The sequence below is a fragment of the Vibrio cionasavignyae genome, assembly GCF_050337155.1.
In the GTDB taxonomy this organism is placed as follows: domain Bacteria; phylum Pseudomonadota; class Gammaproteobacteria; order Enterobacterales; family Vibrionaceae; genus Vibrio; species Vibrio nomapromontoriensis.
In genome coordinates, this window is the sequence record NZ_JAKJSR010000010.1 from 115,344 (window position 1) to 346,029 (window position 230,686).

Genomic DNA, 230,686 nt, shown 5'->3' on the forward strand with positions numbered 1-230,686 from the left:
GTAATGGTCGGTGACACGTCGGATTATGGTGACTTATTACAACTGAAACTCAACAACATCGAGCTTCCAGAACACCCAGACACCCTAATTCTTCCTGCTCACGCGGGTGCAGAAAAACCATCATTAGGCGCAGATTCACTGCCTGAAACAGCGGTTATTTGTTCTTGTTTCGACGTAACAAAAGGCAAAATAGCTCAAGCTGTTGCTGATGGTCACCACACCATTGGTGATATCAAAGCAGTCACGGGTGCAGGTACTGGTTGTGGCGGTTGTATTCCACTTGTGACTTCAGTACTCAATGCTGAGTTAGCCAAATCAGGTATTGAAGTTAAAAATGACGTTTGTGAGCACTTTGCTTACTCTCGCCAAGAACTGTTCCACCTGATTCGTATTGAAGAAATCAAAACGTTCGAAGAGCTGCTAGAAAAGCACGGCAAAGGCTACGGCTGTGAAGTATGTAAGCCACTAGCGGGTTCTATTCTAGCGTCTTGCTGGGGCGAGCATATTCTCAAGCCTGAGCTGGTTAAGCTTCATGACACTAACGATAACTTCCTCGGCAACATCCAAAAAGACGGAACCTACTCAGTCATTCCTCGTATGGCTGGCGGCGAAGTCACACCACAGGCCCTTAAGGTACTGGCGGAAGTAGCGGCTGAATACAACCTATATACCAAAGTGACAGGTGCACAGCGTATTGGCCTATTTGGCGCGCAAAAAGATGATCTTCCAACCATTTGGAAAAAATTAATTGCTGCGGGTTACGAAACAGGACAAGCGTACGCAAAAGCACTGCGTATGGCGAAAACTTGCGTTGGTTCAACATGGTGTCGTTATGGTGTGCAGGACTCTGTCGGTCTTGGCTCTCGTATCGAGAATCGCTACAAAGGCATTCGTACTCCTCATAAGATGAAGTTTGGTGTCTCTGGCTGTACTCGTGAGTGTGCGGAAGCGCAAGGTAAAGATTTAGGTATCATCGCAACTGATGCAGGTTGGAACATGTACGTGTGTGGTAATGGCGGTATGAAACCTCGTCATGCCGACCTACTAGCTTCTGACTTAGACGAAGCAACATTGATCCAATACATCGACCGTTTCATGATGTTTTACATTCGTACCGCTGCGCCATTACAACGTACTTCTGTATGGATGGACAACATGGAAGGTGGTGTTGATTATCTTCGCGAAGTGATTGTAGACAACAAGCTTGGCATTAATGAGCAGCTTGAAGCAGACGTCGCGAAGCTTATCGGTAACTTCAGTTGTGAATGGACAAATGCGGTTGAAGACGAATCTCAACATAAACGTTTTGCTCACTTCATTAACAGTGATTTACGTGATGACAATGTTGTTTTCGTACAAGAGCGTGAACAACACCGTCCAGCCACTTACACAGAGAAGCACCCTGATGCTAAGGGCGACATCCTACACGTAGAGCTGGAGAAATAATCATGGCATTTCAAAAAGTATGCGATATCCAAGACATCATTCCTGGAACTGGCGTTTGTGCATTGATTGATGGACAACAAGTAGCAATCTTCCGTCCAAGAAATAACGAAGAAGTCTTTGCTATTAGTAACATGGACCCATTTGCTCGCTCAAACGTGCTCTCTCGTGGTTTGACTTGTGAACACCAAGGGGAACTTTGGGTAGCAAGCCCGCTAAAGAAGCAACGCTTTAATCTAAGCACAGGTCTATGTCTGGAAGACGAACGTTTTAGCGTAAAAGCGTACAAGACACGAGTGACGAAAGGCAAAGTAGAAATCTCAGCCTAATTTCAAAGATTAAATAGCCTATAGGGGTTGTCCGTTCTAGCAACTAAGAACACGTTTCAGCCCCTATCACTATTCAATCTTAACTTTTAACTTAAACTTTTATAGGGACAATTTTATGTCTGATGATTTTAAACCTGCACAGTTCGTGCAAACCATGATCAACGTTGGCGAAGCAAAAACAAACACCAGCACTCGTGATCTACTCATCCGTAGTACGATGGCCGGTATCATTCTCTCTCTTGCCGTCGTGGTCGCAATCACCACGATCGTTCAAACAGGCATGGGCGTTGTTGGCGCACTCGTCTTCCCAGTGGGCTTTGTTATCTTAAGTGTAATGGGCTACGACCTTGTAACAGGTGTGTTTGGTCTAGCGCCACTAGCTAAATTTGCTAATCGCCCAGGTATTACTTGGAATCGTATTTTCCGTTGCTGGGGCATTGTTGGCTTAGGTAACCTAATCGGTTCTTTGATCGTCGCTTACCTTGTTGCTGTATCGCTGACAGGCAACTTCTCTCTTGAACTTAACGCAGTAGCAAAAAAATTCATCGCTGTTTCTACGGCTCGCAGCTTAGGTTTTGAAAACATGGGTATGGACGGCTGGATTACCTGTTTTGTACGTGGCATCTTTTGTAACCTTATGGTTTGCCTAGGCGTAATCGGTAACATGACGGCACGCTCTGTATCAGGACGCGTAGCAATGATGTGGTTCCCTATCTTCATCTTCTTCGCATTAGTGTTTGAGCACACGGTTGTTAACATGTTCCTATTCCCACTGGGTATGATTTTAGGTGCTGACTTTGGTATTGCAACGTGGCTAAATTTCAACTTAATCCCAACTATTTTAGGTAACATCGTTGGTGGTTTAGTGATGACGTGTATTCCTCTATACTTAACGCACGCTAAAACAGCACCAGCAATCAATGCAGAGACAGAGACTGCTGTTAATGCTGAACCTGCACTAAGCACTAAGTAGCTGACACTGTAATAATTAACATAATAAGTGCAGTCCCACGCAAGCGTGAGATTGCACTTAACTTGATTTGGCGATAAAAAGTAGCGACTCTATTCAGTCTTTTGAGTGTTACTCTTTATAATCAAATTTGACGGATAGGTATTATATGACCACCACTCCTAACCCAATAACGCGCGGCTTTGTTTCATTGGTTGGTGCAGGCCCCGGCGACCCTGACTTATTAACCGTAAAAGGCTATCGTGTCATTCAAGCCGCAGATGTTGTGGTTTACGATAGGCTTGTTTCAACCGAAATACTTGCCCTAGCAAAACCTAATGCTGAACTTATCTATGTGGGGAAAAAACTCGATTTTCACTGTGTTCCTCAAGAACAAATTAATCAAATTTTAGTTGATAATGCCTTAGCAGGGAAAAAAGTCGTCAGGCTTAAAGGTGGGGATTCGTTTATCTTTGGCCGCGGTGGTGAAGAACTGGAAACGTTGGCAGAAAATGACGTTAACTTTGAAGTGGTACCGGGCATTACTGCGGCTGCAGGCGCCACCGCTTACGCAGGTATTCCTCTCACCCACCGAGATCATGCACAAAGTGTACAATTTATTACTGGTCATGTACAAAAAGACGGGCGTGAGATTGAATGGAGTGCGTTAGCTCAATCGAACAACACGTTAGTCTTCTATATGGGCTTAAAGCAAAGTGGTCATATTACCAAACAGCTTATCTCTCACGGTTTAGAAGCTAATACGCCTTGCGCCATTATTGAAAATGGAACACGCAGGGAGCAGCGCGTATTTCAAGGTGAACTCCACACCTTGCCACAAATGGCGAGCGAAGCGCAAAGCCCTGCCCTTATCGTCGTTGGTGGCGTGACGCAATTGCACAATAAATTAAAATGGTTTGAGTAAGCTCATATATCACTGTAGTACCCTCCCCTTCTAATAATAAAACCAGCATTCATCGCTGGTTTTATTATTAATGGAGATTATGGTGCAGGGTTGGACACATCCCCCTCAGGCTCTTCCACCGGAATATACACATCTGAGCGTCGATTTTGAGATCGCCCATCTTTGGATTTATTGGATGCTATTGGCTCTGACTCACCAAAAGACTTCAATGTCGTATTTTGTTTCTCAATACCATACGCATAGAGTTCGTCTGCGGTACTCTGAGCACGATTGAGACCTAAGGCTTGATTGTAAGACTCACTACCGACCCAGTCTGTGTGCCCTTCAACTGTCACCTGAAAGTTATTGTCAGCAAGTTGTCGTGCAACACCTGACAACACATCTTTAGCTAGCGGTGTAAGATGATATTTATCAAATGCAAAATGTACCCGTGCGACCAAGTACCCTTTATCCGTCGCCTCACCAAACGAAGCAATGCCGAGATTTGAGATGTAAGTAAGGCAGTCACTTGGATCAGTCAATAAGGATGAGCGTTTTAGTAACAACATTTTTAGTTCATCGTCATTACTTGTCTCAGTCACCTGTATATAACCTTGCCGATGAGAGCCAACCCCCGTTATCTCTCCGATTGTGATCTTGTGGGAATATTCATAGTGCTTAGTTCCACAATATTCATTAATGAAAGTACTGGGGTCCTCTGCTAAGGCAAAAGAAGACACGAATACGCTGGTTGCAATCAATGCATTTAGTTTTGACATTCCTAATCACCCATACAGTCTCGTTACACCTGTACCACGAGATCCTTTTTTAATTAACTCTTCCAATACTTCGATAAAATCATCGGTATCAGTCACATCAATGATGTCTTCATCAACATCGATCACGCAGTCTTGAAAACCACTTTGTTCCGATGCCTGAAAATCAATACCAATAACCGCGATGTACAAACCCGGTATCTCTTCTCGTGCCTTATCACACATCCCTTCTGTCACTAGAGCACTCAATATCCCATTATTGGGGCTTTCCACACCATCACTTAAAACAATCACCATTTTGATTTTTTCGTCATAAGTGGCAAGCTCATCTTCGTCTGTCGTGTCAGGCTTACCAGCAGCAAGATGCTGAAATCCTCTTAACATTCCTTGGAATGCGGCTGTACTACCACTAGCAAACATATCGTCAATTTGGTCGATGTTATCCCTATCGCTCGTCAAAGCGATACTAAAAAACTGGCCAACACTCGAACTCCCATAACCACGATAAAGTTCATTATCCGTGACTCGATATTTAGTTTTTAAATCAGGAAAAGTACTCTCAAACATCTCACTAACGGTAAGTGAAAAGTTCACGTAATCATAAACATCTGCATGATATGAACGATTATCATCGTCCTCATCGATATCAAAGATACTCACCAATCGTTGCGCTTGCTTTCTCTCACCTGACTTCTGATTTGGACACTCACTCTGATCTTCTGAACAATCATAAACTTCCTCTGAACTGTATTTTCTCCATTTATTCCAGTTCACCTGTTCATAGCTTCGTTCAGAATCAGACGTGTCAACATCATCTCTATATCGTAGCTGGCTAACTGCAAATTCAGTGCCTGAATCATTCGTCTCACGCGTCCGAATATTAAAAGGTACAACTGCAATACGATTATCTAACTTACTGGATAGCCCACTTTGGTCGTCATCACTGCATGCATCTTCACCCGTTACAGGATCCGAGGTTATATCAGAACAAAGCAACTTATCTGCTATCGCCTTCACTGCCACTTTTAAGTCAGTAATTTTACAGTTTGAGCTGGTACAAGATGAACTGCTTCCCCACTGCCAACCCATTGAGCCAGAAAAGTCAGAAACAAAAACAATGTCGATATTTTTATCACCCAAAATGATTGGGTATTTTTTTGCAACACCAATACCGTTTAAATCTTCAGTTGTATCAAAGGAAGGAATAAGATCGCTTGAAAACCATGAATTGTGAGTCGTCGTCGCATTGACTGAATATTGTATGTATTCATCTTGTGTATCTGTTTGTGGCTGATGAACCCACTCTACGGCGACATTAGAAACTTGAATATTACGTACGTAGTCATGAATATAGGCACCTGAGATCCTCTGTTCATCAGCAGCATACGTATCACGCTTATCTTCAATCGTTTCAGCTATTGAAGCCGCTTTTGCGGCGTCTCTTAATCGGTTAGTTTCCTGAATGTAGCGCGTCCCTTCTACTGCCCAGAACGTCACTCCCAGAACAGGTACCAATGTAAAAGCCATCCAAACAGCGGCGATTCCCCGCTGCGCCTTCATCTTATTTCGTGTTAACGCATTTCGGTACTTCATATTACCTCCCCGCCACTACTGAACTAGATGTGATCGTGAAAGTAGGTGTTCCAGAGTTTCCCCAAAAATTTGCAAACCAAGAATCCGCTTGGTCACACAACGTCACTTGATACAACGAATAAATCGTACCTTCTTCTACAGGAGCCAATGCACCTTTTTCAGATATATCGGTAGCTTGACAACCTAATGCCTCATACGGTGCACTTGTATAGACGTCAACGCTCGTTTTATTGTGAAGGGCTTCTATCTTAATCGCCAAATCTGATTCTTCTTTTCCGAGCATTCTATACGCCAACGCCTGCATATCATCTCGGTCAGAATCATTTAATGTCGCGACTCCTCCATAAAACCTTGTTCGTTCTTTCAAAATATTAACTAACGCAAAGCTCACACGATCAAGTTGAGAACGAACCAATAATTTATGACTGATGTCAGTCATAAAAAGGTAAATTCCGAGAAACACGATCAAAACCATGGTCAGCTCAATGGCAAATGCGCCCTTCTGACTTCGTTTACTGTTATTCATTCTTCCCACCCCTCATGCTCAAGGTTTAACACGGTGGTTCTTGAAATAGTCTGTGGTCCGTTACCAAAAATGTTAATAATAGGCGTGTACTCATATGACAACGTCAGTTCAGCTAAGGTATATGCTCCGGTAAACCCTTCATCATCTTCTGATAGCCCAGTATTATTCACAAAGTCGCTGTAAGAATTGAAGTATTTACCTGTTAATGTAAAATTTTCATGCGGAGCCATAAAATTCCATAAATGGCCGTCTCCAGTCACCAAGTCATCAATACGAGTTTTGTAGTTATCATGAGTGCTACTACCCGCATAAAACTGGGTATTTCGCACGGTTTCTCGTAATGCATAATCGACAAGATTGTTCACATAAATGTGGTAACTCGACTCGAATATCATCAACGTCGTAAGAATCAACACCATAGCACCGATTGCAAACTCGACTGTTGTTACCCCTTTCTGACGCTTTTTTTGAGCACACATAACAACTAACCATCAAATTCATAGAGTTGTCTTGAAATTAACGACACTTGCGATTCGGTATAGTCACCATCCAAGAGTTCTCTTGCTTGTCCAAATTGACCAAGTTTGAAAAAAGCTATCGCTAAATTCGCCTTGACCACCTCATTATTTGGATTCTCCTTGAAAACAGGGGCTAACAACTCCGTCACTTGCACATAGTTTCCTTGTGCAAGAAAAATTACTGCCAAATTGTTCTTCACTGTGACATCGTTATGTCCTTTTAATCTCGCCTGATTAAATTCCTTTTTTGCTAATTCAAAGTTGTCCAACTTACTGTATGAAATTCCCGATAGAACATGAATTTCACTGGTTTTATTTCCTAAACTGGTTGAGTGTATATAGCGCTCAATCGCCAATTCACTTTCGCCTTTCTTGTCATGAATTTGCCCTCTTAACTGATGCAACTGCCAATTATTCACGCCTTGCTCTAAAAGGTGATCAGCATAAAATCTTGCAGACTCTACATCACCTTTACCGAAATAGACTTCTGCTAACTCTTGTGTCACTTTGAGGTCATCTGGGTTATTCTGAAGGTGCGTTTTATAATGCTGAATAAGTCCTTCATGATTATCTACTCTTTGCATACTCGCCACCAACTCTTGCTCAGTCGGTGCGGTGCTAGTGGCGCAACCAGATAACCACATCGTTGCAATAAGCATCAAAATCCATTTAACATTCATGTTCACTGTCCTACATTAAAATCGACCTGCATCACACCAGGCGCTAGAATTAAAATGACAATCGGAAACATAATTAACAAAATAAGCGGGACACTCATTTTGGCCGCTAGTTTCCCTACTTTTTCCTCGATATTTAGTAATTGTATCCGTCTCATATCTTCTGCTAGATCACTTAGGATATTAGCCACAGACGTTCCATAGTGAAGGTTTTGAACAATCGTAAGTACAAAGCTCTGAACCTCTGGAGCAGGAAGTCGAATGTTTAAGTCATGAAGCGCTTTCTCTATTCCGTGTATTTTGCTGGCATCAGACGTTTTTTTAATTTGATAACTTAAATGTTTATCAAACGCCGATAGTTCCTTATGTAAATAACTAAACGACGCTTCAATTGTCATACCAGTCTGCACACAAACGGACATCATATCGAGCAAATATGGTAAACTCCGAGATATTTTTTTTACCATATAACGCTTCCGAGCTTCTAATAAAAAGTCAGGTACAATAATAATCATAACGATAGAAACCATCAGAGCCGCAAGCTTATTGACAACCGTCATTTCAAGAAAAAATATTGCAACACTCACTACGACAGCGACCACTATTTTCGATGGTAAATAATATTTGGCGAGGCTTTTGTTGTAATAACCAGCATCGAGTAGTTTCTGCTCCAAATCTTTTCTTTGCTCTTTAGCAAAACCAATGATAATTCGATTGGATTTAACCGGTACTAATGGTTGGTTTTTCATCATTAGCCCAGACAGTCTCTTCTGACGAGTGTGCGTACGAAAAACTTCAGAAAATAAAAATACTACTGCAACGAAAATTATGAACACACTTATTAACATCATCATAATTTCACCGCCTTAACCAGTAACCAAACGATGAATAGTCCGAGCAACTCACTCCCTACTACGTAATACAAGATATATACACCTTTTGAGTCGTAGAGGATAAATTCAATATTGGCAGGGTTAACTTGGTATAAAATGAAAGCAAAAATTAACGGGATAGCTGCGACAACTTTTGCAGATATTCTCGCCTCTGACGTCATTGCCATTTTTTTACTTTCCATCGTTCTTGCGTCGACTAGCACTCGGATTAAACGAGCTAGAACACCTCTAAGCTGCCCTCCTCGACTAATATTTGCCCTTAAAGTCACCGTAAAAAAGATAAACTCAGGATATGGAAAGCGTTTACTGGCTCTTAACAATACTTTTTCGGGTGACTCACCTAGCTTCAAGCGGTCCCCCATATTTTTAAACTCTCTTCCTACCTCATTATCTAAATTCTGTCCAACAAAGCTAATCGCTTGCATCAAACTTTCCCCTGCTGAGACCGCACTCATCAGGATATTAAGGGCATCCGGAAAGGTTTGCTGAAACTGCTTTCGACGACGCCCAAGTAACCATTGATAACCAATGAACGTGAGAGCCAACATAACTAGGATTGACACCACTAGTGCATTATTTTTCAAAAACTGAAAGCCTATGTACCACGCAACAAAAGCACTAGCAGCGAGGTAAAGCATCACAAATAGATTCGCTTTTGGTCCTAGCGATTGTGCCGAAAAACGGTAAGATTCTCGTGCACGTTTCAACCCCTTTTTGGGAACCAACGAACCGACATTAATCGCAGAAGCTGACTCTTCACCTATTTCACCTTCAGGGAAATAATCTGCAATATGATGCTTCTTCCCAGTAATAAGCAAGATAGCAACAACACCAAATAGGAAAAGCGACAGCCAAATCATCATAATTTTGCTCCTTGGAACGAGCTCATTAACTCTTCATACAAGCCATAAAATTGTGCTTTTTTAACCAATTCAGAACGCTGCATAATACCTTCGGTGACATACTTTCCTTTTACTGCTTCACCGTAGCCCGACTCTTGGTACTCAAATCGATAAAGCTCCTCCATCACAACACTTTCGCCTTCTAACCCAACGATTTCAGAAATACTGGTAATCTTCCGAGTACCGTCTCTTAAACGGCTTATTTGAATAATGATCTGAACAGCGCTGACTATCGAACGACGAATAGCGTCAAGAGGTTGATTCAAATTAGCCATCATGATCATTGACTCTACACGACTTATCGCATCTCTCGGAGAGTTGGCATGCAATGTTGACATCGAGCCATCATGACCTGTATTCATTGCTTGCAGCATTTCGAATGCTTCGGGACCACGACACTCCCCTAGGATAATTCGGTCAGGTCTCATCCTAAGTGCATTAATGACTAAGTCCCTTTGTGTGATGACACCGGTATGTTCAATGCTTGCCGCTCTGGTTTCTAACCGCACCAGGTTTGGTTGCTGTAAACGCAGCTCTGCCGCATCCTCAATGGTGACGATCCGTTCATCTTCAGTGATATATTGAGAAAGTGCATTTAACAGTGTTGTCTTACCCGAGCCTGTGCCTCCTGAAATGAGTACATTCATTCGACAACGTGAAGCTATAGACAAGACTCGCGCCATATCCAATGTCATAGAACCAAAATCTACGAGATCTTCTACGCCGATATGTTGTTCACGAAACTTACGAATTGAAATGGAAGTTCCATCGAGTGCGATAGGAGGAATGACAATATTAACCCGGCTGCCATCTTCTAAACGGGCATCAACCGTAGGAGAAAGCTCATCAACGCGTCGCCCAACTCGAGCAGCAATCTGTTTTGCTATTGCTAAAACTTGTTCTTCACCAACAAATGAAATGTCAGAACGATGGATTTTGCCATCCCGCTCATAAAAAATATCAGAAGGACCATTAATCATAATGTCGGTAATCGTTTGGTCTTCTACCAGTGGTTGAATTGGTCCTAAACCAAACAATTCATCCATCATACTTTTTACTAAACCACTTTTCATCATAGCGGTTATTGGTCTTTCAAAACTATTGGCTAATACGTCCACCGCACTTCGGATTTGATTTTCGATTTCCCGCTCAGATAACGTTTGAATTGCTTCAGGGTCAAGCGCCTCAAATATCTGAGAGCGAAAGGCTACATAAATTTCTTTATTTGAAATCATAATATGCCCAACCTATGTAGTAGACCTTTTTTACTAACAGGCTGACCATTAACAAGACGCACCAATTGCTCAATTGAGTGATTGATATGCTTATCATGCTTATATGCTCTTTTCCCGTCTACATGGAGGTGAGGTAAGTTTTTGCAATAATCAAAATCTAAATCTACGCTCGAACCGAGATACTTCTCCAATTCATTTCGCTCAATTACAAAGCTCTTATCGGGTCTATGATGGTTCACAGCAATGATAATTCGCGTACGCTTTCGCGTCGCGTCACGGATCGAGTCAAGATTAGATATTAGTGATTTCGCTTTCCTTACCGCAGCGACCGAAGGTTCGATAACAAGGGTAACCACATCGTAATTTTCAATAAGTAACTTGCAATCAACCTGAAAGTCGACACTTCCTGAAAAGTCTTCCACGATAAAGTTGGTATTCCGAGTTAACAAATCACATAACGCTTGGTTGTAGTTAAGTAGGTCGGCTTGAGACGCCTCACCTTGAAGAGATAATAGGCGTAGATCCCTCGCTACTGGATGCAGATAGTTCATAGCACCATCAAGATCTAACTCGTGCATAGGCACTGAAAATTCATCTAATGTTCTGGGTACATGATCGGTAAGGCCAAGCAATACGTCGATATTACTGTCATTGTATTGATGGTCGACTAAAATCGTATCTACACCGCTGCCCGCCATTTTTGCACTTAATTCTGCTGCAATGAAAGACGTACCAATCCCCCCTTTACTACCCACTACAGCGACCCTCTTCGCCCGTCGCTCTTTACTCACACCTGAATAGGATTTGAGGTCGTTGTGAACATGCATAACAAATTCAGCAAATTCATACTTATTAATTGGCCAAAAAACATAGTAAAAACCCATTTCTTTGAGTGACCGCAATGTCGAAATAGCATCTTCCTGGCCAATAATCACCACCCCTTTATGGGTAGGCAACGTTGCAGCAATCGCTTTTGCATCCTCAATAACGCTCGCCGATTCGTTAAGCTCAACAATAATCAGGTTGCTATCTTGCTTGGCATAAAACTGGCTATCGACTTTATGTGCATCAACGCTATTGGGAACATCCCATCCCTCAAATTCAAATAACTCCTCAACTAAAGCTCGACATTCATCGGTCTGAAAAACTAACGCACATCCTGCAGGCCCTGACGTGCTTGATGCGCTTTTCTTCGGTGCTTCTGTTTCAGGAAGCCTTTTTTTAATATCAAACATTAGATTCCCTCCACCAAACGCTCTTTATGAGCAACTTGCTGTACTCGAGCTGCCTCAGAAAAACAATTTCGACTCACGTCGTCTGATTCAATTTTTGAAGGTTGGCATGGCTTCATTATTAAGGTATGGAAAATAATCGTAACCTTGACGTCACTGCTTAAGCCGGTGTTACGCTTAGTCGTAAAAACTTCCGCACGATAGGGCAATAACTTCTTATCTTTTAGCGATGCCTCAAGCATCGATTTTGCGCGAGCGTCTTTATACTCAATGGTATAAGAGGCTCCTGAATCAATGTCATCAACTGACTCAAAAATTTGCGACAACTTTTCTAGGGCTTGAGGCTGAGTTTTAGCGGAAAATTCGTAAACATGCTGTTCCGGATAAACCAACAGTTCAGCACCCTTACCGTTGTAATATCGTTCACTACAACCGGAGAGGAAAAATATTATGAGCATTCCTTGCCATAGTTTCATTGGATGAACCCTCCTTTTGACAACAATTCAATAGTTGGACTATCTCCGCTATTTGTTTCTTCTGGCTCAGAGATGTTTAACCACCTGCGCAATGTATTGGTTTTGCTGATATACGGTAATTGGATGTCTTTTTTCTTCATCGGCTTAACCAGATTCACCGTCGCGACGATTAGTAGCTCTGTTCGTCTTCTATCCGTCGACGATTTTCGAAAAGCGGCGCCGAGAACCGGAATGTCGCCAATAATTGGGGTTTTTTGAATCTCCTCAAAATCGGTACTGCTCATCAATCCACCTAGGACAAAACTATCCCCATCTCCAAGTTCAATGGTGGTCATTGCTCGGCGAGTCGCAAGTTGCGGAACTTCAATTCCGGCAGCCCGGATGTATCGTTCTACCTCACTCACCTCAGGGAAAAGCTGCATTCTTATCTTTTCTTCAGATAAAACTTTCGCGGTCAAATCAAGTTTGATACCAAACTCTTTAAACGTGATATTGACATTATTATTTGTTGACACGACAACCGGAATTTCACCACCAACTAGAAAACTTGCAGATTCACCCGAAATCACCGTCAAATTGGGTTCAGCCAATACTTGGGCGATATTTTCATTACCGAGTGCTGTGATGAGTGTTGTAAGATCCGCAGCTTGAAATTGCTGGAATAGAAATTGACCGACATTTGCCCCGAGCGATGACCAATCAACCCCAACCGTTTCAGCAAACCGTTCTGTCACTTGTGCGACAGATATCTTCACGTTAACCTGCTGCACGGTCGCTACTTCTAGCTGTTCAAGGATGCCGTCCCACGTCATATTTCTTGCAAAGATCATGCTTTCAGGCTCTTCTAGGTCAACATTGTCAGTTCGAAACTCTAGCTTTTGAGTCTCATCCCATCTTTCGGTTTTTTCTCGACCGAGTAACGTTGCCACCATTCTGTAGATGTCATCTCTTTGTTGTTCTGAGTGAACAATGCCGCTTACCGCAACTTGGTTTCCGACAGATTCAATTTTTATATCAACTTCAGAAAAGTGCAGCTTGATCTGGCGACGAACTTGACTTAAATCTATGTCGGCAATAATTCTGTCCGACATAAGTAGTTTTTCAGATTCGCCGTACACCATTAAGCGAGCTTGACCTACCGCTTTTGCGAAAACGACAATCGTAGTTTCGTTAATAACGTTATAATCGACTACCTCTGGGTCACTGATAAACACTTTAGTTATACGGTCATCTAATTGAATATGTTTAGCATCATTGACCGTAATATATTGTTGACCGGCATAAGCACTAACTGCACAGGCAAATAATAATATTGCGGTGAGTGTGCGTATCCAATGCACTTGATAATTGTCATCCATTACAATTCACCCTCACGTCCGTTCTTATTTTTTGAACCACGCATTTCTTCTATACCAATGTAATTGCTCATTACATTCCGTACATCGGCGTACACCGGTTCTTCATATTCTCGACTTCGATACACTTCAAGGTGCATCGTTCGTTGAGCAAGTGCTAGCCTTGCAACTTCTGTGGGAGGGATTTCGATAATAATAGTAGTAAAGCCATCATCACTTTTTGCCGCTACTGGTTTCAACTTGGACTCTTCGTCTTCCCCACCCATATTGAGCACTTTAATATTTTGTAAAAATAATGTTGCTGTTACCCCTTTGAATCGTATCGGTTTTTCTACCGCTCCAGATAAATTAGAGCTCGGGGAACTGACGGTAAGAATATCGATACGCTCACCAGGTCGTATAAAGTCACTGATTAGATTTTTATTACTAACAACGAGTGGATAAAGAGTCATGCCTTCAGAGACAAGTAAATCGATATAACCGGGATCATTTTCCCGCGTAATATATTCAGGAAGAACTAAGGAACCTTGCAAAATGTTTCGATTAAATAGCGTTGAAGGACTAAAATCCAGCTCTACATCTGAGCGTAACCCCTCATCTAATGCCACTGTCAGGGGCATTTGTTCACGCTTCAATGCGTCCGTCGTAATAACCTCTCCACGGTCAATGTTCTGGTTTGCGCGCCATACCGTTATGTATTCGACAGAATCTTCTTCGAGCCGTGGCGATTCCTCTTTAACAACAATAGGCGCACCTTTATTGCTGTTTAACACGCTCTCATAGATTCCATAGCCACCAACTAATATAGCTATGAGAGCTACGAACATAATTATTCGAGATCTCATACTCTCACCTATCAAATATATAATTTATATATTGTGCTAAAGAAGCCAAGACTTATCGCGATACCATAAGGTAATCCAGCTTCTCCACCTTCTGGAACAAATCTAAGTACGCGGTATTTAACTAGGTATAATATCGATAACATCCCACCGACAATCGCCACATTAAATATTGCATCACCAAGATAGTGAATAGGAATGGCTATAGAAAACGCCAACATAAGTTTAACGTCACCGCCACCAAGAATATTAAGCCCAAATGCAGTGAGGACAATAACACTCACAATACAAAGGCTTAAGAAATGCATGGTTAGTTCCTGCTTTGTCTCCAACAACAATAAGATGGAACACATAAAAATAATAACGCCAAATATATTACTAATTTTTCGCAACGCTACATCACTTGCGCAAACTAAAGCACTAGTAATGAGCATCACGAATATTAGCATGAATTCAATAGATTCAAATTTGGCTAACAAAATAGCTATCTTTCTAAGAAGACGCTGTAGAAATGTTAGTTGCGACGGTCCCAAAAGCAGTTTCTAGGTTTGCGACAAATCCGCCATCTGCCGTTAACACCGCAGCTAATAACACGGCCATCGCTACTGCAATTAAGCCATACTCAATGGCCGTTACACCGCGTTCATCTGCTTTAAGCCCATTAAGAAAGTTAGTCGCTTTTACATAAAGTTCAGTCATCATGGTAATATTCCTTCTATCAACTGTTTGCACTTAGCATTGATAACTGTAGGTGTCAGATCACTGTCTCAAAAGTGGACAGTATCGATCTTTCCGATAGGCATGATTAAAAGTTCAGTATTACACTTAAACCTAAAGACCTAGAAAAAAATAGAAACACTTATTTTTTAAATAGTTACTGAATAAAACTAATTTTTCTTTGCGCATTAACGGTTAAAAACGCCTTAAAATTATGTGACCAGCATCACACTTTTATAAATGTACCCGTCACTCTCCACTGTGAATGTTACGCTTCTAGTATGTTTGATTTATAAGACAGGCGTTGAAGTTATGAAGTTGCCATTTGACAATCTAGTTTCATTTCACGCCGTTGTTAGCTTTGGATCATTTAGTAATGGCGCAAGAAAGCTCGGAAAGTCGCAATCAACCATCTCTGGTGCAATTAAAAATTTAGAAAATGAGCTGGACTACCCTTTGATTGATCGGAGCAAGAACACGCTAACTCTTACGGATAAAGGGCAAAAAATTTATCACTTATCAGCACCTATCATTTCTAAATACTTTGAATTGGTGGATATTGCAGAATCGCTTCATAACAGTGATACAAAGAAAATCCGCATTGGCATTGACCCACTTGTATTCAATGATGAAGTAAAGCAAGTACTTATTGAGTTTTCTGAGACGTTCCCTGGGACCGAACTCACTGTTTTCACTAAGCCAAGTCATATACTGGGTCAATATGTACACAACCACAAAGTCGATATTGCTATCGGTAACCCCTATCATAAAACAGAGCTGTCTTTTAATATTGATGAACTCTTTATGGTGAACTGCAGTTGGGTCATTCATCAAGATGTTTCGACGGAATCGGATCTAACTTCAATGCGACTATTATTAATTGATGGCTGCGAAGATTTTGTCGACCTCTCTAGCATTTCTCGGCATAACATTTGGATTCTTGATGATACAACAACGATTCTCGATCTTTGCTTGGCGAAAAAAGGAATCGCATTCTTGCCCCACCACCTTATTAAAAACCATGAACGACGCTCCGAACTGATCACATTTTCAGACGACATGAATTTGTTTGGTAAGCAAATATATACTTCACTATTTTGGCCATTACATTCAGACTTTACTAAACAACACCAGTGGATTCATAACAAATTAAGAAAAGGGCGATAGTTCCATAACCATCATGAAAAAGAGCGGATTGGTTTCATAACCCACTCGGCATGTACAGCTCATCATTTTCAAAAATAAGACCATGAACATCTGCTACAACAACTATCATTACTATTAGTTGTCACGAGTAGGAAAATAGGGAATGGTCAAGTTAACCACTCTTCACAAATCAACTTCCCCAGAAAAATATTTGCTTATAGTCTTCATTGGCTTTAGCGGGTTTTGTTTAGCTGATGACGTTAGTAAGTCGCTTTCAAGTAAGACACTCCCAGGCATACACACCAACGTTACCAAGCACCTTGCACTAAAACCACAGACTGATTCCATGAGCAGCAAGCATCATCGAATATATAAAGGAAGTGGTATTGAGCAGTTACGAGGTGGTTCTTCATTACTCCCAAAAACTGGAGGGACAACCAAATCGACACTCCCACACTCAAAAGTTAACGCCTATTTGCCAATTATTCACAGCGCATCAAAGTCCTGGGGAATTGATGCCAGTCTCATACTCGCCGTTATCCATGTTGAGAGTTATTTTGATCCAAAAGCTAAGTCTGATGCGCCCGCATTTGGTTTAATGCAAATAATGAAATCAGGTGCGGTTGCAGAGATATCTGAACGCTATTTCGCTAACGCCACTTTTACTACAGAACAGCTTTATATGCCTAGTGTTAATATTAACATAGGAACTGCATATTTAAGTGTCCTCCAGCAGGTTTACCTAAATGACATTCACTCCTCTCGTTCAAAGGAATGGCTGGCAATAGCAGCGTATAATTGCGGGCCCTCGAATTTGCTGAAGTACTTTAAACGCACGAACTCCGTAGAAAAATTCTCTCATACTGTGAATAAAATGAGTGAAGAAGCACTCTTTGACTATTTAACCACTGAGTTTCCAATTAGCGAAACAAGAGGTTACGTAAAAAAGGTAATTAACCACAAAAGCACGTATCGCCACATCCATCAATTTAATTAAGCGGACTCTTAGCCAGGTAACTAGCTAACAAAATTCATTTCTTTAAGTACAGATGGTAGACTGACTTATCAACTGCAATACTTTCAACTTTCTTATACTGATTGATAGCGTCAACAAACTCAGGGTAATCTAAGAGTACGTTGAGTAGCTGTGTTTCTCCATAGCGCCTCACCGTTTTCTCTCGTAGCTGTACGACTAGAACACGAGGCTGATTTAAGTTAATGTCGTCCGTAATCGTCTGTTGTACAAACCGAATCGTTTCGCGATGCTGACTATTTTGTGGCTCCGTTATTGCTATAGGCAACAACCAAAAATTAGGCTGCCTTGCGAGCCAAGAAAGTCCTGAATGTACTGGGATTGTGTGATGAGGGAGCATATTAGTTGAAGCAAGGAAAATTATATTGTCTCCTCGTTCTGTATATTTATCTACTTTTTTAGACAAATTCAGTACATCGGGATCCACAAACATTTTATCCGACAAGTTTTGCTCTTTAGCTGTAAATTGATGCCAAGCAATAGCATAATCCACTTGATAACTTCTTTTCATATCCTCATGTTTAAATATAAAAATAGGACAAAAAGACAGCAGCAATAACACCAAACTCCTAATTGAAAAGTCATCGACAACATCCTTAAATATGATAATTACTGCCATATAAGCCAGAGTAAATGAAAATACAAAAGCCGGTATTAGATGGTAGCCAAATGCTGTCCTCCCTATAATAAATGCGCCTAATGATGCTATAAAGAATAGAAACACAACAAATACCAACTGGCTATAGCGTGGCCTTTTCTTCAAAAGGTAGTAAGGTATCAACATAACTAAGAAAACAACTGATGCGGTCATTAACACATCAATAAAATCTGGGAAGTACCCCCCATAATACGTTCTAGCCAGCGGGACGATAAAGTCGAAATATTCTGGCTGAAATACAACCACAGCAAGTAAGTAGCAAGCACCGAAGAAGCCTATCGTTATTATCTCTCTCCACCTATAAAATAATGCGTGATTCTTCATCATATAAGCCTCAGCCAATATCAAAACAAGCAAGTATTGAGGTTTAAGGCATATGGATATTGCAAGCATTAAAAGTGAAATCACACTTAACACTCTATACTTACCGGTATAGGAAGAACGAAGAATTTCTGTTAAATAAACAACCAACCCTGCGGCAATAAGGTGCTCACGTTGACCAAAACTTATTTGCAATATTGAAAACAATCCAAAAGATAGTGACAGAGTAAACAATACTTTCCTATTTCTGTTTAAGTAGGATAGATTCAACCACGAAAGATATAATGCGCCTAGTAAATATAAAACGACCCCTAGTCTAAGTGATGATATATCACCGAGAATACCCATATAAAATGGCACAAGGAAAACTTTGTAAATATAGATAATTAGTGGTGGGTTAACTTCGTAATACTCATTGTAAAAATGGCTCAACCCAGTATTTTTTGCCATTGTTAACAAAAAGGAAACATCGCCATTGAGTGGCATCAGTGCTTGCACCATTAATGTGTCAACGGCTAATATGGCGACGGCGAGTAGTAGTAACATCCCTTTTACTTTCTCTGACATTGGCACTTCTCCAATTGTGCAAGGCTATCTCATTACATTAAGCAATAGCAGCATCTGCCCAAAATTCAACGAAAGTAAATTACGCAGTAAGCCATGTCTTCAAAACGCTACATTTCCGATAGTTCTCTACCCTATTCGCATTAACCTTGCTACTGAACAACCAGCTATAAAAAAAGCCAATGGTTACAAACCATTGGCCTAAAAATCTGAGTTTATTCTTGGAAATTAATTACTTAATATTCAAGAACGCTGCGCCACGAACACCACCAGAATCACCGTGTTTCGCTTTGACAATTTTCGGGCATTTCGCTACCGACATCAGATGCTTAGGAATACGCTTAGGCATCTCTTCGTAAATGAGATCGTAGTTTGACAATCCACCACCCAACGTTACTACGTGCGGATCGTTACCGGTGAAGATATTCGCCAAACAAATCGCCAGTAATTCCATAAACATGTCAACAAACTCTGTTGCAGTGGTATCACCCGCCTCACGTGCTTTAATGATATCAATCGCTTTCTTCTGCTCACCATAATAATGGGCGTATAGAAGCTCAAAACCACGACCAGATAAATAGTTATCTAAACAGCCTTTGTTTCCACAACCACATTCCAATAAAGGGGCGTTTTCACCAAGATGGAACCACGCATCAATAGGAAGACGCATGTGGCCAAGCTCACCGGCAACGTTATTACGGCCAGAAAACACTTTACCTTTGTAGATAAGTCCGCCGCCGAAACCCGTCCCCAAGATGAGTCCCATGACAGATGGTGAATCTTTTAATTCGTCATCCCACGCTTCTGATAATGCAAAGCAGTTCGCGTCATTTTCAAGCTTCACTTCTCTTCCGATCAGAGCTTCAAGATCACGTCGAAGTGGCTGCCCTTTCGCACAGGCAATATTCACCGTTAATACCGTTTCGTCGTCTGCATCTTCCATCCCAGGCAGACCAAGCCCGACTTTACCTTCAACACCAAACTCGCTGTCGTATTTCGCGACCAGCCCTGCAAGCGTATCAAGTAAAACTTGGTAATTGTCACTTGGTGTTGGGACACGTTCAGTTGCCACTCGTTCTAGGTTTTCGTTGAATGCACCAAACTCAATTTTTGTGCCACCGACATCAAAGCCGTAATACATACAAAACTCTCCTTGCTAACCCAAAATTCGGGTGAAAAATAAATATCTTCGGGCATTATCCATATCCCTACCCCCTCAAACCGTGACTCAGCGCTAAGTTATCTTCTTGTCTAACCTAGTTGCTCAACAAGTCAGCACAATCTCCAGGACTTTAGAGGGATGTCTCGTTTCCGATCATGGCAATATACTTATGCAGATCTGGTCTGGTGTGATCGATTGAATAACGGGTCTTGCTCATCATGTAGCTTTCTCTAAACGCCGCAAACCAATGGTCAAGGACCTGAGATGCCTTTGCTTCACCAAACTGTTCAAAGACCAAACTCGCCACTTCTGCCGTTGCTAAGTGCTCCTCAATACTTGATTTTCTCATTACGTAGTTCGATATTGCTTCAGGCTTAATTGAGCACACTGGAAACTCATCTAGATAAGGCGATTTTCGAAAAATACGGCGGGCTTCGCGCCAGCTGCCATCTAAGAAGATAAACAATGGTTTTTTAGCTGTATCGATTGCTCCATGCTTTTTCTCAAGCGTCAGCAAGCGCGACTTGTCATCAACGTAATCTTCGGGAAACACGACAATTGGTTGATATCTTTCATCGCTAAGCAATGCAAGTAAGCGGGAGTCGGGTTCTGTACGACTCCAAGCATAGGCATACCCTTCTTTTACTGTATCTAGAATTAGACGCCCGGTATTACTGGGTTTTAATATCTCCGCGTCAGAGACTAGCAGTAACACTGCAATGTTGGACTCAACATCTGGTTGGTATTGGCAAATACAATACTGCTGCGCAATTTGACACTGAGGACAACGTTTAACCTTCGCGCCGCGCGCATTAAACGGTTTGGTGGCAATAGCCAATCGATCATTATAAAGACGGTGGAAAGCGTGAAATCTCATTTTCATGGTAATCTTAGGGCAGATGCCGGAATTCTAACCCTGCTTATCCCATTTAGACAAAGGAAACCGTAAATTGATGGAAAATAGCGACGCGATCCGTCTACTCATTTTTATCACAGTGCTTGTTGCTTGTGCGGTTTGGGAATACCAATCACCAAGAAAAGACCGGACTCGAACCCGTCAACTTCGTTGGACCAATAACCTTGGCTTGGTTGGGTTCAATTCTATTCTGTTAGCGGCGATCATGCCCTTACTAGCCATCGACGCGGCTTATCTGGCTCAGCAAAACAACATCGGTTTATTCAACCAATTTGACGCCATCAGCCATTCTGAACTTGCCCAGTGGGTGCTTATCCCACTCTGTGTCGTGCTGCTCGATGGTGCAATCTATTTCCAGCATCTCATTTTTCACCGTGTGCCTATTTTATGGCGCTTACATCGTATGCATCACTCGGATCGTGATATTGACGTCACGACTGGCGCTCGATTTCATCCCATCGAAATTATATTGTCGATGATCATCAAAATCGCACTGATCCTGTTACTGGGTGTCCCTCCACTCGCCGTGTTGCTGTTTGAAATCATTCTCAATGCCAGCGCAATGTTTAATCACAGTAATGGCTTTCTGCCGTTATCCGTTGACCGAACCCTTCGTAAGTGGATAGTGACGCCCGATTTTCACCGTGTACACCACTCGGTTATCGCCAAGGAAACGCATTCCAACTTTGGTTTCTTCCTGTCTATTTGGGATCAGCTTTTTGGTACCTATCGAGCGCAGCCCGAAAAAGGCCATCAAGATATCATCATCGGGATTCCGCAATTTTCCGACCCAAAGGAACAAAGGCTAGACAAGATGCTCACCCAGCCTTTTAGAGAGTCCGACTCGTAGAAACCTTGGCTGATAAATACTCTGTCTTTATCACTTAATGCGTATTCTGAGCCAGTTGGTATTTATGTAGCATCGCCTGCTGATGCCCAGCAATATCGGCGACTTGCTCTGCACTCTCAACCATCGACTCTAACTGCAAGTTAGCGTTTTCAGCTTGCGCACTCACGTGAGTAATAGAGCGCCCTACTTCCGCCGTGGCCCGCTCTTGCTCTTCTGTGGCAACAGAGACTTGTTCAACACGTTGGCGGATCTGAGCAATGGCATTTTCAATGTCCTCAAACGAGGTTTTAACACGCTCACTTGATACCAGCGCCTGATTCATTTCATCACGCGACTCAATGACCGACTGGCGCGATTCTTGGGCGGCTTCTTTCAGCTCTGTCATCATTTTCCGGATGTTTGTCGTTTGGCTGGATGTATCACTGGCTAGCTTTCTCACTTCATCCGCCACAACCGCAAATCCACGCCCCATATCCCCAGCGCGCGCCGCTTCAATCGCCGCGTTTAACGCCAATAAATTCGTGTTATCTGCAATGCCACTAATAAGATCAACCATTTCTTGAATTTGCTTCACTTTTGTATCGAGCTCATCCATTGACTCTGCATTACTGGTTAACGTGGTTTCCAATGAGTGTAAACGCTCTCGATTTGATTCCACGGCCTCCAGCCCCAACGTTGCAAAGCTCTCGGCCTGCTGCGAGTCGCTTAACGAAGCATTGGTAACAGAAGAAATTTCATTGATTGACGCTTCTAGTTGCGTCACGGTTGTCACCATGCCATCTAACGATGTGTTTTGCTCACGCATACTATTGCGCGTTTCTTCTGCCGCACCATGACTAATTTCTGCAGTTTGATACAAGGTTTCACAATTTCTTGTCACCATTTCAATCGAATCGTGAGTTGACCCTGTGACGTTATTGAGTTTGAGCGCAATATTTTGAATCTCGCTCGGCCCCGTCAGTGATACCGTGTTGGTAAGATCATGCTCAGTCAATAACTTCAGCTGATTGGCAATGTTTTTAAGAGAACGGTTAACCCAACGACGCAGCATGAAAAAGATCAAAACAATGACAACAATCAAAATAGCGGTGGCGACAAAAAGGCTATAGATGTTAAATAGGATCGTACTGCTCACCACCGCTTTACTGGCATCAATCAGTGATGATGCGGTATTGGATACTTCCGACAACAGTTGAGTGGTTTCATTTGCCAGGACGGTCGCTCGTGATAGCTGTGTTTGCTGCTGCTCCACCAGCTCGAGTCGGGCTAAAATCTGGCGTAAGACACCATCGGACTGAAACCCCTCTTGAACCATGCCAAACGGCGCAGTCAAACTGGCAAATTCATTTACTTCTGGGTGCCACTGGGCAAAATCGTCAAAGGCTAAATCAATACCTGCAATACGGTTTCGCATTTCACGGTATTGCTTCTTTGCTTCGGAGAGCCTGTCTTGCATCATAAGGACTAAGAACGTACTTTCCATCGAACTTGCACTGGCAATAAAACGACTCGCGGCATCTGCAGCGGCTGGATTATCGTCAGATAAAATGAGACTAATACGGTTCATTTCAGGTCCGATGGAACTCAGACCATAGCGAAAACCTCCTACCTCTTGGTCGATCTGCGCTTTCATTGCGACGATACGAGCCTGCAATTCAAGTATTGACTGCGTCAGTGACTGAAGCTCAACAATCTTGCTACTCAGTAATTCCTGTTGCTCAATTGTCACCGCTTGGTTGTATAGGTCGGCGATTTCAAACAGCTGTTCAGACTTGATTGTGCTCGCATCAACAAGTTCCGTAATACGATCTTGTATTGCAGCCAGCTCCTCACCCGAACTAGTTTGTGTCCCGTAACTGAGTAACTTAACTTGCTCCAACACATCTTGTGTTAAGCCTGCGTTGTTCATTGCTAACGGTAACGCGCGGTTGGAAAGTGAGTCAAATTGGCGGTTAACCTGGGTAAGGCCATTCGCACTCAACCAACTTAGTCCGACAAAGAGCATTACTATAAGAAAGAATATAATGCTGAGTGAGCGAATCAGTGAGGTAGAACCTTTCCTTGCTGTCGAGGATGTCATGCTAAGTCCGTTACATTAGGTCACACAACGAGTGTCTTTTCATCTTGGATGAACATTAGACAACTAGTTGAATTAGTATAGAATTACTAGGAATAGTAGTTATTCTCAATGACAGATTTATTACACTTTTATTGAATGAAGATGACACATGAAGATTCATAAGTTATTGATAGTTTTCAGTATGGTGGCCGCTTTGTCAGCGTGTTCGTCTTCACCTGACCGTGCCGCTCATACTCAGCAACCCTACAACACAGCGGAAAACGCCCCATTTTTAAACGAATATAAAAAATGGCAGGGTGTCCCTTATCGACTTGGCGGCACGAATTTCAGCGGTGTGGACTGCTCTGCTTTTGTGCAAGCGGTTTATAACGACGCCTATTCAGTAAAACTACCAAGAACCACCGCTCAACAAGTTAACATCGGCAATAAAGTGAATTATAACAATGCACAAAGCGGCGATTTGGTTTTCTTCAAGACGGGTTATAAAACAAGGCATGTAGGCATTTATTTAGGTGGGAATACATTCATGCACGCATCCACGTCTAAAGGGGTGATTTTATCTCGTTTAGACAACCCCTACTGGGCGGCTAAATTCTGGCATTTCCGTTCCGTCAATTAACGATTCAGCTCAGTGTCTTGGTGCAAAATCAGTGTCTTGGTACAAAAAAAAGAGGCTAAGCGCCTCTTTTTTATATTCTTAAATCGGGATAAACCTACGTTTATCGCTAATCGTATTTTGCGACTGCGGTATCAAATAGGTTTTTAACTAATGCGATATACTCTTCAAGAAATGAGACTTGCTCATTGGTCGCGTTTCTATTCCAAACACCAGCCAACACCTCTTCAAGATCTTGAATCACCAAATCAACTTCTTTCAGTAACTTAAAGCGCACACTTGAGTGAAGTTCTGGATTTTGTTCAAACAAAACCATGATATTCGACGCCACCATGTCAGTCGCGACATCTTCAATGGTTTCTGCTCCTGTGTCCCCCATCTTCGAGGTAAACACATCCAAATTCATGGCTAAATGTTCTATCAATGCTTGATAGCCGTCAGTATTTACCACCACGACTGCTCTCCTAGCAACGGTAAAAATATAAGGTAAACATACCAAAGATAATTAACGTATGTAAGCTTTTGATTTAGAAAACCTACGCTATATTTCCGAGGTATGCTTCACTTCACATCTATCATTTCTATACGTTGTATCGCCTTAATCAATAGCAAACGGTGTTTTTTATTAACCAGTAGACACTTTTATCATTAAAATCATAAAGTTAAAGAAAAACCTCACATAAAATCATAGTATACGCCCAGCTATGCATAATACGCATTTAAATGAATAAAAAACCGCCAGTTTATAAATAGGTATCACTATGAAAACATCGTTACAACTCGCTTCGATTCTCTCTATGATTGGGTTATCGGCAACATGTGGAGCAGAAGACTTTTCTCACCACGTAGGTGTTCGTGCTGGACTCTGGAATCAAGAGCTTTCTGCGCTAGGAAATAAATCAGATGGGCAAGATGTTGCGTGGGGCTTTGAATACGTTGCATTAAAAACGATTAACGATTCTGGAAGTGTCAAACTTGGTCTCCACACTACCGCAGATATTTCTAGCGTCTCTCACGCCGGGGGAACCGCTGACAACCGAATCTTTACCATTGCTCCCGAGGTGGCACTAAACCTCATGAACAATTTTGATGCTTATGCCAAAGCGGGGCTAGGTTTTTGGAACACAAAATACAAAGTAGATGGGCTATCTGATACAGACAGCGGCAATGATTTTATCTACGGCATAGGCCTGAGATATGCGTTAAAGACTGGCGCCTATTCAAGTATTGAATACACCCACTTCAAAACAGATAGCTTGGGTCTCACACAAGACAATAATCAAGTTCTGCTTTCTCTAGGCTATCGATTTTAATCCTGTGCTTCTTCAATCGCTAACGTTCTCGCTGGCGATTGAAGTCTACTTCGTCCTACTACCTATCTGCTACCATCTAACAAATCCCTTCGCCTAAACGATACAAATCGCCCTTCTAATTAAACAACTCAATCACCAATTTATTATCTTTAACCACTAAATTTGGTTCGGCGGATTTGAGTAATGCCTCTTGGACTTTTGAATTATCCAGTTTATAGACAGGATACTCCGATAACGCGTAGCCAATCATAGACACGGCAGGTTTAATCAACGCTTTGATTTCAGGCGTCAGTCTTTGCTTACCCTCCTCAAACTGTTCCAAGCGCAGTGATTTTAAGAAAATTTCACCACTCTCCGCTTGATAATCAGGAATCGCACTGAATTCAAGGGCTAGATCTAACCCTATCTTTTCTGCATTGAGCATTTGAACTTCAGCAGTGGTATTAGCAAACACAGAGACTCGTTCAGCATCAGTTCGACCAATCTTAACCTCTAAATCGTCAACGGAAACCTGAGCATACATGACGTTCTCTATTCCTATCGACTGATTGAAATTGACGTTGTCGTGCAAATAGTCCGTCATGTCTTGCTCTGTAATACTGTAACTTGTACAACCTGAAAGTATTAATGCTGCACACATCAGCATTCGCCTTGCCGCTGTATATTTAACCATGTCTATTACCTTTACTACTGTTCTCCTGTATTACTGTACTCTATCCTATGCCCAGCCGCTTCTTTTAAAGTAATACGCTTGCAATGATTGTGTTAGCGTTCCAGAACTTACATAAAAAAACAGCGGATATTGTCCGCTGTTTTTTATCACCGTTTTACCTGTGTTCTCAACAGGAGAGGCCCACTACTTCATTGTTGAATAAAAAGCCGATATGTTTTCCATGTCGACATCATTTAATGCGGCCACCATGGCGTTCATCGTAGGATCTTTGCGGCTTCCGTCTTTAAACGCTTTCATTTGTTTCACTAAATACGCCTGTTTCTGCCCTGCGAGATTTGGGTATAAATCCGTTGGGGAAATACCGTTTACACCATGACAAGCGATACAGGTAGACGCTTTTGCTTTACCAGCTGATGCATCAGCTGCAATTGCGGAACTAGAAGCCATGAGCCCTAGTACTGTGGTCGCGATAACCAAGGTAATACCTTGTCTCATCGTTTGCTCCTTACAGTTAATAGTGATGGTTGCACAAAAATAAAAACGCACCGAGAGCCCTACACCCTCGATGCGCCCTCATTTAAACGATATTCCTTGGTGCAAAAGAGAAAGCGCGGAATTCATTTTTATACTTCGATTCACCTAATTTTTTAATATTGGCAACCCCCATTTTAAAGTTGTAATTACCACTAATTTGGTCGACAACTCTTGTTGTTAGGGAGTTAGATGGCTGCCTCATATCAATCATGTTGGCATATAGCGCGCCCTTCTTCACCGCAGGTGTCACTATCGCCACTGCCGTTACCGCGGCTTTATCTAATTTAATGTGACCATTTTTCAGCAACGAACTGAACTGAAAGTCATCACTATGAACCCCCAAAATCGTGTCTTTAAAATTAGCTACGCGATCGGAATACATCATCACTTGGTCACCAGACTCAATACCCCGTTTTTTCGCATCATCAGGGTGGATCTCCACCCAATTCTCCGGCCACCGTTGAATCACGTACGCTCTACGCTCTACGTCATCAAAACCCGACTGCCAAATCTCGTTGATGCGCCCATTCGAGAACCAAAGTTCGTCATCTTTCGGCTGTAACCACTCATAGAAGTCACTAAATAGACCCCAAGGGTGTTTTTGTATATTGACCTTACCAGTTTGGCTATTAAATGCCGTGAGTTGCTTCTTGAGTACGTTTGCCCCTTGAGGGCCATCTGTTAGTCCTTTTTCTGCCAATTCTTCCATCGACATTTCGGTGTCATGCAGACGTTTCGTCCCCACCAGTTGCTTGGTGTCATAGTTATAGAACACGGGGCCTTGAATCCCTTCTGTTCCATACTCCCGCAGTTTTTCATGCAGTGTTTTACCTTCCTCATGCGCGGCTACTTTGATCATATGAAAATCTTTGCGACTTCCTCGGCTAAAGCGTGATGCTTCCTCTGCAACATCATTTGACTCATTCCAATCAAAGCCGTCGTACCCCATACGAGTTGCCAGTTGCGAAACAATCCACCAATCAGGTTGTGCTTGTCCCGGTGCATCGGCAAATTTTTGGTACAAACGTAACCGGCGCTCTCCATTGGCGCGCATAAAGTCTACCTCGCCCCATGTCGCGGCAGGGAAAACAATATCGGCAAATTTGGCGCCAATCGGGTCTCGAAGGTAGATGTCTTGGTTTATCACTACCATGCCGCCAGAGTCCGCTCGTTTTTTCAATGTGTCGATAATCTCTTGCTTATCATAGCTATACACTTGATGCGGATTGGCAGTCACCAGTTCCCAAAATTTCTTTTGAAGCCCTTGGCTACCACACATAGCTTGGATCCAAGTTGTGCCTATCACATGGGCAAATCGAGTATGTCCAGAATACAAATAACGGTCGGTATCAATCGAGCGGCGACGACGTCCAGGCACCTTCTCTGGTGATTTGTTACGAGGTAACTTACCTCCTGATTGTCCACCGCGCTGATGCCCTCCGAAGCGACCCACTACTCGCCCTTCACGACCTCCGGCACCAACCACCGTCGCCAGCGTTGAAATGGCATTGGTATTACCGGTATTGTTTGACCAATAAAATCCTTTCTCAATACCTATAGAGGTTTTAGGGCGAACGCCATCAATCGGTTTGGCCAACATTTCAGCCGCTTGATAAATCTTCTTAACATCAACACCTGCCATCCCAGCCGCATATTCAGGATCAAACTCTTTCTGCTCTAGGTTCCATTTCTTATAGCCTTCAAATCCATCCGTTTGAAATTTGCCCCAAGTGGTTCGCCACTGCCAAGGCGTGTTACGTGTCCCCTGCCCAAAACCTGAGCTACTTTCCCATTTATTGTTCACCCAGTTTTGAATCCACTCGCTGTCCTCCCAACCATTTTCAAGGATCACACGAAGAATCGCGCCAATAACAAGGTTGTCGGAGCCAGGGTTCAAATCAATGTGCAGCCCCCCTTGCTTCTTAAGCCAAGCAATGCCCGCGGTTTCACGGGGGTTTAGCATGACCGTTTTCATGCCACGTTGTACTGCAGGCATGATAAATTGCGTGAAGATGATCGTTTTCGTTTCGTAGGGATCTGTGCCGCAAATCATTAACGTGTCAGCGGCTCCCCAATCATCATAGCTCGGCCCAAAATTATCAAAGCCGGCATCACGAAAGCCCGGCGTGGAGGTGACATCTGATGGGGTATCATGGAATGAGAAGTTAGCGGTATTGACATGACGAAGCGCGTATTTAGTAATAGCGTAGGTATTTTCTATATATTGATAAGAATACGTTTTTACCCCATACGCATTAGTACCATGGGTATCAATGACATGACGCCCAACTTCGGCGGCAATATCAAGCGCAAACTCCCACGGCACTGGCTGCAAACTCCCACCAATTCGCACTAAAGGCTGCGTTAAGCGGTCGCGTGTACCTGTCGCAGGGTTATACAGCTTTTGCGCCAACAAACCGCCACGCATTGACGAGTCACCCGTTTTGTTAACCGCTTTGGTGTCTTTGTCTGGAACAATCACAATATTGTGTGGTTTACCATTATGCATGACAACATTATGTTGAGCTGGTGCAACCCACGCCTGTAAGGGTGCACTTGGAAAGTTAACTCCGAACGCATTTTCATCGGCTTTCAATCCACCATTTTGCTGTTCGAGTGGCCAGCGATATACCTTATAGCCGCAAGCCACAATGCAATAGTCGCACGCTGTTGTGATCACCTCTGCATTCGTTGGTGGAAGCGGCGCGTGATCCTCAGGAATATAAAAGTTAGTGGTCATTGCTAGGCCTCCTGCATCGCAATAATGTTGTCAGTTCGACCAAATAGTAGCCCCATAATACCTACGGCAAATATCTCATCACCTTCCAGCTCTAGTAGTACCTGAGGTAAGCTTTCATACGCCTGACCCGAAACGATAATACCGTGACGGCGCATATCAAAAGTCGATAAATGGAACGGGCATTGCCCCAACACACGGTGCTCACCCACAACCTTATATTGTCCGTTCAGCGGGCCTCCTTGGTGGGTACACATAAGTGAAAAACCGACGACATCTTGTTTAGGTCCTAATCCGCCACCCGCTGGCACACCCATTTTCACCAACAACCCTTGTGAGTTTGGCCCGTCATCTGGGTAGTTAAAGTACAACGGTTCATTGGTCTTAAGTTCGCTAAGCTTACCAAGCAACTTTCTTGGATAACCTACGACGCGAGCTTGAGTACTTTGCGCTTGTGCGGTACCTGGAAACAATGTCAACGGCATGACTGCTGCGGTACCTGCTGTCGCACCGCTGTACATCAAAAAGTTACGGCGTGACATCATGCATTTACCGTGTGCCTCTGCGCTCTCTTTTTTGCTCAATTTGTCTGCATTAACACTCATTTTTTCACCTCCGCCAGCTCTTCTTCGCTGAATAGACGTTGGTATTCAGGCAACGTTGGGTAATCCATGGTAATTTTCTCTCCCGAGAAGGCCTGTAAAAACGCCAGCAAATCTTGTTTTTCTTGAGTCGATAGTCCTAAAGGTTGAATAAGGGAACTCTTTGTCTCTGGGAAATCCGTTGTTCTACCATCGTTTGCTATGCCACCGCGGTCATAAAAATCAATCACATCGGCTAACGTTGCGATTGTTCCGTTATGCATATATGGCGCGGTATATAACGTATAGCGAAGGCTTGGTGTTCGGAATTTTCCTTTCATCTCCTTACGCTTGCCACGGAAATAAACGCCGGGATCGGCCTTGGTTGAACGATACATTTTCTCGTTCGAGCCCTTAGCGTACAGTTCATAGCGGAAGGTGATCTGCGCCATTGGGTCATTTTCCCAACGCAGATTTGTCGGTACCCCAACGTTGTAATATTTCTGATCCGATGCCAATGCACTATTGTGACAGGCGATGCATTTCGCTTTGCCTTCAAACAAAGACTTACCTGACAGTTGTTGCTTAGAAAGTGCCGATTGATCACCTAATAAATACTGATCAAGTGGCGTATCTTTTTGTACTAAAGTGCGTTCAAATGCGGCAATCGCTTTCCATGCATTGCTAACTTTTGGATAGTTATCGCCAAAAATGGCATTGAATTGTTCAACGTATTCTGGAACCAGAGCTAACCGCGCTTCCATAATGTCGTCTTCACCATTACCGGCTACCCCTCCTTTCGCAGCGCTTTTAGCTTGGCCTTCTAATGATTTAGATGATCCCGCCCAAAACAGTTTTTGGTAATACGCTGAGTTAATGATGGTTTGACTATTACGCCAGTGAACGGTGCCGGGATAGCCTAGAGACAGATCCGCAGGGAAGTCCCAACCCAGAGCAGGATTGTGACAAGCTGAGCAAGGTGTCGAGGTATCCCCTCCAAGCCGCCCATCAAAAAATAGTTGTTTACCCAGTGCGACTTTTTCTGCTGTTGTTGGGTTATCTGCGGGGGTCGGCACTTCTCCTAGTGGCGCTAATGATCGGTACGATTTACCGTCAAGCTCTACTGCAGGTAGCACGGCCGCGATTTCGTCAGCATTTAATTTCGTGCTTTTTTCTTCCTGTTTTGCACATGCAGGCAGTGCCGTGAGCGCCATTAGCATTGCTGTCATTGCAGACAAGCTGATAGGATTCATTTTCATCTCGTCCTCCTTAATTTTTGGCATTGCGCCAATCAGAAATTAACTCATAGTTAAAATCTGGCTGAGCCCAAACATGTTGTTCTGAAGTTAAAGGCTCACCCGATAACGACTCTAAAAATGCGACTAATGCCTTTTGCTCTTTCCACGTCAGGTTCAATGGCTTAATTCGGGGATCTTTATTGCTGTCTTCACCTCCACCGTGGTTATAAAACGCAACAACGTCGACCAATGTTTCAAGCATGCCATTGTGCATATAGGGAGCGGTGTATTTCAGCTCACGCAGAGTCGGCGTGATGAATTTCCCCATGTCGGTTCCATCGGCCTTGTGAGTTTGCACATGTGCCCCAACATCGCGTTTTAAGTTCATGTAATTTTCGTTACCCATAAACATGTTGAACGCGATAAACGTTTGATGACGCATAGGGTCACGAAAAATATCAAAGTTTTCCGGCACTCCTGTGTTGTATGGGTTTTGATCGGTAAACAACGGTCCGTTGTGACATGATGAACAGCCAGCTTTACCTTTAAATAGTGCAAAGCCTTCCTCCGCTTCTGGAGAGAGCTCGTTGTTGTCAAACGCATTAGGGGTAGAGGTCAAGGTTTTTAGGTACTCAGGAATTGCTTTACGAACGCTGCCGTTTGAAGGTTCTCCGTATCCAGCCTCTTTAAACATCTTGACGTAGGTCGGATCTTGTTTGATTCGCTCTTGCATCAAACGCATATCCATATTCATTAGCCAATCTTCGGTGATGTTTTCGCGAGTGACATCATTTAGGTTGGTGCCGATGCGTCCGTCGTGAAACCAAACCTTTTTATGAGTGGTATTGATCAATGTGGGGACATTTCTAAAACCTTTACTGCCCGTATACGCAGGCCCCAAAGCCTCTGGAAATGAGTAACCATTATCTGGTTGATGACACGACGCGCACGATAGCGCCGTATTACCCGACAAACGAGTATCAAAAAACAGGCGTTTTCCCAATTCTGCTTTAGCTGCGTCTATTTTTATTGTGGGCAACGGACCAAATGGTTCAGCTTCCGTTTGAGACCACGCCGAAAAAGAGACGCTGACTGTAGCAGCAAGGATCAGCAATTTTTTCATTATTATGCTCCTTAGCTTCCAAGCTATCGTTGCAAAGGCTTTTCAAAGCGTTATACAACATTTATTTATTTCGCCTCCCTAGCTAGAGCATAAATTGGACCAACTTTCTCATTTGCAATTATATTTTTAAAAACAACAAGTTAGCCCATTAGTGATCTTGATCTCATTGGTAAAAATTGAACGTTTTGTTGAATTTATCATTACGGCATCTGAACGAATCGTTTAATTACTCAATAGCACTGAGTCAAAAGATTGATGTTCATAGCCTAACCCATTGATTATTGAATATTTATCTAATCATTCATCGTCGGCACGAAACCTGCTTATCTACTATCACTACGATCGCGGCTAACTTTAGAATAGGGATGCACTGATGCAAGATGTTGAGCACATTAAAACGGATGAAATACCTGCCGAGTCTACAGCGTTACAGCAGTCTCAAGCAGTATTGATAGAGTTACTGACAACGGGTGATGATGCCCAGAAGTGTTACAGCGCCCGAGCAGTAGCGCAGGGAAAGGTCGCTGCGGCGGAGTCAATACTCAATCAATGCTTATACGCAAACGATCCAGATGTCGTGATAGATTGCGTCTCTGCGCTGTCGGCGATGAAACTGGGCGATGTCACGTCACTAATAGATATTGCCATGCACCACCCCGATGGAGACGCTCGGCTCGCTAGCCTAGATGCGCTTGCCCCTCATTCAACCGACACTAGGGTAAAACAACTCTTAGAAGATATGGCGCTAGGTCGACAGCACAACGATCAATGGGGCCTAGCCAGTGACTGGGACGATTGGTGGGATATTCAAATAAAGGCCGTTTCCATTTTGGTCGAACAGACCCATGAAAACAGTCTGCCATTGCTGCAACAATTACTACAACAATTGCTTCAACAAGATCCAGAGCCGGAATTAGAGGCACTAATCTACAACGGTATTGCGAGGCTTAACCCCGAGTGGATCATCGACCAACTCCCCCATGCTGCACTAATGCAAAAGCGCAAATTGGTGAAGTCTTTAAGCCATAGCAATAGCCAAATCGCTAAAGCGCATTTGTATAAACATTTACGTGATGACGATGCCATCATTCGTAAAAATGCCATCAACGCGCTTGCAGAAAAACAAGCAAATGAATACTTCTGGGACATCGTAAAATGTTTAAAGGACGAGTCATCACTTGTTCAGCAACAAGCAATCGTAGCACTAAAAACCTTCCATGAACTTGAACAGCTCGATCGCTCTCGATTGGTGGGCTATCTCAAAGACGCGCCTGCCAATGCTTACTCCCAATTACTGGCACTATGCGTATCGCAACCACTCACAATAGCCGATCTTGATACTCTCATTATTACCGCGCGCCACGCCAACGCCGAAGCGTTGGTCGCATTGTTATCTCATTGGAATAATTTGAATTTCAACTCATCCCAACAGCAGCAACTTCTTGATCTTCTTATCCTCCGAATTGAAGAGCGTACTACCGCAGTCCATACCCAAATCCAACTCATTCGCCAGCTCACATTATTTGCCGGCCATGAACATCTCTCACTGCCTTTACTTGAAAAATTCATCAGCAAAGAAAATGAAAAACTAGCAACGCCTTACTATGATAGCAGTGTCCGACAGGCGAGCTTTGATACTCTGAGTCATTCCACTCACCCAAATAGTGAACACCTAATCAAAACCATACTGTTTGGTACTCAGGCTTACCCCGACGCCATCGAGATCAACGAAATCACGGAAACTGAGCCGGGTTTGGTCACGCTTCTTGAGCAACATGAGCAAAAGCTCAGCCAACCTATGGTCAATACGAACTCTCCCACTTCCACGCTAGGAATGATCCAACAAGCCAATGTTGAGTCAACATTAGTCACCCCAGCGCAACAAAATGACGACCAACAAAAAAACATTATTGACATGGTTGAAGGCATGGACGACACATTCGAGCAATACGCCGACATCGTTAAAGCCAATTTTGATAGTGCCGACCAGCTAGAACTTAACCGAAAAAAAATCGCTCGCTTACCCAAACTAGCGAACCGAATATTATTACTAAAGGCTCTGGGGCAGTCTTCTCACCCTATGGCGGCGCAGTGGTTAATTGATTCCATCCTCGGTTCAGAAAGTCACGAAATGCGAGAGATTTTTTACTCACTCACTCGCCTTAAAAAGCTCTACCCTAAAGAAAAGCAAATAGATAATGGTATTGGTGCGGCAGGAAATGCGCTTTATCACGGTGACGCCCTCCTTAAGCAAGCCGCCGCTCATTTCTTATCTACAATGCCAACGAGTCACGCTCTACCAATGCTGCTTATTGGCTTAAACGACGACAACGAGCACGTCCGACTCACCTGTTTGACCTCTCTAGAGCCACATCTCGCAAAAATAAAACAGGTTCAGCGTAGTGACGTAGAGACTGCCATTAATAATGCGTTATCTGACTCATCCGGAGGGGTACGAAAGCAAGCGTTAAAACTTAGCTTCATGGTGCTAAAACCCGAGCTCGCCAACAAAGAACTCTTATCGCCATTGCTAGAGCTCGCGTTGAATGATGAGGAATGTCATAGCATTGCCAATCTGGAATTTAAACGATTTAGAGACGATATAATGGCGCTGATTAATGCTCAATTGATGCAGCTGACCCATCATCGACAACCTAATGCGATTAAGCTTTTAGGAGAGTTAATGGGGTAATTTTCCCAAGCAATATATAGAGTATTACACTCGCGCTTTTAAGCAACACGGATAGCAAACGTAACATTAGCAACACCAAATACTGTAATACCGTGTTATCTAAAAGGCAGAGCAAACAGCGAAAATTCGAGAGTCGCCACAGATGCGCCTCTCGTTTTTTATTACCATTCTCCATTCAAACACTATCTGGTTTCTTAATGAATAATGAGCTTGCTTCACCCACAAAGCGCATGTTTTTGTCTGAATGGTTACTTTGGGCGATTCCTGCCTATATTGCGCTGAGTGTGTTGATGAGTTTTCATTATCTAATGAGTATCGAAAACGACAAACAATACGCACTGCACAATGAACGAGTCATCGTTAACCTTATTGAAGAAGTATTGGGGGAAACGCTTGTAAGAATGACAGCTGATGCTAAAAACCTCTCCTACATCACCAGTGAACTCATTGCCAATCAAGTAAATCCGAAAAAAGCGTTAGCGCAGTTTTATCGTCAATCCAGCGCCAACAACCCTAACTACGACCAAATCCGTTATATCGACAACTTAGGGCATGAGCAACTGAGAATAAACAATTATGATGGCCACATTAGTATCGTGCCCCAAGCAAAGTTGCAAAATAAGGCACACCGTTACTACTGGCAGTTCTCTAACAATTTACAACCAGAACAAGTCTTTATCTCGCCGATGGATCTCAATATCGAGGGAGGAGAAATTCAAAAACCAATAAAACCAACCATCCGTGTTGGTACACCCGTTTTTAGCAAAGATGGCCGACGACTTGGCGTCATTATTTTAAACTACAAAGGACGCCAGCTAATCAATAAACTATTTACTGTCGCGCCCAGTTTCACCAACCATGTCTACCTCTATAACCCACAAGGTGCAGCAGTTATCCACCCAATCGACAAGGGAAAAGCGGACTTTGTTGTTAACTCAAACCGCGATATAAGTCATGAAGTGCTCTCTCAACTGCAACAACAAAAAGAGGGACAAACCTTATTTGAAAACAACTACTACACGTTCAGTCAAATTAGTGCACCAAACAATGGTGATTGGACCATCATTTCTGTTTTCCCCGTCGACCGATTCAACCTCTCGCGCGCTGCCTTTAGCAATCAGTACACCATCGTTTACTTTATTGCTTTCCTAATTGCGACCATCGCTAGTACCGTTTTTTGTCGCTATCGAGTGCAAGGCCGCTATTTACGACAACAGCAAGCCTACGAGCAACAGTTCCGTCATACATTGGAAAATATCCAACTCGCGGCGGTCACTATCAACCCACAAGGCAACATCACTTTTTGTAATGACTTTTTTTTAAGCATGGTTGGTTACCAAAAACAAGATGTTGTGGGCTTTAACTGGGTAGAACGTTTTATTCCGGTAGAACTTCAAGCACAAGCTCAAGAAGCATTGGAAGAAGCCATTCGCCAGCAAACCCACCAGCCTCATAGTGAAAGCGTGGTTCTCAGCCATTGCGGCGAAATTCATTTGGTGTCTTGGACCTCTACGTTTACTAAATCACATGACAGCGCCGTCAGCCTAACTCTTATTGGGGAAGATGTGACGGAACAAAAGATGGCACAAGATCAACTTCAGCAGCTTAGCCATGCCGTTGAAAGCAGTCAAAACTCAGTGATGATAACCGACCTCGACAATAAGATTATTTATGTTAACCCCGTCTTTTGTGAATTGTCTGGTTATTCACGCGACGAAGTCATGGGTCTAAGCCCTAAAATTTTGCAATCTGGAGAAACCCCAACTTCCGAGTATCAGTCAATCAAACACACCCTTCGAGCGGGAAAAGAGTGGCGTGGAGAATTTCACAATAAAAAGAAAAATGGTGAGCTATATTGGGAACGAGCCCGCATTTCCCCCGTCAAAAATATTGAGGGGCGTCCCCTTTATTATGTTGCAGTAAAGCAAGATATTAGCGAAGAAAAGCGTCTAGAAAAAGAAGTGACACGTCAAACGAGAGATCGTATTCAACATGAAAAGCTCGCCGCGGTCGGTAAAGTCGTCAATATGATTGCTCATGATTTACGTAATCCCTTAAGTTCGATAAAAATGGTATTGCAAATCCATGCTCGTAACGAGAAAAACGAGATGTTCGACATATCCCTCGAACAAGTGCGCTTTATGGAAGCTATTTTGGAGGAGCTACTCGCCTATTCAAAACCGGATCAATTCAAACCAGAGTGGATCGATATAAATAAGCTGCTAGAAACCATCCTAGCAAGCCAACAAAAGCTGGCAATGCAGTCCAACGTCGAATTACTGATCGCCTTTCAACCGCACCTACCCACCATCTATGCTGATCCCATCAAGCTGAGACAAGCCATTCAAAATATCTTACTGAACGCGATGCAGGCATCGCAATCGACCATAGATATAAAACCAACAGTGAAACTCAGTACCAACATCATGATCACAGATTCGGGCACTCAACTTCTCATCGATATCGAAAATAACGGACAATCCATTGATCCATGTTTAACTGAAAAAGTGTTTGAGCCATTTTTTACCACCAAAGCGAAAGGTACAGGGCTCGGACTTGCGATTGTCAAACGCATTATCGACTCACATCAGGGGCAAATAACCCTGTCACCAATATCACCCATGGGTACACAAACTCGGATCCGCATACCAACAGCGCCGCAGGCCGTCACCCCAGTAAAGGAAGCCGTCAATGGGTAAACTATTAATTGTTGATGATGATTCAGGGATAAGTCGTACTCTGCAACTGCATTATCAAACCCAATCACACACCGTCGAAGTGGCAGATTGTGTCGACAGTGGTGTTGCCATCGCCCAATCCCTGCAACCCAATGTCATCATTCTTGATATTCGTATGGAAGGAAAATCCGGAATCGAGGGCTTACCTGAATTTAAAGCCGTTTGTCCTAGCGCACGGGTGATTATGATCACCGCATTTCATGACATGGACAGTACCATACAAGCCATGCAACAAGGGGCCGACGAGTACATTCACAAACCTATCGATATCGATGAGCTCGACCAAGCGGTTAACACCGCCATTAGCTACCATGCATCCAACTACCAAGAAGCAGTCGCGATTCCTGATACGTTTGGCCACTCGATGGTTGGCTCTTCCCACGCAATGAAAGAGATCTATAAGACCATCGGTAAAGTGGCACTTACCAACGCCTCAATTATGATCACGGGAGAATCAGGGACCGGTAAAGAAATGGTCGCGCGAGCCATTCATAACGCAGGTCGACCGGAAGGCTCCCCCTTCGTGGCACTCAATTGCGCCGCACTGGTCGAGAATTTACTAGAGTCTGAGATGTTCGGTCACAAAAAAGGCGCCTTTACTGGCGCAGTTTCCGACCAACCCGGCAAGTTTGAGCTTGCCAGTAAAGGAACGCTCTTTCTTGACGAAATTGGTGAGCTATCACTACAGATACAAGCCAAACTACTTCGCGTATTGCAAGAAAAAGAGTTCACTCCCATCGGGTCAAAACAAACAATAAAAAGCAGCGCGCGAATTATTTCTGCCACTAACCTTAATTTTGAGCAGGCGATCAAAGATAAAGCATTTCGTGAAGACCTTTTCTATCGCTTGCAGGTGGTGTGCATTCACATCCCTCCATTAAGGGAGCGACCCGAAGATCTCGAAGAATTGATCCCGGCGCTGCTCGCTCGCAGCAATAAAGAACTTGGTACTAAAGTCGCAAAGGTAGCGATCGACGCAATGACACTATTATGCCAGTACCAATGGCCGGGCAATGTTCGAGAGCTTGAAAACACCCTCACCAAAGCGGTTGCCCTTTGCCCCGGTGACATTCTTACTGTCGACCTCTTTGATGACTTAAAACCAAGCCGATCATCCGTTGCAGGGGTCATCCAACAACCTCAAGCGACAAGTTTAGAAGAGATGGAATACCAGCACGTTCAACATATTCTAAAAAGTGTATCTGGGCACAAAGGAAAAGCCTGTGAATTACTAAAGATCAGTCGACCTAGACTGCAAAGGATTCTAGAAAAGAGCCCTAATGCTCTATCTTGAGTAATCGCCCTTCCACAGATAAAGGAACGATCATTCATTCCTGTAGATGGCCTCAAGATGCAAGGTTCCGAGCATCTCGAGGCGAGTTGACTACAAACCCTTCTGTGACTTACCTCTCATGTCTGTTATTTGTTGAATAAGTCTGTATAATCCGCCGCGTAACAATCTGTACTTTCAATTCTGTCGATTAGCGCTGTTATTTACGCCAATCGTCATTCTCATACCTAGGAATACTTCTTTGATATCTACCGCTAACATCACCATGCAATTCGGCGCTGAGCCGTTATTTGAAAACATTTCAGCTAAGTTCGGTAACGGTAACCGTTACGGCTTGATCGGTGCCAATGGATGTGGCAAATCGACATTTATGAAGATTCTTAGCGGCGCGCTGACTCCAAGTTCTGGCAACGTATCCATTACTCCAGGGTTAAAGCTGGGTGTTTTAAGCCAAGACCAATTTGCGTTTGAACAATACAACGTGATTGATGTCGTGATTATGGGTGACCGCAAACTATGGGAAATCAAGCAAGAACGTGACCGTATTTACTCATTGCCAGAAATGAGTGAAGAGGACGGCATGAAAGTGGCCGAACTCGAAAGTGAGTTCGCTGAAATGGATGGCTACACCGCAGAAAGCCGAGCGGGAGATATTTTGATCCAAGCCGGTATCGAAGAAGAATTTCATTTCGGTCTGATGCAGCAAGTTGCACCGGGCTGGAAGTTACGTGTCCTCCTTGCCCAAGCGCTATTCGCTAACCCAGATATCCTGTTGCTCGACGAACCGACCAACAACTTGGACATTCACACCATCAACTGGCTGGCGGAAGAGCTTAATCAACGTAAGTGTACGATGATCATCATTTCGCACGATCGTCACTTTCTCAACTCAGTTTGTACTCATATGGCTGACATTGATTACGGTGAGCTTCGCATCTACCCAGGTAACTACGAATACTTCCTTGAAGCATCAGGGCTCATTCGTGATCAACTACTGGCAAGCAACGCAAAAAAAGCAGCAGAAATTAGCGAACTACAAGATTTCGTCAACCGATTTGGTGCCAATGCTTCCAAGGCAAAACAAGCCAGTTCTCGCGCTAAAAAAATGGATAAAATCAAGCTTGATGAAGTAAAGTCAACAAGCCGTATTAGCCCGTCGATTGATTTTGGTGAAGGTAAAAAACTTCATCGCCAAGCACTAGAGTTGCAAGATCTTGGACATGGCTTTGACGGAGAGGTGCTATTTGAAAAAGGCAACTTACTCTTAGAAGCTGGCACTCGTTTAGCCGTTATTGGCGAAAATGGTGTGGGTAAAACCACACTGTTACGTTGCCTTGTAAACGAACTAGAACAAAACCATGGTGTAGTAAAGTGGTCTGAGAACGCATCAATTGGCTATTGCCCACAAGACAGCACAGCCGATTTCGACAATGACTTGAGCATTTTCGACTGGATCTCTCAATGGCGCACCGTTAAACACGATGACTTAATGGTCCGTGGCATTTTAGGTCGTTTATTGTTTACTGCAGATGATGCTAATAAAAAGGCTAAGAACTGTTCAGGTGGTGAAAAGAACCGCCTATTGTTTGGTAAGCTAATGATGCAAGACATCAACGTATTAGTCATGGATGAGCCGACCAACCACATGGATATGGAAGCCATTGAAGCATTAAACAATGCCCTGAAGAAATACGAAGGTACATTGATTTTTGTCAGTCATGACCGTGAGTTTGTCTCTTCTCTTGCGACATCAATCATCGATGTTAAAGACAAGCAATTAGTACAGTTCCAAGGCACCTACAACGAGTACCTTGCACACCAAAAGAAGATGCTCGCTATTAGTTAATACTTAAGTAACTAAGTACACGCGCACTCGAAAGAATAAAGGAGCAATGACACGATGTGTCTTTGCTCCTTGTTGTATTTAGAGGTAACCGCCACCTGTTACATCATTAACGCAAACTAAGAGATAGCCGTAATTTCGACTCATCACGCCCTTTCAACCCGCTATCACCTTGTTCCTCTCTCAGTAATCAAATAAAACTCGCATGTTTTAATCACCAAAACCGCTCAATTTCCAAGCTGTGCCGATTATCACTGTATACCTCGCGAGGTTGTTCTAGAATACTAATAGTATTGATTAATGGGAGTAGCGTATGTGGCAAGCGATTTCAGACCAACTATCAGACACGCTGATGTTCAAATTCAACATAAGAGAACGTGTAAAAATGGATGGTGGCGACATCAATCAATGCTACATGATCAGCGATGGTGAACAGCGCTACTTTATTAAAACTAATCACAAAGACTTTCTGCCTAAGTTTGAAATAGAAGCAGAAAACCTCCACGCACTGCGTGAAACCAATACGGTCCAGCTGCCAGAGGTCGTGCTCATTGGCAAAACAAAGGAGTGTGCGTTTTTGGTCCTCAACTACATTCCGGTTAAACCCTTGGATGTCGCGGAGAGCAGCCATCGCTTCGGTGTGCAACTGGCAAAGCTACACAAATGGGGTGAACAAGCCGAGTTCGGTTTTGATCAAGATAATTACCTAGGTGAAACCTTGCAGCCAAACCAGTGGCATAAAAAATGGTCGCGCTTCTTCTCCGAACAACGCATCGGATGGCAACTACAATTGCTAAAAGAGAAGCAAATTACCTTTACCCCAATCAGTGAGTTTGTAGATTTAGTTAATGACCAACTCTCGGGGCACAACCCAAAACCATCGCTATTACATGGTGATTTATGGAATGGCAACGTCGCGAATTCCGCATTTGGTCCGCTTTGCTATGATCCCGCAAGCTACTGGGGGGACAGAGAGTGTGATTTAGCAATGACTGAGCTATTTGGTGGATTTCGTCCAGAGTTTTACCAAGGCTATGAAAGCATCCTCGCTATTGAACCGATGTACGAATACCGAAAACACATTTATAACCTTTACCATGTGCTCAATCACTGCAATTTGTTTGGAGGACAGCACTTAGACGAAGCGGAAAGACTTATTTCAGCCATCCAGTCTTCGTAGTTTTTCCTACCACTATAGCCTACGTCTAAATCGTTATACGTAGGCTATAGTCGAATCGATATCGACCCAGCTCAAAGTGAAACAACGAAACGGGTAATGACTTGTTGAGCGCCTAACCAATAACTAATGTCAGCGCTATAAAGAACATAAGCGTACCAACTAGCCCTTCCAGAACTTTCCAAGACATTGGCTTACTAAAGAGTGGTATCAGCAAGCGAGCTCCGTAGCCTAGTGAAAAAAAGAATACAAATGATGCCGAAACCGCTCCAATGCCAAACGACCACTGCTGCGGTGCGTATTGGGTTGATATTGAGCCGAGCAGTACCACGGTGTCCAAATAGACATGTGGATTTAGCCAAGTTAACGCCAAACAAATCCCTATCGTTTTCAATAACGAGCCTTTAGACTCTCCTTCGGGATCAAGTTTATGCTGAACGGTAAACGCAGAGCGAAAACTCTGAAAGCTATAAACAAACAAAAATAGAGCACCGGCGTACCGAGCGATAACCTCCACCGATGGGTACGCTTGAATAAGCACACCAAAACCGCCTACCCCGGCAGAAATTAGCAAAGCGTCCGATACCGCGCACACCAAGCATACGAAAAAGACATGATGCTTCTTAAGCCCTTGCTTTAAAACAAAGGCATTTTGTGCACCAATGGCAAGAATTAGCGAAATACTTAACGAAAAGCCAGTGACAAATACATCAAGATTGATAGGGAGCATTTTAATCCTTTAAACACGTTTATCCGCATTGCTTAACGAAGAAACTTCGCATCACAAGGAATCCTCGAAGAACGGCATAACGCTGTCGTCGTAAGTAGCAATTAAGCGTCGTTTTCATGACGCGTAGAAACAACCAGATCATCGTCAACAAACATAATCGAAAACACAATAGGTCGACAACAGACATAGCAATCTTCAATATACTGCTGCTCTCCGTTTGAGCAATCAATGGAGGTTTCAAATTGCTCACCGCAGTAAGGGCACTCTACATAACGAAATCGAATAGCATCCATATCCTTTCACCCTATTTAACTTATTGTGTCGCGATCTGTGATCAATAAACCTTCTATAGCTGTTTCGTCATAAAAACACTGTTGGGATCAAGCGTATAATCTGCAAAGGGTGGACACTCTACAAAGCCGAAGCCTTGATATAACGTTCGTGCTGGATGAAAAAATGCTTCCGTTCCTGTTTCGAGACTGAGTCGATTAAGACCTTCTTGCTTAGCTGCTTGACATAAATGAACAACGAGTTGCTTCGCGATACCTTTGCCCCGTGCGGAAGTCGCAGTACGCATTGACTTAATTTCACCATGCTTCCCATCTAACACTTTAAGAGCTACACAGCCAGCAAGCTCACCATCAATCCAAGCGGACCAAAAGGTAATATCTGGGTTTTGTAATCCGGTTAAATCCAATGCATGAACGCTATCCGCTGGAGAAGTGGCGTACATGTCATCAAGATGCTCTTGTAATAGACCTTGAATTTCAGGCCCTTGTAAATCGTCCTTAATTATTTCCACGTGTATATCCTTATACGTTGAATTACCTCAATTAATGTTGCAGCGATGATATCACTACTACGTATGTCACCAAAACTCTAATATTTTTTCAAGCTACCCCCCTCGATCTTCGTTTTATCACACAACAGAGTGACATCTTACTACTCAACAAATATTGACATAGCGGACTACGACATGAGTGACGCCGATGCAATCAGTTCACCATAATATGCACTAGGGTTATATCTGAAATCCGTTGGTATCATTTGTAGTTATTTCATTTAAATTGCTAGCCTATCCATACCAAAGCGCAAGGATGTGACTCAAAACTCATAATATTAACTTAAGGCAACGACTATGAAGAAATTAACCATTATTGCATTCACTCTTGGACTTACCTCCGGATCCGTATTCGCAAATGATACCTCTGGTTGGCGGTTAGGTGGCGGTATTGGCGAGTTCACTTCAAGTATGTCGCTCGATAATAGCGACGAGCTACTTAAAGATAGTGACGCAAAGACCTCATATGTGTTAGAAGCTGGCTACGAATTTAACGACATCATTGGCTTAAAATTGGCGCTACAGTCAGGTGAATGGCACAACAATGTCGCGCAAAAAAACGGGGAATACACGGGTAAAAATATACAAGAATTTAAAACGCTTATGATTACTACCGATGTCGGCTATACCTTTGAACTTGGCAACTTTGATATCAAGCCATATGGTGAGCTAGGAGGATTTGCCACCAATGGTTCTTCAAACTTAGAGCGCCACTATCCAGACCGTACGGAAACGAGAAACGGTATCTATCAAGGACATGGGATAGTATATGGTTTAGGTACCCGTATCACGTACAACAATAATTTTTATACAGACCTCAATGTGTTGAAAACGAGTTCTTCTATGGCACGTGAATACGGCGAGTGGGATCAGGGTATCGAAGAGCCAGTACAGGCGCGTATGACCATCGGCTGGAAATTTTAAGAGTAATCTCACTTCAACTGTACAGCAGTGATTCAAAATAAGGCAAAGCCAACGCTAAGCCTTATTTTGATAGCATGATGACGAGACTGTTGTATATCACCTCTTAATCTGACACTCGGCCTCTGAGCGCCTTAGTATTTCCTTTACGTTTCTTCGCATCCATTCTACGCGTTTGTGAGTTTCGAGTAGGTCTTGTTGCCCTTCTCGCTTTTTGGACGACTGCGGCAGACACGATAAGCTGTTTAAGACGCTCTAAAGCATCTTCCCTATTCTGCTCTTGAGTTCGATAAGCTTGCGCCTTAATGATAACAACGCCTTCTTTCGTGATTCTCGTGTCAGATAGCGCTAACAGCCTTTCCTTATAAAAATCAGGCAGCGTTGAACGTTTAATATCAAAGCGTAGGTGTATCGCTGAGCTCGTCTTATTTACTTTCTGTCCACCGGCCCCCATAGATCTTATTGCCGTAAGCTCTATTTCCCACTCAGCTAATTCAACGCTATTAGAAATTTTCAGCATAGTGCCGCTCTAGTCTGTAAAAATATTGACATGTGAACCTTCTAACCACCACGTTATTTCCCGCACAGGAGTTTGCATAAACATTTGTAAGCATGGTCGGCGTTCTAGACGCTCGCTTAGCTAAACGTAGACACATAGAGTGCTTCAACTTTGTCGCGAGCCCACTGGGTCTTTCTTAGAAACTTAAGTGAAGACTTAATCGACGGGTCATTGCTAAAGCAATTCACATTGATGTGGTAATACAGTTCGTCCCAACCGTAATGCTCAACCAAACGAGTAAGGATTTTTTCTAGTGTAAGGCCATGCAATGGGTTGTTTTGTTGGTGGCTCATAAACAAGCGTCCTGATTATATTTTATGGAGAAAAGCGTTGGTCGAAGTTGGAGGTTACGATAACGGTTAAAAAGCAATCTAACCTACTATTTAATAGCCACGAACTGGCAAAAACGCTTGTGATGGCACAAGCTTATTATGAATTGGGGATAGGATCAAAGCGAATGATGTATGTTGGCATTCCAAGCGATAGAATTCTACTGCCGAGCCCGCAAGTAAAGCTGCAAAGCATAGGAAGTAGGCTCACTCAAACAGAATGAAATGCCTTTGAAGATATGAACAAGAATAATGACATTCTATCGACAATCATCGCTACAAAGCATAATCACACGCAGCAGTAGCGAATGAGTAAACAACGGGAGCGATAGTGCCCATATTCGCTCCCGAAAATACTAAGCAAAAAAAGAAACATAAAAGGTAAAATTGCCAAATATTTTTTTGATTTAGTCTTATTCGCTATTTTCTAACCCAATGCAAAGCAAATCAGCAGCTAGCGCACCAGTACTCACCGTTATTCCCGCCACCAATAATACTGCCACATACTTACTCGCCAAAATACATAAGCCCAAGGTATTAATAATTTTTTCCATATCGTTTCTCCTTCGAAACAGGGTGTTGTTTTAATTACATAAATCAATAAACACACCCATTTTAGAGCAACGGATATATGCAGTTTGCGAGCCCCCACAATGTATCGCACTAGGATATTATAATTCTTATGTAAAAAACGAAAATTGCACAAATTTACAACTGGTAACAAAACATCTTATAAACCAGCCAAGGGGCGATAAAAAAGCATGACCCGAGAACCGAGGCATGCTTTGTGTTCGAGTTACCTAAAAACGCCATTTATGCCGTTACTTTGTCAGCGACGTTTCGTTAGGCTTCTTTCTTATCAATCATGTGTAAATGAACGTCTTGCTGCGGGAATGGGATAGAGATACCTTCTCTATCAAAGCGTAGTTTCACTTCTTTCGTAACATCCCAATATACATCCCAATAGTCGTCCGTCTTCACCCAAGGTCGAACAATAAAGTCAACTGAAGAGGTATTGAGCGTGTGCACTTTGATCATAGCCTCTGGGGTACTAAGCACTGAAGGATGAGTAGTAACGATGTCCGTCAGTACCGCTTCCGCTTTTAACAAATCATCGCTATAGCCAATCCCGAATATCATATCAACACGACGAATCCGCTCATGGGTCACATTTTTAATCACATCACCCCAAATCTTGCCATTCGGTACGATAATAATTTGATTATCAAAGGTACGAATAGTGGTATTAACTAAGCTCATGTGACTGACCTTACCATCTACGCCACCAGCAAAAACAAAGTCCCCAACGTCAAACGGGCGATAAATAAGTAACATCATCCCAGCAGCAAAGTTGGAAAGTGTATCTTGTAATGCAAAACCAATGATGACACCTGCGATACCAAAACCTGTCAACACAGGGGCTAGATTAAGGCCAATCTGCGACAAACCGACCATAATACCGATAATCCAAACGATATTACCAGACATAGAAACAAAGAAGTTTTGCATCAGATGAGAAAGCTTAAAATTCTTCGTTACTACTGCCTTACTCACCACCTTACGAACAAGCTTGACGATCATGCGTGTTGCCATCAATATCAAGATAAAGATGAATACTTGGAACAGCTGCTGAGGGGCATTCTCTGCTAACCAAGTTAACCCCGCACTCCACCACTCATTTGCCAATGAGAGCAGGACTTTTACATTTAAGATATCTTGGGTGATGCTACCAGTGACTTGGAATATTTGACGCTTATATTCCGAGGTTTCCAAATCCATTTCATCACCCAGCACAATCAACTTCTGCAGACTATCGGTTTCAATCGATAACCTTTGCGTAGTGATTAACTGTGTCATCTGGAGTGCTGCTTTTTCTGATTCTGGTGCAGCTGCTATTTGAGTCGCGACTGTTTTCACTTGTTGATCAAAATATTCAATTGACGCAGAAACTAACCTCATCCGTTTGGTGATAAACAACGATAGTTCTTGTTCTAATTCAGAATTGGGTTCACCGAGTTTTTGTAACCAGGTCAAGTTCTGCCAACTACTCTCATAGGAAGAGTCTAAATATTCTAATAACTCGCGGTACGTATTGAGGATAGACAGTTTTTGCTCATCTTTTGCTGCATTAAACTTCTCTGTGATCTTTTTGATTTTTTCCTCAAGATACGTTTTTGCCCCATCCGTATACTCTTGCTGCAACGCGACTTGCGCACTTAAAATCGGCTTTGGTAATGCATCATTATCAATACCTGTGGCGATAATATCCCTTAGTTCATTGTTTTTATTAAACAACCTAAATTGGATCGCATCTTTTTGATCCCCTGTAGAGAGCTTTAACGACTCTGCGAGCTCTTGAATCTCTCGATTAACACGATCAAAGTCCCGCTGTTCTTTGGTTAGCGGTACAGGTTCATTTTCTGCTTGCGCGTGGGCATATGATAAGAAAACACCGTTTAATCCAATGATGAATAACAATAAGACTGATTGAAACTTTACCAACCGTGACACCTTCATTCCCGACTCCTTGATGGGCTTCACTCCCCTCGGCATGTGCCGAGGTATTCGCTATCTATTCATGCCGTTGTCATAAAACTAGATAGCTATATCAATAATAGATTAGTTTTATTCGAGGATAACCCCAATGACGAAAAGATTACTCGCCAAACTCGCCTCCTTCGTCAAAAATCATTTAGGGATATGTATTTTTATGCCCTTTATTCGAATTAGTTGCCTTTTATTTGAACTATGCTTAGCGATGATAACTTCAATTGACAGCGCTTTTATTAAAGTAAGGAGCGAGATATGGGCATCATTTCATGGATTATTTTAGGTCTAATTGCCGGAGCACTCGCAAAATGGTTAATGCCGGGCAACGATGGCGGGGGTTGGTTAGCCACGATGGGACTAGGTATTGCTGGTGCATTTGTCGGCGGATTTATTGGTGGATTGCTCGGTTTTGGCGGTGCTAATGGTATTAATATCGGCAGTATTATTACCGCTACCCTCGGTGCTTTCATCCTTCTTTTCGTCTACAACCGTTTTATTAAAAACTAACTTGAAGATTAAGCCTAGACAATAAGCTATGAGGGCGTTTCAGTTACTGAACTCGCCCCTCCCTTTCTCGCTTGGTATTGAATTAGAATTGACACGGCAATGTCGTAAACGTTAGTCCTACATAGCACTGACTGACGCTAGATATTCAGGTTCGCCGAGGCATTGAAGGAATACATTTTGATTTCTTTACGATCTTCCCACCCTAACGAACGATAAAACTGCTGTGCGTTTTCGTTTTCAGTGGTAACAAAAAGATGCGTTTTATTAATACCAATCAATCCTAAAGCTTGGGTCGCTTTTTCAATTAGGCCTCGGCCAATTCGTTTACCACGATGCTTATCCGCTACCGCAAGATGTTGAATATAACCTCGACGCCCATCCGTCCCTACTAACACGGCACCTACAATATGACCTGAAACCATGGCGACATAGCTCAAGTTTGGGTTCTGATCTAAGTATTCGGTAATACTTTCTCGGCTATCAGCCTCACGCAATTGCATGTTTTCCGTATCATTCCACAGCCCAATGACCGAATCATAATCGGTTGATTGCATTTCTCTATAGGTCACACTCACTGAGTAACTCCTTTTAACTCAATAACCTCAACGCGATACCAGGGTACCCTTTTGATATACAAATAATAATTTAGAAAGATAGCAACGTCACCGCTGCCTCATGGCGACAAACATCTAGAGAGCATAAATCATGTCATCATGCCATTGACCATCAATCATGTAGGCATCAGGTACTCGCTTTACCAAAGTAAAACCACACTTACTCAGCACCCGTTCAGACTGGGTATTTCCATATGTCACCGTCGCCTCAAAAGCGATATCCGGAAGGTGAAATTGCGCCCAGTTTAACAGCGCTTGTAATGATTCTGTCGCAAAGCCAAAGCCATGACATTCAGGTGTCAGTAAATAACCGACCTCAGCCTTATTGCCATCAATAATAAAGCCGGTAATGCCAACCTTCTTGCCTGTTTCTTTTTCAACAATCGTTAAACATAACCAATGAGATGCGGAAACATGCCAAGGGGGTAAGCGCTGTATAAACTTCTGATGAATTTCCGCATCTGTTGGTACATCAAAACATAAGTGAGTCACCCGATTATCACTGTGAAGCGCTTTAAAAAAACTCTCATCACTAGCGTTGATTTGACGCATACAAAGGCGACTACTTTCAATATTTATTTTCATGATGGTTGCTTCAGAATGCTAGCCTAATGATGATTATCTCATCGAAAAGGACGTTATACGCCGACGGGATAGACTTTCTCGAACGTTTCCAAAACAAGATCATCGTCAGTAGTAAAAGTTAAACCTAACTGCGAAGCATAGCTCTGGAAGAAGTTGATATGGGACGTACGCCAAGATGGATAACTGCGATCGCCCTCACCCTCCATAAAAGCGAATTCAGGCGTCACGCTATCAAACGCGCAAATCGCCACACTGGTCACTTTAACAATACACACCGGCTCTTGAGCCCAGTTAAGCACTATAGATAATCGCCCGATCTCTGGAAGTGGCTCATCATCAACCACATACCCAGCTTTAAGACTACAGGTTGCGGTTTTTATGCCTTCATCAATTAGTCGCGCGCATTCATTTGCGTTGTATTCGTCGGCGCAGAAATGCTCTGCGACAACCGCAGGAACCGCCGCTCGCTCAGCTTGAGAGAGTGTGGATAAGTATTCTTCCAAAAATTCACTTTGCTTGGGTGTCATAATCCTTTACTCAAAATAAACATCCTTTACATCGATATTACAATGAGTTGCGCTAAGCTGACTAGAAGAAATTTGTCATTTACGTCTAAACTACACCGAGCCTCCATCATGGCTATTGTGATCGCCTTTAGACCGTGAGACTCGATAAAACATCAGCACCGCAAGTATCAAAGCAATAATAATCGGTACTCCCCACAACAACGCATTTTGTTTGGTCAGTGACGGCTGATAAAGGACGTGCTGCCCATACCGAGCAACCATATAATCCTTCACTTCTTGCTCTGTTTTCCCTTGCTTTATTAGCTCAAACACTCTTAGTCTAATATCTTTCGCTACAGGCGAATTTGATTCAATCAAGTTCTGGTTTTGACACATAGGACAACGCAATGTTTTTGCTAATGCTATTGCGTCCTTTTGTTGTTTAATCGAGTCAAATTCGAATAACTCCACCGATTGCGAATTGGCTGATGCCGGTGAGATGCTAAAACAAAACGTCGCTAACAGTAATACTGCACAAGCAGACACCCAAAAGCCTGCCCCATTTATCGCGTAAACCTGACTACTTCGCACCTTACCCTCCAGTTATTATTGAGCGATTGTTTTACATGATGCTCGGACATTATCCTTCCCTCGTTGACTAACTAACACGCCAGCAACACCCATAACCATAAGCAGCGCACCCAACCAAAGCCAACGGATAAATGCCTTAAATTGAATCCGCACCGCGTAATGTCTGCTATCAATTTTTTCGCCTAGAGAGATGTAAATATCGCCGTCCCAAAATGCAGTCATAGATGGCTCAGTCATATTCATAACACGTATCGGGTAATGGCGTTTTTCCGGATGAGCCAACCACACTTTTTCTAAATCACTTTCCTTATCATGTAACGGGCGTATTTCAATCACTGCTCGCTCAGCACTGAAAGAAGGAGCAATATAGAGATGTGTATCAACATAATGAAGTTGATAGTCACCGAACTCAACTTGGCTACCAGGACCTAGCTTTCGCGTTATTTCATACGAGTATTCACTGTTCATAGCAGCGCCAAACGCAACAATTGCCAGTCCAATGTGAGCCACTGATACGTACACCATTCGTTTAATGTGAGAACTGGCTCGGCTGCGGTAAAGTGCGATCCCATGAGTCGCAATAACCCAAAGCGATCCCCATGTGGCGAAAAGTGCCCACATTGACCATTCAGCACCGACAGATTTGTTATGATAGACGTAGTAGCTAACGATACCACCAGCAAGCCCCAAGGTCATGACAGCTAACCCTACAAGTGTTGGACGCAGGCGATAAGGCGCCGCCGAATCCCACTTTAGCAACGCAGAAAAGCCAACAACAAACAACGCAATAATGGCTAATGGCGCAATGAGAAGATTGAAATAGGGTGCACCAACCGAGATGTTCCCTAGCCCTACTAGCTCATATACCATTGGGTAGAAAGTGCCAAATACGACAATAGTCGTGGCTAAGGTAAATAGATTCGCACACGCCAGAAGTAAAAAGTTTTTGTTTAAGACGCCTCGTAACGTTCGTGATTGAATCGAATCAATACGCTTAATCAGTATCAAAAACGATAATATAAAAACCAACGACAGTATCCCCAATAAGGTAAAACCCTTACTAGGGTCAACCGCAAAGGCATGAACAGAGGTAAGCACACCAGAGCGGACAATAAACGTACCCAAGATGCTCAAACAAAACGTCACAAAGGCCAGTGAATAGCTCCAAATGAGAAGCTGGCTCTTCATTCGAGACGCCAGTAAGGTATGCATCAACGCCGTCGCGGTTAGCCAAGGCAGTAAGGAGGCATTCTCAACAGGATCCCAAAACCACCATCCTCCCCAACCCAATTCGTAGTACGCCCACCAAGAGCCCACTGCAATGCCCAACGATAGAAAAACCCACGCATTAAGCGTGTACGTTTTCGCATCATTTAGCCATGTTGACCCAGTTTCATTTTCCAACAGCGCCCCTACGGCGAGTGCAAGCACAGAGGCGAAGCCAACATAGCCGATATATAACAAAGGCGGGTGGATGATTAAGCCAATGTCTTGCAGCATTGGGTTCAAATCACGACCTTGCGTCAATAAGATCGGATTTAGTTCAAATGGATTGGAAGCTAAAAGGGTAAACCATGCAAAAATGGCGATAAAGGAAAGCATGATCCATATGGCATGAAATCGATGCCCTCTCTCCGACGAGTGTGCTTTCGACAAACACACACACCATAGTGACAGTGTCACCACCCAAAATAGCATTGAACCCTGATGCCCACCCCATGTTGCTGCTATTTTAAACGGTAGTGGCAGTTGGCTGTTCGAGTTCTGTGAGACATAACTTAACGCAAAATCATCAATGGCAAATCCGTATGCCAGTATCACCATCGACAATAGTGAGAAAAACAAGGCAAGAAAGCTGCTTAAGCGAACGACTCGCACCAGATCCGCCATCAAGTTTGATCGAGATTCTCTACCTGTGCAGATGAGTCCGCACGCCGCTCCTAAGGTACTGACTATAGCGGTACAAATCAGTGCGAGTAATCCAATATGACCAATCATAAAACCTCAATCAAATAACAACAGTGAAAGCCCATACATTTTAAAACACACCAATTTGAAACCATATGTTCTAAAAAATATCTGCTTGAAAAAAAGATGCCGTCATTCCGAAAAGAACGACGACATTCATTAGCTAGCGTACACAAACAGAGTTAAACAACCGTCATTTGTCCTGCGTACAATACAAATGTCCTTAACATCAATACACCTAGCAGGCTAAGTGATGTCACAACCAAAATAAATCCATGATTATGTTTAACGTTATCAGAGCTAAAGAAGTTCATTGCCAGTGGCAACAACATCCCTAGACCTATCACCCCATACCAGAACCAGTTCGACCAAAAGCCACCGCCGATAGCATTCCAAGCCGCTGCTTCGTTTTGACCACCACTAAAGATAAGGCCAGTAAAGAAAGTCACGATCACAAACAATTCAAACAATACAACCGGACGCTCAAAACTATGTACCCACTTCACACTCGGGCTGTGTGCATCTTCTTTAAACACTAAGATACCAAACAACAAACTCGCGGCGGCGCCAGAGGACAAACTAGAAAATAAGAAAAGAATCGGTAGAACGGGATTATTTAACATTGGGTAAGTCTTCAATGCAGACAATAAGAAGCCCGTATAAGCGGCGAGAACGATCGCCAACACACCCAAAAATATCTCAATTCCATTTTCGACTTTTTCTAATTTGATCAGGATAGTTTCAACAAAATCAAACTTCCCTCCTAAAAAGTCCATAATCGGCTTGCGGAAAATAAGTCCAATCCACACGAACAAGACGGCCATATAAACTTGGAACAAAATCACGCCCATCGACATTACTGAAGTTGGGTTGAAGTAAATCATGATCTTCCAAAACTCTAACGGCTTCGTTAGGTGGAATACCAAAATCAATAGCCCGACGATAATGCCAAATGGCGCTAGCCATGCCATAGCTTTCAATATGCCATTATCAGCTGGATTACCTTCGATCACGTTGCGCTTCAAATACAGGGCAATCATAACTGCACCCGCCGACATACCTGCCAAAAACAGATAAATAGCAATGATCCAATCCCATACTAAAGAGTCAAAATGAAATGCAGTTTCCCAAATACTCATGCTACACCTCCCCCTTATGGAACGGTACTTTATAAAGCTTAGGCTTAGTCCCTAAATGCGCTTTATCTCGATAGACCGCGTTAACCGTAATTGCCTTGCTGATATTGCTCTGTGGATCGTTGAGATCACCAAATATCAACGCTTTTGTCGGACAACTCTCAACGCAAGCTGGTAGTTTGCCTGCGGCTAGGTTGGTATCGCGACAGAAGTTACATTTATCTGCAGAGTGGTCTTCTGGGTTAAAGAAGCGAACTTGATAAGGGCAAGCTGCAAGACAATATCCGCATCCCACACACTTTTCTTTATGGACATCAACAATGCCGGTTTCTTCATCTTTATATGCAGCGCCCGTTGGACACACATAAACACAAGGTGGATTTTCGCAATGCTGACAAGAAGTTCGGGTAAAACGGTATTCAACATCTGGGTACTCACCCATCGGCTCTGAGCGATTAATCTCCAATCGGGAAACACCCTCAGGCACGTTATTCACTTCACGACAGGCTTCGGTACACGCAGTACAACCAATACAGGCATTTTCATCATGTAACATGCCATAGCGTTTGGTTGTTTCCGCGCTGTCCGCTGAAGCATTCGAATTCGTGCTGGTAAGCACCGATGTTGTTGCAACACCCGTCGTAAAAATAACCGCACCAGATCCAGCTAAAAAATTTCGTCTAGAACAACTCATATCATTTGCCCTCCTCTTCACGCAGTTCGTTGAAGTCTTTATGGCAATCGACACACATTTTAATCTTCGCTTTATGGTCGAAAGATAAAACTTTGGCTTTTTCAGCATGAACGGAATGGCAGTTGCTGCAAGTTAAGTTTTTAGCATGAACGTCATGCGTCCAACTGTCTTCACTTAAATATTTAGGTTGGTGGCAATCCGTACAGAGCTGGTTCGCTTTAAGTATCGCTTCAGGTGAAAGCCATACTTTATCTGTGCCGGGCTGCGATTGAGCGTCGTGATACTGAATCACTGTAGAAGCGCCATCACGGTGATCAGGTCCAATATCACTGTGGCATTGAGTACAGTTCACCTCCTTTCCAATGATAGAGATTGCGTCCTCTCCATGGGATCCAGCCAGTGTCTGCTTTGAGTCTTTGTGACATTGAATACATTTGTAATCTTTGTCGCGAATCAACTCCACCTTATACCGTTCTTCTGCTGCCCCTTTAGTTGGGAGCGCGGCGTCATCGGCAAAGGCATTGAGTGAAAAACCATAAATAGAAAATGCTAGAAGGGCCTGAAGCATTATCGTTATGGTCAATTTAACATTGCCCATCGTATCCTTTCCTTAAACCTTCTCTACCAGATAGCTACTGGGAGTTCGGTCGATAATTAATACTTTTCCCCAAGTAAACATGAGAAAATGCAATCAATTCTTATTTAGGATGAGCCACAACGCTTCACAGTAAAATCATATTCCTCACTGTTACTTTTACCTACTTCTTTAGGGCTATTTAGTGAGCAAAGTCACCATAATTTATGTGTGTAATTTTACATAACCCAATGTTTTATAATGATAATTAATATCAACTTGCTCGCAAGATCTACCCCTTTAGGGTTAGTTCTTGCGAGGTATGACCAAGATCACTGTCATAAATTGATCTAAAACAGGAAATAGGACGACATGTAATAATTTATGTCAATTTGTGGCGTATTATTACTATGTCCTGTGGTTAATCTTTAAATCAATCATTTACCATAAGTGACATCTCCAATTCTTATTACGGAAAAGCCCCACAACGCATTTCAAAAATTAGAATACGGAGATTACACTGTGAAAAAGCATTGGATTATTAGTTCCGTTGCATCGCTGGCAATACTAGCTGCTGCTAGTGCACCGGCTTTTGCAACAACAGAAGATGGGTTGGCAGATCCTAGAAACCAAGCCTATGAAGAAAAGCACCCAGATCAATATAAGACCTGGAAACAAACCAGCGAAAGTGAACAAATAGAAGACGCACTTAAAGAAGATCCCAATATGGTGATTCTATGGGCTGGTTATGGCTTTGCCAAAGACTATAACAAAGCACGCGGTCACTTCTTTGCCTTAGACGACGTGAGACAAACACTACGTACTGGTGGGCCAACTGATCCTAAATCGGGTCCCATGCCTATGGCATGTTGGAGCTGTAAAAGCCCAGACGTCGCTCGTGTGATTGAAGAGCGAGGTGAAGACGGCTACTTCGAAGGTAAGTGGGCGCGTTTAGGCTCTGAAATCTCCAATCCTATTGGCTGTGCTGACTGTCATGATACTCGCAGCGAAAAATTCCAAAATGGCGAACCTGAACTGGCCCTTACTCGCCCATATGTTGAGCGAGCTTTCGAAGCAATTGGTAAGAAATTTGACGAGCAATCTCGCTTAGATAAGCAGGCTTCTGTCTGCGCACAATGTCATGTTGAATACTATTTCACCGGTCCTAATAAGACGGTTAAGTTCCCATGGGATCGCGGTACTCAAGTTGGTGAAATGGAAGAGTACTATGATGGTATTGAGTTCAAAGACTGGCAACATGCCGTGTCTAAAGCGCCAATGCTAAAAGCTCAGCACCCGGGCTACGAAACATGGCGTGAAGGTATACACGGTAAAAATGGCGTCGTGTGTGTTGATTGCCATATGCCGAAAGTAACGAAAGAAGACGGCACCGTTTATACCGATCATAAAGTGGGCAACCCGTTTGATCGCTTTGAAGACACATGTGCAAACTGTCATACACAGTCTAAAGATCAACTACAAGGCATTGTTTCTTCACGTAAAGCTCAAGTACTAAACATGAAGCTTACCGCTGAAAAACAAATTGTTGCAGCTCACTTTGAAGCAGGTGCAGCATGGGATGCTGGCGCAACAGAAGCAGAAATGAAGCCAATCCTTATGGATATTCGTCATGCACAATGGCGCTGGGATTATGCTATTGCTTCACACGGTGTACACATGCACGCACCAGAAGTTGCACTAGAAGTTCTGGGGACATCGGTAGACAAAGCAGCCGATGCCAGAACGAAGCTTATTCGTTTGCTCGCGAAGAAAGGCATTACCGAACCAGTAGAAATCCCAGAAATTTCAACCAAAGAAAAGGCGCAAGCCGCTCTGGGTATGGATATGGATAAGATGAATGCTGAAAAGCAACACTTCCTAGACACGGTTGTACCGCAGTGGGAAGCGGAGCAAAAAGAAAGAGAATCGAAATATTAGACAAAACGTGGTCAAGCCATTGGCGACTCGTGTCTGCAATCTATAGACAGTGATGTGACCTATTCGATTTTTTGCCAAAGCCCTAACCAAAAGTTAGGGCTTTTTTTTCACATCTAATATAACCTTTTATTAATAGCGCCTTAACTTATAAACGCTATATTTAAGTTGACGCTAGCATTCACCTCACAGGGTACCATTACTCAATAGGGTCATTATGAAACTACGCCTACTCACAGCTTTATTCCTTCTCAGCGCCCCCGCTTTAGCGGGTGATTATAACAGTGTCACCGTTGGTACCACGAGTGAAGGTGGATTTGGTGTCGGCCTCTATCACGATAGAAACCTCAGCTTTGGCTTCTATTCAAATCTATCCGGTGGTACGGGACCCAACAACGATGATTTTGCGTTGAATATTGGCGTAGTGAAATCGCTAAGTGATAACATTGCAGGTTATGTTGGGGCTGGCGTGGCCAATCTCAGCGTCGAAAAAGTCAACGACCTTCCGTTTAAAGAATACGAATCAGATTTGCGTTTTAACGGCAATATTGGCTTACTATTCAAGACAGGGGTTACTGGGTTCACCGCTGATGTAGGCTACAACACAGGTTTGGAATCAGCATTTTTTGGCGTCGGTTACACGTATTAGTCTAGATACATGTATGCCTTGATTATCAGATTAGCGATAGCAATCGGATAAAAATAAGCGGACTACCAATAATTTTCACTCGCAAATTGACCTGGTTTGCGGCGTAAATGTTTTGATAAGCCTAATTCCACAAGTGTTGCACTGGTATCTCTAACCATTTGTGGGTTACCACATAAATACACAAAACTTCTTAAGGGGTCCAAATTTATCCCTACCTTATTTTGAATGTCGTGACTTTGTAATAGTGCTGGAATTCGACCTCGTAAGCTTGGCTCATGGTCTTGCCTTGAAACAATCGACAAGTAATTAAATGTGCTACCCAGTCGTTCGCGTAGTGCTGACGTAATCTCAGGATAAACCAATTCATTCGCCGTGCGCACCGCATGCACTAATGTCACTGACTCGAATCGCGTCGCGATCGAATCATCTTCTAAAATTGATAAAAATGGCCCTACCGCCGTACCTGTTGCGAGCATCCATAACTCACGTGCATCTTTTGGTATTTCGTCTAATGTCATAAAACCGGATGCTTGCTTACCAACAAAGAGTGTATCTCCAACATTTAACGCCTGTAACCTTGGTGATAGTTGCCCTAAATCATCGGCTACGATAAGAAATTCTAAATGTTGGTGTCCATAAGCATGTGACGGGTGGTTGACCATTGAATAGGCACGTCTTAGCCAGTTCCCCTGTTCGTCCAGCAACGCCAATTTAGTAAATTGACCCGCTTCATAAGGCAAAATGGCAGCCGATACCTCTAAACTAAACAGGTTTTCCGCCCATTGTTTTTTTGCTAGTACCCGCCCTTCGATTAGACCATTTGGTATACCTTGCATTCGTTACCCCCCAACCAAAATCGACCGTTATGTCTCATAGCTTAGGTCGTTATTCTCAAATACTTAAACTACAATTTGAAAATAAATGAGTAATTAATACAAATCGTTGAAAGATATTTCTCTTCTCGCGGTCTATATATAGTACGTGTTATCGAAGGAACAGTGACTAGACTTATGAAACCCTGTTTTCCATCTCTTCCTCAGTCGGCTCAGAGCCACAGTCCAGTAAAAAACTGGCTGGTTCTGTATCGCCAGCAGCCTATCGACTTCACAACAGAGCAACAGATCGCCCTTGCTCGTCTGTTACCTTTGCTGATATGCGGTGAGCAGTCCTCTCAGTGGGTATTTCATAACGAAGTTCAACGACAACGCGACAATAATCCTCTACAACAAGCGGTTGCGGATTTTGAATCTATCGTTGCTGATGAGCAGTATCATGAAAAAGCACTAGAGCTGGTACGTCTAACGCTACCAGAGCCTGCTGATATCACCCAAATTAAACGTCGCAGCCAACGTTTTTTCGCCGCACTGGGGTTAAGACAGAGCTTTGATATTCACTTTGCGCAAATTGCTTGCTTGGACGCGCTTGTTTGTCGACTCATGCTAGCGATTGAAAAAGGCAGCCTAAATAGCGGCCATCCGTTTGTTTTACTGTGTCGAGCAATTAAGCAAGACGAAGCAAAGCACGTTACTTTATCTAAACGCCATGCCCTTGCGTTAGGCTTTGAGCACTCTCAATGGCCATCACTTAAAAGCAGTATTGCTGAACGTTTATACCATCTCCTTGCGAGCGAACGCACCGCCTTCGAAACAATAGGCGTTGAACTGGATACTATTTTTGATTCAAAGGAAGGCAATCAATGAGCACTGTTTTTTTACCCGGCCAAGTTAAGCTACTCGCGGCGAGCAATGCCTTTCCTGACCAACACCTCAACAATGAGCAGTTGATTACCGCGCTAGAGAAACTATCCGGAAGACGCTATGCCAAAATTGCCGCACGCATAGCCCCTTTTCTCGGTATTCAGCAGCGCCACTTTAGCCGAAGTATTCATCACCTAGTTAGCCAACCAACGCCCTCAAATTCAGATCTAGTGGTCGAAGTCATGCAGCGATTGATGATTCAATCACAAGTGTCTCTGAGTGATATTGACTACCTGATCGGTCATACCACCACGCCAGATACCCAACTCCCTCCAAGCATTGCATGGGTCACGGAAAAGCTAAAATTTCACGGTCCATTTATGGAATTACGACAAGCGTGTACGGGTTTTGCTAGCGCATTACAAATAGCAATTCCTCGTATCGCTCTGTTAGGTAAACCTATCGCAGTCATTGGTAGCGAAACCGGCTCGGTCTACTTTGATTTTAACGAGTCATTTTTAGACCAATCTCAGTTAGTCAATTATATGCAAATGGGGGATGGCGCAGGCGGGGTCATCCTTGGGCCTGACGATGGTTCGCAGCGCGGCATCATTAGCGAGTGCTTCATGGGACAAATTGGCACCAACATGGCGCCGGGACTTTCTTTAGATGGCGGCTCTTTATCCGTACACACCCAAAAAACGATCGCCCGCTTTCACCATAATGCAACCAATGTTAGGCAAAGTGGCGAAGCGTTGTTTAACGCTAGCATACAAGCCTTGGCTCAACGTGGGCATAACGTTCAAGACTTTGATTATATCATTCCGCACCAAGCCAGTGGTCACATTGATAGTCAACTTAGCGAAGCTCTGGGAATTGACTGCTGTAAAGTCATTAATGATGCGAAGAATTGGGGAAACCTCGGTTCTGCAGCAATTTGGGCAAGCTTTGGCAAACTGGTGAACAGCGGCATGCTACAACCGGGAAACAAAGTGGTTATTTTAGGTGCAGAAGCCACCAAGTATATGTATGGTGGATTCATTTACCGCCATTAATCCCCAGCTGTACTTCATCGTATACAATAGGCTACACAACTCTCTCCATTGAAACCTTGACTCATCGCGCCCAAATAGAATAGCATTCTGTAAAAACAAAGGGGGGGGATGTATGAGTAATAAAAGTATTTGTGCTGGGTGTAATAACCCATCCAGTTTTACTAGAGTTCGTCGGACTAGGATTGAAAAATTATTTAAAGCGTCCAAACAAAAATGGTGCTGTACTCATTGTAAAAAAACCACTTTTTTTACCTTAAAAGAACTCATCGACGCCAACTGACCACCTACAGTGTCAACAATTTTTGGTCGGTAATTTTAAAGCATACTTTTCGCTTGATTAATTTTTTCGATGAGAGCAGCTCGCTGAATGCCCGGTCGGTTGGAATCTAATATTTTCGTCCACTGTACAATTGCGTCGGCATAGCGCGAGTTCAAAAAATGATCCGAGGCAATCAATAATAACGCTGTATCGTTTAGTTCATCCATTTGCAATGCTTTATCTAAAAAACTCAACACATCTGGCGTCATAGTTTGCGATTCAGAATAGTATTTTGCCGTAGCAATTGCAGCGTATTGTCCAGCGTAAGGATTCTGCGACAGCCGTATGGAGTAATCAAAACAGGTAATGGCGGCATCAAACTCATTAGTTTGCATGTACATTTGCCCCAAAGTGAACCAATCTTTACTATTATTGGGGTTTTGCTTTAACGCTTGTTGCAACTCAAGCATCATGGTTTCACCATTTTTAAACACTGCTGGCTCCTCGAGTGGCGGTATATCTGACTTAAGCTGACTCCAAACCAATAGAGAAAGACCACATACCAGCGCTGACAGCGTGGTCGAAACGCCTAATATTCGCCAACGACCACTAGATAATTCAGGTTCTCGTTTCACCAATCCGACATAACAAACTAACACGATCATCAAGAAACAAAAGGCAACAAATAGTGCGAACGACATACTTCAAATACTACAGAACAATACTAGATAGTCACGAGTATACCTCGCCACACTATAATTACTGTGATACTCGGTCGAGATTCGTCGCCTCCCTAATAAAAGTAACAGCATCGAGTAAATGCTAAAACCACCAGCTAAAAAGCTAAAACAAACGACGCTTAAGCCCCGCCCTTTCCAGAACTCGAGTCGAGATCTCCTCAACAGACAATGAAGAGGTATTAATATAAGGGATCGCTTCGCGACGAAATAGCGCCTCTACACTTGCCAGTTCCTGTAAACACTGCTCGGTACTGGCGTAATCACTACCAGCTAAACGATTCTCTCTTATTTCAGTAAGCCTCTCTGGGTCAATGGTTAAACCAAACAATTTGTGGCGATGGATTTCAAATGCAGGTAGTAAGCGTAAACGCTTGATGTCATCATCAATAAAGGGATAGTTGACCACCCTCAAACCAAACTGCATCGCCATATACAGACTGGTTGGTGTTTTACCACTTCTAGATACTCCCAATAGAATAATGTCTGCTTGTTCAATATTCTTAAGAGACACCCCGTCATCATGCGCTAAGGTATATTCAATAGCGGCAATCCGATCAAAGTACTTATCCGAGTCTTTCGCCACACTATGTGAACGTTGTAATTGAGGTTTAGGCTCCATGTTTAAATCGCCTTTTACCTGAGCCACAACGCTTTCCAGGACATCATAACAATGTGCGCAAGACGCCATTAATTTAGTTCGTATATGTGGCACGACAATCGAGAAGAACACTAAGGGTTTAACACCATTACGTTCATAAGATTGATTAATTTCCCTAATGAGTTCATCTACCTTATGCTCACTTTCTACAAATGGAAACGTCTTTTCTCTGGCGGTAACCGAGAATTGCCCCAAAACCACATGCCCCAATGTTTCACAAGTAATCGCTGTTCCGTCAGAAACGTAGAATACGTCACGACTTTGACCTAAATTTTTCATTTTATAGTTAAGTTTTCAGATTATTTTAAGTAGGATGCGTTACATAATATCGATAACAAACCCTAGCATTCAAGAACGTTCCCCCACAGTTTTGAAAAATAAAGTTATCTATTTTTCGACTGAATACGTAAACGATTGCTTATTACCCTACGCTGCAATGTTTCTGGAGATAGACATGCAAAATAATACCCTCTGGTTCGATGGACTTTCCATGGAAGATGTCGACAAAGTCGGCGGCAAAAACGCGTCATTAGGCGAAATGGTTTCTAACCTTTCTAATGCTGGCGTTTCTGTCCCAAATGGCTTTGCCACAACATCTCACGCGTTTAATCAATTCCTTGACTTTGAAGGCCTTGATGAGCGTATCCATGGGCTGTTAGATGAACTAGACGTTGATGACGTCGACGCACTGCGAAAGACAGGCGCAATGATTCGTCAATGGGTACTCGATGCCCCCTTCCCTGCGGACCTAGAACAAGACATTCGTTCTAACTACCGTGAATTAATTAATGACAATCCAGCACTTTCTGTCGCGGTGCGCTCTTCTGCTACAGCGGAAGACCTACCTGACGCCTCATTTGCCGGACAACAAGAAACATTTTTGAATGTGCATGGTATTGATGCCGTGCTCGAAGCGACGAAACACGTCTATGCCTCGCTCTTTAATGATCGAGCTATCTCCTATCGTGTTCACCAAGGCTTTGACCATCGTGGCATCTCGCTATCGGCAGGTATTCAACGTATGGTTCGTTCAGACCAAGCGTCATCAGGTGTGATGTTTACGCTTGATACCGAATCTGGTTTTGACCAAGTCGTGTTTATCACCTCCGCTTGGGGCCTAGGTGAAATGGTTGTCCAAGGTGCGGTGAATCCCGACGAATTTTATGTCCACAAGCCGTTACTAGAAGCCGGTCAGGCACCGATCGTTAAAAAGACGTTTGGCTCTAAACTGATCAAAATGATTTACTCCACAAATCAAGAAATTGGCAAACAAGTCGATATCGTTGATACCACGGAGCAAGAGCAAAACCAATTCTCCCTGACGGATGATGAGATCAAAGAGCTAGCGAAACAAGCGATGATCATTGAAAAGCACTATCAGCGTCCAATGGACATTGAGTGGGCAAAAGATGGCATCGACGGTAAACTCTATATCGTGCAAGCTCGACCAGAAACCGTTTGTTCTCAAAACGAAACTAATGTTATCGAGCGTTTCCAGCTCAATAGCAAAGCCGATGTCTTGGTTGAAGGCCGTTCAATCGGTCAACGTATTGGTAGCGGACCTGTGCGCTTAGTGGACTCACTTGATCAAATGTCGCTAGTACAAGAAGGTGACGTACTCGTAACCGACATGACAGACCCAGATTGGGAGCCTGTTATGAAAAAAGCGTCTGCCATTGTGACCAACCGAGGCGGTCGTACTTGTCATGCAGCAATCATTGCTCGTGAACTTGGCATTCCTGCGATTGTAGGGTGTGGCAACGCAACGACATCCTTATCGGATGGTGCAACGGTTACAGTATCTTGCTCAGAAGGTGAAACCGGCTACGTTTATGAAGGCGAACTTGATTTTGAAGTCCGTCGTTCAGCGGTCGATGAATTGCCAATGCTACCGACAAAAGTCATGATGAACGTCGGTAACCCAGACCGAGCATTCGACTTCGCGCAATTGCCAAATGAAGGCGTAGGACTTGCTCGACTTGAATTTATCATCAATAAGATGATTGGCATTCACCCGAAAGCTCTACTTAACTTTGACGCTCAAGACGATGAACTTAAAGCCGAAATCACACAGCGTATTCGTGGTTATCAGGACCCAATCGACTTTTACGTGAGTAAACTGACCGAAGGTATCGCCACCATTGCTGCAGCATTCTGGCCGAAACGTGTCATCGTTCGTATGTCTGATTTTAAATCTAATGAGTACAGCAACCTCGTAGGTGGCCGTGATTTCGAACCACATGAAGAGAACCCAATGCTGGGCTTCCGTGGTGCATCTCGTTATATCTCTCCGGTTTTCGAGGACTGTTTTGAGCTTGAAACTCAAGCAATCAAACGTGTTCGCAACGAAATGGGGCTTAAAAACGTTGAAATCATGATTCCTTTTGTCCGCACACCAAGTGAAGCAGCATCGGTTATTGACCTACTTGCTAAATTTGATCTCCGCCGTGGAGAAGAAGGACTAAAAGTCATTATGATGTGTGAATTGCCATCAAATGCCGTGCTTGCTGATGAGTTTTTGAAGTATTTCGATGGGTTTTCCATCGGCTCAAATGATATGACACAGCTAACGTTAGGACTAGACCGTGATTCCGGTGACGTCGCTCATCTGTTTGATGAACGCAACCCTGCGGTTAAGGCTATGCTGAAAATGTCAATTGATGCTGCCACAAAAGCAGGCAAATACGTCGGAATTTGTGGTCAAGGACCATCGGATCATGACGACCTTGCGGAATGGTTAATGCAACAAGGTATCAGCTCAGTTTCATTGAATCCGGATACGGTTATCGACACTTGGTTAAAGCTCGGCAAGGTCGCCGGCCATCAGTAACTACGAGTCATTACTCTATTCGTAAGCAAGTGATATAGAGCAACTCAAATCTGTTAAGGCGTTAGCAACTCGCTAACGCCTTTTTCTTATCTAGATTCTGACCAAACCGCAAACTCGTTGCCACTTGGTTCTATAAAGTGAAATCGGCATCCACCCGGAAACTCAAAAATCTCACGTATAATACGCCCCTTGGATAGCACCACTTTGTCATAAGTTTGTTCAATATTATTACTGTAAAATACTAATAAGGCGCCCCCCTGCGCTGAAACCGAACTCAAATCGGCCTGATAAAAGCCACCGTTCATACCTTGTCCTGAAAACGCACAATACTCGTCGCCATAGTCTTGAAATTCCCATCCAAATACCGCATTGAAAAAGGATTTAGTTGCCGTCAAGTCCCGTGCGGCAAACTCAACGTAGTCTAATTTCTCATGCATACTCATGTTCACTCTCTTAGCTGGGCAACCTTTACTCATGCACTCGATGAGCGGGTAACAATTTAAGAAGGGTAAAGTATAGGTTCTTGACCAATAATTAACCGCTACTCACATCACTATTCCGGTAGCCTGATCCTGTGGTAACGAGCAAAGCGTGGAATACCGTTTACCGTCCACCCATTGTGCTTAAACGTTATCATATCGCCAAGTTTTGGTGGATTACTGCGTTCTACATCGGTAAACCCCGACCCAATATAAAATCGAGCACCATCATTGAGCTCCACCAAAATCGCGCCCATTTTCCCCTCATATTTCCCCTTACCGGGCTTGTAACCAACGACAATCGCTTCCGCATCTTGCACATTTTTCACTTTAACTAGTGAAGCATTACGTCCTGGGTGATACAACTCACCTTTTTGTTTTAACATTAATCCTTCGCTCCCCGCACTGGTCAGCGATTCTAAGTAATGTTGTAGATCTTTATGAGTGTCAAATGACATCTGTTCAACACATCGAAGGTGGGTCCCTGAGAGACCTTCACAAAACGAATTAAGGAATTGATAGCGTTGTTCAAACTTCCCCATATGGCCTGGAGCATCAAACAACATATAGTGAATATCTAACCACTGTTCGTTGTTAGGAACCGTATCTAAGACCGTCTGTTGCACCTTGGAAAACTGACCTCTACCGGCCCATAATTCCCCTTCAACCGATATATCAGGCAATTCACTAGTAAACCAGTCTGGCGCATTAAGTACCCGTCCAGAACGCGTCACTAGTTTGCTCCCAGTCCAAATAGCACGGACACCATCCAGCTTTTCGCTGACATAATAGGAAGAGATATCTAATTCTTGGTGATAATTGATGGCATTAACCACGGCAGGTTTCGCTTCAACGAACTGCACCGGCTCAGTAAAAGCGACAGAGGAACAAACAAGTAATGCAAGTGTGGTTAACGGAAATAGCGGGGACTTTGGCAAAAGAAGACATCCTATGACGATAGACTGTTTTCTCAATTTAGAGGTAATACTGACGACTATCAGCCTACTCGACTAACAATTACGACTCATAGTGAATGATTTTTTGAACGGAAAGTTATCAATTACACAATTCTTAGGCAGGGTTCAAACTCAACAAACGTAAAATACCCTCACTAATTTCACAATAGCAAACATTAGTGAGGGAGGCATACGAGTAAAATGAGGTTATTGGATACCGAGCTCTTGTTTCAACGTAGCGATATGGTTGAGATCCATATTGTGTACTTTGAGCATCTGATCGATTTGACTTAACCTAGATGTCACACGGTCATGGCGATCACAAGAATCAGATTTAGCGTCCCATGATGTGCCGGCTAAAAACAGATCACAGTCTTTTTTCAACGACTTACTCTCAGGAACAAGTTTCGCTTTCTCTTGCTCAAGCTTCGCTACTTCTGTTTTTAACTCACTTTCACGTTTGAACAACTCTTGAGATTGTTCAAACATCGAGCTTTGAATGTCGGTCTTACGGACTAATTGACTGTTCTTTTCTTCTTGTGTGACGATAGCCTTTTTCTGATTAACTATCTTGCCTTTAAGACTGGCATTCGCCTTTTCCAACTGGGCGACCTTTTCATTCAGCTTATCTAGCTCCTCTTGATGCTCGGCAACTTTAAGTTCAACAGCTTGGCGTAGCCTAAGTTGAGCATCGGAGTCCGCTTGAGCCAATTGCTCGGTAAGCTCTGAGTCCTGTTTTTGAGTGACTTTCAGTGTACTTTGGTACTGAGTATCTAACTCTTTGTAACGCTGTTGCCAATCATTTTGAGTAATCGTCGCACCAATCAACCCACCAGCAGCAAGACCTAAAGCGGCGGCGATGCCGATGTACAAGCGAGCACGCTTGTCCTTTTGTTCAATTACAACAACATCTTCATTGTGTTGTTCTTGATCTTCCGTTTTGTTTTCCACACAAACCTCTTATGGCGCTTGTACACTCAACTGGGCAAATATTTAGTCGTCGAGATGATAAGTTCTCGAGATAGTAACTTAACGAATTAATTCGGTAACCACTAATGTTGCGACGTAAATAGCAAAACCTGACAACAGGGTGATGACCACACCTTGCTGAACCTTTTCATTCGTTCGGTAACGAAAAAGCAAAAAGGCTAACGTTACCAAAAATGCAATGGCAATTAAACGAGTCATAACACCTCCTTTAGCGACAAGGCTAAGAAATGAACAAAATAGCGTACTTCCAAGGGGTTAACTTGACTCTACACCACTCTAACTTAATGTAAGGTGCGTTAAGTCAGAAACTTGTTCAAATATAACAAATGGCGAAGGCTTGCACTCGAATAAGTGAAAATAAATTGTAAATTTATTCATGACTTATCTAATTAACTGCGCTAGGATTGCATTCGCAGATTATCTACAAGATAGATAATTGTTCCGATGAAGACAGCAGGAGAGCGGTTATTAACTAAGTTTTTACACTTAGTTAACTAAACCCACCGAAGAAGTAAATCTTTCAGGTGCTTTATTCTGAGAAATCAGACTTCGAATTATTCGAAGCGTAAAGTGAGGACTGTTGTTGGAGGAACCTCTGGAGAGAACCGTTAAATCGGTCGCCGAAGGAGCAAGCTCAACGCAAACGTTGAGTGAAACTCTCAGGCAAAAGGACAGAGGAGAGAAAAGCTATATTGAACAACTCATCGTTTTCATGAGTAGTCATGTATTTAGAGTACCCGTCATCAAGCGGCCTCCGAGTGTGACTGCCCTTTCTCTCTTCTCCTTAAATTTAGTTTTATTAAGGGGAAATCATGAACAACCTACAATCTACACTTCAAACCATCGACAATTTTGTCTGGGGACCACCATTACTCATTCTGTTAGTCGGCACCGGTGTCTATTTTACGCTCAAGCTCGGTTTACTGCAGTTTCGGTATTTACCCACCGCACTTCGCTTAATATTTTCCAAAGAAAACTCCAATAATGGTGATATCTCTAGTTTTGCAGCACTGTGCACCGCCCTTTCCGCAACGATTGGTACTGGGAATATTGTCGGTGTCGCGACCGCAATTAAACTCGGCGGCCCTGGCGCACTATTTTGGATGTGGCTCGCGGCCGTATTTGGCATGGCAACGAAATACGCAGAATGCTTACTAGCGGTTAAATATCGCACGACTGACGACAAAGGCCAAATGTTAGGTGGCCCAATGTACTACCTTCGTGACGGTGTTGGGTCTCGCGTCCTAGCCACTATGTTTGCCGTCTTCGCGTTGGGCGTGGCGTGCTTTGGTATTGGCACCTTCCCACAAGTTAATGCGATTCTTGATGCCAGCGAGATTTCCTATGGTGTATCACGAGAAGTCTCTGCGATCATCCTTACTGTTCTCGTCGCTTTTGTCACATTAGGTGGCATTAAATCCATCGCGAAAGTGGCTGGTAAAGTCGTACCGGCAATGGCAGTGTTTTATGTAGTTGCTTGCATGAGCGTCATTATCATCAACGCTGACCAATTATATGGCGCTATTGAGCTTGTAATTGTCTCGGCATTTACCGGAACGGCAGCAACAGGTGGATTTGTGGGCGCCAGCATCATGCTCGCGATTCAGTCTGGTATCGCTCGTGGTGTTTTTTCCAATGAAAGCGGACTTGGCAGTGCTCCTATGGCGGCAGCGGCAGCACAAACAGATAGCTGTGTTCGCCAAGGGCTTATTTCTATGACGGGAACGTTCATCGATACCATCATTATTTGTACCATGACGGGACTAGCATTGATCTTAACCGGAGCTTGGCAAGGCGATCTAGCAGGCGCGGCAATGACCACTCATGCATTCGCTATTGGACTTAATAACGACACTCTGGGCCCACTTCTGGTCTCTACTGGCCTTATTTTCTTTGCCTTTACGACAATTTTGGGCTGGAACTACTACGGCGAACGTTGCGTCGTTTATCTCATGGGAACAAAGGCCGTACTACCGTACAAAATCATCTTTGTTGGCTTAGTAGCATCTGGCGCATTCTTACATCTAGATATGATTTGGATTATCGCCGATATCGTCAATGGGTTAATGGCAATTCCCAATTTGATTGGCCTTGTACTGCTAAGAAATGTTGTCATCGAAGAGACTAAGCTGTACTTCGCTGATAAGTCATCAGGTAACACACTGGCCGTTAATCACTAACGCTTGGTTCCGTCCTTAGTAAGGACGGAATACACCTAACAAAAAGGTCTGCTTTATGCAGACCTTTTCACTATATAAACATAATATCCGCAACACTATCGATCGCCGCGTCAGCCGCTCCATTTAATTGACTGGCTAAATTGGCCATCAGCGCAGAGCACGCTGCTATTACTGCAATAATCATTTGAACGCTCCTCTTCAGTGGAGTCGTAGATTAATACAAGTTTTAAAGCAAAATTTGCCTTTATACGCCAACAGTGGAAGTATGGCTCTTGAGTCTTGGAAAGCAAGTCTCCTTCGAAGAGGCAACAATACCATTAGAAATAACGGCTAACGACATTGCTGATTACGAAATAAAATCATAACAACTGCTGGCACGATTATGATGATGGGGACGACCAAGGTTTGCAGTAGTAGTGACCCTATCCCGCTATGCGCTACAGCATCTTCCAAATGAAAGTAGCCAATCAACAAAGCTAAAATTACCGATAGCGAATATAACAACTCTCGCAAACACATTCGTGAGCGTGGTGGACAATAACTACTTGCGACGGCAAAGAGCAACATGCCAACACAAAGGGCTAGCCAACTCAGAAATGAAGGGAACTGCCATATATACGCAAAAAGTGCCGCAACGACAGTAAGCACAACCCATACAGTGGTGCGCGTAAAAGTATAATCTTCACTCACTGTAAGACTGAAATGATGTCGAATAAAGTGCCAGCCTACTAGCGCGCCAATAATTGCGCCCGCGAGCATGTCGGATAAAAATGCACCACCACTAATAAACTGATAAAACGCAATGATAATAGTGACAAAAAACGCGCCAATGGCAAACTTGCCAAGGTGATTAGGTCTAATTTGGCTCACGACTATACTCGAAATACAAATCCAGTTCGCCATCAACAAATCAGGGAAGCTGAATCCACTACGTTCATTGTAATTGAGTGTAGGCAGGTAGGCATGCGGTACAGGGAAGCTAAAACCTTGCTTTGCTACCAAAATAAATAATGAGGTTGCTGTCACCGCAAACATGAGTTGAGCGGTAAAGTGTCGCCCCCACAACCAAATAAACAGTGGCAAGAATGCGATAAGTAACAGGGGCTGAATTAATACATAGAGGATCTTTCCACCCAGTAACACTACCTCTTGAAGTTGTTTTGGGGCATTCACTAATGCTTCTTGTGTACTTGATAACCAAGACAACTCCACTTGATGGATTCGAGGCGCTGAGCTGATTAAATTATCAATATAACTAATTGGCTGATTGCTTAATGACAAAAACATGTCCTCAACCAGAGGCCATTGTTGCGGGTAACGGTATTCCTGTGGCGACACAGTTTTTGGGCTGAGTAAATTAGCACTGCGAACTTCCACACCAAAGTGAGGTGCGAAATAAATAGGTAGCTCTACACCACGCCCATAGTTAGTTTCGCTATAAGCAATGATATCGGACTCAACTAAACACTCATAAAATACCGCTCGCTGCGTTCTTCCTAGTTCTCTGCCAACAACAACTACTAGACCAGCTTCTTCCCAGGTTTCTCGCTGGGCGGCTAATCGTGGGTCCTCATTATTCTCTATCGTCCCACCGGGAAGTGATAGCTTACCCGTGACTATTTCATCAACAAGTAAAATTCGATCATCGCTGCGAACCAAACATAAAGCACCTCTCACCGTTGGGGCTAACGGCGGATCGTTATGTACAAATGGTTGTCGGAGGCTATCCGATAGTTCATTAAATGTAGTCACTGGCGTCTTAGACGACGTCACAAATGTGCTGTCCGAAGAAGCAAAGCTCTGATGTATTGTTAATAACGCCAGCAAAAGCGTAAAAGCAATATGGCTCAAAATTTGAGTCACAAAAGTACCTAAATTATATTTTTTTTCTAAGACAATGAATATGAGGGGAAAATCCCTCTTTATTATATAGATTAAGTGCCGCTCGATTAAAATTCCACACTTCAACCATTATTTGCGATGCCCCAAGTTCACTTAAACGTTGCTCTGCCTCGGCAAGTAACGCTTGTGCATAGCCGTGTTGTCGGTAACTTGGCAGGACAAACAGTTCATCGATATTCCCCACTAAACAAGCGCGACTAATCGGGGATACAAGTTCACAAAACTGCGCCGTAACAAAGCCAACGATTTGATTGTCAAAGGACTGTGAACCATCAACGGTGAGTACTAGGACCAAACACTCAGGTGAGTCTAGATAACGGGCAATACTCTTTTCTTGCTGCACTTCTTCCGCGGACTTGAAATCTTCTGGCACGGCTTTGTGATGATACTGATGTAATTCATACATAAGCTCATTCAACGTTTCCAGATCGTCTGCTTTCGCAGAACGGATAGTAAAGGCTAAATCGATCATAACGGGATTAAATGTTGCAAAAAAGAGAGCTGTTTACAAATGTACGCCTAGTGTGAGGGTTTTGTCAGGTATGTGCAAATAAAAAAACATAAGGAAATATGATGGCCGACACTCTTGGGACAGTATCACACAAATCACTGACTATACTTACCAAAAAGCCAAGGAAAACCAAGATGAGGCAATCACTACTGTTATTACTATTTTCGTTATTACTATGTCCGTTATTACTATGGTCCCCCTATTCATTGGCCACATTGCCAATGAAGTGCTCGTTAACCGCGACAAGCGACCACTTTTGGTTTTATCAAGAGCAACTGGTTTTTCAAAGTGAACAGTTCGTCATTTTCCAAAATTTTAAAGGCAGAGTCGTCACACAGATTGACCTAAAGACCGGAAAATTCAGCCGAACCACATATATCGGCGAACCATTTACGCCAAAATATCAAATACTATTTGGCAGCTGCGAAGAACCGAACCATATCCTTAAAATGTGGCACATGAATTCGGTTCCTTACGACAATTAGTTTCGACGCTTCGTTTAACAACGGGTTAGTCTGTATGCAGTGCTTTTTCAAGTTCGGACAAACTGCTCGGATCATCTATTGTCGATGGTACGGTATAACTCTCACCATCAGCAATTTGTCGAATGACACGACGTAAAATTTTGCCTGAACGCGTTTTTGGCAAACGCTCTACGACCAGTGCATGTTTGAAACATGCTACCGCCCCTATCTCTTGGCGAACTTTGCCAACTAATTCATGCTCTAGTTCACCATTGTCCACGTTCACACCGTCTTTCAATACCACAAAACCTAGTGGCAACTGCCCTTTTAAGTCATCATGCACCCCTACCACAGCGCACTCAGCAATGGCAGGGTGACCGCCAACGATCTCCTCCATTTCTCCAGTAGATAATCGGTGTCCAGCGACATTTATGACGTCATCGACACGACCCATGATAAATAAATAGCCATCGTCATCCAGATACCCGCCATCACCTGATACATAATAGCCTTCAAATTGACTCAGATAGCCCGATTCAAAACGATCGTGATTTCGCCATACTGTAGTCAAACAACTCGGTGGCAATGGCCGCTTCAGCGAAACAAAACCCTGTTGATTGGCTGCGACTGGTTCACCTAATTCATTTAATATCTCGACCTTAAATCCCGGGCTTGGTTTAGTGGAAGACCCCGCTTTAATTGGCATAGCTTCAATTCCGAGAGGATTACAAGAAATAGCCCAACCAGTCTCGGTTTGCCACCAATGATCGATAACAGGTTTTTGGGTATGTTGCTCGACCCAATCAAGAGTCGGTGGATCAAGTCGTTCACCTGCCATGAAAATGCTTTTCAGCCCACTTAGGTCATAGTTTCTGAGCGCTAAACCGTCAGGGTCTTCTTTCTTAATCGCACGAAACGCCGTAGGGGCTGAGAATAAGACTTTCACATCATACTCTTCACAAACCCGCCAAAACGCACCGGGATCGGGGGTTCTTACCGGTTTACCCTCAAACAATATAGAGGTGCAGCCATGAATAAGTGGTGCATAAACAATATACGAGTGCCCCACTACCCACCCCACATCCGAAGCCGCCCAAAACACGCCATCGATAGGCATATCGTAAACCGTGTTCATTGAATATTTCATCGCCACGGCATGCCCACCATTATCACGCACCACACCCTTTGGCTTACCCGTTGTTCCAGAAGTATAAAGAATATACAGCGGGTCAGTCGCCAGCACGGGTACACAAGCATGTGGCAGAGCTTTCTCGTACTCAACTTGCCAATCTAGATCGCGGCCTTGACCTAACTCGGCTTCACATTGCTGACGCTGAAGCACAAAGACTTTTTCAGGTTTCCATCGGCTGTCCATGATTGCTTGGTCAACCAAAGGTTTATATGGCAGGACTTTATTTATCTCAATACCACAAGAAGCGGTCATAATGACTTTTGGTTCGGCATCTTCAATCCGTACAGCGAGTTCACTCGGAGCAAAACCACCAAACACCACCGAATGAATCGCTCCAAGTCGTGCACACGCTAACATTGCCATTGCGGCTTCAGGGATCATTGGCATATAAATAACAACACGGTCGCCTTTTGTAACGCCTTGCTTAGCCAACATTCCTGCAACTTTCGCCACTTTATTTCTTAATGAATAGTAACTAAATTGCTGCTTAACTCCCGTAACTGGTGAATCATAAATAAGTGCGATATTGTCACCGCGGCCTTGCTCACAATGATAATCCAATGCCAACCAAGCGGTATTCATTAGGCCATCAGGGAACCAACGTTCAATACCATTTTCATCTTTTTCTAATATGGTTTTTGGCGCTTCAAACCAATCAATCGCTTTTGACTGATGCTGCCAAAACGACTCTGGTTGTTGCTCGGCCCACTGATATTCTTTTTGATATGCAGACATAATGCGTCCTCCAATATGTCTAATTCATTGTATCCGATGGCACGCGAACCCAACCTTCCATAAGGATTCTCGCACTTCGACTCATGATAGCTTTATCGACAGTCCAACCTGCTGATGCTTTTGACGCGGTCGCGCCGACTTTTAACGTCCCAGACGGATGACCAAATGTCACCGCCTGCCGAGCGCCACCGCCTGCTGCCAGATTGACCACCGTTCCCTCCACACTTGCGGCACAAGCGATAGCAACTGCTGCCGTGCCCATCATTGCGTGATGCAATTTTCCCATAGACATCGCTCGTACTAACAAATCAACATCATCAGCACTAATTGGCTTGGCACTAGATGAGAGGTAGCTTTTAGGCGGTGACACAAATGCCAGTTTCGGAGTATGTTGTCGGGTCTTTGCTTGTTCTATCGAATCAATCAGGCCCATTTTCACCGCGCCAAAAGCGCGAATGCTCTCAAACTTGTCGAGCCAGTTTGGGGCACTATTAATATCATCTTGAAGCTCATCGCCATTTAAACCGAGTTCATTGGCATCAATGAAAATTGTCGGAATACCCGCATTTATCAACGTTGCATTGAAAGTGCCGATGTTGGGAACGCTAAGAGCATCGACAAGATTACCTGTCGGAAACATAGAACTAGTACTGTCACTAGGATCGACAAACGCGACTTCGATCTCCGCCGCAGGAAATGTCACACCATCTAGCTCAAAATCACCCAACTCTTGTACTTCACCATCGACAATACGGACATTGGCAATAATCGTCTTGCTGATATTGGCTTGCCATATTCTCACGGACACAACACCATTTTCAGGAATCTTCTCTTTATCGACAAGTCCGCTATGAATGGCGAATGGACCTACCGCCGCAGATAAATTGCCACAATTACCACTCCAATCTACAAACGCTTTATCGATGGATACTTGCCCAAACAGATAATCAACATCATGCTCTGAGCAAGCACTCTTAGACACAATTACCGTTTTACTGGTGCTTGAGGTTGCGCCACCTAACCCATCAATCTGCTTAGCATAAGGATCTGGGCTACCAATAACGCGCATCAGCAGTTTATCTCGCGCCTCACCTGGTTGTTGGGCTTCTATCGGCAGGTCTTGCCGATTAAAAAACACCCCTTTACTCGTCCCACCGCGCATATAGGTCGCAGGAATTCTGATTTGTTTGGTCATAAATCCTCCTACTGCGCTAAGAAATCTTGAGCGAAGCGTTGTAAAACACCACCAGCTGAGTACACCTTCACTTCATCTGCGGTATCCAATCGGCATGTCACGGCCACATCAAGCTTTTCACCGTTAGCTCGAGTGATCACCAATGCTAGATCGCAACCTGCTTTAATTTCCCCGGCTACATCGTAGGACTCCGTACCATCAAGCGCTAAGGTCTTTCGGTCTGTTCCGGTTTTAAATTGCAGTGGTAATACGCCCATACCCACTAAGTTGGTACGGTGAATCCGTTCAAAGCCTTCCGCTACAATCGCTTCAACTCCCGCTAAGCGCACACCTTTCGCAGCCCAATCTCGAGACGAGCCTTGCCCATAGTCGGCACCTGCAACAATAATCAATGGCTGTTTGCGAGCCATATAGGTTTCAATCGCCTCCCACATGCGAGTCACCTTGCCTTCTGGCTCTATACGCGCCAGTGAACCTTGAACGACAACCCCCTGCTCTTCCACCATTTCATTGAATAGCTTAGGGTTAGCAAAAGTAGCTCGTTGCGCCGTTAAATGATCGCCTCGGTGCGTCGCGTATGAGTTATAGTCTTCTTCAGGTACACCCATAGTAGTTAAATACTCACCCGCGGCACTACTTGCTAAGATGGCATTGGAAGGTGACAGATGGTCAGTGGTAATGTTGTCACCTAAAATTGCTAGCGGCCTCATCGCTTGTAGTGTGCATTTCCGAGCTAACGCCCCTTCCCAATAGGGCGGTCTACGAATATAGGTACTTTGCGCACGCCAATCGTAAAGTGGACTGCTAGATTTTTCAGCTTCATCCGGTTTAAACATCTGGATATAAACTTGATTAAATTGCTCAGGCTTGACGTGCTGATTCACCACCGCATCAATTTCTTCGTCGCTTGGCCAAATATCAGCCAGATAGATAGGCTGACCTGATGCATCAAGCCCAAGCGCATCACGCTCAATATCAAATCGAATCGTCCCCGCCAACGCGTAAGCGACAACTAAAGGTGGCGATGCTAAGAACGCTTGTTTCGCATAAGGATGGATACGCCCATCAAAATTTCGATTTCCAGACAATACTGCTGTCGTGTATAGATCGTTGTCGACTATCTCTTTTTGAATTTTGGGATCCAGTGCGCCACTCATGCCATTACACGTTGTGCAAGCATAGGCCACGATACCAAACCCTAGTTTCTCTAACTCAGGCAGTAACCCGGCGTCTTCTAAGTACAATTTAGCGACTTTGGATCCCGGAGCAAATGAAGATTTCACCCAAGGTTTACGAAGTAACCCTAACTGGTTGGCTTTTTTCGCGATAAGACCAGCTGCTACCACGTTTCTTGGGTTACTCGTATTCGTGCAAGAAGTAATGGCTGCAATGATGACAGCGCCATCTGGTATTTCGTCAGAGTGTTGTTGCCACTCACCCGCAATACCCTGCTGGGTAAGCTGCGCGGTGGGTAAACGTCGATGCGGGTTAGACGGCCCTGCCAATGTACGTTCCACAGCAGACAAATCAAACTCCAACACCCGTTCATAATTAACATTTTCTAGTGTTTTCGCCCATAAACCTGTGTGTTTCGCATACTGTTCAACAAGCTTAACTTGTTCATCATCGCGTCCGGTGAGCTTAAGGTAATTGATAGTTTGTTCATCAATATAGAACATCCCGGCCGATGCCCCATATTCTGGCGTCATATTCGATATGGTTGCTCGATCGCCAATGGTTAAATTTTTGGTTCCTTCTCCAAAAAACTCCAAATAGCTCGACACTACTCGTTGCGCACGAAGAAACTCCGTCAGTGCCAAAACAATGTCCGTCGCAGTTATCCCCGGTTGACGCTCACCAATTAAACGCACGCCGACAATATCGGGTAATCGCATCATTGAAGGGCGACCAAGCATAACCGTCTCAGCCTCAAGCCCACCAACACCAATAGCGATGACGCCAAGTGAATCGACATGCGGAGTATGGCTATCGGTACCCACACACGTATCGGGGAATACAACACCCTGCTTAACTTGTACAACAGGGGAAAGCTTCTCTAGATTGATTTGATGCATAATGCCGTTACCAGCAGGTACGACACTGACGTTCTCAAATGCGGTTTTGCACCACTCAATAAAATGGAAACGATCTTCGTTTCTACGCTCTTCGATAGCACGGTTTTTTTCAAAAGCGTCCGCTTCAAAGCCCGCATGTTCCACCGCTAAAGAGTGGTCGACAATAAGCTGAGTTTCGACCACTGGATTGACACTTGCAGGATCGCCACCTTGATTGGCAATGGCATCGCGTAGGCCAGCTAAATCAACCAACGCAGTTTGTCCAAGAATGTCGTGACAAACGACACGCGCCGGATACCAGGGAAAGTCTTTATCTCGACGTCGATAAATAAGCTGGGACAGACAACCTTCTAACTCAGATGAGTCACAACGACGCACCAGATTTTCGGCTAATACCCGTGACGTATACGGGAGCTGCTCGTACGCGCCCGCTTCAATATCATTGACCGCCGAACGCGCGTCATAATAATCCAGCTGCGAATTGGGGAACGACTTGCGATATTGATAGTTAACGGTTGGGTTAGAGTCACTTGTTTGATTAGACATATTCCACATCCTTTGCCTTACCGGTTAATCACGCTCGTCAATAGCGACCCATTCTCTTGCATCAGGCCCTTCATAATCCGCACTTGGCCTAATAATGCGATTATTAGCTCGCTGCTCGTAGACGTGCGCAGCCCAACCAGTTAATCGACTCATAACAAAAATTGGTGTAAACAATTTAGTGGGAATATCCATGAAGTGATAAGCAGAAGCATGGAAGAAGTCAGCGTTACAGAACAAACCTTTCTCACGTTTCATTACCGATTCAACTCGAACTGAAACGTCATAAAGGTACGTATCCCCAACCGCTTCAGATAACGATTCTGACCAACGTTTGATCAATGCATTTCTTGGGTCACTCTCTCGATAAATGGCGTGACCAAAGCCCATAATTTTGTCTTTATTAACCAGCATTTGCATGATGTTGGCTTCCGCTTCTTCAGCGCTACGCCAATCTTGGATCATATCCATTGCCGCTTCATTTGCCCCACCGTGCAGCGGACCACGTAAGGTGCCAATCGCAGCTGTGACGCATGAATGAATATCTGAAAGCGTTGACGCACAGACTCTGGCGGCAAACGTGGACGCATTAAATTCATGCTCAGCATATAGGATCAAAGAGCAATGCATGACTTTCTTATGCAGTTCCGAGGGCGCTTTGTCAGTGAGCATTTTAAGAAAGTACCCACCAATACAATCTTCCGTATAGTCTTGGGTCTCAATTCGAACCCCATCATGACTATAGCGGTACCAGTAACAAATAATCGCAGGAAACAACGCTAACATTCTTTCTGTTGCAGATTCTTGCTGTGAAAAGTCTAACTCCTGTTCCAAATTACCCAACATTGAGCAGCCCGTTCTCATTACATCCATCGGATGTGCATCCGCAGGAATCAGCTCTAACGCTTTTTTGAGTGATTCAGGTAAACCACGCAACCCAACCAGTATCGTCTTATATTCATCCAGCTCTTTTTGATTAGGTAAATGACCTCGAAGTAACAGGTGCGCCACTTCTTCAAATTGTGCATTGTTAGCAAGATCGGTAATATCATAGCCTCGATACGTTAACCCCGTTCCCGACTGACCGACTGTACATAAAGATGTGGTACCCGCGCTCTGGCCTCTAAGACCTGCTCCACCTAGTGTTGAATTAGGCATATTGAACTCCTTTTCCCGCTCTTGTCCTTTATAGGATCTATTATCACGGCATCATGTTATTGGATTAATTTAGTTAAATGGTTTTCTTACAATTCGTCTATTTCACGTATCATTTCTGATCAGCAAACAACTGATCTAGCTTATCTTCGTAACTGTGATAATTCAGGTGTTCGTACAGCTGGGCTCGTGTTTGCATGCCTCCCGTCAACGCCTCTTGATTACCGACATCTAGTAAGTGCTGGTATACGTTTTCCGCCGCTTTGTTCATCGCTCTGAATGCTGAAAGAGGATAAAGCACCATATCAACACCAACGCTCGCTAGCTCGTCACAACCAAACAGAGGGGTTTGACCAAATTCAGTAATATTGGCAAGAATAGGTACCTCTTTCCCGGTTGCCTCGTTCAGCGCCGCTTTAAACTGCTTGTAGTGTTCTAATGACGTCATCGCTTCGGGAAAAATCATGTCTGCGCCCGCTTCCACATAAGCAATGGAACGCTGTATAGCTTTGTCCATCCCCTCTACTGCTAGTGCATCAGTTCTCGCCATGATGACAAAGCTATCGTTCACTTTGGCGTCCACGGCAGCTTTAATGCGATCAACCATTTCTTGTTGGCTTACCACTGCTTTGTTCGGACGATGTCCACAACGTTTTTGCGCCACCTGATCCTCAATGTGAACGGCAGCCGCGCCCGCTTTTTCTAATGCTTTAATCGTACGCGCGATATTAAAAGCACCGCCAAAACCGGTATCAATATCCACAAGTAGAGGTAAGTCACAAGCATTCGTGATGCGTTCAACATCCACTAACACGTCATTAAGTGTGGTAATACCAAGATCTGGCAATCCATACGACGCATTAGCGATTCCTCCGCCAGAGAGATAGATGGCTTGATGCCCAACGTTTTTCGCCATCATGGCGCAATATGAGTTCACCGTTCCGACCACCTGTAACGGGTTATTATTAGTAACAGCGTCACGAAATAGTTGACCTGGGGATACTGACATTTTCTGTCTCCTTGTCTTTTTAATGCTCTTATTGTCGACAACTAGAGCACTACGATTGATTTTGATTAACTCTTTAGACTTTTTTCTATTAACACTTTGCTTCTTGAGATATGTCGCCTCATCAATAGCTCGGCCAATTCTTGATCTCTATTCTTTATGGCGTCCAAAATAAACAAATGTTCTTTTAGCGCCGCCTCTGGGCGAGACTGGGTTCTAGGGGATTGATAGCGATACATCCTAAGTAAGTGGTAAAGCTCATTACACAACAAATTCACTAACTGACTGTTTTGACTTGCTTTGATAATTCGATAATGGAAGTCAAAATCCCCATGCTGATGAAAATACGATGCTCCATCTACTTCGTCGATGTGCTCCGAGTGCCTTGCTAATAGCCCTTCCAGTTCACTCACTTCTTGATCACTGATATGCTGCGCGGCCAATCTTGCCGCCATCCCTTCTAAGGCTTCACGAACGGAGTAAAGCTCTATTAACTTCTCTTGAGACAATGTGATAACCCTAGCGCCTACATGCGGGATACGTTCAATAAGGCCAAGCCCCTCTAGTCGCATGATAGCCTCGCGTAAAGGACCACGACTCACTTCAAAACGCTTTGCCAATTCCGGCTCGGATATTTTGCTACCGGACGCAATTCTTCCCAGAACGATCTCTTCTATAAGGCACTCTGTTAAATTCTCTGACTTAGTTCCTTCTTTAGAAGAGACTTCATCGCTCATTACTAGACCTACATTCATCTACGCTATCACCTATTAAAAAAGCCACACTGTTGACAATCCCGCTAACCACCTGGCTATTTAAGCAACGATTTGCGTCAAATTCAACCACATTGTCGACAATGTAGACTAATGTCTAACATTTACATATTGCCATGAACTTTATGAACAATATTTACCCTATGCCCTTTATTCTCAATATCGACGCTTTATTGATAACCTTGTAACAAATACATAACCTTTGACTAACCCAGAGAGGTCCCGTCAGGTGAGCAAATACTGGCAGACAATAGTCAACATAAGGAACGTGAACATGTTTAAGGCATTAAAACCAACACTCGCTGCTTCAATCGTGGCAGCAACACTGTCATTTGGTAGTTATGCAGCTGATCTTGAAAAAATTCATTTCATCATCCCTGGTGGCGCAGGCGGCGGTTGGGATATGACCGCTCGTGGAACCGGTGATGTATTGGTAAAAGCGGATATTGTCGACAATGTTTCCTTTCAAAATCTATCCGGTGGTGGTGGCGGCAAAGCAATTGCTCACTTAATCGAAACCGCTGAACGCCAAGAAGATACGTTGATGGTGAATTCCACACCTATCGTGGTTCGCTCACTAACTGGTGTATTTCCCCAATCTTTCCGCGACTTAACGCCTGTTGCAGCAACTATTGCTGACTACGGCGCGATTGTCGCCCCTGCAGATTCACCATATAACACATGGGAAGACGTAGTCGCAGACTTCAAAGAAAACCCACGCAAAGTAAAAATTGCCGGCGGTTCAGCACGCGGCAGCATGGACCACCTCGTTGTGGCGGCGGCATTTAAAGGCGAAGGTTTTGACCCTAAGAAAGTACGTTATATTGCCTACGATGCGGGCGGTAAAGCCATGGCAGCACTGTTATCTGGTGAAACTCAACTACTTTCTACAGGCTTAGGCGAAGTACTTGAAATGTCTAAATCAGGCCAAGTCAAGGTGATTGCAGTAACGGCACCTAAGCGCCTAGAAGCGGCACCCGATATCCCAACACTCACCGAATACGGTAACGAAACCGTCTTTGCTAACTGGCGTGGATTCTTTGCGGCGCCAGGCGCAAGCGAAGAGAAAATCAAAGAATGGACGGATGCGTTGTCGAAAATGTACACCACCGACGAATGGGCAGTTGTTCGTGACCGCAATGGTTGGATTGATAACTACAAACCTGACCAAGACTTTTATAAATTCCTAGAAGATCAAGAAAAGCAAATGGGTACACTGATGACAGAACTCGGTTTCCTGAAAAAATAGTCATTGCACCTAAACCTGTGACCCGGTAAGTCATTCTCCGGTCTACCGGGTACTTATTTAGAGGAGTAAACCTCCTCTAACCTTTATTTTTGCCGTCCATAAGACACAACAATGAATCCTTCAATTCATTGGCGTGACTAGCTGTACTCCTTTGTTTATAGGGTATCGCTGACAGAGTCTTTGGTTGTGAGTCCTCAACTGCTTCTCTGTTAACTACCCTCTTGGGTCGAATGCCCATCGGCCCCTTATGGACGGCTTTTTCTTTGCTTCATTTTTGCAGTTTATTTGATTATTCGCTGGAGCCAGTTATGTCAAATTTCACCTTAAAAACGTTTACCAAGCAGAATTTACTCTGCCGTGACCGTGTAGGTGCGATGATTTTTCTCATTTTATGTCTTGGATACGGATACCAAGCATCACTTATTCCGATGTTTCCAGGAGATGAATACGAACCTTTCACCGCTCGTACATTGCCTACTATTCTCACCTTTATCGGTATTGGCTTATCTCTACTGCTACTCGTCACTGGACAACCTGATGAGAAAAAAGAATCTGAAGCCAATATGAATTGGCTCCTACTCGGTGGATTTATCGTCTTAATGGCACTGTATGGAATTGGGCTGACCTATTTGGGTTTTGTTCTCGCCACCGGTTTTTTCCTTATGTTCGGATTCTATCTACTGGGAGAACGACGTAAGAAAGTCCTGTTCGGCGCATCATTTCCTTTTGTGATCGCTTTCTATCTCATGCTGACTCAAGGCTTAGATATCTATCTTGAGCCAGGCATCATCTTTACTCTTTGGTAGGATCCATTATGTTAGACGGAATTTTACAAGGCTTATCGACAGCCATCATGCCAATGAACATCATGATGGTGATCGTTGGGTGTTTTGTGGGCACCTTTATCGGCATGCTACCGGGCTTAGGTCCTATCTCTGCTATCGCCCTAATGATCCCAATCACCTACGGACTAGATCCTTCTTCGGGGCTGATCCTTATGGCTGGCGTCTATTATGGTGCTGTTTTTGGTGGTTCAACCTCCTCCATTTTGATTAATGCTCCGGGTTGTTCATCAACAGTGGTAACCGCATTTGATGGCTACCCTATGGCGCAAAAAGGCCAAGCCGGAAAAGCGCTGGCACTCGCAGCCTACTCCTCTTTTACCGGTGGTACCCTTTCTGCCATCATGCTGTTGATCGCAGCCCCTGCATTAGCGCAAGTCTCACTTAGCTTCCAATCATCGGACTACTTTGCTCTTATGTTACTTGGACTTTCTGCTGTCGCCGCGTTTGCTGGTAAAGGGCAAGTCATTAAGGCTTGGATGATGACCATCTTAGGGCTAATGATTTCGACCGTTGGCATTGATAAAGGTGTGGGGGTTGAGCGCTTTACCTTTGGCTTAACTGACCTGATGGATGGCTTTAGCTTCCTGCTACTTGCCATGGCAACCTTTGCTCTTGGTGAAACGTTAATGGGCATTCTAAAACCCGAACAAGACACCAGAAGTGAAGAGCAAAACCTAATGAGCGACATTGGTAGCATGAAAGTGACCAAAGAAGAATTTAAAGAGGTGGCTCCTGTGTCCATTCGCTCTTCCATTCTTGGTTTCTTCACCGGTGTGTTACCAGGCGCTGGTGCCACAATCGCTGCCTTTTTATCTTATGGTATGGAGCGAAACCTAGCACCAAAAGAAAAGCGCGACGAATTCGGCAAAGGCAGTATCCGTGGGCTCGTTGCTCCGGAATCGGCAAACAATGCCGCCTCAAGTGGCTCGTTTGTTCCACTGCTCACTTTAGGTATTCCTGGTTCTGGTACGACAGCCATAATGTTAGGGGCGCTGATTGCCTATGGTATTCAACCCGGTCCTCGCCTTTTCGTTGAGCACCCTGACGTCTTTTGGTCTGTCATTATTTCAATGTACTTTGGTAACGTCGTGCTTGTCATACTGAATCTACCGTTGATTCCATATATATCTAAGCTACTCGCGGTACCAAGAACCGTTCTACTACCCATGATCATCTTTTTCTCAATCACTGGTGTCTACCTAGTTTCATTCAATACCATGGATGTATTTATTATGATTCTTGTGGCGATGGCTGCCATTGCGTTGCGGTTAGCGAAGTTTCCGCTTGCGCCACTTTTACTAGGGTTTATTTTAGGTGGGCTAATGGAAGAAAATCTACGTCGTGCATTAATGATTGCAGATGGAGAGCTAAGCTTTTTATGGGATCGCCCTATCACATTCGCCTTTACCTCGTTGGCAGTCGCGGTTCTCATCGGCCCAGCGGTTATTTCACTCATTAAAAAGTTCTTCTACCACCCCAAAAAGGTAGAGTCGTAAAACATAGAGCCTTCCCTGTCTCATTCTCGATAACAGGGAAGGCTCTACCTTTACGTTCATTGTTCTTGATTCTATTTACTAAGCTCGATTCTTCTGTTCATCTGGACAATTTTCATTTTCTATCGCGCAATGCGACAACCACTTATTAAGTACATCTCCTAACGCTTTCGAATTGATTGGTTTACTCACATAATCGTCCATTCCCGCATCAAAACACTTGTCTCTATCTCCTTGCATCGCATTGGCCGTCATCGCGACAACCGGTATTTCATGGTTGATATTCTTATTACTGGTATCGCGAATGTGCTGGGTCGCTTCATAACCATCCATTTCTGGCATCTGACAATCCATGAACACCAAATCAAAATTAGCCTGACCTCGCAGTGCTGAGAGCGCTTCTAAACCATTTTTTGCCTTATCGACACGAATGCCATATTTTGCCAATAATGATTGCAGCACCACTTGATTCGTTGTGACATCGTCGACAATAAGAACATGCGCTTGATATTGTGTTTTTTTCGCGGGACTATGTCGGGTAACAAACGTTTCTTTCGGGCTTTGGTCATCCAACCCCGATACTTTTTCCAACACATTGAGCAGATCCGACTGCTGCATTGGCTTAGTTAAATAGCCACTAAATCCCGCGCTTTGCAAACGCTTCGCATCCCCTCTTTGCGCGACTGAAGAAAACATAACCAGACGAATACCAGAAAGGCTTGTATCTGCAAAGATATGTTCTGCAAGCTGAATGCCATTCATATTAGGCATCTGATAATCCAGAACGGCGATAGTAAAAGGTTGTTTTTGTTTATTGGCTTGCGTTAGCGCGTGAAGTGCTTCTTCACCACTACTGGTCACTTGGTGGTCTATATTCCAGCACTTTAGTAACTGTGTAATCAAGTTACGGTTAGTCGCTATGTCATCAACGACCAGAATTCGTTGTTTTTGAAGGTCGCCTGTCGGTAAATAATCAATCGCTTTTTCAGATGAGTTTTCAAGCTTGAGAGTGAACCAAAACGTTGACCCTTGATTCGGTTGGCTGTATACCCCTATTTCGCCTTCCATCATTTCTGTTAATTTTTTGCTAATAGATAGTCCTAAACCTGTTCCACCATATTTGCGTGTTGTGGAGCTATCCGCTTGCGAAAAGCGTGAAAATAGCTTGTGTTGCTGTTCATCGCTGATCCCTATGCCCGTATCTTTAACTTCAAATAAAATGGTACTGTCTTTTTCGCGCCTTTCTTCGACACTGACATACACCGCCACCTCACCCTTCTCGGTAAATTTGATCGCGTTATTAATTAAATTATTCAATATTTGGCGTATACGTCCTGGGTCAGCGCGATAACATAACCCCATCACTGGGGTCGCGGGACATACCAACTGAATTCCTTTTTGCTCTGCCGCGAAATAAAGCGTGCCACCAATATCCTCAACCACTTCACCCAAATCAAAATCCAGTAGCTCAAGGTCAATCTTACCTGCTTCTATTTTAGAGAAATCTAGGATGTCATTAATAATTGAGAGCAGTGACTCAGCACTATTTTTCGCGGTTTCCGTCATCCTTTGCTGCTGCTCATCCAACTTGGTATCTAATAGAAGATTCGTCATCCCAATAACGCCATTCATTGGTGTTCGAATCTCGTGACTCATTGTAGACAAAAAATCACTTTTCGCTAATGCCGCGGCTTCTGCTTTCTTTGTTTCCTCTTGCAATTTTTCATTGTAAATCCGCATTTTTTGGTCACTTTCAAGCAAACTTACTGCCATCTCTTTCAAACCACGGGCCAATTTAGCGACTTCATCTCGTCCATGTTGATTCGAGCCAACGCTGAGCATATCTAGCCCTTGTTCTAATTCACCAAGCGTCACTTTCTTGGTTGCGCTTAATAGTAAATACAGCCGCTGTTTTACTCGATTCGATGACCATATTGCTACGAATAATGACAATACGGCCGAAACAAGTGTCCCTGCGATGAGCACTAAGGTTGTTTGGCTCGCCGACCGTTCAGACTGCACACTTCGAATCGCAATCAGTTTGTTTTCCACTTCAATAAACCCGGCAATTTCTTTGCGGATTTCATCAATGATGTTTTTACCCGTTTCTTGCTGAATTAGCGTTATGACGCTCTGCATCTCAGCTAGTCCTTCTGAGACGCGGCGTCTTTGGGCAATTTCTTTTTCAGCCGCTTGCTCAAGCCATTGGTGATGCAGTTCATCAATCCCTTTCAGCTTTTCAACTTGGCTTGGATTATCACTGACTTGTTCAGACAAGATCTGTAACTTACCTTCCCAAATACTGAGTGATTGATGAAAAGGTTCCAAAAACAATTCATTGCCGGTAATTAAGAAACCGCGCTCTCCCGTTTCCATATCAACCGTGAGGCTTAATAACTCTTGAGCACGAGCAATAGCTTTATGAGTATGCGTCACCCAATGGCTATCATCGACCATTGATTGCGTATTCTCAAACACAGCAATTGATACTGCCAACATTAAGAAGACAGGGATGGAGAAACTTACTAGGAGTTTTTTTTGTATGGATATATTGTCAAACCAACTGTTTATTATAGACATTATAAAATCTTGCTTAATATCAATAGTAATTTCAGTCTAGGATATATCAGTGAGTTTTTTAGTTAATTGACTCAATTATACTCTCGCATTTACAATAACTACCGGTATGACAAAACGCCAATACCGTCAATACCGTCAATACCGAGATAAATTCCCCTAACCTCTGACGTAATTCGATTAAAAGTGTCATCAGGGGTAGTAATAACGCCACTGCAACGGACGTGCATAAACCCACCCACTCAGTGACGCGTTCCATCACTGACGTTGTTAAGTTACATACTGAACCGAGCTGGGCTCCTTATAAATACAAACCACACCGAGTACATTTTTATCTGAGTCTTGATATTGAGCAAACACCTCCCACAAATTGTTTTTCCTTTGCCCCATAATCGTTACCGACGTACCAGGTGCGTACGTCGCGCCATCACTCACATTGCCCCGCCCAAACGAAACTTCATAGCTTTGCGCCATATGTTGTTGAACTTCAGGTCCATGTACGGTATCCGTGGGTTGGATATGAGTGAACTCAATGCCATCTTTGTTCTTTCTTACCGCAAATGTGCAACCTGATAGCTGAGTCGTACATAAAAAATTAGATGTATTGTAGCTATTTACCCGTACAAATGAATCGGAAGTAAGTTTATCGAAAGAAGTGACCGGTATATGAATACAACTTACAGGCCCTCTCGTTGTTCCATAATCCATTGTCGAAAAACGACGACGAACTTCCTTACTTGCCATCCCTTTAATTCTTCCAAATGAACTATATCCAGTATCGGATAAATAATACTGAACCGCTTTTACCTTGCTACCAGCACCAGAAATGGTGATAGGCACACGATTTAAAAACTCTTCTAAGTCGCTATGCATCAGTTCGTAAGCATTTTGTAATGACAGTGGCATACCTATTCCTTATAAGCCTATTACTTCTCATGAATTAACCCTGTAATTAAAGCACGATTTAACTTACAGAATTAAAGGCAAACAAATTATGTGACATATTTCCAAACATCAATGAAACAGCATGTGTGATTTAAGTGGTACCTGTGCGGTGGCAAGAACCATAAGGGATTAACCTAGGCATTTGCCCTTAATGATTGTACGGCTACTGCCTAGCTTTCTAGATATAGCTCACAATCTCCATTTCATTTCACTATTTAATTAACTAGATGCTAATCTTAGATAATTATCAAGTGGTTAAATCAGGGAATATGATATGGCCGAACCGTATTTAGCGTCGACCAATGAATTGACAGCCAAAGACTATCAAAACAATGAATACCTCGTTTCGGAAGCTGCTGTCCAAGAGTCTTTTTTTGAGCCCTATAAAATCACATTGACCTTATACGCTAAAGGATTAACCGCCAGTGACCAGCTCGGTCAAAAAATGACGCTTAATCGGTACATTTTCGAGTCTGGTAAACAAAAACTCATCCGTAGTTTTAATGGTTATATCACCAATATTATTAATAATGGTTACGACGAAACAAAACAATATGCCTCCTACTCAATCACCTTACGCCCTTGGTTTTGGCTTCTAAAACTCACCGAGAATAGCCGAGTTTTCCAAAATAAAAGCACCAAAGATATTGTGTCATCTATCTTCTCTGATGCTGGTTTTAGTAGCTTATACTCGGCTAATGCCTTGCCTGCGACCAAAAGGGAGTATTGCATTCAATACAATGAATCAGACTATGATTTTGTCTGCCGTCTCCTCGCTCAAGAAGGCATTCAGTTTTTCTTTGAACAGACGGAGTCCGATCATAAGCTCATTCTACAAGACGCTGAAAAGCCATTTACCAAAGCAGACATCAATAAGTTTGACATGGCCTCGGAGCCCTCTGGCAATAACCCTTTGCTCCAGTCGTGGCAATCTTCCCACCAATTTCATGCCGCAAGTATTGAGCTCACTAACTATGACTATAGCCAATCTAAGTTAATCAGTAGTAAAGCAAATAAAACAACCAATACCGTCGCCAATAACAGCAAATTATCTCTCACCCATTTCGCCAGTGAATCGATTACTGGCGATATGACGGACTTAACAACAATCGTGAAAAAGCGCGCTGAATCTATGCAGAGTCACTACAGCCAAGTAGTGACTAGCAGTAACACTGACGCATTTTATGTCGGTCAATACTTTTCACTATCTAGCCATGCCGATAGTAACCAACTCGGCGACTACCTTGTTGTAAAACAAACGATCCACTACCACTCTGGAAATGGCGGACAGGGTGATTGTAAAAGCGAGGTGGTGGTCATCCCCAATGCCACACCATTCCTACCGAGCCCTATCTCTAAGCCCCAAATCCAAGGCTTACAAAGTGCCGTTGTCGCAGGATCAACTCAAGGTGAAATCAATCAAGACGAACAAGGTCGAGTCAAAATACTATTCCAATGGGATAGCGAAACTAGCGGCGATAGCACAAGCTGTTACGTTCGAGTCGCCCAGCTTATGGCAGGCAAAGGCTATGGCAGTCAGTTTATTCCCAGAACCGGACAAGAAGTCTTAGTGAGCTTCCTGAATGGTGACCCAGACGCACCAGTGATCACAGGTTCAGTCTATAACAGCCAGCACTCCCCCCCCTACAAAGAAGCCAATGCAACAAAGTCTGGAGTAAAATCCATGCTCAGTGGCGAAAGCAACGAATGGTACTTTGACGATAAAAAAGACAACGAATTATTCTATCAGCACGCAGCAAAGGACTTCACGCTCGAAGTAGAGAACAACCTTACCGCAACCATTAAGGGCGAAGTGGCTTACAAAGCCACCAAGCAAGTGACCTATACCGCTGAAGATGCGATGACGTTTACTGTGACAAAAGCACTCAGTTCTAAAGGCAAAACGGTGACCATAGAAGGTGAGGACTCTTTAGAGTTAAAAGTGGGTTCGAGCAAAATAACCATTAGCTCTTCCGCCATAAAAATTGAATCCAGCGCAATAGATATCAAGGCTTCGAACGGCCTAACATTAAGCGGTATGACATTAGATGCCAAAGGGTCAACGTCTGCAAAACTTTCGGCGGCCTCAGTCACTGTTGACGCTTCAGGGAGTGGGACAATCAAAGGGGCGAGCTTAACCCTAGATGCCCAAACTACGTTGACGGCACAAGCGAAACTGTCAGCTGACTTTAAATCAAATTTAAAAGCTTCAATTAATGGCGCGGTCATGACCGAAGTTAAAGGCGCGATCGTAAAGGTGAATTAGACGATGAATTTACAAGTTGAGTACAAAAAAATCCCATACGTCAGTGCAGAGCAAATACTTCCTTTGTTCACACCGTCGGAAGATATTGCTAGCGTCATCACCAATACAGCCACTATTCGAGACGTTATCAATGAACTGGAACAACAATCGTTATACTTCGATCTTGTCCAGTTTCTAGCGCATGCATTACCAGTTCGCGAAGCGCTGTTATGGTCTTATCTATGCGTCGAAATTAGACACGATGTTTGGAGTACGACACAAGGGTCATGTCTTGCTGCCTGCAAGCAATGGATATTTGAACCTTCTGAAGAAGCCCGTCGTCGCTGCGAACTCTTTGCCAACCGACTAGAGCTGCAATGTGCCCCTTCTTGGCTTGCGCAAGGCGTCTTTTGGAATGGAGCGGGCAGTATTGTTTCCCCTGAACTCCCGAACGTATTACCCGATCCAAAACTGTATGCAAAAGCATGTTCTGGCGCAATAAATATGGCGGCAGCCATGCCTGAATGGAGTGGTCAACTCGCTTACTACAAACAAGCTGTTAAATTTGCTCTCAATATTGCCAATGGAGGCTTAGGAAACGAATGACATTGCCCGCATCGCGCATGACCGACATGCATGTTTGCCCAATGCAAACACCTGCCGTTCCACCAATCCCTCATGTGGGAGGACCCATTGTTGGCCCGGGTGTACCCACTGTCCTAATCGGAAATATGCCTGCATCTGTGATGGGAGATATGTGCACATGTGTCGGCCCTCCTGACTCTATCATTAAAGGCAGCGCAACGGTGCTGATATCAAATCGACCCGCTGCGAGGTTAGGAGACTCGACCTCCCATGGCGGTACAATAGTCGTAGGAATGCCCACCGTGTTAATAGGTGGGTAAATCCTCAACAACGGGCAGATAAAGCCTTGTTTTTAGTCATGTTATTAATATTCCCTATGTGATATTGCTCTAAAAACCGCCTTGTAATGCGCAGTTATTACAATTTCTATTCTTTTTTCGAGACTTTTCCCAAATCACTTCTACTATTAGCTTAATAATGTAATAGCTTTGTTAATACTTTTGATAATAGCTGCACCCTATTGCTAAGTCTAAAGTTTAATTAACGATGTTTAAGTGAAACATTGTCAAAGGAATGACATGAATAGTTTTGAAAATCTCATCGCTCCAATTTCTGCCACTGCTCCGACTGGTAGCTACCTAAAACTGGACCGAACTGAATATCGAGCAATCAGAAACCAATACAACGCATCTTTGTCGTCTTTTAGACAATTAATTGAAACGGCAGAGGCATTTAATGACGCTGATTTAGTGGAGACTAACCGCCACAATTGGTCAACATTCCGAGACACTGTTGAGTTGGCACTGTGTCAGAAAACGAAAGATCTTGAATTATTAAGTTGGTATATCACGACCCTAGTCTTCAGCAACAATCCTCTTTCTGAACTGGCTAATGGATTTAACCTATTAACGACTTACCTCGACAATTTTTGGGACTCGCTTCACCCAACATTGCCGGATAACAAACTCAACTCAGACTCCGATGAAGCCCAACAAAAAGAACGAGCAGAGTTTAGGATTAAGCCGTTACTGCAATTTATAGGCGATGCTCCAGACGCTGGCGCTCTATTTATGCCAGCTCAATTCGTCAGCCTTATTGGCGACATTAACTATTCCTCCTACCTTCACGCCGAAAAGACTGGCTCACTTGAGCAGTTAAAAACGCAGGCCCATGCGCAGTTGGACGACTCAGTGAAGGACAACATTGATGCTTTGAATACTATTTTGGCGGAACTATCACGATTGGATTCATCGCTAGAAGCACACTGTTTAAAAGCGCAAATCACCCCAATTAGCGTCAACTACTTAAAAGACATTTTTCAAGCACAACTTCATGCATTACGAGTTTTAGTCGGAGACAAACATAATTTGTGGGCAACGGAAACCCAAACCGTGACTCCAACTCCCTCTACAGCAAAGCCAATTACGGAAAATCCTGGTGACACCGCCCCATCAGAAAGCGGTTTCTCTGCTCCTAATCAATCGTCTCCCGGACACTCCGAGCAAGCTCTAGCTTCTGATGTGCAAATCCATAATCGAGAGCAAGCCTTCAAACAGCTCAGTGAACTGGCGGCGTATTTTAGAACAACCGAACCACATAGCCCTACATCATACTTATTAGAGCGCGCTATCCAGTGGGGACACTTATCGCTACCGGAGCTCATGACCGTACTCATGGGGCACGACCAATCTGCCTTAAATCATATTGATGCGCTGATCGGCGTTAACGATAAGCCAATCGAACTCACGGCACTATCGACGCAAAGCCAAGCGCATAATGTCACAGAAAGTATTTCAACAGCGACAGACGTAAGTCCCAATCACGATGCAGTTGGCTCAGCATCGACAAACAATAAACCCGAAGAAAACCCAGCCAATAAAACGTCTGAAATTTCAGACTTCAATTGGTAATTGTTTTAAGCGAAACGCTAAGGAGAAAACAAATGGCTTCAATTTTTATGAGAATCGACGGAACAAAACCAAAAGGTGCTGCAACTATTGAAAAAATCGGAGGCAAGGACGGCTTCTTCTCTATTAACAACGTGTCATGGGGTGCGGTACGTGGCGTCGGCATCGACGTGGGCAACGCCAACAACGCTGACCAAGGTATGGTCGCTCTCGGTGAAATTTCAATAGGTCGTGGTTGCGATGGAGCCACCCCCTATTTGACCACATTCCTTTATGCTCCTGGACCTGAAGGGAAGACCATTGAAATCGTTATGACTAAACCGAACCGTGATGGTTCAGGTGCAGATCCATACCTAATTTTAACACTCAAAGAAGCTCGAATGTCTAGCTATACCATGACAGGGACTGATGGTTCATTACCTAGCGAAACCTTTGCGCTTACCTATACAGAAATCTCCAAAGCGTACTACATCGAAGGAGAAGGCGGAAAAATAGAGAAAGGTCCAGAAGTCGGCTTTGATGCAACACAGGCGAAAGTCACTTCTACGGCAAGCTAATTTAATCAAGGAGAGATGTTGTGGCACTAAATTCTCAGCATAAGCGCGTTAGTAAAAACCGCGTAAGTATCACCTATGACGTCGAAACAAATGGCGCAGTCGAAACCAAAGAGCTTCCCTTCGTAGTAGGCGTCATCGGCGACTATTCGGGACACAAAGCAGATAAAGAAGATGTTGAAGATCGCACGTTTTATAACGTAGACAAAGATAACTTCGACACCGTCATGAAACGCGTGGGCCCCGAGCTTTCAATGAAAGTGGACAACGTACTCGCTGATGACGACAGTCAATTTGAAGCTAGCCTCACCTTCAACTCAATGAAAGACTTTGAGCCAGAAGCCATTATCGACCAAGTAGAACCACTAAAAAAACTAGTGGAAACACGTAATCAGTTAAAGGTCCTATTGTCAAAAGCTGACCGCTCTCGAGATCTTGAAAAACTACTTAAGGAAGTACTGCAAAGCGCCGACACCATCAGCGCACTTTCAGACGAGCTGGGTATTAAAAAAGAGGGAGATGAATAATGAGCACTGAAGCAGACGTTCAAGGCCAAAGTGCCGCCGCAGAAGGTTCATTGAGCTTTCTCGACCGAGCAATTGAAGCCACAGTACAAACACCAGCAGATACAACTAAAGAACTGTTTTCAGTATTGGCGCAACAAGCCTTATCTGGAACGGTGACTTGGGATAAAAATCTCACTAAAACCATTGAAAACGCCATCGGCGAAATTGATAAAAAACTATCAAAACAGCTTTCGACAGTCATGCAACAAGACGACTTTCAAAAACTTGAAGGTTCGTGGCGTGGACTGCAAAAAATGGTTAAGGAAAGCGACCTCGGCCGCTCACTTAAAATTAAGATGGTCGATTTCACGCAACAAGAGCTATTAGAGCAATTTGAAGACGCCCCTGCTATTGATCGCAGCCCACTATTTAACTCCTTATACCAAGGCGAGTATGGTACTGCTGGTGGCGAACCATACGGCACATTTATAGGCGACTATGAGTTTAGCGCAAAAGATGAAGACGTTGCCCTATTAAGGTATATGGGTGAGGTTGCCGCGGCCTGCCACGCTCCTTTTGTGGCAGCAGCTAACGCGCAAATGTTCGAATTCAACAGTTTTTCTACTTTCGATGAAGGTAAACCCGTTGCCGCTGGTTTTGATTCACCCGCCTATGCAGCATGGAACTCGTTTAGAGAAAGTGATGATGCTCGCTACGTGACTCTCACCCTTCCGCGAACACTAGCTCGCCTGCCATACGGTAGTAAAGGACTGAGTACTAATGTCTTTGCCTATGAAGAGCTTGATACCGATATGGATGGTAACCCGAATCCAAAAGGTAACAATGAGCTTGTATGGTCTAATGCCGCGTATGACCTGGGTTTAAAAATGACTCAAGCCTTTACCGCTTATGGTTGGTGTACTGCGATTCGCGGCTTGGACAATGGTGGTAAAGTTGAGAATCTGCCAAACCTCACCTACAAAACCGAAGCTGGCGATCTCATTCAGCAATGTCCAACGGAAGTTAACTTAACCGACGAGCGTGAAAAAGAGCTTAGCGATTTAGGTTTCTTGCCTGTTGTCCATTACAAAAACACCAATTACGGTGTATTTATCGGCGGACAGACAACACAAAAGCCAAAAACTTATACAGACCCAGAAGCGACATCGAATGCAGCAATATCTGCCCGACTCCCTTACATCATGGCCAGTGGACGTATTGCTCACTATCTAAAAGTCATGGGACGAGACAAGTTAGGCTCAAACCTTGAAGCTAACGATGTTCAAAGAGAGTTACAGCTCTGGATCGACCAATACACTAACGCTGGTGCGATTGGTAACGATGCAAGAGCAAGAACGCCTCTTGCTGAATCGCGTATCCAAGTGGTCGAACAACCTGGAAAACCGGGCGCATACTCTGCTATCGCGCACTTAAGACCATGGTTGCAGCTAGAAGAGCTCACCACTTCAGTTCGCATGGTTGCGAAGATACCTGGATAGGTCCATAAGCCGTAGTGTTTATTCACTACGGCTTTCTTCCTATCTGTTGTAATTGCTGTAGTAGTTGATGACGATGTTTAAATCAGACTGGCAAAATAAATTTAACGCACTGGATCCTAACAAGCATACGTTCTTACGTGATGCCGTATTACTGATCTCTGAATTAGTGCCGCTAAAAGAACTGAGCGAGAGCCATAGAAAACCCAACATTACCTCTATCGTCAGTACACTCATTTTGGAATTAGACCGACGTCTATCTAGACAGCTCGATACCGTACTTCACCACCCTGACTTTCAATCTTTGGAATCTAATTGGAGACAAGTTCAATACCTTTGCCACCAGCCAGTAAGCCGTCAGAGAACTAAACTCAAGTTACTTAATATGAACTGGCAGGAGGTATCTAAAGACCTCAATCAATCATACTCAATAAAACAAACACGCTTATTTAATTTTATCGGTAACCACGAACTTAATACACTCGGTGGGCAGCCTTTTGGTTGCATCGCTTTTACAGAACCCGTCTCGATGGATTTGAGCCTCAATAGTGATTTCGATGACATGTATACACTTGGTCTCATCAGCCAGCTTGGCGAACAAACATTATGCCCGATGTTAAGCTCCCCTAATCGACAGTTTTTCTCTGATACCGGCGCCGACTGGCTGACCAATACCACGAGAATAAAAAAGATACTTCAAAGCCCCGACTACATCGCTTGGCAAGAGCTCCGCATGATGCCCAGCGCTCGTTTTCTTGGTTTGGCGATTCCAAGCATCAAGCTACGAGAACGGTACAACCATCGCCGAGCTGGCTTTCTCTATCAAGAAAGCGCCGAAACACTTTGGGGCACGGCATGCATTGCTTTCCTAGGTATTATCATGAGGGAGCATCACAGAATCGGCTGGTTTGGCTTTCTCAAAGCTCGCTGGAACGACCGAAATCAAGGCTCTGTCATTAGTTGGGACGGCGGTGAACAAAGTGACATGTACCAAGAATGCGATACCTATTTGTTTGGCAAAATTGCGACCTTTTACTCCAATCAAGGGTTTGTCCCACTCACTCGTAATAACCTAACCGGAAAGCTCCTATTTAATGGCAACAACTCGGTATGGGCGCCAAAGGATAATGATAACGACAAAGTGCTGGCTCAACTGCAGACGACGCTTATGTGCTGTCGCATCGCTCATTATTTGAAAGTTCAAGTCAGAGAAATGATCGGTAGCTTTACTGACATTCGTGAGTGTGAGCAATTTCTTCGTAACTGGATTGAAAAGTTTTCTAGTAATGTCAGCTATGCCAATGAAGAAACCCTCGCCAAGTATCCGTTGAGCAAAGCACACGTTTCCATCAACGAATCACGCACTAATCCCGGACATTTTTCTTGTACCCTTAAAATCGTTCCTCAGTACCAGTTTGACCATTTTAATGGCGAAGTTGTCCTCACCACAGAGCTTGGGGAGATGATGAAATGACCTTCTATCAAGCGTTTATTAGCCCAAACGACTCTAGCAAAGACGATGAGTTAGAAGACATTCGTTACCATCTGACCAAACTATTAGAATCAGAGGCGCCTCTCGTCGCGATATCTAGCTATTACAAAGCGATCCGTCGCTCAAATTACGCCTTTGGAATAACCGATGTACAGCTACTCAACGCCAATCTTGACCAAGCACAACTCGCAAAACGGCTCGAATCTTGGCTAGTCACGTTCGAGCCAAGACTTTCTGATGTAAGCGTAGAAATGGTTGAACGCAGAGAGGGATGCAATTCGATTTTATTTACGATTATCGCTCGCTATGCCAGTAAGAAAGGTACGAAAACACTCATCTTTGATTCAAAAATAGCGTTAAGCGACTTCAGTGCGCAGCTCTCAGAGGAAGATTATGACTGACCCATTACTTCGTTATTATGAAAGAGAGCTCACCTTTTTAAGAAGAGCATTAGGGCACTACTCTGATGAACATTCTCAATTTGCTTCGGCTCTCAATCTTCATCAAGGGCAAATCGAAGACCCGAGTATCGCGCGCCTATTGGATGGCGTCGCCTTACTCAACGCCAAAACTGAAATGGCGCTAAAAAATCAGATACCCAGTATTGTAGAAAGCATTATCAACGTCATCTACCCTTCACTGAGTCAGGCGACGCCAAGTGTCGGTTACGCTGAATTAACAACATCAGATCCTATCACTGAACCCTGCCAGCTTCCTAAAGGAAGCCGTTTGGCGTCCACTGTGGGAGCGCGTGAATGTTTATTTCAAACCGTTGATACTTTACATATTAACCCATTCACTATTGACGACGTCATCGCATCAACCGCACCCTTTCCAATCAAAAAACCAGAACACGCCGATCTCGCTAATGGCTTGCTACAAATTAAATTGACGACCGGTGATAGCGATACGTTGTTCTCAATGCTCAATTGCCAAGAGTTTGAGTTTTTTGTCAAAGGCTTTGCTAATAACGCAGAATCCCTCATTGAGATGTTGTTGGCAAACGGTTTGGCAATTTCAATATCGGATAGCAAAGGAAATACACACGCACAAATTGAACAAAGCTGCCTTAGTAATCGAGTATGCGACCCCACTTTTCATTTCTTGCCGCAAAAGGGTCAGCAATTTGATGGCTACCAAATGATTAGAGAATTTTTCTTATTTAAAGAAAAGCGACAATTTTTCCAATTAGCTCGCTTTAAGCAAGCAATGACAAAAATTGATGACAGCGATGTTTTTATCAATTTTTTCCTCACCGACATCCCTGCAGAGTTTTTAAGGCTCTTTAATACTGATGTCATTAAACTCAATGTTGTTCCAATTATTAACTTATTCACCCAAACAAGTGAACCCATTGACCTAGATGGAAGAAAACTGGCATACCCCATTGCTGCTGATGCATTTAATGACTCCCCGACCGAAATTATCGATGTCCTTTCTGTTCGACAAATTACCTCTTATGGTGATAAAACGCTCACACCTATGTTCGGTGAAAAATATCATCAAAAAAACAGTGATAGAAACCAGGTTCCCGTCTATTGGGAGGCAAAGAAGAACTTAGAGAAACAATTTGAACTGGTCGTTTCTAATGCCAACTATCACAATGAAAAAGCGATTTTAGTGGCGAGCTTACTATCAAGTAACGGTAAGCTTGCTTGTAGTGTATCGGGTGAACTTGATTCATTAGAAAACATCGATCTACCCGGTGCGCTGACTTTGCTGTATCCCCCTTCCGCTCCAGTAGAAATAGAAACCAGTGAAGACAACCTGAGTCAGGTCATTGCCTTACTTTGTTGCAACTTCAATTCATTACTTCGTAGCGAAGACCCGACAAAGCAGCTAAAGGATATGTTCAAACTATTCTCCTGTGATGCAAAGGACTTAGATGAAATTAACACTATCCACAATATCAACTTCAAAACCCAAGTCTCGACGCTTCGCGTACACAATAAAAATATTTTCGTTCCCGGTACTGAAATCTACCTAGAGCTAAACACCGATATGCCACACCATGCATTTACTCTAGTAGTTAATGAATTCTTTAAGCAGTTTTGTAGTTTTGATCGTTATGTTCAACTTCACGTAAGTCAGTACGGTAAGCAGCACCACGGAATCACATTTCCAAAAGCGCATGGAGGGCAGTTATGTCTGTGAGCAATAACATAACGGTACATAAAGTCATGTCTCTTCAACAAACAACATCAAGCGTGGGTACTCCGCTTAGTCCCCCAGCGTCGAATAGAGCGGATGGATACCTCATTGATGCCCTACACAATGACCCTCAAAGTTTTGACTTTACCCAAGTGGTCAGATTGCTCACTGCACACCATAATCACCCAGTAAAACAAAGTCACCTTGTAAAACATAGTGACTCTGTAAAGCATAGTCACCCCGTAAAAAGTAGTCAGCCTGAAAAACGTGGCAACCGATTATCAATACATTACCAAGCCGCAGCGATGCCAGACGGAGACACACATGAGATTTATTCCGTAGACTCCGATCATAATGGTATTCATCTTACCCTCGCAATGTCAGCACTTTCTGGAGTAAAAGGCGTCATTCCAGACTATATCTACGAAGAGCTATTAACATCGTTACATCAAGAAGAAAGCGGACTAAAAGCATTCTTAGATATTTTCAATCACCGCTTTTTTGAAATTACTTACTCATTGCGCACTCAGCGTTGGCTGCTCTTGCAACAAGAACAAGATGCGCACATTTACGACAGACTCGCGAAAATATCTGGATTACCAAGTCACGCTAAGTCGCTATTTCGATACACCCTTTTATTTGGTCAAAATTCACGAAACCTGAATGTACTTAGTCAAATATTAAATGACTACTTTGAACTCCAAATTCACGTGGGGGTTATTCACTCAGAAAAAAGAAAACTGCCAACAAATGCTCAATCAACCATCGCAAAGGCAGCAAATCTTCGAAACAACAACGCATTAGGCCAAGGCTTACTACTAGGGAGCCAATGTGAGGTACCAAACAGCGGAATCCAAGTTTACATCGAACCTATTGATAGACGACAAGTGAAACAATTACGCTCAGATCATCGCTTAGCAAGCGCGGTCAAAGACATCGTCAGGCATTACCTAAAAGATGATACTCCAGTCATGGTGTATTTACTTATTCTTCGGCGATATTTAGGTTCTCCGATACTCAGTCACCAGCAGCAAAATGCTGCGAGGCTCGGTGAGGTAGATTGCCTCGCACCAGAACGATTTCCTGATAAAAAAGTAAAAATACGCTTACGGTAAGCAAACACACGACAAATTAAAGATACGCAGGCTAGCCTTTGCCACATAAAGGCCTAGTCGGTTTAGAAAGGCCGTATTTGGCATAAATAGACCGACTATAGCTAAAAAGAATAATGAGAATACAAGGAAGGATTCATGGCACAAGTAACGTTAACTAACTTAGTGAGTAAACTCTCCCCAGAACTCAAACAAGCACTTGAGATTTCAGCTGGCGCCGCAATGAACCAGGGGGTACCGGCTATTGAGATTGAGCACTGGCTGCTACAACTCATTTCTCAAAACGACGACGCTCTTGCCCACCTGTGGCGTTCGCAAAACGTACACGTTGAAAAAGTAGTCAGTGAGTTGACAACAAGAATCGGTAGGCTTCCCAAAGGTAATGAAGGTCAACCTACCCTTAGCCCACAGCTGACCGAGCTAATTAAAGACGCTTGGATGTTAGCATCGGTTAATTTTGGCCACTCTCAAATCATCAGTTTGCATCTCATCCACAGCCTACTGCAACAAAACGTGATGGGCATGTCTACACTACAACTTGAAAGCTTAAATGGTATCTCTTCAGAAGCGCTTCAAGGACTCATTGCCAAAAGTAACGTTCAAAAATCATCCAGCACCGGCAACACAACCAGTCCGTCTCCATCCGGCGGTGGGGATGCACTCGCCAAGTACACCATCAATCTCACTCAACAAGCACTTGATGGTAAGATTGATCCTATTTCAGGACGCAATAGCGAAGTTCGTAAAGCCATCGATATCCTATGCAGGAAAAGGCAGAACAACCCTATTTTTGTTGGTGAACCGGGCGTGGGGAAAACCGCCGTCGTCGAAGGACTTGCATTACGTATCGCCGCTGGTGATGTACCGTCTGCTATCCAAGGCGTTCAACTTCACTCACTCGACCTTGGGCTTTTGCAAGCAGGTGCCAGTGTTAAAGGGGAGTTTGAAAACCGCCTCAAAGATGTCATTAATGAAGTTAAAAACGCCGAAGAGCCTATCATCGTATTCATTGATGAAGCGCACACTCTGATTGGAGCAGGTGGCGCAGCCGGACAAAATGATGCCGCGAATCTACTTAAACCCGCCCTTGCGCGCGGCGAATTTAAAACACTCGCGGCGACCACATGGGCTGAATATAAGAAATACTTTGAAAAAGATCCCGCGCTCACTCGCCGGTTCCAGCTGGTCACCATTGAAGAACCAAGTGCAGAAGATGCGATTCAAATGCTTCGCGGAGTCGCCGATTCATTACAAGCCCATCATGGTGCATTCATTACCGAGTCTGCGATTGAAGCCTCGGTCAATCTATCTATTCGCTACCTGCCCTCTCGTCAACTTCCCGATAAAGCGATCAGCTTACTCGATACTGCAAGTGCACGTATCGCATTAACACAAGGGGCAAAACCTGAAGTTATTGAGACGCTTGAGCAACGTATTCGTTACGAAAAAAATGAGCTCGTAGCATTACAAAAAGAGCATGACTTATTTGGAGGAAACCAAGAAGCGCTTTCCACCATACAAGACTCGATTAAAAACAACGAAGAGCAGTTAACTCTTTTGAATGACCAGTGGAAGCAAGAAGTGGTACTGGTTGACCAAATAAAAACATTGCAACAAGACATCAGCAATCAAACCAAAAGCCACAACGAACTCAATGATGATAGCACTGTAACTGGCACTGATACTGATACTGATACTGATAGCATTAACGATATCTCACTCCCTGCACTACAAGATCAACTTACTGCTCTTCGAAGTAACCTAGCGGCATTACAAGGTGAAAACCCGCTCGTTCATGCGCTTGTCGATGAAAATACCATTGCGGAGATCATCGGTAGTTGGACTGGGATACCCGTTGGCAACATGCTTAGCGATGAGATTAAAAAATTGCTGTCACTGGAAGAGCAACTCGACCAACGTGTTATTGGGCAAACGGCCGCAAAACAAGAGTTAGCTAAGTCGATTCGAATTTCCCGAGCAGGCCTTACCGATAATAGAAAACCCATTGGTGTGTTTTTGATGTGCGGCCCAAGTGGTGTAGGTAAAACCGAGACCGCAATGGCACTAGCCGAACAACTCTATGGCGGTGCCAATGATCTGACCGTTATCAACATGACTGAGTTCAAAGAGGAACACAAAATATCCATGCTACTTGGTAGCCCTGCTGGCTATGTCGGCTTTGGCGAAGGTGGCGTCCTCACTGAGGCCATTCGCCGCAATCCCTACTCTGTTTTACTATTAGATGAAATGGAGAAAGCTCATCCTGGTGTGCACGACCTGTTCTATCAAATCTTCGACAAAGGCCATATTAAAGACAGTGAAGGACGAACCGTTGACTTTAAAAATACCATTATCATCATGACATCCAACGCCGCCGATCAAGCGATATGCGACGCGTGCGAAGGTAGTGGTAACGATATAGACAATAACGAACTCCTTGAAACCATTCGCCCTGAGCTGCAGCGATTTTTTAAACCTGCCTTTTTAGGCCGTACCACCATCGTTCCATACTACCCTTTAAATGATGATGAACTGGCAAAAATTACCGACATTGCCCTCAACCGAATTAAGAAAAAACTCGCAGAACAGTATCAAGCTACCTTCCGTTGGGATGAGAGTTTCGTGAATTATGTCATCAGCCGAAATAGTGATCCAACGACTGGAGGTAGAGCCGTTGAACAGATAATTAATCGTTCTCTCATGCCTAAATTGGCAGAAGAGTGCATTCTCCGCCTCAGTCGAAACGAAGATATTAACCACGTAGAAGTTTCAGGAAATCAAGGAAAGGACTTTGAGCTTATCATTCAATAAGTAATGCTCCGTTCTTAACGTTGAGGTTTTCGTTGTATTGGCATGAACCTCAACATTAAATCAATATCGCAAGTGTATAGGGCGGCGCCCTAGCTAAAAGGAATTAGATTGGTGTTTAGAAGGAATAGACATGTTCACAACACTTAAGCAGCGCTCATATCAGGATGCGTTTAAGTATTGGGTCTTCGTTCTCGTGGGCCTAATGACTAGTGGGGCTCTCCATGCCAGTGTCATTGGGCCATCAAGATTAATGCTCACGACTCAAGACTGGTCCCCTTATCAGTATTACCAGAATGCAAAAATGCAAGGGTTAGCGATAGATGCGGTTAAATGTGCGCTTGGTTCAATGAGCCAACCCTATCAACTGACCATGACGAACTGGTCTGACGCACAATTACGAGTGCAAAATGGAAGTCAACACGGTTTTTTTATTGCCTCTGACACCCAAGAAAGGAATGAGTATGCGACGCTATCCACTCCTATCGCGGAGCAAACAATCAACTGGTACTTTGGGTCAGGCGTTGAACCTACGATAACCGAATTGTCAAAGCTCAATTTGAAGTTTTCTGCAAAGTTTGGCTCCAACAAATGGTTTTGGCTTAAAAGACAGGGGTTTAACGTAGTCAAACAGCCCAGAGATGCTAAAGTTTTATTAACACTTTTGAAACGTCGCGAAATTGATATTGTGCTTGAAGATCAGTTAGTTTTTTCTAAAGAGCTAGAAAGTGCGGGACTTGCTAACGACTACTTCCGCTCCAAACACTTGGAAACCAAAAAAATGGGTGTGTACTTTTCGAATCAATTTTTAAACGAATACTCTGGGTTTCTCAACAGTTTTAATTCCGCGGTTAAGAAATGTAAGGGCTAATTATGACCATCAGTATACATTTAGTTTCCATTCCAGAGCAGGAAGCGGTCACCTCTCGAGTCGCCCACCTACCCGTCGATGGCGGAACCATTGGGCGATCTCCTGATTGCAGTGTCGTACTGCCCGACCATACGACTCGAATCTCACGAAAGCACGCAGAGATCATTCGTACCTCTGCTGGTTATTTCTTAAAAGATCTAAGTAACAATGGCTTATCTCTTAACGCACAGCCATTGCAAAAAGGGGTCGACTACGCGATTAATGATGGCGATGTGATTAAAATTGAACACTACAGCCTATTAGTCAGCACACTTGTTGTATCCCAAAATGCACCATCATTAAAGTCCAATGACAATGAGCCAACGTTCTCGCTGAATCTCAACAATGACGACACCGATTTTTTAGAAGAGCTCACCACGGAGTCAATGCCACGATCTCGTGAACCCCAACAATATTCATCAGACAATGTACTAAGCGATGACCCTTTCGCATCCGACCCATTTGAAAATTTCTCAGATGAAGAAATCTCAAAGTTTGAAGAAATCGATACGGTGTTGGAACCACTGCCGATCGATAACGGCAATACAGACAATAACAACGTTGCATTCATTCCTATTGAGCACAATAGCGACCACATTGTCAGTTCACTCAAACAACTGATTACATTATCTGAAAAGAATCACGATATGTTGCAAAACCCTTCGTTCCAACACGAGTGTCTTTTTAACGCGCTAGAACAAACCATTGATACCTTTCTGGATGAGTTTTGCCCACAACAACTAGAATCTCAGTTCAACGAATATGTTGGCTCATCAATGTTCGTCAACAAAGACAAACGATACTGGCGAATTTATCGAAAGCACTTTGAACGAAGACAAAAAAACGGAGACTTTAAGCGACAGTTCAAAGCCCTATTTATTGAAAATATGCAGCGCTCAGGAGAAGAGTCATGAGATGGCCCATATTCGTTAGCACCTTATTATTCGCTTTGCTGTCTGGCTGTTCGTCCACCACGACACCTGTGACAACAAGCTATGCATTACAAACCGTAAGCGACGATACCATTAACCCTTATCGCTCAACGGCAGCCAATCCCGTCGTCGTAAGGCTTTACCAATTAAAAAGCAAAGAGAGCTTCAATCAAAGTAGCTTTATTGCCCTTTACAACGGCGATCTCCAAGCCCTAGGAAGCAGCTTAATTGTCAAACAAGTGCTCCCACCAATGATGCCTGCGTCCACGGTAAATAGCACTTTAGACATCAATAAAAGCACGCAATATCTAGCAGCACTAGTGGAATACGCCAATTATCAGCAAAGTAACGGCAAAGCAATTGCGGTGGTACCTACAGATGGCGAGAGCAGTTTGGTTCTTCGCCTATCCGGACTCAATGTCGAGTTGGATGTTGTCCCACCAGAATCCAGTTGGTGGCAGATCTTTTAAACAACAGACCAACAAAATGATCGCAAATTTAAACGACATATATTTAAAGCGACATTCACTTTACACATCCGGTTATGATGTACAGTGCCAAACAAACCAGCAGTTAACTGCACAATGACACGTCATTAGTACAGGCAACCAATTGAAAAGGATTTTCCGTGGACGCACATAAAAAAGTTGTATGGAAAGAAGGCATGTTCATTGCCCCTCAGCACTTTCAACAGCAGGATCGTTATACCCAAAATTATGTTGGGCAAACAGTAGACACCTTATCGCATTTCGCGCCATTTTTTGGTTTGACCCAGCTATCAATGAATACCGACCTGCTTAAAATCGGTAAATTAGCCATCACACAATGTTCTGGTGTTTTCCCCGATGGCACGCAATTTAATCTGACCAAAGAGATCACGCTTGATGTTCCTGTCGGCGCCATAGAGAACACCATCTACCTGGCGTTACCATTGGCTCTACTTGGCAACAATGATTACAACGAAGACGAGAAATCGTCGTCTCGATTCATTACCAAATCCATTAATGTTTTCGACTCCGCTAGTGAAGAAAACACCAGCCTAGAAGTCGACGTAGCGAGACTTAACATTCAACTTCTTTCTGAGCGTGATGACCGTTCAGGCCACTCCGTTATTCCTATTGCGCGCATCCTCGAGTGCACAGAGTCAAACGAAGTCATTTTAGACAGAGCCTTTATCCCTTCCTGTCTACACTATGGCGCGTCAAGATATCTATCCGACAAAATTAAAGAAACACAAGCGCTACTCACCAGCCGAAATCATAACCTAATCAATAGAATTCAAGCAGGTCAGTCTCAAAAGAGTGCTCAATCACTCATGATCGATTACTTGTGGCTGCAAACACTCAACAGCTGGATGCCGTGGTTTGACTTAATTTCAAAGAACCCTCGCTTCAATACTTATGATCTGTATTTACAACTTAATCGTTTTCAGTCTGAGCTGCTCGCATTGTCACCTAAAGCCGCGACAGAAACGCAAGAATTAAAAATCGACCAGTTGTATGTTAGCTTCAGTCCGCTGTTTGCTAACTTAAGAAATTTACTCACATTAGTTCAACAAGATTCCGTTATTGAGTTCCCTTGGGATACCAGCTTGTTCGAAAAACGCCGACTATTACGAACCATCATTAAAGATCCACAATCGGTTCAAGAACGTCGTTTTGTATTGAGTGTTAAATCCTCACTCAGCACCAGTGAACTGAGCAATAGTTTTATTTCTGCGACAAAATTAAGCAGTAACACTCGAATTGTCGAACTGGTCAAAAATGCATTGTCTGGTATACAGATTTCTCTTCTTCCTGTCGCACCTAGTGAGTTAAAGCCCGTTCACGGCACCACATACTTCGAGTTAAATACCGCTGATCCTGTATGGAGTGAAATGCTATCCACACGAGACGCTCTCGCCCTGCATGTTGATGCTCGTATACCCGATCTTGAAGTCCATTTGTACGCGCTGAGGTAACGAAATGCTCGAGTATTTGGATGAAAAAACGTTAGTTTGGGAACAAACACCAAGCCAAAAGACAACAGAAGTTGACTCAGACAAAGCCGTGAAATTCCGCAGCCCAGACCCGGCTCAATCGGAGTTTCTAAAGCATTTTGATAAGTCAGAAAACCAACTGATCAACATCAGCGGCGAGCTCATTGGTATCACGTTAAAAATCAACGCTCTGCCGGAGCCAGATGATATTACAGAATTGAGGAGCCAATTAACTCACAAAATAGGAGAGTTAAAGGAACGAGGGAGCCAATTAAATTATCCGGTCGCCGTCATTGATAAACTGTGTTTTCTATTCGCGGTTGTGCTGGATGAATTCATTATTTACACCGATTGGGGCGATAAACGCAGTTGGGAAAATAAGACCCTTCTTAGTGAGTTATTTGGTATGCGTAATGGCGGTGAGTTGTTTTTCTCTGTCACAGACAAAGCCATGCGCCAACCACATAAAATGATCGATTTATTGGAAATTATTTATCTATTCCTCAATATAGGTTTTAAAGGCCAGTACCATTCTCAAGGCTCTGAACAGCTGAAAAGTATGATCTACCAACTCGAACAGGTCATGAGCCAATATAGACAAGCTAACGGCGTCCATTGCAACACCAAAGTCCCACAGCCTAAAACTCGTCGCCCAAGCAGAAAGCGCCACTATGCGATAACAACCCTATTGTTCGTGACACTTATCGGCGCGACACTGTTTCTGACTCACTTTTGGTACCATAAAACGCTCCCTCAAAGAGCAAGAGACTTTACCTATTTATCCGATTTCAGCCAACGCTATATCCTTTCAGGGCAAGCTCACGATATCGTTTTTATATCGACGGATAAAGATCTGGCGACCCCCCCTGTAAATGCGAGCCGAGCGGAAATACTGCCTATAAAAAATAGCGCGTCGACAGATAGCAAATTAACGAATAGCAAGTTAGTGAGTAGCAAACCAACCAATACGCTTGTTCCACAACACCCATCAACCGCTGGCTGGCTTGTTCAAATGGCGACATTCTCAACCCAGAAAAACGCAGAGAAATATATTCACAGTCTATCAGCAACAAAATATGACCCTCGAATTGACAGCTATAAGCAATATTTCAGGGTTGTTATCGACGTCGACTCAAAAGATGAAGCGAACAACGCAAAGACGTGGTTAAAGGAAAACCAAAATATCGATGCCATTTTGGTTCGTAGCAGTAAAACCGTAAACACTAAGCCATTACATAACTAAAACACCGTTGTCGATACACAAGGAAGATGTTGCAATGCCAGATGATAAAACAAGTAAGACAAAAAACTACAAGCCTCTTATTAGCGGTGTTTCCACTGGTTTTATCTTATCTATCGTAATGATGACCACTTTGTGGTTTACCCCTGCCCTACGAAGTTACTTACTGATCGCGATTGTCACTTGTCTCGTCCTTTCTACCACGTTAGGGCTCATCGTATTTTGGGTGTCTAAAAGAAGTCAAAGCCGTGACAACGAAGAAGATAACAAACAAAAAGAGTTGATCGCACGCCGAGTGGCATTGCTAGAAAAACACTTTGTTTCCATGCTAAACGTGCAAAAAAACAATAAACCTCTTCAAAGCCGTTACGACCTGCCCGTTTACTTATGGTACAGCGACAACCCAACAAAAGACAAAAATGTGATTACGCAAATGGGCTATGAGGCCTATCGACTCGATGAATTTGGCAATGACATCGAATTTCCAATCCTATTTTGGTTGAGTGAACATTCGATCCTTATCTCGGTCAGCCAAGGAGAAGACCAACACCCAGAATATATTGCAGCCCTATTAAAGTGCTTAATAAAATGGCGACCAAGGCAAGCAATTAATGGCTTACTGCTTGCCGTAAGTGCCGAACAACTATTAGGGCAAAAAGCGCTCATTAAACAACAATCCGATCAGCTTAAGAGTGTGTTTACCAAGCTTAATCGCTTATTGGGCTTATCGGTCCCTACTTATATTATTATCACGCATAGCGGTGCGGTGAGTGATTTTTGTCAATATTTTTCTGGCTTTGACGATGCGCGAAGAGAAGAGGCCTTTGGTGCAATGATGCCCTACCGAAAACACGGTGGTATCGATGCGGATTGGTATGACACGGCTTATGATACGCTGATTGGTCAACTCACCGCTAATATGACCAATGCGCTATCTGGCCAACTCAACTTAGAGTACCGAAAATCCATTGCTAGTGCGCCTTTGCAGTTTGGTTTGCTAAAGCAAAATTTATGGCTAATGCTCAATCGACTTTATGGGCTAAACCAACTCGGTGAAGGTCTGATGTTTCGTGGATTTTTCTTTACTCATGACGGCAGTCATGATGAAGAAACCGATATTTTGGCCGCGACAATCAGTCATGATTTAGGACATGAGTATTACCACCCAACAAACAGCCAACCCATTCAGCAAGTTTTGTTTTCTCAGCACCTTATGACTCACGTGTTATTGCCTGAACATAGGCTCGTTGGTGTTAACCGCAAGAAAGAAAACAGGTTAATCACGTTACAAACGGTCTATACGCTATCATGTCTTGGACTGTTGATTGCCACCCTCGCCGTCATCAAATTTGACTTCGACTTTCAAAGCCATAGAGAAGCTCGTGCCGATGCGTTACTAGAGCGATACAAAGAAGCCATTACCGCTTCACCTTATGATATTGAAAACTTAGCTGACAACGTGCCCAATTTGTATTCATTACATAAAGTCTATCAGCTCTACCAACAGCCTGAACCATGGTATGTCCTCCCTTTTATGCCGTCATCAAGCATAAAAACGGAAGTAGAAGCCGCCTACTTTGCCGAACTACAGTCTGTATTGATGCCCTCTTTAGAGAAGTCGATTGCGAATGATTTATTTGTGTACGTTAACTTAGAAGAGCAAGCAACCACGCTCTCGTTGCTCAATAACTACCGTTTACTTTTCGACACAAACAAGAAAAACACAGAAGAGCTAGAATCCTATTTTGTTCACTCTCTTGAAGCGCAAAATTCTGGCTCAGCGGCGACTATTGCTCAGCTAAAAGTTCTACTCAGCGATGCGTTTAACCGACGACTGGTACCCTTAAAATCCAACTCTGATTTAGAACAACTCGCGAAAGGCGTGATCAATCGTACTGGTATTGAAACACTGCTTTATAAGCATATAAAAAGCCTGCCTGCATTTAGCAAACGAATTGATATTCGTAGTGAGCTCGGCAGTAATTTCGGCCAGCTCTATCGCTTTGAGTCAGGTTACGTCGGCTATCTTGTCCCTTTCTTATATACGCCTAATGGCTTCATTGAGCTTGATCTCTCTATTGATTCACCATTACTTAAAGAAGCGTTGTCGGCATACTCAGGGGTAGCAGGAGACTCGCCCAGTGCATTAGAACTTTATCGTATTAGCCGCGACTTAAAACAAATGTACCAAAATGATTACATCAACTACTGGAAGGATTTTACTAATAATGTCGCAATGCTGCCGATAAATGATACAACGGCACTCAGCCAAAGCGTCAATTTGCTCTCAACAGCAAATAATAACCCTCTGGCAAATTATTTCTCGGTACTCAGCAAATATACCAACGTTTCTCTACCAACCACAGAAACGGCTGATAGCGCTAGTGCCAGTAAAAGCAGCAACAGCAGCAATAATGTGTCGAGTGAAACCAATGACGCTCTAATCGATGAACAAGATAAAATTGAATCTGCGCGCATGATTAACGCCAGTTTCTCTACTTACCTCGAATACGTTACACCAGCAAAAGACTCTGTTAAACCCATCGATACATTGTTAGCAAAAATCACTAAATTAAAAGCCTGGCTCGACTCGTTTTACCAATCTGAAGATGCGAGAAAACTCGCCTTTGATACCCTTGCACAGCCAATGCAAAGCACAAACCCAATTGCTGATTTAGACGCTATTACGAGTACTCAGCCCGAACTGTCGAAACAACTCATTACTTCACTGACGCAACTTAGTAACGATTCGATTTTATCGCTCGCGCACGAACATTTAAATCAGAAGTGGAAAACATCGGTTATTCAAACCTATCAAACGAGTATTGCTAACTATTACCCATTTGATAGTAAGGCAAAAACCGATGCGAGTATCGCTGATGTTCAGGCGTTCTTTTCCTCAAAAGGGGTCTTTAATTCCTTTAAAAACACTTACCTGACGCAATTTTTAACCGCTGCAGAAGGCGACCCCTATTTACCCGGCTTTCTGCCTCGCTCTGGATTGATGATTGCTCCGGAGGTGTGGACAATGTCCACCAAAGCTGAACAAATCCGCTCGGCACTCTTTTTAGCAAAACCTGATACCGTATCAATCAACTTCCAGCTTAAAGCGATTGATATGAGTGCCTCTGTCACAGAGTTTATTATCTATAACGACCAACCTTTATTCACCTATCAACACGGTCCTTCGTTGTGGAAAAGCATGAGCTGGGAAGGAGAGCAGCAAGCAGAAGACAACCTTAACTTTGAACTCAAAAACAATGTGACGTCTTTGGCTCAACAAAACTTCAGTGGTAATTGGAACTGGTTTCGTTTGATCAACGACAAAACGGTAAAAACCGTCAGCCAAGGTGCGGAAATTTCATTAGGTGATAGCAGTAATTCCGTCATGTTATCGGTGAAGACGCAGGGGCAAGTTAATCCATTTGCCCCCGGATTCTTTACTGATTTCAAATTACCGTCGGATTTGTAGCTATGGCAGTGGTAGACACTTCCAACACTAGCCTCAAGGCATTACTATCCAGCCTTGCCCGCGATTTTGATGATAGCCCTCATTGGTTGTCTCATAATGTTTTTCGCTGGCATCATAAGAAAGTCGGCTGGTTGAAAGGGCGATGCTTAGCTAGCACTGACGCTGAGCAAACAAAACGCTCTCGATTGACTACAGAACACGACCTAAATATGTTGTGCAATCCGGGTGACCATCGCGTCAGGGCTATTTACGACAAAAACCATATCCACTTAGGTTTCGTACACTGGATTGATGGCGATACCCTTGCAAGCCAAGTTAAACAGGGAACAATACGCCATCGATGGCTGCGTGATATCGAGCGAGCACTCGAGCGTTTGCACCACAGTGGTTTCATACATGGGGATATAAAGCCGAGCAACATTGTCATAGCCCCTAAGCAGGCCCATCTGATTGATTTTTCAACTGCCCTACCCATTGGAAAGCGATTTAAGCAATTACCACTTAGCGTTGCTTCTCCGTCCTATTCCTCACCACAACAAAAAACATTACAGGGGTGTGTTTGCCCCTCTGATGATTGGTATGCATTGGCATTAACGCTCTGCGCTGCACTTAAACAACACCCTTACTATCCAAACGATACGACGTCGCTATCGCCCTCACTGCATTACCACGCTTTGCAACTCCCAAAGGAGCTACCGGCTCGTTACCACATGATCATCCGAAACAAACTCCACGCTTACCATACCGGCAAGTAATCTCGTAATTGCCCGCTCACTCCCTATACTGTTTCATCGATATCTACGCAGGCAAACGTATGAGCACTATTTTCAAACCCGTGACAAAGCGACTAAATAACGTGTTTCTTTATGATGACCATGCCGCCCAATAGTAACGACACTGTATATCGTCTCCACCAGCGAACGTCGTATGACAGCAAGCGACATCCATTTGCTTGCTGTTTATTTCGGTTGAAAGTCTATATGTCACGGCTTCGATTAAGTTTCATTGGGCCACATCTAGCTCGGCAGCGACTGGCCTATCTGCGCGTAATATTGTTCCTTGTCTTGGTCAGTCATATCACGGTCGCTCATGCGCAGTATCGTCCACCCGAAGCAATGATTAGACCACACTTAGCGAAACTCTCCCCTTATCAGCAACAAATCTTAAACAAATTTGAGCAGTTCGAGCCTCTAGTGTCATCGATATTCCAACAATTGAATCAGCGCTCCCTACCAGACTATTTCATTCTGGTCCCTATGCTTGAATCGTCATTCAACCCTAATGCTGTCTCACACGCCAACGCTGCCGGCTTATGGCAGCTCATGCCAGCTACAGCCCAGCGCTTCGGGTTAAACGTCAGTAAAACTAACGACCAACGTTTTGACATTGCATTAAGTACATCGGCTGCGTTGCAATACCTCTCATTCTTGCACCAAAAATTTAATGGTGACATAAGCCTAACATTAGCCGCTTACAATGCAGGCGAAGGACGGGTTCAGCGTGCCATTAAACGAGCAGGTAGCACGCAATTCTCACACCTAACATTGCCGCACGAAACCGTAAACTATGTCCATCGCTTTTATGCGTTGCAGCAACTGGTCGATATGTCTGAGCTGAAATCAAAACCCTCTACAGGTTTCATGCTTTTTGTTACCGACCAGCAATGGCAAAAGGCAGCATTGATAGATCTCACCCCACTTCCACCATTAATTACACTGTAAGCGTAAGCAAAGCTCTGCTTAGCGCAGTTCACCAAAACAACGTTAACACCACAATGCTGCAGCCAAGAAACGTCGCAAAACAGATAGGAATGACAAGGTGCTTATCTCTCTCGAAAGAAATGAAGCCTGCTGGTTGGTGAACGACAAAGGTCACAAGCAAAATATTGTATAGCGCTAATAGAATTCCAATGATGAACACATCAAAATACAGCAAGCTCGTCACTAAATAGACGTAAAAGCCTATTAAGCAATAATCAATCACGACAAGCCACGCTAAACACTTTCGCATGTTAATGAGCCTTTGCATCAAGTCAGTCATAACGGTTCATTACCTCAAATGAGGTCACTGGTTGGTTTTTTAGTGCTTGCTGTATCGCTTCGCGCTTCCTTTTCTCCACCTCTGGAGATAGCTGTTGTTGAGTGAGTGGTGCTTGCTTCTCCCTCCCATCGGGAAGGAATACGGTCTTATAAACATCGCTCAGCTGACTCAACGTTTCGGCGGTGAGAATATAGAGTTCGATACGGCGATTAATCGCGGCTTTAGGGTTGTTGATATCAACCGGTGCGGTATCACTCATTCCTGTGACTTGAAAGATGTGACGCTCTTGCAGCCCTCCGCGGTCCAGATAATATCGCGCACTATTGGCACGGTTGCTCGATAACTCCCAGTTAGTCATGCGGCTACCCTTATACCGGCTCGCATCCGTATGACCAGTAATGATCATCTTGTTTTCAATACGCTGTAACAGCTTAGCCAGATTCAACAAAAGATCTTGATAAAATGGGGTCACTTTAGCCCCTCCCCGAAAGAACATAGGCCCTTTGTCAGAATCAGCAATCACCAACTTCACTCCTTGAGGGGTAACTAAAACACTCACACTGCCTAGCCCATCTACACTGGCAAGATCTTGTTCAATGCGCTTTGCTAACACCTCTAACTCTTGCTGACTATTGAACTCACCTTCTAGCAGTGAAGTATCGTTAATACGATGCAGCTCTGCGTCGTAGTGCGAGGTGGCAACATGAGGAAGCGGTAAAGGATTAATCGAATTGCCACCACTTTCCACCATCCCATGATGCTGAATAGGATCATTGCCATAGGAGAAATAATTAAGCAGTTTTTTTTGGTCATCAACATCAACGACCTGTAATATCCAGAGCACTAAAAACAGGCACATCATCGAGATCATCAAATCGGCCATTGCCACCTTCCAACCGCCATGTTGCAATGGATCTCGTTTCTTTTTGCCCTTCTTCGCAATAATAATTTGTTGTTCCATACGTGCCTCTATTAACCTGATGAAGGTTGTTGTCTTAGCACATCAACCGCTTTCTCAAGCTCAACAAATGACGGCTTGTAGCGGGTCTCTATATTCTTCCTTCCAGCATTCGCGCACATATGTGCCGATTGCCCTTGAGCATAAGACGATAGAATGGATTTAACGCATTGCAGTGGAGCAAGCTGATTTTCAGATACATCCTTAATGCTGCTCGACAAGGGGCCTAATACGCAATAGCAACCAAACACCCCTGTGAAGGTTCCGACGAGGGCGGCGGCAATATTTTGTCCTATTTCACTGATCTCGCCATCCAAACCTTGCATCGTAAGAATGATGCCCATTACCGCCGCCAAAATGCCCAAACCAGGCATCGCTTCAGCAGTGGCGTGGAGTTTTTCCGATGGCTTGGTATATTCATCGTCCAGATGTTCAATTTCTTCTTCAAGAAACGCTTCAAGTAAATGGTGCGATTGTTTACCAGTAATCACTTGTCGAAATGAATCAATAATAAATTGTGTGGTTAGTGCATCCCGCGTTATCTGTGGATATTTTAAAAATATCTTACTTGATTCTGGATTTTCAATATGAATGTCTAACGCCTTAATATTTTGCACACGCGCGATATTAATTAGTTCAAACATCAAAGACAGTAACTGCTGGTAGTAATCTTTATTATAGGGTGTAGCCCGAAAAGAAATGCCAATCTGCTGTGTCATTAACTTTAATGTACTAGAAGTGGTTGACATTAATAAGCTTGCGAATGCAGCACCGAAAATAATGATAATTTCCGACAGTTTGAAAATAAATTCAAACTTACCACCTAAGTAAATAAAGCCTCCAAAAATGACGCTTATCACAACAATAACACCAATTATCTTTTGCATGCGCCACTCTCCTTCATTCTGCTTTTCAGAATGTCCAAACCTCTATGTTTTATCCGATGCACCTTTATTTCGTTAATATCTAGGACTTGTGCCACTTCTTTGGTGCTCAAATTTTTCACGTACACGAGATATAAAATGCGTTTTTCTCGTTCAGGCAACGTTTCTAGCACTTGCCGCACTTCACTTAGTAATACATCTCTATCGGTATCACTGCCTTTAGCCATCACGGAATCAAGCTCAATATCATCTATCACATCAACCAACATCATTGCCTGTTGAAAGTCATCATCTTGAATGCCAAGGTGCCGACAAATCTCATTCACTGCCGGCTCCCTCCCTAGCAGCTGCAATAGTTCCCTTTCCGCCTTTTTGATCTTATTAACAAGCTGTCGCTTATCTCGCTCCATATAATCTCGCCGACGAAGCTCATCAATAATTTCGCCTCGAATACGCACCGCGACGGCACGTCGAAAATCATCGTTAGCAACATGGTCAAACTTTCTCAATTCAATGACCAAGGTCATCATGGCTGTCTGCTGTAAATCTTCAAACGTCCCTGCGTCCACCACATAGCGATATTGATATAACAAGCCATTAATTAGCTTTATGTTCTCTTGCAACACCAAATTTTCTAACGCTTGCAGGCTTTCTCTGTCATGAGTTTGGGTATGCTGATAACGCGGCTTCATTAACATAATGAACCTACTGAAACACCGCTTTTGTCACGAGTACTTCGCCAACTTGTAGTGACGGTAACTCGTCTAAATCGTCTTTTAAATCATCTTGAATCACATAGATAAATTGTTTGTTGTGAAAATACGCAGCATCCTTAACACTGAATTTTTTTATGATCCTATTCTTAATAACACTTAATTGATGGTGTAAGTATGCGCCATTTTTTTTCGGCGTGTAGAGTGAGACATCGAGCAATAACAAACTTTGTCTTTGCCCCAAATTTATCGGCACTAAAACATTATCCACTTGAATTTCAGTATGCTCGACCAGCTCTGGCTCAGGCTCACTTGGGCTTAACCACGCCGTGATCGACTCTACCGTTAGCACATCGTTTTGATACAACACAAAACCCGATACGGACAACGCAACCGCCACAATAAATGTCACGACTATCTTTATCATCACTACACCCTCGCAATATACACGCGGAATTCACGTAGTATTTGACCGCTTTGGTCTGTGGATTCGGTCATTCCATGGCTTAAGTCTTTGTTATCGCGGCCATTGCCTGACTCAGGCTGCCTATTTTTGTGGTGTTCTCGCTGTTGTAGGTCGTGTTGCTGCAAGTCTTGTTGTCGCTGCGCCTGCTCTTGTAACAGGCCTCGCATCGACTCCTTATTTGCCAATGCGATATTCACTTCATTTAGCGCATTGCTTTGCTGAACCAGATCGGCTCTCAAGCGATCTGATGTTGCAATAATCGCTTCTCGTGTTAATGGTGAACTTGCGCTAATTTGCAGCGTCAACTTGTCACCATCGACACGAATAACCATATCGACCTTGCCTAGTTCTGGTGGATCAAAACGTATTCGAACCGTTTGATTAACACTGTCAAAATGCAATTGAATTTTGTCGCGAATTGCATGATAGATTTGACGTTGAGCCTCAGGTGTCAACGGCTTTTCTGTTTCTAAGGAAGGTGATAGTAGCCGCGTAATTGTGCTATCCAACATCGAATAATTCGAATCCATGCTCGAAGCAGACATTGAGACTGGCGTAGTCGTGAACTCTGATTTTACGGGCGTAGCTTGAGTGCTCCCTCCCATAAATGGCCGCCCCCTTAGCGTCGATACATAATACGCATCATTCAGCCCACGCTCTGCCATCCCCGCATTGACTGGTGCTACCGTTCGTACCATTCCATCTGGGTACCCAGCCATCCACTCTGAAGTGAGTTGATGGCTTAAGGCGTTACTTCTCGCGTTCGAATCCTGCCATTCATTTGTTGCCATAGTCATATAGGGCAATTGACTATGGCGAGAGACTTGCTGTAACGCAGATTCGGCTAGCTCAATCACAGAGTTTCCTGTGTAATGATTTGACGCATCGCTTTTAGGTAGATAAGTACTGGAAAGAGGCCGTAAATCTGCCGACGGTAGGTCTACCGTTCTAGAAAGCTGGTCACTTAACATAGCGTTGCTTAAAGGCGAATGTTGGAATGTCGCACAATCATCCAACACTCCACGCTTTTCCATATTGCTTAACTGATGCGCAACATTAACCGGCATGGTATGACTGACACCGTCTACGCCCAATGAGCCGGAGACTTGTTGCAGCACAGCGAAAAGGCTTTGAAACGATTGTGCCAACGGCGTCATCCTTGTCTCACCAAGTCGCTCTTTCATGCCCGTAGCATGCTCTTGCTGTAAAGACGTAAGCAATGCGTTGTCTTTAACTGGCTCGCTTATTTCAGCGATTAAGCTAGAGAACGTACCATCACTTTGTACTTTCGTATGCAAATCCATTGTTATTCCTCCACCCTAACTTGGGTCTTGGTATAGGCTTTATCTCGATTCCTCAAACACATATTATGAGTCAGACGCTGCCTAAGAGCCGCTTGTTCCGTTTCTACTAACGCCCGACACTTTTCATGTTCCTGACGCAATTTAACCACTATCGGTAGAAAATCAGCACCATACTGGTCGATGTTCGGTAATATCTGCTCCACCAGCTGATTGAGTTTCGCTATTTCAGTAAAATCCCGTTTCGATATAGCCGATTCAAACTTGGAGACCATAACCGTAAGGTGCTTTGGCGAGATAGTGGCTTTAGTGCTTGGACTCTTATTGACGGCTTTCATCCAGCCACTCCATCGCCCCTTCCCAGCCTTCTTTCAAATCGACAATAACTACAATTAACTTATCAATCAGTTCAACATTCATCTCTTTAGATGCTTCAAAAACGGTCGCTATTCCATGTTCATAGAGCGCATGTATATTCTTTATCAGCTCCTCTCCACTCGAAAGATCTAAGGAAGCGTCTAGACCAACAAATATATCAATCGACTTTTGAGACGCTTTGGACTTAAGCTCTAAGTCCTTATGTTCAATGGCGTATTTCACACTTTCTAACTCTTGGATTAAGCGTTCGTGTAGCATATATATCAGTTCAAAATTTGAAGACACCGATGCATTAGCACTCACTTGTACATTGGTATAATTCGCTTGCTGCTGTTTCCCTAAAAGCATGTAACCACTCCTTATTTAAACGGTAAATAACCCAGATACTGAATCGAGCTGGCTACCCAATGTGTTTAACTGTGTAAACTGCGCTAAATAGCGGTTGTAATAAGTTTCGTAACGACTATCTAACGTTGTTAGCGCGTCGTTAATTCGCGATTTCTCTTCCTCTAATATATCAATACGACGATTTAACGAACCGCTAGAAAAATCAATGTAGCCATCGAGTTTGCTGGTAAAGCTGGTAAATACCCCCTCTTCACCGGTAAAAATAGCCTCAACGTCTACCGTTTCTACCGCTTGTTCGAACACACTTCGATCCAAAGACAATTTGCCATCACGGTCTATCTCTAACCCAAGTTCAAATAAACGCGTACCACCATAATCGGCTCGAATAACGCTGCCTAACTGATAACTGATGTTTTTGATCGTGCTGTCTGACGCCAGTATTCCTCGGGCTTCATCTTCTCCACCTGAAGCTGTCAAGTTTGCTATCTTAGACACCGCGTTATTATAAGAATCAACAAACCCTTTCAGTGCGTCCATCGTTGCACTAATGTCGTCGCCAATCGCTAAATTAGTCGGCTCATCGCCAACACTATTAGCTTTAACAACTGTGAGATCTACACCTTCCATCAGAGCGTCAAATTGGTTCGTTGTACTCGTAAGTTCAGTACCGCCTTCGCCACCAATCGCCAGTACGGCATTTTGACCAGTTTTTAACGGCGTAGCACTGGCGAGTGCGACATCACTCTCCCAGCCACTGGCCGCATCTGCTGTAATAGTGAAAACCGAATCTGACCCTTCGTATTCAGATGAAAATAAAACTTTCATGGCACCTTGTGACTTCACGAGCGTCGCTTGTATCGAATCATCAAACTGGTCATTAAAATAAGTCACAAATTCACTATACGTTACGTCTCCACTGACATCGGTATCGGCATCCATGATATCCAGATTGGTCGTCACGCCATCTTGCGTCACGGAGAATGTACCGGCCGATGCCATCACATCATTGGGATCCGTAGAGTTGGCATCCAACACCACTTGATGATTCTCAGCCATCTGTTTAACAAAGACATCGAGGTCAATATCGTTCACACCAGACGATACCGATAAAGACACATACTCATCACTAGACGTCGTCGTTGAGGTCTGCGTCAACCCAGCCCCTGCTTTCGTAAACTCATAGATTTTGTCATCTAGCTGTTTTAACGCCGTTTTGACCAAACTGATCGCCGATGTCTGAGACGTAATATTCGACAGCTTTTGGTTATAACGTAGCTCAAATGGCTGGACATCTAAGCTTGCAAAGCTACTGGCTAGCTGAACTGCATCGACGTTCATACCTATCCCTCGCAGTATAAAAAATCACCTAGGAGACAGGAGGGACAGCAAACCCTCCTTTAGCCCTTGATAACATTACCCTAATAAGCTCATCGCTAACTGAGGCACCATTTTCGAAGCACTCAACATGGAGGCGCCAGATTGCATTAACATTTGTGATTTCGACATTGCAGCAGACTCGGAAGCAAAATCCGTATCCATAATTCGCCCTTTCGCCGCAGAAATGTTTTCAGACATATTACCCAAGTTAGTAATGGTGTGATCTAACCGATTGATATTCGCACCAATGCTCGAACGCGTGGAACTTATCTCATTGATCAAAGTCGCCATGGTATCAATAGCCGTATTAGCGCCCGCTTGAGAGCCAATAGACGCAGCGCCAGATGCCCCGTGATTTGCGACGATAGTAGCGTAATCACCACCAACCGCTGTTCCAAGTACGGTGTCGTTAAAGCGTCCACCCGCATTTGCGGTAATAGAAGCATCAAGAGAAGTAGTTACTTCACCATCAACTAAGGCCAAGTCAGCAACCGCCGTTGCATCTGCTGTTGCCGCTGCTTCGACTAAATTTTGATAGCTCGTGTAAGTACCTGTCACACCGGTTCCATCAACACCGCTTGCAAGAGAAGTCGTTGTACCACCAGTAGCAAAGTTATCTCTTTCTTGAGCAAGGTCAGCATCTGCATTCTGCATTGCTTGCGAAGTTCGTGAGGTAGATTGCGTTGCAAAGCTATTCAATGTTGATACCTCTGACTGAAGATCAACAGATAAGGTTTCACTGGAGCCTGCCCCTATCTGAAAACTCACTGCCCCCAAAGCAAAGTTCCCCGTACCGTTCCCCAATAAGCTTTGACCACCGAAGTTAGTATTTGTCAAAATGCTCTGCAGCTCACTACCCAACGATTGAAACTCTGCGTCCATGGCATCTCTATCCGCTTGAGAGGCGGTACCATTGGCAGATTGTGTGGCAAGATCTTGCATTCGGAACGCGATATTGGTCATCTCATCCATCGAACCCTCTACGGTTTGCAGCATCGAGATAGCATCTTGTGCATTTCGTGATGCGACACCCATCCCGCGGTTCTGAGCCTCTAATCTGTTTGCTATCTGTAGACCTGCCGCATCATCAGCAGCAGAGTTAATTCGAAAGCCCGTCGATAACCTTTCCAAAGACTTCGTCATCATATTGTTATTAGACTGCAAAGTATTTTGAGTCACCAAGCTTGCGTAGTTAGTTTGTACTGATATAGCCATCTGATGTTCCCTATCTGTGTTTGCTGTTCACTAACTGCTAACGACAGAGGAAAAATTCCATTTCATCTTTTTTCAAAAAAACTCACTTAAAATGTAAATTGCAAGTATCAAAAGTGAGAAGTGATTGAAAAATATCCTAGTATCTAATTTAACGATAACCACTAAATTGGCTGTTATGAGAAAGGTAATTCAGGCAATCACTACTCGGTTGACTATCCCCATCGTTCTATTAATGATCTTGGCGATGGTGATTCTCCCCCTGCCACCACTACTACTCGATACCTTCTTCACCTTTAATATCATGTTGGCAATCGTGGTCTTACTCGTCGCCAGTACCGTCACCCGAGTGCTCGAATTTTCTATTTTTCCTTCCCTATTGCTCATTGCGACGCTACTACGATTAACGCTCAATGTAGCTTCTACTCGAATCGTATTACTGGAAGGTCACAACGGTGGCGACGCGGCTGGTAAAGTAATTCAGTCATTTGGTGAAGTCGTGATTGGCGGCAGCTATGTCGTGGGTATTGTGGTGTTTGTGATTTTGATGATCATTAACTTCGTTGTTATCACCAAAGGGGGCGAACGTATCTCAGAAGTCTCGGCGAGATTTACCTTAGATGCGCTACCAGGCAAACAAATGGCGATTGATGCCGACTTAAACGCAGGTGCTATCGACCAAGTTGAAGCAAAAGCCCGCCGTTTAGAAGTTGGCGAAGAAGCGGAATTTTATGGGGCGATGGATGGGGCAAGTAAATTTGTTCGAGGCGATGCCATCGCGGGTTTGCTTATTCTTTTCATTAACCTTATTGGTGGCGTGCTAATTGGTATTTTTGAACATGGTCTATCTGCAGAAGATGCCTTTCAGACTTACGCATTACTCACCATTGGTGATGGTCTCGTCGCTCAAATTCCTTCGCTATTACTTGCAACGTCTGCCGCCATTATCGTAACTCGTATTAGCGACAACGATAATGACATGGCGCAAACCGTTCAAAAGCAACTACTCGCCTCTCCCCATAACCTCTATATGGCCGCGGGCGTTATGTTTGTTATTGGTAGCGTTCCCAACATGCCACACCTCGCTTTTTATACCTTTACCGTCTTACTCGCCTTCGTTGGCTGGCGACAAAGTAAGTTTAAAGCCATAGAAGCGCTTCCGGAACCAGATAGCGAGTTACTGCATCATTCCCCTTCGGAGACCACGATCGACTGGAATATCATCCCTACCATCGATGTAATTGCACTGTCGTTAGGGTTTAAACTCGTCCCCCTCGCCACAACAAAGAAAGGCGGAAACCTGATCAAAAGTATCCGAGGAAGCAGAAAAACACTAAGTGAACAAATTGGCTTTGTGATCCCCGAAGTGGTCATTACTGATAACCTTTCGTTAAAACCATCTGAATACGCGATCAGTATTGATGGTGATGAAATAGAACGAGGTGAAGTCTATGTCGATAAATCGATGGCCGTTGGCAACAGAATCGACCACCCTGATTTAGATGGGATCGTCGGCATTGATCCCGCCTACCAACTTCCAGCACTATGGATCAATAAAGCCGATAAAACTAAAGCCATCAACTTAGGGTTTCAAGTTATTGATATCTATGACGTCATTGCCACCCATGTCAGCAAGGTTTGCAGTGAACACTTAAACGATATTTTCAATTACGATGATGTTAAAGCCCTAAACCATCGGCTTGCTACTCATCATCCCGAACTGGCAGAAAACCTAGCCAGTGTCATTTCGCCCAACTTGCAAATGCAGGTCATACGTCAACTTCTTGCCCAACAAGTCCCTATCATCAATGTGCGCACCATCGCCAATACCATCATAGAAAGTATTGATACGGTAAAAGACCCTATCTTACTGTCTTCCAATATTCGAGTTGCGCTAAAGCGCACCATTGTTAACCTAATCTCTCCCAACAGCAAAACCATTAACGCCTTTATTATTGGCGCCTCCTTAGAGGGCGAACTTAAAAGTGCCATTTCTCTTTCACAACAAAACGACCCCAATATTCCGTTGGATGCCATTCCCATTGAAGCGACGATACTGCAAAAATGTCAAAACCGCATGCCAACTATTGTTCAAACGATGCAAAGCCAAAATTTACCTGCCGTACTTGTAGTGCCACCAACGACAAGACCTATGATCGCAAAGCTGGCAAAAGCCTTTGCCAAGGAGCTTATCGTGCTGAGCTATAATGAAATACCCAATGAGTACGGGCTCAATGTCCTTGGCGAAGTTGAGTAACCAAACGAGATGACAAGCCAGGTATGAGGCACCTCACTCATTCTCACTACGTATGGTGATAACATTGGCGCAGGCGGATATACTGGATTCCTGTTATTTCTGATGATGTTATTTCCGATGATGTTGCGTCTGTTCCGATAGCATCTAACGAAACACCGCCAAGGGAAGCCCCAATCAAACAAGGACTGTAAATTGTATCAACTCTATTATTACCCCAATAACGCAAGCTTAGCCCCACACTTTTTACTGCATCATATGGGCCTCGACTATCAACTTATCCTTGTTGATAAACAGTCCAACTCACAAAAATCCAGCGACTATCTTGCACTAAACCCAGCAGGCAGAATTCCAACACTTATCGATGATGGCACCGTTATTTTTGAAAGCCCAGCCATCTGTATTCACCTTTGCGAACAACACCCTCAGCACGGCCTTATTCCTTTGCTCGGCAGTCATACACGTGCGCATTTTTTCCAGTGGTTAACCTATTTAAATAATACGCTGCAAGCTGAACTCATGGTGCGCTATTATCCTCATAGGCACACCAACGATGAACGCACGATCCCTAATGTCATCGCGGCTCAAGATGAGCGGATTGCAGAATCTCTCTCTGTCATTAATGACCAACTTAAAGGCCGTCAATACCTGCTAGGCGAACAACTCACAGCCTGCGACTTTTTCCTTTTCATGTTGTCGGAGTGGAGCTTACCCGCTCAAACATCGCCGCTGCAATTTAAACATTTGTCCGCGTATCTTACGCGATTATCCTCCCACCCAACGATAAAAACGGTATGCGACCTGGAAGGTATTGATCTTCGCCCTTTTCAACCAACGCTTTTAACTAATAACGTCGCAGAGCGATAGTTAAGTATGGAAAGGATCACTACATTAATGCACCAAGACGCGCTCAGGTCGAAAATCTTAAGCTGTGTTGCGAGTGTTGGTTTTCAACCCTGCTACTTAGCCGCAGGGTTTGTTCGTAATTTAATTTGGGACGATTTACACAACCGAACCACCCCGACGCCATTGAACGATGTTGACGTTATTTACTTTGACCCATCAGAAATGGATTCAAGTGGTCAACAGCGCATAGAAGCCTATCTAAATAACACAATGCCTAGTATTGGCTGGCAAGTACGTAATCAAGCATTGATGCACAGCAGAAACGGTCACCAACCCTACACTGACATCATCCATGCAATGAGTTACTGGCCAGAAAAAGAAACCGCCATTGCCGTACGCAAGAACGGCGAACAAATAGAATGCATTTCAGCGTTTGGTGCAGACACTTTGCTGGCGGGGAAGTTGACTCATAACCCCAGTGCGCCTATCGCACTATTTTGGCAACGAGTACACTCGAAAAACTGGCTAAATCAATGGCCTAAGCTAGTCACAGTTCCCAATTACTGCGACCCTGACACGCTTTTTACAAAGTGAACACCTTAACATTTGGTACACTTAACCCTCTTGCTCACTTACCGCGAACGCGCTGTATTTAATCTAAGTATTGAGGTAGAAATGAACGTCCGATTGATGAACACGTCCGATTTAAAAGCAGCAGCAGAGATACACAAACTCACTTTCGTCAGACAAAAACAATCTTATGAATGGCTGCAATGTAACTTTAATGCGTTTCCTCGTGTGCTGTGCTTTGTGGCGGAGAATAACGACAAACAAATTACTGGCTTTATTATTTGGACTCAAAAGAGTGGCTTTCGCCCAGAAGTCATCCTCGAAATAGAGCAGCTAGCGGTCTCTCCCGATCACCAAGGAAAAGGAATAGGACGTGGGCTCATTACCCAAACCCTACCTTTAGTAAAAGAAAGGTTGGCGCAAAATGACTCGGTACTCAAACATATATACGTTACGACGCGCGCGGACAACTTTGCCCAAAACTTATACAAATCGACGTTAGGCGCTGAAGTCGAAGCCACCATTTCTAATCTGTACTCCGCTGATGAAGTGCTTATGGTGGCGCGTAATGTAGGTTAAGACGGCTCCATATTGATGAGGCTTCAATTTTCCATTAAAACGCATGTCAGCTAACGTGCCTCATCATCATAATTTACCGCCCGGCAGCGCATTACTTAATCAAACGCACCACTAACGACCCTGGCGCCCTTACCGATTCCACGTTGTGGCTGATCACTACCCCATTTGAAGGCGCGATATAATGCGCTATCTCATCACCAAAGCTATTGTATTGCGTGGCGACTTGCTGCCCTTTTACCACTTCATCAAGCAACGCCACTTGGCAAAGGACAAATCCTCCCTGATCGGCTCGGATACTGATAATTTCTTCTCCTTCCGTGCAAGGCACGGTTTGTGATACCACCTCGCCAGCAATCAGCTCATAAGAGCGTAATACGTTAAGCACACCATTGACGGCTCGCTCGACCATAGGTAAATCCGTGTAACGTCCAATACCCACTTCAATGGTGATAGAAGGAATATCCGCGCGATTATAAGCCGTTTCAAGAATGCCCGGATCGCCAGGGTCATTAAGAATGACGTCGGGGTTAAGTAATCTTGCCATACGAATAGAGTCGTCTAAGCGATAATCCGCAAAGACATATAGCGGATAGGCTGACCCCGACGTCTGCGAGTGCAAATCAATCGCTAAATCGGCGTTCGGTTTCAATAAATTTTGCCATAAATTGGCCGCAAAGCGGTTCGCTTCATCACCATCAGGATTACCAGGAAATACTCGGTTCAAGTTGGAAGACGAGCTATCAGGCGCGGCGGAATGAAAGTCACGGCTATGGCGCGCAATACCAGACAAATTCACAGTGGGTACAATGGTGACCACACCAGCATGCATTTTTCCAATTAACTCTCTCGCCAATTGTTGCGCGGTCAAAATGCCATTTTGTTCATCACCATGAATACCCGCAGTAATCATAATCCGCTTACCGGGACGCTTACCTTTAAACACGCGCACAGGAAGCGTTTGTGGATGACCAATCGCATCGGTGGCAACGGCAAACCAGAACTTATGCTCTCCGGGCTCTAAGCCATCCACATCTAACGCTTGAATCGTTGGATACATAGGAACAATACAATCATTGAGGGGCGTAGACATAACTTCTCCGGAGAAAGAACGAATGACGATCGCGGCTTGAGCCTCGACTAGGATATCGTTCAAACTACCCTATTACGAAGAAAGATAACAGCAAGAAGCGTAAGCCATCATCCGCAAGGTTGCTAAAGTGGCTAAGCTAACGTTATCGCGGTACAGGCGAGTATCAAAACACACCCAGCAGCTCGTCATTCCTCTGAAGAAAGCAATCTACTAACGTTCGCTATGCGACAAACGATATCGGTATGATTCGCAATACAAACCGCTGAAGGGAACCCCGCTGGTATGGTTGTGTACGACAAGTTTTTGGACTGAGACCTCTTAACTCACCGCCTTTACTCTATCCCAATAAGGCCGTCATCCTCGTGGATATGAGGCTCTCACAAAGCATGTAGCTCACTTAAAATGGAAACGAATTACCCAAGAATAGGTTTACAATGCACTGACGCAAGCCGAACTGACTCATTTTTGGATAGAAGCTAGTTACGAATTTCAGCAGATAGTTAGATTTCGGATCACCTCAACTATTCTGATTCACGTAAATCACCTAGCTAAATTAGACTGTTTTTCCTCCGAGAACGCCAATTTACTCAAGCAAAAAAACTTTTTGATACCATTTCATATTATTTGGAAATTACTATGGCGACTTCCTTATTTGGCCATCACGATTGTCGTTGGGAGTAAAGGTAAATTTATGAAGTAGCTCCATAAGGTACAGAAACTTCTCTTAATGGATATGTTGATATCAAAATGAGTCAGCATAATCACACTGACTCAAACAATTTAGGTTGCGATTCAACACTCTGATAGATTAGGCAAAATTACGTCCAGTGAAAGGATTGTCGATAGCAACATAATTATCTCACCTTGCTGTCTGGTTATCCTTCCAATACTACCCCCCGCAAATGCCTAGCCACACCTAGAATCTAGATTCAATAGGGCATCACTTATGATTTTTATGGCCTATTGCGCGGTTTGCTTCCCTTATCTTTGATTTTTGTAAAAGGCGTTGATTTCCATTGGTCGGTTCTAACCTCTTCACCTGGTGTGTACATACGCAGCACCGAATACCATTGATGATCAGGAATAGGCAAAAAGTTAGGGTTGTTTTCATTGCCTTTGGTGTCGCTACTCATGGTAATGGTGTAACTGCCATCTTCGTTTGGTGTGAGCGTTCGATCACCACGTGAATGCCTGTTTAAGTCGTTCTTGTCCATTAACCTCGTTTCGCCACTGTAGACGGTGTACGACCAAAATCCGCCGTCTTCAATGGGTGGCGCATCGAAAGTTACCGTATAGTCAAACTGGCTTCCATCAAGCACTTCACCCTCACTATCGAAGAAATCACCACTGTACATGGTGTGTTTCGCAGGTAAACCCCACTGCCCCATTAAGGTGCCGTAAGCATGCTGATAACTGGGGACCCGGGTCATTTCAGCGCGAGTGCCGAGTACATCGCGAGAATCGTCAAACCCTGCATTTTTAATGCGTTCAAACCCTTCGTGTTGACCTAATTCAATGAGGCTGCGTTGTTCGTCATTGAAGTGAGCGTCAACCTTACCCAACTCAAGGAATTCAAAATGCTCGATCAATGCTTGATCACGCTGTTTCATTGTCCCTTCAGACAATACAAAGTTGGTTCGTTCAACCCAGTTAGAGCTATTTGGATGCGGGTAATCACGAGCAACGGCATCCGGGCCTTTTTCGCCCAAATACGCTGACAAGGTACGAATGTTCCACTGGTCCATCAGCTTTTGAGCCGTAGCAGAGTCGTCACCGCCGAGATCCATAATACGCCCCATCATTTTCACGAGTGGGTGTTCAACGTAGATCACTTCATCGACGCTGGCCGGCACGTCACCTTGCCACCCTTCGACGGCATACATAAAGCTTCCCCCTTTCGTTCCTCTTTGTGGGGAACCAAACGCTGAATCCGTAAAGTGTTGCATGTTCATGGTATGGAACAGCCAGTATCGGTCTTCATCGTGATTGGGAATGCTGATAATGACAGGCTCTGCCGCTAAGTCCATCCAGCCCATTAAGTGCAATGTATCGTTGTTGATCGTTGGGTGCGCGGTGTAAGTATCGTCTGCTAATACTCTGATGTTTTGAAATTGATTAAGCGGGAATTCAGACTCCACAACGGTTTCGTAAAAGTACTTGTAGGCTTCGTCGATAGAAAATGCATATTCGTAAGCAAGCTGTGCCAGTTTCTTATGATCTTTCTTCTGCGCTGCGTCACTGGCCATTTCTAACGGCACGGTGCCACTGTGAATAGCGGTAGAAACTTGAGTTGTGGTGCTTACTTCGTTTGCCATTAAAATCGATGGCATCGCCATCATAAAGGTGCAGGTAAGCGTCGTTGCAAGTAGTGTTTTTTTCATCATTCAATGTCCAAACTAGAAGCGGGTACGGAAGGTGATCCAGGCGTTATTGTCGGTATCACCACTAAAAATAATGATGTTGTCACTATCCACTTTGTAACCGATTTGCATCTCTGCCGAGAAATCTCGAGTGTTTTCACCGTCTAACCCATAGGTGTATTGTGGGGCGAGTTGAAGGTAGAATTGCTCGGCAAAGTCATACTTTAAATAATTGATACTGCTGATGATTTGCGTATCTTTGAATTGATTACTCTCTTCCCACATTTGTCCGTACGTTAAGGCACTGTATAGGTTTACCTTATCGCTCAATTTGAACGCCTGCATGATACCCGCCGACGCATAGTTTGAGGTTATCCCATCGTTGGAAAAATCGTGCCCAGCATCCACGAACAAGCCAGTACCGGTTTTCTTGTTTGGTGTAAAAAATCGAGCGCGGTAATTTTCAAAATTGTTCTTCCCTTCCAATTTCCCAAGCACCCCCCAATCACCGTGATTCACGCCAAACTGAAAGGTTGCCCCGAGTCCTTTATTCCCTGCGATGAGTTCGCCACCCGTATAAACAGCCATTGGATCCGCCATATCACTCGCAGGGGATTCTTGCGCCAATGCAACATTAGAAATAGAGAAAGTACCCACCAGTAAAGCAGATAATATTAGTGATTTGTTCATTCAAGAGCCTATTGAAGGTGTGCTCATGGTAAGCACACCTTTGTTTTGGTTGGAGTTAATGTTTTTAAGCGTTAGTCAGAAACGACAGATTTATCGGCCATACCGATGCCACCTGCTTTCTGCCTTGGTGGAAACGCCATAAGAGATTTTTGGTAATCTGCAGCCGTTTTTTGTAGCTTTGGCAACACCCATGTTTTCTCTTTCATCCATAGGAACCAACCACGCGTATCAGGACTGCGCTCGTAAGGGTCGGCCTTGATGTTTATGAGCATGCCAAGTGGCCAATCTTCTGCAGGCGAAATCCACTCTGCTTTCGTTTTCAGGTGAACTTTCCATTCGTCTACACGAAATGCATTGAGATCTTGCTCGTTGTAAAAGAAGAATTCATGGCGTTGGCTTGGGGCACCATCCGTTAGCATCTCTAACTGGTTGTAACCATCTAGATGGACTTGGTACTCTTCCCCATTGATTTCTTTGCCTTCCAACAGCTCTTGTTTGATGTTGTCTTCGCCAACAGCCGCCATGATGGTTGGCACCCAATCTTCAGACGTCATGAAGCCATCTGTGTACTCACCTTGAGGGATTTTATCAGGCCAACTTACTAGCATTGGAACGCGGAAACCGCCATCCCATGTTGTCCCTTTTTGACCACGAAACGACGCAGAACCAGAATCAGGCCAGTGATCCAAGTTCACTCCGTTATCAGACGTAAACAGAATAATGGTGTTATCCATTTCGCCTAAGTCTTCCAACTTATCGAGAAGCACCCCAATTTGATCATCAAGCTCTATCAAGCCATCGTAATAAGTATTGGTTTGGCTCACACCTTGGTATTCAGGGCGGACATGCGTTTTTTGGTGCATTCGAGTCGGGTTGTACCACATGAAGTAAGGCTGTTCATCCTTCTCGGTTTCATGTTTGTCCAGCCATGACATGGCAAAGTCTAGGAACTCGCCATCCACTGTTTGCATTCGCTTCGCACCCAGCATTCCCTTGTCTTCAATGGTTTGCTTACCCACTACGCCAAACCGCGGGTCGTCTGTCATGTCCGCGACATCGGTAGCGACGGTATGCAGAACATTACGTGGGCGACTTCTAAAGTTAGGGTCTTTAGGAAACTCAGGCTGCTCTGGCATTTCCATTACATTGAGGTGATAAAGGAAGCCAAAGAACTCATCGAACCCATGTACAGTTGGAAGATGGCTGTTGTTGTCGCCTAGGTGACTTTTGCCGACATGAACAGTGGCATAGCCTTTATCTTTGAGCATTTCCGCCAACGTTGGATCTTCTTTTTGCAGGCCTAGAGAAGAGCCAGGCTGACCAACTGACGTGAGGCCTGTGCGAAATGGGTATTGCCCGGTAATGAACGCTGAGCGCCCGGCCGTCGAACTGCCTTGCGCATAATAATCACTGATCATCATGCCGCGTTCCGCTATACGGTCAATATTTGGCGTATCGACAGCGCCTAAACCACGGTGGTAAGCGGAAATGTCCGTTGGGCTGACATCGTCAAGCATAATAGCCACGACATTGGGTTGGCTTGAAGCGTGTACATTGACACTCGCGAGCACCGAAAGTGCTAGAGCCGATTTAACAAAAGACTGATACATTTATATTCCTCTTGGACGACGAGCAAATCACTAGAGCCACTAACAAAATCAGTAAGTTCAAGTGAACCGTTGTTGGAATAAATGGTATAAGAAAGAGGACTAAAATGGGGTGATAGCCACTATTACGATTTTTAATAATGGCTAGATAAACGTTAGGATTGAACGAGAGAAATGAGCTCTTTATGGAGCCAGTCAGTAAATGGGTTATTACGATTGGCTTGATGCGTAAACAGAGCCAACTCACGACGATAGGTGTCTTTCAATAACTCGGATGGCAGATCCACGCAACGGTAAGACTCATCTAGAGCGGAGCGGCACTTAGTGGACGTAATGTAGATAAAGTCGCTGTCTTTGACCATTTCTAACATCAGATTCATGTTGTTGCTTCTGAGTGCAATATGCTTACCTAAATCGTACTTCTTGATCAGCATTTCTGTTTTCGACGGCTGGATATAACCTGGGATAATATTAATGCACAGCGGATACTGCAAAATGTCCTCTAGCGCATTTCCTTTCAACGGATGATCAGCCCTCAGCACCAACATAAATTTATCAAACCCGAGTGCTTTTTCCGTTAGGGTTTTATTGACCTCCATCGGAAGGTAACTGACCCCCCAACATGCGCGATTGCTTTCTAGCACTTGCGCACCATTATCCGGCCATGGAGAGCATTGCAGCGTGACTTGCGGTGCTTCGCTCGCAAGCTTTTTAATGAGTGGAACGCCAATAGGAATAATCAGTGGCGAAGGCAGCATGATTTGAACTTCGCCCTTTAAATCGGCAAGTGTCCAGGCTTCGCTCGGTATATAGAGGTTATCAAGCTGTTCCAATAACCCAGGTAACGTGTCGATAAGCTCTAGGCATTTTGCCGTTGGTTCAAGCTTATTCTTGTCTCTGACGAACAGCTCATCATTAAACTGCTCTCGCAGCTTACGCAACATGACACTAATGGTCGGCTGACTTACGTTCAGCGCTTTCGCCGCACTGATCGTTTGCCGTGTTTCATTCAACACCAATATCAGCTGCAGTAAGTTCAGGTCTTTGATCATATCGCACTCCATTAATTAGAAAAGCGGGAAATACGCTGGCGAGTACCCCTTTTTCATCGCATTAACCATTGGCAATAGCTTAGGTAGCGCGTGATGAAAGAACATTTTGTATCCTTGACACAATTGGTTCATGGGCTGCCCCTCGCGCGTAGTGGCTAGCCTATTCTTGGGGCAACCACCTTGGCATAACTGGACAAAATCGCATCGACGACAAACATCGTTTAACCCGTTGTATTTGTCAGTGCCAAATTTAACTTGAGTCGGCGAATTGGCCATAGTAATAAGCTTATCACTCTTCATAGAGCCAAGTTGATGATCTTCATACCCAAAATGATCACAACTATACACATTGCCATCGTGTTCAACCATTAATTGTTGGCCACACGTTTCACTATGATGGCACATTTGGCTTGCATGCCCCATCAATACCATTAGGCAATTCTCAAAAAACTGAATATACACTTTGCCAACATCCGCGGCACTCCATTCGTCGAATAGGTCGCACAGGAACTGCCCCCACTGTTCTCCCGTTAACGACCAGTCATGCCCTGTTCGTCGGTCTAATTCGTGGTCTATACATGGCTGAAACTGCATATAACCGCTGCCGTTCTCAACCAAAAATTGATAGATGGTTTTCGCATGTTGATACGTTTTATTGTTCACAACCGTTAGCGTATTGAATTCAACATTCTTGCTTTTCAAATGTTGTATGCCACGCATGGTGCGCTCAAACGATGAATGACCACTCTTATCGATACGAGCAATATCATTGAGCAGATTCGGCCCATCAATACTCACACCCAGCATAAAGTTGTGCTTTGCAAAAAAATCCGCCCAACGCTCATTGATCATGGTGCCGTTGGTTTGCAAGGTATTCACACAAGGCTTCTTACTGGTGCTTTTTTTCTGAGCAAAAACGGCAGCTTCATAGAATTCTAGCCCTCTTAACATGGGCTCTCCCCCATGCCAGATGAAGTCGACTTGCTGTGATAAATCAGGCTGAGCATCAATATGCGCTTCTACGATCTGCTCCATCATTGCTGTTGGCATTGATGAACGATTCTCGCTGTCTTGTCTGTTGAGGTAATAGCAGTAACTGCAATCTAGATTGCATTGAGCGCCTTCCGCTTTTATGAATAAACTGAAGGGATGATTAGGTGTATTCATATTGACTCCGGTAGTTTTTTGTCAACATAACAACCACTATTCAATGAAACAATAGCGGCATAGGTCGTTGGTGACACCGAGCTAATCCCACCAAACCAAACACAAATAAAATACCATTAAAAACAACATCTTAATAAATAATCTTGCGGTATTAACATCCTTAATAACGGCTATTACACCCATTAACCTGGGTTCTTAATATGATGGTCACCTATCCGTTCCAACAATGTAAGGTGCTCCATGAGAAAGATGCTCTATAAGAAAAGTGTACTGACAAGCCTAGTTTGCTCGCTATCTGGTGTAATGGCGATGCCCTCACTAGCTCAACAAACGATCAATCCAGAAGAAGAACTTGCCTACAATCTAGGTGTTCAAGCCTTTATCTATGGCACAGGGCCACTAACCGTTGCCGCAGTAAGGCAAACCACAACTTCCGTCGACGCCCCTATGGATAACGCAATGGCGCCCCTCAATCAGATGGGTAAGACTCGTGTGCTGTCTGGCCCACAAGACAGAATCGTCCCGACGGTGAATAACGACACGCTCTATTCGCAAGCCCATTATGACCTTGATCTCTCCGGCCCGATGGTGATTGATATTCCGCCGACTGATGAGCGTTACTACATTGTTCAATTGCTCGATGCCTATTCTGACTCCATTAATGATCTGCACGCCAAGAGCATGGGCGAGCAAGGTTCAAAAGTATTATTAGTGAAAAAAGGATGGTCAGGAGACGTACCTGAAGGCATCGATCGTATTGTTGAGTCGCGTACCCCTATGGTCTGGTTGATTCACCGTACGGGCGTTTTCGGTGAGCAAGATCTTGAGGATGCGTTAGTTGTGCATGACCAGTTCATCAGCTACCCACTCGCGCAATTCGGCGAAGACCATGGTGTGATTGAGTTGGAAAAATCCACAAACCGCATCCCACCGATGGCAAGGCCAGAAGGGTTAGAGTGGTATTTGTTGATTGACAAAGAACTGCGTAAGAATCCAATACCGGAAGATGCCGCTATTGTGGATCAGTTCAAGCAAATCGGTATTGGCGGAGCAACTCCATTTAACCCAGACGCTCTCTCTGATGCTCAGAAAAAAGGGCTCATGCGCGCATTGGCCTCTTCACAACAGATCATCCAGTACGCAGGTAGAAGCATTGGCGATGTCAATAACGGCTGGTCAATGATGTTCGAAGGTGGCCGTTACGGTAACGATTATTTAAGCCGAGCCAGCATCAATTTACGCGCTGCTGGTCTAAACGTTCCAGAGCGAGCACTGTACCCAAACCGCTACACGGATTCGAATGGTGAACAGCTTTCAGGTGAACATGCGTACCGAATGACCATGCCAGCGGATGCGCCCACAGAAGCGTTCTGGTCACTCACCATGTACGACGCCGAAAACCTGTTTATGGTGGACAACTTCATTCAGCGTTACTCAATTTCAACCAATCGGCAATCAGAGCTGAAATACGCTGAAGACGGGACGCTTCCAGTCTGTATTCAACACACCAAACCAACGGATCCAACTTGTAACTGGTTACCTGCGCCTCAGGATGATTTCTATCTGCACATGCGTTTGTATGAACCAACTCAAGCCGTGCTCAACAATGAATACCCTTTGCCCCAAGTCGAGAAGCTGTAAATTCGAGCGTGAACGCGACATCAATTGCGTTCACTGCTTTGCCGTCACAATATTATCCACTTAACGTGAGACTATAATCTTGAACGTTCATCTAACTACGCTTTCCTTGTGCATTGCAGGGATAGCAGGCTCTTTCGCGCACGCGGGAGGACTCAATCTATCTCAAATCGCCACAACAGAAAGTGTTGGCACAGCCGGTGTTGGCAATGTCACCTCAAACGACGCGTCCGCTGTCATCACCAATGCCGCTAATCTTTCTGAGATCAGTGAAAGCGCCTGGATACTTGGTCTTCAGTACCTAGATGTCGAGTCCAACTTTGTTCGAAGTGATAACGGCTCGTCAACAACGGGCAGCAGCTCAGACATACTCCCCCATATCTCTTACGCAACCCGAGTAAATGATAAATGGGTTGGCGGCGTTGCACTCCACGCAGCCGGAGGCGTGGGCGTAAAATACTCTCAAGGCGTGGGCGCGAATCCCGCCCAGTTGATTAACGAGAACAGTATTGCAGCGCTGAACCTCACCTCGTCTTTGTCTTATCAACTGGGCGACAATCTATCATTGGGTGGGTCGCTGACATTGCAGCGCGCCGCACTTGAAGTCCGAGGATTGAATGGCCTTGAAGTGAAAGGGGACAGTGTTGATCTCGGATTCGCGTTGAGCCTCAGTCATAACATCAGTGAAGACACTCAATTGGGTGTCAATTATCAAGGTCAGTTTGACCACGATTTTTCCATCGAGAAGATGAATAGTTTTGGGCTAAATACCGAACTCACCTGGGTTGAAACTCTGAGCCTAGGGTTGCGTCACGCGCTTAATGAAGACGTCAATGTGCTGCTTAGCGCGAATATGGAAGCGTGGCAGGATTACGATGACAAGTATTCGGCCACCTACTCTTTTGGCGTTGGCTTAGAGTATGCGTATGAAAGTTGGCTGTTTTACAGTGGTGTAAGTGGCGATACAAGCCCTGTTGATAGCCAAAATAGAGACGTTCTATTGCCACTCGATCAGCAATGGCGTATTGGGTTTGGTGCAGAACGCAAGATATCCCAAGATCTACAGTTAGGTCTGAGTTATCAATTCCAGCATCTTGGCGACGGTGAGATCAATGCCGATTCCGGACTGTTCCAGCCAAATGGTCACTATTCGACCAATAGGGTTCACTTCATAACTCTTTCACTTCGTTACTAACTATAGTATCAAACTTTAAACTCTCCATGGGGCACTTCTGAGTTACGAAGCACCAACTGTGAACGTGTCGATACAACCTCATTTATCAGCTCGTGCCCATCCTAAAATATCAATTAGACCGTCATCTTCGTGAAAACGAAGATCTTCTTAAGCACGTAGATAACTGAAAATGCGAGAGTAAATCATATAAAGTAGGTTTACGCCTCGCTATATGAGATTCCCTTTGTCAAGGGAATGACGAATGTATTGGGGTGGATGCGAGATACGAAAAGGGCAAAAGTTTGTTAGCCGATCCGGTGACTCAGTTCACTTCTGGTGATAAACGATTTACTCCCTATTTCCTATGATGCCAAACATCACCGTTATCCTCACCAAAGTGAGGATCTTCTATAGTGTGTGATTCGCTGGGTGTTGTTGGTAGATTGCTACCTACGTAGGCGCACGGCTACTGGCGTGACTGTATTTGGATTTGAGTACTGACGGCCAGTAACACCGAAGAAGAAAATTAGGCAAGCCCGCGCAGACAAATCTCTAAACCAACCAATTGAGGCTGACTTCTCATAGTGAGTCATATTGGACACGTGAAAACAAAAACGGTATTTCGCGCCACCTAAATACCCACGATAAAAGCAAGACTATCCATTAATACACTTGTACAACATGACTATCTATTACAACAGCACGAAGCCTTTTACCTGATTGGTTATTTTTTACCGCAACGGTGTCGCCAATTAATCCGCTTTCTAGCGCGGTGCCTTGCGTTTGTAAACTGAAGGTTTTTGAGCGATACACCACATTAACGGGTAAGCCCTTCTCTACATCGTAATCTAGATAAAAGCGTGACGTGGTCAGCAGCTCACCTTGACTCAGCGAACGTTTAACTTTGCTACCCACCAGTTGATTCGGTTCAAAGAAAACTTTTTGGTCTTTGGATAATGTCACGGACTGAAACGTCACATCTTCACGTGATAAGCGCTCGCCTTTCTTTATCGCGCGCGTCGTGATAGCGGCCTGCACGGTAATCCTGCTTGTTGTCGTTGCGGCGGTTGTCCATCCTTCACTAGGACAGTGAATAGACCATTTTTGAGTGCCGAGCTTGATTTCACTTTTAGTCGAGACCTGTTCTACGCCAGAGCATGAGGGAAGTTTATTTAGCGCTTTTGAGAAGCGCTGCTTTACCTCAAGTTGGTATTGTTGAGGGTAACGGTATCTCATTGTTTGTTCTATCTGGTTTTCAATAGCAATAGACAACCGATCTTGTCGACTAAGTGGCTGTTGCTTAATATCGTTGGCAAACACCGTACCTAAGCTAAACACCCAAATAACAACGGCTAACGGTAGTAACACCCCATCAAACCTAAACATTGATCCTTAACTTATGTTTCGCCAGCGCTTCTTCCATAACTTGATGCTGCATAACCATCACACTGCCTTGTCTAGCAAGTTTTTCCTTACACACCATGACGGACGCCTCGATTTTCTCATCCATGGCGCAAATTTTCTGTTTAAGTCGCCCTTTTAGCTTAGTCTGCATAACTTTTGCATATTGCCGATCTTGGCAACCGAGTTTTTTCGCCATTGCAAATCGGGCAAGGTCCACTTCCGCCAGTTGGTGTGACAATGAAATGATTTTTTGATTAAGTGACTCCAAACGCTGGTATTCCCCCTTCAAAACAGCATGTTTAACTTCATCTAAGCTGTCTGACAATTGCCGTGCATATCGCAGCATTCTCTGTCCATAATCGATGTAGCTAACCATTATCCTCTTATTTGCCATGATCAATTCTCACCAATACTTTTGCGAGTTCATCCATATCGAACACTAATTCCCCAGAGGCAATCTGCGCTTTAATTGACTCAACTCTGCTCGTATCAATGTCTGCTGCCCCATCAAATAACAGTTTAGCGTTATCCATTAAGTCAACTTCATGTTGGGATAGATTAATCGACTTAACGGGCGACTTTTTATCGGTTTCTGCCTTTTTGTTTTGAATAACATCAACCTGTGACTGCGGCACAATATGTTTAATGTTATCTACCTTAATTTGGCTCATCGTATAGCCCTCACTTCACCCACTCATCTAACTATAACGGCAATTTTGGCAGCCTGTTTCATATTTTCTTCAACAATTTAATGACATTATCTCGAGTAGGTCCGGTAAAGCCTCGTTGTATCGACGTAAGGGATAACTCTGGGTTGGCTTTTAAATGTTCCCTAAAACTGCCGACCTGTTGTAATTCTGGGTGAGTACAAAATGCAATCAACTGATTCGCTTTCTCTTTTTTGTTTTTTAACACTTTGGATAGTGCCCGGTACATCATGTTCACTCGTTCAATCAACCGATTAACTTGCTCTATCGCCCCCTCTTCGTTAATAGGTAAACGTGTGATGTGATCAAGTAATGGAAATAGTGGCTCTACATTCACGGCTACAGGTGGGCCTTCGGCGTACCTCCCCCCTTGTCCTGAAACGTAAACTTGGCCATCCCACTGACGCCAGTGCTGATCTCGGATCCCTACCACAAACTCTTGCTGCGAATTAATTCTTAACTGTAGATGCGCATAAGCAAACATTAACTTAAATTGCTCGACTAATACGTCTCTATCTTCTGTTCTTTCAAACGCCAAAGCGACAAGGCGATTATTGATATACAAAGACACCACTTCATCACGGAAGCGCTCGCGATTAAGATCTAAACCAGGAATCGTGAACTCAATGATCGGATGATCATTTTGAATAGGCGCGAAGGACACATCGACCACGTGCTGATCGAATAAGCGCTTTTTACTCCAAAAGATGAGCTTCTTTTTAATGGCATCGATTTGATTGGCTTGCTGCGGGGTATAGTGAGGTAATTCTGCAATTTGGCGAAGTTTTAGTAGCTCACTGGCGACGGTACGTAGCACTTCCCCCGCCATTAATAACCGACTGTACATTTTATGCGAATCAGACACCTCAGCAATGAGCTTAGGTCGCTCTTGCAGATTCATCGTCAACATTTGCTGTTTTAACAGATTGGCGGACGACGGGCGTGTTTGCAGCTTATCTGGCTTTTTGATCTTGCCTGTCGATGTCGCGTTGACTTTGTTTCTATTGTTCGGGATACCGGTCAGTTTCATCACAATACCCTCCTAGGTCAACCTTGGCTCATTAGCGAAATTGAGTTTGATAATGTCTTCGCTTTGTAGCTGCTTAACGATATCAATAATGTCTTTTCTCGCTTGTTCCACTTGGCTCACTGGTACCGCCCCAATACGAACGAGGTTTTCTTTAAGCTCTGTCGATACTCGTAATGGCATAGAATTGATGATGTATAGACGGCAATCTTTGTTTGTCCCTTTGAGCGCATACGCCCAGAGCTCTAAACTGACACGTTCATTAATGAGGTTGATGGTTTCCAAATCTTGATTAAATAAGGTGAAAAAGTCGAACATTGCCTCTTCCACCAGCTCTGCGGTTTCTTCATCTTGGTCATGTAAAAATTGAAACAAATTACTTTTATTACCTGAATAACGATTAATCAGGTTTGCGACCACTTTCGAACCTTGCAAACTGGAGGACCCTCCACTGTGATAATTGATTTTGCATCGATCAATTAAGTCTTTAAGGGTTTCCATTAATCCGGAGGTCAGAACCTGAGTTTTTGAAATTTGCAAAATAAGCTCGTGACACTGCGCTTCACTGTATTGTTCCATCACTTTTGAGCTGTACTCTAAAGGGAGATGAGCAATCAGTAATGCTTGCAGATTAATGTGCTCTTTTTGCAAGTCATTCACCAGTAAATCTGCTGGAATCCATGCTAACTTTTCTGCATGCGAGCGTATTTCATCACCATAGATTTCGGATACTAAATCTCGAGCTAAATTACCATTCAGTGTTTTTTCTAGTACGTTAGTGATGTAGTTTCTTGTCCCGCCGAGAATCCCGGAGTGTTTACGGAAATCATCAAAAAAACCCGTCAGAGACACGAGAGCATCCTTCGCTTTAATATCCTTCATCTTACTCATAGCGTGAGTGATCTGTTTGATTTCTTCGTGTGTAAAACCTTTTAGCACATCTGCGCCAATGTCTTCGCCCATCGTCAGCATCAACATTGCGACGCCATCTACTGACTGGTAAGTCTGTTTACCGTCCATGGTATATCCTTCTATGCTTGAATCCAGGTGCGTAATATTTCAGCCACTCGATTGGGGTCTTCTTTCGCGATTAACTTAAGGTGTTTAATTTGTACCTCTAGTGGGCTATCCGCTGATGGAAGGTTATCATCCAGCGCCTTAATTCCTGTGGCATCAATGCCTAAGGCTTCCAGTTTTGACTGCAGTGCGACTTCTGCAACTCGCTCTTCCTTGGTAATAACATCACTTTCGTAGTCTACATTTTCAGCGAGTTGATCCTCTCGCTCGGCAGATTTAGTTAAATACTGTGCCAACGGCTTTAACACCACCATGATCATGAGGCCACTCAACATCACACCTAATAAATACTTGATAGGCTGCATAATATTGGTGTTTTCAAACCAAGGTATTTTCAATGCATCGGGCACGGCAGCGACCACAAAAGGGAAATGAGTAATGTGGATGACGTCGCCACGCTCCACCTCAAAGCCAATAGCGGAGCGGACAATATTTTCAATATTAGTGAGCTCATCATCGGTCCAGGTTTGTTCACCATTGGCCATATCATTCACTACTACCGATACCGATAGTTTTTTTAATACGCCTTGTTGGTGTTGGGTATGTCTGATTTTGCCACTCACCGCATAATCTCTGGAGGTTTCACTGCGATTTACTTTGGCGTTGGGATCAGGCTGTGCCTCTCCATCAGTGACTGGCGGCGTGTTACTTAATGCGCCCGGAATGCCAAGTGCCATTGAGGATTCATTCACGTCATTCAACAACGTTTCTTTGCGAACCACAGGATCAGCGTAGATCTCTTCCGTTTCTTCAACCTTTGAGAAATCAATATCACTGGCAATTTGAACGCGAAAATTACTCGCTCCTAAAATGGGTGTGAGCATATCGGTTGCCTGAGCCACCAAGGTGCGTTCTACGTTGCGTTTATAGTCGGTCTGCTTGCCTGTTGTCACGGTAATGTCACCCACGGTGGCATCGTTAGAAAGTAAACGACCGTGCTGATCAATCACTCTGACGTGTTCCGATTTCAGACCAATCACCGCTCCAGACACTAGGTTAATCACTGACTCTACTTGGGCGGGTTTTAAGTCCATGCCATTAATGATGTGCACAATGACCGATGCTCTTGGCTGCTCTGCCTCTTCACGCATGAATAGGCTTTCTTTGGGTATCGCCAGATGCACTCTGGCTAAACTCACTGCGCTCATAGTGGAAATACTGCGGGCTAACTCACCTTCTAAGGCATGACGATAGCGGGCACTTTCCATGAACTGACTCTCGCCAAGACTTTTTGAATTATCGAGAGATTCAAAACCACTAGGAAGTTGCTCCTTTAAACCTTTCGACGCTAAAACCATGCGTATTTTTGCAACATCACGCTCTGGCACCAATATCTGACCATCATCCTGACTTAGCTGGTATTTAATCGACTCTTCATCAAGCATTTGCAACACTTGGCTAGAGTCATAGTTTGCCGATTGGCTATAGAGCGGACGAAATCTTTCCGCTGACGTCCAAAGCATAATGACAATAATCGCGGCAGTAATGGTCGCAAAGATGGTAATAATAATGACATTACGTTGAGAGCTTTTCCAAAATCCAGCCACCCATCCCGAGATGTTACCAAGCTGTGCTTTTGCGGCCCCCATCTCGTTGGTCAATGCAGGCTTACTATCCAGTTCTGCTGCCATTGCCGTTCCCCTTAACTAAATTGGCATTTTTATGATGTCTTCAAAATTTGACACCATTTTATTTCGCACTTGCATGAGTGCATTAAAAGAGAGCTGAGCTTTCTGCGCTGCAACAGTGGCACCGATAAGATCATCACTTTTTCCAAGATCAACCGCGGTGACTTTTTCCGATGCATGAGATTGGTATTGATTAACGGTATCTAACACCCCTTTCAATGCCTGACCGAACTCCAGGGATCCTTGCGAAATAGGGGTAACTTCTGAAAGTGATTGTCTAGACACACCATGAACAAAAGATGATGAAATGGGCTGATTAGACAACGGGTTGGTCGCAACTTGCTGCCGGACTTCCATTTTTCCGACTAACTGTTGCTGTAACTCCATCACACTGATTTTGTCCATAGCTCCTTCTCCTGTTACTGATGCATCGGCTTATTGTTATGCGGCCTACTCTATGTTCTCTATTTGTCTTCGAGACTATTTGCGTACTAAACGAATTTCCACTCGTCGATTTTTCTCTCGCCCTTCTTGTGTTGCGTTATCATATTTGGGGTATCGATCGCCATGCCCGCGGATCTCTAACATGGTTTTTGATACGCCATTTTCGACAAACCACTGTGCGACGTCCGAGCCATTTTGTTTCGCTACCTGCAAGTTGCTGACCGAGTCTCCTGTGTTGTCGGTATAACCGTCAATGAGCACCTTAACGATAGCTTTGTCTTTTTTTATTAATGTACTGATGTCATCTATCACGTCTTTTTGTTGCTCTGTCAGCGTCATCGCCCCCTCTTCAAACTGCAATTCAACACGTCGAGCATGCTGAAAGTTCACCGCTGGTAACTCGCGCTGGCACTGATTAAAGGCTTGCAACGCTGGTTTAAAATTGGTGGTGGGGAAATAGACATCAAAATCCATCGCATTAATGTTAAACCAGGCTCCGCGTGTCATATCTTCGAGCATATAAGCCGCACCATGAGAGGCTATTAAGGTGCTGCCTTTTACCTCCACGTCTTCAATGGTTGTCGTGGCATAAGCGGTTGTGTTTGCCCATATCGGCTTAGTGGTATTAAATGAGGTCGAAGCCGGGAGCGCTTGACCGCTTTGCCGCTCTACTCTAATCTGAAGTGGCTGAGCGGCAATCACCACAAACTGCACGTCAAACCCTGTATGTGGATCGCTTACCTGTAAAACGCAGCGATCAACGTCTTGTCCATCACGCCATTGAACACTGTCAAACGGAACAATATATCGCTGTGCAAATAGCTGAGCTGAAAACCCAATAAGTAACAGGGCTAGCCCTAGTGTTTGGCTAGTCACCATCAAATTATTACTGTTTATTTCACCCGCTCTGCGCATCCTTCGCCCCATGTAAAATCAAATCAAATCAAATCAAATCAAATAATGAGATACCAGCAATCTGAATAAAGGTTTTTTGCGTCGCCTCTAGGGCGATCATGCTTTGATTCAGCTCTACCGATGCTTGGGCATAATCCAATGCCTCTAATTCTGTCTTTACTGTTTCAGCAAAAAACACCATATCGATACTGGTTTCCTTTAACCTGTCCAATGAGTTGTATTGGCTGCCTATGTCAGTCAGCGTCAATAACACGCTTTGATGCAACGATTGATTACTATCAATGGCGCTTTTAATAGTGGAAATAAACGTCGCCGACGGCACTTCTAATTCCGCAATGGCATTGTCTAAATCGGTAAAGATGGCGCTACTGCCAATCACATCACTAACGGTAATATTATTCGCCACGTATTGGTCGTCCCCGACTTTAGTCTCTCTATAATCACCATTCGAGTTCATGGTATAAGGAGGTACGATGTCGATGGATGGGTTTGAAATATCAGTGCCGGAAAACAAAAAGCTACCGTCGTTTGACTGATTCAACGTCGTTAACATTTCACTCTTAAGTGACTTGAGCTCAAGCACGATCCCGGCTCGGCTATGCTGGTCTAGCGTGCCATTTATCCCTTGCAATAACAGCTCGTTGACCTGTTGAGATAGCTCTTCCAGTGTATCCACATTGGTTTCATAACGAGTCAACTGCGATTGGACATTATCAATATTTCGTTGGTACTGCTGATTGTCCGACATGGTCTTTTTAAGCCCTTCGAGTCGCACTGACGCGATAGGATCATCGGACAAATGGTTGAGTTTTTTACCCGTAGACATTTGCTCAAACACTTTATTGAGCCTAATGTTGTTGTCCATTAGTGAACGCTGCATCACCGCATTAAACTGAGAATCTGTCACTCGCATCATAAGCTCCTAAAATGCCTGCAGCAGAGTTTGAAACATCTGATTAGCAGTACTGATGACTTTCATGTTGGCTTCATAGGCATTGAGATAAAGCATCATATTCGCGGCTTCTTCATCAGAATTAACCGCACTAAGACTGTCGCGTACCACTTGCGCATCCTCCAGGCTGATCTGTGCAGCGCTCGCTTCACTTTCTGCTTGTCGAGTAAATATTCCTATTTGTCCCAACAAACCCGAATAAGCGGTATAAGGGGTTTGTCCGACAACTGAACCATTGATTAACGTCGTTTGCGACAACTGAGATAGCGACTTCAGGGTGTCGCCATTGCCGGCGACGGAGGGATCCGATGAAAAAGCAAGATGTTGTGCCGACAGTGTTGAATCAATGGCCAACGATGCCGCTTCGCTTCCGCCTGTATAGGTAAATAGATCTCGCCCCACTGAGCCATTAAGATCAAACCCGGCATTAAGAACAGAATTAACACCACCAGCAAAGCCTAGCGCTAAGTCGTTGAGCGTGGCTTTAATCGGTTCAAATTGCGATTGCTTCAGGCGCTCCATGGCGCCAAGCTCTCCACCTAAAGAAGCGTCCACCGAGGAGGTCATAGATTGGAAAGACAGAGTCAAATCTGTGCTATATGGATCCCCATTAGATAAATCCCTTGCTAATGACCCAGAAAAACCGCCAATCACCAAAGGTTGACCATTAGGGGTGGAGACTTCAACGCCACCTGACTCCATATAAATCACTTGAATATCAACCGACGTTGCCAATTCATTTAAGTGCTTATCCATGGCATCTTGCAAACCCGCAACGTTTTTTCCAAGTAAGGCATCTTCTTGCAGTTTTTGGTTTAGCTTCGCAATGCTCTCTAACTGGCTGTTTACATCCATTATCACGGCGCTATAGCGTTCAGACTGTGCGGCTTCTTGCTGATTTAGCTGTGAATAGATGGAATTAAATTGCTGCGTCAAAGCGTCTGCGTTAGTCAACACCTGCTGACGAAACGCCAAGCTTTCCGGAGCGACACTAGCTTCATCAATGGCAGCAAAAAATTGGTTCAATCCTTGAGTTAAGCTAAGTCCATCTGCCCCTAACAGGTTTTCTAAACTCGATAATCCACTGTAGTAGGTCTGAGTGTACTGGGCAGACTCGGTTGCTTCTCTTAATCGATTAGTGGTGGACTGTTCAGCGATTCGTAGAATGCCATTCACTTCTACTCCCGCCCCCAAGTTCATTCCGTTGACGAAATTACCAGAGGACGTGGCATCAAAATTGACAATCTGACGACTGTAGCCAGGCGTGTTCACATTGGCTGTATTTTGCGCAGTGGTATTAAGGGCAACACGATTTGCCAACACACCACTCAAACCTATATTCACCAATCCCATTATTCTTGCTCCTTAGCGAGTGTCATCTCATTTACACTCATAAACTGCGATGTCTTTTGTTGAGTATTGGATACCTGAACGCCTAAATCTGGCACCTGAGCCGACAACTGCTTATAAATCATTTCTGCTAAACCGAAAGAAGATTGTTGACTGATTTGCTGTGCCAGTTGTGCATCTCGCATTTCTTGAAACATGCCTGCTGATTTAATTGAAAGAGGGTTGTCATCGTCACTAAGCACTTCACTTGCGGCGCGCATTCTTTTCAGCATTTGCTGCAAGAACAGCGCTTCAAATTGTTGTGCGGCAGCAATCAGCCCCTGCTGTGAATTGTCATGTTTCAACTGTGCGAGAGAGACGTTATCAAGATAAAGATGCGAAGGTGCCGATGAGTGTGGCAACGGAGATGGATTATGTAATTGTGGATAGCTAAATGGTTCAGCACGCTGGGCGCTGCTTTGAAAAGCGTCTTGCGTCGCCAATCCGATGGGGTTTTGTTTCACGACCGTTGACGTAGCGATATTCTGCTTAACTATCTTCTGCGCGACACTAGAGTTTAACAACGGCACGCCCTCAAGCTTTTGCTGATCTGAGTTCGTGTCAGAAGCTGTTTTAGCGACGACAAAACGCTCTACTATCGAGTACTTTGCTATGCTTGTCAGCGCCGTTGAATCAATCATTAGATCACCACCAAGTCCCCATTTATCGCGCCAACTTCGTCTAGCGCTTGTAATATTTGCATGAGTGCTTCTGGAGACGCACCGATATTGTTAATGGCATCAACGATCTCTTGTAAATTCGTTCCCCTTGGCCACACCATCGTCGTCGCATCTTCTTCATCGATGCTAATCTGGCTATTTTGAACCACGGCGGTTTCCCCTGCGGTGTTGAAGGCCCCTCCGGGCTGAGACACTGATTCTGACTCCAATATCGTCACGGTAATGCCACCTTGGCTTACCGCCGCCTCAGATACCGTGACGTTCTGACTAATGACGACCGTACCCGTTCGTGAATTAAAGACGACCTTAGGTAACTTTCGTCCTTCATCCACTTCAAGTGCCTGAATCATGGCCACAAACATCACTCTATCTTCACTATCTTGTGGCGCAGACACTTCCACTTGCCCTTTATTGATGGCTTTAGCGACCTGACCTCCGAAGGTTTGGTTAATCACCTTGGATATATTCAGCGCCGTTTCATAATTGGGTTGTTTTAATTGCAAACGAATCGTGGGATCGCTATCAAAGCCTGAGGTAATTTCTCTTTCAAGCGTCGCGCCATTTGGAATTCGCCCCACTGTTGGTGTGTTTCGGGTGACACTTGTGCCATTTTCTCCAGTGGCATTAAAGCCTCCCACCACCAAGCTACCCTGTGCGACGGCATAGACCTCGCCATCAATACCGCGCAATGGCGTAAGTAATAATGTGCCACCTCGAAGGCTCTTAGCATCACCTAACGATGACGCGGTCACCGTCAACGTTTGACCCGCTCCCATATGAGGCTCAACAGAAGCGGTAACACTCACTGCCGCCACATTTTTCAACTTAGGGTTGGTCGCATCATCGAGCTGGACGCCAAACTGCTTGATCATATTCACCACCGATTGCTGAGTAAATTTGACTTGAGACTTATCTCCCGACCCATCAAGCCCAACCACTAACCCATAGCCAATTAACTGGTTTTGTCTATCGCCATACACCACTGATATCTCATCGATAGGTCGAGCCCCATAAGCCGTTAGCGGCAACAGGCACAGCACCAGAGCCACCAAGCCAAGACCATTGGTTAAACAAACACGGGTGAGTAGGCGGGCATCAACGCTCTTACCAAAGCACAAATGACGTGTACATATGGCTTCCATTAAAACGGCATCCAAGGTGAAGTGAAAAATTGAGTGAGCCAACCTGCAGTGTTACTGTCAGCAAACGTCCCTCGACCTGCATAGGTAATGCGCGCATCAGCTATTCGTTGTGAAGATAGGGTATTATTGGCTTGAATATCATCGACACGAACGTTCCCAGTAAGACGAATATACTCGTCGCCTTGGTTTAATTTCAGCCACTTCTCTCCCCGTACTCTAAGTACACCGTTTGGTAATACATCGTAGACGGTTACGGTAATAGAACCCGTTAGCCTGTTACCCTGTGACGTTGCAGCCGCGCCATCAAAATCGCGACTGGCATCTAACGCCACCGTCCCTTCGTCGTAGACGGTTGTTCCTAGTGTTGGAGCCGTGACAGTAACATTTGAGTCCTTGCCAAATTGTGTAGAAGCACTTTTGTCTGATTCGGTCTTTTCATCTAAAACGACTGTCAATATGTCACCGACTCGATAAGCTCGACGGTCTTGAAATAGCGTCATGGCAGTTGTACCAGTATAAAGACTGCCTTTGCTCACTCGCGTCACGTTATAGTCAAGCTTAGGTGGTGCATACGCTTCGTCATTAGGTGAAGGTGGAATAAAGTCATCCGATCGCCCAGCACAACCACTTAGCCCTAGTACCATCAGAGCCAAAATAGCCATCAACAATATCGTGCCGGCCTTTCTTTTCAAGGCGACGCATTGCTCTGCCTCCAAGTGAGCAAGAACACTACTTACATTGACAACTTGCGTCTGTCGCATCGTAATCATCCCTAATCGTACCTTCACCTTGTTGATCTATTTACGATTGCTGCGCGATGTATTGCAGCATTTCATCGGCGGCACTGACCATTTTTGCGCTCATTTCATACGCTCTTTGCGTCGCTATCATATCCACCATCTCCTCAACAACTTGAACATTGGAGCCTTCGAGCGCCCCCTGCTTGAGCTGTCCTGATCCTTCAGTCCCAGCGACTAGTTCTACCGCTTCACCCGAGCCTTCTGTTTCTAAAAATAAATTGCCTCCTTGCGCGGAAAGACCGGCTGGGTTCATAAATTTCACAATGGTAATTTGCCCTAAAGCCTCTTGATTAACTTGCCCTGGAATCGTTGCCGTTGCGACGCCATCTGCGGTAATACTGACTAATGTGGCTTCTGGTGGAATAATGATTTCAGGGATCAGCGGATAGCCTTGCGTATTGACCAACTGACCGTCTGAATTAGCGTGAAATTGCCCATTTCGGGTGTAAAGTAACTCTCCATCCGAGTTTTCAATTTGGAAAAAGCCATCACCCAAAATGGCAAGGTCAAACTGCTGATTTGTATTTTGAATGCTACCTTGCGTGAAGACCTTTTCTGTTCCGACAACACGTACCCCGTTACCTAATTGCACCCCGGTTGGGTGTTCATTGAGTTCGCTGGTTTCCGTTCCTGCTTGTTTGTCGACGCTATAAAATAGGTCTTCAAACACAACTCTGTCTCGCTTAAAACCAACCGTATTGATGTTCGCTAAATTGTTGGAAATAGCCGTCATTTTTGCATCTTGAGCCGCCATCCCTGTTTTAGATATCCATAATGCGCTGTGCATATCGACCTTCCTTAAGCCTTAAGTAACTGATTACCAATTTGGGCAATTTCATCCGCTGATGCCATAACTTCTATCTGCATTTCATACTGTCTGGTTAATGACATAATGCTGACCAACTCTTCCAAACTTGACACGTTGCTCGCTTCCAAATAACCAGAGCGCACAAGAACGGTAAAGTCTTCACCCAGCTCTTCACCATTTTTGGCAACAAAGTGACCACTAGCATGCATCGTCATATCGGCAGTATCTGGCTTCACCATTTTTAATGAACCCACTTCCAATGACGCCTCTCCGCCAATAGGCGTGACAGATACCAACCCATTTGCGCTCACACTGACAAACTCAAAATCAGGAAAGATCATCGGTCCATCAGTAGACATCACCCGTCGTTCACCAAGGTATAATTGCCCTGCACCATCCAAACGAAAGTTACCCGCTCGTGTATACAGCTCATTAGGCTCACCTTCTAGCCCTTGCAGAGCAAAGAATCCCTCTCCATTAATCGCGACATCCAGTGGTCGCTCAGTGCGAATGTCTTCGCCCTGAGCAAAATTATTAATGGCTGAATTACTGCGAGATGTGACTGAAGTTAAAAAGCCCGACCCCTCCAACTTCATTGGGGTCGAATGCTCCATCAAGGCTTTAAAACCAATGGTGTCGGCATGGGACAAATTGTTGGCTCGGACATGCTGAGCCAACATGGTTCGTTCGGCCCCTTTGGCGGCACTAAATAAAATGGGGTTCATAATCTACACCACATTAAAAAGTGCTTGGGTGAGCTGATCAGACGTTGATATCGATTTAGTGTTCGCTTGATAGTTACGCTGCGCTGTCATTAACGCCACTAACTCTGAAGTAAGGTCAACATTTGAGCCCTCTAGCGCCCCTGACGTTAAGTCACCGAACACACCACTGCCTGCGGTTCCCAATACCGGAGTCCCAGAACTAAAGCTTTGTAGCCAAGCAGTATCACTGGTCTTAATGAGATTTTGAGGAGACGCAAAGTTGGCAAGCACCACTTGGCCCTGCAACTGAGATTGCCCGTTGGTGTAAGTTGCAAAAATACGACCGTCGTTTTCCATTCGCACACTGGCATAATCACCCGAGGTGTAACCATTGGGGCTATTCTTGGATACGACGAAATCACTGCCATATTGCGTGACCGATGACAAATCCACATTAACCGTCACGCTGTTGGCACCATTCGCTGGGTTGAATGTAATCGGATACACTGTGGTGCCGGTGGCATCGATGGTACCATCGGCGTTAAACGAAAACGTTGCATTATCGGTTGCCGTTGGAGCCCCTGCAGCTACTAAGTTATCAGTACCATCAATGGCTTGGCCATCAACTAATACGTGCACCTGCCAGTCATTGGCAGCCGTTTTCACAAAGTACTGGCTCATGGTGTGAGGATTACCTAAGGAGTCATAAACGGGCGTCGTATAAGAATGGTTGTAAGTCGACGAATCGCTATAGTCAAATGCCAATACTGGCGCAGCCTCCCTAGCATCTAGATTAGCAACAAACTCAACGCTATCCGATTCCTTAGCTTGTAAGGACGCGGTACTAATTTGAACCGTGCCCACTGAGCCAAGCAATAAATTATTGTTGGCGTCAACGGAGTAACCTTGTAATGAGCCACCGTTATTGGCGGTAATCATGCCATCGGCATTCATGTTGAATATACCAGAGCGCGTATACAAGGTTTGTCCTTTGCTGTCTTCCAGAACAAAGAAACCGTTACCTGACAGTGCCATATCTAACGAGCGTCCGGTACCAGTCACCGTGCCACTTTTTTCAAAGTTCTGCGACACGCCGACCACTTCTACGCCGCCCGCTTCACTCCCACTATAAACAGAAGCAAATTCTGTTCGTGATTCTTTAAACCCCGTGGTTGATACGTTGGCAATATTATTGGATATACTATTTAGCTCTGAGTTCGAGGCATTTAGCCCACTCAATGCAATACTAAAACTCATTGTGCCTTCCTCTTCATCTTAAAAGAGGCTATCTCCAACTAGACATCATCTATGTGGAGAACGACAGCCATCACCTTACTTACAAAAATTGGTCAAAGACCAAACCTAAAAATGTACTAATTTACTCAGTTACCGAACGGGCGGTCTACTAAATGACTCATTACTGAATAACTAACCTACCGTCTTACTGTGCAAAGGCCGCCACGTCATAAAAAGCGACTTGCCCGACTCCCGTCACATCTATCTGACTCGTTCCCCCTACCAATGGTGTGGTAACTTCTTGAACCTTTCCTTGTTGGTAAATGGCGGGTTGATATTCCTGTCCCTGATCCAATTGCACTCGCATCTGATACACACCATTTAACCCCAGTTCACTGGCATCAAAGGCATAGTCAACCCGACCGGCTTGGTTGGCGCCTAATGGCAACGCTTTAACATTGCCTACAGCATCAATCAGCTGAATCGTTACATTGTTCGAGGAAAGGGTGAGATCCAAATACCCCTGATGGCTGCTGCTCGATGAAGCGATAAGTTGGTCACTTTTAACCGTCACCGTTTTGTCCACTAAAGCAGCGGTGCTCAGCACCTGCAAATTATCCAGCATCGTCGTATTCGCTTGCATCAGCTGTACCAAATTCTCAGAGCTTTCCACTTGAGAAAACTGTGCCAGTTGCGCCACATATTCCGTCCCGTCTGTGGGATTGAGTGGATCTTGGTTTTCGATCTGAGCCACCATTAAGGTTATAAATTCATTCTTCAGCGCCCCTGCGCTATTCGGATTACTTTGCGGTGGCGATGTTGATGCCGACTCGATAGAGGTTGCCTGCGCCGCGCCATTAATGGTTGTCATCTGCCATTCCTTGGTTATTTTCAGGGTCTCAAGTTAAGGTCTCAGGCGACTAGTTACGCCACAAGCCCATTAACGATTGTTGCATTGACTTCACGTTCCCTAGCACTTCAACGCTCGCTTCAAAAGATCGCGTAGCAGAAATCATGTCAGCCATCTCATTCACTACGTTGATTCCAGAGTAATAGACGTAGCCTTCTGGATTGGATAATGGATTATTTGGTTCATAGCGCCCTTCCATCATGGAGGACACTTCTACCACATCGGCTATTCTAATGGGCACAACACCATGACGATGAGACTCTTGCGCATCGAACTGGTTGTAAATCGCTGAAAATATGGGTTTTAGAGGTTTATATACCTTGGCAGGATCGCCAGAGACCGAATCTGCATTCGCTAGATTACTTGAGATGGTATTAAGCCTAACGGTCTGTGCGCTCATTGCCGAGCCAGCCGTTTCATAGATCCCTAGAAAAGACATGGTTTCCCTACCTTAGTCGTTCAACATAATCGTCGCTTTTACTGAGCACTTCGAGAACCAATCGCCGCCTGTACATGAGTCGATTGCTATTGCCCTTTAATCGCTGACTTCAAGCCATTAATCTTTGATTGCAAAAATGCCAAGCTTTGGTGATAGTCCATCACATTTTTTGCAAACCGCGCTTGTTCTGTTTCCAACTCAACGGTATTCCCATCTCTGGTCCGTTGAACCGGTATTCGATATTGCATGCTGCTATCCGTAGCCCATGCTTTCGTCGATCCAATTCCACTTAAAACGGCGTTAAACGTAAGATCCATTGCTTTGTAGTTTGGGGTATCTACATTGGCGATGTTTGAACTTAACACCGCTGCTCGGTCCAATCGAAACTGCACCATTTCAGGATGCACACCCAATGCTTTGTCTAAGTGAATCATATCCTAGCCTTCTTGAGCCAACTGCACACAATATGCACATTGACCCTTATCGTTATTAGCACTAATCCTCAATTCCTAATCAAACCACGTTGAAATGAGGTTGCTATAACCTATAGTTAGGAATAATCGACGTGTCAAACTTGAGACCACGTCAAAAAACAAAGAAAACGGACTTGACATGAAGAAAATATCACTAACCGAATTTGGTAACCCAAATTTAAAAATGCGCAAGTTTCTGCTTAAACATACGAGTCATTTTTCTAATGAACTCGTGGATGTTTTTAAATTTAATTTCTCTGGGAAACACGTACGCACGCACTTTTCCTCCGCCTCCTCCGCCCCTAAAAACGATATTCAAACCGTCTTACACATCGAAGAATTTGGCCATATTTTTTTCTTTACTGCGCCCGAAACTATCGACCTATTGCTTCATCAACACCTAAATAATCACGCTCCTCAAAACACTCAAAAAAATAAAAAGGTGTCACCCATTCTCACTCAAACTCATCATCGATTGTTCCAAAAACTTGCCATGGCAATTACTAACATTCTTACCGCCGATGCTGGGCATTATGCGGTGGAGCATACTGACCATCATCCTTCTGATATTGGTGTCACTCTGACCTTTAATTTTGACGGATATGAGGCGGTCATTACCATCATGATTGATAGTAAATACGTCAAAAAACTTCGTTCTCTACTTAACAACGACGAAAGCTTCGATAGTGAGGAAATATTAAATACATTACGTTATCAACCCGTGGAGTTAGGGTGCGTACTTATGCAGGGTCAATGCTCAATGCATGAGGTATCGCACCTCAAACCTGGTCATTTTATTCCGCTAACGCTGTGCAAAACCTTACAGGTTAAGGTAAATGGGCAGCCTACTTTTATTGGGAAAATACAAGCTGTTGACTCTGAATTGGGAGTAATCATTGATGGCTAACAGTAACACGCACGAGGCTAATAATAACACGCACGAGGGTAATACTATGTCTACTGATGATTTAGACCTGCATGATGAACTTCCCGATTTAGGCGACTTAGATCTTGATGATCTCGAAGACAATGAGCCAGATACTTCGTCTTATCAAAGTATTAATAACGTCACACTGCTTAAGAGCATTCCTGTCGATATTACTGTTGAAGTCGCGAGGAAAACGTTGATTCTCGATGAGCTACTTACCCTAAAGTCTGGTGATGTCATTATGCTAGAGAAGCACGAAGGCGAGCCTGTCGATATAAAAATTAACGGCACGGCATTTGGTACCGGGGAAATTGTCGCCAAAAACGGCCAGTACGGTGTCAGGCTGCTTAGTATCACGAAAAAACCAACTCAGTAGAAACAGGTAGCCTCAAGGATGACGATACTCATATATTTTGTCGCGGGCGCATCGTTCGTCCTAATGCCGAATGTTGTACAAGCAGAGGCGCTGACTATTCTTACCGAATCTCAAACTTCCGAAGGTAATGAATACAGCGTCAAGTTGCAAATCTTAATCCTAATGACGATGTTAAGCTTTGTTCCTGCATTCGTCATCATGTGCACCAGCTTTACCCGTATCGTCATCGTTCTTGCAATACTTCGACAAGCATTGGGCTTACAGCAAACGCCTCCCAATCAAGTGCTGGTCGGAATTGCCCTTATTTTTACCTTACTGATCATGCGGCCTGTCTGGACCTCTATCTACGATAAAGCTTACCTCCCTTACGCTCAGGACGAAATCACGCTAGAACAGTCTATTGCGATTGCAGAGGTCCCATTACGTCGGTATATGTTGGATCAAACTCAGCGTAAGGCGTTGGAGCAAGTGACGAAAATTGCTGGCGAGTCATCGCTCGCCACTGACGAGGAGATCCCCTTTCTCATTTTGTTGCCCGCCTATTTGCTTAGTGAACTCAAAGTCGCCTTTCAGATCGGCTTTATGCTGTTTTTGCCATTTTTAGTCATAGACTTAGTCGTGGCTTCTGTACTGATGTCCATGGGGATGATGATGCTATCACCGCTCATTGTCTCACTCCCTTTTAAACTGCTGATTTTTGTAGTGGTGGATGGCTGGGGGCTATTGATGGGTAGCCTAGCAAGCAGCTTTTGGATCAGCACATGAGCCCAGAGCAAGCCGTCACACTCGTTAGTCAGGCGATATGGGTCATCATCTTGATTGTCTCTGTGCTGATTTTGCCAAGTTTAATTGTTGGTTTAGTTGTTGCTATTTTCCAAGCGGTGACACAAGTCAACGAGCAAACATTAAGTTTTCTACCACGACTGTTGGTGACCTTACTCTCCATCATTCTGGCTGGACACTGGCTCATCCAAGAAATCAGTGACCTTTTCATATTCGTATTTAACGCTATTCCAAGTGAAATTGGCTAATACTATGACAGTGACGTTTACCGACATAACTCAATGGCTCGGTATATTATGGTGGCCGTTTGTTCGGTTAACAGGGCTGTTTATTATCGCGCCATTTTTTGGTGATAAAGTCATTCCGGTACGAGTCAAGGTCCTATTTGCCTTTGTCTTTTCCTTATTACTGGCCCCGCTTATTGATCACGTACCGGCATTTAATCCATTCTCAATCGACACCATTATCTTCACCCTATACCAACTCGTCTTCGGCTTTTTAATTGGGTTCGCTGTGATGATATTTTTCACTATCTTTTCTGTGGCAGGACAAGCCATTTCAATGCAAATGGGGCTCGCGATGGCAGTGATGAATGACCCGGCCAATGGCGTGAGCATAGCGATTATTGGTCGAATTATGTTTATTACCGCCATGTTGCTTTTTCTATCTTTAGACGCGCATCTTGTCGTGCTGTACGTCTTTAAACAAAGTTTCCACTTTTGGCCATTGGACTCTATTTTTCCATTCAACAGCATAGAATACGTCCTTCAAATGGTGTCATGGATGTTCGCCACTGGGTTGCTTGTTGCCGTTCCTGCGATTGTCGTGATGCTACTCAGTAATATTACCTTTGGTCTAATGAACAAAGCAGCACCGGCACTCAACGTTTTTGCTTTGGGGTTCCCAATGACAATGTTACTTGGGCTCTTTGCACTGATGGCTTCGTTAACAGGGATTGGTGACCATTACTTCGATCTGGTCATTGAACTCAATGATCATTTGCTTTACATACTAAGGCTACCCAATGGCTGACAATCAAGACTCTGGCGATAAAAGTGAACAGCCCAGTCATCATAAACTCAGCAAGGCCCGTAATGAAGGGCAAATACCACGTGCTAAGGAGTTCGTATCATCCGTCACACTGATCTGTGTCGTGGGTTACTATATTGCGAGTATAGAGACCATAAAACAGACGTTTGTCGAGCTATTCTTAGCATGCTTCCAGTTTGGTTTTAATGATATCCGCCAACCCATCTCTGCCATTGAGCTACTCGGAAGCGCTATATTTGGCATGATTATGCTCTTTTTCCCCTTGTTAATTTATCAAGTTATCGCTGCGGTAATTGGCTCTACATTGCTTGGTGGATGGGTTTTTAGCCCTAGCTTATTGATACCGAAGTTTGAAAAAATCAGTCCAATTAAAGGGCTAAAACGCATATTTTCTACCCAATCCCTCGTTGAACTGGCAAAAAACATCGTCAAGGTCACGCTATTCTTTACCCTATTGTACTGGGTCATTTCTCACTACATTTCTGTGATTACCAACTTGATTGGATCGCACTTTGATACGGTTGTGCTTACCATCTCTGCCATCACAATAGAGTACTTAGGCTATCTACTTTTTCTCGTGTTGCTATTTGGCTTGTTAGATTTCCCCTACCAACGCCATGAGTTTACCAAGCAAATGAAAATGACCAAGCAGGAAGTGAAGGATGAGCATAAGGAGCAAGAAGGAAGACCTGAAGTCAAAGCGCGTATTCGACAAATTCAAATACAAAACGCGAAAAGAAACGCCAATGAAAGAGTGCCTAAGGCTAACGTCATCTTAGTCAACCCCACGCATTATGCCGTCGCGATAATCTATGACCTATCGCAGGCAGAAGCACCCTTCGTCGTTGCAAAAGGTAGAGATGATGTTGCTATTTATATCAAGGAGTTAGCCACGAGACATCATGTAGAAGTGATACAAAGTGCTGAACTGACGCGCGCAATTTATCGCACCACACAAATAGACCAAATGGTACCGAACCAATTATTTGTCGCCGTCGCGCACATCCTGACTTATGTCAACCAACTCAAGCAATGGCGGCAAGGGAAAAGAAGCAAGCCAGAACGACTACCCGCTTTTTATGTCCCGAAAGAATGGTCAGAGTTCAACGACTCTTCAGATACAAAAAAGCCCACATAAAGTGGGCTTTTTTGTATTAAATTTGGTGCCCGCTACTGGACTCGAACCAGTGACACCTTGCATGTCATGCAAGTACTCTAACCAACTGAGCTAAGCGGGCATATTTTATTTTCAGTTAACAGCTCACCTAAAAGATAAACTTTAGGATATGGTGCCCGCTACTGGACTCGAACCAGTGACACCTTGCATGTCATGCAAGTACTCTAACCAACTGAGCTAAGCGGGCATATTTTATATTCGGTTAACGGCTTACCTAAAAGGTAAACTTAAGGATTTGGTGCCCGCTACTGGACTCGAACCAGTGACACCTTGCATGTCATGCAAGTACTCTAACCAACTGAGCTAAGCGGGCGTTATTCCTTAGAACGAGGAAGATATTAACGAGAGACATTGGGCTGTGCAAGCACATTTTTGTATTTTTGATGTTGTTTGGCGCTTATATCACCAGTTCGCTTTGTTTTTGTGCTTTTGTACCTGAAAATTCAACTATTTCCGCTTTCTTAACAGTGCCTACTGGCGCTCCGGCTCGTCTTCAAACACGACATTGTAATTTTCCGTGTACTGGCATAATGGTTGGCGACTACAGGTAAAGAATCGACGCCCTTTGAAATTGCCTTGCGTGGCGGTTTTGATGTTCATAGGGCTGCCACAACGCTTACAAAACCGAACTTCTTTCTCTGGCTCGATAAGATCTATATGCGCGCCAATAAGGCGACGTAGTTTACTCACCTGGTAGCTCATCTTAACACTTGCACCAATCAACGGCAGTTCTGCCGATTTGCAGACCTGCATGATCAATTTTTGACGTTCTATTTTTCCTTGGTGTAACTTTTGGCCATCATCATATTCGATGACAACTCGTGGTTGCAGTGTCCGCGGATCACAAATAACAAAGTCGAAATAGCTTTTTGCTATCACATTGTTGGCAATGTACCACTGCTTTTTATTGGTAGTTTGGGTCGGAGTAACCACATTGGAAAGATTAACCTTAGTGAGTATTAATCCATGCTCGCCTACTGCTTCTCTTAAGGCATTATAAAACGCTGTTTGAGGCGCCGATAAAATTGGCCCCTTCGCTTTATAACGATAGGTTTTGGTATCTTCTTGTTTAACAAAAAATTTAAGCGCAATGAAAAACAAGCCGACAAGCATTGCGAGAACGAGAAATATTTCAAACATGAATTGTGATTACCTTTGTAGCCAACGATGACTTTAAGACCATTAACGAGAGTATGCGTAATGCGAGTTTTATGCAATATTTGTCGAGTTTACTGATCGATATTACACATAACCACTTATAATAAAAGAAGTATTCAAAAGTAGGAAACGAAGATGGGTCTTAATTATCGTAAGCTAGCCGTACTTGGCATCATTACTCTATTAACCGCTTGTACTGGCATACCTAGTACTGTACAACCTGTCGGCCAGTTCGACCTTAATAAGTACCTTGGACAGTGGTATGAAGTTGCCCGCCTGGATCACAGCTTTGAACGCGGCCTAGACAATGTGTCGGCATTTTATTCCAGCAACGAAGATGGGACAGTGAAAGTGGTCAATCGTGGTTGGGACAACGAGGAAAACGAATGGTCTGAGGCCGAAGGAAAAGCTAAGTTTGTCAGCACACCCGATATCGCCCATCTTAAGGTGTCTTTTTTTGGTCCTTTCTACGGCAGTTATGTCGTTTATTATCTTGAGGATGACTACTCAGTAGCGCTAGTAAGCGGCTACAACTTGGATTACTTCTGGCTATTATCCCGTAGCCCGACCCTACCTCAGGGTGCGCTAGAACGCTATATTCAAATAGCCGATAGCGCAGGGTTCGATACCGACTCACTTATTTTCCCAAACCAAGATAAAGCTCAGCTTACGACCAAGAAAGCCGATTAGACAACCCTTCAAGTAACTTTTTGGTTTTGATTTTAACCACTCGCCAGTGAGTCACTGGCGTTCTAGGCGCCGTATCCAGCAAGTGCTCCATTGCCTTTTGGTCAAAGGTTACGGGGCTACGATGCGCCAATAGCACTTGCTTGGCGTTCAATTGATACACTTTTTTTATCGACGTTCGGTATTGGTTAGGATGAAAAACTGGAAACGGCGCCACTAAATTCTGCTTAACTTGCACCATAAGATCCGCCACATAGATAACGGCTTGTCCGGCGTGGTAAATTGAGATATCCCGGTCAGTATGGCCGGGCGTTGCAATGACCTGCCAATCTGGAAAATTAGGGAGTCTATCGCCGTCCACAACACCGAACTGTGGAGAAAGTGATTTTTTATACCATAAATTCTTTTTTGGTTTTCCCATACGGCTGGCCATCCACCACGCTAATGAAAGATCCGCAAGGTGCATAAAAAAGCCATCAATACCTCGATACCATTGATGCACTTCCTTCGAAGAGACAATATCACAGCCGCAAAGCGTTCGAAGACGATTCGCCGCTCCTGCATGATCTGGGTGCATGTGAGTCACCACCACAACCTTTAAATCGGTCAGCGGTCGAGTTAGCTTTTGAGTGATAAACTGGCAGATAGTACTCACATCAGCTCGACTCGCACCATCAAGTAGTAATAATTTATCTGGATATTCAACTAAATAGATCTGTTGTATATATCCCTTTATGTTATGTATTTTCATCAACACTTCAACTGGTCTAATCTCTTGAGTTACGATATCTTTTTATTTACAACTTCGCAACATCGCTTTGTTGAATTTGCTTGTAAGCATCATGCGAAAGTGACAACTTTCAATTGTCGCTCAGCGTGTTAAACCATAAAATACGACCGACGAAATGAACAACTGATCTATCACGTGTGAACAGGATTACACTATGAGCTTAATTGTCGCTGGACACCGTGGCGTGGCGGGAACCCACCCAGAAAATACCTTAGTTAGCATCAAAGAAGCCAAAAGACTTGGTTTTAATTGGATCGAAGTGGATGTGCAGCCCAGCCAAGACAACGTTCTCGTGATCTGTCATGATCATACTGTTGATCGCTGCAGTAACGGACATGGCCGTGTTGACGAACTATCGTTAACACAATTGCAGCAACTAGATTTTGGGGCATGGAAAGGCGTAGAGTATCAGTCTGAAGCCATCTTAACGTTGGAGGCTTTGCTACAGTACTGCGATGAAAACCAGCTTTGCGTCAACTTGGAGGTAAAAATAGACACTCATGACGCGAAACACGTTGTGTCGTTATTAGAACGCGCAATCGCCGATAGCCCCATCAGCCGTGAACAACTGCTCATCTCTAGCTTTAGTGCTAGCATCATGCGTGAACTCTACGCCGCCAATTTGGGGATTAAGCTGGGTGTGTTGGGCAATAGGCTCAATAAGAAGTTATTACAGCTGATAGACGATATTGAAGCATTTAGCTGCCATCTAAACTACCGCTGGCTGAATCAAAGACATATACGTACTCTGAGAGATAAACAAATATCCATTTGGTGTTACACCGTCAACAATCCAAAATCCTTCAAACTGCGCAATTGCGTTGATGGTATTTTTAGCGATTTTCCTCAACGGTTTACTTAAATAAATCTTTTACATGATTAGCTGGCTACACCAACGACAATAGAGCGCTTTCATCACGATATGCGCTCCATAAACTATCGGCGTAGGATACTACCGGCGTAAGATACTATCCACGTAAGATACTATCCGCGTAAGATGCTATAACTCGCTACGTCGACTGCTCTGCCATAGCATCAACAATATAATCAATAAATGCTCGCCGGCGTGCAGGCATATATTTAGATTGTGGGAACTGCATAACCACGAGCCCCTGATAACGTGAACTAATGTTCCAATCAGGAAGCACCGGAAGTACCTCTCCTTTCAATAAAGCATCCCGCACAACAAACTCAGGGAATACCCCTACCCCAAAGTCCTGTTTTACTGCGGTAAGTCGCATTTCCGAATGGTTAACACTAAACCGGCCATCGACTTGTACTTTCACTACATCATCAGCGCGAGTAAAAACCCACTGATTGTCATTAGGCGCTTCGTTCAAGAATAAACATTGATGCTGCAGTAACTGGTTTGGCTCAAATGGGACGCCGTTCAACTGCAAATAAGCCTTACTAGCACATAACACCGTTTGAATATTCCCCAAGTTTTTGGCGACTAGGTTTTCACGAGGCGAATGCGTCAGCTCAAAGACAATATCTAAATTGTGACCGAACGGATCGATAAACTCATCACTGACAAAAAGTCTTAATTTTACCTTGGGGTACTGCCTCAAGAACGACAGCAATAGTGGCTCTAAAATATGACGACTAAAAGCTTTGGGGGCTGCAACCCTTAGTTCACCAGTGATTTCTTGGTCACCTTGGCTAGTTATCACTGAAATATCGGTTGCTGCATCCATGATTTTCTTACCGAATTCATAGACAGCCTTACCTGCATCTGTCGTGACCTGTTTTCGTGTTGTTCTTTCAAGTAAATCGGTGGCTAATGCCGACTCAAGTCGACTGACCTGACGACTCACCCCAGATGGCGTCACACCAAGACGCTGTGAGGCAGCCGTAAAGCTTCCTGCTTCAACAACGACTACAAACGCGGCAATGTCGGGTAAAAGGCCCATCAATTTATTTGTGTCCACCGGTCATCAATCCTTTGCTTACTGGAGATATTATTACTTCGTTATTCATAAGTTAGCATACGCACAGTAATATTTAACGGAAGAATATCAGACAAATGCAGATTAGCCGACACTATGCACATGGATTACCATCAAGCATTGCCATTTTGGGCCTGTTGCTCGTTTCTATCATGTGGGGAACCAGCTATGGGGTATCAAAAAAATTACTCACTCTAATGCCACTCGAACAGCTTCTATTTGCACGCTTTGCCATTAGCAGCTTGGTACTCGCATTATTTCTTATTAAAAAAAATGCCGCAGTTGATTTTTTCAACTCGCCACGCCGCTATCTAACCGTCGGCGTTACTACTGGCATAATTCTTACTGGTATTTTTATTACGGAAACTTGGGCTGTGATGTTAACTCAAGCGAGTGAAGTCGCGGTACTTATTAGCCTTTGTGTGCTCTTCACCCCATTTGTAGAGCGTCTTTGGCTCAAAACTGTGCTTCCTGTGTCTCTCTATTTATACTGTTTTTTAGGTGTCATCGGCATCGCCTTAGCCTCAAACACGGACTGGGGTGGCATCGTCCTCAACGACAGTGTCATACTGATACTGACCGCCGCGGTCTTGCGATCCATCATGGTGGTGGTTTGCCGCAAAGCATTGAGTAATGAACCACTAAGTTTGGAATTGGTGACTTTCATCCAGCTCACCGTCGTCACTATTTCCACGCTAGGGCTCATTATCGTCAATTTTGATTCTGTGCAAACGATGCAGATGCTCTCTTTATTTGGTGTAGAAGAATCACTTTATCTTTTATACCTTGCGCTGGCCTGTACGTTGTTAGCCTTTTTTTTACAGAATTACTCCGTGAGATTTCTAAGTGCAAGCCATGCTTCATTACTCATGGCAACCGAACCATTGTTTGGGCTACTATTTGCGGTATTGTTTTTAAATGAAGTGTTAACGTTGTTACAGTGGGGAGGCAGCATATTGATTGTTTCTACTACAATGGCCGCTTGTTACCAATTTTCTAAGCAAAAAACCTCTCAAAACTAAGCAATAAATCTGAAATGCGGCGGTTTTTTTGATTTATCTCAGGTCTAGCACGTAAACATAGGGTGTAAAGTAATCTTCCCTGTTCTAAACCTGAAAGAATCCTATGACCCATGTAAATACGGACCGTTTGGTCAACCATTTCTTTGAATTAGTGAAAATCGACAGTGAATCTGGCAACGAAAAAGCCATCGCAGAAGCGGTAGCGGAGCAACTAGGTGAGCTTGGCTTTACCGTTAGCAAACTGCCCGTCCCAGAGCAGTACACCAACGGTTTTAACGTCTACGGTCGACTTGAAGGCACCCTTGAAGGCAGCATTGTTTTTAGCGCCCATATGGATACCGTCTCTCCTGGTATCGGCATTGAGCCAATCATCGAAGATGGCATTATTCGCTCGAAAGGTAACACGATTCTTGGTGGTGACGACAAATCTGGTATTGCTGCAGTAATGGAAGCGGTACGATGCCTAAAAGAGCAAACCCTTGAACATAAGACGATTGAAGTTGCTTTCACCGTACATGAAGAAGGTGGCTTGTTCGGTTCAGAGCACTTTGACATGTCATTTATCCAATCTGACAAAGCCATTGTTCTTGATACCGGCGGCGCAATTGGTAGCATTGTAACTGGCGCACCAGGGCAACAGAAAATCATTGCAAAAATCACCGGTCGCCCCGCTCACGCCGGTCTTGCTCCTGAAGAAGGCATTAGCGCAGCGAGTGTTGCTGCCGATGCTATCATGAACATGAAGCTACTGCGCATTGATGAAGAAACCACGGCAAATATCGGTATGATCAATGGCGGTCAAGCAACAAACATCGTAATGCCTGAACTCACTGTTATCGCCGAAGCACGTTCTTTGAACGGTGACAAACTGGCTGCACAAGTTGAGCACATGGTTGCAACGTTCGAAGCTTCAGCGAAAAAGTTCGGCGCGACGGTTGAGATCGAATCAACACGCGCTTACAACGCGTTCGTTATCGCAGAAGATGACGCACACGTACTGCAAGTAAAAGCAGCCTTTGCCAAGAACGGTATTGAAGCGACAACCAAACACACAGGTGGCGGTAGCGACGCAAATAACTTCAATAAGAAAGGCTTAACCACCGTTAACCTTTCAACGGGTATGGCGAAAGTACACACCACTGAAGAATACATTGCGATTGATGACATGGTAAAAATCACTGACTTCGTGATTGCTTACGTTACAGCGTAGAGTACGTATTTTGAAGCCACTCCCTGAATTCGGAGTGGCTTTTTTATGCCTCAAATCCAAATCACAAAGAAGAATACGCTCAGAATTATTTACAGGGTCGAATTGTTCGTTTCTACAAGCCTTCAAACTCATCAATGGCTTTTCGTGCCTCTACCAAGCTACAACCAGATTCATGCATCAGTTCAGCCACGGTTATATCTGGGTTTTGCTCCAACACCTGCTGAATAGGTGATTTATACTCTGCCAACACTTTATCAACCGCCACTGCAATCCACCCTACATCAGATTCAAGAGCGAAGCGGGTCAATGATTGAGGGAGACCACTTAACATCCAGTTTCGAGAGCGGCGGATACGCTTCAACTGACACTTCAGATCACTCGCGAGCTGGATTAAACGTTGCTTATCATCGACTCTATGCACAAAGCTGTTCAGCCGAATGGTCACTAGAAGCCGCGATTTTTCCAAAACTGCCCCTCGTCTCTCGCCATTACTTTAAATTTTTTCTCCGCTACCACTTTACCTTGTAACGACATTTCCATCTTCCATTCACCCAAATTGCTTTCTAGCCCTTCGGTTGGATGAAGCAACTGAATCGTATCGCCTAAGTAAAAGTCCCAATCATTACTATTGATGTGTTCTTCCCCATCAAAAGGTTCTAATACTTGCCCTTTTTTTCCGACAATTCCTGGGTGAAAAATGCAAAACTGAACTCGTTCACCTTTGGCCTTTTTGATATTCACAGTAAAACCAAATTCCACGTGTTCATCGGCGGTAACGTTTGTTGTAAATTCCTGAATTTTAGGTAACGTTTTCGCATTAGAATCCCACGTAGAGTAAATACCATATGAGGTCATTTCAACAATTGCTGAGCGTTTTGCCATCTATTTTTCCTATTTAATTCTGTTGTAAATCAATAATGTACTCGCCGTCGATGCTGGTTTACATTGAGAATATGTAACTAATCATCCACTTTAGTTCATTAGCCACTGTAGCTAATAAGCCATTGAAAAATAATAATAACGCTGGTTTCAATCTTGCCAACGTCGCCGCATCTTATCAATCACCACCTGCTCCACGCCATGAATATTGGCATAGCGTCCGCGGCAAACCCTAATTTCTATTTCCGCACCGTATCGTTTTGCCATCTGTTGGTAAGCTTTCATTTCCCAGCGGCGAATAAAGGTATTGGCGATAACGACGTCATTACCGCGTGATAGTTGTTCTTCCGCTTGAGATTGACACCAACGATGAGCGTCTTCAATGCGGGTCGCATCATATTGATACACCCCACTGTCATTGACAAAGAACATATCCGCTTCAACATGGAAGGCTGATAGGGTCTGCGCCAAGGTTGATTTACCCGATCCCGGTAAACCCCGAATTAATATCAATTTCGTCACAATAATCCAATGATTGCACGCTGCCGTTATATTCGGTCATTATACAGAATTACTTTCGTAATCAGCGGGAAATCTCGCGTAAGCCAGTGCTGTCATCGATTTGGCACCAATTAACGGTCGACAAGGCTACGTGTTTCAGTTAACTTTAGATGTATAGACGTCCAAAACACCAATTAGCTTAGGGAGTAAGCTGTGCCAATTAAGATTCCTGACCAACTGCCCGCATCCGATGTACTTCGTGAAGAAAACATCTTTATCATGCCGGAAACTCGTGCATCTTCTCAGGAGATCCGCCCGCTTAAAGTGCTTATCCTCAACCTCATGCCTAAAAAAATTGAAACGGAAACTCAATTTTTAAGACTACTCTCAAACAGTCCTCTTCAGGTGGATATAGAGCTACTGCGCATCGACGACCGCCCAAGTAAAAACACGCCAACAGAACACCTAGACAATTTCTATCGCCAATTTGAGATGGTTAAAAGTCGTAATTTCGATGGTTTAATCATCACAGGCGCACCTCTTGGCTTAGTTCAGTTTGAAGATGTCATGTACTGGGATCACCTACAAACTATTATGAATTGGGCAAACAAGCATGTGACCTCAACGCTTTATGTGTGTTGGGCAGCTCAAGCAGGACTAAAGCTGCTTTATAATTTGCCAAAACGGACACGCAAAGAGAAACTATCTGGTGTCTATCACCATTCTGTCCACCAGCCCTATCACCCTGTGCTACGTGGATTTGATGACTCGTTTCTTGCGCCACATTCACGTTATGCCGACTTCTCCGTTGAGTACCTAGAAGAACACACCGACCTCGACATTCTCGCCACATCTGATGTCGCAGGTGTGTATCTTGCAGCGACAAAAGATAAACGAAACGTATTTGTCACTGGTCACCCGGAATACGACGCGCTAACGCTTCATAATGAGTATGTACGCGACCTTGGTGAGGGAATGGAGCCTGCGATTCCGGTTAACTATTACCCCAACAATAACCCAGATAACAAGCCTTGTGCCAGCTGGCGAAGCCATGGGCACTTGCTGTTTGCAAACTGGTTGAACTACTGTGTTTATCAACAAACACCATACGATTTAGATCACTTCAGCGCAGACAACTTTACGGTGACAGACTAACAGTCTTAAATGGAACTAAGGTTAACATCAAACCGATAACGACCAACGTAAAGCACCATATAAAAAATCCCTAAAGATATTCATCGTTAGGGATTTCCAATTCTACAAACTAGCGACCGACTTATCTCAGCTCTCGCCTTAAAATTTTACCAACGTTTGTTTTTGGCAGCGAATCTCGATATTCGATGACTTTCGGGATTTTGTAGCCCGTTAGGTGCTGACGGCAATGCTTCTTGATCTCTTCAACCGTGACTTGTCCGTTAGTCACGACCACTAGCTTGACCCTTTCGCCCGCTACATCGTCTGGCACACCAATGGCAGCAGCTTCGACAATTTTCGAATGCAACGTCGCCACTTCTTCAATTTCGGTCGGAAAAACATTAAAGCCAGACACTAAAATCATATCTTTCTTACGGTCTTCAATAAAGAATACCCCGCGGTCATCCATTCTTCCGATATCACCAGAATACAGCCAACCATCGTCCGTTAGCACCGCTCGAGTCTCTGCTTCTTGCTTCCAGTATCCTTTCATCACTTGATCGCCACGGATCTGAATTTCCCCGACCTCATTGATGCCTAGCTCATTGCCTTGTTCATCCACAATGCGTAATTCTGTACTCGGTAATGGGACGCCAACAGCAGGAACAAAACACTGCTGAGTATGAATACCACCCGCCACTACTGGGGAGCATTCCGTTAAACCATACCCTTCGATAATTGGCATGCCTGTTATTTTTTGCCACTCGTCAGCAACATGCTTTTGTGTTGCCATCCCCCCAGCTATAGTAAATTCAGCGTGAGAGAAGTCTAACTGTTTAAATTTGGCGTGATTGTTAAGCGCAGCAAACAGTGTGTTTAAGCCAAAGACCATAGTAAACGGGTATTTACTGAGATCATTAACGAAAGAGTCCAGATCTCTTGGGTTGGTTATTAATAGGTTTGTCCCCCCCATATACATCATCAACATCATACTCACCGAATTGGCAAAGATGTGATAAAGAGGCAAAGGCGTGACGGCGTGCTCTTGCTCTTGAGCCGTACGCGGACCAAAATGACCAAACACTTGTAATACGTTGGCGATGATGTTTCGATGTGTCAGCATCGCCCCTTTCGCTAATCCGGTTGTTCCGCCGGTATACTGTAAATACGCTAAATCATCACTCGTTATGTTAGGTGGATTAAAGTCTAACTTCTTACCTTCGGTTAGCACGCGACGTAGAGAAATCGCACTAGGTAAGTGATATTTAGGCACCATTTTTTTCACGTACTTCACGACAAAATTCACTAATGTACGCTTGTGAGGCGCCAACGCATCACCAATACTGGTTAGAATTACGTGTTTTATACTGGTTTTCGCGACGACTTTTTGCAAGTTTTCACCAAAATTGGTGACAGCAACAATAATGGTCGCTCCTGAATCTCTAAGCTGATGTTCCAACTCTCTTGGCGTATAGAGGGGGTTGACGTTAACAACCACTAAACCTGCTTTTAATGCGCCCAAGATGGTAATCGGATACTGCAACAAGTTAGGCATCATTAAGGCAATTCTATCACCTTTCTTTGCACCCAGAGTCGACTGCAGATATGCAGCAAATGCATCACTCTTTTCATTTAGCTCTCTGTAGGTCAGAGAGTGGCCCATATTTATGAAGGCTGTTTTATCGGCAAACTCAGTAAATGAGCGTTCAAACAGCTCATTGATGTTTTGAAAACGGTCTATGTTAACGTTCTCTGGCACATCATCTGGGTAGGTGTTTAACCATGGTTTTTTTTCAAAAGTCATTCTTGCGCCACCACTTAATTTCTTCGCCAATACTGTAGCGAAGTTCATACGCCAGATATAGATTAGAGTCGTTATTCTAACTTCGTTCGCTTACTTTATGAGCAACTTGCTTTTACAACGTCCGTTATTTCTGAGCGTTCACTCGCACTGGTGCACTCAACCACACCAGATAAGAATCTAAGTGCTTATCATAAATGGCATCGGCTCATAACATTGAGTAGTCAAAAAAGGTAAATAGCATGGTGAAGTGGCAGACACTTGCTTTAATCGTAATACCATTATTAGGCGGTTGTGTTGCGGTTGATGAAAGTGCCAATAATGTGCAAAAAGATCCTGTTACTGTCGCAGAATCTCGTATTGAGCTAGGTCTCGGTTACATGAAACAAGGGGATTACGCCCGAGCAAAACAAAACTTTGAAAAGGCAATGAAGCATGCTCCAAAATACTATCGCACAAGCTTAACTATGGCTTACTACTATGAAACCGTCGGTGATGTCAAAGCAGCACGAAACGCCTATGAGCAAGCAACGAGCACTTACCCCAACAATGGGACTGTTTTGAATAACTACGGGACATTTTTGTGTAAGCAGGGAGACTATGACAAAGCCGAGCACTATTTTAACCAGGCGATTGAACAACCTTTTTATTATCAAGTCGCATCAAGTTATGAAAATGCCGGATTATGCGCACTGAAGGCGAACCACTTAAAGAAAGCCGAAGCATATTTTGTTAAATCACTTGATCATCAACCTCTACGCCCAAACGCTACAATACAGCTCGCCGCTATAGAGGTTAGAAACCATCAATTGAAAGAAGCTCGACTGCGTTTATTGGCATTTAACCAACGCTACGGTTATCAAAAGGCAAGTTTGAGGGTGTTAATCGACCTTGAATCGAAAGCAGGCAATAGAGCAATGGTCGAGAAGTACCAATCATTGCTCTATCAGTAACACTTACTTCAATGTTTTAGCAAACTGACTTCGCTGCTGTGTTGACATAAAGCTCCATACCACAAAGCGGCTTTTTTTCTGACCCTGCGCCATTTCTTGTATGACAATTTCTGTCGCGCCTAATTGCTCCAGTTTTTTGGTCAGTGGTCTTATATTGTCTTTTTTGGAAAGTAAGGTACTAAACCAAATCACTTGCTTGGAAAAACGCTCACTCTCTTGTGCCATTTTGGCGACAAATGCGGCTTCGCCACCCGGACACCATAACTCAGCTTTTTGTCCACCAAAGTTAAGGGCTGATGTATCAACTGATACTGCATTGCTGCCCCTTTGCTGGCGGTTCTGCCCAAGGTTCTTAACTTTACGCTCCGAGCCTTGCTTTGCCTCTTCTAATGATTTATGAAACGGTGGATTACAAGTAGTGACAACAAAGAAGTCTCCAGGGTGAATCACCCCTTCAAAAATTGTATTTGGGTTCGTTTGCTGACGAATCTCGATTTTTTTTGCCAACGACGGATTATTATCAACAATGCGTCTTGCTGCTTCAATGGCACTAGCGTCTATCTCTGAACCAACCCAGTTCCAGTAATACTGCGATGCACCAATAATAGGGTAAATACAGTTAGCTCCTACCCCTACATCAAGCGCTCGTACTTTAATTTTTGCACCGGGCTTTGCTAAATCTCGATTTAGATGCTCACTCAACCAATGGATATAATCGGCGCGCCCTGGAATCGGTGGGCATAAAAACCCTTCAGGTATATCCCAAAACTCCACGCCATATTCTGACATAAGGAGCGCTTTATTGAGTAATTTCACCGCTAAAGGATCGGAAAACGATATCGTATCTTCGCCATTAGGGTTTTTCGTCATCACTGCTTTCAATGCAGGGACCGCTTTCACCAAAGCAACGAAATCATATCGCCCATGATGTCGGTTATTTTTATGCAACCCCGCAGCTGCTCGCTTCTCAATGACAGAGGTCGTTTGTGGATCTTTAATCGTGTTGTTATTAACGTTTTTTGGCGTTTTCATTCATCAACTCTTTGTAAATCATAAAAAGGCGGGCATCAAACTCAAGTTGATGATAGTTGGGTTCCATGTGACAACATAGTTGATAAAACCCTTTATCGTGTTCTTTTTCTCTAACGTGAGCCAGTTCGTGAACCACTAACATTCTCAGTAAAGGTTCAGGGGCATCTTTAAATATACTCGCAATACGTATTTCATTTTTAGCTTTCAGCTTTCCACCATGCACACGAGAAACATAGGTATGTAAGCCAAGTGCATTGTTGATCAGGTGAATTTTGCTGTCCCACACCACTTTAGTGATCGGCGCTGTTTTTTTCATGAAGCGTTGTTTAATTTGCATAGTGAACTCAAACAAGGCCTTTTCGCTTTTTATTTGGTGCGATTCAGGATAGCGCTGCTCAAACCACGCAGTAAAACGACCAGACTCCACTAAACCTGAGACTTGTTCAATTAAGTTGCCTGGGTAACCCGTTATATACTTCAGTGATTGGTGCATCTGACCCCCTTTTAAAGAAGCGCCATTTTAACGATGCAATGGTTCTAAGGAAAGCGATTAGAGAAATATCTTACCTTTATCCCCCGCTAAGGACGAAAGATAACAACATTGGATAAAGCTCGACCTGTATTGCTCCATCACAGGCAACGCAAGCTACTTCCACACCGATTTTTTGAGACAAAAAAAACCCAACCGAAGTTGGGCTTAATTACATCAAGTTAGTCCTGAGGATTTAATATTGCTCTTTGGGCTCAGGTGCTGCTTCCTTTGGTAACGAGGCATTAAGCAAACCGTAACCAAGAATTGCCGCTGTAGTCGACCCCATTAAAATACCGAGTCTTGCGTAGGTATCAAATTCAGGGCTAACGCCAACAAACGCAAGTGAAGCGATGAAAATCGACATGGTGAAACCGATACCACATAACACACTAACCGCAAATACCTGCTTGAAGTTAACCCCTTCAGGGAGCTTAGCCACGCCAAACTTCACTGCCGCCCAACTAAAGGTAAAGATACCCAAAGGTTTACCAATTAATAGACCCGCTGCAATACCCAAAGGTAGCATTGATGTTAAACCTTCCATCGATACGCCTTGCAGTGAGATGCCAGCATTCGCGAAAGCAAATATTGGTAAAATACCAAAAGCCACATAAGGGTGGAGTGTATGCTCCATATGTTTCAGCGGAGAGTGTTCTCCCGGTTTACCTTGAAGCGGTATGGCGAAGCCAAGAACAACACCAGCCAACGTCGCGTGGACACCAGAAGCCAATACGCTAACCCACAATACCAAACCAACTGCGAGGTAAATAGGTAGTTTTGTTACTTGTTTCGAGTTCAGCGCAAACAATAGAGCCGTCATCGCAAAACCAATCGTTAGGGCAAGCGTGGACAAGTCACTGCTATAAAATAGCGCAATAATAACGATAACACCTAGGTCATCAATAATTGCTAGCGCCAACAAGAATACTTTAAGTGCAACCGGTACGCGTTTCCCAAGTAACGCCATAATACCAAGAGCAAAAGCGATATCTGTTGCTGCTGGAATCGCCCAGCCACTCATTGCTTCAGGATCGCCTGAGTTAAAGAGAACGTAAATAAGTGCAGGTGCAACCATACCGCCTACTGCCGCAATCGCTGGGAAAATCGCAGTCTCACGAGACTTCAGCGCACCCTCTAGCAATTCTCGCTTCACTTCTAGACCAATCAACATGAAGAATACGGCCATCAAGCCGTCGTTAATCCAGTGAGAAATAGATAAACCAAACACATAGGTATGAAGTGCGCCTTGGTAAAGCTCATTGAGAGGAGAGTTAGCAACAACCATCGCAATCGCAGCTGCAATCACCAAGATAATACCACCTGCTGATTCCATCTTAAAAAAGTCACGAATGACGTCGTTCATAGATAAACCCTTTATAGTTATTCGTTTTGTTTGAATAGTTAGATTCTATATCTAGTTAATTTACAGAAAAAATCGATTGTACGGAGGTTACTTGTAGGAATAACCGAATATTAACAGGAAACTATTCGAGATATCCATAAAATAATACTCCAACTATAGAATAGTATAGTGCAGAAAGATGCTAACGATAATAAACAGCCGCGTTGCTTGTGCGGCTGTCAATATCATCTTGATTTAGAAAATGCTGCAAAAAAGTTGCAAGAGAGAAAATGTTGCTGAGTAACAACATTTATAAAGGTGATTAGAAACGAAATACTGAGACAGAAGGCCCTCTTCTAATAGCCACTTAGTTGAATATAGCCAGAAACAATATGAGAACCTCTAGTACGGACTGGACCTTGCCATTGAGGAACAACAAAGTTAACCCAATTCACCTGTTTTCCAGCCTTGATGACAAGATTAATATCATGACTTGGTATACTGATCTTCCAATTTAAAGGTACACGAGCACCACCATTCAACTCGGTGAACTTAAGCGCTTTTAACGTAATCTCATCACTATCAATTGTAGTAACGTGTCCATCATCATCTATCACGCTTGCACTGACATAAGGCATATTGTCTTTATATCGGTATTGGCTGACCATAAGAACACGTTTCGCGGACAGTTTTACGATAAAATTGTCTTCACCAACGTAATTTCCACCAACAAGTTCACTGCCCCACTCTTTTGACAGCCAAGCACTACCCGTTACCTTCAAGCTCTTGCCATTGGGTAGCGAAATTTGTCCTGAAGTTTTAATAAACGGCGCTTCAATCACGTAAGATGCGCGCGGTAAAAGATCATGCTTGGAATGATAACCATCGTTACCAATAACCGCATACTGCCCATTACGTTCAAACTGTAAGTTAACGTTGAATTTTTCTGTTGAAATCTTTAAATTGCCAGGCATTGGATCGTTCGATAAAGACCGCCAAGACCAGTCATCAATCCACACCCTAAATGGTCGACTCACTCCCCCTGCTTGCCCTATACCACCACGAGCAATACGCTGATCAGTAAACATACCAAGATGGCTGGTCAATACAACGTTAGAGATATATATTTGTGGATCTTCCCAACCCGTTTTGACTCGATCATCGCTGGCGTAGCGGAAAAAACGCCACCTCATCCAATACGTTTGTCCGTGCTCATCGGTCAACTTAGTCACAAGTTGCCACCATTCATGCTGAAACTCGGGGTGAAAGCGAAAATCTTTAGGTAATGTCACAACACGATCAGGCAATACCGGTTCAAAGACTTTCTTGCCCGGCGAGCCAAATATCGTATTGATATGGGTTGTTTTTGAGCGAGTGATGCGCTGTTCATCCTCTTTAAGGATCGCAACAAATGACACCGCGACTACCACCACCAAGCAACATGAAAAAATGAGTTTCTGCAGTCGATTCATTTACAACGCATCTCTTAATGAGTGGATCGGTGAGTTCCTAATGAGTCTTAGCACCGGAATCGCGCCAGCGATCACTAGTGCCAGCATGCTCCACAAGCATGACGTTAAATATTGCCACGGTACAATTTGCAACTGCAAAGACCAACCAAAGGACTGTTTGATAACAATATCGACAATTAATTGCGCTAAGGCGACGCCCAGCGGCATCGCTATGGCAGCTGAAATCAGTCCAAACACCAGCAATTGCAAGCCTCCCATTAACACAAGCTCTCTTCCCGAAATACCAAAACAGCGTAATAACGACGTGTGCCGCTGCCGAGAGACTTCTCCTGCTATGGTAGAGAAGAAAATACCAAATACCGCTATCACCAATGTGATATTACCTAACGTATCTGCAATCGAAAAAGTACGATCAAAGGTTTGCATTGCTTCTTTGTGAATGGTCGTATTGTCATATATACGCTCAGAGTTCAACCTAAAGGTGCTCTGTAGTCGTCGCTGCACCAAAATCGATTGTTCTTTATCATTGAGCACCGCGCCAAGGGCAACATCACCCGATCCCGAGAAATGAGCGAGCCAACGATTTTGTGACATAAGCACTTGATGATATGGGTTGCCATAGTCGTAATACACACCGATGACTTGCCAATTGCGACCTAAGGGCTTACCTAAATTCAGGTAATCACCCGGTCTTAACCCTTGTTTAAGTGCCATCGACTCACTAATCATCACGCCTCGTGAGTGATGTAAATGATACCAGTAGTTTGGAATTGCAATTTTAACCGTCAGAGATTCCAACTCGCCAACAGAGTCTCCAGTACTCACTACTTGCATCATGCCATATTTACTAGGCATTTCTTCTTCCCAACGCCACCATACGCGGTCAACTTCTGGTTGACTCTCTAACCAGTGGCTCATACGACTCGCATTATTACTCGTTGGGTAAACATAGATATCCGCAGCTAAACGTTGCGTTAGCCACCGATCGGTGGTGTCACGGAAACTACCGACCATCGTTTCGACGCCCATATTGGCAGCGAGAGCCAGCATAAAGGCCATATTCGCAACACCACGGTAACTCATGCTGGCAGCCGCATCAGCAAAGAACCACCTTACCTTGACCCATTTCAAAGAAAATGACAGTCCCGTAAACACTTTCCAGATAATAAATGGCGTGATGAGTGCGACGCTGAGTAGCATCAATACAATAATAGCGTAGCCAGAGCTTTGAGATTTAGGTGCTTGATATATCGCAATCGCTGCTACACAAAAACCACACGCAACAAAGGCTTGCCATGTGAACTCAGCACCGGTAAAGCGCATTAAAGATAAGCGAGACGAAAGCCGAATTGGCTGCGATTTAAGCAAGCGAACTAAAGGCCAACCACAAGATATAACGGCACCAGCAAACGCCAACAAAAAGCTATAAATGCTCCATTGCCAACTCCACTCAATCGTTAACCCGATATTCGCATCATATAAATCACTTAGGCTTTGAGATACAGCTGGAATAAGTTGGTTGGCAAGCACCAAACCAAACACATTGCCACCTAACCAGCTTAAGAACACTAAACCTGCCAGCTCAAGACAAAGCGCCTGAGCTAATTGCCACCCAGATACACCTAACTGACGTAGGCTACCTACTAATGGCTGACGTTGCGCTAAAGACAACGACATCGCTTGGTAAAATATGAATAAACCCACAACAAAAGAGAGCATACTCATTGCGGTCAAATTGGTGTGGAAGGCTTTAGTTAATGCCTCTAGTTGCGATTGAGAGCTCCGAGAAAGCGTCATCCCATTGGGAATGCGCTTACGCAAGGCTTCGAGTTTTTCTGCCGACATTTCGCCACAAGCGATAACCGATAATCCCGAAGACTTTTTGAGACCTCTAAGGAGAGACATATCTGCCAGAATACGAGTTCCACGGATACCACTTTTCTTATCGATTTTAATAGGCCCTAGCAATACTCCCCCCTCTAAAGGGATAATATCACCAGCGACCCAGCCTTTAAGCTTGGCTAAGTCGGCACTCACGATCACCGTCGACGGTACTTTAATCAAGTCTTGCGATGCGATATCACTAATTGTGACCGAATTTTTTAATTGCAGTAACGCTATCGGATCAACACCAACAAGATTGAGCTCCAGTCCATCTTCTGACGTGACTTTGTGCATATCAAATGGCACACACTGCTTAAAACCCTCACGACGTAATTGAATATAAAAACCTTGAGGTATTTTCGTGTCAGCGTGTTTTGGCCTAATTCGATAGGGAACAGGATTGGCGAACAGTTTCTCACCGCTCGCATAGGCTTGCTTAGCATGGTGATTAATCGCCGTTACACCTACAAGAAGTGATACTCCGAGCGTTAACCCTAACCAAACTAATAATATTTGCAGTGGATGACGGCGATAATGCCCAAGTAGCGCCTTAACTACGGGCAACAACATGCAACTGCCCCCCTTGAAGGCGTATACACCCATCCATATGACTGGCCACTTTTTCACTGTGGGTGACGACCAACAAAGTACACTGTAATTGCTTGGTTAACGACGTCAAAAGTCGCATAACCGCTTCTGCGTTTCGTTCATCGAGACTACCCGTTGGCTCATCCGCAAGGAGAATTTTAGGCTCCATATAAAGCGCACGAGCAATCGCCGCTCGTTGTTGTTGACCACCAGAAACTTCTTCTGGATAACGCCCTAACAGCGCCATGAGGTCTAACGCAGATAAAATCTGACGCCATAATCCTCGGTCTTCCGGTAGGCCTTTAATCTGACGACAGAATCGGATGTTGTCTGCAACATTCAGTGTCGGAAGTAAATTGAATTGCTGGAATATGTGACCAATGTTATTTCGACGGTAAGCGGTGCGCATGCTTTCGCTAGAATCATGCATAGCGAAGTCTGGATACCAAATTTCACCCGAATCCACACGATCAATACCAGCAAGCAAATTCAGAAGTGTACTCTTGCCAGAACCACTCTCACCCATCAATGCTAATTGCTCACCTTGCGACAATGTTAACTCTGCACCTTGCAGTACAGGGTGAAATTCCCCACCGTCGATATAGCCTTTACTTAGGTCAGACAATTTAAGCATTAATACACTTCAATCACATACAAAATTGGAGTGTGAATCTACACTAAAAAGGCTTTTGTAGGAAGCCAATTTAGGCCGTTAAAGTCGAACTGTTCGCTTTTAACGACAAGATAAGAATGATATATCGTTTTTTATAAATTTCATATTATGAATAGTTTTCATAGGGCCTTTGAATAAAAGCTCTTTTAAGCAAACAAATAGCGCAGTAAAACACAAGAAACGTGTTAGATTTTATAGAGATAATATTGATTCAATGGAGTGATGAATGAAACGCATTTTGGTTCTTGGGGCTTCTGGTTACGTCGGATCACAATTAATTCCCAAGCTTCTTGAGCAAGGACACGAAGTCACCGCAGCGGCGCGTCAAATTGATTACCTCAAAGCGCGAGTCATGCCTCACTCTCAATTGAAATTTGAATACCTCGATTTATCCAATCGAGAAGCTACGCTCGCACTCATACCACATTTCGACATCGTCTTTTTCCTTGTCCATGGCATGGCTCATGGTCACGACTTTCTCGACTACGAGCTGACTCTTGCCCGCCATGTCAAAGAGGCACTCGATATCAGTGACGTTCAGCATGTTATTTACTTAAGTGCCATTCAACCACAAACCGGCAACTCCGAACATTTAGCAGCAAGAAAGGCGACTGGGGACTTACTTAGAACCAGCAAGGTTCCAGTGACTGAATTGAGAGCAGGCGTTATTATCGGACCGGGATCAGCCGCGTATGAAATTATGCGTGATTTTGTCTATAATCTGCCCGTCCTCATTGCCCCTAAATGGGTCGAATCCAAAGCTAACCCCATCGCTTTAGAGAATCTTAACTATTATCTCTTACAATTGATTGATGACGAAATACCGTCTAATGTCATCTATGAGGTCGGTGGACCGGACATTTTATCCTACCATCAACAATTTCAAATTATATGTGATAGTGTTGATAAGCCTCTCCGCCTTTGGGCAACCAGCCTACTCACCCCAAAACTTGCTTCGTATTGGCTAGGCGTTGTTACCTCAGTACCTTCAAATATAGGACGAGCATTACTCGCCGGATTAGAACACGATTTCATTGCAGATTCGGCTTCAATCCAAGAACGTTACCCTCAATCATTAATTTCTTATGCTGATGCTGTACAGTCCAGTGTTGAGCAAGAGGGTGACTTTGTCCTGAGCAATGTTTGGGGGTTCGACCCAAGCGCACTCACCCGCTGGCAAGCTGGATATGGTTACTACCCTAAAAAGACCGGTGCAACGTTAACCACCAGCAAATCCACTCAGGCACTATGGGATGTGGTTAAGAAAATCGGTAGCCCGGATGAAGGCTACTTTTTTGCCAATTTACTGTGGCGAACAAGGGAGTGGTTGGATATTTTCTTCGGCGGTGGCCGCCCTATTCGACGCACGCCAACAGGCCCACAGCTTCAGGTGGGTGATTTCATTGATTCATGGAAAGTCATTCGATGTGAGGAGCCTGGTTTTCTTTCTCTGCTATTTGGCATGAAGGGACCTGGTCTCGGCAGACTTGAATTCACGATTACCGACCTAGGTGACAAGCGGGAAATAAATATCACCGCATGGTGGCACCCCCAAGGGTTCCGCGGACTACTGTATTGGTTTGCTATGATGCCTGCGCATCTATTTATCTTCAAAGGCATGGTTCGCGCGGTGTGTAATAAAGCAAAAGACTGAGCCACACGTCGTATTATGCTCAATAGACTTTAAGCGTGTTACGCAAACTAATATATGGAACACGCCAGAGTCTCTTATCAGCAATGACTGAGGCTTCATCTACGCCGTTTACTGAGCACTTAAGGGAGTAACACCTCATTGCCGCGACAAAATATGACTCAACTGTTCTTTTTATCACCACTTGGTTTTTCACTTGTTAGACCAATACGGTAGACTTTCTCCGCTCGCGTCCCAAAGAACCAAAAGCTTATAGCTAAGATGGCAAAGAACACGGCTTTGTGTGTCCCTTCCCAAAAATACTCTATAAAACGAGTGTACAGATTGATGAAGATAAAAATCAAACCAAACCCTCTCGTCAGTTCATCATCATACTTTATGCCGTGATAGACAGAAGCAATAGACGCAACAAGTAGTAGCAGCGACCAATGAACCAAAGAGAATTGAGTGACATCACTCCATACCGACCAATCGGCATGGTTTCCAAATACGGACATCAGCCACATAGAGACAAAGAATACCGACATCCCTACCGCTCGTGTCGTAATGGCAAAGTCTTCCTTTGATTTCCAACGACGCAACACCCATGAGCTAGAAGTGATGAGTAGTACACCAAACAACACAAAACGTAGTGGGAAATTTAATCCAATAAAGTAGCCTAACTCGCTCGCCTGATGAGTTTCAAACCCAAACCAACAACCTAACGACAGTAACGCACATAGCCAAACAATAAGCGATGGAATCCAAAGCCCCAATAAGCCGTAAACAAGCGAAGCGACAAGTATTAACTTAGTAACGCTGTCCGTTTGAATCACCTGCCCCAGAAAATAAATCGACACTGCAGTACTGATTATCCCTAGTACAAATAGTGCTTCATTGCTAAACACTTTATCCGGAGAAAGCTTCTTACGACGGAGGCCAAATGCGTAAAATAGTGCTGAAATCAACGCGAAAAATCCACTTTTCGCAATATCAGGGGCCGTGAAGATCTCCTCAAAGAGCTTAATTAGCCATTCATCGAGCAGCACAGATAGCACTGATAACACAATACAAACAATCGCTATCCAGAATGAATATTTGGCGATCAACGACCAGTCTATTTTTACGATTTGATAGCTATCCTTCAGCTTATCCGAATCCTCTGGGGTAATAACGCCCTGCTCCAGCCATTGATCAATCGCGCCTTCTACAACACGACTTTCTCTTTTCGATAATTTCATTCTATCGCTCTTGTCTTGTCTCTGTTCTCTAACTAAGTATGGGTTCTAACTGAGTATGGGGTCTAACTGAATATAGATTAATGTGAGGCTTAGGGTTAATGTGCGACTTAGCGCGAACGATAAACCCCACCTTTTTTATTGGTGAGGCTTTAAATGTACAGCTCAGACTTGGAAAACAAAACAGCATCACCAGAAACGAGCACTCTTTCGCCAGAAAGCTCTGCGTACAATATGCCGCTTCGTTGCGATGCTTGAAAAGCTACCATTGACGTTTTCCCAAGTTGCTCGCCCCAATAAGGTATCAACCCCGCATGTATCGAGCCTGTCACTGGATCTTCGTCGCCACCACTCGCTGGCCAAAAATAACGAGACACAAAATCGCGCTGCGGATGTGCCGACGGCGCCGTGACGACAATATCATAGGGCGCCAGCTGCGCTAACACTGAGCTATCCGCTTCGATGTCAATGACATCCTCTTCGGATTCATAAACGGCAAAATACGCTTGCTCATTGCGTAAAACGCGAGTGGGAGTATGTGACAGCCCTTCAAGCAATGCTGGGGGGATGTCTGTGATGGGGGTAGGATTCTGATTGGGAAAGCTCATTTCAATTCGACCTGTCTTCAATAGCCTAACGGTAAGATCACCTACCTCATTAGTTGAAAACCGGATGGTATCCGCAGCCGAAATACCCTGTTCCATCGCTAAGTGATTATAGAGTATATAAGCCGATGCCAGTGTCGCATGACCACAAAAATCAATCTCCGTCAGTGGCGAAAACCACCGAATATAATAGTGATTGGCGGCAATCGGTGTTAGATACGCAGTTTCTGACAAATTATTCTCTATCGCGACGTTTTGCATCCACTGATCACTTGGAAACTCGTCTACCAGCATGATGGCAGCACTGTTACCTTTAAACATCTCAGACGTAAACGCGTCCACAATCCATTGTGTTTTCACTTGTTCATTCCTTAATTTGAGCGAGAAGTATAAGCAATTCGCTTTCTATATACGCGATAACCTAACGCCAAAATAATGCATAATACCGCTGGAGGCAACAGCGCATAAAACGCCAAGTGATTGAATAATAAAGCACCAACTAACCCACCACAGATAAAGCCTACTAATATGGTCACGAACAATTTAGCTTTGCGCTTATCAAACGCTTCGCCTCTTAGTGTTGAGCCTATCATGATCCCCAAATCAGTGACGATACCCGTCACGTGTGTCGTTCTCACCACGGCACCACTAAACGTCGTAGCAAGCGCATTTTGTAAACCACATGCGGCCGAAGCAAAGTAACTACCCGTTGGCGAGCCTGCCACTAAAAAGTAAGTCGCAGATAACAACAATGCACTTTCAATGCATAACAACCACTCATATTGACGCCCTAATTTCAAAGACACATTCGATATGAACCATCCAGAAATGGCCGAACCTAATAGGAAGCTCATAACAATACCAATCAAATGAGCGGAGCTCGCCCAATCATTAAATAATTGCGTTCCTAGTAATGTGGCCGTTCCTGATAAATGAGAAATAGCCTGATGCTGAAAGCCCAATAAGCCGACCGCATTCACCGTCCCTGCGAGCAATGATAAAATAAACGCTCCAGATTCAATCCAGCGCGGAAGTTTTGAAATCACACCAATTGCCTTATTTATTGCGTGTTAATCATGATTCGTTATTAGATAGGGACACCGACATAGTTGGGTACCGCTCCAATGTGCCGCCTCGCTGCTCCGTGATAACTCGTAACGGCTAACACGGCCGTGCAACAGCAGCGAGCATCATAGTCCTATTTATCCACGCTTCTTTGATTTAAAGCACATTATATGTTGAGGTCCTGCCTCGCCGCCAAGGTAAAGTTGTTCGGTATCCATAAACCCGGCCTTCACATACAGCGATCTTGCTAAGGCATTCTTACAATTCACCGTGAGATACAAATCTGAATGGTCTTTCCCTAACCACACCATGTACTGGTCTTGTATTTGTCGAATGGCACGTTTAGCAATGCCTTGCCCTTGATATTGCTGGTCAATCAGAAACGACCTAAGGCCAACTGACCCTTGCGGACAGAATAAATACCGATTGGCATAAGCACGGTCGAGTAGAAAAAAGCCCACGGGTTTTCCAGCTTGGCAGATCACCCATTGTGTTTCTTCACTCTTTTGACAGCTTTGGTCAATAATTTCATCAATGTCGCCGATGTAAGGGCGCTGCTCATCCTGTACAGACAACATTAAAACATCTTCAAGATTTTGTTCATTTAACGGTTCAATGGTTAACATACTTATTCATCACTCTTTTCCAACACGTTGAAGCAAAACCATTACTCCATGATTTAATTTTGGGTAAGGGACATTAGCCACAGATCCCAATACCGCCCCTCAATAAACCTGACATTTTTGACTACTTCGGTTCGCTCAAAGCCTAATTGCTGGTAACACTGAATAGCGGAGTGATTATGGGAAAATACTGACAGTGTAATGTCTGATACAGGATGGTTTACTTTAGCTACAGCTATCACTAGACGCAGCATCTCTGATGCTAGCCCTTGCCCCCGATAATCTGGTTGGATAAAGACTCGACAGATACGCTGTACATCTTTGGACGCTTGAAAAAGCTCCACAAAGCCGACAAAACAACCGTCCCGTTGACATAAAAAAGGTCGGCTCAAGCGATTTGAGAAATATTTATTGAGCTGGGTATGCGTCAAAGGGAAAGTAAATTGAAACCCGCCCCATTGATAATTGAGCCTTTCCGAGTCAATCCATTCGATTAACATCGCATAGTGTTCGGCAGTAAACGGGACTAACCGCATAGAATTCATGCTGTTGATCGCATTATTACTCATGCTACTACTGGTCTCTTCCAATGACTTTACCACATCCACCTCTTGCGCATTTACGAACCTTTTACTCACGGACTAGACGACGATAGCACCGCTCAGGTCGCCCAACAGAGCCATAATTAACATCGGCTTCTAACTCTCCGGTACTAATTAAAAATTCAAGATAGCGCCGTGCTGTTGTTCGGCTTGCTCCTATATTTTCCCCCGCTTCATCGGCGGTATATAAGCTGTGTTCAGTGAACAACATACGAATTTTTTCCAATGTAACACCATCAATACCTTTAGGAAGGTGCTTATCTGCCTTTGCTTCTCCGCTATGGCTCTGCATCATTTCATCAACGAGTGACTGATCAAGCCCGTCCACGTGATGAAGTTGTTTTGTTCGCTTCTGATATTTTTTTAACGCGGCTTCTAAACGAGGATACATAACGGGTTTGAGTAAGTAATCAATCACGCCACCGCGCATTGCTTGCTGTAAGGTTTCCACATCTCTCGCCGCAGTAATTAGAATAACATCACAGGCTTGGTTCACTGTCCTTAATCTGCCGAGAATATCAATACCCGTACCATCGGGTAGATAAACATCTAGCAGAACCAGTTCTGGTTCTAACAGCTCCAGCTGCATTTCGGCTTCCGAGCGTGATGTGGCAATCCCGACCACCTCAAACCCCCCCATTTTTTCTAGGTAGCGACGATGCAACTCCGCAATTTTCAGATCATCTTCTATGATCATTACACGTGTCATTGTACTCATGCCATTCCATCCTTTGGTACGTATACAGTGACTCGAGTCCCCATATCATTATTCGCTATCAGTTCAAGCTGTCCTTGATAGCGCTCCGTTAATTGCTTAACCAAAAATAAACCAACGCCGCGATTGCTTGCCGACTTACTCGACACCCCTCGTTGTGTTAATGAAGATACGTCAATATCACTAGGCAAACCACAGCCTCTATCCACAACTTCAAGGATAATTTCATTGCCATAGTCACTCACCGAGACTTCAATTGTCGAACGAAGTACCCGTTCGTTTGGCTGCTGCTTGATCGCTGACAGCGTCGCTTCGAAAGCGTTATCAATTAAATTACCTAAAATGGTCACAATATCATCCGCATTTAACTCCACAGGTAGCGGCTCTAAACGCGAATCAGGATCCACGACTAACGTTAAACCCAGTTCACGTGCGCGCTCCGTCTTTCCCAACAACATCCCCGCAATTAGCGGGTCGCGCATGGTCTCCCGCAAAAATTCAATCAGCGACTGATAGTGCGCGGTTTCCAAGCCGATCAGTTGTTGAACTGCATCCAACTCACCCATTTGTAGCATGCCATTAATCGTATTGAGCTTATTACGGTGCTCATGAGTTTGAGCGCGCAACATTTCTGCATAGGCTTGGGTTTGAGACAGCTGCGCCGTTAACTCACTAATTTCATCCCGCAGGCGAAAACTGGATACCGCTCCAACCACCTTACCATCGACAATGATTGGACTTCGATTCGCTACGATACGTTGATGATTCAAATACAACTCAATATCGTGATCCACTTCTTGGCTATTAATTAAACTATGTAAGTCCGAATTTGGCAGCACATCAACTAAGGGTTGATTGATAGTGTCTTGCTTGTTTAACTTTAAAATCTCGCAAGCACTGGTATTAATAGATCGTAAAACACCGTTAGAGTCAATACTGATGACCCCTTCTTTAATGGTACTCATGGTTACGTCAAGCTCACCATACAAGCGACCAATCTCTTCAGGCTCAAAGCCCAAAATCGCTTTTTGAAATCGCCGAGAGATATAATTCGATATCACGCCATTGACGACGAGTACCAACACCGCCATTCCTAACAAAAAGGCCAAATACGGCTCGATTCTATCTTGTAACCTATCGATTAAGTATCCAACGGAAACCACACCGATAATTTGACCATTGCTATCGAAAATGGCCGCTTTTCCCCGTACTGACTTTCCTAATGAACCTTCAGCAAATGAAACATAAGCCTGCCCATCGACCAGTGCTTTATCATTGTCTCCGCCTTTCATTGGCTTACCAATGCGCTCGTCAATAGGGTGGACGAGCCTGATACCTTGATGGTCACCAATTACGATAAAAGCTGCGCCAATCATCTCAGTCAGACCACGGAATCTCGCTTGCATTTTCGCCGTAGACTGTTCTTCAATCATGTTGATCACCGATGATGATTGCGCTAAAAACGTAGCTACCCCCTTCGCTTTAAATCCCATTTCCTGCTCTTGCGACTGCTTAATGTAACTAAAGCCAGCCAATGACAATACGACCAACTGAAGCAAGCCCGACAACGTCATAATAATGAGCAAGCGATGACGAAAGCTGAATTGATTCCATTTCATTGTCACTCTCCTTTGCTATTCTCACTGTAACAGCCGCGTAACATGAATACACTTAACTCATCTTTGTTATGTGACTCCCCTTTCGGCAAATCACGATGCAAGGTTTAATTATGATTCCGTCAAATAAACAAATAGTTACAAACTACTGCTGCCAAAAACCTTATTGCATATTATTCATAAAGAACACTGACTAAGATCACAGCCCTTTTAGGTTAATTTTAGAACTAATTAGCCCACATTTTGTATAGTAACTAGGCAGCCGTTAAACAAGACGCCACGAAAGTGAATAGTTAAGGTAGAAAAGAGAACAAGTACGAGGCCAGAATAACAATACGTAATACATGGCCTAACAAAACCCTACCGATCTTGTCACTTCATCGATAGGCCCAGATGCACGTTCACCGACCATTGTGATAGTAACTAAGGCTTATCAAATGACGAAAGCGGCTCGTCATACTGTAAAAAAATAACCTCTAAAAAAATAAAAAAATGAGGGCGTATAAGGACTCACGTTAGGAGGAACAAGGCTATGAAACGTGACTGTTTTGGAATTTGCCTCAATAGGGCTGTGCTGTCAAAAAATCGATCGTCAACGTTTACTCATGTTAGGGCTTACCAAAAACAAGATTGCCAACAACAAAGCATCGAGCACGAGCTGCTCGTCTCATTTGCTTCTCCGCAAATGTCGGGAAGTGAAGTGTTGAAGGCAATGCTTCAAGCAAAGGACTTAGTGTGGCGAGCAGGCTACGTATGCCCTTCCCCATAATAAAACACACCCAAATTGAAGAGGCTCATTGCGAGTCTCTTTGTATTTGCGCGATGCCAAAAAAAACAATCACTTAACTTCGCTGTTTATCCAAAAGCAACTACATTTATATTGTTGCACTGAACAATATTAGAGTTTAAACTCTAAATATTTTATTAACATCGGCTTGGAGCAAACATGAAGATTAAGTCCCTACCTCTGGTTGTGGGCGCATTGCTAAGCACCCTGTCTATCAATGCATGGAGCGCTGAGGTCTCTTTTGACGAGGCTTGGCAACTGCTTCAACAAAACAACAACTCGCTCGCCGCTCAGCGAGCCAATGTAGAGCGTTATGGGCACTTAAAAAGCGCTACGAACAGCCTTAACCTACCTAGCGTCACCATTGGCGCGAATTACACTCGTCTAGACAAAGACGTGACGGTATCAGGACACCAATTAGCTGATAGCCTAAGCGGTGTGCCTGACCTATCTGGTTTAGGCAACCTAGGTCCGGCATTTGGTCAGGTAGCGAGTGCATTAGGCGGCATCACGTCTACCATCGAGCACCAAGATATCTTCAGCTCTTCCATTCGAGCAATCTGGCCAATCTTTACTGGTGGGCGGATCACCGCGGCGCAAACGGCGGCAGAAGGCCGTCAAGAAGAGGCGGAAAGTCAGTTTGCGATGGAGGTGCAAGCGCGATACGAAGATCTGAGTAAATACTACTTCAGCGTGATTTTAGCTAAGGAAGTGGTTGAAACTCGCCTCGCCGCCGAACAAGGGCTGACGAAACATCGCGATTACGCCATTAAACTCGAACAGCAGGGCCAAATTGCTAGAGTAGAACGCTTACAAGCGGAGGCCTCACTCGATAAAGCCACCATCGAGAGAAAGAAGGCGCAACATAGCCTGAATATCGCCCAAGCAGCACTGACACAAATCTTAGGCCAAGTCGAAAAGGTTGAGCCGCGAGACGAACTCTTTATTAACCGCAACTTACCCCCTCTCGATGCGTTTGTTGACCAGACGTTAGACACCTATCCGGGCTTAGCGATCCTCGATGCTAAAGAAAAACAAGCTAGCAGTCTTATCAAAGCTGAGAACGGCAAATACTATCCTGAAGTATATGCTTACGGTGACTATAACCTTTATGAAGGGGATTCATTAGCCAATCAGATGACGCCAGACTGGTTAGTGGGTATTGGCGTCAGCGTACCACTACTTGAAAATACCGGTCGTAGTGAAAAGGTTAAAGCAGCAAACAGTGCTGTGAGCCAAGTTCAATTCCTAAAACGCCAAGCAAAACTAGACCTAAGCGTGTTAGTAGAAAAAACCTATTTAGAAGCCCAGCAAGCCCTCGACGAAGCGGTTGGACTAAATTCAAGCCTATCATTAGCAAAAGAGAATCTATTGCTAAGACAAAAGGCGTTTGCTCAAGGTTTAGGTCGCTCCATTGATGTCGTCGATGCCGAGCTTTATGTTGCGAGCATTAAAACACAACAAGCCGCCGCAAGTTTCCAGTACCTACTCTCTCTCAACAAATTACTTGCGCTATCCAATGAAATGAACAGCTTTAACCAATATAAATATAACTCTATTAATCCTGCAAAAATCACTAGTAAGGACGTATCATGAACAAGGTTAAACCAACACTCGCGACACTAGGCGCGCTCGTTATTGCAGGTTGGGTCGGTTATAAGTTTTTTGACGCCTATCAAACGCCACCCTTTCGTCTTCAAGGACAAATTGAATCTCAGCAATACAGCATTTCCTCTAAGGTACCTGGCAGAATCGATCAAGTCATGGTTCGCAAAGGCGATGAAATTAAGGAAGGACAGCTGGTCTTTACCCTTCATAGCCCAGAAATCGACGCCAAGCTAGAACAAGCTGTTGCAGGTGAAAAAGCCGCTGGAGCGCTCGCGCAAGAGGCCAACAACGGTGCTCGCCAACAACAAATCAGAGCTGCTGAAGATCAATGGCGTAAAGCTCGCGCTGCCTCCCAACTTATGGAGAAAACCTATCTGCGTGTCAATAATCTATACAAGGATGGTGTCGTTGCAGAGCAAAAACGTGATGAAGCCAAAACACAATGGCAAGCCGCTAAATACACTGAAAGTGCCGCTTATCAAATGTTTGAAATGGCAAAAGAAGGCGCGCGTAAGGAAACTAAAGTTGCGGCAGCTGAAAAAGTTCGCATGGCAGCAGGCGCAGTAGCCGAAGTTGAAGCCTATGCCGCAGATACTAAGATTCACTCTTGGTTTGATGGCGAAGTTTCTCAAGTACTGCTTCATAGTGGCGAGCTCGCTCCGCAAGGTTTTCCGGTTGTGACCGTTGTCGATACCAAAGATTCATGGGCGGTTTTAAATGTTCGTGAAGATCTACTACAACATTTCGAAAAAGGGGCTGAATTTACCGCATACGTGCCAGCTTTAGATACCGACGTCACATTCAAAGTTAATCACGTGGCCGTGATGGGCGATTTCGCCACTTGGCGCTCAACGGACGCCACTCAAGGTTTTGATTTACGTACTTTCGAAGTAGAAGCTCGCCCTCTGGATCATAAAGATAAGTTACGTATGGGCATGAGCCTAGCCGTTGAGATGTAAGGGCTGAGTATGAACCAGCGTTCTAACACTGTATCGTCCATCTCCCCAGATGGGCGGCACTACAATCAATGGCATATACTCCGCCATGATAAATGGCTGCTTTCATGCCTGACTTGGGTCCCTGTTGCCTTGTGCTTTTCCATCTATTGGATATTTTCTCAAGGCATCGCCAATAATTTACCAGTCGGTGTTGTCGATCTCAGCAAAAGCACCCTATCGCAGAAGCTGATCCGTAATTACGATGCGACCTCAATGTTGAGTATTGATCATCAATATGACGATATTCAACAAGCTAAATCTGCACTGATTGACGGCGATATCTACGCAATCTTGTATGTACCCACCAACTTTGATAAAACCATTACAAAGTCACTTACCCCGCAAGTGACGCTGTTTTATAACAGTCAATACCTACTCGTTGGACGTTTAATTAATTCGGCTGCATTGCAGGCTCAAGGCACCTTTAATGCGCAAGTCGGTGTGGTTAAAGCTCTGTCAAAAGGCAACACAACAGGCTTGGCTGCGATGGGGAATGCCGTCACGGTAAGAACTCAAATAACTCCCCTATTTAATAAAGGAACCAACTACGCCCAATTTCTTGTATCCGCCATTGTTCCTGCTATTTGGCAAATCGCTATCGTTTCATTTACGGTATTAGTACTCAGTGCAAATTATCGTATTTCTGGATTAAGGTCGTGGTTTGGAGGCACATCAATTGTGAATCACCTAGGCCGTACACTGTTTCCTTATTTTTTGTGGTTTTTATTGCAGGGTTCATTTTTCCTAATTTGGTTCTACGACATCATTGGTTGGCCGATGGAAGGAAGTTGGCTGGTACTGTTTTTTGCACAAGTCATCACGACGTTAGCCTGTATGATCATGGCTTGTTTCTTTTTCTTCCTTACCTGTGATGCGGCAAGAGCAATGAGCTTCGCGGGTGCATTTACTGCGCCGAGCTTCGCATTTATGGGGATCACCTTTCCGGCGGCAGATATGACAACCCTTGCAACGGCTTGGCGAGAACTGCTGCCAATCAGTCATTACATTGAGGTTCAAGTGAGCCAAGCAAGTTACGGCGTCACAGCCATTCAATCTCTTGCGCACCTCACACCTATGGTGGGTTATGTCATTCCACTAATGCTGACCGTCGTACTGATCAAACAACATATGAATAAGGAGTCACAGGTATGACGCTACTCGAACATATTAAACTCGAGCTAAAAGCGATTCTCACCAACCCTGTGGTCACTCTCACGGTATTCGGTGGTGTCATCTTTTACTCATTTCTTTATCCCCTTCCATACACTACACAGATCCCGCGTGAGTTGCCGATTGCCGTCGTAAACCTCGATAGAAGCCAAACCAGCTATCAACTCGAACGCATGGTCGATGCAACACCAAACGTAACGGTGATAAGCCGACTGAGCGCTATTGCAGATGCTAAACAGTGGTTTGAAGAAGGGAAAATTACTGGGTTTATTGTTATCCCTGAACACTTTTACAAAGATCTCATGATGGGAAAAAGTCCGGTACTTTCCTACGCAGGTGATGCCGCACTATTTCTGGTATACGGAACCGTGGTTGAAGGGCTTGCTCAGGCTGGAGGCACGCTCGCAGCTAAAGCAAAAGTGTCTAAGCTATTGATTGATGGCGTACCGCTCGAACTGGCAGCTAAGCAATATGCGGCTACTGTGCTAAATGCGAAGCCGACGTTCAACCCGCACATGGGGTATATCGACTACGTTGTACCCGCCGTCTTTGTGCTAATTCTTCAACAAACCCTAGCGATGGCATCGGGGTTAATCGGAGGCACTCAAAGGCAAGGGAGTGGCTACTGGCAAACACAATCGCCCTTCAAGGTGATAGCAGTACGCACAGGGATTTTATTGGGTTTCTACTACATACTCGGCATGTTTTATTTCGGTGCCAGTTTTGATATGTATGGCATCAGTAAACTCGCCCACCCTAGCGAAATGCTCACCTTAATGTTGCCGTTTTTTCTCACTGCATGCTTTATTGGTATTCTGGTTGGGGCAATCACGCCTAGACGAGAGCTAGTGACGGTATTGATTCTACTTAGCTCAATGCCATTGATTTTTTCTGCTGGGTTTATTTGGCCAAGCGAAATGCTACCTGCGCCAATGCAATGGTTTGCCGCCATATTCCCAACCGAACCGGCAATTAGCGGATTTTTAAAGCTAAATCAGATGGGTGCCGATTGGTCACAAGTGTCAGCGCAATGGAGTCAATTGTGGCTACAAGCTGCTGTTTGGGGTGGGTTAGCGTATTGGAGCTTTTCCAGAAATCGTACGAGTAACACTGATTAAGTTCATCGCAAAATAGTGCCCACAAAAAAAAGCCAATGGCACATACCATTGGCTTTATTCGACTAGTCGAGCAGTAAACACATCATTGAAAATAACGGGATAATGCTAAGCGTTCGATCATGCTGGGTCTTACCAATTTTCAGTCATGTTCATCATGCAAACAAACTTATTTTTAGTAATTTTCTTCGTTGCGTTTTCATCAAGAGTGGATGAGAAAACCTTGCCTGATGACAACCAGTAGTTACCAATTCCCAGTTTATTGCCGTTTAACAGATATTGATACGCGGTGCGCGAAGCCAATTTAGAAGACAGCTTATCAGCACAGTACCTTGCCGCATCTGACTTTGTTAAATACACCGCTTTACTGCCATTATTGGAATACTCGATAGGCAACAGATATTGATAAGCGTCGTCTTTATGAATAACGGTATTCGTAAAACGCTTTCCTACCAATGCGTCCGCCTCTTGCGCTTTTTCTGGCGTACTCTTGGCGTAACCATCTAAGATTTGTTTCGTCAACGCGGGAGCAGACGATGCTGATTTATCAGTATTAGTTTTAACGGTTTTCTTAGCCGTAGCATCCGATTTCACTGGGCTTGGCGTCGACTTAGTTTTCACACTTGAAAAGGGGAAGAAATAATCACCTTCGTTTTTGAGACTAAGCTTTAAAGACTGTGTTTTTGAGTCATTCACCGCTCTTACGTTATACACACCTACGTAGTTACCTGCGATATCTACTTTATCGCCAGCCCCTACTTTTTGATCATTAATATAGAAAACGGTGTTGTTTGAATTGGAGCGGAAAACAAACCTCACTTTTTCAAGCCCTAGCGCCTTTCGTAGTTCCAGTTCGGTATTTGAGTCGAACTCATTTTTATAGCTTGCTTGAGCGGTGTATGTCAGGTCACCATTCATTTTTTGTGTGGCATCAACGATATTAAAAGACGTAATATTGACTCTTTCTAGACCGCCTTTTTCCAGCATGAATGTGCGTTTCATCGTGTTCATGTTACGATTAACACACGCCGACATACTTTCGCTAGAATCACACTCTAGACTGCCAACAAAAGTCTCTTGATTCACTTTACGTGACTCTACAATATAACGAGATTTAACTTGCTTATATAACGCAAGCAACTCTTCATTTTTAGTACGATCTAGCCCTTTAATCACCGCTTCACTTTTTGAGATCGCAACTTTCTTTTCTGACAACTGCTTTTCTTTGTCGACCAGTTCTGTTTTGAGTTTACCGACGTTCATTGCTAAATCACGCAATGTTTGCGACAAAGACTCATCATATTCACCGTCAACCAATTTCTTTTCCATTGAAGCTGAATCAACTTTGATGTTTTCGATATTGTTAACGAGATTAATCTTAATAGACTCAATATTTGAAAAAAGCTGAGTATACGTTTCGGTACTCTCTTCAAGTCCGGTTTGTAGATAACCGTTGTCATAATCGCTGCTGATTTTTTCTAACTGCGTTTTTTCATCAGCATTCATGACTTCCAATGCATTAGCGACACCACTAACACTTAGACTTGCTAATGCGATCAACTTAACCGTTTTAGAATTAAAAACTCGGTGGGGAAAATTCACGACAACCTCATCTGACTTAAACATTGACTGGGTCGTCGCACGCAAAAAGTGCTTAACTAACAACCAGTCATTAATATTCCTTATATTTTGACTATCATATCAGCCCATTTCTAGATTGTCTTTACAACGTGTAATAGAACTGTGAGCTTTAGTGACCCACAGTCCATTTATCTACGCGTATTAAATACTATTTTGCGAAGTAAAACGTATTATTGCGCGCAACGTCTTACATTCCATTATAGGGTTATTATTCACTCAAGAGAATATCAACTCTTCGGTTGCTTGCTCTGCCTTGCGAGGTTGAATTCGTCGCAATAGGCTTTAGTTCACCAAATGACGTCATCACGACCTTCTCTCGCTCAACGCCTTGGAAAAACAACACTTCAGCCGTATTCACCGCACGCTCTAAGCCGAGCCCTTGGTTATATTGTTCCGTGCCCATACTATCGGTATGACCCTCTACCTGAAGGGCAACCTTTTGCTTAGCAAGATCTTGCGCAACACGGTTAAGAGATTGTCTCGCAATTGGCGATAAGTGAGCGTTATCAAAACCAAACTGCAAGCGAGCGACGTGTTTATTATCGCCTCCCCCCACACCTTGCGCCCCTTTATTACTAATATAGGTCTGGCAGTGGCTGCTACTGAGCTGAGCATGACTTGCGGCCAATAGAGCTTGCTTTAGCTCATTGTCGTTAGAAACCTGCTCAATTTGCAAAAATCCCGCATGATGCTGCCCTATCCCTATCACGTTGCCAATTTCTGTGGTGTAGCGAATTTCACCATTCGAGTCACTACAATACTCCATGACGCTGGATTCTACAGAATGTACTGTGCTGGTAAAACCAAGCATCAGCATAGGGACGAGAAAATGAAAACGATGTGGTAGCATGCTTTGCCTTAATATTGTCATGTTTAATTTTAATCAATTATTGCTTTAATCGAAAACGGGCTTAATAGAGCTTCGTCGTACCGCTAGTCCGGGAACCCTTGCGTATTAACTCTTCAATTTTTTCAATTAATTCATCTAAGTTAGATACATCTATAATGTCTTCATCAGGGTTTACTACGCACCGACGAAACTCAGTAACATTTGAAGAGGTGAAGCCGATCCCAATCACACCTATATACAAGCCTGGTATTTTTTCGCGCGCATCATCACACATTCCGTTAGAAACAAGCCCGTTGAGAATGCCATTGTTGGGGCTTTCTTCACCATCACTTAAAATTAACAGCATTTTAATTTTATTGTCGTAGCTCTCTTGTTCATCTTTATCGCTACTATTGGGGTTTCCTTCAGAGATCTTTTGAATCCCCCTCAAAATACCTTGAAATGATGCCGTATTCCCACCAGCTCTCATGCCATTGATATCCGCTATATCACTAGTCTTGTTTGTTAAGCTAATCGTTGAGAACTGATCACGTGAAGTACTACCATAGCCTCGATACAATTTATTATTGTCGACTCGATATTTTGACAAGTTGCCTGGAAACTGATTGTTGAACATTTGTTCAACGCTAAAGCTTAGATCCACATAATCTTTATTATCGACAAAGAACGTTTGTTTAGAATACGTATACTGATTGATACCGAGAACTTTAGTTAAACGTTTTGCTTGCGCCGATTCTTCTGCCGTTTTATTCGGGCATTTGTTCCTATTTTGGCTACATCGATAGATATTTTTTGGCCTCACGGTGCGCCATGCATTCCAATCAACCTCTTCGTAACTTCTTTCTGGATTCACCAATCTAAAGCCAGTTTTATAACGAAGTTGACTAACCGCATATACGTTACGGTCAGAACCTATCTCACGCGTTCGAACATTATAAGGGACTATACCAATACGATTTAGCAATTTATCGGCTAACTCACTCTGGTCACTATCTTTACAAACCTCTTTACCTTGCCAACGGTCATACTCTATGTTTTGGCATAACAATTTGTTGGATACTGTCATCACCGCTTCTTTCAGAGCATCTATTTTGTAGTTTCCTCCCCACCAGTTATTCATTGAACCGGAAAAATCGGATACGAACACTATATCTATATTGTTATCACCTAAATAAGCCGGATACTTCTTCGCGACTGATTTACCGGTAAGATCTTGTGTTTCACTGAATGAAGGGATAAACGTACTCGAAAACCAAGAGTCATGCGTGGTTTTTACGTCGACCGTATATTGTATAAACTCCAGCGTATCGGTATCGGGTATTGCCTCTTGATGCTTTCTTTTCGCCGTCACCTGCGAAGATTTAATGTCGCGAACATAAGCGTTGACATACTTAGTCGCAAACGCATTCGCACTGCCTTCTTGGTCGGCCATTGTCACCGCAATGGCCGCGGCTTCTGCCGCGTCACCCAAGCGACTTTTTTCCTGCACATATCGGGTGCCTTCTACTGCCCAAAACGTGAAGCCCATAATGGGAACCAATGACAGCCCCATCCAAATTGCCGCAACACCACCTTGCTTCTTGATGCTACATTGTCCACGAGATCGTCTCATCATTATCTCCCTGGCATCACGGAACTAGACGCTAGTGTAATCGTCGGATTACCTGCGTTGGTGAAGGACTCAAACCATGAGTCATGCTTTTCACATAACGTAACCCGGTAGAGTGGATGTTTTACGCCATCCTCAACTGGAATCAGGTCCTTATAGTCGTTAATTGAACCACTATTACACGACATTTGGCCAAACAAACGGCTACTCAAGCTTGTTACCGTGGGTCCATCCGTCAATGATTCAATTTGAATCGCGACATTGTTTTGGCTCACATTCAACATACGCGCGGCAACGATCGCCATATTGTCCAAGTCTTGCGCGGTCACATTGAAATCTAACACCTGCCCCTCCGCATCAGAAAAGTAACGCGTCCTTTCTTTTAGTACATTAACCAAGGCGAAACTAGAGCGGTCTAACTTAGCGCGAACCAATAATTTATGACTCAGGTCCGTTGAGAATAAAAAGATCATACACAAACCCACCAGCACAAACGCGAGCTCTATCGCGAAAGAACCTTGCTGATTTCTGCGAGCATTAGTTTTCATCACGCCATCCTTCATGCTCTAGGTTAAGTACCATTGTGCGCGTGATTGGCGTCTCTCCGTTCCCCCACATTTCAATCATTGGGGAATACAAATATGTCACAGTGATCTCGGCAAGATCGTAGCTAAACGTGAGATCCTGACTCGAATGTCCCTCATTGGCGACAAACTTATCAAAAGTCTCAAAGTACTTGCCATCGATCGAAAATTTGCTGCTATCGATCAAGAAATGCCAAAGATTGTCCTGATTCTCAATCAAATCTTTAAATCGAGCTTCATACTGCTGATGAATGCTACTTCCTTGATAAATTTTGGTATTACGTATGGTTTCTCGCAGCGAGTATTCCGTCATATTAACCACATAGGTTTGATAACTAGACTCAAAAATTGCAAACGTAGAAAATATCAATACTAAAGCGCCAAGAGCAAACTCAACACTGGTGACACCCAACTGACGTATACGGCTAGTCATTAGTCTGCCTCTACATATGCAAATTGCTGAGTGATGTTAAGTAATTCACTGGCGTTATATTGGTCTCTCAGTAGCGCTTTGGCTTGCTCTGATTTGTCGAGTTTTAGCAAAGCAATCGCTAAATTTGCTTTTACCGTTTGATTACTCGGATGTTCTTTGAGGACGGGAGCTAATGTTTCAATAACCAGTTCGAAACGCTGCTCGGCGAGATAAACAACCGCAAGGTTATTTTTGATGACAAGGTCATCATAACCTCGAAGCCGAGCCTTATTAAATTGCTCCTTCGCCTTATTAAATTTATCAGATTTACTATAAGCGACACCCAGTAGTACTCTAACTTTTCCAGAGGTGTTACCTAGCGAGATAGACTCGTTGTACGATTTAATTGCAGATTCAAAACGATCGCTCTCTGCTTCTATTTGCCCCTGGAGCTGTAATAACTCTTTATTCACCAACCCCTTATCGGTTAGGTATTGGGTATAAAAACGTGAAGATTCTATATCACCTTTTTCAAAATATACGTACGCCAACTGTTCCATCGCATTGTCATCTTGAGCTCCCCCTTGCAGTTTGGACTTGTACAATGCAATCAAACCATCGTAATTATCCACTTTTTCCATACCTGCAATGATGCTTTGTTCCGAAGGCGGCTGTTTGGTGCTTTCACAACCGACCAAAACACCGCTTAGAACGACCACCAACGCAACTACATTCCATCGCATAGTATTTCGAATAGTATTTTGCATACCTTTTCGCATGGTATTAACCACCAACATTTATCGTCATCTGCATGATGCCAGGTGCAAGGATTAAAATTACGATAGGGAACATAATAAATAAAATGAGTGGCACACTCATTTTTGCCGACAGTCGACCCACTTTTTCTTCTACCGTTAGAATTTGTATTTTTCTCATATCTTCCGCTAAATCGCTCAGCACTTGAGCCACTGACGTCCCGTATTGCAAGTTTTGAATTAGCGTTAAGACGAAGCTTCGTACTGCGGGGGTAGGCAATCTTTCACTCAAATCATCCAACGCTTTTTCCAGCCCTTTTATCTTGGCGGAATCTGATGTGCGCTTGATTTGATAGCAAAGGTCACCATCAAAAGCCTCTAACTCTTTTGCCAAGTAAATTAATGTCGCTTCTATTGTCATACCGGTCTGTACACATACCGACATCATGTCTAACAAATAAGGTAACTGGCTCGACGTTTTACCAATTAGGGTTTTACGACGCGCTTCAAGTATCAAGTCGGGCGCGATAATTACCCCAATCAAAGTTAACAGTCCCGCGAGCATTTTATTGGTATCGGAGAGATCAGAAAAAAAGACTCCGGCGCAAACCAACACAAGAAACAGTACCTTGGCTGGAAAATAATACTTTGCCCATTCCTTATTGTAATAACCCGCATTAACCAGCTTTTGCTCTAGTTCTTTTTGGCTGCCCTTACCAAATCTAACCAGCAACCTGTTCACCGCAGTAGGGCCCCGTTGGGCCTCTTCTCCAATAAAATTGGCGATACGTTTGCGGCGCTGCTCATAACGTAATGCATTGGTAATAAAATAGAGTAAGGCAAACAAAACCACTGAAAAAGCAATAAGCAGAATCATGTCCGTACCCCTCTTACTAGCAACCAAACAATCGATAACCCAATGAATTCACTGCCAACAACGTAATATAAAATGTATTGCCCTCGTTCATCGTGAAGGATGAAGTCGACACTGCCGGGGTTGATATATTGAAGAAGAATGGTGAAAGCCAGTGGAATAGCTGCAACGATCTTGGCGGATATTCGCGCTTCCGATGTCATTGCCATTTTTTTCTTGTCCAGTGTGCGAGCATCGACTAGAACTCGAATAAGTCTGGCAAGCACGCCTTTTAATTGCCCACCTCGGCTAATGTTGGCTTTTAGTGTCACAGTAAAAAACAAAAACTCTGGATAAGGGTAATTTTTACACGCACGTTGCAATACTACTTCTGGCGGCTCACCCATTTTCAGTCGCTCGCCCATCATTTTAAACTCGCGGCCGATACTATTGTCCATTGAGGTGCCCACATACGTGATCGCTTGCATTAAGCTGTCGCCCGCCGTTACCGCACTCATCAAAATGTTCAACGCATCAGGAAAGGTGTTCTCAAAATCTTTACGCTTCTTGTTCGAGAGGTAGCGATACCCCACTAGCAACGCAACGACTACCATCGCGACTGATATCCAAATATTTCCCATTTGTAGAAGGTCAAATATTAAGTACCATGCGCCGATAAGACTACCAACGGTATACAGCAAAATATAAATCGGAAAGCGCGGTCCAAGCACTTGCAATGTGGGAGAGATAGATTCTTTAAACTTTTGCCACTTCCGCTTGCCGGCCAATGTGCCAACATTCACCGCTTTGAGGTTCTCGACTTCCACACTCTCAATTGCAAAAAAGTGATCAATTTTTTTCGCTTTCGAACCTTGCATCAATAGCAGAACAATGGCGAATAGAATTAGTGAGAACCACAGCATGCTACGCCCCTCTAAATGACGCCATTAGGTCATCATATAAGCCAAAAAACTGCGCTTTTTTCGCTAATTCTGAACGCTGCATAATGCCGTTAGTCACGAAATCACCTTGAACCGTGTCGCTATAATGTGACTCATCATATTGAAAACGATAAACCTCCTCCATGACAACACTATCCCCTTCAAGGCCAACCACTTCAGAGATACTGGTGATTTTCCTCGAGCCATCTCGCAGCCTATTCACTTGTACAATTAGCTGTACCGCACTCACTATCGTCCGGCGAATCGCATCTAACGGTTGATTAAGATTCGCCATCATCACCATAGACTCGACACGAGCGATCGCATCTCGTGGCGTATTGGCATGGAGTGTAGACATGGAACCATCGTGACCAGTGTTCATCGCCTGAAGCATTTCAAAGGCCTCTGAGCCACGACACTCGCCTAAAATAATACGATCTGGTCGCATACGAAGGGCGTTAATGACCAAATCACGTTGTGACACCGCCCCCGTCTGTTCAATACTTGAGGTTCGAGTTTCCAAACGAACAAGGTTGGGCTGTTGTAAACGCAATTCTGCCGCATCTTCAATGGTAATCACCCGCTCATCGTCAGCAATATAATTAGACAACGCATTGAGTAATGTCGTTTTGCCTGAGCCTGTGCCCCCAGAAATCAAAACATTCATACGACAACGCGACGCAATCATAAGTACACGAGCCATGTCCATAGACATAGATCCGAAACCAATTAAGTCTTCAAAGCCAATATTTTGTTCTCGAAATTTACGGATCGAAATAGACGTTCCATCAAGCGCGATCGGCGGTATAACAATATTGACACGACTGCCATCTTCAAGACGCGCGTCAACGGTCGGTGACAGTTCATCTACACGTCGGCCTACTCGTGAAGCAATCCGCTTTGCAATCGACAGCAGCAGCTCTTCATTAACAAATGTGACTTCTGATTGCTGCACCTTACCATGACGTTCAAAGAAGATATGGTTGGGTCCGTTCACCATAATATCGGTGATAGACTGATCTTCTATTAATGGCTGCAATGGCCCTAAGCCAAACAGCTCGTCAATAAGACTCTTGACTAAGCCTGATTTCATCACTGAAGTGATCGGTCGTTTATAATTCGACGCTAATAAATCAACAGCACTTTGAATTTGTGACTCAAGATCCCTACGGCTCATCTTCTGAACGGCTTCGGCATCCAAAGCTTCAAATATCTGGCTACGAAAAGCCAAATACAGTTCTTTATTTGAACTCATTTGTTATTGCTCCTCTTCAGCCAATTTAACAACCCTTTTGCTTCAAGCGGTTGGCCATTTATGAGCTTCATGAGTGCATCCATGGAGCGACTGATATTTCTGTCGTGTTTATGCGCACGTTTGCCATCAATAATGATATGAGAGAGGTTTTTACAGTAGGCAATCTCAAGATCAATATCCGCACCAACGTATTTTTTAAGCTCCGCGGGCTGCAAAACAAATGCACTCTCTGGACGGTGATAATTCACTACGGTGATCACTCGAGTTCGCTTGGACAATGTAAGTTGAAGATTCTCTATCCGCTCATACAGTCGTTTCGCATTACGAACCGCCGAAACCGATGCATCAAAAACAATGACCACCACATCAAAGTTATCAACCAATAGTTGTGCTTCGACTTTAAAATCTACGCTACCGGAAAAATCTTCCACGATAAAATTGGTATTTCGAGCAAGCAGCTCGCACAAGGTTTGATTGTAATTAAGAATATCGGTTTGACTCATATTGCCATCAATGGACAGCAATCTTAGATTCTTACGGGCAGGGTGGAGGTAACTCAGCGCACCTTCCTCATCCATTTCATGTAATGGGGCGGTAAATTCGTCGATCGCCTTCGGTTTAAACTCTTTTAGACCCATCATGACGTCTATATTGCTATCGTTATATTGATGATCTACGAGAATGGTATCAGTCCCTTGAGTCGACAGTAAGGAACTCAATTCAGCAGTAATAAAAGACGTCCCCGCCCCACCTTTTGCACCAACAATTGCCACTCGTTTCGCTTTCCGCTGCTGACTCACCCCTGAAAAAGTTTTCAGGTTTTTATTCACATGGGTTAAAAAATCCGCGAACTCTTGCTTATTCACTGGCCAGAAAACGTAATAAAATCCCATTTCTTTCAAAGAGCGAAGCGTCGAAATCGCATCTTCTTTACCAATAACCACCACCCCTTTGTGGGTCGGCAGTTTACTCGCAAAAGCTTTGGCGTCTTCTACAACGTTATTCGATTCATTCAGTTCGAGGAGCACTATTTGACTGGTTTGTTGCTCCGATAACTTTCCGATTCCCTGATTTGATTTCAAACACGTTGGGTCATTCCACCCTTCAAAGCGAAATACCTCAGTTACCAAGTCCAAACACTCTTGAGATTGATAAACAAGTGTGCAACCTGATACACCCTTTATCGTTTTTGGTTCAGATTTACTCTTAGTGCTCAGTGCCTTAGAAAGATCAAACATTATTGAGCTCCCGCGATACGTGATTTGTTGGCGACTTGCTTCAAACGGGCAGATTCAGAAAAGCAATTAAGTTGCGAATGCTCGACACCAAACTGTACCGGTTGGCACTGCTCTGTTTTTAACACGTAGAAACTGACCTGAAGTTTAATATCGGTCAGCAGTTGCTTATTGTTTACCAAAACAACCTTGTCATTCTTCAATTGAAGTCGCGGGTACGACGCCAAAGAATGATCTAACAGTGCTTTACCGGCTTTACTTTTATACTCGATAAAGTACCGTGCGCCTGTATCTTGATCTTCAATGGTGGAGAATAACGCATCCAGTTGAGACTGGGCGCGCGCTGTATCTTGTACCGACATTTCGATGGTGTGCTTTTGTTGGTACACCAAGGCCTCTAATCCATTGCCACCAAAATAGCGCTCAGCGGCGCATCCGGAGAGCATTGTTAACAGGCTTACTATCAACAGTTGTTTCATCATTGGATAAACCCTCCCTGTGACAACAATCGGATCGTGGCATCTGAAGGTGTGGCGTAACTATGATCGGTATCGATGTTCAACCAGCGAACAAGTGTGGATGTCTTTTTCATAAGGGGGAGCTGAATATCGGCAGGCTTAATTGGCTGTACCAGATTCACCGTCGCAACAATGATAAGTTCAGTACGCTTTCTTTCTGTTACTGATTTCCTAAACGCTGCGCCAATCACTGGCACATCCCCAATCAATGGGATTTTTTGCATTTTTTCAAAATCGGCACTACTCATCAAACCGCCTAATACAAAGCTATCACCATCGGCTAACTCAATGGTAGTCATCGCTCGTCGAGAGGCGAGTTGCGGCACTTCAATTCCTGCTGCTTTGATATATTTCTCAATTTCGCTCACCTCAGGAAAGAGCTGCATGCGAATTTTATCTTCGCTGAGTACCTTTGCCGTGAGATCAAGTTTGATACCGAATTCTTTAAAGGTGATATTGACATTATTGTTCGTGGTAACAATGACCGGAACTTCCCCACCCACTAAAAAGCTCGCCGATTCACCGGACAAAACCGTCAGGTTGGGTTCGGCAAGCACTTGCGCGATATCTTCGTTACCCAACGCATTAATCACCGTTGCCAAGTTGGCGGCTTCAAACTGGTTAAAGACAAACTCGCCGGCATTCGAACCAATAGAACCCCAATCGACCCCTATCGTTTCACCAAACGATTCCGTCACTTGGGCAACGGAAATTTTTACATTCACCTGTTGTACGGTGGCAACTTCTAACCGCTCGACAATGCCTTTCCAAGTCATATTTCGGGCAAACACCATGCTTTCCGGTTCTTCAAGCTTCACCTTCTCGGAGGTGAATTCAATTTTCTCGGCTTTATCATATCTTTCGGTTTTTTCTCGTCCCAACAGTGTGGCGACCAAGCGATATACATCATCACGATCCTGTTCTGAGCTCACAATACCGCTAACGGCAACTTGCTCACCAATAGATTGCAATTTGATATCAAAGTCTGGAAAGTGAAACTTAACCTGACGACGAACCTGAGTTAAATCCAGATCAACGATAATTCGATCGGACAACAGGACATCTTCTGCCATTCCATAAACAATGAGTCGTGACTGCCCCATACCATTGGCAAACACCACTAAAGTCGTGTCATTGATGATCTTGTAATCCGCAACATCAGGGTTACTGATAAACACCTTGCCAATCGGCACAGGCAATTGAATATGACGTCCGTCATTTAAGGTAATATAGCGATCTGCGGCGAACGCTGATTGACATGCAAACAACGTATAAAGGCTAAATAATAGACTCAGAAAGCGGGGGGAATTTGGTGTCATGGGACCCATTACATTGCCTCTCTTGGGTTGCTGACATTGCCACGAAACTCTTCGACTCCAACATAATTATCCATGATGGTGCGAACTTCCGCGTAAGTAGGTTTTTTATACGTTTGACTGCGGTAAATCTCGATATGCATGGTTCTTTGTGCGAGAGCAAGCCTTGCCAAATCGTCCGGGTGCACCTCTATCACTATCGTGGTCATGCCTTTTTCTTTAATCGGAGCACGAGCAGATACGACATCACTATCACCACTATCATCTCCAACATTTAGTACTTTGACGTGTTTAAGAAACATCGAGGCCTTCACCCCTTTGAAATGCTTTGGCTTATCGGCATTGGCCGCCAAGTTGACATTGGGTGAGCTAACAGTCAGCACATCAATGTACGCGCCGGGACGGATATAGTCATTAATGAGATTTTTGTCACTGACCTGTAATGGATACAAGGTCATACCATCGGTAATCAAAAGGTCAATATAACCTGGCTGTGTGCGGCTAGTTTGATACTCAGACATGACAATCGCGCCTTGGTGAATATCTGTATTGGTGAGCGTGCTGGGATCAAAATCAACTTTAGTATCACTCTTAATGCCAAACTGGAGTGCTTCACTTAGCGGAAGTTGCGTTTTTTTAACCAGTTCGGCGGAGATCGGCTGACCCTTTGCTATCGGCAGAAGTGCTTTCCATACCGTCACATGACGCTCTTCAACCACTTCAACAACAGGTTCATTGGTCTCAACCTGTTCTGGTGTCTTTTTCATTAAATCAACGAGGCCAACCACCCCGACAATCAATGCCACTAAAGCAATGAGTAAAACAATTCTTGAGCGCATGAGTATATTCGCTGTTGTTTAAAGTAATTGCTGAGATTGCAGTTGATGGCTGGCAATCGTGAGAAAAAAGCCAACACTGATTGCTACTCCGTAAGGAAGTGTCACATCTTGAATTTGACTGCCTGGTGTCATACGGTGTTTTACGTAGTAAAATAAAACTAATACACCACCGCTATATGCAGTAAAAAGCACAGCCTCATATAACATCGCCATTGGGATGGACAGTGATAATACCCCTGCATACTTAACATCTCCGGCTGCTATCCAGCCAAATCGAAAGATAATAAGTCCTATAAAAAGCACTACCAGCATCGAATCAACATGAGTATTTTCAAATCCTAAGCAAACCAACTGAATAGCTAACAAACCGAATAGTAGCTTATTCTTGATTCGTCTATTCTTTACGTCGAAAATAGATACAATAAAACACGTAAGTGCCAACAACGATAAGTAGACCATACAATATTAATTTAGAGTGTTAATACGCTGAGATCCCAGCGTATTAACAATAACTCTTATATTAAGCAAGTTCTGCAATGATTTTATCGAAAACTGCTTGTAGTGCAGCTCCAACTGTACCACCGCCAGTACCAAAAACGATACCCAAAACTGCTGCCATCGCCACTGCAATTAGGCCGTATTCAATAGCAGTTACGCCACGCTCGTCATTTTTAAATGAAGTCATGAACGAAGCAGTTTTTACATATAGTGTTGTTAACATAGTTTTCCCTTTTTATAAGTTTTCCCCAAAGCAAGCCCCATTTTAATTAACTATTCACCTTGTATAAAAATACCTGCTATCGATGAAATCGATAGCAGGTGATTAAAAATCAGGCATAATTGCAAGGTTAGGCGATATAAATCAAACAAATTAAGTAAAAACAACGCCTTAGACAAATAAAGAAATAGAATACATGAATATGAAAAAGCTTTCAGCTAGAACCAAAAGTGTGGCACACGTCACGAATTTATCGTTTTACATTCTTTTACACTACTGCTAAATGCCGCTCTCACTTCATATTTACATGATCAATAGAGCAAAAACACTAAGTAAATTGTGTGACTTGAGTAGATTTTGCCTATTTATATTGTCTTATCTTTATTCGCTTGTTGTAAATTGGCCGATGAATCGGTATCGTTTTAGTCATAATTATATATAAAAATATTAATAACACTTATTATGTCACGCGCCGGGGTCTATTCATGAAACTACAGTTCGAAAATATTGTTTCGTTTGTAGCAGTTGTCAACGAAGGCTCTTTTAGCTCTGCCGCTAGAAAACTGGGCAAATCTCAATCGACTGTTAGCACTGCGATTCAAAACTTAGAGTCAGACTTAGGCTTCGACTTATTTTCTCGACAGAACGCTAAGATATCTCTTACTCACAAAGGGAGACGGTTATTTCACTTGTCTACTCCTGTTATAGGGAAATATAAAGAGCTCATTACCACAGCACAACAAATGAACATCTCTGAACAAATCGTCTACCGCGTTGGTATTGACCCGTTGGTCTTTAACAATAAAGTAAAACACACCTTACTCGAATTTTCCGAAGCATTTCCGAATGTAGACTTACACGTTGTCACAAAACCAAGCTTTATCCTCGGAAACTACCTTAGTGAAAGAAAAATCGATCTCGCACTTGGTAATCCATACCACAAAACCAATAATGACTTTAATATTGAAGAATTATTTCGGGCAAACTGTTGGTGGGTCAGTCACGAAAACGTACGACTTGACGACCAGGCAAACCCTCCTCGCATCCTGTTAATGGACGGTGTCGATGAGCTGCTAAACCTATCCCATGTCGCGTCCAATAATTTATGGCGCCTGGACGATTTGAACACTATCGTTGACTTATGTGCTGCGCAAAAGGGCATTGCGCTGTTACCAGAATATATTCTCGACCAGTATAACCGAAGCAAGGGGCTACGCATCATCAGCGACCATCCCAATTTCTACGGCAAAAAAGTGGTCGCATCGTTGTTTTGGCCAATACATTCTGATTTTGGTTTATTCAATAGCTGGATCAAAAGCCAACTCAAGCGCACCGCATTAGAATCACAAGAGTTCATTGCTGATTTAGCACAATAATTCTACAGTCATACCACTCTGTCTAAGGGCGCTATTTGGTTATAAATAGCGCCTGACTGCTTCCCTTTTTGTAACTTGAGGCGTTCCACTTCAAATTATCTGCCAAATTTCGATAGCCCTGCCACTAAAATCAGTCTTAACGCATCGCTTTCATTGCTAACTGAGAACTTGTCACCGAGACTTACCTGTATCAAACCAAAACGACGAGTTAAGGAGTAACCATGTATTTGTGTGTGCCTGTTAAACGCATACTGCCATTACTTTTATTTGCAGTGAGTAGTAACGCTTATTCTTCACAGCAAGCCACTGACGCGTTTGCACCAGAATCCACCACTGCGCTTGAAACTAAATCCATTGTCACCGCAAAAGATTGGATGGTTACGGCCGCCAACCCCACCGCGAGCCAAGCCGGTGCCGACGTTCTCGCCAGAGGCGGCAATGCCATTGATGCCATGGTGGCTATTCAGTTGACGCTCGGTCTTGTGGAACCTCAATCTAGTGGTATTGGCGGCGGCTCTTTTTTAGTCTATTGGGATGCAAAAGACAACAATCTAACGACTTATGATGGTCGGGAAACCGCGCCTCTCAAAGCCACGGGCGACCTTTTCATTGATGATAACGGTCAACCAATGAAGTTCTACGATGCCGTTGTTGGCGGGCGATCCGTAGGCACGCCAGGTACCGTTAAATTACTGTGGGATACTCACCAAAAGTACGGGAAACTGGACTGGGCATCATTGATTGAACCCACTATCGCCCTCGCGACCCAAGGTTTTCCAATCAGCGCCAGACTGGCTGCTCTGATCGAAAAAGATAAAGCTTTCTTGTCTCGCCACCCAGCAACTCGCCAGTATTTGTTACAAAGCGATGGCAAAGCGAAAACGCAAGGCACAGTGCTTAAGAATCCAGAATACGCCCATACGCTGTCATTAATCGCGAGTAAGGGTGCTGATGGGTTTTATGAAGGCCCAGTTGCACAATCGATCGTCGATGCTGTCCACAATGCAAAAGGCAATACTGGTCTGTTAAGTCGAGAGGACTTATCCCAATATTCAGCGGTGCAACGTACACCTGTCTGCGCGCCTTACAAGCAGTACGATGTTTGTGGGATGGGACCACCAAGCAGTGGCGCGCTGACCGTTGGTCAAATTCTGATGACGGTTGAGCCATTTAATCTTGCCACCCTCGGCGCAAACAGCCCAATCAGTTGGCAGATCCTCGCCGACGCTTCGCGTTTAGCATTTGCTGATCGAGGCATGTATATGGCCGATAGCGACTTCTTTAACGTACCAACAGCTGAGTTATTAAATAAAGACTATGTGGCAACTAGGAGCGCACTCATTACGCCTAAAAAAGCCCTAAAATCCGCACCACATGGTGCCCCTATGGCAAACTTTGCTAGTCTGTCGAAAGACCAATCTCTAGAGCTACCATCCACCACGCATTTTAATGTCGTCGATTCTGAAGGTAATGTGGTGTCAATGACGTCATCGGTGGAAAATGTGTTTGGTTCTCGGGTCATGGCATCGGGTTTTATCCTCAACAATGAACTAACCGACTTCTCTTTTGTGGCTGAGAAAAACGGCAAACCTGTCGCCAATCGACTAGAACCCGGGAAACGACCACGCTCTTCGATGGCGCCTACCATCATCATGAAAGACGATATGCCCTACATGGCGATAGGCTCGCCTGGCGGCAGCCGCATTATTGGCTATGTAGCACAAAGCATTATCGCCCATGTCGACTGGGGAATGGATATTCAACAAGCAATCAATCAACCTAAAATGATCAATCGCTTTGGAGAGATGGATTTAGAAGCCAACACGGCGCTCTCCGAGTTCTCTCAACAATTTGAACGTATGGGGTATTCGGTCAAAGCGAGAGACCTAAATTCTGGACTACACACCATTCGTATCTCAGAAAGCGGATTAGAAGGCGCCGCAGACCCAAGACGAGAAGGTGTCGCTATCGGAAATTAAGACTCACTTCCATTGGTAAAGCATACAAACCTAGAGGCTCATCACGCTAAAAAACCACAATTTAGGACCGAGCGTGATGCTCCTCTCTCAGCCCTCTATCTCCTCCCTACTTGGTCTCTAAATGGAGGATTTTTCTCTCTATAATCCCAGCGATAATTCACGGTGCCCTACCCATAATTAGAAAAGGACATCACGTGAAACCCATCAAAACCGCTCTTTGCCTTTCCATCACCAGCGCGCTAATTTTTGGCTGTGCTTCTGAATCAAATTCACCATCAGAGCAAGCTAAAACGCCCTTTTATAGCTGCGAACAATCCAACATTTCGGCGGCCAATGATCTTCGAATTTATCAAGTAATGGTAGAAAGCTTCGTCAATAGCGACAACAGTATTGGTCATGGCACAGGCTATGGCACCAGTCATCACATGGGTGACATACAAGGTATTATCGATTCACTCGACTACATACAATCACTTGGTATGAACGGCTTATGGCTCACGCCTATTTTCAACTCTGAGCCTATCGACGGACAAGATCATTGGGCGGATAGATTAGATGCCACAGGCTACTTTGCCACTAACTACTTTGAAATTGACCCGCGCTTTGGCAACTTAGATGACGCCAAAAAATTGGTCGATGAAGCGCATTCACGCGGAATGTATGTTTTCTTCGACGGCGTATTTGGGCATCATAAAAGCAACGTTGTACCGTCTCCTAGCGGTTTAACACCTGCTGGCAGCGACAATCCCGTCAGCTACCCTGAGAGTCTCCCGTTTTACCAAGAAGTCGCTGAATATTGGATTAAAGAGCTCAAGATTGACGGGTGGCGTCTCGACCAAGCGTATCAAGTTCCAACGCAGGCCTGGCAAGAAATTCGTAAAACCGTTGACGAGGCCTCTCAATCAGTCACGTATTCCAACCAAGATGGTAAACAGGTCCACCCTTTAGGTTATATGGTGGCGGAAATCTGGGCGGGGGAAAATAAAATCATTGAAACTGGCTACGGCTCTAACGAAGCGCCGGCACTTTGTTCAGCCTTTGACTTTCCCGTGCGCTATCGACTTGTAGAAACATTAGCAGTAAATGAATCTGGCGTAGGCGGCAAAACAGGCGAATGGATAGCAGAAGGTATGAATCTTCATACTCTGTATCCCGATCATGCTAAGCCAAACCTTATGTTAGGCAACCATGACCTAGTCCGCTTTGGTGACCTCATTCAACGAGGTAATCTTGCCGAGCCCGAAGATGATGGCTACTGGCAGCGCTATAAAGCTGCAATTTCATTCCAAGCGGCTTATACCGGCCCTATCACCCTATATTACGGAGACGAAATCGGCGACGAGCTGGAAGGATTTTCCGATCGAATTGAAAATGACTGCGCGATTATTGGCAAGTGCGATGATCACGTCGCTCGCACAAGTGGTCGCATAGAAGGCATCAATACCACGCTAAATTCGCAACAGGCGAATCTTAAGGCATACGTTAGCGAATTAATGACACTGAGAGCACAGCATCCCGCATTATCTAAAGGATCACGCACCAATGTGTTGGCGGATAAAGTCAGTTATGCTGATGTCAAACAATACCAAGGTGAGTCTATACTCTACATCCTCAATGTCTCAGACAGCGATCAGCAAATATCCATATCTAGTGACACTATAGCCTCCTCTTCGACATTAACTGACTTACAATCGGACGAAAAAATCGCGCTGTCTTCAGGATTCTACACCATAGCGCTATCACCATTTGAAGGGCGTTTTCTTCACATTGATCAGCCAACTGACGCTGCTCCAATCGGGCTAATTGCCACCTCAGCCACCAGCACCGGCGATACATTCATGAGCGCTTGTGATAACCCAACATTGCCAGAGGCAGGTCCCATGGATGAATCACTCTACGTTGTAGGTGACTTTAGCGATTCAAACTGGAAACATACATCGTCTCGAGCTTTTGAATATAAAGGCAACGGCGTGTATCAAGTCGTGGCTAACGAAAAGCCCGGCAGCTATCGTATGCAATACGCAACAAAAGATTGGAAGCCTCAATTCACGGCGGAAGGGCTAAGCGTAAAACTAGGCCAAGAAAACACGCTAACGTTTGGCGGGTATGGTAAAGACACGGCAGTAACGATTCTTGAAGAAGGACGCTACGTCTGGAGCTTGAAGTTTGATGATAATGGCACACCGTTAACGATGTTAGCGGCCAAGTGCGTTAACTAATAAGTGCGCTAACTGATTTGTCACTCTTTTAAATATCACACAAGAACTAGATACGTCACATAAAAAACCGCCACTGCTTCTAGCAAGCAGTGGCGGTTTCACCATCACGTAACCATATCACGTTACCATTAAGCTAATTCAGGGTAAGTTTTAAACTTCACACCCATCATCTGCTCCATACAATGGACAACTTGGCAGCTATAGCCAAATTCGTTGTCATACCAGATGTAGAGAACACAACGATTATCTTGTGCTATCGTGGCTTGACCGTCGATAATGCCCGGATGACGTGCTCCAACCAAATCAGTAGACACGATTTCCGTAGAATCCGTGTAGTCAATTTGCGCGGCAAGTGACGACGTTAATGAGATTTCACGAAGGTAGGTATTCAACTCCTCTTTGGACACAGAAGTCTCGAGATTTAAGTTAGCAACCGCCATTGAAACATTCGGTGTTGGTACACGAATCGCGTTGCCACTTAACTTGCCTTCTAGCTCTGGTAGGGCTTTAGATACCGCTTTTGCCGCACCCGTTGAAGTCAATACCATGTTTAACGATGCCGAACGACCGCGACGATCACCACTATGATAGTTATCAATTAAGTTTTGATCGTTAGTGTAAGAGTGAACGGTTTCAATATGCCCTGATACGATACCGTATTTGTCATTAACAGCCTTAAGTGTTGGTGTAATCGCATTCGTCGTACAACTCGCGGCAGACACAATCGTATCGCTGTCTTGAATCACATCGTGATTAACACCAAATACAACGTTTTTAATCTCACCCTTTCCTGGAGCTGTAAGTAATACACGTTCTGCACCTTGACAGGCAACATGTTGGCTTAGGCCTTCAGCGTCACGCCATACACCCGTATTATCCACAACCAGAGCGTTGTTGATGCCATAGTGCGTGTAATCCACATCGGTAGGCGAATTTGCGTAAATAACCTGAATGTAGTTGCCATTCACAATCAACGCTTTGCTCTCTTCGTCAACAACAATGCTACCGTTAAACTGACCATGCACTGAATCTCGGCGTAATAAACTCGCGCGTTTTTGTAGATCACCATCTTTACCGCCACGCACCACAATGGCTCGTAAGCGAAGTGGATAGCCAGGGCCGCTCTTCTCTACCAAGATTCGCGTTAAAAGACGACCAATTCGGCCAAACCCATAAAGCACAACATCTCGAGTTTCCTTAACGCCGTTACTGCTAATACTCTCGGCCAATGAAGTACTCAAAAAGTCAGCTATGTTATTGTTATCTTCGTGAGACGCCCAATACTGCTGTGCTAATTGACCGATATCGATACAACACGGCGATAAATCAAGCTCAATGAGTTTTTCAATTAACGGGGCGGTTTGAGCAACATTGACCGATTGAGGAGCGTAGTGACGAGAGACACGGTGAGTTTTAATAATATCAATCGTGGTGGCGTTAACTAGGGTCTTACCAAACAAAAGGATTTCTACGCCTTTTTCTCGATAGAGTCGACCTAGAATAGGTAAAATTGACTCAACAAGTGTTTGATTTAGTTGCCATTGATTTTGATGAATTTCCGATTGCGAGATAGTGCTATTACTCATAGTACCTGGGGGACCTCTATCAGTTATTTGCGCCTCTCTTTTGTATGTAGGGTACAAAAGGCAAGACACGTGTTTGGGATGTGATTATGTTGTTATTTTTCTGTGCGGGAGTGTAACAAGCAGACACTTAATCTGCTAGGAAAAATAAAGCCGAATATTAACGGGGAATAACGTGATGTATGTAGCATTTATTGCGGAGTTAAACGCAGACCTAGCTGATTTGTTAGGAAATTTGGTGAGCTTATTTTATATAATTAATCAAACTCACCAATACTAGTGTCACAATCATCAATATTTACTAAAGTATCTAACCTTCGAATTCATCGTGATCTTGTTTCTTAATCACTTTATGTCCATCCTCAGCCACACCTTTTTTCCAATAGCTACTAATGTAAATATCGTCTTTAGGAATGGCTTTATCATTACGGAAAAACTGTCTCAGCTTCTTCATTTCATCAAACTCGCAAGCACACCACACGTACGGTTCACCGTTGAGCCATGGCTGTAACATAGCTATCTTGGACACGGGTTCTGTTGTCCAAATAATATCCATCCCTTGTGGAGCAGTGAGCGTTTGCTGATCGGCCACATCAATCAATTGAATGATAGCGTAGCCTTTGGCTTCTGCTGGTAGCTCTGCTAATTTCACGGATAGCGCAGGCAACGCTGTCATATCGGCGTTAAAGAAAAACCAATCTTTATCAGTATTAACACTTTGAATCGCGCCAGGGCCGACAATGCTAATTTGATCGCCAATTTTCGCATCCATCGCCCAGCGACTACCGAAGCCACATAGTTTGTCCTCGGTAATATGAGTGACAAAGTCCACCTCTATCTTGCCGTGTTCAATATCGAGGGCCCGTATCGTATAGGTACGCATTTTTGGTCGACTATCTTCACTCAAGTCACTAAGTGCAGTACCGCCATGTTCATTAAACAAGAACTTGATGTAACTTCCGTTACTGCTCGGGTCCCATGTCTTTAAAGCTTCTGACTGTAGGGTGAGACGACGCATGTTTGGTGTCAAAGACTCAGAGTGGATCAAGGTAAGCAATTTAGGAGAAGGCTTTTTCATAGAACACGTTTATTAATGATTATTGTTATCATTAAGTTTATCACAGACTTTGCGTTGGTTTCATCAATTTACTTTGTTTTACACGTATAAAATCGGCAATGTCACGTCCTGTGTCGCTATCACCAGCCTGAATTTACCAATGCCCTATTTAAAACATGCTGGATCAAAAAAAGGTCCGACAATGTCGAACCTTTTCTCATTTAGCTAACTAAGCTCATCACATTTTACGCTTATAACGATTTAAGCTTGTACCGATTTAAGCTTATAAAGTCTCGGCTTATAGCGTCACAGAACCGAATGCCAATGGCCATTCCGTATGGCGATCTTCGCCATTTTCTTCACGCTTAGTCTCCGCCAACCAGCAGAACAATTCCCAACCGAAACCAGCAGCGATGATACCATCTTTATCTGTTGGATCCGTGTCCGGCGTATATTCAGCAATATCAGCACCAACAAGACGAACTTTACCTGAAGCCTTCACTTTACGCAGGATTTCGTATACCTGTAGGTGGCTTAGACCGAATGGATCTGGGCTTGAGTTGGCACGACAGAACGCAGTATCTAATGCATCCAAGTCAAATGTTAGATAAACCGGACCGCCATCACCACAACGATCGATGATGCTTTCTACCATAGCATCAACACCAAGGTCATACACTTCATTCGAAGTAAAACCAGTGGTACCAAATGCAATATGGTTACCTTTCACGAGTGCCGTTTGGCGGCCACGCATACCAATTTGAACTGTACGCTCTGGATCCGCTAGGCCTTCAGAGTACAATTTAGCCAGCCAGTGACCAGACGTGTATGGGTAGTCGAAATCCGCTCTTGTTGATAGGTCATAATGGCCATCGAAGTGGATAACACGTAATGGACCGTATTTTTCACCCAAAGCACGCATCGTTGGATATGGAATTGTGTGATCACCACCAAAGACAAGTGGTGTACAATCTTTTTCAACAACCATGTGGTGAAGAAGCTCTGTCAGCTGTTCAACTTCTGCTTTCAGCTCAAATTGACCTAAGCTATCCCAGTTTCCGTAATCGATAACACGGCACCATTCGAATGGCAGCTCACCGTTATCACCAACAGTACCCATACCCATTTTACTTAGGTGACGTAGGCGCTGTGGTGCAAACTTATGAGACGAGCCAGTTGGTGAGCATTTTTCAATACCCATGCCGTAAATAACAACGTCAGCATTATCCAGATCTTGTGAAAACGGTGCTTGATAAAAGCCTAAGTAATCTTTGTTGATAAAACTAAGCTGTTCAATACCTTTACCGCCGCCCTGCTCTTTGACACGAGCTAGATAAGCAGCGATTTTTGGATCTAAATTGTCAGCGGCGGATACATTTTCCCAGATGTATTTATATTTAGCGACTTTCTCTGGGTCTATGGCTGGCCATTTTTTAAAGTTTGACATGATGTATCTCCGATCAAAACAAGGAAACTTGTTGAAAACTACAAACAATAGTAATTCGCATTGCTTCCTTTGGGCAGTAACATACTGGATGTAACTTTGTCATTTCTAACCCATCATTATACGCCGCACTAACACTATCGAACTAATTTCTCAACAAAACATTGCTCATTATTTGACCGACATCTAATTCCCTCCTATGGTTTGTAAATCGCTCGCAGCAGAAGGAGGTAAAACATGAAAAAAATGAGTAAGTCGTACCGCATGAAAATCATAAAAGAAGTCGCGGAGAGGAAAGTTCGAGAACAGTGTGATGACCCAATGGCAAGATACATCAACTCTTTGTTAGATCAGGATCCAGAAAGAGATCATATTGTTGAATTCAAACAAGAATTTACTGGCAATTATTTTGATGAGAACGCAGGAGGTTGGGTAAGTAAAACGTGGAGGAGCAAGTAAATCATCACAAAGTAATGAATTCCCAATTCATTACTTGAAATACCGATGGGGAAGCAAGCACCCAGCTTGAGATGAGGCGCCTTTTAACGGCGCCCCCTGACAAAATAACCGTCTTTAACCTACTCTTAATTATTGCAAAACGGCTATCACTTCAATTTCGACTTTTGCGTCCATAGGAAGGCGAGCGACTTCCACACATGAGCGTGCAGGAAACGGAGCGCTGTGAGCTTCAAAAAATGCTTCGTAAGCCGCATTAATTTTTGAAAATTCATTTAAGTCCTTTACAAATACCGTTGTTTTTACAATATGGTGAGGCTCTAACCCTGCTTCGCGAACAATCGCCACAGCGTTAGTTAACGACTGTATGGTTTGTTCAGCAACATCGTCATCCATCACTTTAGTTTCTGGATTAATTGGCAATTGCCCCGATGTAATTACCATATTGCCGAATGTCACCCCTTGAACGTATGGCCCAATCGCCAAAGGCGCTTTGGTGGTAGAAATCGCGGTCATATACATATTCCTTCATTAATTCTTTGTTTACTCAGAGTAATTAAACCCATCTCTAAGTTAAATAATTGATTTTGATGATCGAACATCTAAGCAAGTATCAAGTTCAGGCTAATTAACCGGTGAACATTGGCAACATTCCTAGCATCGATAAGAAATGGAACACCGCAGTAAGCACACCAAATCCAATGACTAAATAGATCATTACTGTGCCGCCTGGCGCTCGGAAACCTTCTGATCCATTCTCTCCATCTCGCGTTTTCTTCGCTAGCATCGCAGGAATAATACATGCCCACACGGTAGCTGCTGCGCCCGCATAGCCAATCGCGATCACGAACCCAAACGGAAATAGTAGAGAAAATATTAGTGGTGGTATAAATGTAGCTAGCCAAGTTTTCGCACGCCCTTGACGGGTATCTTCAAACTTAAAGAAATCAGCAAGGAAATCAAACAGCCCCAACCCAACTCCAATGAAGGAAGATAAAATAGCCGCCATTGAGAACGTATTAATAGCACTCGCAACTCTATCGGATTCAATAACAGAGCCGAGCGCAGTTAGCAAAGCATCAACATTACCGCCTTGTGCAATTACAGGCCCAAAATTTGCGCGAGGTAGATTACCAAAAATACTAATCAACCAGACAAAATAAAGAACAGACGCGATAATTGTGCCTCCTAGAATCGCTTTCTTCGCCTGAGATTCACACCCGTAGTACGCACGCATTGATGACACCGAGTGATGATAACCAAAAGAGGTTAACGCAACCGGCAGCATCGCCATGGCATAAGGAGCATAGTTGTTTTCAGCACTAATAGTGTCAAGCAATACGCCCATATCAACGTTGACAGCTAGACCCGACACACCAAAAATAAAACTAAGTACCATAAAGGCTATCAGTACAACCGATATGCGGTCGACAGCTCGGGTGGAATGCCAAACAAAGGTGGAAAAAATAAGTACAAAGAAAATGGAAGCAAGTTTGTCATTTATTCCAAGTACGTCTTTTAATATAAGACCAGAAGAGGTAATATACGCATACAAAAGAATACCACCGACAAAGTACACGGTTATATTGTTAAATAAATTTATTTTTGAACCTAGTAGATCTTTCGTTACCGTATCAAATGAAACTTTAAGATCGTAGTTTTTAAATGCTTCTAACAACATCCAGCCGGAAATTGTCATGACTATCATGGTAATAGTTATTGCCAACAGAGACCAAACTGTCCACGCCCCTGCTCCTGCACTTGGTAGCCCTAACATTCCAGCACCTACACAAACGCTGGCAATAATACAGGCACCACCTATTAAAGATGGACTCTTATTCATAATATATTCTCGTAGAATTTCTCGTTATGATTTAGTTTCAGCTTTTATTATTTAGGCAAAAAAAGAGCGTAGCATTTTCTTGCTACGCTCTCGTTTATATTTAAGCTTCTGCCAATGCTGATTCAGTCGTATTGGTTGTTACTTTCTCAACTTCTTTCAGGCGAGCAGTAAAGTGACGTAATACTTCAGGCTCATAGGTAAAGTCTAAACCTTTTACTTTATGGGCATTTTCTTTCACTTTTTCGAACGCTTCAATGACATAGTCCATATGCGTTTGAGTATAAGTCGCACGAGGAATCGTTAAGCGAAGTAGCTCAGCAGGACAAGCGTGTTGCTTACCTGTTGCAGGATCACGACCTAGCAATAGAGAGCCAATTTCAACCGCTCGAATACCAGCAACCTTATACAACTCACAAGCTAAGGCATGAGCAGGGAACTGATCCGCTGGAATGTGAGGCAGCAGTTTACCTGCATCTACGAATGCCGCGTGACCACCAGCCTGTTGGCAAACAACCCCGATTGCTTCTAAGCCGTTTACTAAATATTGAACTTGGTTAATACGGTACGCTAACCACTCTTGACGCATACCGTCATATAGGCCAACAGCTAGGCGCTCCATTGCACCACCTTCAAGGCCACCGTATGTTGGGAACCCTTCTTGTACCACACAAAGAGTACGACATTCAGTGTAAGCATCCATCAAAGAATCGTCTTTGAAGCACAATAGTCCACCCATTTGTACCATTGCATCTTTCTTCGCAGACATTGCAAGCGCATCAGCATACTTGTACGTTTCGCGCGTGATTTCTTCGATTGTCCAGTCTTGGTAACCCTCTTCACGTTGCTGAATGAAATAAGCGTTTTCAGCGTAACGAGCGGAATCCATAATGACAGGAATATCGTACTTACGAGCGATCTCATACACCGCTTTTAAGTTGGCGATCGATACTGGTTGTCCACCAGCAGAGTTACAAGTAATGGTACTAACAATATAAGGAACGTTGGCTGCGCCAGCTTCAATGATCGCTTCTTCCAGTTTTTCTAAGTCAAAGTTACCTTTAAAGTCAGCATTCACTGCAGTATCAAACGCATCTTTGGTGTAAACGTTTTTCGCAACACAGCAGTTAACTTGAGTGTGGCCTTGAGTCGTATCAAAGAAATAGTTCGACAACGCGACCATTTTAGTACGATCCAAACCTTTCTCTTTCTCACGCTTTTTAATAAGCACTGGAATATAAATTTGCTCTGCACCACGTCCTTGGTGAGTTGGAATCGTCAATTCATAGCCAAAAATATCTTTAACGGCATTTGCTAGCGCATAGTAACTACGGCTACCACTATAAGCCTCATCGCCACGCAGCATTGCAGCTTGCATTTCTTGGGTAATTGAACCTGTACCGCTGTCGGTTAATAGATCAATAAAGACATCTTCACTGTCTAATAAGAATGGGTTCATTCCCGCTTTTACAATAGCTTCATCACGATATTCACGTGTAGTACGTTTTACTGGCTCAACAACACGAATACGGAATGGTTCTGGCAGATGTTTAAAGTTTTCCATGATATTATCCTAATACTATTTATTGCTTGCAATAATATAATTGAGTAGCAAACAATTAATTAAAGACAACCCTACCTAGAAATTATTTCCAGATACGATTTATTTTTTAAATTCTATTTTTTTGATTTAACACAGCACAAACAAAGCAATCTATTAAAATATACTTTACTTATATCTACTATATAAAATCAGGGCGCACTGGAGTGTGCATTCGATAGAGTTATCTCGAAGGAAAGAAAAAAGCAATTTTGTAATCTAGTGTAATCCAACTATTTGTCATGTTGAAGTCTTCCATTGTTGTACCTATTTGAAACGTCTATTTCAAACTACTGAGACAATTATCTATAGATCATAGGGATTTGTCATTATCACAGATTACAATATGAGATATCGTTAACAAAAAAACGTAATTAACTCTTTTTAAGCTCGAAGACAGGATATTTAGTATGATGAAGATCAATAGAGCGTACTAGTAAACTAAGTCATCATTAAAAATAATATTAGTGGATTAAACAATTTTTTATTTATTTCTTTCCATAAATTCGACCACTCGCTTCATTGTTGGTTCAAAGTAAGGGTTCCAACTTAACCTCGCACTAATGGTATCATTGTCAAACAGCTCCCAAGCGGCGTGAGTTAAAGTCGGCATTTTAGGGCAATCTACCTTATATATTTCCCCCTCTTGATTATCTCCGCACTGGCGCATCAAACCTGCTCTACCATAAAGCGGGTTGTCTGGGCGGTACAGCACCGATATGTGAGAGCCACTTTGTATATAAAACTCTGGTAACTTCATGGGGAACTTCACAAACCGTGGATCACTATAATCCCGATCACCATACCAAATAAGTTCAGATTCAGGAGAGCTAAAGCGTGTTTTGAATAGATCGTACACGCCCTTCGCATCAATAAGTTCATCACTTTCAGCAAGCATTAAGATCGCAGGAACGTTTAGCTCATCGCTTTCTAGCTGCGCTTGTACGTTAACCGCACTTTGATAGTAGAGTGCAGCACCATCCATTGCTAGTGAGTCGTATCGAGAATAATTCTGCTCTTTTTCAATGCTGACCCAATCGACAAAATGGCTGGCAAAACCTGCTAGCCCCGCAAACGGGTCTTTAGGTATGAATGCCGGAGAAAACAAGATTAGGCCTTTAATATCTCCATCGGTGCTAGCGTAACTGGTCACCAAATTGGTGCCCGTCGAAAACCCACCTAACCAAACTGAATCCACGTCTTGACGAAGCAATGCTATCTGGTGAGCAACGGCTGCTGTCCAATCCTCATAACTCGGGTTCATTAAGTCCGCAGGTCTAGAGCCATGCCCCGGTAATAACATCACATGAACTAAGTAGCCCTGTTTGGCGAGATAAGGCGCGATATCAACAAAAGAGTATGGTGAGTCCCCTAATCCATGCACTAACAGCACACCATGACCATTAGGCACCTTTGGTTCTAATTTATATGGACTCACCGCATCCATTTCCCGTTCGTAGCCAGCGCCATGAAAAACACGGTACTCATCTAGCCAGTCACGAGTTTGCGCCGCATATTGATTAAACGTCTCTTGTTGATACGGCGCTAAGGCGCCGGAACTTTGGTACATTTGAGGGTTAGCCTCAATGATCCGGTGGCTACACCCGCTAAGTACAAGCACGAATAAAACGACAATAACCCACTTGCCTGAAAACGCACGTCGAACCACCAGTATTTCCTTACGTTAATCACCTAAATAGAACGCAATCGCTTAAATAAAGTCACTTAAATAACCCTAGTTGCTCGATGCCTGATGATCTCGGAAGTACTCCTCTGCGTCCATCACATCCCCGTTTGCCAATGTACATTGCTGACTTGTCGCCTCATATGCACCCTCAGTCGCTTCGCAGTAACGCTGGGCTTGGGATTTAACATCTTTATCACTGTGCTGTTCTCGGTAGTAAGTCCATGCATCAACTGACTTTCCTGAACTCAACAGGCATTCTCCTGTTGCTAGGTCATAGCTACCGTGCTGCTCACAAAACACAGCGGCTGGGTTTGCCATGTTAAGTTTACCTTCATCTTTCGCCACCTCAGACTTTGCACAGCCGAACAAAGCTAAGCTTGATAGCACGGCAATTGATACGAGTGATTTCATTATTTTTACCTTTTCGATATGTGGACAACGCAGACCCAAATAAGAAAACGCCATTTTAGGTCCTTCTTCCGTGCCAATGACATATAGCTCAGAGACTGGCAGGTTTACCAATGAGGGGCGCCCATGTCTAACCTTTGTTGCGACGCAAACGCTGTCCGTTAAAAATCAGATCTATTCACACGATGTATTACATCTGGTCCTACAACAACTTGAACATCCACTAAAAAGCACGCACTCCCACTAAACCCTAGATGAAATCTCAGCTGATTCAACTCAGACTTGAACTTTAATACGTCAGATGTTACAAAATTATAGCCCTCAAGCGCACTTGTTATAAAATCCTCCCGTCCTGCTTTATCTCGTCATCGATATAGCAACGCCTTTGACTATATCTTTAAGATAATATCAACCAATATCGCTACTCAGATTGAGAAGGTAACAGTAGGTAATTTACTTGTAACTTACAGTAGATCATCGACAATTCATGAGTAAATTATTAATAAAGGAATCTCCGCTCATGAACGGCTTTCGATTATGGCATTTTGCCCAAGCATCGCTTGGAATCGTCCAATGGGTTGGCATCGCGATCTTGCTCAATCCTATCATTATAGAAAGAACCTCTAGCGGAGCATTGTTGGGGCAAGTCATGGCCCTAATTGGTGGCGCAGGGCTACTTGCACCATTGATTGGTGGAATTGCAGATAAATACGCTTGTCACCGAATCATGCAAAGAATGGCGCTGTTCATTCATATCATTGCGCTTCTGATCCTCTATTTCGCGGAAACTACCATGCCTATTTATTGGACGGTTGGCATTCTTATCGGAATTGGTAGCGTCAGTCTATTGGTACTTAATCCAACGTTTGTTCTCGCGTCTAGTCAAAACCAAGAACAAGAGGGCCGTGGTTTAACTAGTCTATTTCAGTGCCAATTCTTTGGCATTATTGTGACGGGTGTTCTCGTAGCCATTGCCGAAAACTTTGCTGTATCCAGCGATAATCAGCTGCTCATACTGCTTGCGCTTGTTGTTTGCGTGCTGGTTGTCGTCTCCATTGCCCCTCCACCTAGTGTCAACGTGTCAGAAATTACCTCTGAAACCGAGACTAACGAAAACACCATTCAAGATACGCCAAAGAAATTTCTACCTTGGGTACTGTTCCTTTTGGCCGTGTTTTTCTCTATGTTTCTCTCGTCAAACCTTATGGAGCTCGGCCCTCTTCTCATCAAAGAGGTTTACCATGTTGAAATTGGTAACTCCGCGCTTGGTATGGCTGCCTCTGCATTTATCAGTATTTTCATGCTGGAGTCGGCTGGCAGATGGATGCAAAAAAGTGGCCCTTTTAATGTCTGGTTTACCGCACAAATTGTCTACTTAGTTATTGGCTCACTATTTTGGTTTACTGCAGGGAAAGACGTACATAGCCTTATCCCTATCGCTTTACTCGTAGTACTTATGCAAGCAATGTCTTGGAACGATATGATCATCCCTGCTATTGCAGGCCGATTAAGTCCAGCGTCACCTGCGCTAACCCAGGGGTTGCTCATGCTTTGTATGGCCGGTGGTTTCGGTGTTGGCGCTATGCTAGCGGGTATGTCGATTGACCAATTTGGTTATGCATCGGTATTTACCCTTTCTTTGTTCGGCATTGTGGTTGCGTTAGTCTGTATCCTGTTATTAACGCTGTCGTCTAAGTCATCGGTAATGAAAACAAGTATGGCTCAATAACCTTCAAACCTTCATCTTGGTAAGCTACCGCTGCACTTTTTTCGCAAACAGGCAACGACCAGCCTGTTTGCGAGCCTCTCCCACTCTTAATCTTGATCTAATGTATAACGTCACTTAATGATTGCGATTGGTCATCCACTATGGGCTCTAGAAGCAGTGATACATAGATCATTTATCATCCGTCTCCCTATATCTCTGATTTACAGCCATGTAGATTGTTGAGTAAAACGGTCAAAATTTTCACTGGATAGACCATTCAATCCGATTACTCATATATAATTCGCTCAATTGCGTTTAATCGAAGAGTATTATGTTTCTAACACCTTACGTATCAACCACCAACGACCATTTTGAGTTCACTCGCCAGCAAGCCAGCCACTTTGCAAAAATAGTAGCCGGTGACTTCAACCCTATCCATGACGAAGACGCAAAACGCTTCTGCGTACCTGGCGATTTATTATTTGCGGTATTACTGCAAAAAGAAGGCATTAGCCAGAAAATGCGCTTTGATTTTTCTGGTATGGTCGCCAATGGAACACCGCTGAGTGTTAGTAAAAAGTGCGATACCGAAAGCTCACTTGTTGACAGCAACGATAAAGAATACCTACATATGACTCGCGAAGGTGCAATCAGTCATGATCAGGCTTTCATTGAACATGTGGTCACTAACTATGTGCAATTTTCTGGTATGAACTTCCCACACATCATGGTGCCCTTAATGCAAGAGCAGCAAATGATGATCAACTGCCAGCGTCCTCTGGTTATCTATGAAAGTATGGAAGTTGAATTTGCTCGCATCGATCTTAAACATCCTGAAGTTGAATTCACAGGCGCGACATTTGATGTCGAAGGTAAACGTGGTTTAGTTACACTTAACTTTTCTTTTACTGAAGATGGTGAAGTAGTTGGTAAGGGCATGAAACGAATGGTTGCCACTGGGTTAAAACCATACAGTGATGAAGCTGTCGCAGATTTAGTTGAACGTTTCAACCAACGCAAAACGGATTTTATTGAACAAAATGGGCCGCTGGCTTAAATGATAGTTAAACGCCAGCTGATGCTGGCGTTTAACGTAATTAAAAGGCAATGAGCAGGATCATCCACTCAGATCCATCGCCTCACCTTGGCTTTATAATCTCGGTATTCTGTTCCAAACTTATCCTCTAGAATGCGCTCTTCCGGTCTAATCTGAAATCGAGTCATATAGACAATAAACAATAGACTGACGAGTAAGCCTAGCGCATCTTCTAAATAAACACCCCAAGCCAGTAATAAACAATACAGGGCGACATACATGGGGTTTCTTGTCACCGTAAACACGCCTGAATCAACAATTTTACTGGCTTTGTGCGGACGAGTAGGATCAACCGTTGTGCTTGAACGATGGAACTCTCTCACGCCAGACACACCAACGTAGCCACTGATCAGGACAAGCAGTCCAATCCAAGCCACTTTTAAAGGAATGTAGAGAAATAGCCAAGTACTATCAACCGCGTGAATACCGTACATCACCACCGCAAAAATAATAAAAACCACCACTGGCGGTACTTTAAGCTCTAACCCTTTAAGCATGGCTTACTCCTTTAATAAAGCTGCTATTACTACTGCGGTTAACATGGTCGTCGACTCCATCCGTAAGCAGCAAGGTCAGTCTACGGCTTATAAACTGACCAATAACCTAGCAATTCGACTATCAATACTTAAGTAACAATGTAATCAAACAATGTAATTAAACAATGTTAATCAAACGCAATATTGCTTGTAGAGGATGCTGAACTGGCTGATCTTCAATGCGTTTCACTTGGCTTCGACAAGAATACCCGGTCACAAGACAGCGCTCTTTCGGCAAAGATGCTATCTGCGGCTTCCAACTGAGTCCATAAATATCTTTCGACATCTGTAGCTTATCTGACTCATGCCCAAACGTACCCGCCATACCACAGCAACCTACTGGCACTGTGTGTAACACGCCACCAAAGTGCTGAAAAATAGTGCCCCATTCCTTCTCTGCATTTGGCATCTTGGTTTTTTCGGTACAGTGCGCAAACAAATACCAAGGTTCTTTGTCACTAGATGGCGATGAGGTGAGCGTACTTATCAATGGCAATAACCACTCATGTACCGTCAGAACATCAAACTCACCGCGTTTTTCTTCAAGAATCTCAACGTATTCATCGCGGTAACAAAGAACAAGTGCTGGGTCGACACCAACCAACGGAATATTGAGCTGTGCGACTTGCTGTAGGAAATCTGCCGTGGATTGAGCGCCTTGTGCAAACTGCTTCAAAAATCCTTTGATATGCGCGGCTTTACCATTTGGTTTAAACGGCAACATCACAGGTGTTTTCCCTAGTACGAACGCAAGCTTAACAAAGTCTTCAACTACCGCTGCGTCGTAGAAACTGGTAAATGGGTCTTGAACAATAAAGACATACTCCGCTCGCTGAGCATCCGTCAGTTTTGACAACTTCTCTAAATCAAACGCTTCTATTAGCTGCGCCTTCATTCGCTGCTCTAGCGTTGGTACAGACAACAAAGGTGCATCAACATAGCCAACACTTTTAGCGGTAAGAGATTGAACCCACGGTTGTTTGAGCGCGAAGTTTATCGTCTTGGGCATTTTTGCCATATAAGGCAGCAATGTCTCAATGTTTGCCACTAAATAATCTTTCGCGGGACGCTGATAGCGAGTGTAGTACAAGTTCAAAAACCGAGCTCTAAAGCTAGGTACATCGACCTTAATTGGGCACTGACTAGCACAGGCTTTGCAAGCTAAGCATCCGTTCATCGCATCGTACACTTCATGCGAAAAATCATACTCATGACGCTTATTCAGTGTATTACGCCACTTTTCGATCAAGCCTTTTGCGCTGCTCGTGTATTGGGTCTGATTTTCTAACTCAATCACGTCGAAACCCTGTTCAGACAGCTGTCGAAGCCACTCTCGAACCATGCCAGCTCGCCCCTTCGGAGAGTGGCGTCTATCCGCTGTCACCTTCATCGATGGGCACATAGGCGATGCCGTATCATAGTTAAAACACAGACCATTACCGTTACATTCCATGGCCTGAGAGAAACTATCACGAACTTCGATCGGAATTTGGCGATCGTACGTGCCTCGTTTAACATCTGAAACCTTAACCAATTCGTCTTGGCTATTAAGAGGCGTGCATATCTTGCCTGGGTTCATCTTGTTGTGCGGATCAAATGCTGACTTGATTCGACGCAATTCATTAAAAAGCGTCTCGCCAAAAAATGCAGGGCCATATTCTGAGCGAAATCCTTTCCCGTGCTCTCCCCACATTAAGCCGCCATACTTCGCCACCAGCTTCACGACTTCGTCCGACACTCGATGCATCAACGCTTCTTGTTCCGGGTCACACATATCCAGTGCAGGTCGAACATGTAACACCCCCGCATCAACATGGCCAAACATGCCATAATGCAATCCATGCCCATCGAGTAAAGCGCGAAACTCATCAATGAAATCCGCTAAGTTTTCTGGTGGTACGCAGGTATCTTCCGCAAAGGCAATCGGCTTAGCACTACCTTTTACTGCGCCAAGCAAACCAACGGCTTTTTTGCGCATGTTATAAATTCGACCAAGACTGGCAACATCACTTGTGACTTGGTAGCCAATAATGCCGCCCTTCTCGGTTTTCAACATCTCATCAAGTTGCGCGGTTAACTGCTCCACACTAAGGCGAACTTCTTGCTCATCTGCGCCTGCGTACTCAACCATATTGATGCCGAGCATCTCTTTACCCGGTACATCGGTAATTAAGTCGCTCACCGTGTGCCAAACAATATCTTGCTTAGCTAAATTTAATACTTTTGAATCAATGGTTTCTACTGACAATGCATTGGCTTGAACCATAAACGGTGCATTTCTTAATGCCGCTTCAAACGTGTTGTATTTAACATTGATCAAGGTTCGTGCTTTAGGAATAGGGGTCAGGTTCAGCTTAGCTTCGGTAATAAACGCGAGCGAGCCTTCCGCACCACACAATATTCTGGTGATATCAAACGAATTATTGTTGGGATCAAACGCGTTTTTAAGATCATACCCCGTCAAGAAACGATTAAGCGCAGGAAATTTCTCATCAATAAGTGGGCGATGTTCACGGCACACTTGCTCGGACACCGTTAATGCTGTCGAGACGAAGTTATCATCTCCAGAAAACCCGAGAGAACCATCACTTTCTAATACAGAACCGTCAGCAAGTACCGCCTGTAGAGACAATACATGATCCGATGTCTTACCATATTTTAATGACCCTTGCCCCGACGCGTCAGTATTAATCATTCCACCAACAGTAGCTCGGTTACTGGTTGATAAATCCGGGGAGAAGAAATAGCCGTATGGGCGAACCGCGTCATTAAGCGCATCTTTGACCATTCCAGTTTGAACTCGAACCCAGCCTTCAGCTTCATTAACCTCCAACACCTGATTCATATGACGAGATAAATCAACCACAATTCCAGAAGTCAGTGACTGACCATTTGTGCCTGTCCCTCCACCGCGAGGGGAAAATTGAATAGACCTAAATGGGTCAGTATTTGCAAGTTGAGCAATGATTTGAACATCGTTAGTTGTCTTAGGATGAACCACTGCCTGTGGGAGTACCTGATAGACACTATTATCCGTTGCCACCGCAAGGCGACTTGAATACTGCGTTTCAATGTCGCCAGAGAAACCTTGTTGATTAAGCTGATCAAGAAAAGCGATCACTGTAGGATTAATATCAGATTGAGAACTGAGTCTTGGTAACATTTTGCTTCCTGCCCCTAAACATGCTGATCCACTCAGCAAGGGAGTATTAAAAAGTGATGATGCAGCTGACAATTAACACCAATCATTCACATGCTTAGGCCGTGATTTCCTGAGTTTTTTGCAGGTGCGTACTAATTTTACTTATCTCGTCACTTTACAACAATTAAAAGTGTGATCAAATCGCAATCTCATAGCAATTGTGCATCGTTTATATCTTTTCAAGATGTTTCCTTCATGCCAAACTCGGCACTATCAAGGAAGCAGACATTCAATAAAGCGGTATCTAATGAAAAAAACCAAGGTTATTACCACGGAAGACATCCTTCTTAAGCTATGCCAATCCGTATCACATGTACTAACAGCGGCAACGCAATCTAGCGTAACGTATTCTGCCATGGTACAAAAAATCACTAAAACCACGCTCAAACCCGATTTCGGTTGTTTTGTATTATTTGATGGTGGTTTCTCAGGCCTTGTTGTCATCAACTTCACTTCTCAAGCAGCATTAGAAGTATATTCCAACTACATGCGCAGTATGGGCATGCCTGAAGAAGAGCTTGCGATCCACCATAACGCAGATGAAGTCGGCGACGTACTTGGTGAGCTAATGAATCAACTGGTTGGTGATTTCACTAATAAAGTGAGAAAAGAACTGCAAACCAATATCACGCAAAATCAACCTAAGATGCTGGCGATAAACAAGCAGGTAGTGCTATCGGTTGATACTAACTTAGAGCGCCCACAGGCAAGACGAGTCACTTTCTCAACCGCAAACAACAATATCTTCTATTTAGAGTTTGCTATGGATAAAACCGAGTTCATCCAAATGGAAGAATTTGAAGTGCAAGCCGATGAATCCCCTGACGCTATTATTGAGCAAGCAATAAAAGATAAAGCAGCAGAGAAAGTCGAAACAAAACAAAGCAGTACAAGCCAAGACTTGTTAGATGAGTTAGGCATCTAACGCCTAGGCTTATGTCACACCTAAGGACTAAGAGAGAGTCTTTACGACTCTCTCTTAAATGACTCATCTAATAATAACGGCAACATCATTCAAGTCATCACATAACCTAAATCCAAACCCACGCTTCCCCTTTCCATGGAAAATCGTTAAAATAGTGCCCTTTTTCTTTCGCGGTACAGAGAACTCACATTGTCGATGGATAAACAAAAAGCCCTTAAAAAAATTGCCAAATGCCTTGAACTAGGTAATTCAGCTAACGTCAATGAAGCCGCAAATGCGATCAAAATGGCGCATAACCTCATGCTGAAGTATGGGCTGGATAAAGATGACATCGAGTTCATCAAAATGGGGAAAACCCAATCGACACATTTGTTGCCAGCTAATATTAGTTCCACTCTTCTACGCGTTATTCGTGGTATTAACACCAAATTTGGCGTGGAGGCCGTTTTGCTGAATCACAAAGGACTCAAACGTGTTGAGTTTATTGGTGAGGCCGATCGAGCGATCTTCGCAGCGTTCGCATTCGATATTATCTATCGAGAAATGAATGAGCATACTGGGCAGTTTAGAAATGGCTTTGCTGGCTCGGGTACTTCTACAACTGAAGTCACGCGACGTGTAAATTCTTTTGTTTCAGGCTGGATCGAAGGCGCACTAGAAAAGCTTCCAATCATTACCCCTGACGATGAGTCAAACAACAAAATCAACAATTACATCGATAAAGAGTTTAAAAATATCGACCGTGAGACATTCAAACAACAACTTAGAGACGCGATGAAAAATATCACTGCTGATTACGAAGTTGGACTAAAGAAAGGTCGTAAGCTCTCAGTAAACCGACCAATCAATGGCGCACAAGCCCCTAAAATGCTCAAATAGTGTTACCTATTATTCGTTATTAAGGAAGATGATGACTCAGCGGCTTTATCAGGGATGGTCAATGACTATCCGTGTCATTACCTTGTATATTGTGCTGCATACAGCAGCTCTGGCTAGCCCCATCGCTTCCCTAGAGCAGCAAGCCCTCCTTGATGACGCCAATGCCCAGTATCAGTTAGGCCTTGCTTATGAGACGGGGCAAGGCGTTAAACAAGACCTTGCCAAAGCCAGCTACTGGTATCAACAGGCAAGTAACAATGGTCACCTTAATGCGACCTACAACTATGCCCAAGCACTTGAATACGGAAGAGGGATCACACAAAACGCTTCCCGTGCCGCGCTTTTATACACCAAACTTGCGGTGTTAGGTGACAAAAGTACTTATGGCAAACTCGCTAAACTCTATAGTGATAATAACGTAAATATTCCAGCCACCGACCAAGCCGTGCTTTGGTATTCCTTGGCTGCTGAGCAATCTAGCGCCTTTGAGTCAGAATTTGAGCACGCACTGCAACAGCAATTTAACGAGCGACAACGCCGCCAAATAGACGCTTTACAGCAGCAAGAAGGAATAGCTGCCCCCCAAGCCTCGCTCGCTCAACCCGCGGCATCAGCGAGTAATCAACCTAACGTTAGCAGTGAGAAACATAACAATAGCAATGTTATACATAACAACAGCGGTACTCTCTCTTGGAGTACACACTTCGTATATTGGGTAGTGCTATTGCTCATCTTGATAAGCGTTGGCTACTATTTGGTACAATTCAAACGATCTCAATCGAATGAACGTCGTGGTGATCCACGTTTACAAGAAGTGTTACAAGCTCAGCAACGAACCATTGCAACACTTCAGCACAAATTAAAAATAGCGCAAACCACACAAAAGAGTGCGCCTACAACGCCTCCACCAAGCGCTTTCGAAGAGGCGTATTTGCGTTTTGGGTTTGCGCCCAAGCAACAAAAGCTGCTCACACCTACCCTACTGAAATCTCGCTATAAGCAACTCTCTCGTATTTTTCATCCTGACATTCAAGGATCTGAAGACGAAATGAAGCAGCTCAATATCGCGTTTAAAACGCTCATGTTACATGTTAAGCAGTCTCAAAAAATTCATTAAAACTCGCACCGTTCTCACTAATACTTATAAAAACGCAATAAATGAAACAATTATTTAACATCGCGTGCCATTTCATGTCATAATCAGTGGTGAGAATAACACCCAGTATTTAAGGGTGGGGAGAAAAAATGTATACGTTCACCATTGAAGGTTTTTGTGATTGGTGCCAGAAGCCAAACTATGTGACTAAGCACCAATATGTCGACGGCAAGTGTCATTTCTCGTGTGAGGGGTGCGTCAATTACGCCGCGATGGATGTAAGGCAATTTAATCAAGCGGAGTTGGAATACAGAGACTCCCTATGTAAGTCTTAGTTTTGTCTCAAGCGCCTCTTTTAAAAAAGGGGCGTTATTACTTCTATTTTATATCTACTCGCCATACTCCTCTGCTACGTTCACGCACCCTCATAGGCAAATCAAACGCTACAACATCGCTAAACCCACCGCCGCTATTTAAACCTCTGCATTAGTAAGCAAGCTACAGCCGCTACCGACAATAGTTACGTGATTAATAATAGTTACGCGATTAATAATAGTCACATGATTAACAATCGTTAAATCGCTACGGACTGACTCCCTCCACGCAGTAGTTATACAGTGCTTATACAGTACCTCAGCGCTATTACGTCTATTTCCGAAAGCTATTTTGCTCGACATCACATTTACTAAAATTATAATTACTT

The 230,686-nt window shown here is 43.9% G+C and carries 218 protein-coding genes, 3 tRNA genes and 1 riboswitch (1 of these 222 running past the window's edge); of the genes, 80 read left to right on the forward strand and 141 right to left on the reverse strand.

From position 1 onward, the window contains the following. From nirB to cobA, 4 genes are all read left to right on the forward strand, one after another. Positions 1-1,446, forward strand: the 3' portion of a protein-coding gene (gene nirB, locus L4D74_RS03730; protein WP_428750778.1) for a nitrite reductase large subunit NirB. 1,113 nt of this gene lie to the left of the window's left edge; 1,446 of the gene's 2,559 nt are visible here — the last part of the coding sequence; its start codon lies beyond the left edge, outside the window; its stop codon occupies positions 1,444-1,446. 2 nt (positions 1,447-1,448) lie between these two features. Beyond that, entirely contained in the window at positions 1,449-1,772 is a 324-nt protein-coding gene (gene nirD, locus L4D74_RS03735; protein ID WP_428750779.1) for a nitrite reductase small subunit NirD, read from the forward strand. A gap of 115 nt (positions 1,773-1,887) precedes the next feature. Further along, positions 1,888-2,745, forward strand: a complete 858-nt coding sequence (locus tag L4D74_RS03740) for a formate/nitrite transporter family protein (protein WP_428750780.1) — start codon at positions 1,888-1,890, stop codon at positions 2,743-2,745. 145 nt (positions 2,746-2,890) lie between these two features. Beyond that, positions 2,891-3,646, forward strand: a complete 756-nt coding sequence (gene cobA / locus L4D74_RS03745) for a uroporphyrinogen-III C-methyltransferase (protein WP_428750781.1) — start codon at positions 2,891-2,893, stop codon at positions 3,644-3,646. Positions 3,647-3,723: 77 nt separating this feature from the next. Here cobA and L4D74_RS03750 read toward each other — a convergent pair whose 3' ends face one another. Genes L4D74_RS03750 through L4D74_RS03815 form a run of 14 tightly spaced genes read right to left on the reverse strand, consistent with a single transcriptional unit; the run spans position 3,724 to position 15,352 of the window. Further along, positions 3,724-4,404 carry an OmpA family protein gene (locus L4D74_RS03750; RefSeq protein WP_428750782.1) on the reverse strand — a complete coding sequence of 227 codons (681 nt, stop codon included), beginning with the start codon at positions 4,402-4,404 and terminating at the stop codon, positions 3,724-3,726. Positions 4,405-4,410: 6 nt separating this feature from the next. Further along, positions 4,411-5,994 carry a TadE/TadG family type IV pilus assembly protein gene (locus tag L4D74_RS03755; protein ID WP_428750783.1) on the reverse strand — a complete coding sequence of 528 codons (1,584 nt, stop codon included), beginning with the start codon at positions 5,992-5,994 and terminating at the stop codon, positions 4,411-4,413. Position 5,995: 1 nt separating this feature from the next. Then, positions 5,996-6,520, reverse strand: coding sequence for a tight adherence pilus pseudopilin TadF (tadF, locus tag L4D74_RS03760; protein ID WP_428750784.1), 525 nt, complete (start codon positions 6,518-6,520; stop codon positions 5,996-5,998). Then, entirely contained in the window at positions 6,517-6,999 is a 483-nt protein-coding gene (locus L4D74_RS03765; RefSeq protein ID WP_428750785.1) for a TadE family protein, read from the reverse strand. Before L4D74_RS03765 ends, tadF (L4D74_RS03760) begins: the two co-directional genes overlap by 4 nt. A gap of 5 nt (positions 7,000-7,004) precedes the next feature. Then, entirely contained in the window at positions 7,005-7,718 is a 714-nt protein-coding gene (locus tag L4D74_RS03770; protein ID WP_428750786.1) for a tetratricopeptide repeat protein, read from the reverse strand. A gap of 2 nt (positions 7,719-7,720) precedes the next feature. Further along, positions 7,721-8,569: a type II secretion system F family protein gene (locus tag L4D74_RS03775; protein WP_428750787.1), complete on the reverse strand. Its 849-nt coding sequence runs from the start codon at positions 8,567-8,569 to the stop codon at positions 7,721-7,723. Beyond that, positions 8,566-9,468, reverse strand: coding sequence for a type II secretion system F family protein (locus L4D74_RS03780; protein ID WP_428751161.1), 903 nt, complete (start codon positions 9,466-9,468; stop codon positions 8,566-8,568). The genes L4D74_RS03775 and L4D74_RS03780 overlap by 4 nt, the downstream gene beginning before the upstream one ends. After that, entirely contained in the window at positions 9,468-10,745 is a 1,278-nt protein-coding gene (locus tag L4D74_RS03785; protein WP_428750788.1) for a TadA family conjugal transfer-associated ATPase, read from the reverse strand. The genes L4D74_RS03780 and L4D74_RS03785 overlap by 1 nt, the downstream gene beginning before the upstream one ends. Beyond that, positions 10,742-11,980: a CpaE/TadZ family protein gene (locus L4D74_RS03790; RefSeq protein ID WP_428750789.1), complete on the reverse strand. Its 1,239-nt coding sequence runs from the start codon at positions 11,978-11,980 to the stop codon at positions 10,742-10,744. The genes L4D74_RS03785 and L4D74_RS03790 overlap by 4 nt, the downstream gene beginning before the upstream one ends. Further along, the gene (locus L4D74_RS03795; RefSeq protein ID WP_428750790.1) at positions 11,980-12,453 is read right to left on the reverse strand and encodes a hypothetical protein; all 474 of its coding nucleotides are present in this window, start codon (positions 12,451-12,453) and stop codon (positions 11,980-11,982) included. Before L4D74_RS03795 ends, L4D74_RS03790 begins: the two co-directional genes overlap by 1 nt. After that, entirely contained in the window at positions 12,450-13,811 is a 1,362-nt protein-coding gene (locus tag L4D74_RS03800) for a type II and III secretion system protein family protein (protein WP_428750791.1), read from the reverse strand. The genes L4D74_RS03795 and L4D74_RS03800 overlap by 4 nt, the downstream gene beginning before the upstream one ends. After that, positions 13,811-14,653 carry a Flp pilus assembly protein CpaB gene (gene cpaB / locus L4D74_RS03805; protein WP_428750792.1) on the reverse strand — a complete coding sequence of 281 codons (843 nt, stop codon included), beginning with the start codon at positions 14,651-14,653 and terminating at the stop codon, positions 13,811-13,813. Before cpaB ends, L4D74_RS03800 begins: the two co-directional genes overlap by 1 nt. Positions 14,654-14,664: 11 nt before the next feature. Continuing rightward, positions 14,665-15,099: an A24 family peptidase gene (locus L4D74_RS03810; protein WP_428751162.1), complete on the reverse strand. Its 435-nt coding sequence runs from the start codon at positions 15,097-15,099 to the stop codon at positions 14,665-14,667. A 43-nt stretch (positions 15,100-15,142) separates the two neighbouring features. After that, entirely contained in the window at positions 15,143-15,352 is a 210-nt protein-coding gene (locus L4D74_RS03815) for a Flp family type IVb pilin (protein WP_428750793.1), read from the reverse strand. Between the two features lie 327 nt (positions 15,353-15,679). On the opposite strand from L4D74_RS03815, the gene L4D74_RS03820 reads away from it, so the two are divergent. Both L4D74_RS03820 and L4D74_RS03825 read left to right on the forward strand, forming a co-directional pair. Beyond that, positions 15,680-16,534 (forward strand): LysR family transcriptional regulator, encoded by an 855-nt coding sequence (locus tag L4D74_RS03820; protein ID WP_428750794.1) that lies wholly within the window; start codon positions 15,680-15,682, stop codon positions 16,532-16,534. A 142-nt stretch (positions 16,535-16,676) separates the two neighbouring features. Beyond that, positions 16,677-17,510 carry a transglycosylase SLT domain-containing protein gene (locus L4D74_RS03825; RefSeq protein WP_428750795.1) on the forward strand — a complete coding sequence of 278 codons (834 nt, stop codon included), beginning with the start codon at positions 16,677-16,679 and terminating at the stop codon, positions 17,508-17,510. A gap of 34 nt (positions 17,511-17,544) precedes the next feature. Here the strand turns inward: L4D74_RS03825 and L4D74_RS03830 are convergent, their stop codons facing one another. The 3 genes from L4D74_RS03830 to L4D74_RS03840 form a co-directional block, all read right to left on the reverse strand. Then, positions 17,545-19,092, reverse strand: a complete 1,548-nt coding sequence (locus L4D74_RS03830) for a hypothetical protein (protein ID WP_428750796.1) — start codon at positions 19,090-19,092, stop codon at positions 17,545-17,547. Between the two features lie 229 nt (positions 19,093-19,321). After that, complete coding sequence (gene nagK / locus L4D74_RS03835) at positions 19,322-20,230, reverse strand: N-acetylglucosamine kinase (RefSeq protein ID WP_428750797.1); 909 nt, start codon at positions 20,228-20,230, stop codon at positions 19,322-19,324. 151 nt (positions 20,231-20,381) lie between these two features. Then, positions 20,382-21,134 carry a tRNA-uridine aminocarboxypropyltransferase gene (locus tag L4D74_RS03840; protein WP_428750798.1) on the reverse strand — a complete coding sequence of 251 codons (753 nt, stop codon included), beginning with the start codon at positions 21,132-21,134 and terminating at the stop codon, positions 20,382-20,384. Between the two features lie 70 nt (positions 21,135-21,204). Here L4D74_RS03840 and L4D74_RS03845 point away from each other — a divergent pair, with 70 nt between their 5' ends. Next, the gene (locus L4D74_RS03845; protein ID WP_428750799.1) at positions 21,205-22,017 is read left to right on the forward strand and encodes a sterol desaturase family protein; all 813 of its coding nucleotides are present in this window, start codon (positions 21,205-21,207) and stop codon (positions 22,015-22,017) included. Between the two features lie 34 nt (positions 22,018-22,051). Here L4D74_RS03845 and L4D74_RS03850 read toward each other — a convergent pair whose 3' ends face one another. Next, positions 22,052-24,097, reverse strand: coding sequence for a methyl-accepting chemotaxis protein (locus L4D74_RS03850; RefSeq protein ID WP_428750800.1), 2,046 nt, complete (start codon positions 24,095-24,097; stop codon positions 22,052-22,054). A 148-nt stretch (positions 24,098-24,245) separates the two neighbouring features. On the opposite strand from L4D74_RS03850, the gene L4D74_RS03855 reads away from it, so the two are divergent. Next, the gene (locus L4D74_RS03855; protein WP_428750801.1) at positions 24,246-24,716 is read left to right on the forward strand and encodes an NlpC/P60 family protein; all 471 of its coding nucleotides are present in this window, start codon (positions 24,246-24,248) and stop codon (positions 24,714-24,716) included. A gap of 106 nt (positions 24,717-24,822) precedes the next feature. On the opposite strand, the gene L4D74_RS03860 is transcribed toward L4D74_RS03855, so the two are convergent. Then, positions 24,823-25,167, reverse strand: a complete 345-nt coding sequence (locus L4D74_RS03860; RefSeq protein WP_428750802.1) for a DUF3802 family protein — start codon at positions 25,165-25,167, stop codon at positions 24,823-24,825. A 307-nt stretch (positions 25,168-25,474) separates the two neighbouring features. Between L4D74_RS03860 and L4D74_RS03865 the strand changes: the two genes are divergently transcribed. After that, positions 25,475-26,026, forward strand: a complete 552-nt coding sequence (locus L4D74_RS03865) for a porin family protein (RefSeq protein WP_428750803.1) — start codon at positions 25,475-25,477, stop codon at positions 26,024-26,026. A 115-nt stretch (positions 26,027-26,141) separates the two neighbouring features. Here the strand turns inward: L4D74_RS03865 and L4D74_RS03870 are convergent, their stop codons facing one another. The 6 genes from L4D74_RS03870 to L4D74_RS03895 all read right to left on the reverse strand — a co-directional run bounded on the left by L4D74_RS03870 (position 26,142) and on the right by L4D74_RS03895 (position 32,912). Beyond that, positions 26,142-26,699, reverse strand: a complete 558-nt coding sequence (locus L4D74_RS03870) for a YceB family lipoprotein (RefSeq protein WP_428750804.1) — start codon at positions 26,697-26,699, stop codon at positions 26,142-26,144. Between the two features lie 183 nt (positions 26,700-26,882). Then, the gene (locus L4D74_RS03875) at positions 26,883-27,194 is read right to left on the reverse strand and encodes a c-type cytochrome (protein WP_428750805.1); all 312 of its coding nucleotides are present in this window, start codon (positions 27,192-27,194) and stop codon (positions 26,883-26,885) included. 82 nt (positions 27,195-27,276) lie between these two features. Then, complete coding sequence (locus tag L4D74_RS03880) at positions 27,277-29,973, reverse strand: arsenate reductase (azurin) large subunit (protein ID WP_428750806.1); 2,697 nt, start codon at positions 29,971-29,973, stop codon at positions 27,277-27,279. 2 nt (positions 29,974-29,975) lie between these two features. Next, a complete protein-coding gene (locus L4D74_RS03885) occupies positions 29,976-30,575 on the reverse strand; it encodes an arsenate reductase (azurin) small subunit (RefSeq protein ID WP_428750807.1) in 600 nt (199 codons plus the stop codon). After that, positions 30,572-31,810 (reverse strand): cytochrome-c peroxidase, encoded by a 1,239-nt coding sequence (locus L4D74_RS03890; protein WP_428750808.1) that lies wholly within the window; start codon positions 31,808-31,810, stop codon positions 30,572-30,574. The genes L4D74_RS03885 and L4D74_RS03890 overlap by 4 nt, the downstream gene beginning before the upstream one ends. Positions 31,811-31,820: 10 nt before the next feature. Continuing rightward, entirely contained in the window at positions 31,821-32,912 is a 1,092-nt protein-coding gene (locus L4D74_RS03895) for a cytochrome-c peroxidase (RefSeq protein WP_428750809.1), read from the reverse strand. Between the two features lie 373 nt (positions 32,913-33,285). Here L4D74_RS03895 and L4D74_RS03900 point away from each other — a divergent pair, with 373 nt between their 5' ends. The 5 genes from L4D74_RS03900 (at position 33,286) to L4D74_RS03920 (ending at position 42,656) form a co-directional block, all read left to right on the forward strand. Further along, positions 33,286-35,604 carry a HEAT repeat domain-containing protein gene (locus L4D74_RS03900; RefSeq protein ID WP_428750810.1) on the forward strand — a complete coding sequence of 773 codons (2,319 nt, stop codon included), beginning with the start codon at positions 33,286-33,288 and terminating at the stop codon, positions 35,602-35,604. Between the two features lie 197 nt (positions 35,605-35,801). Then, positions 35,802-38,303 carry a PAS domain S-box protein gene (locus tag L4D74_RS03905; protein ID WP_428750811.1) on the forward strand — a complete coding sequence of 834 codons (2,502 nt, stop codon included), beginning with the start codon at positions 35,802-35,804 and terminating at the stop codon, positions 38,301-38,303. Next, complete coding sequence (locus L4D74_RS03910; protein ID WP_428750812.1) at positions 38,296-39,636, forward strand: sigma-54-dependent transcriptional regulator; 1,341 nt, start codon at positions 38,296-38,298, stop codon at positions 39,634-39,636. The genes L4D74_RS03905 and L4D74_RS03910 overlap by 8 nt, the downstream gene beginning before the upstream one ends. A gap of 238 nt (positions 39,637-39,874) precedes the next feature. Next, positions 39,875-41,479, forward strand: a complete 1,605-nt coding sequence (locus L4D74_RS03915) for an ABC-F family ATPase (protein WP_428750813.1) — start codon at positions 39,875-39,877, stop codon at positions 41,477-41,479. Between the two features lie 310 nt (positions 41,480-41,789). Beyond that, the gene (locus L4D74_RS03920) at positions 41,790-42,656 is read left to right on the forward strand and encodes a fructosamine kinase family protein (RefSeq protein ID WP_428750814.1); all 867 of its coding nucleotides are present in this window, start codon (positions 41,790-41,792) and stop codon (positions 42,654-42,656) included. Positions 42,657-42,768: 112 nt separating this feature from the next. Here the strand turns inward: L4D74_RS03920 and L4D74_RS03925 are convergent, their stop codons facing one another. The 3 genes from L4D74_RS03925 to L4D74_RS03935 form a co-directional block, all read right to left on the reverse strand. Further along, positions 42,769-43,383, reverse strand: a complete 615-nt coding sequence (locus L4D74_RS03925) for a LysE/ArgO family amino acid transporter (protein ID WP_428750815.1) — start codon at positions 43,381-43,383, stop codon at positions 42,769-42,771. A 101-nt stretch (positions 43,384-43,484) separates the two neighbouring features. Continuing rightward, positions 43,485-43,676: a CPXCG motif-containing cysteine-rich protein gene (locus tag L4D74_RS03930; protein ID WP_428750816.1), complete on the reverse strand. Its 192-nt coding sequence runs from the start codon at positions 43,674-43,676 to the stop codon at positions 43,485-43,487. A gap of 53 nt (positions 43,677-43,729) precedes the next feature. Then, on the reverse strand, positions 43,730-44,185 hold the full coding sequence (locus L4D74_RS03935; RefSeq protein WP_428750817.1) for a GNAT family N-acetyltransferase: 456 nt from the start codon (positions 44,183-44,185) through the stop codon (positions 43,730-43,732). Positions 44,186-44,521: 336 nt separating this feature from the next. On the opposite strand from L4D74_RS03935, the gene L4D74_RS03940 reads away from it, so the two are divergent. After that, the gene (locus L4D74_RS03940; RefSeq protein ID WP_428750818.1) at positions 44,522-45,148 is read left to right on the forward strand and encodes an outer membrane beta-barrel protein; all 627 of its coding nucleotides are present in this window, start codon (positions 44,522-44,524) and stop codon (positions 45,146-45,148) included. A 103-nt stretch (positions 45,149-45,251) separates the two neighbouring features. Here L4D74_RS03940 and arfB read toward each other — a convergent pair whose 3' ends face one another. From arfB to L4D74_RS03960, 4 genes are all read right to left on the reverse strand, one after another. Then, positions 45,252-45,665: an alternative ribosome rescue aminoacyl-tRNA hydrolase ArfB gene (gene arfB, locus L4D74_RS03945; protein ID WP_250617309.1), complete on the reverse strand. Its 414-nt coding sequence runs from the start codon at positions 45,663-45,665 to the stop codon at positions 45,252-45,254. Positions 45,666-45,781: 116 nt separating this feature from the next. Continuing rightward, positions 45,782-45,997, reverse strand: coding sequence for a VF530 family protein (locus tag L4D74_RS03950; protein WP_265672961.1), 216 nt, complete (start codon positions 45,995-45,997; stop codon positions 45,782-45,784). 449 nt (positions 45,998-46,446) lie between these two features. After that, positions 46,447-46,587: a hypothetical protein gene (locus tag L4D74_RS03955; protein WP_428750819.1), complete on the reverse strand. Its 141-nt coding sequence runs from the start codon at positions 46,585-46,587 to the stop codon at positions 46,447-46,449. A gap of 289 nt (positions 46,588-46,876) precedes the next feature. After that, entirely contained in the window at positions 46,877-48,550 is a 1,674-nt protein-coding gene (locus L4D74_RS03960; RefSeq protein ID WP_428750820.1) for a mechanosensitive ion channel family protein, read from the reverse strand. Positions 48,551-48,838: 288 nt separating this feature from the next. Between L4D74_RS03960 and L4D74_RS03965 the strand changes: the two genes are divergently transcribed. Continuing rightward, positions 48,839-49,090, forward strand: a complete 252-nt coding sequence (locus L4D74_RS03965) for a GlsB/YeaQ/YmgE family stress response membrane protein (RefSeq protein WP_265672964.1) — start codon at positions 48,839-48,841, stop codon at positions 49,088-49,090. 137 nt (positions 49,091-49,227) lie between these two features. Here L4D74_RS03965 and L4D74_RS03970 read toward each other — a convergent pair whose 3' ends face one another. The 8 genes from L4D74_RS03970 to nrfB form a co-directional block, all read right to left on the reverse strand. Beyond that, positions 49,228-49,644, reverse strand: coding sequence for a GNAT family N-acetyltransferase (locus tag L4D74_RS03970; protein WP_428751163.1), 417 nt, complete (start codon positions 49,642-49,644; stop codon positions 49,228-49,230). 135 nt (positions 49,645-49,779) lie between these two features. Beyond that, positions 49,780-50,289 (reverse strand): GNAT family N-acetyltransferase, encoded by a 510-nt coding sequence (locus L4D74_RS03975; protein ID WP_428750821.1) that lies wholly within the window; start codon positions 50,287-50,289, stop codon positions 49,780-49,782. 53 nt (positions 50,290-50,342) lie between these two features. Next, positions 50,343-50,816, reverse strand: a complete 474-nt coding sequence (locus tag L4D74_RS03980) for an ASCH domain-containing protein (protein WP_428750822.1) — start codon at positions 50,814-50,816, stop codon at positions 50,343-50,345. A gap of 90 nt (positions 50,817-50,906) precedes the next feature. Next, positions 50,907-51,386, reverse strand: a complete 480-nt coding sequence (locus L4D74_RS03985) for a cytochrome c-type biogenesis protein (RefSeq protein WP_428750823.1) — start codon at positions 51,384-51,386, stop codon at positions 50,907-50,909. Positions 51,387-51,401: 15 nt separating this feature from the next. Further along, positions 51,402-53,384, reverse strand: a complete 1,983-nt coding sequence (locus tag L4D74_RS03990) for a heme lyase CcmF/NrfE family subunit (protein ID WP_428750824.1) — start codon at positions 53,382-53,384, stop codon at positions 51,402-51,404. Positions 53,385-53,536: 152 nt separating this feature from the next. Then, positions 53,537-54,493: a cytochrome c nitrite reductase subunit NrfD gene (gene nrfD / locus L4D74_RS03995; RefSeq protein ID WP_428750825.1), complete on the reverse strand. Its 957-nt coding sequence runs from the start codon at positions 54,491-54,493 to the stop codon at positions 53,537-53,539. 1 nt (position 54,494) lies between these two features. Continuing rightward, positions 54,495-55,184, reverse strand: coding sequence for a cytochrome c nitrite reductase Fe-S protein (gene nrfC / locus L4D74_RS04000; protein ID WP_428750826.1), 690 nt, complete (start codon positions 55,182-55,184; stop codon positions 54,495-54,497). A 1-nt stretch (position 55,185) separates the two neighbouring features. Beyond that, on the reverse strand, positions 55,186-55,782 hold the full coding sequence (gene nrfB / locus L4D74_RS04005) for a cytochrome c nitrite reductase pentaheme subunit (protein WP_428750827.1): 597 nt from the start codon (positions 55,780-55,782) through the stop codon (positions 55,186-55,188). Between the two features lie 498 nt (positions 55,783-56,280). Here nrfB and nrfA point away from each other — a divergent pair, with 498 nt between their 5' ends. Together nrfA and L4D74_RS04015 are read left to right on the forward strand one after the other, a co-directional pair. Then, positions 56,281-57,696, forward strand: coding sequence for an ammonia-forming nitrite reductase cytochrome c552 subunit (gene nrfA, locus L4D74_RS04010; protein WP_428750828.1), 1,416 nt, complete (start codon positions 56,281-56,283; stop codon positions 57,694-57,696). A 214-nt stretch (positions 57,697-57,910) separates the two neighbouring features. Then, positions 57,911-58,342: a hypothetical protein gene (locus tag L4D74_RS04015; protein WP_428750829.1), complete on the forward strand. Its 432-nt coding sequence runs from the start codon at positions 57,911-57,913 to the stop codon at positions 58,340-58,342. A gap of 62 nt (positions 58,343-58,404) precedes the next feature. On the opposite strand, the gene L4D74_RS04020 is transcribed toward L4D74_RS04015, so the two are convergent. Further along, positions 58,405-59,178, reverse strand: coding sequence for a ferredoxin--NADP reductase (locus tag L4D74_RS04020; protein WP_428750830.1), 774 nt, complete (start codon positions 59,176-59,178; stop codon positions 58,405-58,407). A 174-nt stretch (positions 59,179-59,352) separates the two neighbouring features. Here L4D74_RS04020 and L4D74_RS04025 point away from each other — a divergent pair, with 174 nt between their 5' ends. Together L4D74_RS04025 and L4D74_RS04030 are read left to right on the forward strand one after the other, a co-directional pair. Next, positions 59,353-60,042: a hypothetical protein gene (locus L4D74_RS04025; protein ID WP_428750831.1), complete on the forward strand. Its 690-nt coding sequence runs from the start codon at positions 59,353-59,355 to the stop codon at positions 60,040-60,042. Further along, positions 60,039-61,094 carry a 3-oxoacyl-ACP synthase III family protein gene (locus tag L4D74_RS04030; protein WP_428750832.1) on the forward strand — a complete coding sequence of 352 codons (1,056 nt, stop codon included), beginning with the start codon at positions 60,039-60,041 and terminating at the stop codon, positions 61,092-61,094. The genes L4D74_RS04025 and L4D74_RS04030 overlap by 4 nt, the downstream gene beginning before the upstream one ends. 315 nt (positions 61,095-61,409) lie before the next feature. Here L4D74_RS04030 and L4D74_RS04035 read toward each other — a convergent pair whose 3' ends face one another. Both L4D74_RS04035 and ppsR read right to left on the reverse strand, forming a co-directional pair. Then, complete coding sequence (locus tag L4D74_RS04035) at positions 61,410-62,054, reverse strand: TPR domain-containing protein (protein WP_428750833.1); 645 nt, start codon at positions 62,052-62,054, stop codon at positions 61,410-61,412. A 142-nt stretch (positions 62,055-62,196) separates the two neighbouring features. Further along, positions 62,197-63,030: a posphoenolpyruvate synthetase regulatory kinase/phosphorylase PpsR gene (ppsR, locus tag L4D74_RS04040; RefSeq protein ID WP_428750834.1), complete on the reverse strand. Its 834-nt coding sequence runs from the start codon at positions 63,028-63,030 to the stop codon at positions 62,197-62,199. Between the two features lie 157 nt (positions 63,031-63,187). On the opposite strand from ppsR, the gene ppsA reads away from it, so the two are divergent. Then, entirely contained in the window at positions 63,188-65,581 is a 2,394-nt protein-coding gene (gene ppsA, locus L4D74_RS04045; RefSeq protein WP_428750835.1) for a phosphoenolpyruvate synthase, read from the forward strand. Between the two features lie 86 nt (positions 65,582-65,667). Here the strand turns inward: ppsA and L4D74_RS04050 are convergent, their stop codons facing one another. The 4 genes from L4D74_RS04050 to L4D74_RS04065 form a co-directional block, all read right to left on the reverse strand. Further along, positions 65,668-66,024, reverse strand: a complete 357-nt coding sequence (locus L4D74_RS04050) for a VOC family protein (protein WP_428750836.1) — start codon at positions 66,022-66,024, stop codon at positions 65,668-65,670. A gap of 110 nt (positions 66,025-66,134) precedes the next feature. Continuing rightward, positions 66,135-66,998, reverse strand: coding sequence for a DNA ligase (locus tag L4D74_RS04055; protein ID WP_428750838.1), 864 nt, complete (start codon positions 66,996-66,998; stop codon positions 66,135-66,137). Positions 66,999-67,223: 225 nt separating this feature from the next. Then, complete coding sequence (locus L4D74_RS04060) at positions 67,224-67,967, reverse strand: chromosome partitioning protein ParA (protein WP_428750839.1); 744 nt, start codon at positions 67,965-67,967, stop codon at positions 67,224-67,226. Between the two features lie 78 nt (positions 67,968-68,045). Then, positions 68,046-68,204: a hypothetical protein gene (locus tag L4D74_RS04065; protein WP_428750840.1), complete on the reverse strand. Its 159-nt coding sequence runs from the start codon at positions 68,202-68,204 to the stop codon at positions 68,046-68,048. 387 nt (positions 68,205-68,591) lie between these two features. Beyond that, a riboswitch (glycine riboswitch) is annotated at positions 68,592-68,691 on the forward strand. A gap of 127 nt (positions 68,692-68,818) precedes the next feature. On the opposite strand from L4D74_RS04065, the gene L4D74_RS04070 reads away from it, so the two are divergent. Next, entirely contained in the window at positions 68,819-70,186 is a 1,368-nt protein-coding gene (locus L4D74_RS04070) for an alanine/glycine:cation symporter family protein (RefSeq protein WP_428750841.1), read from the forward strand. Positions 70,187-70,516: 330 nt separating this feature from the next. On the opposite strand, the gene L4D74_RS04075 is transcribed toward L4D74_RS04070, so the two are convergent. Continuing rightward, positions 70,517-72,049, reverse strand: a complete 1,533-nt coding sequence (locus tag L4D74_RS04075) for a bifunctional NUDIX hydrolase/phosphatase PAP2 family protein (protein WP_428750842.1) — start codon at positions 72,047-72,049, stop codon at positions 70,517-70,519. A 13-nt stretch (positions 72,050-72,062) separates the two neighbouring features. After that, positions 72,063-72,560, reverse strand: a complete 498-nt coding sequence (locus tag L4D74_RS04080; protein WP_428750843.1) for a GNAT family N-acetyltransferase — start codon at positions 72,558-72,560, stop codon at positions 72,063-72,065. A gap of 173 nt (positions 72,561-72,733) precedes the next feature. Here L4D74_RS04080 and L4D74_RS04085 point away from each other — a divergent pair, with 173 nt between their 5' ends. Then, entirely contained in the window at positions 72,734-73,084 is a 351-nt protein-coding gene (locus tag L4D74_RS04085; protein WP_428750844.1) for a hypothetical protein, read from the forward strand. 25 nt (positions 73,085-73,109) lie between these two features. Here the strand turns inward: L4D74_RS04085 and L4D74_RS04090 are convergent, their stop codons facing one another. The 6 genes from L4D74_RS04090 to L4D74_RS04115 all read right to left on the reverse strand — a co-directional run bounded on the left by L4D74_RS04090 (position 73,110) and on the right by L4D74_RS04115 (position 81,719). Further along, on the reverse strand, positions 73,110-74,990 hold the full coding sequence (locus L4D74_RS04090) for a propionyl-CoA synthetase (RefSeq protein ID WP_428750846.1): 1,881 nt from the start codon (positions 74,988-74,990) through the stop codon (positions 73,110-73,112). A gap of 19 nt (positions 74,991-75,009) precedes the next feature. Continuing rightward, positions 75,010-76,185, reverse strand: coding sequence for a 2-methylaconitate cis-trans isomerase PrpF (gene prpF / locus L4D74_RS04095; RefSeq protein WP_428750848.1), 1,176 nt, complete (start codon positions 76,183-76,185; stop codon positions 75,010-75,012). A gap of 8 nt (positions 76,186-76,193) precedes the next feature. Further along, positions 76,194-78,806, reverse strand: a complete 2,613-nt coding sequence (acnD, locus tag L4D74_RS04100; RefSeq protein WP_428750849.1) for a Fe/S-dependent 2-methylisocitrate dehydratase AcnD — start codon at positions 78,804-78,806, stop codon at positions 76,194-76,196. 24 nt (positions 78,807-78,830) lie between these two features. Beyond that, positions 78,831-79,961, reverse strand: coding sequence for a bifunctional 2-methylcitrate synthase/citrate synthase (gene prpC, locus L4D74_RS04105; protein WP_428750851.1), 1,131 nt, complete (start codon positions 79,959-79,961; stop codon positions 78,831-78,833). A 109-nt stretch (positions 79,962-80,070) separates the two neighbouring features. Continuing rightward, entirely contained in the window at positions 80,071-80,967 is an 897-nt protein-coding gene (gene prpB / locus L4D74_RS04110) for a methylisocitrate lyase (RefSeq protein ID WP_428750853.1), read from the reverse strand. 65 nt (positions 80,968-81,032) lie between these two features. Further along, positions 81,033-81,719, reverse strand: a complete 687-nt coding sequence (locus tag L4D74_RS04115; protein ID WP_428750855.1) for a GntR family transcriptional regulator — start codon at positions 81,717-81,719, stop codon at positions 81,033-81,035. A gap of 292 nt (positions 81,720-82,011) precedes the next feature. Here L4D74_RS04115 and L4D74_RS04120 point away from each other — a divergent pair, with 292 nt between their 5' ends. From L4D74_RS04120 to L4D74_RS04130, 3 genes are all read left to right on the forward strand, one after another. Further along, entirely contained in the window at positions 82,012-82,986 is a 975-nt protein-coding gene (locus L4D74_RS04120) for a tripartite tricarboxylate transporter substrate binding protein (RefSeq protein ID WP_428750857.1), read from the forward strand. Positions 82,987-83,294: 308 nt separating this feature from the next. Further along, complete coding sequence (locus tag L4D74_RS04125; RefSeq protein WP_428750859.1) at positions 83,295-83,792, forward strand: tripartite tricarboxylate transporter TctB family protein; 498 nt, start codon at positions 83,295-83,297, stop codon at positions 83,790-83,792. Positions 83,793-83,800: 8 nt separating this feature from the next. Further along, on the forward strand, positions 83,801-85,327 hold the full coding sequence (locus tag L4D74_RS04130; protein WP_428750861.1) for a tripartite tricarboxylate transporter permease: 1,527 nt from the start codon (positions 83,801-83,803) through the stop codon (positions 85,325-85,327). A gap of 78 nt (positions 85,328-85,405) precedes the next feature. Here the strand turns inward: L4D74_RS04130 and L4D74_RS04135 are convergent, their stop codons facing one another. Both L4D74_RS04135 and L4D74_RS04140 read right to left on the reverse strand, forming a co-directional pair. Further along, a complete protein-coding gene (locus tag L4D74_RS04135) occupies positions 85,406-87,904 on the reverse strand; it encodes a hybrid sensor histidine kinase/response regulator (protein WP_428750863.1) in 2,499 nt (832 codons plus the stop codon). A gap of 267 nt (positions 87,905-88,171) precedes the next feature. Then, the gene (locus L4D74_RS04140; protein ID WP_428750865.1) at positions 88,172-88,807 is read right to left on the reverse strand and encodes a hypothetical protein; all 636 of its coding nucleotides are present in this window, start codon (positions 88,805-88,807) and stop codon (positions 88,172-88,174) included. A gap of 313 nt (positions 88,808-89,120) precedes the next feature. On the opposite strand from L4D74_RS04140, the gene L4D74_RS04145 reads away from it, so the two are divergent. From L4D74_RS04145 to L4D74_RS04240, 20 genes are all read left to right on the forward strand, one after another. After that, entirely contained in the window at positions 89,121-91,112 is a 1,992-nt protein-coding gene (locus L4D74_RS04145) for a type VI secretion system Vgr family protein (RefSeq protein WP_428750867.1), read from the forward strand. A gap of 3 nt (positions 91,113-91,115) precedes the next feature. Further along, positions 91,116-91,697: a DUF6931 family protein gene (locus tag L4D74_RS04150; protein ID WP_428750869.1), complete on the forward strand. Its 582-nt coding sequence runs from the start codon at positions 91,116-91,118 to the stop codon at positions 91,695-91,697. Beyond that, a complete protein-coding gene (locus tag L4D74_RS04155; RefSeq protein ID WP_428750871.1) occupies positions 91,694-91,996 on the forward strand; it encodes a PAAR domain-containing protein in 303 nt (100 codons plus the stop codon). Before L4D74_RS04150 ends, L4D74_RS04155 begins: the two co-directional genes overlap by 4 nt. A 258-nt stretch (positions 91,997-92,254) precedes the next feature. Next, on the forward strand, positions 92,255-93,586 hold the full coding sequence (locus L4D74_RS04160; protein WP_428750873.1) for a type VI secretion system protein TssA: 1,332 nt from the start codon (positions 92,255-92,257) through the stop codon (positions 93,584-93,586). Positions 93,587-93,618: 32 nt separating this feature from the next. After that, a complete protein-coding gene (locus tag L4D74_RS04165) occupies positions 93,619-94,140 on the forward strand; it encodes a type VI secretion system tube protein Hcp (protein WP_428750875.1) in 522 nt (173 codons plus the stop codon). 20 nt (positions 94,141-94,160) lie between these two features. Further along, entirely contained in the window at positions 94,161-94,664 is a 504-nt protein-coding gene (tssB, locus tag L4D74_RS04170; protein ID WP_428750877.1) for a type VI secretion system contractile sheath small subunit, read from the forward strand. Further along, entirely contained in the window at positions 94,664-96,142 is a 1,479-nt protein-coding gene (gene tssC / locus L4D74_RS04175) for a type VI secretion system contractile sheath large subunit (RefSeq protein ID WP_428750879.1), read from the forward strand. The genes tssB and tssC overlap by 1 nt, the downstream gene beginning before the upstream one ends. A gap of 64 nt (positions 96,143-96,206) precedes the next feature. Further along, positions 96,207-97,613 carry a type VI secretion system contractile sheath domain-containing protein gene (locus L4D74_RS04180; RefSeq protein WP_428750881.1) on the forward strand — a complete coding sequence of 469 codons (1,407 nt, stop codon included), beginning with the start codon at positions 96,207-96,209 and terminating at the stop codon, positions 97,611-97,613. Continuing rightward, positions 97,610-98,032, forward strand: coding sequence for a GPW/gp25 family protein (locus tag L4D74_RS04185; protein ID WP_428750882.1), 423 nt, complete (start codon positions 97,610-97,612; stop codon positions 98,030-98,032). Before L4D74_RS04180 ends, L4D74_RS04185 begins: the two co-directional genes overlap by 4 nt. Continuing rightward, on the forward strand, positions 98,025-99,785 hold the full coding sequence (gene tssF / locus L4D74_RS04190) for a type VI secretion system baseplate subunit TssF (protein ID WP_428750883.1): 1,761 nt from the start codon (positions 98,025-98,027) through the stop codon (positions 99,783-99,785). The genes L4D74_RS04185 and tssF overlap by 8 nt, the downstream gene beginning before the upstream one ends. Beyond that, positions 99,776-100,897 carry a type VI secretion system baseplate subunit TssG gene (locus L4D74_RS04195; protein WP_428750884.1) on the forward strand — a complete coding sequence of 374 codons (1,122 nt, stop codon included), beginning with the start codon at positions 99,776-99,778 and terminating at the stop codon, positions 100,895-100,897. The genes tssF and L4D74_RS04195 overlap by 10 nt, the downstream gene beginning before the upstream one ends. 135 nt (positions 100,898-101,032) lie before the next feature. Continuing rightward, complete coding sequence (gene tssH / locus L4D74_RS04200) at positions 101,033-103,705, forward strand: type VI secretion system ATPase TssH (RefSeq protein ID WP_428750885.1); 2,673 nt, start codon at positions 101,033-101,035, stop codon at positions 103,703-103,705. A gap of 202 nt (positions 103,706-103,907) precedes the next feature. Further along, positions 103,908-104,573: a type 2 periplasmic-binding domain-containing protein gene (locus tag L4D74_RS04205; RefSeq protein WP_428751164.1), complete on the forward strand. Its 666-nt coding sequence runs from the start codon at positions 103,908-103,910 to the stop codon at positions 104,571-104,573. 2 nt (positions 104,574-104,575) lie between these two features. Continuing rightward, positions 104,576-105,526, forward strand: coding sequence for a type VI secretion system-associated FHA domain protein (locus L4D74_RS04210; RefSeq protein WP_428750886.1), 951 nt, complete (start codon positions 104,576-104,578; stop codon positions 105,524-105,526). Next, on the forward strand, positions 105,523-106,014 hold the full coding sequence (gene tssJ, locus L4D74_RS04215; protein WP_428750887.1) for a type VI secretion system lipoprotein TssJ: 492 nt from the start codon (positions 105,523-105,525) through the stop codon (positions 106,012-106,014). Before L4D74_RS04210 ends, tssJ begins: the two co-directional genes overlap by 4 nt. A 158-nt stretch (positions 106,015-106,172) precedes the next feature. Continuing rightward, positions 106,173-107,504 carry a type VI secretion system baseplate subunit TssK gene (gene tssK / locus L4D74_RS04220; protein ID WP_428750888.1) on the forward strand — a complete coding sequence of 444 codons (1,332 nt, stop codon included), beginning with the start codon at positions 106,173-106,175 and terminating at the stop codon, positions 107,502-107,504. A gap of 4 nt (positions 107,505-107,508) precedes the next feature. After that, positions 107,509-108,765 (forward strand): type IVB secretion system protein IcmH/DotU, encoded by a 1,257-nt coding sequence (icmH, locus tag L4D74_RS04225; protein ID WP_428750889.1) that lies wholly within the window; start codon positions 107,509-107,511, stop codon positions 108,763-108,765. Positions 108,766-108,799: 34 nt separating this feature from the next. Continuing rightward, on the forward strand, positions 108,800-112,234 hold the full coding sequence (tssM, locus tag L4D74_RS04230) for a type VI secretion system membrane subunit TssM (protein ID WP_428750890.1): 3,435 nt from the start codon (positions 108,800-108,802) through the stop codon (positions 112,232-112,234). A gap of 2 nt (positions 112,235-112,236) precedes the next feature. After that, on the forward strand, positions 112,237-112,989 hold the full coding sequence (locus L4D74_RS04235; RefSeq protein ID WP_428750891.1) for a protein kinase domain-containing protein: 753 nt from the start codon (positions 112,237-112,239) through the stop codon (positions 112,987-112,989). A gap of 360 nt (positions 112,990-113,349) precedes the next feature. Next, positions 113,350-113,955 carry a lytic transglycosylase domain-containing protein gene (locus tag L4D74_RS04240; protein ID WP_428751165.1) on the forward strand — a complete coding sequence of 202 codons (606 nt, stop codon included), beginning with the start codon at positions 113,350-113,352 and terminating at the stop codon, positions 113,953-113,955. A gap of 28 nt (positions 113,956-113,983) precedes the next feature. Here L4D74_RS04240 and L4D74_RS04245 read toward each other — a convergent pair whose 3' ends face one another. The 10 genes from L4D74_RS04245 to L4D74_RS04290 all read right to left on the reverse strand — a co-directional run bounded on the left by L4D74_RS04245 (position 113,984) and on the right by L4D74_RS04290 (position 121,914). Further along, positions 113,984-114,244: a hypothetical protein gene (locus tag L4D74_RS04245; RefSeq protein ID WP_428750892.1), complete on the reverse strand. Its 261-nt coding sequence runs from the start codon at positions 114,242-114,244 to the stop codon at positions 113,984-113,986. Between the two features lie 22 nt (positions 114,245-114,266). Beyond that, the gene (locus tag L4D74_RS04250; protein ID WP_428750893.1) at positions 114,267-115,235 is read right to left on the reverse strand and encodes an OmpA family protein; all 969 of its coding nucleotides are present in this window, start codon (positions 115,233-115,235) and stop codon (positions 114,267-114,269) included. An 11-nt stretch (positions 115,236-115,246) separates the two neighbouring features. Next, positions 115,247-116,119: a flagellar motor stator protein MotA gene (gene motA / locus L4D74_RS04255; protein WP_428750895.1), complete on the reverse strand. Its 873-nt coding sequence runs from the start codon at positions 116,117-116,119 to the stop codon at positions 115,247-115,249. After that, a complete protein-coding gene (locus L4D74_RS04260; RefSeq protein WP_428750897.1) occupies positions 116,107-116,814 on the reverse strand; it encodes a sigma-70 family RNA polymerase sigma factor in 708 nt (235 codons plus the stop codon). Before L4D74_RS04260 ends, motA begins: the two co-directional genes overlap by 13 nt. Before the next feature lie 7 nt (positions 116,815-116,821). Further along, complete coding sequence (locus L4D74_RS04265) at positions 116,822-117,256, reverse strand: flagellar biosynthesis sigma factor (protein WP_428750898.1); 435 nt, start codon at positions 117,254-117,256, stop codon at positions 116,822-116,824. 2 nt (positions 117,257-117,258) lie between these two features. Continuing rightward, positions 117,259-118,599, reverse strand: a complete 1,341-nt coding sequence (locus L4D74_RS04270; protein ID WP_428750899.1) for a flagellar hook-length control protein FliK — start codon at positions 118,597-118,599, stop codon at positions 117,259-117,261. A gap of 2 nt (positions 118,600-118,601) precedes the next feature. Next, entirely contained in the window at positions 118,602-118,934 is a 333-nt protein-coding gene (locus L4D74_RS04275; protein WP_428750900.1) for a hypothetical protein, read from the reverse strand. Then, the gene (gene fliS / locus L4D74_RS04280; RefSeq protein ID WP_428750901.1) at positions 118,918-119,322 is read right to left on the reverse strand and encodes a flagellar export chaperone FliS; all 405 of its coding nucleotides are present in this window, start codon (positions 119,320-119,322) and stop codon (positions 118,918-118,920) included. The genes L4D74_RS04275 and fliS overlap by 17 nt, the downstream gene beginning before the upstream one ends. Before the next feature lie 15 nt (positions 119,323-119,337). Continuing rightward, positions 119,338-120,660: a flagellar filament capping protein FliD gene (fliD, locus tag L4D74_RS04285; protein WP_428750902.1), complete on the reverse strand. Its 1,323-nt coding sequence runs from the start codon at positions 120,658-120,660 to the stop codon at positions 119,338-119,340. 75 nt (positions 120,661-120,735) lie between these two features. Then, positions 120,736-121,914, reverse strand: a complete 1,179-nt coding sequence (locus tag L4D74_RS04290) for a flagellin N-terminal helical domain-containing protein (protein ID WP_428750903.1) — start codon at positions 121,912-121,914, stop codon at positions 120,736-120,738. A gap of 175 nt (positions 121,915-122,089) precedes the next feature. Between L4D74_RS04290 and L4D74_RS04295 the strand changes: the two genes are divergently transcribed. The 4 genes from L4D74_RS04295 (at position 122,090) to L4D74_RS04310 (ending at position 126,160) form a co-directional block, all read left to right on the forward strand. After that, positions 122,090-124,168, forward strand: a complete 2,079-nt coding sequence (locus L4D74_RS04295) for a flagellar biosynthesis protein FlhA (protein ID WP_428750904.1) — start codon at positions 122,090-122,092, stop codon at positions 124,166-124,168. Positions 124,169-124,360: 192 nt separating this feature from the next. Continuing rightward, positions 124,361-125,032 carry a glutathione S-transferase family protein gene (locus L4D74_RS04300; protein ID WP_428750905.1) on the forward strand — a complete coding sequence of 224 codons (672 nt, stop codon included), beginning with the start codon at positions 124,361-124,363 and terminating at the stop codon, positions 125,030-125,032. Positions 125,033-125,038: 6 nt separating this feature from the next. After that, positions 125,039-125,605 carry a nucleotidyltransferase family protein gene (locus L4D74_RS04305; RefSeq protein ID WP_428750906.1) on the forward strand — a complete coding sequence of 189 codons (567 nt, stop codon included), beginning with the start codon at positions 125,039-125,041 and terminating at the stop codon, positions 125,603-125,605. A gap of 96 nt (positions 125,606-125,701) precedes the next feature. Beyond that, positions 125,702-126,160, forward strand: coding sequence for a GNAT family N-acetyltransferase (locus tag L4D74_RS04310; RefSeq protein ID WP_428751166.1), 459 nt, complete (start codon positions 125,702-125,704; stop codon positions 126,158-126,160). 91 nt (positions 126,161-126,251) lie between these two features. On the opposite strand, the gene L4D74_RS04315 is transcribed toward L4D74_RS04310, so the two are convergent. From L4D74_RS04315 to L4D74_RS04340, 6 genes are all read right to left on the reverse strand, one after another. Further along, positions 126,252-127,250, reverse strand: coding sequence for a succinylglutamate desuccinylase/aspartoacylase family protein (locus L4D74_RS04315; protein WP_265673036.1), 999 nt, complete (start codon positions 127,248-127,250; stop codon positions 126,252-126,254). 953 nt (positions 127,251-128,203) lie between these two features. Continuing rightward, positions 128,204-129,565: a DUF1254 domain-containing protein gene (locus tag L4D74_RS04320; protein WP_428751167.1), complete on the reverse strand. Its 1,362-nt coding sequence runs from the start codon at positions 129,563-129,565 to the stop codon at positions 128,204-128,206. 81 nt (positions 129,566-129,646) lie between these two features. Then, positions 129,647-130,300, reverse strand: a complete 654-nt coding sequence (locus L4D74_RS04325; RefSeq protein WP_428750907.1) for a hypothetical protein — start codon at positions 130,298-130,300, stop codon at positions 129,647-129,649. Positions 130,301-130,371: 71 nt separating this feature from the next. Further along, positions 130,372-131,910, reverse strand: coding sequence for a sulfatase-like hydrolase/transferase (locus L4D74_RS04330; RefSeq protein WP_428750908.1), 1,539 nt, complete (start codon positions 131,908-131,910; stop codon positions 130,372-130,374). Positions 131,911-132,062: 152 nt separating this feature from the next. Next, complete coding sequence (locus tag L4D74_RS04335) at positions 132,063-132,959, reverse strand: LysR family transcriptional regulator (protein WP_428750909.1); 897 nt, start codon at positions 132,957-132,959, stop codon at positions 132,063-132,065. A gap of 15 nt (positions 132,960-132,974) precedes the next feature. Next, on the reverse strand, positions 132,975-134,126 hold the full coding sequence (locus L4D74_RS04340; RefSeq protein ID WP_428750910.1) for an anaerobic sulfatase maturase: 1,152 nt from the start codon (positions 134,124-134,126) through the stop codon (positions 132,975-132,977). Between the two features lie 240 nt (positions 134,127-134,366). On the opposite strand from L4D74_RS04340, the gene L4D74_RS04345 reads away from it, so the two are divergent. Both L4D74_RS04345 and L4D74_RS04350 read left to right on the forward strand, forming a co-directional pair. Then, on the forward strand, positions 134,367-135,767 hold the full coding sequence (locus tag L4D74_RS04345) for a DUF1254 domain-containing protein (RefSeq protein ID WP_428750911.1): 1,401 nt from the start codon (positions 134,367-134,369) through the stop codon (positions 135,765-135,767). 79 nt (positions 135,768-135,846) lie between these two features. After that, the gene (locus L4D74_RS04350; protein WP_428750912.1) at positions 135,847-136,959 is read left to right on the forward strand and encodes an OmpP1/FadL family transporter; all 1,113 of its coding nucleotides are present in this window, start codon (positions 135,847-135,849) and stop codon (positions 136,957-136,959) included. A gap of 642 nt (positions 136,960-137,601) precedes the next feature. On the opposite strand, the gene flgA is transcribed toward L4D74_RS04350, so the two are convergent. From flgA to L4D74_RS04445, 19 genes are all read right to left on the reverse strand, one after another. After that, entirely contained in the window at positions 137,602-138,324 is a 723-nt protein-coding gene (flgA, locus tag L4D74_RS04355; protein WP_428750913.1) for a flagellar basal body P-ring formation chaperone FlgA, read from the reverse strand. Then, positions 138,317-138,688 (reverse strand): hypothetical protein, encoded by a 372-nt coding sequence (locus L4D74_RS04360; protein ID WP_428750914.1) that lies wholly within the window; start codon positions 138,686-138,688, stop codon positions 138,317-138,319. The genes flgA and L4D74_RS04360 overlap by 8 nt, the downstream gene beginning before the upstream one ends. A gap of 37 nt (positions 138,689-138,725) precedes the next feature. Continuing rightward, positions 138,726-139,013, reverse strand: coding sequence for a flagellar biosynthesis anti-sigma factor FlgM (locus L4D74_RS04365; RefSeq protein WP_428750915.1), 288 nt, complete (start codon positions 139,011-139,013; stop codon positions 138,726-138,728). 58 nt (positions 139,014-139,071) lie between these two features. Then, positions 139,072-140,079: a hypothetical protein gene (locus L4D74_RS04370; RefSeq protein WP_428751168.1), complete on the reverse strand. Its 1,008-nt coding sequence runs from the start codon at positions 140,077-140,079 to the stop codon at positions 139,072-139,074. Positions 140,080-140,091: 12 nt separating this feature from the next. Beyond that, a complete protein-coding gene (locus L4D74_RS04375; RefSeq protein ID WP_428750916.1) occupies positions 140,092-141,096 on the reverse strand; it encodes a FliG C-terminal domain-containing protein in 1,005 nt (334 codons plus the stop codon). A gap of 11 nt (positions 141,097-141,107) precedes the next feature. Further along, positions 141,108-142,784, reverse strand: a complete 1,677-nt coding sequence (gene fliF / locus L4D74_RS04380) for a flagellar basal-body MS-ring/collar protein FliF (RefSeq protein ID WP_428750917.1) — start codon at positions 142,782-142,784, stop codon at positions 141,108-141,110. Positions 142,785-142,799: 15 nt separating this feature from the next. Beyond that, the gene (gene fliE, locus L4D74_RS04385) at positions 142,800-143,186 is read right to left on the reverse strand and encodes a flagellar hook-basal body complex protein FliE (RefSeq protein WP_428750918.1); all 387 of its coding nucleotides are present in this window, start codon (positions 143,184-143,186) and stop codon (positions 142,800-142,802) included. 75 nt (positions 143,187-143,261) lie between these two features. Next, a complete protein-coding gene (locus L4D74_RS04390) occupies positions 143,262-144,140 on the reverse strand; it encodes an OmpA family protein (RefSeq protein WP_428750919.1) in 879 nt (292 codons plus the stop codon). A gap of 28 nt (positions 144,141-144,168) precedes the next feature. Beyond that, the gene (gene flgL / locus L4D74_RS04395; RefSeq protein WP_428750920.1) at positions 144,169-145,056 is read right to left on the reverse strand and encodes a flagellar hook-associated protein FlgL; all 888 of its coding nucleotides are present in this window, start codon (positions 145,054-145,056) and stop codon (positions 144,169-144,171) included. Positions 145,057-145,062: 6 nt separating this feature from the next. Next, positions 145,063-146,445: a flagellar hook-associated protein FlgK gene (gene flgK, locus L4D74_RS04400; protein ID WP_428750921.1), complete on the reverse strand. Its 1,383-nt coding sequence runs from the start codon at positions 146,443-146,445 to the stop codon at positions 145,063-145,065. Next, on the reverse strand, positions 146,445-147,122 hold the full coding sequence (locus tag L4D74_RS04405; RefSeq protein WP_428750922.1) for a rod-binding protein: 678 nt from the start codon (positions 147,120-147,122) through the stop codon (positions 146,445-146,447). The genes flgK and L4D74_RS04405 overlap by 1 nt, the downstream gene beginning before the upstream one ends. Then, positions 147,122-148,303, reverse strand: a complete 1,182-nt coding sequence (locus L4D74_RS04410) for a flagellar basal body P-ring protein FlgI (RefSeq protein ID WP_428750923.1) — start codon at positions 148,301-148,303, stop codon at positions 147,122-147,124. Before L4D74_RS04410 ends, L4D74_RS04405 begins: the two co-directional genes overlap by 1 nt. Beyond that, positions 148,303-148,965: a flagellar basal body L-ring protein FlgH gene (gene flgH / locus L4D74_RS04415; protein WP_428751169.1), complete on the reverse strand. Its 663-nt coding sequence runs from the start codon at positions 148,963-148,965 to the stop codon at positions 148,303-148,305. Before flgH ends, L4D74_RS04410 begins: the two co-directional genes overlap by 1 nt. 139 nt (positions 148,966-149,104) lie before the next feature. Continuing rightward, positions 149,105-149,890 (reverse strand): flagellar basal-body rod protein FlgG, encoded by a 786-nt coding sequence (gene flgG / locus L4D74_RS04420; RefSeq protein WP_428750924.1) that lies wholly within the window; start codon positions 149,888-149,890, stop codon positions 149,105-149,107. Between the two features lie 11 nt (positions 149,891-149,901). Beyond that, positions 149,902-150,636, reverse strand: coding sequence for a flagellar basal body rod protein FlgF (locus L4D74_RS04425; protein ID WP_428750925.1), 735 nt, complete (start codon positions 150,634-150,636; stop codon positions 149,902-149,904). A 3-nt stretch (positions 150,637-150,639) separates the two neighbouring features. Further along, a complete protein-coding gene (gene flgE / locus L4D74_RS04430) occupies positions 150,640-151,872 on the reverse strand; it encodes a flagellar hook protein FlgE (RefSeq protein ID WP_428750926.1) in 1,233 nt (410 codons plus the stop codon). Positions 151,873-152,056: 184 nt separating this feature from the next. Then, positions 152,057-152,722, reverse strand: a complete 666-nt coding sequence (locus L4D74_RS04435; RefSeq protein ID WP_428750927.1) for a flagellar hook capping FlgD N-terminal domain-containing protein — start codon at positions 152,720-152,722, stop codon at positions 152,057-152,059. Between the two features lie 49 nt (positions 152,723-152,771). Next, a complete protein-coding gene (flgC, locus tag L4D74_RS04440; RefSeq protein WP_428750928.1) occupies positions 152,772-153,200 on the reverse strand; it encodes a flagellar basal body rod protein FlgC in 429 nt (142 codons plus the stop codon). 86 nt (positions 153,201-153,286) lie between these two features. Continuing rightward, positions 153,287-153,634 (reverse strand): flagellar basal body protein, encoded by a 348-nt coding sequence (locus tag L4D74_RS04445; RefSeq protein ID WP_428750929.1) that lies wholly within the window; start codon positions 153,632-153,634, stop codon positions 153,287-153,289. 178 nt (positions 153,635-153,812) lie between these two features. Between L4D74_RS04445 and L4D74_RS04450 the strand changes: the two genes are divergently transcribed. The 6 genes from L4D74_RS04450 to flhB are packed head-to-tail and all read left to right on the forward strand — an operon-like array spanning position 153,813 to position 157,948. After that, positions 153,813-154,580 carry a FliM/FliN family flagellar motor switch protein gene (locus L4D74_RS04450; RefSeq protein WP_428750930.1) on the forward strand — a complete coding sequence of 256 codons (768 nt, stop codon included), beginning with the start codon at positions 153,813-153,815 and terminating at the stop codon, positions 154,578-154,580. A 46-nt stretch (positions 154,581-154,626) separates the two neighbouring features. Next, the gene (locus L4D74_RS04455; protein WP_428750931.1) at positions 154,627-154,977 is read left to right on the forward strand and encodes a FliM/FliN family flagellar motor switch protein; all 351 of its coding nucleotides are present in this window, start codon (positions 154,627-154,629) and stop codon (positions 154,975-154,977) included. A gap of 18 nt (positions 154,978-154,995) precedes the next feature. After that, on the forward strand, positions 154,996-155,742 hold the full coding sequence (gene fliP, locus L4D74_RS04460; RefSeq protein ID WP_428750932.1) for a flagellar type III secretion system pore protein FliP: 747 nt from the start codon (positions 154,996-154,998) through the stop codon (positions 155,740-155,742). After that, the gene (gene fliQ / locus L4D74_RS04465; protein WP_428750933.1) at positions 155,739-156,008 is read left to right on the forward strand and encodes a flagellar biosynthesis protein FliQ; all 270 of its coding nucleotides are present in this window, start codon (positions 155,739-155,741) and stop codon (positions 156,006-156,008) included. The genes fliP and fliQ overlap by 4 nt, the downstream gene beginning before the upstream one ends. A 4-nt stretch (positions 156,009-156,012) precedes the next feature. Further along, positions 156,013-156,792 (forward strand): flagellar biosynthetic protein FliR, encoded by a 780-nt coding sequence (gene fliR / locus L4D74_RS04470; RefSeq protein ID WP_428750934.1) that lies wholly within the window; start codon positions 156,013-156,015, stop codon positions 156,790-156,792. Beyond that, positions 156,785-157,948 (forward strand): flagellar biosynthesis protein FlhB, encoded by a 1,164-nt coding sequence (gene flhB, locus L4D74_RS04475; protein WP_428750935.1) that lies wholly within the window; start codon positions 156,785-156,787, stop codon positions 157,946-157,948. Before fliR ends, flhB begins: the two co-directional genes overlap by 8 nt. Positions 157,949-157,971: 23 nt before the next feature. On the opposite strand, the gene L4D74_RS04480 is transcribed toward flhB, so the two are convergent. From L4D74_RS04480 to L4D74_RS04495, 4 genes are all read right to left on the reverse strand, one after another. Continuing rightward, a tRNA-Val gene (locus tag L4D74_RS04480) sits at positions 157,972-158,048 on the reverse strand. 49 nt (positions 158,049-158,097) lie between these two features. Next, positions 158,098-158,174, reverse strand: a tRNA-Val gene (locus tag L4D74_RS04485). Between the two features lie 49 nt (positions 158,175-158,223). Continuing rightward, positions 158,224-158,300, reverse strand: a tRNA-Val gene (locus L4D74_RS04490). A 158-nt stretch (positions 158,301-158,458) separates the two neighbouring features. Then, complete coding sequence (locus L4D74_RS04495) at positions 158,459-159,127, reverse strand: DUF2726 domain-containing protein (protein WP_428750936.1); 669 nt, start codon at positions 159,125-159,127, stop codon at positions 158,459-158,461. A 153-nt stretch (positions 159,128-159,280) separates the two neighbouring features. Between L4D74_RS04495 and L4D74_RS04500 the strand changes: the two genes are divergently transcribed. Next, positions 159,281-159,835 (forward strand): lipocalin family protein, encoded by a 555-nt coding sequence (locus L4D74_RS04500; protein ID WP_428750937.1) that lies wholly within the window; start codon positions 159,281-159,283, stop codon positions 159,833-159,835. Here L4D74_RS04500 and L4D74_RS04505 read toward each other — a convergent pair. Then, complete coding sequence (locus tag L4D74_RS04505; protein WP_428750938.1) at positions 159,813-160,583, reverse strand: MBL fold metallo-hydrolase; 771 nt, start codon at positions 160,581-160,583, stop codon at positions 159,813-159,815. The genes L4D74_RS04500 and L4D74_RS04505 overlap by 23 nt on opposite strands. A gap of 193 nt (positions 160,584-160,776) precedes the next feature. Here L4D74_RS04505 and L4D74_RS04510 point away from each other — a divergent pair, with 193 nt between their 5' ends. Beyond that, positions 160,777-161,484, forward strand: a complete 708-nt coding sequence (locus tag L4D74_RS04510) for a glycerophosphodiester phosphodiesterase family protein (RefSeq protein ID WP_428750939.1) — start codon at positions 160,777-160,779, stop codon at positions 161,482-161,484. A 148-nt stretch (positions 161,485-161,632) separates the two neighbouring features. Here L4D74_RS04510 and L4D74_RS04515 read toward each other — a convergent pair whose 3' ends face one another. Further along, positions 161,633-162,553: a LysR family transcriptional regulator gene (locus L4D74_RS04515; protein WP_428750940.1), complete on the reverse strand. Its 921-nt coding sequence runs from the start codon at positions 162,551-162,553 to the stop codon at positions 161,633-161,635. 95 nt (positions 162,554-162,648) lie between these two features. Here L4D74_RS04515 and L4D74_RS04520 point away from each other — a divergent pair, with 95 nt between their 5' ends. Next, on the forward strand, positions 162,649-163,593 hold the full coding sequence (locus L4D74_RS04520) for a DMT family transporter (protein ID WP_428750941.1): 945 nt from the start codon (positions 162,649-162,651) through the stop codon (positions 163,591-163,593). Between the two features lie 103 nt (positions 163,594-163,696). Then, a complete protein-coding gene (locus tag L4D74_RS04525) occupies positions 163,697-164,803 on the forward strand; it encodes a M20/M25/M40 family metallo-hydrolase (protein ID WP_428750942.1) in 1,107 nt (368 codons plus the stop codon). 112 nt (positions 164,804-164,915) lie between these two features. On the opposite strand, the gene L4D74_RS04530 is transcribed toward L4D74_RS04525, so the two are convergent. The 3 genes from L4D74_RS04530 to L4D74_RS04540 form a co-directional block, all read right to left on the reverse strand. Next, on the reverse strand, positions 164,916-165,269 hold the full coding sequence (locus tag L4D74_RS04530; protein WP_428750944.1) for a ribosome recycling factor family protein: 354 nt from the start codon (positions 165,267-165,269) through the stop codon (positions 164,916-164,918). Continuing rightward, complete coding sequence (locus tag L4D74_RS04535; protein ID WP_428750946.1) at positions 165,248-165,685, reverse strand: DUF3859 domain-containing protein; 438 nt, start codon at positions 165,683-165,685, stop codon at positions 165,248-165,250. Before L4D74_RS04535 ends, L4D74_RS04530 begins: the two co-directional genes overlap by 22 nt. 147 nt (positions 165,686-165,832) lie before the next feature. After that, a complete protein-coding gene (locus tag L4D74_RS04540; protein ID WP_428750947.1) occupies positions 165,833-166,204 on the reverse strand; it encodes an ATP-binding protein in 372 nt (123 codons plus the stop codon). Positions 166,205-166,396: 192 nt separating this feature from the next. On the opposite strand from L4D74_RS04540, the gene metA reads away from it, so the two are divergent. Beyond that, a complete protein-coding gene (gene metA, locus L4D74_RS04545) occupies positions 166,397-167,338 on the forward strand; it encodes a homoserine O-succinyltransferase MetA (protein ID WP_428750948.1) in 942 nt (313 codons plus the stop codon). A gap of 121 nt (positions 167,339-167,459) precedes the next feature. On the opposite strand, the gene L4D74_RS04550 is transcribed toward metA, so the two are convergent. Beyond that, positions 167,460-169,121 (reverse strand): AMP-binding protein, encoded by a 1,662-nt coding sequence (locus L4D74_RS04550; protein WP_428750949.1) that lies wholly within the window; start codon positions 169,119-169,121, stop codon positions 167,460-167,462. A gap of 239 nt (positions 169,122-169,360) precedes the next feature. Here L4D74_RS04550 and pilW point away from each other — a divergent pair, with 239 nt between their 5' ends. Next, positions 169,361-170,071: a type IV pilus biogenesis/stability protein PilW gene (pilW, locus tag L4D74_RS04555; protein WP_428750950.1), complete on the forward strand. Its 711-nt coding sequence runs from the start codon at positions 169,361-169,363 to the stop codon at positions 170,069-170,071. 3 nt (positions 170,072-170,074) lie between these two features. Here pilW and rlmF read toward each other — a convergent pair whose 3' ends face one another. The 6 genes from rlmF to L4D74_RS04585 all read right to left on the reverse strand — a co-directional run bounded on the left by rlmF (position 170,075) and on the right by L4D74_RS04585 (position 177,555). Beyond that, positions 170,075-171,103 (reverse strand): 23S rRNA (adenine(1618)-N(6))-methyltransferase RlmF, encoded by a 1,029-nt coding sequence (gene rlmF, locus L4D74_RS04560; protein ID WP_428750951.1) that lies wholly within the window; start codon positions 171,101-171,103, stop codon positions 170,075-170,077. Beyond that, on the reverse strand, positions 171,081-171,596 hold the full coding sequence (locus L4D74_RS04565; protein ID WP_428750952.1) for a YgjP-like metallopeptidase domain-containing protein: 516 nt from the start codon (positions 171,594-171,596) through the stop codon (positions 171,081-171,083). Before L4D74_RS04565 ends, rlmF begins: the two co-directional genes overlap by 23 nt. A gap of 232 nt (positions 171,597-171,828) precedes the next feature. Further along, positions 171,829-172,998, reverse strand: coding sequence for a Na+/H+ antiporter NhaA (gene nhaA, locus L4D74_RS04570; protein WP_428750953.1), 1,170 nt, complete (start codon positions 172,996-172,998; stop codon positions 171,829-171,831). A 335-nt stretch (positions 172,999-173,333) separates the two neighbouring features. Continuing rightward, on the reverse strand, positions 173,334-174,449 hold the full coding sequence (locus L4D74_RS04575; protein ID WP_428750954.1) for a lipocalin-like domain-containing protein: 1,116 nt from the start codon (positions 174,447-174,449) through the stop codon (positions 173,334-173,336). Then, positions 174,450-176,903: an ABC transporter permease gene (locus tag L4D74_RS04580; RefSeq protein ID WP_428750955.1), complete on the reverse strand. Its 2,454-nt coding sequence runs from the start codon at positions 176,901-176,903 to the stop codon at positions 174,450-174,452. It abuts the gene before it with no gap. Next, complete coding sequence (locus L4D74_RS04585; RefSeq protein WP_428750956.1) at positions 176,884-177,555, reverse strand: ABC transporter ATP-binding protein; 672 nt, start codon at positions 177,553-177,555, stop codon at positions 176,884-176,886. Before L4D74_RS04585 ends, L4D74_RS04580 begins: the two co-directional genes overlap by 20 nt. 265 nt (positions 177,556-177,820) lie before the next feature. Here L4D74_RS04585 and L4D74_RS04590 point away from each other — a divergent pair, with 265 nt between their 5' ends. Then, a complete protein-coding gene (locus L4D74_RS04590; protein ID WP_428750957.1) occupies positions 177,821-179,248 on the forward strand; it encodes a DUF2867 domain-containing protein in 1,428 nt (475 codons plus the stop codon). A gap of 158 nt (positions 179,249-179,406) precedes the next feature. On the opposite strand, the gene L4D74_RS04595 is transcribed toward L4D74_RS04590, so the two are convergent. From L4D74_RS04595 to L4D74_RS04625, 7 genes are all read right to left on the reverse strand, one after another. Further along, positions 179,407-180,465 carry a hypothetical protein gene (locus tag L4D74_RS04595; protein WP_428750958.1) on the reverse strand — a complete coding sequence of 353 codons (1,059 nt, stop codon included), beginning with the start codon at positions 180,463-180,465 and terminating at the stop codon, positions 179,407-179,409. A 149-nt stretch (positions 180,466-180,614) separates the two neighbouring features. Then, the gene (locus tag L4D74_RS04600) at positions 180,615-181,427 is read right to left on the reverse strand and encodes a PhzF family phenazine biosynthesis protein (RefSeq protein WP_428750959.1); all 813 of its coding nucleotides are present in this window, start codon (positions 181,425-181,427) and stop codon (positions 180,615-180,617) included. A gap of 11 nt (positions 181,428-181,438) precedes the next feature. Next, entirely contained in the window at positions 181,439-182,113 is a 675-nt protein-coding gene (locus L4D74_RS04605; protein WP_428750960.1) for a YoaK family protein, read from the reverse strand. 156 nt (positions 182,114-182,269) lie between these two features. Then, on the reverse strand, positions 182,270-182,758 hold the full coding sequence (locus L4D74_RS04610) for a GNAT family N-acetyltransferase (protein ID WP_428750961.1): 489 nt from the start codon (positions 182,756-182,758) through the stop codon (positions 182,270-182,272). Between the two features lie 53 nt (positions 182,759-182,811). After that, complete coding sequence (locus L4D74_RS04615; protein ID WP_428750962.1) at positions 182,812-183,357, reverse strand: GNAT family N-acetyltransferase; 546 nt, start codon at positions 183,355-183,357, stop codon at positions 182,812-182,814. 28 nt (positions 183,358-183,385) lie between these two features. After that, positions 183,386-184,075 carry a response regulator gene (locus tag L4D74_RS04620; protein ID WP_428750963.1) on the reverse strand — a complete coding sequence of 230 codons (690 nt, stop codon included), beginning with the start codon at positions 184,073-184,075 and terminating at the stop codon, positions 183,386-183,388. Beyond that, a complete protein-coding gene (locus tag L4D74_RS04625) occupies positions 184,072-185,691 on the reverse strand; it encodes an ATP-binding protein (RefSeq protein WP_428750964.1) in 1,620 nt (539 codons plus the stop codon). Before L4D74_RS04625 ends, L4D74_RS04620 begins: the two co-directional genes overlap by 4 nt. A gap of 529 nt (positions 185,692-186,220) precedes the next feature. Between L4D74_RS04625 and L4D74_RS04630 the strand changes: the two genes are divergently transcribed. The 5 genes from L4D74_RS04630 (at position 186,221) to L4D74_RS04650 (ending at position 191,369) form a co-directional block, all read left to right on the forward strand. Continuing rightward, entirely contained in the window at positions 186,221-186,457 is a 237-nt protein-coding gene (locus tag L4D74_RS04630; RefSeq protein ID WP_428750965.1) for a cation transporter, read from the forward strand. A gap of 177 nt (positions 186,458-186,634) precedes the next feature. Continuing rightward, entirely contained in the window at positions 186,635-188,071 is a 1,437-nt protein-coding gene (locus L4D74_RS04635; RefSeq protein WP_428750966.1) for a TolC family protein, read from the forward strand. Beyond that, on the forward strand, positions 188,068-189,042 hold the full coding sequence (locus L4D74_RS04640; RefSeq protein WP_428750967.1) for an HlyD family secretion protein: 975 nt from the start codon (positions 188,068-188,070) through the stop codon (positions 189,040-189,042). Before L4D74_RS04635 ends, L4D74_RS04640 begins: the two co-directional genes overlap by 4 nt. Before the next feature lie 9 nt (positions 189,043-189,051). Further along, positions 189,052-190,233, forward strand: coding sequence for an ABC transporter permease (locus L4D74_RS04645; RefSeq protein ID WP_428750968.1), 1,182 nt, complete (start codon positions 189,052-189,054; stop codon positions 190,231-190,233). Further along, complete coding sequence (locus tag L4D74_RS04650) at positions 190,230-191,369, forward strand: ABC transporter permease (RefSeq protein ID WP_428750969.1); 1,140 nt, start codon at positions 190,230-190,232, stop codon at positions 191,367-191,369. The genes L4D74_RS04645 and L4D74_RS04650 overlap by 4 nt, the downstream gene beginning before the upstream one ends. Positions 191,370-191,498: 129 nt before the next feature. On the opposite strand, the gene L4D74_RS04655 is transcribed toward L4D74_RS04650, so the two are convergent. From L4D74_RS04655 to L4D74_RS04725, 15 genes are all read right to left on the reverse strand, one after another. After that, positions 191,499-192,992, reverse strand: a complete 1,494-nt coding sequence (locus tag L4D74_RS04655) for a hypothetical protein (protein ID WP_428750970.1) — start codon at positions 192,990-192,992, stop codon at positions 191,499-191,501. A gap of 223 nt (positions 192,993-193,215) precedes the next feature. Further along, the gene (locus L4D74_RS04660; protein WP_428750971.1) at positions 193,216-193,857 is read right to left on the reverse strand and encodes an OmpA family protein; all 642 of its coding nucleotides are present in this window, start codon (positions 193,855-193,857) and stop codon (positions 193,216-193,218) included. A 61-nt stretch (positions 193,858-193,918) separates the two neighbouring features. Then, a complete protein-coding gene (locus L4D74_RS04665; RefSeq protein ID WP_428751170.1) occupies positions 193,919-195,469 on the reverse strand; it encodes a TadE/TadG family type IV pilus assembly protein in 1,551 nt (516 codons plus the stop codon). Positions 195,470-195,471: 2 nt separating this feature from the next. After that, complete coding sequence (gene tadF, locus L4D74_RS04670; protein ID WP_428750973.1) at positions 195,472-196,014, reverse strand: tight adherence pilus pseudopilin TadF; 543 nt, start codon at positions 196,012-196,014, stop codon at positions 195,472-195,474. Beyond that, the gene (locus L4D74_RS04675; RefSeq protein WP_428750974.1) at positions 196,004-196,483 is read right to left on the reverse strand and encodes a TadE family protein; all 480 of its coding nucleotides are present in this window, start codon (positions 196,481-196,483) and stop codon (positions 196,004-196,006) included. Before L4D74_RS04675 ends, tadF (L4D74_RS04670) begins: the two co-directional genes overlap by 11 nt. Then, on the reverse strand, positions 196,483-197,229 hold the full coding sequence (locus L4D74_RS04680; protein ID WP_428750975.1) for a tetratricopeptide repeat protein: 747 nt from the start codon (positions 197,227-197,229) through the stop codon (positions 196,483-196,485). Before L4D74_RS04680 ends, L4D74_RS04675 begins: the two co-directional genes overlap by 1 nt. A gap of 16 nt (positions 197,230-197,245) precedes the next feature. After that, positions 197,246-198,094, reverse strand: a complete 849-nt coding sequence (locus tag L4D74_RS04685) for a type II secretion system F family protein (protein WP_428750976.1) — start codon at positions 198,092-198,094, stop codon at positions 197,246-197,248. Continuing rightward, positions 198,091-198,993 (reverse strand): type II secretion system F family protein, encoded by a 903-nt coding sequence (locus L4D74_RS04690; RefSeq protein ID WP_428750977.1) that lies wholly within the window; start codon positions 198,991-198,993, stop codon positions 198,091-198,093. Before L4D74_RS04690 ends, L4D74_RS04685 begins: the two co-directional genes overlap by 4 nt. Before the next feature lies 1 nt (position 198,994). Beyond that, the gene (locus L4D74_RS04695) at positions 198,995-200,266 is read right to left on the reverse strand and encodes a TadA family conjugal transfer-associated ATPase (RefSeq protein ID WP_428750979.1); all 1,272 of its coding nucleotides are present in this window, start codon (positions 200,264-200,266) and stop codon (positions 198,995-198,997) included. Continuing rightward, positions 200,263-201,504 carry a CpaE/TadZ family protein gene (locus tag L4D74_RS04700; RefSeq protein ID WP_428750980.1) on the reverse strand — a complete coding sequence of 414 codons (1,242 nt, stop codon included), beginning with the start codon at positions 201,502-201,504 and terminating at the stop codon, positions 200,263-200,265. The genes L4D74_RS04695 and L4D74_RS04700 overlap by 4 nt, the downstream gene beginning before the upstream one ends. Continuing rightward, the gene (locus tag L4D74_RS04705) at positions 201,504-201,983 is read right to left on the reverse strand and encodes a hypothetical protein (RefSeq protein WP_428750981.1); all 480 of its coding nucleotides are present in this window, start codon (positions 201,981-201,983) and stop codon (positions 201,504-201,506) included. The genes L4D74_RS04700 and L4D74_RS04705 overlap by 1 nt, the downstream gene beginning before the upstream one ends. Continuing rightward, positions 201,980-203,347 carry a type II and III secretion system protein family protein gene (locus tag L4D74_RS04710; RefSeq protein ID WP_428750982.1) on the reverse strand — a complete coding sequence of 456 codons (1,368 nt, stop codon included), beginning with the start codon at positions 203,345-203,347 and terminating at the stop codon, positions 201,980-201,982. Before L4D74_RS04710 ends, L4D74_RS04705 begins: the two co-directional genes overlap by 4 nt. Further along, positions 203,347-204,174: an RcpC/CpaB family pilus assembly protein gene (locus tag L4D74_RS04715; RefSeq protein WP_428750983.1), complete on the reverse strand. Its 828-nt coding sequence runs from the start codon at positions 204,172-204,174 to the stop codon at positions 203,347-203,349. Before L4D74_RS04715 ends, L4D74_RS04710 begins: the two co-directional genes overlap by 1 nt. Before the next feature lie 18 nt (positions 204,175-204,192). Beyond that, positions 204,193-204,633 carry an A24 family peptidase gene (locus L4D74_RS04720; RefSeq protein ID WP_428750984.1) on the reverse strand — a complete coding sequence of 147 codons (441 nt, stop codon included), beginning with the start codon at positions 204,631-204,633 and terminating at the stop codon, positions 204,193-204,195. Between the two features lie 61 nt (positions 204,634-204,694). Further along, on the reverse strand, positions 204,695-204,895 hold the full coding sequence (locus L4D74_RS04725) for a Flp family type IVb pilin (RefSeq protein ID WP_428750985.1): 201 nt from the start codon (positions 204,893-204,895) through the stop codon (positions 204,695-204,697). 482 nt (positions 204,896-205,377) lie between these two features. On the opposite strand from L4D74_RS04725, the gene L4D74_RS04730 reads away from it, so the two are divergent. The 3 genes from L4D74_RS04730 (at position 205,378) to L4D74_RS04740 (ending at position 210,466) form a co-directional block, all read left to right on the forward strand. After that, a complete protein-coding gene (locus tag L4D74_RS04730) occupies positions 205,378-206,268 on the forward strand; it encodes a LysR family transcriptional regulator (protein WP_428750987.1) in 891 nt (296 codons plus the stop codon). A 221-nt stretch (positions 206,269-206,489) separates the two neighbouring features. Next, entirely contained in the window at positions 206,490-208,247 is a 1,758-nt protein-coding gene (gene ggt, locus L4D74_RS04735; RefSeq protein WP_428750988.1) for a gamma-glutamyltransferase, read from the forward strand. A gap of 152 nt (positions 208,248-208,399) precedes the next feature. Then, positions 208,400-210,466, forward strand: coding sequence for an alpha-amylase family glycosyl hydrolase (locus L4D74_RS04740; protein ID WP_428751171.1), 2,067 nt, complete (start codon positions 208,400-208,402; stop codon positions 210,464-210,466). Between the two features lie 128 nt (positions 210,467-210,594). Here the strand turns inward: L4D74_RS04740 and L4D74_RS04745 are convergent, their stop codons facing one another. The 3 genes from L4D74_RS04745 to L4D74_RS04755 form a co-directional block, all read right to left on the reverse strand. Beyond that, the gene (locus tag L4D74_RS04745) at positions 210,595-212,052 is read right to left on the reverse strand and encodes a glyceraldehyde-3-phosphate dehydrogenase (RefSeq protein WP_428750989.1); all 1,458 of its coding nucleotides are present in this window, start codon (positions 212,050-212,052) and stop codon (positions 210,595-210,597) included. A gap of 307 nt (positions 212,053-212,359) precedes the next feature. Next, the gene (locus L4D74_RS04750; RefSeq protein ID WP_428750990.1) at positions 212,360-213,127 is read right to left on the reverse strand and encodes a siderophore-interacting protein; all 768 of its coding nucleotides are present in this window, start codon (positions 213,125-213,127) and stop codon (positions 212,360-212,362) included. A 277-nt stretch (positions 213,128-213,404) separates the two neighbouring features. Beyond that, positions 213,405-214,553, reverse strand: coding sequence for an arginase family protein (locus L4D74_RS04755; RefSeq protein WP_428750991.1), 1,149 nt, complete (start codon positions 214,551-214,553; stop codon positions 213,405-213,407). A gap of 234 nt (positions 214,554-214,787) precedes the next feature. Here L4D74_RS04755 and L4D74_RS04760 point away from each other — a divergent pair, with 234 nt between their 5' ends. Beyond that, positions 214,788-215,009: a hypothetical protein gene (locus L4D74_RS04760; protein ID WP_428750992.1), complete on the forward strand. Its 222-nt coding sequence runs from the start codon at positions 214,788-214,790 to the stop codon at positions 215,007-215,009. A 129-nt stretch (positions 215,010-215,138) separates the two neighbouring features. On the opposite strand, the gene L4D74_RS04765 is transcribed toward L4D74_RS04760, so the two are convergent. From L4D74_RS04765 to L4D74_RS04790, 6 genes are all read right to left on the reverse strand, one after another. Continuing rightward, a complete protein-coding gene (locus L4D74_RS04765) occupies positions 215,139-215,522 on the reverse strand; it encodes a Rid family detoxifying hydrolase (protein WP_428750993.1) in 384 nt (127 codons plus the stop codon). A 112-nt stretch (positions 215,523-215,634) separates the two neighbouring features. After that, positions 215,635-216,849, reverse strand: a complete 1,215-nt coding sequence (locus L4D74_RS04770; RefSeq protein ID WP_428750994.1) for an aromatic amino acid transporter — start codon at positions 216,847-216,849, stop codon at positions 215,635-215,637. A gap of 100 nt (positions 216,850-216,949) precedes the next feature. Beyond that, on the reverse strand, positions 216,950-218,410 hold the full coding sequence (gene tnaA / locus L4D74_RS04775; RefSeq protein WP_428750995.1) for a tryptophanase: 1,461 nt from the start codon (positions 218,408-218,410) through the stop codon (positions 216,950-216,952). A 220-nt stretch (positions 218,411-218,630) separates the two neighbouring features. After that, positions 218,631-218,705: a tryptophanase leader peptide gene (tnaC, locus tag L4D74_RS04780; protein WP_390902880.1), complete on the reverse strand. Its 75-nt coding sequence runs from the start codon at positions 218,703-218,705 to the stop codon at positions 218,631-218,633. A gap of 225 nt (positions 218,706-218,930) precedes the next feature. After that, positions 218,931-220,115 carry an alpha/beta hydrolase gene (locus L4D74_RS04785; RefSeq protein ID WP_428750996.1) on the reverse strand — a complete coding sequence of 395 codons (1,185 nt, stop codon included), beginning with the start codon at positions 220,113-220,115 and terminating at the stop codon, positions 218,931-218,933. Between the two features lie 66 nt (positions 220,116-220,181). Then, positions 220,182-220,544 (reverse strand): putative hemolysin, encoded by a 363-nt coding sequence (locus tag L4D74_RS04790; RefSeq protein ID WP_428750997.1) that lies wholly within the window; start codon positions 220,542-220,544, stop codon positions 220,182-220,184. A 517-nt stretch (positions 220,545-221,061) separates the two neighbouring features. Between L4D74_RS04790 and L4D74_RS04795 the strand changes: the two genes are divergently transcribed. Then, positions 221,062-222,270, forward strand: a complete 1,209-nt coding sequence (locus tag L4D74_RS04795; protein ID WP_428750998.1) for an MFS transporter — start codon at positions 221,062-221,064, stop codon at positions 222,268-222,270. Between the two features lie 310 nt (positions 222,271-222,580). Continuing rightward, on the forward strand, positions 222,581-223,306 hold the full coding sequence (locus L4D74_RS04800) for a DUF3581 domain-containing protein (protein ID WP_428750999.1): 726 nt from the start codon (positions 222,581-222,583) through the stop codon (positions 223,304-223,306). A gap of 68 nt (positions 223,307-223,374) precedes the next feature. Here the strand turns inward: L4D74_RS04800 and L4D74_RS04805 are convergent, their stop codons facing one another. Then, a complete protein-coding gene (locus tag L4D74_RS04805) occupies positions 223,375-223,842 on the reverse strand; it encodes a methyltransferase family protein (protein ID WP_428751000.1) in 468 nt (155 codons plus the stop codon). A gap of 157 nt (positions 223,843-223,999) precedes the next feature. Continuing rightward, complete coding sequence (gene ydiJ / locus L4D74_RS04810) at positions 224,000-227,044, reverse strand: D-2-hydroxyglutarate dehydrogenase YdiJ (RefSeq protein ID WP_428751001.1); 3,045 nt, start codon at positions 227,042-227,044, stop codon at positions 224,000-224,002. A gap of 286 nt (positions 227,045-227,330) precedes the next feature. On the opposite strand from ydiJ, the gene L4D74_RS04815 reads away from it, so the two are divergent. The 4 genes from L4D74_RS04815 to L4D74_RS04830 all read left to right on the forward strand — a co-directional run bounded on the left by L4D74_RS04815 (position 227,331) and on the right by L4D74_RS04830 (position 230,318). Further along, positions 227,331-228,008 (forward strand): DUF3334 family protein, encoded by a 678-nt coding sequence (locus tag L4D74_RS04815; protein ID WP_428751002.1) that lies wholly within the window; start codon positions 227,331-227,333, stop codon positions 228,006-228,008. A 195-nt stretch (positions 228,009-228,203) separates the two neighbouring features. Next, positions 228,204-228,887 carry a DUF2786 domain-containing protein gene (locus L4D74_RS04820; RefSeq protein ID WP_265673150.1) on the forward strand — a complete coding sequence of 228 codons (684 nt, stop codon included), beginning with the start codon at positions 228,204-228,206 and terminating at the stop codon, positions 228,885-228,887. 61 nt (positions 228,888-228,948) lie between these two features. After that, positions 228,949-230,004, forward strand: a complete 1,056-nt coding sequence (locus L4D74_RS04825) for a tetratricopeptide repeat protein (protein ID WP_428751003.1) — start codon at positions 228,949-228,951, stop codon at positions 230,002-230,004. A 128-nt stretch (positions 230,005-230,132) separates the two neighbouring features. Further along, positions 230,133-230,318, forward strand: coding sequence for a hypothetical protein (locus tag L4D74_RS04830; RefSeq protein ID WP_265673152.1), 186 nt, complete (start codon positions 230,133-230,135; stop codon positions 230,316-230,318). Positions 230,319-230,686: the final 368 nt, after the last annotated feature.

Excerpts from the sequence above, each read along its gene's own strand:
- nirD (WP_428750779.1), top strand. The coding sequence starts at position 1,449 with ATGGCATTTCAAAAAGTATGCGATATCCAAGACATCATTCCTGGAACT.
- L4D74_RS03740 (WP_428750780.1), top strand. The coding sequence starts at position 1,888 with ATGTCTGATGATTTTAAACCTGCACAGTTCGTGCAAACCATGATCAAC.
- cobA (WP_428750781.1), top strand. The coding sequence starts at position 2,891 with ATGACCACCACTCCTAACCCAATAACGCGCGGCTTTGTTTCATTGGTT.
- L4D74_RS03750 (WP_428750782.1), bottom strand. The coding sequence starts at position 4,404 with ATGTCAAAACTAAATGCATTGATTGCAACCAGCGTATTCGTGTCTTCT.
- L4D74_RS03755 (WP_428750783.1), bottom strand. The coding sequence starts at position 5,994 with ATGAAGTACCGAAATGCGTTAACACGAAATAAGATGAAGGCGCAGCGG.
- tadF (WP_428750784.1), bottom strand. The coding sequence starts at position 6,520 with ATGAATAACAGTAAACGAAGTCAGAAGGGCGCATTTGCCATTGAGCTG.
- L4D74_RS03765 (WP_428750785.1), bottom strand. The coding sequence starts at position 6,999 with ATGTGTGCTCAAAAAAAGCGTCAGAAAGGGGTAACAACAGTCGAGTTT.
- L4D74_RS03770 (WP_428750786.1), bottom strand. The coding sequence starts at position 7,718 with ATGAATGTTAAATGGATTTTGATGCTTATTGCAACGATGTGGTTATCT.
- L4D74_RS03775 (WP_428750787.1), bottom strand. The coding sequence starts at position 8,569 with ATGATGATGTTAATAAGTGTGTTCATAATTTTCGTTGCAGTAGTATTT.
- L4D74_RS03780 (WP_428751161.1), bottom strand. The coding sequence starts at position 9,468 with ATGATTTGGCTGTCGCTTTTCCTATTTGGTGTTGTTGCTATCTTGCTT.
- L4D74_RS03785 (WP_428750788.1), bottom strand. The coding sequence starts at position 10,745 with ATGATTTCAAATAAAGAAATTTATGTAGCCTTTCGCTCTCAGATATTT.
- L4D74_RS03790 (WP_428750789.1), bottom strand. The coding sequence starts at position 11,980 with ATGTTTGATATTAAAAAAAGGCTTCCTGAAACAGAAGCACCGAAGAAA.
- L4D74_RS03795 (WP_428750790.1), bottom strand. The coding sequence starts at position 12,453 with ATGAAACTATGGCAAGGAATGCTCATAATATTTTTCCTCTCCGGTTGT.
- L4D74_RS03800 (WP_428750791.1), bottom strand. The coding sequence starts at position 13,811 with ATGGATGACAATTATCAAGTGCATTGGATACGCACACTCACCGCAATA.
- cpaB (WP_428750792.1), bottom strand. The coding sequence starts at position 14,653 with ATGAGATCTCGAATAATTATGTTCGTAGCTCTCATAGCTATATTAGTT.
- L4D74_RS03810 (WP_428751162.1), bottom strand. The coding sequence starts at position 15,099 with ATGCTAATATTCGTGATGCTCATTACTAGTGCTTTAGTTTGCGCAAGT.
- L4D74_RS03815 (WP_428750793.1), bottom strand. The coding sequence starts at position 15,352 with ATGATGACTGAACTTTATGTAAAAGCGACTAACTTTCTTAATGGGCTT.
- L4D74_RS03820 (WP_428750794.1), top strand. The coding sequence starts at position 15,680 with ATGAAGTTGCCATTTGACAATCTAGTTTCATTTCACGCCGTTGTTAGC.
- L4D74_RS03825 (WP_428750795.1), top strand. The coding sequence starts at position 16,677 with ATGGTCAAGTTAACCACTCTTCACAAATCAACTTCCCCAGAAAAATAT.
- L4D74_RS03830 (WP_428750796.1), bottom strand. The coding sequence starts at position 19,092 with ATGTCAGAGAAAGTAAAAGGGATGTTACTACTACTCGCCGTCGCCATA.
- nagK (WP_428750797.1), bottom strand. The coding sequence starts at position 20,230 with ATGTATTACGGCTTTGATGTCGGTGGCACAAAAATTGAGTTTGGTGCA.
- L4D74_RS03840 (WP_428750798.1), bottom strand. The coding sequence starts at position 21,134 with ATGAAAATGAGATTTCACGCTTTCCACCGTCTTTATAATGATCGATTG.
- L4D74_RS03845 (WP_428750799.1), top strand. The coding sequence starts at position 21,205 with ATGGAAAATAGCGACGCGATCCGTCTACTCATTTTTATCACAGTGCTT.
- L4D74_RS03850 (WP_428750800.1), bottom strand. The coding sequence starts at position 24,097 with ATGACATCCTCGACAGCAAGGAAAGGTTCTACCTCACTGATTCGCTCA.
- L4D74_RS03855 (WP_428750801.1), top strand. The coding sequence starts at position 24,246 with ATGAAGATTCATAAGTTATTGATAGTTTTCAGTATGGTGGCCGCTTTG.
- L4D74_RS03865 (WP_428750803.1), top strand. The coding sequence starts at position 25,475 with ATGAAAACATCGTTACAACTCGCTTCGATTCTCTCTATGATTGGGTTA.
- L4D74_RS03870 (WP_428750804.1), bottom strand. The coding sequence starts at position 26,699 with ATGGTTAAATATACAGCGGCAAGGCGAATGCTGATGTGTGCAGCATTA.
- L4D74_RS03875 (WP_428750805.1), bottom strand. The coding sequence starts at position 27,194 with ATGAGACAAGGTATTACCTTGGTTATCGCGACCACAGTACTAGGGCTC.
- L4D74_RS03880 (WP_428750806.1), bottom strand. The coding sequence starts at position 29,973 with ATGACCACTAACTTTTATATTCCTGAGGATCACGCGCCGCTTCCACCA.
- L4D74_RS03885 (WP_428750807.1), bottom strand. The coding sequence starts at position 30,575 with ATGAGTGTTAATGCAGACAAATTGAGCAAAAAAGAGAGCGCAGAGGCA.
- L4D74_RS03890 (WP_428750808.1), bottom strand. The coding sequence starts at position 31,810 with ATGAAAATGAATCCTATCAGCTTGTCTGCAATGACAGCAATGCTAATG.
- L4D74_RS03895 (WP_428750809.1), bottom strand. The coding sequence starts at position 32,912 with ATGAAAAAATTGCTGATCCTTGCTGCTACAGTCAGCGTCTCTTTTTCG.
- L4D74_RS03900 (WP_428750810.1), top strand. The coding sequence starts at position 33,286 with ATGCAAGATGTTGAGCACATTAAAACGGATGAAATACCTGCCGAGTCT.
- L4D74_RS03905 (WP_428750811.1), top strand. The coding sequence starts at position 35,802 with ATGAATAATGAGCTTGCTTCACCCACAAAGCGCATGTTTTTGTCTGAA.
- L4D74_RS03910 (WP_428750812.1), top strand. The coding sequence starts at position 38,296 with ATGGGTAAACTATTAATTGTTGATGATGATTCAGGGATAAGTCGTACT.
- L4D74_RS03920 (WP_428750814.1), top strand. The coding sequence starts at position 41,790 with ATGTGGCAAGCGATTTCAGACCAACTATCAGACACGCTGATGTTCAAA.
- L4D74_RS03925 (WP_428750815.1), bottom strand. The coding sequence starts at position 43,383 with ATGCTCCCTATCAATCTTGATGTATTTGTCACTGGCTTTTCGTTAAGT.
- L4D74_RS03930 (WP_428750816.1), bottom strand. The coding sequence starts at position 43,676 with ATGGATGCTATTCGATTTCGTTATGTAGAGTGCCCTTACTGCGGTGAG.
- L4D74_RS03940 (WP_428750818.1), top strand. The coding sequence starts at position 44,522 with ATGAAGAAATTAACCATTATTGCATTCACTCTTGGACTTACCTCCGGA.
- arfB (WP_250617309.1), bottom strand. The coding sequence starts at position 45,665 with ATGCTGAAAATTTCTAATAGCGTTGAATTAGCTGAGTGGGAAATAGAG.
- L4D74_RS03950 (WP_265672961.1), bottom strand. The coding sequence starts at position 45,997 with ATGAGCCACCAACAAAACAACCCATTGCATGGCCTTACACTAGAAAAA.
- L4D74_RS03955 (WP_428750819.1), bottom strand. The coding sequence starts at position 46,587 with ATGGAAAAAATTATTAATACCTTGGGCTTATGTATTTTGGCGAGTAAG.
- L4D74_RS03960 (WP_428750820.1), bottom strand. The coding sequence starts at position 48,550 with ATGAAGGTGTCACGGTTGGTAAAGTTTCAATCAGTCTTATTGTTATTC.
- L4D74_RS03965 (WP_265672964.1), top strand. The coding sequence starts at position 48,839 with ATGGGCATCATTTCATGGATTATTTTAGGTCTAATTGCCGGAGCACTC.
- L4D74_RS03970 (WP_428751163.1), bottom strand. The coding sequence starts at position 49,644 with ATGCAATCAACCGATTATGATTCGGTCATTGGGCTGTGGAATGATACG.
- L4D74_RS03975 (WP_428750821.1), bottom strand. The coding sequence starts at position 50,289 with ATGAAAATAAATATTGAAAGTAGTCGCCTTTGTATGCGTCAAATCAAC.
- L4D74_RS03980 (WP_428750822.1), bottom strand. The coding sequence starts at position 50,816 with ATGACACCCAAGCAAAGTGAATTTTTGGAAGAATACTTATCCACACTC.
- L4D74_RS03990 (WP_428750824.1), bottom strand. The coding sequence starts at position 53,384 with ATGATTGGTCATATTGGATTACTCGCACTGATTTGTACCGCTATAGTC.
- nrfD (WP_428750825.1), bottom strand. The coding sequence starts at position 54,493 with ATGAGTATTTGGGAAACTGCATTTCATTTTGACTCTTTAGTATGGGAT.
- nrfC (WP_428750826.1), bottom strand. The coding sequence starts at position 55,184 with ATGAGTTGTTCTAGACGAAATTTTTTAGCTGGATCTGGTGCGGTTATT.
- nrfB (WP_428750827.1), bottom strand. The coding sequence starts at position 55,782 with ATGGGCAATGTTAAATTGACCATAACGATAATGCTTCAGGCCCTTCTA.
- L4D74_RS04015 (WP_428750829.1), top strand. The coding sequence starts at position 57,911 with ATGAAACTACGCCTACTCACAGCTTTATTCCTTCTCAGCGCCCCCGCT.
- L4D74_RS04020 (WP_428750830.1), bottom strand. The coding sequence starts at position 59,178 with ATGCAAGGTATACCAAATGGTCTAATCGAAGGGCGGGTACTAGCAAAA.
- L4D74_RS04025 (WP_428750831.1), top strand. The coding sequence starts at position 59,353 with ATGAAACCCTGTTTTCCATCTCTTCCTCAGTCGGCTCAGAGCCACAGT.
- L4D74_RS04030 (WP_428750832.1), top strand. The coding sequence starts at position 60,039 with ATGAGCACTGTTTTTTTACCCGGCCAAGTTAAGCTACTCGCGGCGAGC.
- L4D74_RS04035 (WP_428750833.1), bottom strand. The coding sequence starts at position 62,054 with ATGTCGTTCGCACTATTTGTTGCCTTTTGTTTCTTGATGATCGTGTTA.
- ppsR (WP_428750834.1), bottom strand. The coding sequence starts at position 63,030 with ATGAAAAATTTAGGTCAAAGTCGTGACGTATTCTACGTTTCTGACGGA.
- ppsA (WP_428750835.1), top strand. The coding sequence starts at position 63,188 with ATGTTTCTGGAGATAGACATGCAAAATAATACCCTCTGGTTCGATGGA.
- L4D74_RS04050 (WP_428750836.1), bottom strand. The coding sequence starts at position 66,024 with ATGAGTATGCATGAGAAATTAGACTACGTTGAGTTTGCCGCACGGGAC.
- L4D74_RS04065 (WP_428750840.1), bottom strand. The coding sequence starts at position 68,204 with ATGACTCGTTTAATTGCCATTGCATTTTTGGTAACGTTAGCCTTTTTG.
- L4D74_RS04070 (WP_428750841.1), top strand. The coding sequence starts at position 68,819 with ATGAACAACCTACAATCTACACTTCAAACCATCGACAATTTTGTCTGG.
- L4D74_RS04080 (WP_428750843.1), bottom strand. The coding sequence starts at position 72,560 with ATGATCGATTTAGCCTTTACTATCCGTTCTGCGAAAGCAGACGATCTG.
- L4D74_RS04085 (WP_428750844.1), top strand. The coding sequence starts at position 72,734 with ATGAGGCAATCACTACTGTTATTACTATTTTCGTTATTACTATGTCCG.
- L4D74_RS04090 (WP_428750846.1), bottom strand. The coding sequence starts at position 74,990 with ATGTCTGCATATCAAAAAGAATATCAGTGGGCCGAGCAACAACCAGAG.
- prpF (WP_428750848.1), bottom strand. The coding sequence starts at position 76,185 with ATGACCAAACAAATCAGAATTCCTGCGACCTATATGCGCGGTGGGACG.
- acnD (WP_428750849.1), bottom strand. The coding sequence starts at position 78,806 with ATGTCTAATCAAACAAGTGACTCTAACCCAACCGTTAACTATCAATAT.
- prpC (WP_428750851.1), bottom strand. The coding sequence starts at position 79,961 with ATGCCTAATTCAACACTAGGTGGAGCAGGTCTTAGAGGCCAGAGCGCG.
- prpB (WP_428750853.1), bottom strand. The coding sequence starts at position 80,967 with ATGTCAGTATCCCCAGGTCAACTATTTCGTGACGCTGTTACTAATAAT.
- L4D74_RS04115 (WP_428750855.1), bottom strand. The coding sequence starts at position 81,719 with ATGAATGTAGGTCTAGTAATGAGCGATGAAGTCTCTTCTAAAGAAGGA.
- L4D74_RS04120 (WP_428750857.1), top strand. The coding sequence starts at position 82,012 with ATGTTTAAGGCATTAAAACCAACACTCGCTGCTTCAATCGTGGCAGCA.
- L4D74_RS04125 (WP_428750859.1), top strand. The coding sequence starts at position 83,295 with ATGTCAAATTTCACCTTAAAAACGTTTACCAAGCAGAATTTACTCTGC.
- L4D74_RS04130 (WP_428750861.1), top strand. The coding sequence starts at position 83,801 with ATGTTAGACGGAATTTTACAAGGCTTATCGACAGCCATCATGCCAATG.
- L4D74_RS04135 (WP_428750863.1), bottom strand. The coding sequence starts at position 87,904 with ATGTCTATAATAAACAGTTGGTTTGACAATATATCCATACAAAAAAAA.
- L4D74_RS04140 (WP_428750865.1), bottom strand. The coding sequence starts at position 88,807 with ATGCCACTGTCATTACAAAATGCTTACGAACTGATGCATAGCGACTTA.
- L4D74_RS04145 (WP_428750867.1), top strand. The coding sequence starts at position 89,121 with ATGGCCGAACCGTATTTAGCGTCGACCAATGAATTGACAGCCAAAGAC.
- L4D74_RS04150 (WP_428750869.1), top strand. The coding sequence starts at position 91,116 with ATGAATTTACAAGTTGAGTACAAAAAAATCCCATACGTCAGTGCAGAG.
- L4D74_RS04155 (WP_428750871.1), top strand. The coding sequence starts at position 91,694 with ATGACATTGCCCGCATCGCGCATGACCGACATGCATGTTTGCCCAATG.
- L4D74_RS04160 (WP_428750873.1), top strand. The coding sequence starts at position 92,255 with ATGAATAGTTTTGAAAATCTCATCGCTCCAATTTCTGCCACTGCTCCG.
- L4D74_RS04165 (WP_428750875.1), top strand. The coding sequence starts at position 93,619 with ATGGCTTCAATTTTTATGAGAATCGACGGAACAAAACCAAAAGGTGCT.
- tssC (WP_428750879.1), top strand. The coding sequence starts at position 94,664 with ATGAGCACTGAAGCAGACGTTCAAGGCCAAAGTGCCGCCGCAGAAGGT.
- L4D74_RS04185 (WP_428750882.1), top strand. The coding sequence starts at position 97,610 with ATGACCTTCTATCAAGCGTTTATTAGCCCAAACGACTCTAGCAAAGAC.
- tssF (WP_428750883.1), top strand. The coding sequence starts at position 98,025 with ATGACTGACCCATTACTTCGTTATTATGAAAGAGAGCTCACCTTTTTA.
- L4D74_RS04195 (WP_428750884.1), top strand. The coding sequence starts at position 99,776 with ATGTCTGTGAGCAATAACATAACGGTACATAAAGTCATGTCTCTTCAA.
- tssH (WP_428750885.1), top strand. The coding sequence starts at position 101,033 with ATGGCACAAGTAACGTTAACTAACTTAGTGAGTAAACTCTCCCCAGAA.
- L4D74_RS04205 (WP_428751164.1), top strand. The coding sequence starts at position 103,908 with ATGACTAGTGGGGCTCTCCATGCCAGTGTCATTGGGCCATCAAGATTA.
- L4D74_RS04210 (WP_428750886.1), top strand. The coding sequence starts at position 104,576 with ATGACCATCAGTATACATTTAGTTTCCATTCCAGAGCAGGAAGCGGTC.
- tssJ (WP_428750887.1), top strand. The coding sequence starts at position 105,523 with ATGAGATGGCCCATATTCGTTAGCACCTTATTATTCGCTTTGCTGTCT.
- icmH (WP_428750889.1), top strand. The coding sequence starts at position 107,509 with ATGCTCGAGTATTTGGATGAAAAAACGTTAGTTTGGGAACAAACACCA.
- tssM (WP_428750890.1), top strand. The coding sequence starts at position 108,800 with ATGCCAGATGATAAAACAAGTAAGACAAAAAACTACAAGCCTCTTATT.
- L4D74_RS04235 (WP_428750891.1), top strand. The coding sequence starts at position 112,237 with ATGGCAGTGGTAGACACTTCCAACACTAGCCTCAAGGCATTACTATCC.
- L4D74_RS04240 (WP_428751165.1), top strand. The coding sequence starts at position 113,350 with ATGATTAGACCACACTTAGCGAAACTCTCCCCTTATCAGCAACAAATC.
- L4D74_RS04245 (WP_428750892.1), bottom strand. The coding sequence starts at position 114,244 with ATGCGAAAGTGTTTAGCGTGGCTTGTCGTGATTGATTATTGCTTAATA.
- L4D74_RS04250 (WP_428750893.1), bottom strand. The coding sequence starts at position 115,235 with ATGGAACAACAAATTATTATTGCGAAGAAGGGCAAAAAGAAACGAGAT.
- motA (WP_428750895.1), bottom strand. The coding sequence starts at position 116,119 with ATGCAAAAGATAATTGGTGTTATTGTTGTGATAAGCGTCATTTTTGGA.
- L4D74_RS04260 (WP_428750897.1), bottom strand. The coding sequence starts at position 116,814 with ATGTTAATGAAGCCGCGTTATCAGCATACCCAAACTCATGACAGAGAA.
- L4D74_RS04265 (WP_428750898.1), bottom strand. The coding sequence starts at position 117,256 with ATGATAAAGATAGTCGTGACATTTATTGTGGCGGTTGCGTTGTCCGTA.
- L4D74_RS04270 (WP_428750899.1), bottom strand. The coding sequence starts at position 118,599 with ATGGATTTGCATACGAAAGTACAAAGTGATGGTACGTTCTCTAGCTTA.
- L4D74_RS04275 (WP_428750900.1), bottom strand. The coding sequence starts at position 118,934 with ATGAAAGCCGTCAATAAGAGTCCAAGCACTAAAGCCACTATCTCGCCA.
- fliS (WP_428750901.1), bottom strand. The coding sequence starts at position 119,322 with ATGCTTTTAGGGAAACAGCAGCAAGCGAATTATACCAATGTACAAGTG.
- fliD (WP_428750902.1), bottom strand. The coding sequence starts at position 120,660 with ATGAACGTCGATGCAGTTCAGCTAGCCAGTAGCTTTGCAAGCTTAGAT.
- L4D74_RS04290 (WP_428750903.1), bottom strand. The coding sequence starts at position 121,914 with ATGGCTATATCAGTACAAACTAACTACGCAAGCTTGGTGACTCAAAAT.
- L4D74_RS04295 (WP_428750904.1), top strand. The coding sequence starts at position 122,090 with ATGAGAAAGGTAATTCAGGCAATCACTACTCGGTTGACTATCCCCATC.
- L4D74_RS04305 (WP_428750906.1), top strand. The coding sequence starts at position 125,039 with ATGGAAAGGATCACTACATTAATGCACCAAGACGCGCTCAGGTCGAAA.
- L4D74_RS04310 (WP_428751166.1), top strand. The coding sequence starts at position 125,702 with ATGAACACGTCCGATTTAAAAGCAGCAGCAGAGATACACAAACTCACT.
- L4D74_RS04315 (WP_265673036.1), bottom strand. The coding sequence starts at position 127,250 with ATGTCTACGCCCCTCAATGATTGTATTGTTCCTATGTATCCAACGATT.
- L4D74_RS04320 (WP_428751167.1), bottom strand. The coding sequence starts at position 129,565 with ATGGCAAACGAAGTAAGCACCACAACTCAAGTTTCTACCGCTATTCAC.
- L4D74_RS04325 (WP_428750907.1), bottom strand. The coding sequence starts at position 130,300 with ATGAACAAATCACTAATATTATCTGCTTTACTGGTGGGTACTTTCTCT.
- L4D74_RS04330 (WP_428750908.1), bottom strand. The coding sequence starts at position 131,910 with ATGTATCAGTCTTTTGTTAAATCGGCTCTAGCACTTTCGGTGCTCGCG.
- L4D74_RS04335 (WP_428750909.1), bottom strand. The coding sequence starts at position 132,959 with ATGATCAAAGACCTGAACTTACTGCAGCTGATATTGGTGTTGAATGAA.
- L4D74_RS04340 (WP_428750910.1), bottom strand. The coding sequence starts at position 134,126 with ATGAATACACCTAATCATCCCTTCAGTTTATTCATAAAAGCGGAAGGC.
- L4D74_RS04345 (WP_428750911.1), top strand. The coding sequence starts at position 134,367 with ATGAGAAAGATGCTCTATAAGAAAAGTGTACTGACAAGCCTAGTTTGC.
- flgA (WP_428750913.1), bottom strand. The coding sequence starts at position 138,324 with ATGTTTAGGTTTGATGGGGTGTTACTACCGTTAGCCGTTGTTATTTGG.
- L4D74_RS04360 (WP_428750914.1), bottom strand. The coding sequence starts at position 138,688 with ATGCTGCGATATGCACGGCAATTGTCAGACAGCTTAGATGAAGTTAAA.
- L4D74_RS04365 (WP_428750915.1), bottom strand. The coding sequence starts at position 139,013 with ATGAGCCAAATTAAGGTAGATAACATTAAACATATTGTGCCGCAGTCA.
- L4D74_RS04370 (WP_428751168.1), bottom strand. The coding sequence starts at position 140,079 with ATGAAACTGACCGGTATCCCGAACAATAGAAACAAAGTCAACGCGACA.
- L4D74_RS04375 (WP_428750916.1), bottom strand. The coding sequence starts at position 141,096 with ATGGACGGTAAACAGACTTACCAGTCAGTAGATGGCGTCGCAATGTTG.
- fliF (WP_428750917.1), bottom strand. The coding sequence starts at position 142,784 with ATGGCAGCAGAACTGGATAGTAAGCCTGCATTGACCAACGAGATGGGG.
- fliE (WP_428750918.1), bottom strand. The coding sequence starts at position 143,186 with ATGGACAAAATCAGTGTGATGGAGTTACAGCAACAGTTAGTCGGAAAA.
- L4D74_RS04390 (WP_428750919.1), bottom strand. The coding sequence starts at position 144,140 with ATGCGCAGAGCGGGTGAAATAAACAGTAATAATTTGATGGTGACTAGC.
- flgL (WP_428750920.1), bottom strand. The coding sequence starts at position 145,056 with ATGATGCGAGTGACAGATTCTCAGTTTAATGCGGTGATGCAGCGTTCA.
- flgK (WP_428750921.1), bottom strand. The coding sequence starts at position 146,445 with ATGGGATTGGTGAATATAGGTTTGAGTGGTGTGTTGGCAAATCGTGTT.
- L4D74_RS04405 (WP_428750922.1), bottom strand. The coding sequence starts at position 147,122 with ATGATTGATTCAACGGCGCTGACAAGCATAGCAAAGTACTCGATAGTA.
- L4D74_RS04410 (WP_428750923.1), bottom strand. The coding sequence starts at position 148,303 with ATGGAAGCCATATGTACACGTCATTTGTGCTTTGGTAAGAGCGTTGAT.
- flgH (WP_428751169.1), bottom strand. The coding sequence starts at position 148,965 with ATGGCTATTTTGGCTCTGATGGTACTAGGGCTAAGTGGTTGTGCTGGG.
- flgG (WP_428750924.1), bottom strand. The coding sequence starts at position 149,890 with ATGCACAGCGCATTATGGATATCTAAAACAGGGATGGCGGCTCAAGAT.
- L4D74_RS04425 (WP_428750925.1), bottom strand. The coding sequence starts at position 150,636 with ATGAACCCCATTTTATTTAGTGCCGCCAAAGGGGCCGAACGAACCATG.
- flgE (WP_428750926.1), bottom strand. The coding sequence starts at position 151,872 with ATGAGTTTTAGTATTGCATTGAGTGGGCTAAATGCCTCGAACTCAGAG.
- L4D74_RS04435 (WP_428750927.1), bottom strand. The coding sequence starts at position 152,722 with ATGACAACCATTAATGGCGCGGCGCAGGCAACCTCTATCGAGTCGGCA.
- flgC (WP_428750928.1), bottom strand. The coding sequence starts at position 153,200 with ATGTCTTTTCTAGGGATCTATGAAACGGCTGGCTCGGCAATGAGCGCA.
- L4D74_RS04445 (WP_428750929.1), bottom strand. The coding sequence starts at position 153,634 with ATGATTCACTTAGACAAAGCATTGGGTGTGCATCCTGAAATGGTGCAG.
- L4D74_RS04450 (WP_428750930.1), top strand. The coding sequence starts at position 153,813 with ATGAAGAAAATATCACTAACCGAATTTGGTAACCCAAATTTAAAAATG.
- L4D74_RS04455 (WP_428750931.1), top strand. The coding sequence starts at position 154,627 with ATGTCTACTGATGATTTAGACCTGCATGATGAACTTCCCGATTTAGGC.
- fliP (WP_428750932.1), top strand. The coding sequence starts at position 154,996 with ATGACGATACTCATATATTTTGTCGCGGGCGCATCGTTCGTCCTAATG.
- fliQ (WP_428750933.1), top strand. The coding sequence starts at position 155,739 with ATGAGCCCAGAGCAAGCCGTCACACTCGTTAGTCAGGCGATATGGGTC.
- fliR (WP_428750934.1), top strand. The coding sequence starts at position 156,013 with ATGACAGTGACGTTTACCGACATAACTCAATGGCTCGGTATATTATGG.
- flhB (WP_428750935.1), top strand. The coding sequence starts at position 156,785 with ATGGCTGACAATCAAGACTCTGGCGATAAAAGTGAACAGCCCAGTCAT.
- L4D74_RS04495 (WP_428750936.1), bottom strand. The coding sequence starts at position 159,127 with ATGTTTGAAATATTTCTCGTTCTCGCAATGCTTGTCGGCTTGTTTTTC.
- L4D74_RS04500 (WP_428750937.1), top strand. The coding sequence starts at position 159,281 with ATGGGTCTTAATTATCGTAAGCTAGCCGTACTTGGCATCATTACTCTA.
- L4D74_RS04505 (WP_428750938.1), bottom strand. The coding sequence starts at position 160,583 with ATGAAAATACATAACATAAAGGGATATATACAACAGATCTATTTAGTT.
- L4D74_RS04510 (WP_428750939.1), top strand. The coding sequence starts at position 160,777 with ATGAGCTTAATTGTCGCTGGACACCGTGGCGTGGCGGGAACCCACCCA.
- L4D74_RS04520 (WP_428750941.1), top strand. The coding sequence starts at position 162,649 with ATGCAGATTAGCCGACACTATGCACATGGATTACCATCAAGCATTGCC.
- L4D74_RS04525 (WP_428750942.1), top strand. The coding sequence starts at position 163,697 with ATGACCCATGTAAATACGGACCGTTTGGTCAACCATTTCTTTGAATTA.
- L4D74_RS04535 (WP_428750946.1), bottom strand. The coding sequence starts at position 165,685 with ATGGCAAAACGCTCAGCAATTGTTGAAATGACCTCATATGGTATTTAC.
- L4D74_RS04550 (WP_428750949.1), bottom strand. The coding sequence starts at position 169,121 with ATGACTTTTGAAAAAAAACCATGGTTAAACACCTACCCAGATGATGTG.
- pilW (WP_428750950.1), top strand. The coding sequence starts at position 169,361 with ATGGTGAAGTGGCAGACACTTGCTTTAATCGTAATACCATTATTAGGC.
- rlmF (WP_428750951.1), bottom strand. The coding sequence starts at position 171,103 with ATGAAAACGCCAAAAAACGTTAATAACAACACGATTAAAGATCCACAA.
- L4D74_RS04565 (WP_428750952.1), bottom strand. The coding sequence starts at position 171,596 with ATGCACCAATCACTGAAGTATATAACGGGTTACCCAGGCAACTTAATT.
- nhaA (WP_428750953.1), bottom strand. The coding sequence starts at position 172,998 with ATGAACGACGTCATTCGTGACTTTTTTAAGATGGAATCAGCAGGTGGT.
- L4D74_RS04575 (WP_428750954.1), bottom strand. The coding sequence starts at position 174,449 with ATGAATCGACTGCAGAAACTCATTTTTTCATGTTGCTTGGTGGTGGTA.
- L4D74_RS04580 (WP_428750955.1), bottom strand. The coding sequence starts at position 176,903 with ATGTTGTTGCCCGTAGTTAAGGCGCTACTTGGGCATTATCGCCGTCAT.
- L4D74_RS04585 (WP_428750956.1), bottom strand. The coding sequence starts at position 177,555 with ATGCTTAAATTGTCTGACCTAAGTAAAGGCTATATCGACGGTGGGGAA.
- L4D74_RS04590 (WP_428750957.1), top strand. The coding sequence starts at position 177,821 with ATGAAACGCATTTTGGTTCTTGGGGCTTCTGGTTACGTCGGATCACAA.
- L4D74_RS04595 (WP_428750958.1), bottom strand. The coding sequence starts at position 180,465 with ATGAAATTATCGAAAAGAGAAAGTCGTGTTGTAGAAGGCGCGATTGAT.
- L4D74_RS04610 (WP_428750961.1), bottom strand. The coding sequence starts at position 182,758 with ATGTTAACCATTGAACCGTTAAATGAACAAAATCTTGAAGATGTTTTA.
- L4D74_RS04620 (WP_428750963.1), bottom strand. The coding sequence starts at position 184,075 with ATGAGTACAATGACACGTGTAATGATCATAGAAGATGATCTGAAAATT.
- L4D74_RS04625 (WP_428750964.1), bottom strand. The coding sequence starts at position 185,691 with ATGAAATGGAATCAATTCAGCTTTCGTCATCGCTTGCTCATTATTATG.
- L4D74_RS04630 (WP_428750965.1), top strand. The coding sequence starts at position 186,221 with ATGAAACGTGACTGTTTTGGAATTTGCCTCAATAGGGCTGTGCTGTCA.
- L4D74_RS04635 (WP_428750966.1), top strand. The coding sequence starts at position 186,635 with ATGAAGATTAAGTCCCTACCTCTGGTTGTGGGCGCATTGCTAAGCACC.
- L4D74_RS04640 (WP_428750967.1), top strand. The coding sequence starts at position 188,068 with ATGAACAAGGTTAAACCAACACTCGCGACACTAGGCGCGCTCGTTATT.
- L4D74_RS04645 (WP_428750968.1), top strand. The coding sequence starts at position 189,052 with ATGAACCAGCGTTCTAACACTGTATCGTCCATCTCCCCAGATGGGCGG.
- L4D74_RS04650 (WP_428750969.1), top strand. The coding sequence starts at position 190,230 with ATGACGCTACTCGAACATATTAAACTCGAGCTAAAAGCGATTCTCACC.
- L4D74_RS04655 (WP_428750970.1), bottom strand. The coding sequence starts at position 192,992 with ATGTTTAAGTCAGATGAGGTTGTCGTGAATTTTCCCCACCGAGTTTTT.
- L4D74_RS04660 (WP_428750971.1), bottom strand. The coding sequence starts at position 193,857 with ATGCTACCACATCGTTTTCATTTTCTCGTCCCTATGCTGATGCTTGGT.
- L4D74_RS04665 (WP_428751170.1), bottom strand. The coding sequence starts at position 195,469 with ATGAGACGATCTCGTGGACAATGTAGCATCAAGAAGCAAGGTGGTGTT.
- tadF (WP_428750973.1), bottom strand. The coding sequence starts at position 196,014 with ATGAAAACTAATGCTCGCAGAAATCAGCAAGGTTCTTTCGCGATAGAG.
- L4D74_RS04675 (WP_428750974.1), bottom strand. The coding sequence starts at position 196,483 with ATGACTAGCCGTATACGTCAGTTGGGTGTCACCAGTGTTGAGTTTGCT.
- L4D74_RS04680 (WP_428750975.1), bottom strand. The coding sequence starts at position 197,229 with ATGCAAAATACTATTCGAAATACTATGCGATGGAATGTAGTTGCGTTG.
- L4D74_RS04685 (WP_428750976.1), bottom strand. The coding sequence starts at position 198,094 with ATGATTCTGCTTATTGCTTTTTCAGTGGTTTTGTTTGCCTTACTCTAT.
- L4D74_RS04690 (WP_428750977.1), bottom strand. The coding sequence starts at position 198,993 with ATGCTGTGGTTCTCACTAATTCTATTCGCCATTGTTCTGCTATTGATG.
- L4D74_RS04695 (WP_428750979.1), bottom strand. The coding sequence starts at position 200,266 with ATGAGTTCAAATAAAGAACTGTATTTGGCTTTTCGTAGCCAGATATTT.
- L4D74_RS04700 (WP_428750980.1), bottom strand. The coding sequence starts at position 201,504 with ATGTTTGATCTTTCTAAGGCACTGAGCACTAAGAGTAAATCTGAACCA.
- L4D74_RS04705 (WP_428750981.1), bottom strand. The coding sequence starts at position 201,983 with ATGATGAAACAACTGTTGATAGTAAGCCTGTTAACAATGCTCTCCGGA.
- L4D74_RS04710 (WP_428750982.1), bottom strand. The coding sequence starts at position 203,347 with ATGGGTCCCATGACACCAAATTCCCCCCGCTTTCTGAGTCTATTATTT.
- L4D74_RS04715 (WP_428750983.1), bottom strand. The coding sequence starts at position 204,174 with ATGCGCTCAAGAATTGTTTTACTCATTGCTTTAGTGGCATTGATTGTC.
- L4D74_RS04720 (WP_428750984.1), bottom strand. The coding sequence starts at position 204,633 with ATGGTCTACTTATCGTTGTTGGCACTTACGTGTTTTATTGTATCTATT.
- L4D74_RS04725 (WP_428750985.1), bottom strand. The coding sequence starts at position 204,895 with ATGTTAACAACACTATATGTAAAAACTGCTTCGTTCATGACTTCATTT.
- L4D74_RS04730 (WP_428750987.1), top strand. The coding sequence starts at position 205,378 with ATGAAACTACAGTTCGAAAATATTGTTTCGTTTGTAGCAGTTGTCAAC.
- ggt (WP_428750988.1), top strand. The coding sequence starts at position 206,490 with ATGTATTTGTGTGTGCCTGTTAAACGCATACTGCCATTACTTTTATTT.
- L4D74_RS04745 (WP_428750989.1), bottom strand. The coding sequence starts at position 212,052 with ATGAGTAATAGCACTATCTCGCAATCGGAAATTCATCAAAATCAATGG.
- L4D74_RS04750 (WP_428750990.1), bottom strand. The coding sequence starts at position 213,127 with ATGAAAAAGCCTTCTCCTAAATTGCTTACCTTGATCCACTCTGAGTCT.
- L4D74_RS04755 (WP_428750991.1), bottom strand. The coding sequence starts at position 214,553 with ATGTCAAACTTTAAAAAATGGCCAGCCATAGACCCAGAGAAAGTCGCT.
- L4D74_RS04760 (WP_428750992.1), top strand. The coding sequence starts at position 214,788 with ATGAAAAAAATGAGTAAGTCGTACCGCATGAAAATCATAAAAGAAGTC.
- L4D74_RS04765 (WP_428750993.1), bottom strand. The coding sequence starts at position 215,522 with ATGACCGCGATTTCTACCACCAAAGCGCCTTTGGCGATTGGGCCATAC.
- L4D74_RS04770 (WP_428750994.1), bottom strand. The coding sequence starts at position 216,849 with ATGAATAAGAGTCCATCTTTAATAGGTGGTGCCTGTATTATTGCCAGC.
- tnaA (WP_428750995.1), bottom strand. The coding sequence starts at position 218,410 with ATGGAAAACTTTAAACATCTGCCAGAACCATTCCGTATTCGTGTTGTT.
- L4D74_RS04790 (WP_428750997.1), bottom strand. The coding sequence starts at position 220,544 with ATGAAATCACTCGTATCAATTGCCGTGCTATCAAGCTTAGCTTTGTTC.
- L4D74_RS04795 (WP_428750998.1), top strand. The coding sequence starts at position 221,062 with ATGAACGGCTTTCGATTATGGCATTTTGCCCAAGCATCGCTTGGAATC.
- L4D74_RS04800 (WP_428750999.1), top strand. The coding sequence starts at position 222,581 with ATGTTTCTAACACCTTACGTATCAACCACCAACGACCATTTTGAGTTC.
- L4D74_RS04805 (WP_428751000.1), bottom strand. The coding sequence starts at position 223,842 with ATGCTTAAAGGGTTAGAGCTTAAAGTACCGCCAGTGGTGGTTTTTATT.
- ydiJ (WP_428751001.1), bottom strand. The coding sequence starts at position 227,044 with ATGTTACCAAGACTCAGTTCTCAATCTGATATTAATCCTACAGTGATC.
- L4D74_RS04815 (WP_428751002.1), top strand. The coding sequence starts at position 227,331 with ATGAAAAAAACCAAGGTTATTACCACGGAAGACATCCTTCTTAAGCTA.
- L4D74_RS04820 (WP_265673150.1), top strand. The coding sequence starts at position 228,204 with ATGGATAAACAAAAAGCCCTTAAAAAAATTGCCAAATGCCTTGAACTA.
- L4D74_RS04825 (WP_428751003.1), top strand. The coding sequence starts at position 228,949 with ATGACTATCCGTGTCATTACCTTGTATATTGTGCTGCATACAGCAGCT.
- L4D74_RS04830 (WP_265673152.1), top strand. The coding sequence starts at position 230,133 with ATGTATACGTTCACCATTGAAGGTTTTTGTGATTGGTGCCAGAAGCCA.